This is a genomic window from Pseudomonas sp. GW821-FHT01E05 (genome assembly GCF_059422425.1).
Genome location: NZ_JBWKWW010000013.1, coordinates 1 through 180,620 on the forward strand (window position 1 = coordinate 1; position 180,620 = coordinate 180,620).

Sequence of the window (180,620 nt, forward strand, 5' to 3'; positions counted from 1 at the left end):
AAGCGGACGCGGAGCGTCCAGTGAGGCATTCCCACGCAGAGCGTGGGAACGATCTACTCCTTCGCCCGGGTCCTCGCCATCCTGCTGCGCGATGGCTGCGATCTGCTGGACGTGATCGGACGACGACTACGGGCGCAGATGGCACCATAAACAAAACGGGCAACCTCAGAGGCGCCCGTTTTTTGATTGCTGGGTGTGAGGTCTGCCAATGATCGTTCCCACGCAGAGTGCGCCCGGCCTGTCGTGGCTTAAACCACTTCCAGCCGAATCTTGTGCTGACTCAGCAATTGCGCCAGCGCAGGCACTGGTGCCTGATCGGTGACCAGGCAATCGATCAGGCTGATCGGTCCCAATCGAACCATGGCGTTGCGGCCAAATTTACTGGAGTCGGCCGCCAGTATCACTTGGCGGGCATTGGCGATGATCGCTTGGGAAACCCGTACTTCCTGATAGTCGAAATCCAGCAGGCTGCCATCTTCATCGATGCCGCTGATACCGACCAGGGCGAAGTCGACCTTGAACTGATTGATGAAGTCGACGCTGGCCTGACCGACGACACCGCCGTCACGGCGCACATTGCCGCCAGCGAGCAGGACTTCGAAATCATCCTTGGCGCTGAGGATCGAGGCGACGTGCAGGTTGTTGGTGATCACCTTGAGCTGGGTGTGATTGAGCAGCGCCCGGGCGATGGATTCGGTGGTGGTGCCGATGTTTATGAATAGCGAGGCGTGATCGGGAATCTGCGCGGCGATGGCTTCGGCGATGCGTTGTTTCTCATCGCGCATTTGATCGGCACGCATGGCGTAGGCAGTGTTTTCTACGCTTGAATCGTAAGCTGCGCCGCCGTGATAGCGACGCAATAAATTCACTTCCGCCAATTGATTGATATCGCGGCGGATGGTCTGCGGTGTAACGACAAATAGCTGAGCCATTTCCTCGATGCTGACGTAACCGCGTTCGCGGACCAGCTCGAGGATTTGCTGCTGACGGGGAGGCAGATTCATGGGCTTCCTTGGGGCTGCCGTGCAAAATTTGCCCATGATGCCGCACGAATCCACTCCCTACCAGTTACATGCCGATACGAGTCCGTGCTCTGGCTTATTTAGCCTCTTCGTGCGGCTCCCAGTCGCGGGTGCGGCTCACCGCTTTTTTCCAGCCGGCGTAAAGTTTTTCCTTCTCGGCTTCGGCCAGGTGAGGTTCGAACTCGCGTTCGATCACGGCCTTGCCGCGCAGCTCATCCAGGCTGCTCCAGAAGCCACAGGCCAGGCCCGCCAGATAGGCTGCACCCAGTGCGGTAGTCTCACGCATCTGCGGGCGTTCGACGTGAGTGCCGAGAATGTCCGCCTGAAATTGCATCAGGAAGTTGTTGGCAACTGCACCACCGTCGACGCGCAGGGCTTTGAGGCGTTCGCCCGAATCCTGTTGCATGGCGTCGAGCACGTCGCGGGTCTGGTAGGCAATCGATTCCAGGGCTGCGCGAATGATGTGATCCACGCGTACGCCACGGGTCAGGCCGAACAGCGCGCCACGGGCATAGGGGTCCCAATACGGGGCGCCCAGACCGGTGAAGGCCGGGACCAAGTACACGCCGTTGCTGTCTTTGACCTTGTTGGCAAAGTATTCGGTGTCGTGAGCGTCGTTGATGATTTTCAGCTCGTCACGCAGCCACTGCACGGTGGAGCCGCCATTGAACACTGCGCCTTCCAGCGCGTAGGCGACTTCGCCACGCGGGCCGCACGCGATGGTGGTGAGCATGCCGTGACTGGATTTCACGGCCTTGTCGCCAGTGTTCATCAGCAGGAAGCAGCCGGTGCCGTAGGTGTTTTTCGCCTGGCCGGGTTCGACGCACATCTGGCCGAACAGCGCGGCCTGTTGGTCGCCGGCAATCCCGCCGATAGCGATACCGCTTTTGGTATGGCCGTAGATTTGCGAAGACGACTTCACTTGCGGGAGCATCTCGCGCGGAATATCCAGCACCTCAAGCATCTTCGCATCCCACTCCAGGGTGTGGATGTTGAAGAGCATGGTGCGCGATGCATTGGTGTAGTCGGTAACGTGGGTCTTGCCGCCGGTAAACTTCCAGATCAGCCAGCTGTCGACGGTGCCGAACAGCAGTTCGCCGTTGCGAGCACGTTCGCGGCTGCCTTCGACGTTGTCGAGAATCCATTTCAGTTTGGTGCCGGAGAAGTACGGATCGGTAACCAGGCCGGTGGTTTCGCTGATGTACTGCTCATGGCCATCGCGTTTGAGCTGCTGGCAGATCTCGGTGCTGCGTCGGCACTGCCAGACGATCGCGTTGTAGATCGGGCGGCCGGTGGTTTTGTCCCAGACCACTGTGGTTTCGCGTTGGTTGGTGATGCCGATGGCTGCAACCTGATCGTGATGCAGGCCGGCTTGAGCCAGGGCTTCGACCATCACCGCACTTTGGGTGGCGAAGATTTCCATCGGGTCGTGTTCGACCCAGCCGGCTTGCGGGTAATGCTGGGCGAATTCGCGCTGAGCGGTACAGACCACGTTGGCGTCGCGGTCGAAAATGATCGCTCGGGAGCTGGTCGTACCCTGATCGAGGGCAATGATGTAGTTCTTGTTCTGAGTGTCGGTCATGTCGATTGCCTTGGACGAAATAAGGGAGTGGGGTGGGGCGCGAGATCAGGGTTGGGCAGGATTTCGCGCCGCCGGTTTCAAGAAATTCTTACATTGCGTCAATAGCGCGTTCTGCATCCTTTGTAGCAGGTATGGCGACGGGCAGATGACGAGCAATCAGCCCGCGATAGGCGGCAGCGCCAAGGCTGGCACCAATGATCGGGGCAAATACCGGAATCAGGAAGTAAGGAATATCGCGCCCGCCGGTGAAAGATATTTCACCCCAGCCCGCGAAGAAGGTCATCAGTTTAGGTCCGAAATCCCGAGCCGGATTCATCGCGAAACCCGTCAGCGGCCCCATCGAGCTACCAATTACGGCGATCAGCAGGCCAATCAGCAAAGGCGCCAGCGGACCGCGCGGCAGACCGTTGTTGTCATCGGTCAGAGACATGATCACACCCATCAAAATGGCGGTGATGATCACTTCAACCAGGAACGCCTGGCCAGTGGACAGGGCAGGGTTCGCATAGGTGGAAAACACCGATGCCAGTTCCAGGCTGGCCTGGGTGCCACGGATCATGTGATGGGTTTGTTCGTAATCGAAGAACAGGTTGCTGTAAAGCGTGTAAACCAACAACGCTGAGCAAAAGGCACCGGCGATCTGGGCGAAGATGTAAAACGGCAGCTTGCGCTTTTCGAAGTCGGCAAAAATGCACAGTGCAATACTGACTGCCGGATTGAGGTGCGCGCCGGAAATGCCCGCGGTCAGGTAGATCGCCATGCTCACGCCGACCCCCCAGATGACACTGATTTCCCATAAGCCGAAGCTGGCACCCGCGACCTTGAGCGCGGCGACGCAACCAGTACCAAAGAAAATCAGTAGAGCAGTACCCAGGAACTCGGCCATGCATTGGCTTGAGAGCGAAGGTTGTTGTAGAGCAGTCGTCATTGAAAACCTCGTTTATTGTTGTTGTCCGGCGCTTTTGGAAAGGCTCAGAGTGCGATTTTCACCAAGGCAAGAATCCCCATCTTTGCCTCGGCTTGCTGCTGGGTACGACTTTGGAACTGTTGGATCCATATTCAGATTCGAAAAAATATAGACAAGAAACACTGATGTCAAAGGTCGAAAGTGAACCATCGGTCATTTTTTAACTAACCGTCGTCAAAATGATCGCGTTACGGGTGTGCGAGGACGCTGCCAATGAGCAGGATGATGGCCGCTTGATTCAACGGTGAGCTGGCGTAACGGCGGTGCAATAGAGCCTTTTGCCAACCGATGACCTAGAATCTGTCATCAGCGATTTATTCCATTAGCCAAGCCTGGAGCTGCCATGACCCCCGCATTGGATTTGTTGAAAAAAGTTCGTGCCGAACATCGAGTGCACAGTTACGAACATGATCCGAAGGCGGCTTCTTATGGTCTGGAGGCGGCAGAAAAGCTGGGTCTCGATCCTGCTCAGGTGTTCAAGACGCTGTTGGCGGCCAGCGAAAAAGGGGAGTTGTTGGTGGCAGTGGTACCGGTCGTCGGAAGTCTGGATTTGAAGGCGCTGGCCCATGCGGCGGGGGTGAAGAAAGTCGAGATGGCAGACCCGGCCGCTGCGCAACGGGCGACGGGTTATTTGTTGGGGGGGATCAGCCCGTTGGGGCAAAAAAAGCGTTTGCGGACTTTCCTCGATAACAGCGCACAACCTTTCGCAAGTATTTTTGTCAGCGCCGGGCGCCGGGGCCTTGAGGTCGAGTTGTCAGCGGCTGTGCTGGCCGAGCATACCCAGGCGACGTTTGCCGATATCGGCCGGGCTTGACCCCTGAACGACGGTCTTTGAATCGGCGCTGTATGGTGGAAATTAACCTGCGCTGTACCTAGTTCCGGATTGCGCCCGGGCGCATGCTCGCTGTCGCATATTCAAGGAGAGGTAGGGTGATGCAGTTTGAATTTCATCAGGTCGACGCGTTCAGCGATCGCCCGTTCAGTGGCAACCCGGCAATGGTCTATCGGCTTGATGTGTGGCTCGCCGATGAGTTGATGCAGAAAATCGCCGCCGAGCACAATCTGGCCGAAACCGCTTTCCTGGTGCGCGAAGGTCAAGGCTGGCATATCCGTTGGTTCACGCCGACCACTGAGGTGCCGCTGTGTGGGCACGCCACGCTGGCCAGCGCCTACGTCCTGTTCGAGGTTTATAGGGAGCCGGTCGAGCGGCTCGACTTCATCAGCAAGTCCGGACCCCTGAGCGTCAGTCGTGAAGGTGAGCGGCTGTGGCTGGATTTCCCGGTGGTTGTGCCCCGCGAGGTTGGCGTGAAGCTGGAAGTGGAGCGAGCACTGGGCGTGGAGGTGGTGGAGGTTCTGGGTTCCAACGAATTGTTTGTGGTGTTGGAGTCCGAGCAGGCTGTCCTGGATTGCCAGCCCGACATGGTCGCTTTGGCCAAACTTGCGTGGCTGGGAGCGATCGTCACAGCGCCGGGCAACACGCATGATTTTGTCTCACGCTATTTTGCCCCGGCGATTGGAATCAACGAAGACCCCGTAACCGGTTCGACCCATTGCAGTCTGATTCCTTACTGGTCGCAGCGTTTAGGCAAGTCGAGCCTGACGGCGTATCAATGTTCGGCGCGGGGAGGGGAGTTGTTCTGTCGTCTGGAAGGGGATCGGGTGAAGATCGGCGGCAATGCCACGTTGGTGGCCAGCGGGAAGTTGATGCTGGGATAGGGAGGGGTCGTAGGAGCGAGGCTTGCCCGCGATGCAGGTGCCGCAGTGTTACCGATAACTGCGCTATCGTTCATCGCGGGCAAGAACCAGGCGTCCCCCCTGCTCCTGCAAAAAACATCAACTGGCGGTGCAATACCGCCGGACACCGGACTCCACAGCCGGGATCTGCGCCGCCGTGCTGCCCGAGGCCTGAAACAACACCAGATGTTCTGCCGCCACGCGAATGCCGACATCGGCCCCCACAGTATGATCGACATGGCTCGGGAAGATTGACTCCAGCTGGCTACCGGTCGGCAATTGCAGGCGATACAGCGTCGATGCGCCGAGGAAGGTTTTGCCGATGATTCGCGCTTTCAGCTCACTGTCCGGTGCATAGACGATATCGTCCGGACGCAGTAACACGTCGACAGCGCCGCCAATCGGCCATGTATAAGCGCGGTTGCCGCGCAGTACACCCAGTTCGGTTTGCACCGATTCCGGGCTGAGTAACTGGCCGCGAATGAAATAACCCTGGCCGATAAAGCTCGCGACAAAGGGTGTCAGCGGCTCGTGATAGAGGTTATATGGCGTGTCCCATTGCTCCAGTCGGCCTTCCTTGAATACACCGACATGATCGCTGACCGCGAACGCTTCTTCCTGATCGTGGGTCACCAATATGGCGCTGGTACCACGAGCCTTGAGAATATCCCGCACCTCATGGCTGAGCTTGCGGCGCAGTTCACCGTCGAGGTTGGAGAAGGGTTCGTCGAGCAACAGCAATTGCGGCTCCGGCGCCAGTGCGCGAGCCAGCGCGACACGCTGCTGCTGGCCGCCCGACAACTCATGGGGAAAACGCTTGCCGAGGTTTTTCAGGTTGACCAGTTCGAGCAGTTCTTCGCTCACACGGTTCTTTTGCGGATGCTCGCGGATCCCGAAAGCGATGTTCTCGGCCACGCTCAAGTGCGGAAACAGCGCGTAGTCCTGGAACACCATGCCGATCCGTCGTTTCTCGGTCGCCAGGGTGAAACCGGCACTGGAGATGACTTCACCGGCCAGTTTGATTTCACCTTCGTGCACCGGCTCGAAACCGGCAATCGCCCGCAGGGTAGTAGTCTTGCCGCAACCGGACGAGCCGAGCAGGCAACCGATATCCCCGGCATTGAGGTGCAGGTTGAGGTTCTGTACAACCCGTTGGTCTTGATAGCCGCAGGCCAGGTTGCGCAGGTTAAGCAGTAATGGCTGGCTCATGCGTGGTGGTATGCCGGTTCGACCAGAAATTCGAGCAGGGCCTTTTGTGCGTGAAGACGGTTTTCCGCTTGATCCCAGGCGACAGAGCGTTTGTCGTCGAGTAGGTCGAGGCTGATTTCTTCACCACGGTGAGCAGGCAGGCAGTGCATGAACAGCACGTCCGGTGCGGCGATATCGAGCAGGGCGCGAGTCACCTGGAAGGGTGCGAACAGCGCGAGGCGCTTGGCGGTTTCCTCTTCCTGGCCCATGGAGGTCCAGACGTCAGTGCTGATCAGGTGAGCACCGATCGCCGCATCCCGAGGATCGCGGACGATGGTCACGCGATCGCCGGCCTTGGCGACGAATTCAGGGTTTGGCTCGTAACCTTGCGGGCAGGCAATACGCAGTTGGAAGTCGAACTGAATGGCGGCTTCTATATAACTGTTGCACATGTTGTTGCCGTCGCCGATCCAGGCAACGGTTTTGCCCTGGATCGAACCGCGGTGTTCAAGGAAGGTTTGCATATCGGCCAGCAACTGGCACGGGTGCAGGTCATCGGACAAACCGTTGATCACTGGCACGCGGGAATTGGCGGCGAATTCGGTCAGGGTGCTGTGGGCAAAGGTACGGATCATCACCGCATCGAGCATGCGCGACATGACGATCGCGCCATCACCTATCGGCTCGCCACGGCCCAATTGGGTATCGCGTGGCGACAGGAAGATCGCTTGGCCGCCCAGCTGGATCATGCCGGCTTCGAAAGATATACGGGTACGGGTCGAGGACTTCTCGAAAATCATCCCGAGAACGCGGTTTTTCAGTGGCTCGAAGAGTACGCCGCGGTTGCGCAGGTCCTTCAGTTCGATGCCTCGACGAATCACGCTGACCAGCTCTTCGGACGTGCAATCCATCAGGGAGAGAAAGTGCCTTGCGCTCATCATTAACTACCTTTTTGCAACAGACCGCAGATACTCAAAGCCGGGTTTATTCGAAAAACGGGCGAGACCTGCGGCGGAAGCCGCACGGGGCGACGAAATAGGGGAAGGCGCGATCTTGACATTAAATGTCGCGTCTTACCAATAGGGCTACGGTTTTTAGGGGAGTTCAGAGGTGCTACGAGGAGGTCGCGGTAGCGCTTTTGAAGCCTGTTTCCTGACAGTAGCCCAGCATTTGTACACTGCCCTCGAGCAGCTTGGCAATCAAACGGGGCGGGCAAGGCAGCGTAACGGTCGGTTTCTGACTCTTCAGCCGGGGTTAATGTGGGCAGGATCTATAAGGCAGGCCCGGCTGAAACATTCCCTAATGTAAAAAACCGGGCTCGACGAGCACTGGCGGCTGATCGGTGAGCCGGGCTTTTGCGGGGGGGGGGGGCATCGGTTGGCCTGATATCCTTCGATTCACAAGACGAACGTCGCTGGCGCAGGAGTCGGTCAGGCACCATAGTTTTGCTCCCGCAGCCTGACGCTGGTTGCCTCGAATAAAATAGAGACTGGCCATGACCAAGACTCTCCATCACCGTGCCTGCCATCTGTGTGAAGCCATCTGCGGTTTGACCATCGAAACCACTGCAGTCGACGGCGCTGGCGTACAGATCACCTCGATCAAGGGTGACCCGCAGGACACTTTCAGTCGCGGTCATATCTGCCCCAAAGCGGTAGCGCTGCAAGATATCCAGAACGATCCGGACCGCCTGCGTCAGCCCATGCTCAGGGTTGGCAGCGAATGGCAGCCGATCGACTGGGATGAGGCATTTGCTCTGGTAGCCGAACGGCTTGGAGCGATTCAGGAGCGTCATGGCCTCAATGCCGTGGCGGTTTATCAGGGCAATCCCAGCGTGCATAACTATGGGCTGATGACCCACAGCAATTACTTTCTCGGTTTGCTGAAAACCCGCAACCGGTTTTCCGCAACCTCGGTCGATCAGTTGCCCCAGCACTTGAGCAGCCATTTGATGTACGGCCATGGCTTGTTGCTGCCGATTCCGGATATCGATCACACCGACTTCATGCTGATCCTGGGTGGCAATCCATTGGCCTCCAACGGCAGCATCATGACCGTGCCGGATGTGGAGAAGCGCCTGAAGGCGATTCAGGCGCGGGGCGGCAAGGTTGTGGTGGTCGATCCACGACGCAGTGAAACGGCGGCCATCGCCGACCAGCATGTGTTTGTCCGTCCGGGCGGCGATGCGGCGCTGTTGTTCGGGTTGCTCAACACGTTATTCGATGAAGGCCTGACTCGCGAGAGCCATTTACCTGTGGATGGTCTTGATGAGGTTCGCCAGGCCGTCAGCCGTTTCACTCCAGAGGTGATGAGCGCGCTCTGTGCAGTTCCGGCCGGGCAGATCCGCCAGTTGGCGCGGGACTTCGCTGCCGCGGACAAGGCTGTCTGCTATGGCCGTATGGGCGTTTCCACCCAGTCATTCGGCACCCTGTGCCACTGGCTGGTGCAACTGATCAATCTGGTGACCGGCAATCTTGACCGGGTGGGTGGTGCGCTGTGCACGGAACCTGCGGTGGACCTGGTGGCTTCGACCTCGGGTGGTCATTTCAATCTCTGGCAAAGCCGGGTCTCAGGGCGTCCTGAATATGGTGGTGAGTTGCCGGTGTCGGCGCTGGCCGAAGAAATGCTCACCGAAGGGGAAGGGCAGGTACGGGCGCTGATCACGGTAGCCGGAAACCCGGTGCTGTCGACGCCCAATGGCCGGCAACTCGAGCAGGCGCTGGATGGGCTGGAGTTCATGCTCAGCATCGACTTGTACATCAACGAAACCACCCGTTACGCCGACTTGATCCTGCCGTCGACGTCAGCGCTGGAGAATGATCACTACGACACCACGTTCAATATGTTTGCGGTGCGTAACGTCAGCCGTTTCAATCGGGCGATTCTGGCCAAACCCGAGGGGGCGTTACACGATTGGGAAATTTTTGTCGGCCTGGCTCAGGCCTTCGCAGCGAAGAGCGGCAAACAACTCAAACCAACCATTGCCCCGGCGCAAATGATCGACCGAGGGCTGCGTGCGGGTCTATATGGCGATGCTTCGACGTATAAATTGTCTGTCGCGACCTTGTTCGACTATCCCCACGGGATCGATCTTGGGCCGCTAAAAGCCAATCTTGGGCCACGCTTGAAGACTGCCAATCAACGCGTTCAGGCGGCGCCTGCGGCGATTCTGGCTGACCTGGAGCGTTTTGCCGCGCAGCAAGCGCCATCGGCCGATGAACTGCTGCTGATCGGCCGTCGGCATGTGCGCAGTAACAACTCCTGGATGCACAACTATCACCGCCTGGTGAAAGGCAAACCGCGTCATCAATTGCTGATGCACCCGGATGACCTGGCCAGTCGCGGCCTCAGTGATGGGCAGCGGGTGCGTGTCAGCTCACGGGTCGGAGCCATCGAAGTTGAAGTGTTGGCAAGTGTTGAGATGATGCCGGGTGTGGTCAGTCTGCCTCATGGTTGGGGACATGCGCGGCCAGGTGTGCAGATGGGGATTGCCAGCGGCCAGCCGGGTGCCAGCGCCAATGACCTTACTGATGAGCGACAGCTGGATGAGCTTTCGGGCAACGCAGCGTTGAACGGCGTGCCAGTCAAGGTGGCGGCGGCCTGAGTGCCGCTGGATGAAATCTGCGATGATGAGTGTCTGTCGGGGAGACCGAGCATGGCGCCCGGCTTTCCGTTACAATGCGCCACCGTGCCGACAACTGAGTCGGAAAGTTCAGCCGAGGTGCTTCATGGATATCATTGAAACTATTAAAGAGCAGATTGCCAACAACACCATTCTGCTTTACATGAAAGGCTCGCCGAATGCCCCGCAGTGTGGCTTCTCTGCGAAAGCCGCTCAGGCCGTCATGGGCTGTGGTGAGAAGTTCGCTTATGTGGACATCCTGCAGAACCCGGAAATCCGCGCCAACCTGCCAAAATACGCCAACTGGCCAACCTTCCCGCAATTGTGGGTCGGCGGTGAGTTGGTCGGCGGTAGCGACATCATGACTGAAATGGCCGCCGACGGTTCATTGCAGGCCACGATCAAAGCTGCTGTCGAAAAAGCCGCAGCGAACAAGACTGAAGCCTGACGCGATCCTGTAGGTGTAGGTGTAGGAGCCGAGCTTGCTCGCGATGGCCATCTCAAGGACGCCATCGCCGGCAAGCCGAGCTCCTGCAGAGGTAGTGAGTAATCACCGCAAAAGCCCCGCCTCTCGAAAGAAGGCGGGGCTTTTTGTTATGTCGAGATTTTGGCGCCAGGTTATTCGCCCATCTGCGATTGCAGGTAGTTCTCAAGACCGACTTTATCGATCAGGCCCAGTTGGGTTTCCAGCCAGTCGATATGTTCTTCTTCGGACTCGAGAATATCTTCCAGTAGTTCACGGCTACCAAAGTCACCAGTCACTTCACAGTGAGCGATGGCTGCCTTGAGGTCGGCGTGGCCGGTTCTCTCGATGCGCAGGTCGCACTCAAGCATTTCCTTGGTGTGTTCACCAATATGCAGCTTGCCGAGGTCTTGTACGTTTGGCAGGCCTTCGAGAAACAGGATGCGCTTGATCAGCTTGTCCGCATGTTTCATCTCGTCGATGGATTCGTGGTACTCGTGTTTGCCGAGTTTGTTCAGGCCCCAATCTTCATACATGCGCGCATGCAGGAAGTACTGATTGATCGCGACCAGCTCATTGGCAAGGATCTTGTTGAGATGCTGGATGACTGTAATGTCGCCTTTCATGATGGAAGTCCTGTCCTGTCTTCGCTGTATATAAAGCAGAGTTTGAGCCGCGCAATTACAAGTGTCAAACCTAAGTTATTGAATAATATATGAAAATTAATCGGAATAAGAATGTTTGTGTTCCGCGTCTTAGTGCTAAGCGATTGAATTCTAGGCATAAAAAAACCGGACATTAAGTCCGGTTCTTTCAAATACGTAATTTAAGCGGCGGAAAATTCTACTGGGTAGGGGATCGCGGCCTGGCTGCTTTGCAGTTCGGTCAGGGTTTCGCGTACCACTTGTTTGGCAAGGCATGCGCATTTGCCGCATTGGCTGGCAACACCGGTGGCTTGGCGCACCTCACGGTAGCTGCAGCAACCGTCAAAGATCGCATCGCGGATTTGCCCGTCAGTGACGCCTGTGCAGAGGCAGACATACATATGTGAGAACCGTCGCTGGTTATGGCTCAATTGCGATGGATCTTAATGTTAACGAGAATGATTGTCAAAGTGCTTTCTGAAAGCTTTGAGCTGGCATGGGGGTTGGCTGACGAACGGTATTGGAGCTTTGATGGTGATGTCTTCAAATGTCAGACCGGCTTTTTAACGTCGTAATAAAAACCGCTAAGGACAGGTCAAAAACGCGGTGTATGATGCTCGGTCCTTGCGAAGGGAGATCACGTCACAGAGTTGTCGCTGACCCGTGGCAGACTTGGCTGGATCTTGTCCTTCACTCCACCACACCAGGAGATATCCAATGAGCGTACTCGTAGGCAAACAAGCCCCTGACTTCACCGTCGCCGCCGTACTTGGCAATGGCGAGATCGTAGATAGCTTCACCCTGTCCTCGGCCATCAAAGGCAAATACGGCCTGGTGTTCTTCTACCCACTGGACTTTACCTTTGTCTGCCCGTCCGAGCTGATTGCTCTGGACCACCGCATTCCTGAATTCAAGGCGCGCAACGTTGAAGTAGTCGCTGTTTCCATCGACTCCCACTTCACCCACAACGCCTGGCGCAACACCCCGATCAATGCCGGCGGCATCGGTCAGGTTCAATACACCATGGCTGCAGACATGAAACACGAAATCTGCAAGGCCTACGACGTTGAGTCCGAAGGCGGCGTGGCCTTCCGTGGCGCATTCCTGATCGACGACAAAGGTGTTGTCCGTTCGCAAATCGTCAACGACCTGCCACTGGGCCGTAACATGGACGAACTGCTGCGTCTGGTCGATGCCCTGCAATTCCACGAAGAGCACGGCGAAGTCTGCCCGGCTAACTGGAAAAAAGGCGACAAAGGTATGACCGCTTCGCCAGAAGGCGTTGCTGCTTACCTGAGCGAGAACGCCGGCAAGCTGTAAGCTGCGCGTCACGCATAAAAAAACCGGCTGAGAGGCCGGTTTTTTTATGGGCGTGATTTCTTCAGGCGACGTGATCAGTCGTTAAAGTCTTCCCAGCCACCCATTTGTTTCCAGCGGTTGACGATGCCGCAGAACAGCTCGGCAGTCTTCTCGGTATCGTAGCGCGCCGAGTGGGCCTCGCGACCGTCGAAGTCGATATCGGCAGTCTGACAGGCCTTCGCCAGCACGGTTTGACCATACGCCAGACCGGCCAGCGTTGCAGTGTCGAAGCTGGAGAACGGGTGAAAAGGGTTGCGTTTCATGTCCAGACGCGCGACAGCGGCGTTGAGGAAGGCCAGATCGAAGCTGCTGTTATGCCCCACCAGAATCGCGCGTTTGCAGCCATTGGCCTTCAGGGCCTTGCGTACGCCGCGGAAGATGTCGGTCAGGGCCGTTTCTTCGCTGACCGCCATGCGCAGCGGATGATCGAGCTTGATCCCGGTAAACTCCAGAGCCGCTGCTTCGATGTTCGCGCCTTCGAAAGGCTCGACCCGGAAAAAATAGGTGTGTTCGGGGAACACGAAACCTTTTTCGTCCATGCCGATGGTGACTGCTGCGATTTCCAGCAATGCATCGGTGGCAGAGTTGAAACCACCGGTTTCAACATCGACGACTACCGGCAGGTAGCCACGAAACCTGGCCGCCATCGGATGGCGCGAACCGCCGCCACCGTTATGGCCGTCTTGGTCGTCGTCGAAATGGTCTTCACTCACGAGTGTTTCTCCAGCAGACGCCAGCGCAGTTTTTCACCGGCGCGCAGCGGGATTACAGACAGCTCGCCAAACGGCAGGCTGGTAGGGGCGGTCCACTCTTCGCGAACCAGGGTGATGCGGTCGGTGTTTGCGGGCAGGCCATAGAAGCGCGGGCCGTGCAAACTGGCGAAGCCTTCGAGCTTGTCCAGCGCATTGCGCTGTTCGAAGGCTTCGGCGTACATCTCGATCGCAGCATAAGCGGTGTAGCAACCGGCACAACCACACGCGGCTTCTTTGGCGTGTTGAGCGTGCGGTGCCGAATCGGTGCCGAGGAAGAACTTCTCGCTGCCACTGGTGGCGGCGTCGAGCAGTGCTTCCTGGTGGATATTGCGTTTGAGGATCGGCAAGCAATAGAAGTGCGGGCGAATCCCGCCAACCAGCATGTGGTTGCGGTTGTACAGCAGGTGATGGGCGGTGATGGTTGCGCCCACATTGGCGTCCGCCTCACTGACGAACTGGACGGCCTCGCGGGTGGTGATGTGTTCGAACACCACTTTGAGTGTCGGGAAGCGTTCCACGACCCGACGCAGGTGTTCGTCGATGAACAGCTTTTCACGGTCGAAGACATCGACGTCGCCGCGAGTGACTTCACCGTGAATCAGCAACGGCATCCCGACTTCGGCCATGGCCTCCAATGCGGGAAAGATCTTGTCGATGCTGGTGACACCAGAGTCCGAGTTGGTGGTCGCACCGGCCGGATAGAGCTTGGCGGCGTGGACGAAACCACTGGCCTTGGCCTCGCGAATCTCTTGAGGCTCGGTACGATCGGTCAGGTAGAGCACCATCAACGGTTCGAAACGGCTGCCGGCCGGGCGCGCAGCGAGAATGCGCTGGCGATAGGCATCGGCTTGCGCGGCGTTGCGCACCGGTGGTACCAGGTTGGGCATGATGATGGCGCGACCAAAGGTGCGCGCGACATCCGCAACAGTATTGGCTAGCACAGCACCATCGCGAAGATGTATATGCCAGTCGTCGGGACGCAGCAGGGTCAGGCGGTCGGACATTGGGGATTCCAGGCGGGTCAAACTGAAGGGAATGCTACCGGAAAAGACTCTCTCAGGCACTCGCTATCAAGTTTTGCAGCAAGCTTCCGATATCCCATAGGTGTGCTGTAAACAAGTGATATGCCGTAAACGTGTGTCGGTCTTTTGTGTAGAAGCCAGTGGAGCCTCCCGTGCGCCAGCGTTATTTAGCCTTGCTCAGTGTGTTTGTCAGCCTGCCCGCGATGGCTCTGACTTTCCAGACGCGTCTGGAGAGCATCGAGTGGAAGGTCGAAGGCGACAAGTTCGAGTGCCGTCTGACTCAACCTATTACCGATTTTGGCTCGGGTGAGTTTGTTCGGCGTGCAGGCGAGCAGGCGACGTTCCGCCTCAAGGCCTACAACTCGATGCTCGGTGGCGGCTCGGCGACCTTGTTGGCGGCGGCTGCGCCCTGGCAGCCGGGGCGCGGCGACATCAATCTGGGTTCGGTGAGAGCCGGCAGCGGCGATGTACTGTTTAACAGCTCGCAGGCGCAGGCCGGTCGATTGTTCAGTGGCCTGATGGATGGTCGTAGCCCGGTGGTTCGCCATTATTCCCGTGAGGGTCGTGTTTCCGAAGTTCGTTTGTTGCCGGTCAAATTCAACAAGGCCTACAGCGACTATCAAGCGTGCACAGCCAAGCTGTTGCCGATGAACTTCGAACAAGTGAAGCATGCCGAGGTCGGCTTTCCAGGCGGTGGCATCGACCTGGATGCGCAGGCCAAGGCCAGATTGCAGGTGGTGCTGGAGTTCCTCAAGGCTGATCCAACCGTCAATCACATCGAACTGGACGGTCACTCGGACAACAGCGGCAATCGTCTGACCAATCGCGATCTGTCGCGGCGCAGAGCCTTGGCGGTGATGGACTTTTTCAAGGCCAACGGCATCCAGGAGTCGCAGATCAGCATGCGATTTCACGGCGAGAGTTATCCTCTGGCGCCCAACACCAATCCCGCCAATCGGGCCAGGAATCGCCGGGTCAATGTTCAGCTTGAGCGTGTTGCACCTGCCGAAAAGCCGGCCCCCCAGATCAGCTCCACGGGCAATACCGCGGCGACGTCCTGAAACCGCTGTAATCGTCGCTCGCTCGACATAATCTGTCGCTTCATCGTCATAAGCTGTCGCGCCTCTGTAAAATATCCGGTTTGAGCGGTAGACTAGAAAGCTTTCCGTACAACCCGGTGGAGTAATGGCATGGCGGACGTAAACAAGGTCGTTCTGGCGTATTCCGGCGGCCTGGACACTTCGGTGATCCTCAAGTGGCTGCAGGATACTTATAACTGTGAAGTGGTGACCTTCACCGCTGACCTGGGTCAGGGCGAAGAGGTCGAACCTGCACGCGCCAAGGCACAAGCCATGGGCGTGAAAGAGATCTACATCGACGATCTGCGCGAAGAGTTCGTCCGCGATTTCGTTTTCCCTATGTTCCGCGCCAACACCGTTTACGAGGGCGAGTACCTGCTGGGTACCTCCATCGCTCGTCCGTTGATCGCCAAGCGCTTGATTGAAATTGCCAACGAAACCGGCGCCGACGCCATTTCCCATGGTGCAACCGGCAAAGGTAATGACCAGGTTCGTTTTGAACTGGGCGCCTATGCGTTGAAGCCTGGCGTCAAAGTCATTGCTCCATGGCGTGAATGGGATCTGCTCTCCCGTGAAAAGCTGATGGATTACGCTGAAAAGCACAACATCCCTATCGAACGCCACGGCAAGAAAAAATCCCCGTACTCGATGGATGCCAACCTGCTGCACATCTCCTATGAAGGTGGCGTGCTGGAAGACACCTGGACCGAGCACGAAGAAGATATGTGGCGCTGGACCAAGTCGCCAGAAGACGCTCCGAACGTTGCAACCTATCTTGAGTTGACCTATCGCAATGGCGATATCGTCGCTCTGGACGGCGTTGAAATGACTCCGGCCACCGTCCTGGCCACGCTGAACCGTATTGGCGGCGAAAACGGCATCGGCCGTCTGGATATCGTCGAGAACCGCTATGTCGGTATGAAGTCCCGCGGGTGCTACGAGACACCTGGTGGCACCATCATGCTGCGTGCTCACCGTGCAATCGAGTCGATCACCCTGGATCGCGAAGTCGCTCACCTTAAAGATGAGTTGATGCCTAAATACGCCAGCCTGATCTACACCGGTTACTGGTGGAGCCCTGAGCGTCTGATGCTGCAACAGATGATCGATGCCTCTCAGGCGCACGTGAATGGCGTGGTTCGTCTGAAACTGTACAAAGGCAACGTCATTGTCACCGGCCGTAAGTCCGATGAATCGTTGTTCGATGCTAATATTGCGACTTTTGAAGAGGATGGCGGCGCTTACAATCAAGCGGATGCTGCTGGCTTCATCAAGCTCAATGCATTGCGCATGCGTATTGCCGCAAACAAAGGTCGGAAGTTGTTCTGATTGCCTGAATGCGACTCAAGAAAATGGCCCTGCTGCACGCAGGGCCATTTTTTTTGCATGTTATGTTTAGTTCAAGCTGCCTTGTTCGGTGTGAATGCTTGAATGACGCTTGATGTGGCGTTGTTTTCATCCTGCCTCACGCAGAATTCGGGTTGTTCTACCCCGTCTTGATTCTGCTTTTGTTGCGTTGATCTGCCGGGTATCAACGGTGTGCCAGCGGTGCAGTGCCAAAGGCAAATGAAGAGTGTGATGTGCGAATAAATTGATATGCACAGGTGCGGCTTGTCCATGGCGTGATGAGTAGCGCTACTCCTGCTGTCGGAATATGTGGTTCTGTGGCGGGCATCCAGGCAACTATGCCGGTGGGCGGAAGTCTTTTTCCTTGTCGGCGGTGTGATTTTTCTGTTTAAGTAACTCAGGGCCTGGAGGGGTGGTTTTCACTCTTTCCGGACGAGCTGCATCGTCGATGATTTTGATGAAGTGCTTTCCTTTCTCGAAGTCGGAAGGCGCGTACAGTGATTTGTAGTTGAAATTCAGCGTGGCAAAGAAAAGCAGTATCAGGACGTAGGGGAAAGTAATCAGGAACCAGACATAGACTTGACGTTCCTCGTAGTCAAGAAATGGAAATGATACGGCTGCCGAAGCTTCTGTTAGTGCTGCGAAGATGGCAATGATGGTCATTGGGTTGGTTGTTTTCTTTCGGTGTCTATTCATTTTTATCTCACTTGATAGTGTTGTTTTTATATCCTTGGTTTCACGTTGGTGGAGATGCAAGCAGCTAGATGGCTTCATTAAATGCGGCTGCCATCCAGCTCGACGTTACTTTGGGGTTTGCGTATAAATAGGGGATTCCCTTCAAGCGTTGAAGTCGGTACGGTTTGCTCATTATCGATGCTCACGACAAGTATGGGCGTTGTGCAGGTTGGTGGTTTGGTTTTCTGTTGGGTTTTTATTGCTGCTTGTAATGATTTCAGGCCCGGTTTGACAATGGGCAGAGCGGACGTAATAGGTGCGAGTAGGCGTCTGGCAGGTCAGTTCAGTACAGGGAGTATCCTGTGGGTTGTGCAGTGCCCATGCGGCTAGTCCGTCTTGTATTGGAAAGTTGATGCTGTGTATTACCTTGAGTGGTGAGATGCTTGAAGCGGCGGATTGTTGCCTGGAGTGAATTGTTTCTTTCCATTGCTAAATACCCATGGTTGCACTGAAGTGCAGGTGGCTGAGTGTCATTCAATAATAATCTGCCACAAAATAACTAACGACAATTCAGCCTGAATGATTCGACGAGCTTCCATTGTGGACGTCATGTGATACAAAAAAGATCGTCAAACCAAGGTGGGTAGCAGGCTGATTAAATTTTAAGACACATCCTTTTCGGTGTTTTTTTGTAGGGTAAATCCGTGTTGTTTGTAGGTATGGTCTCTGGGTGCTGGTGACCGGGGGGGGGCACGATGCCAAGGGGGAAATGACTAGGCTATTGTGCAGACTCTAAAAAATCGAACAACGAAAATTGGACTTGCCCATGAATAAAGTGCTGATCGTGGATGATCATCCCGTCATTCGTCTGGCTGTACGCATGCTGATGGAGCGCCATGGCTATGAAGTCATCGCGGAGACGGATAATGGCGCGGACGCCTTGCAGCTGGCCCGTGAGCATGTGCCGGATATTGTTATTCTGGATATCGGAATTCCAAAACTTGATGGTTTGGAAGTTGTCGCGCGTCTGACTTCAACACCCCAGCCTTTAAAAGTGCTGGTATTGACCTCGCAGGCGCCAGGACATTTTTCCATGCGTTGTATGCAGGCCGGTGCCGCGGGGTATGTGTGCAAGCAACAAGATCTGACCGAACTGCTTAGCGCGATCAAGGCAGTGCTTTCCGGTTACAGCTATTTTCCCAATCAGGCGTTGCATACTGTGCGTTCGAGTTTGGGGAATGCCAGCGAAGCGGATATGGTCAACCGTCTTTCCGGTCGGGAAATGATGGTGCTACAACAACTTGCACGTGGAAAGACCAATAAGGAGATTGCCGATGGAATGTTTCTCAGCAATAAAACAGTCAGTACATACAAGACGCGCTTGCTGTTAAAACTCAATGCCCGCTCGTTGGTTGACCTGATTGAGCTTGCACAACGCAATGGTTTGGTTTGAATCGCGATACGCGAGAATGTAATGACCGGTGTGGCGATGGCGGGTGGCATTGCGCGTTACTCGGTGTTCATCGGTTTATCCAGGTCTACCCGAGTACTCGCACAGCATGCTTTTCTCTTGGCGCCCTTGCAGATGCCACCTGTTTTCCATGACCGGTACTGCTCTATCGCCGACGGGATGTCCATGGGAAAAACGGTGGTCAAGGTGCTGGGCAGCCAATAAAAAAAGCCTCCGCTTCGGGAGGCTTTCAGGTGCTAAAGATCAAAATCGTAATCGGCCAATTGCTTTTGCAGACGGCGCTCTTCCAGAAGATTATCAATGGTGCGGCGTTTGCTCAGATTGGTCTTTGCCACCTCCACCACAGGCTCGGCATCCTCTGCTTCAACGGCGGTGAAGTCGTCTTCTACGTCCAGTTGCTCTTTACCAGCGCTCATAAGGTTAACTCCAGGCTAAGACTGCCGTTGGCGCTCCTTATAACGATAATCCGGTGGCGGGTAAAAAAGATTTTTTCAATCGATCGATCGTCAAAATCTATGCTTGCTCAATCGTCAGAGGTCTTGTGCTTGTATTCGCACAGGTCTTCTATCCGGCAGCTGCCGCAGCGTGGCTTGCGAGCCTGGCATACGTAGCGTCCGTGGAGGATGAGCCAGTGGTGCGAGTCGAGCAGAAATTCCTTGGGCACGAACTTCATCAGTTGTTTTTCCACCTCAACGACATTTTTCCCCGGAGCCAGTCCCGTTCGGTTACTGACCCGAAAAATATGCGTGTCGACGGCCATGGTGAGCTGGCGAAAGGCTGTATTGAGCACCACGTTAGCGGTTTTGCGTCCCACTCCGGGGAGTGCTTCAAGCTCTTCGCGTGTTTGCGGAACCTCACTGTTATGACGCTCTACCAGTAACCGACAGGTCTCGATCACGTTCTTCGCTTTGCTGTTGTACAGGCCAATGGTTTTGATGTATTCCGACAACCCTTCGACACCGAGGGCATAGATCGCTGCAGGTGTGTTGGCAACCGGGAATAGTTTTGCTGTGGCCTTGTTGACCCCGACGTCAGTCGCTTGGGCGGACAAAATCACTGCAATCAACAGTTCAAACGGCGAGGAATAGGCCAGCTCGGTTTTCGGTTCCGGATTGTCCTCGTGAAGCCGGCGGAATATTTCCAGACGTTTTGCAGCGTTCATGGGTAGAGCGTTTCCTTGACGGCAGTCAGTGTGGTTTCGAAGAAGCGGCCCAGGCCTGTTTCGCGGCGATCAACAACCCTAGCAGGATAAAACCACCTGGCGCCAGAGTGAGCAGGCGTGGCCCCGTATCCTGAGCCCATAACCAAAGCTGCCAATGATTATCGGTGGATCCTGCCAACCACGACAGATGGGCACCCAGGGAACCCGTTCCCAGGACTTCTCGCAGCGTGCCAAGCGCAACCAGCAGCGCGCCGAACAGGCCTGACAGTCGTAGGCGGTCAGACATAGAGCACTGTTCGAAAAAACCGTTGAGCTCAAGCAGCACGCATTGAAGGGCAATCAGCCCAAGATAAATTCCCAGGCTTTGATGCAGTTCAAAAGCCCGGACTTGCAAGGCCAGTTCTGCACAACTTACGATCGTGGCAGCCAGCACGATATTGGCCATCAGGCGCAGGCTCGGGCTGAGCCAGGTCCGAATCGCTTTCATGGCCATGCCATAGATTGCGATGATCAGAATGGACATCAACCACAAACCGGTGGCCTTCACCAACGTGTCGCTGACGCCAATCAGTGGCGCGAGCGTCAGCGAATTGCGCAGTGTCGTGGTGTTAGTCATGAGCAGGCTTTCCCGTGAGTTGCGCCTGATGCTCGTCAAAATAACGCAGCGCCTCATGAATGGCACTTATCACCGAACGTGAGGTAATCGTTGCTCCGGCCATCTGATCAAACTGGCCACTGTCCTTTTTAAGTGCCCAGCCCGAATCGGGCGGATCATTGCGTGATTTGCCGGAAAAACTCTGCAGCCAAGGGTTTGGGGTCGTTGCAATTCGGCCTCCAAACCCTGGGGTTTCTGACTGTTTGAGGGCTTTTACACCGAGTAGCTTGCCGTTTGCCCCGATCCCGATCAACAGCTCTATAGGGCCTGCGTAGCCCACCGTTTGACTGTGCAGAATCACCGCGCTGGGTTGACCGGATTGAGTCGCCAGATAGCCGCCAAGCAATCGGCTACTGCCAAGCTCTACGTCCGTGAGCGAGAGCGGCTGATCCAGTGGCTGATTGTCGTAGCTTCCCTGGGGCAGCATTTCCAACAGGTTACGGTTTTGTATTGCGCGTTGTTCTGCCGCGATGCGTGGCGTGGCGACTTGTTGCACCAAGAAGGTCGCAGTTGCACCCAGACCGGCCAGTAACACCAGAATCAGTATGCCGACATTTGTGTTCATGGCGCAGAAGGCTCCGGCTGGGGAGCGAAAAGGCGCTCTAGCGCGGGTACGGTGAGGTTCATCAACAACACGGCAAACGCCACGCCGTCTGGATAACCGCCCCAAGTACGAATCAGGTAGGTCAGCAGGCCAACGCCGGCTCCGAACAGCAACCTGGCTTTGGGGCTCCTGGCGCCAGAGACCGGCTCGGTGACGATAAAGAACGCCCCCAGCATGCTCGCGCCCGTCAACAGGTGGAACAGAGGAGAACCATGGGAGTCGGAGCCCGAGCCGTTCCAGCACAGCAGACTGATGATAAACAGACTGGCAAGCATGCCGACCGGGGCGTGCCAGCTGAATACCCGACGTTGCAGTAGAAACGCGCCGCCGGCGAGGAACGCCAGATTGACCCACTCGGCTCCTTTACCCCCAAAGTGACCGAACGCGGCATTGCCGGCGAACAGTTCGTCCATGGTCAGGCTTTTGTTGATCCGCACACTGTCCAGGGCGGTGGCCTGGACCCAGGCGTCGGGTGCCGAGCCGCTGAAACTGAAGCCCAATACCTGTTGCAAGCCACCGAGCAGATCCATGCCGTGGGAGGCCGGCCAGTGCGTCATCTGCTGCGGAAACGACACCAGGACCAGTGCGTAACCAAGCATGGCGGGATTGAACGGGTTTTTACCCACACCGCCATACAGGTGTTTTCCAAACAACAGCGCGAACGCGGTTGCGCTCAGCGTCAGCCACCATGGGCAGTAGGGCGGTAATGCCAGGGCCAGCAATGTCGCGCTGACCAGCGCGCTTCCATCGCTCAGAGAGGGCTTGAGGGGACGCCTGCGTAAACCGAGGACGGCAGCCTCAACGGCCAGCGCTGTGGAACCGGCCAGCAGCAAGTTGATCAGTACCCCCCAGCCGTACAACCACAGCAACACGAAAATCCCCGGCAGTGTTGCCAGCAGCACCAGCTTCATTGCCTGCTGAAGGCGCTCATCAACCCTTTCAAGAGGCGACATAAGCATTGACCTGACGCTCAGCTTCGCTCAGCCGGTTTCGAGCCTTGGTCAGGAGGTCTGCTGGTGTCTCGGGGTGTCGCTCAAGCTTGCTGACATCCGCTCGAGCGTAGGCCAATTCGGTTTTCAGCTGCCGCAGGCGATTATCGATGGGCCGTTTCTCGACCCGCAGCAGATCGGGAGCGGGTTGCTCACTGGCATTCTCGGCGCGGTGCAAAGCCTGCTCAGCTTCAGCCAGGGCAGTAGCCAACTGCGCAATTTGCTCGATCGATGCTTCGCTGCTCCGAGCTTTTTGCAGTTCGGCGCGGCGCATGGCCAATTGAATTTTCGCGCGCTTGAGGTCGGCGTCCTTGGCCGGAGCCGGCTGTGGCGCGAGTGTTGCGCTGCTCTCCAGCTGCGCCAACGCAAGTTCTGCGACCTCGAACTGTTGTTGCAGAATGATCAGTTGCGACTGTTGTTCAAAGGTTGGCGGATGCCCGAAGGCCTTCAGCGACTTGTTCAGTTGTGCGCGGCTCATTGCCAGTTCGATCTTGGCCTTTTTCAAGGCCGCATCGGCAGCGGCGGCTTTCTGCGCCTGAACCCGATCGATGGCTGCTTGAACCGGGTCGACTGACACTTCGCTGTGCTGCTTGGCGCGTGCGTGGCGTTCGGCCAGCTTTTGCTCTTCTTCGCGGCGCAGACGAGCGTTACGCTGTTCGAAACGATGACGCGCGTGATTGCGCTTCTCGGTCCGGGCGCGTTGTTCTTGCGGGCTGAACGCCAGCCCTCCGACAATCGGCACCACCGTGGCCAGCGGCAATGGATGCATTTCAATGCAATCTACCGGGCAGGGCGCCACGCAGAGGTCGCAACCGGTGCATTCGTCGATGATCACTGTGTGCATCAGCTTGGCCGCGCCGACAATCGCATCCACTGGGCAGGCCTGGATGCATTTGGTGCAGCCGATGCATTCGGCTTCACGAATAAAGGCAACTTGCGCAGGGGCCGATCCACGTTCCGTGTCCAGCTCCAATACCGGTACTTTCAGAAGATCGGCCAGCGCCGAAATGGTCTCACTGCCACCCGGTGGGCACTTGTTGATCGCCTCACCGTTGGCAATGCCTTCAGCGTAAGGTTTGCATCCGGGGTGGCCGCATTTACCGCATTGGGTCTGCGGCAACAGGGCATCTATGCGTTGAATCAGACTCATGTTTTGATCAGTCCGGTGAAACCGAGAAATGCCACGGCCATCAGCCCGGCGCTGATCAATTCGATCGGCAAGCCGCGAAAGGGCAGAGGGACGTCATTATTGAGGGTGCGCTGACGCAAGTCGCTGAATAGACTCAACACCAGCCAGAAGCCCAAGCCTGCGCCGAGGCTCAGCGCGATCGTATAGCCCAGGCCTTTGTCGCCCTGCGTGCTGAGCAGGACCAGGCCGAGGACGCCAGCATTGCCCACCAACAGAGGCCAGAGGCTGCTCAATGGCAGCTGTGGGAAACAGCGCGAAAGCAGGCTCAGGATTGGCCTGATCAGCAAAATGCTGAGGGGCAAAAAGACAAACAAACGCAGCGACGTCAATGCCAGCGGAACCAGCAGGTAATGGTAGAGCGCATAACCGAGGACGCAGCTGATCAGCATCAGGCAGGTTGTTGCGATGCCCAAAGCATGCACTTGCTGGCGCTCGGCACCCGGTTCGCGGATTGTCTGGAGCAGCGGATCGACGCCCAGCGGCCATTGCAATACGAAATTATTGATCAGGGCAGCGCTGATAAGCGTGAGAAGAAGGTTGGTCATGATCGTGCCGGGTTGAGCGAACAGGTCTGTAGCCTAAAGATTAGGCCTTATCCGGCAAGGAGGAAGGGCCCACCGGATATGAAAATCCCCCCGCCACGAAACGACATGGCGGGGGGATCAATCCAGCGCTGAGTCTTACTTGATACGCTGGCCTGGCTTGGCGCCGCTGTCCGGGCTGAGCAGGTAGATTTCTTCACCGCCGGGACCGGCGGCCATCACCATGCCTTCGGAGATCCCGAAGCGCATTTTGCGCGGCTTGAGGTTGGCAATCATCATGGTCAAGCGGCCTTCCAGTTCGGCCGGGTTCGGGTAGGCGCTCTTGATGCCGGAGAATACGTTGCGCTGCTCGTCACCGATATCCAGGGTCAGGCGCAGCAGTTTGTCTGCACCTTCCACCGGTTCTGCCTTGAGGATCAACGCCACTCGCAAGTCCACGGCGGCAAACGCATCGAAATCAATCTCGGCCGACAGCGGATCCTTGAGCAATTCGCCATTACCTTGCGCAGCACCGGTGTCGGTCTGGCTGGCGGCCAGGTCCTCTTTCGAGGCGTCGGTCATGGCTTGTACTTTCACTGGGTCGATCCGTGTCATCAGCGGTTTGAACTCGTTCAGCTGATGGTTGCTGAGCAGGGTCGCGTGATCGTTCCAGGTCAGTGGTGCGACGTTGAGGAACGCCTCGGCGTCGGCGGCCAGCAACGGCAGCACGGGTTTGAGGAAAATCACCAGTTGGCGGAACAGGTTGACGCCCAGGGCGCAGATCGCCTGGACTTCGTCTTGCTTGCCTTCCTGTTTGTTCAGCGACCATGGCGCCTTGTCAGCGATCCAGGCGTTGGCACGGTCGGCCAGGCCCATGATCTCGCGCATGGCACGGGCGAAGTCGCGCGCTTCGTACGCTTCAGCGATGCTTGGCGCGGCGGCCAGGAACGCTTCGGTCAGCTCGGGCGCGGCGTTACCGGCCACCAGCACGCCGGCGTTGCCTTTGTGGATGAAGCCTGCACAGCGGCTGGCGATGTTGACCACTTTGCCGACCAGATCCGAATTGACCTTCTGCACGAAGTCTTCGAGGTTCAGGTCCAGATCGTCGACGCCACGGCTGAGTTTGGCCGCGTAGTAGTAACGCAGGTATTCCGGCGACAAGTGGTCCAGGTAGGTCCGGGCCTTGATGAAGGTGCCGCGGGATTTGGACATCTTCTGGCCGTTGACGGTCAGGTAGCCATGGACGTTGATCGCGCTCGGCTTGCGGTAGCCTGCACCTTCGAGCATTGCTGGCCAGAACAACGCGTGGAAGTTGACGATGTCCTTGCCGATGAAGTGGTACAGCTCGGCAGTAGAGTCCTTGGCCCAGAACGCGTCGAAGTCCAGCTCCGGACGACGGGCGCAGAGGTTCTTGAAGCTCGCCATGTAGCCGATTGGTGCGTCCAGCCACACATAGAAATACTTGCCAGGCTCGCCTGGAATCTCGAAGCCGAAGTACGGCGCATCGCGGGAGATGTCCCACTGTTGCAGACCGGCGTCCAGCCATTCGGCGATCTTGTTCGCCACGGCGTCTTGCAGGGTGCCGCTGCGGGTCCAGCTCTGCAGCATTTCCTGGAAGTCCGGCAGCTTGAAGAAGAAGTGTTGCGAATCCTTGAGCACCGGTGTGGCGCCGGAGATCGCCGACTTCGGATCTTTCAGATCGGTTGGCGCGTAGGTCGCGCCACATTTTTCGCAGTTGTCGCCGTACTGGTCTTCGGTGCCACATTTCGGGCAGGTGCCCTTGATGAAGCGGTCGGCCAGGAACATTTTCTTTTCCGGGTCGAAATACTGAGTGATCGAACGCGTGGCAATGTGCCCGGCGTCGCGCAGCTTCAGGTAGATCTGGCTCGACAGTTCGCGGTTTTCTTCGGCGTGGGTCGAGTGGAAATTATCGAAGTCCACCAGGAACTCGGCAAAGTCGGCGCTGTGTTCAGCCTGGACGTTGGCGATCAGTTGTTCCGGGGTGATGCCTTCCTTTTCCGCGCGCAACATGATCGCCGAGCCGTGAGCGTCGTCCGCGCAGACATAGATGCATTGATTGCCGCGATGCTTCTGGAAGCGCACCCACATATCGGTCTGGATGTACTCAAGCATATGGCCAAGGTGGATTGAACCATTGGCATAGGGCAGGGCGCTGGTGACGAGGATCTTGCGTGGCTCGGACATGGGGCTCGGCTACTTGATGAAACGGAGGTCGGCCACTATAAAGCGCCGGCGCACTTTTTTCACCCAGTGGAGTGTTATTCCGGTTCCTCGTAGCAGCTGGCGGAGCCTGCATCCGGGCGCGTAGCGGTCGTAAAACCTGAATCCCGGTTCCTTCAGGAAAACCGGGATCAACAAATTGCGACTGCTACGCAGCCGGACGCAGGCTTCGCCAGCTGCTACAAGTTATATGTTCGGCTATATGATCCTTGTCTCATCCTGAAAGCATGCCGTCATAGCCATAGAACAGGTAGGATAGCCCCCTGATTTTCACAGTCTTGCTATCGGAGTTGCCCATGAGCGCAGTCAATCGCGCAGCGGTGGAAGCCGTCCTTCGCCAATACACCGACCCTTATCTGAACCAGGATCCGGTCAGCGCCGGTTGTGTCCGCGCCATCGACGTCCAGGGTGATCGCGTCACCGTTGAGCTTGAACTGGGTTATGCCGCCGGACTGTTCAAGAGCGGTTGGGCGCAACTGTTGCAACTGGCCATCGAAGGTCTGGATGGCGTGGTGACGGCCAGGGTCGACGTCACCAGTGTAATTGCCGCGCACAAGGCTCAGGCGCAGATTCCGGGTCTGGCCAACGTGAAAAACGTGGTGGCGGTGGCTTCCGGCAAGGGTGGCGTGGGCAAGTCCACCACTGCGGCCAACCTGGCGCTGGCGCTGGCGCGCGAAGGTGCGAAGGTCGGGATTCTCGACGCGGACATCTACGGACCGAGCCAGGGCATCATGTTCGGTATTCCGGAAGGTACCCGACCGAAGGTCAAGGATCAGAAGTGGTTCGTGCCGATTGAGTCCCACGGCGTCGAGGTCATGTCCATGGCCTTCCTGACCGACGACAACACACCGATGGTCTGGCGTGGGCCGATGGTTTCAGGCGCGTTGTTGCAGCTTGTGACACAGACAGCCTGGGGTGATCTGGATTACCTGGTTATCGACATGCCGCCAGGCACCGGTGACATTCAATTGACCCTGGCGCAGAAAGTCCCGGTGGCCGGTGCGGTAATCGTCACGACGCCGCAGGATCTGGCACTGCTGGATGCGCGCAAGGGCGTGGAGATGTTCCGCAAGGTCAACATTCCGGTGTTGGGCGTCGTGGAAAACATGGCCGTGCATATCTGTTCGAATTGCGGTCACGCCGAGCACTTGTTCGGCGAAGGCGGTGGCGAGAAGCTGGCCGCGCAATACGGGGTCGAGCTGCTGGCTTCGCTGCCGTTGTCGATAGTGATCCGCGAACAGGCCGACGGTGGCAAACCGACGGTCATTGCCGAACCTGACAGTCAGATCGCCATGGTCTATCAACAACTGGCACGTCACGTCGGTGCGCGGATCGTTTTGCAGGAAGCCGATGCGCCGGCGATGCCGAGCATCACCGTCAGCGACGATTAAATCGCTTCTGTAGGAGCTCGGCTTGCCGGCGATGGCGTACTCAAGCCCGCTATCGCCGGCAAGCCGGGCTCCTACAAGATCGTGATTTGATTTCAGATGCGCAAACCGCCATCCAATTCCAGGATCCGGCCGGTGTAGTAGTCGTTCTCGAAGATGTAGGCCGCCGAGTGGGCGATCTCATCAGGCTTGCCCATGCGCTTGAGCGCAATACCCGACGTCATTTTCTCCAGCGCTTCGGGTTTCATGCTCAGGGTCATCTCTGTTTCGATAAAGCCTGGCGCGATACCCGCGACACGAATCCCGTAGCGCGCCAGTTCCCTGGCCCAGGTCACGGTGGCTGCGGCGACACCGGCCTTGGCGGCGGAGTAGTTGGTCTGGCCAACGTTACCAGCGCGGGAAATCGACGAGATATTGATGATCGCGCCTTGAGTCTTCAGCTCAACCATCTTCGCCGCCACTTCGCGGGTGCAAAGGAAAACACCGGTCAGGTTGACGTCGATCACCGCCTGCCATTGAGCCAGGCTCATCCTGGTCATTTCACCGTCCTTGACCTTGATCAGCAGGCCATCGCGCAGGATTCCGGCATTGTTGATCAAACCGTGAATCGCGCCAAAATCTTCGGCTACCCGAGCGACCATGTGGGTCACTTGTTCTTCATTGGCGACGTTGCAAAGATAAGCCCGGGCTTCGACGCCGGCGGCCTCGCAGGCAGCCACAGCCAGATCGAGCTTTTCCTGGTTCAAGTCGACCAGTGCCAGCTTCGCGCCCTTGGCGGCGAAATACTCGGCCATGGAACGACCTAAACCCTGGCAACCGCCAGTGATAATGATTACTTTGTCAGTGAGTTGCATTCGCGTGCCCCTGGTAGCAGGTCAGAGTGGTTTCCTTCTACAAGGCCTCTCCTGCGCGCGTGATGTGGTTCGGCTGCATATGAGAACTGCCCCCGTTGGCGTTGCTGGAACTTTGCTCCAGGCGCCTGTCCATTTTCGACGGATTCTATATAAGGAGTCATAAATTGAGCATTGAAGCCGCTAAGCATGCACGAGAACTGCTGCTCAAGGAATACCGCGGAGTGTTGTCGACGCACTCGAAGGCCATGCCCGGTTTTCCTTTCGGCTCGGTGGTTCCTTACTGCCTGGACGAGCAGGGGCGGCCGCTGATCCTGATCAGCCGGATTGCCCAGCACACCCACAACTTGCTCAAAGATGCCAAATGTTCACTGCTGGTAGGCGAGCGTAAAGCCGAAGATGTACAAGCCGTCGGCCGCCTGACCTATCTGGCCGAGGCCGAAAAACTCAGAGAACCCGAGGTGATCGAGGCCGCCGCCGAACGCTATTACCGCTATTTCCCGGAGTCGCGCAACTATCACAAGGCCCATGACTTCGACTTTTGGGTCCTCAAACCGGTCCGCCATCGCTACATCGGTGGCTTCGGCGCGATTCACTGGGTCGATCAGCTCACCCTGGCCAACCCTTTTGCCGGCAAGGCGGAAGCAAGTATGGTCGAACATATGAACCGCGACCACGCCAAGGCCATCGCCCATTACGTCGAGTTGGCCGGATTGCCGAAAACCGTACCGGCACAACTGGCCGGAATCGACACCGAAGGCATGCATTTGCGCATCGGTCAGGGGCTGTACTGGTTGCCCTTTCAAGAGCCTTGTAATACCCCGACACAAGTTCGCGAAGCCTTGGTTTCTCTGGCTCACGCCGAGCATTGGCCAAAGAATGAAGGTGCCGATGCTTGAATTCACGAAATGGCGACGTCATCTAATGTGAACTGGAAGGCACTCTTCCGTTGAGGAACCATTTGATGCGCCCTTTTTTGTTGCTCTTTCTGCTGTTTCCGGTGCTAGAGCTGTTTGTGTTTGTCAACGTCAGCTCCGCCATCGGCTTCTTTCCGGCGTTGCTGTTGATCATTCTCGGCTCGATGCTGGGTGTCGTGGTGCTACGTGTCGCTGGTTTGGCCACGGCCCTGCGGGCACGTGAAAGCCTGAATCGCGGCGAATTGCCGGCTCAGCAAATGCTCGAAGGCCTGATGATGGCCCTGGGCGGCGGTCTGTTGATCTTGCCGGGTTTCATCAGCGACGTAGTTGGCTTGATCATGCTGCTGCCGATCACTCGCCGGCTGCTGGCCAACAAGATGCGTCAACGTGCCGAGGAACAGGCGATTCGTCAGCGTGCCTTTGCCGAGGACATGCAGGCTCACGGCGGGCCGACTCCAAAGCCGCCCCTGGGACGCCAGCCGAACGTGATCGAAGGTGAGTTCGAGCATCGCGATTCGTAACGGGTTTTACGTGTCGGCATGGCACCTTCGGGTGCCATGTTTGTTTTCAGGCAGATGCCAGGCGTAAAAAAATTCGCTCATCAGCCCTTGTAATAAGCTTATGCGCCCTTATCTAACGTTCACCGCAAGGTTTCTGGTGGTCACGCCAGACAGACTTCCGCGGTTCGCTTGGCGAGCCGCAACCGGCACCGCCGGATTTGCAAACCTGCCGGAATAGACACCGGCCGATGAAAACCACAATTAGGAGAGATCGACAATGAAGCTTCGTCCTCTGCATGACCGCGTCGTCATCCGTCGCAGCGAAGAAGAAAAGAAAACCGCTGGCGGTATCGTTCTGCCAGGTTCGGCTGCCGAAAAAGCCAACAGCGGTGAAATCCTCGCTGTAGGTACCGGCCGCGTGCTGGACAACGGTGAAGTACGTGCGCTGGCCGTGAAAGTGGGTGACAAGGTTGTGTTCGGCCCTTACTCCGGCAGCAACACTGTGAAAGTAGACGGCGAAGACCTGTTGGTAATGAGCGAGAACGAAATCCTCGCTGTTATCGAAGGCTGATTCCCGCTCAATTTCCCGCTACTACAAAGTATTTAAGGAATAACGATCATGGCTGCTAAAGAAGTTAAATTCGGCGATTCCGCCCGTAAGAAAATGCTCGCCGGTGTCAACGTCCTGGCTGACGCAGTAAAAGCGACCCTGGGCCCTAAAGGCCGTAACGTGATCATCGAGAAGAGCTTCGGCGCTCCGACCATCACCAAGGACGGCGTTTCCGTAGCCAAAGAAATCGAGCTGAAAGATCGCTTCGAAAACATGGGCGCGCAGCTGGTCAAAGACGTTGCCTCCCGTGCCAACGATGACGCAGGCGACGGCACCACCACCGCTACCGTTCTGGCTCAATCGATCGTCAACGAAGGCCTGAAAGCCGTCGCTGCCGGCATGAACCCGATGGACCTGAAACGCGGTATCGACAAAGCGACCATCGCTATCGTCAAAGAACTCAAAGCCCTGTCCAAGCCTTGCGCTGACACCAAGGCCATCGCTCAGGTCGGCACCATCTCTGCCAACTCCGACAGCTCCATCGGCGACATCATTGCCGAAGCCATGGAAAAAGTCGGTAAAGAAGGCGTGATCACCGTTGAAGAAGGCTCTGGCCTGGAAAACGAACTGTCGGTTGTTGAAGGCATGCAGTTCGACCGCGGTTACCTGTCCCCGTACTTCATCAACAAACCAGACACCATGGTTGCCGAGCTGGACGGTCCGCTGATCCTGCTGGTCGACAAAAAGATCTCCAACATCCGCGAAATGCTGCCAGTACTGGAAGCCGTTGCCAAAGCCGGTCGTCCACTGCTGATCGTTGCCGAAGACGTTGAAGGCGAAGCCCTGGCGACTCTGGTTGTGAACAACATGCGCGGCATCGTTAAAGTTGCTGCCGTTAAAGCCCCAGGCTTTGGCGACCGTCGCAAGGCCATGCTGCAGGACATCGCTGTTCTGACTGGCGGTACCGTAATCTCCGAAGAGATCGGTCTGAGCCTGGAAAGCACTACCCTGGAACACCTGGGTAATGCCAAGCGCGTGATCCTGTCCAAAGAAAACACCACCATTATCGACGGTTCTGGCGTTGAGGCTGATATCCAGGCTCGCGTTCTGCAGATCCGCCAGCAAGTGGCTGATACTTCTTCGGACTACGACCGTGAAAAACTGCAAGAGCGTCTGGCCAAGCTGTCCGGCGGCGTTGCGGTAATCAAGGTTGGCGCTGGTTCCGAAGTTGAAATGAAAGAGAAGAAAGCCCGCGTTGAAGACGCCCTGCACGCTACCCGTGCAGCCGTTGAAGAAGGCGTGGTACCTGGCGGTGGCGTGGCACTGGTTCGTGCTCTGCAAGCGATCAGCGAACTGAAAGGCGAGAACGCTGATCAGAACGTTGGTATCGCTCTGCTGCGTCGTGCTGTCGAAGCTCCTCTGCGCCAGATCGTTGCCAACTCGGGCGACGAGCCAAGCGTAGTTGTCGACAAGGTCAAGCAAGGTGTCGGTAACTTCGGTTACAACGCTGCGACTGGCGAATACGGCGACATGATCGAAATGGGTATCCTCGACCCGGCTAAAGTGACCCGTTCGGCTCTGCAAGCGGCATCTTCGATTGCCAGCCTGATGATCACCACCGAAGCGATGATCGCCGAGATCCAGGAAGACAAACCAGCTGCTGGCGGCATGCCAGACATGGGCGGTATGGGTGGCATGGGCGGCATGATGTAAGCCAGCCTTACCCTGTACAAAAAAGCCCCGCCTGCGATAAGCAGGCGGGGCTTTTTTATATCCGCTGACTCGTCCTGAAATAGGTTTACATCTGTTTCAGGACTAGACAGTTTTGCAAGGTCCATGTCCAAAGACGTCAATGACAGCCCTAGCCGTGAGTCATACTTGGCCTTAAGCTGCGCGAGCCAAGATGGCCGTTACTGTGTACGGAGGAGTGCCCATGCGAATTCTATTGGTTGAAGACAACCGCGATATCCTGGCGAATCTGGCCGACTACCTGGGGCTTAAAGGCTATACCGTGGATTGCGCGCAAGACGGCTTGTCAGGCCTGCACCTGGCGGCGACCGAGCACTACGACTTGATCGTGCTCGACATTATGTTGCCTGGTATCGACGGCTACACCCTGTGCAAACGGCTGCGTGAAGATGCTCGTCGCGATACCCCGGTGATCATGCTCACCGCTCGTGATCAACTGGATGATCGACTGCTGGGCTTCAAGTCCGGCGCCGATGATTACCTGGTGAAACCCTTTGCGCTGTCTGAACTGGCAGCGCGGATCGAGGCGGTCATGCGTCGTGCTCAAGGGGGCGGGCGACGGACTTTGCAGGTGGGGGATCTGAACTACGACCTCGACACCCTCGAGGTGACCCGCGAGGGACGTTTGCTCAAGCTCAATCCTGTGGGCCTCAAGTTGCTGGCGGTGCTGATGCAAAAGAGTCCTCACGTGCTGCGTCGCGAGATTCTTGAAGAAGCCCTGTGGGGCGACGACTGCCCGGACAGCGACAGTCTGCGCAGCCATGTTCACCAGTTGCGTCAGGTGATCGACAAGCCATTCGCCAAGCCGCTGTTGCAGACGGTGCATGGTGTCGGTTATCGCTTGGCCGAGGGGCGTGATGGAGTTTAAGCAGAGCCTTGCGCAACGGATCATCATCGCCTTTGCGTTGATGAGTGCATTGGTTGCAGGGACATTCGCCCTGGGCATCGTGGCAACGGTGCATCTGGTTGAAGCAAAGTTGATTTCATCAGTCCTGGGCGGTGATCTGCAGCGTCTGCTGTTGATGGACAGCATCGAGGACTGGAGCCACCGGCCGGAACCGGATCAGCTATTTTATTTCAGTGGTGGGCGTGGCGATTTTGAATTGCCCAAGGATTTGCGCAGCCTGGATGCGGGGTTTCACGAAGTATTTCGTGAGCATTTGTCGTATCACGCCATAGTCGAGATCGTCGACGGCAGGCGGTATGTGTTGCTGCAGGACCAGAGTGGTTTTGAAGACCGTGAACGGGTGCTGTTCGCAGTGGTGCTGGTGGGCTTTGTGCTGAGTCTGGCGCTAGCGGTGTTTCTTGGCTGGATCCTGGCGCGCAAGGTAATGGCACCGGTGGTGCGGCTGGCTCGCCAGGTTCGTCATCGCGATCAGTTGCTTGGCCTCGCGCCGCCATTGGCACCTGATTATGCCGCCGATGAGGTGGGTGAACTGGCGGTGGCCTTCGACGCTACCTTGGGGCGTTTACGCCAGGCGCTGAGTCGTGAGCGTCTGTTCACCAGCGACGTCAGTCACGAATTGCGCACTCCGCTGATGGTGTTGGCCAGTTCCTGCGAATTGCTGCTGGAAAATCCCTGCATCGACCAGCGTGGTCGCGCCCAGGTCGAGCGGATTGCCCGCGCCTGTGAAGACATGCGCGAGCTGGTCCAGACCTTCCTGATGCTGGCGCGTGCCCAGCGCGAAGATGCCAGCATGTCGCCCCAGCTGACCTTGAGTCGGGCAGCCGAGGATCTGATTGGTTTGTGGCGTGAACCCATTGAGGCCAAGGGGATTGAGCTGATCTATGACCCCGACAAACCGCTGGATACCCGCTATAACGCAACGTTCCTGCATGCGGTGATGGGCAACTTGTTGCGCAATGCGCTGCATTACACTGACAGTGGTTTTATCCGCCTGACCCTGGAACCTACCGGCTTTGTGGTAGAGGACAGCGGTGTGGGGATTCCCGAAGAAAAGCGCGAGGCGATGTTCGAGCCGTTCGTGCGTGGCAACGAAAAGCGTGGCGAGGGCCTGGGCCTTGGTCTGTCACTGGTGCAGCGTATCTGTGAAAACCAGGGCTGGAGCGTCAGCCTCAGCACAATGGAACCCAATGGCTGCCGGTTCCACGTCGAGCTGAGCCAGGCCAAAGTCTGATTTTTTGTCATGCCCCGGGTTCTTCGGGGCACGCGTTTACCGCAGTTGTAATCGGGTAGCAGCCCAATGCTATCTCCTGTCGGCTTGCCCTGCTGCTGGCGTTTCAGCGGGTTACCCGCGACAGCGTCATTATCTCTCGTTGGGTCGATGGCAACTTCAAGGCCTGGAAACGTAAGCGCATGGTGCAAAAGCGCAAGCAGGAAGCCGGGCAGCAAGGTTACCAAAATCGTTTTGTGCTATCGGCAGCTACGTAGACGAAAAATTCAAGCGAGCCGGCTTTCGCGTTCAGGAACATTTGGGCTTTTTCCCGCTCTACGCCATGTGGCGAATTCATGTATTACGCAAGAAGTAACAGGATGGCAGTGGAAGATGCATCAGAAATGGACGTCGCTCCTGAGGCGCGTTTCGACTATTTCTGGAGCCAGCGCGGGTAGGGTGAGGCCGCCACAGTCGAGGTGGCTTTACTGGATCTGGAGAAGTGCCGGCAACGTTTGACCCGTAAACGTGCTGCCCTCCACGACATGAAACAGCTACGCCGCCATTCGTCGTGGGGCCCTACAGACTGGCAGAAACTCAGCTATTTTTATACGACGGCGTTTGGCAGCGCTATCAAAGGTTTAGAGTAATGAAACTGGAAATTGCGCGAGGTTTGTTTTTAGCAGGAGCCTTGGCAGTTATTTCTCTGGCGGTGGCTGTTTGGGAGCAGCCACGCACCAAAGTCCTCAGTGCAGCGCACAGCGACGCGCATTGTCCCCTGCCTCGGGTAGCAAAGGCATCAGTTGCAACCAGCCCCGACAGTGATTTTTTGCTGTTCATGTTCGGTCTTTCTCAAGGAAAGAGGCCACAAAGTTGAAGAGAATAAAACCCAAATAAAAGGCCTCGCATTGCGAGGCCTTTTATTTTCGGTTGTCGATTATTTGTCCGGCCTGGCCAGCAGGGTGTAAATACAAGGCAGCACGAACAAGGTGAACAGAGTGCCAATCGACATTCCAGTAGCGATCACCGTACCGATATCGAAACGACTGACGGCGCCTGCACCGGTGGCGATGATCAACGGCACCATGCCGAACACCATCGCCGCGGTGGTCATTAACACCGGTCGCAAGCGAATTGCCGCAGCTTCTTCTACAGCTTCTCGAGGTGACAGGCCCTTGTTCTTGCACAACTGGTTGGCAAACTCGACGATCAGGATGCCGTGCTTGCTGATCAGGCCGATCAAGGTCACCAGTCCGACCTGGGTATAGATGTTCATGCTCGACCAGCCAAGGAACAACGGGATCAGCGCGCCGCAGATCGACAGGGGGACTGTCATCAGAATCACCAGCGGATCACGGAAGCTCTCGAACTGTGCCGCCAGCACCAGGAAAATGATCGCCAGCGCCAGGGCAAAGGTCACCCACAGTGCACTGCCTTCCTGAACGAATTGCCGGGAAGAGCCACCATAATCGAAGGCATAGCCCGCAGGGGCTTCTTCCCGGGCGATCTGCCGTATGGTTTCGATGGCTTCGCCCATGCTGACGACGGGAACGCCCGAGATCGTCGCCGAATTGAGCTGCTGGAACTGATTCAACTGTCTTGGGCGGGCACGGTCGGTGATGGTGATCAAGGTCGACAGCGGCAGCAGTTCACCCTTGGCATTCTTTACGTAGTAGTTGCTCAGCCAGTCGGGATTGTCGCGGTAGGCTCGCTCGACCTGGGCGATGACCTTGTAGCTGCGGCCTTCGATAGTGAAACGGTTGATTTCCGCTTCACTCAGTAATATCGCCAGGGTGCCCCCCAGATCCAGCATCGAAACCCCCATTTGTGCTGCCTTGGCGCGGTCGATATCGACCACCACTTCAGGCTTGTCAAAGGCCAGATCGATGTCGAGAAAGGCGAACTTGCCGGATTCCAGTGCGCGCTTTTTCACTCTATTGGCCACTTGCAGCAGTGATTCGTAATCGTTCGGGGTGTTGACGATGAATGCGAACGGCAAGCCCTCACCGGTACCCGGCAAGGACGGCAGGTTGAAGCCGAACACCTGAAGCCCGGTGACGGCAGCGAGCTTGCGTTGAACCTCCGGGAGGATTTGCATCTGGGTCCGGTGGCGTTCGTTCCACGGTTTTAGCAGGAAACCCCCGATCCCTGATTGCACGCCGTTGAAGCCATTGATCTGGAACGATGAGTAGTACTCGGGAAATTTCTTGAAGATCGCAAGGAACTCATCGGTGTAGGCGTTGAGGTAGTCGAGGTTGGTCGGTTGCGGCGCGTTGGCTATCATGAAAATGACGCCCTGGTCCTCATTCGGTGCCAGTTCGGACTTGGTGAATTTCAGCAGAACCGGAATCAGGCACAGGACAATCACCGCGAACACCACCACCACCGGCCGCGTATTGAGCGTGCCATGCAGGATGCTTTGATAGTGGCGTTTGAGTCCTTCAAAGATCATATCCAGACGATGGGACAGGCCTGAGGGGTTCTCATCGTGGCGCAGGAGCAGAGCGCACATCATCGGCGAAAGGGTCAGGGCGACGACCCCGGAGATCACCACCGCACCGGCCAGGGTCAGGGCAAACTCCTTGAACAACGCTCCAGTCAGGCCTGTGAGAAAACCGATCGGCGCGTAGACCGCGGCCAGCGTAATCGTCATAGAAACCACCGGCATGGCGATTTCCCGGGCACCCTCAATGGCGGCGTCGAGCGGTGTCTTGCCTTCTTCGATGTGCCGGTGGATGTTTTCCACCACGACGATCGCATCGTCCACTACCAACCCGATGGCCAGCACCATTGCCAGCAGGGTCAGCAGGTTGATCGAGTAACCCATCAATTGCATGAAGAACATCACGCCGATCATCGACAGCGGGATGGTGACCACCGGAATCAATACCGAACGCAGGGAACCAAGGAACAGGAACACCACGACAATCACGATCAGCACTGCTTCAAACAGGGTTTTCACCACCTCATTGATCGATGCCTGAATAAACAGCGTGGCGTCGTAGGCGATCTCCGCTTTGAGGTTTGGTGGCAACTGGGACTCCAGCTGCGGCATGATCTTGCGCACTTCCTTGATCACGTCCAGCGGGTTGGCGGCGGGGGTGGCCTTAATGCCGATGTACACCGACGGAATGCCGCCGAAGGAGCTGATGGTGTCGTAGTTCTCTGCCCCCATTTCCACCCGTGCCACATCGCTGAGCAGTACCCGGCTGTCGCCGTCGATTTTCAGCGGGATGGCGGCGAAGGCTTCGGTGGATTTAAGCTCGGTATTGGCGTTGATACTGGTGACCACGTATTCGCCTTTCACCTCGCCAGCCGCCGAGAGAAAGTTGTAACGGCGTACCGCATCGGCCACGTCATTGGCGCTGAGGCCGTAGCCGGCAAGTTTGACCGGGTCCAGCCACAAGCGCATGGCGAACACCTGGTTGCCGAGAATCTTTGCTTCGGCCATGCCCGGCAGCGTCGCCAGTTTGGGCTGGATCACCCGCGACAGGTAGTCGGTGATCTGCGGGTTGTTCAGGTCCTTGCTGAAGAAACTGATGTACATCAGCGCCGAGGCGCCCGCAGCCTCCTTGCTCAGCACCGGGTCTTCGGCGTTCTGGGGCAGTTGGTTCTTGACCTCGTTGGCCTTGGCCAGCAGCTCGGTAAACAGCCGGTCGCTGTTGGAGCCGATTCGCGCGTAGATCGAAATCACCGAGAAATTCTGGCGACTGACCGAGGTTATGTAGTCGATGCCTTCGGCACTCGCCAGGCTCTGCTGCATCGGTTGGGTGATGTAACCCTGGATGGTCTCGGCGTTAGCCCCGGGGTAGGCGGTGGTCACCGTGATCAGGGCGTTTTCCATTTGCGGATACTGGCGCAGCGGCAGCTTGCTCCAGGCCTGGAAGCCCAGCAGCACAATCAACAGGCTGACCACTGTGGCGAGTACCGGGCGGCGGATGAACGGATCGGTAAAAGCCATGGGGGATTCCTTGATCAGTAGGCGCGAGGCTGACTGGTCTGCTCGGCTGGCAAGGTCTTGTCGGCGCTGATGGCGATATGGGCGTCGTTGTCCAGTTTGATCTGGCCGGCGCTGACCACTTGTTCGCCGTTCTGCAGGCCTTTGGTGATGAGCACCAGCCCGTCGCGGTGCTCGCCGGTTTCGACAAAGCGTCGCTCGGCGATCAGCACCGGTTGCCCTTGGGCATCTTTCTCGACGCTGCCGTCGGCGGCTTTTTTCTGTGCAACCACAAACAGCGAATTGCCATAGAGGGTGTAGGTGATCGCGCTTTCCGGCACCACGATCTTCGGTTGTGGATCCGGCAGCAGGACTTGCAGGCTGGCGAACATGCCCGGTAGCAACTTGCCGTCTGGATTGGCCAGGGTCGCGCGCACCAGTACATTGCGGGTGGTATTTTCGACTTTTGGGTTGATTGCGCTGATGGTGCCGGGGAAGTTCTGCGTCGGATAGGCCGCGACGTTGACCTGAACCGGCTGGCCAAGGGCTATTTTCGGTACCGACTGTTCCGGTACGTAAAAGTCGACGTAGAGGCTGCTCAGGTCCTGCAAGGTGGCGATTACTGTGCCGCTGGGCAGGTAGTCGCCGACATCCACCTGACGAATACCGATGGTGCCGCTAAAAGGCGCGACGATGTGTTTTTTCTCCAGCGAAGCCTTGAGTTGATTGACCGTGGCTTTGTTCTTTTGCAATTGCGCCGTGAGCCGGTCGAATTCACCCCTGGAAATTGCCTGGCTGCCCACCAGTTGGCTGCCCCGGCCATAGTCGAGCTGGGCCAGACCGAGGTCGGCCTGAGCGGTTTCCAGCAGGGCACTTTCCACAGCGCTGTCGAGTTGCACGATAGGTTGACCGGCATTGACCTTCTGCCCGGACTGGAACTGCACGTCCTTGACCCTCCCGGCGATCTCCAGACTCAGGTTGACCCCTTGCAACGCCTTGAGGGTGCCAACCGTCGGCAGACGGTTTTGCCATGGGCGCTCAGTCGCGGTGGTCACAGCCACACTCACCGGAGGTTTCGGTACGGAGAACACCCGGATCTGCTGATAGGTGGAGAAGGCTTTGTAACCTGCGAGCAGCAGAACGATAAGCAGGACAATGCCCAGCATGATCAGCATGCGGCGACGCAGCATGTTCCGCTTCCTCGGAAAAATAGCTGAGAACGATGAGGTCTCGGGCAGATTACTCCGACTAGGGTGGTGATTCCAGACTCGTAGCAGCTGGCGAAGCCTGCGTTCGACCGCTACGCAGCCGAACGCAGGCTTCGCCAGCTGCTACGAGGGTTAGATCAGATGCAGGTGGTTGTCCCAGAGCCCTGCAGGTAGCTCAAGGGGCTTTGCAACAAGCTGTGGCTGCCGACAGTCGTAGAAACGGCAACGTCCCTGACCCGACGTGACGACAAAACCATCGGCCACCGCACCGACCCCGGCGCAGTCTGGCAAAGGCGCATCGAGGCGCACTTGAGCAGTGTCCAGATCCCAGATAAAGAAGCGGTTGCCCCGCGGCGCAGTGAGGGCGACCAGACGCAACTCGCTATGCACGGCGACGCTGGCGGTGTAGTGCCCCATCGCCTGCAACTGGTGTTCGGCGACCGGGAAGGCGACGAAGGGCTGACCGGGGCGCTTGATCGCCAGCAGTTCGGAAGATTCGTGGGCGTCGCCCATGAACTGTTGGCCGGCGACGATGGTGCCGTCGCTGGCAACACCCAGGTGGCGCACGCTGTTCATCTGCTGGGCGAGGGTTTCCTTGCTCAGCAGCGTACCGTCGCGCTGCATCAGCACCAGGCTTGGCTGCATGGCATTGAGGTTCATCTCGACCCGGCTTTCGGCCTCGGTACGGATTCCGCCATTGGCCACTACCAGGGTTTCACCATCGGGCATCCACGACACTTGATGGGGCCCGATGCCGTGGGTAGAAATCTCTGCGCTGTGCATCAGTCGCTCACCTTCGAATTTGTACACGCCGAGCAGGCCGCGACCCGGATCGGTGGTGTCGTTTTCGGTGGCGTAGAGCCAGTCGCCGCTCTTGTGAATCACTGCGTGACCGTAGAAGTGCCGGTTCGGTTGTGAGGCGAGCGTTTGCAACAGCGTGCCATCCCGAAGATCGATCAAGTAGCTCTCGGTCCCGGGGCGACGGGCGACGAACAGTGCAATCGGCAGCACAGGATGATTGATGATGTCATGGCAACGCTGACCGACCCGGGTGGCGAACACCTGGGTGCCGTCCAGACGATAACCGACGGCATAGTGCTTGCCGTCGCCATCGTTGCGCGCCGAGAGCAGCAAAGGAGTTTTGTCCTTGTGCCGAAACAGCGTCCAGCCGCCCAGCGTCACTGCGCCAAGCAGCAAACTGCCTAAAGTAAGAGCCTGGCGTCGTAGCATGGAACTTACCCTCATCAGTCACCGTCGTTGGCGTTGAAGCCCAGCTGGATACCCAGCGCCTTGGCCAGATCGCTTTCGTGCAGGCGGTGGACGACATTGAGACTGTCGTAAAGATCATTGAGCTGTTGGTGACCGGCGTCGTCGGTCAGCATCTCGGTCAGTGAACGCTGGTTGCTGGCGAACAGTTTCAAGGAAGCGGCGTAGGCAGCATCGATCTTGTCGGCCAGCGGTTTCTGCTCGCTCGGCAACAGGCCGCGCAGGCCCTTGTTGTCGACACCGACCCAGACGGTTTGGGCGGCAGCGAGGCTGGCTTCCATGCTTTGCAGGGAGGAATGGCTGCGCCAGGCATCGGCCTGGAACGGCTGCGCGAAGCCCTTGCTCTGGCGACCCATTGGCGTGCCGAGTTTTTTCTTCAGGGTGTCCAGTGCGGTCACTTGAACCCGCAGCAGATCGGCGACCGCTTCGTGGGAGTCGGCGTAACGCTGATTCGGGAATTTGCTCAACTGCGCGAGCATGCCGTCGTTGCTGTTCCAGCGCGACAGGATCTCTTCGGCGAGGAGTTTCTGACGCTCGCCAATGGCCTTGAGCAGTGGGCAATAGCGGGCTTTCTGCGCGCTGTCGGCCATGTCGACCTTGCTGTCGAACAGAACGTATTCATAGGCCGAGAGGCCTTGCACGACAACGCTGGATTTGGCCAGAGCGGCGGCATCGATCTGCGGCTGCGCGGTCACCAGTTGCTCGACCTGACGGCCGACCAGATTCTTCTTGTCCGGCCAGAACTGCACCTGCCAGGAACGGTTACCCTCGGCCAGCGGGCCGATCAGCAGCGGCTGCAACTCGGCCCAGGCTTTTTGTGCGTGGAGGAAATCGGCGCGAGCGGTTTCCAGGCTTTCCTTGCCTTCACAGAAAGCCAGCGCACTGATTGCCAATTGGCGGTCGGCGTCGACCCAGCGGCTGTAGCTCGGCAGGATCACTTGCTTGGCGATGGCCGCCGAGGTGACTGCCTGTGGGTCCTGGGGCGAGCAGGCACCCAGGGCGAGCGCGGCAAGGCTGGTGAACAACAGTTTGGGACGGAACATTCGTGCTCCCTTCTTTTGGGGGAAAACTTATGGAAAACGCGTTATAGAGAATTCAGGAATGCCAGCAACGCGGCGCGTTGCTCGACATTGAAAGCTAAAACCTGTTGCTGAGCCGCCTGGGCTTCGCCGCCGTGCCAGAGAACGGCTTCGAGCAAATTACGGGCGCGGCCGTCATGCAGGAACTGGGTATGGCCGCTGACCGTCTGCGTCAGGCCGATGCCCCACAACGGCGGCGTACGCCAGTCGCGGCCAGTGGCCTGGAATTCGGTGCGATTGTCGGCCAGGCCGTCGCCCATGTCGTGCAGCAGCAAGTCGCTGTAGGGGCGAATTACCTGATTGGCCAGCTCAGGCTCTGCGGCATTCGCGGCAGTGGTGAATTTCGGTATGTGACAGGACTGGCAGCCCGCCTGATAGAACAGGCTTTTACCGGCCAGCACTTGCGGCGAGCTCACATCGCGGCGGGCCGGAACGGCGAGGTTGCGGCTGTAGAACAGCACCAGACGCAGGATGTTGTCGCTGACCTCCGGCTCGCCGTCCGGGCCATTTCCGTTGGGGGCTTGCAGGCAGGCGATTTGTGCAGGGGTGCAATCATCAACCGGTCTCAGGCTGGTGGTCAGGCCCATGTCACCAGAAAACGCGTGAGCGTTTTGTTGATTGAGATTGGGTTGGCCGGCTTTCCAGCCAAAACGTCCGAGAACGGTTTTTTGTTGCGCGTCATCCCAGACCCAGTTCGGTCGCCCGGCGATGCCGTTGCTGTCGTCGTCTCCCGGATCGGCATTGTGCAGAATCGCCGCATCGGGGATGGCTTCGAGCAGACCGAGGCCAATCATCGGCGGAGCTATGCGTGCAGAGAAACGCGTGTCCGGGTGCATCGCTCCGTAGCCGAGCCGGGTGATTGCAAGCCTGGGTTTACGCAACTCGACCTCGGTGCCGTCCTTGAAACGAACCGGCACGGGGTCGTAATCGACCCGCACTTTACCTTCCGGCGCGACGCCGGGTACCGCCATGTCTTGAAACTGTCCGCCGTAGACTGGCTCCGGCACGACACCGAGCTGCTCGATGACTTTGGCGTAGGCGGGGGCGTTGGGGATCGACAGACGTACCAGCATCGACACCGCGTTATCCGAGTCGGGTGTTGGCGGGTGACCGCGACCGTCCTTGATGTGGCAGTTTTGGCAGCCGTTGGTATTGAACAACGGACCCAGGCCATCGCGGGCGGTAGTGGTTGACGGGGCGATCACCCACGGGCTGCGAAAGAAGCTGTTGCCGACGCTGAAATCCAGACGTCGGGTGGGTGAAAGATTGGCCGAAGGCAGGGAGAAGGCGTTCTGATCGGTCTTGCTCACTGTCGCGCTGCCGCCCGAACGCGCTTCACCGGGCTCGGCCTTGGTGAAATGCGGAACGTCATCGCAGGCGCTCAGGCCCAGGGCCATGAACAGAGCGGACAAGCGAAGAGACAACGAGGGCATCAGACATCCTGCAAGACGAGCAAAACAAGGGCGCAAAGTCTATCAGGGTAGGGGAGTTTGAATAAGAGGGATTAGCGTTTGGTTTTATGTGGGGCAGGTTTTACCTGGAGACCGAATCACGGCCATCGCAATACCCTGTGGGAGCGAGCTTGCTCGCGATGGGGCCATCAGTGCCAACATTGATGTTGAACGTGCGACCGCTATCGCGAGCAAGCTCGCTCCCACAGTGGTCTGCGTCAGGCAGGGACAAAAAAGGCGACTCGAAAGTCGCCTTTTTTTCACTCAGCCAGCGGTGATCAGAACTCGTGATCAGCGTTGTCGGGGTTCAGGTCGCTGATGCCCAGTTTGCCGGCCGCCTGTTCGATCGAGCCGGTCTGCTTGACCAGGGATGCAATGGCGTCGCGAACGATCTGATTGCCGGCAGTGTTGCCTGCGGCGATCAGTTGGTCATAGTGCTCACCCTTGTTGGCGTGATCGACCATAACCTGGATTTTGGCTTCGGTCGCAGCCAGATCGGCCTTCAGTGCGGTGTCGGTTGCCGGGTCGATTGCCGCCACCAGCGAGGACAGGCTGGCGCCAGTCATCTTGGTGCCGTCTGCGCGGGTGTATTCACCCAGGTAGACGTTGCGAATGCCTTTGGCATCGTAGAAGTGCGAGTTGTGGGTGTTGTCGCTGAAGCAGTCTTGTTCGTCTTCCGGGGAGTTGGCTTCCAGGGAGACCTTCATGCGCTCGCCGGCGAGTTCGCCGAGGGACAGGCTACCCATGCCGAAGAGCATTTTGCGCAGGCCGCTTTCGCCTGGCTCGGCTTCCAGGGTGGCGCGGTAGTTGTCGGCCACGTTCGGCTTCCAGTTACCGACCATTTCTTCCAGGTCGCTGACCAGCAGCTGGGTCACGGCTTTGAGGTAAGCGCGGCGACGATCATTGTGACCTCCAGTGGCGCCAGCGCCTTCCAGATAGTCAGAGGCCGGACGGTTGCCGGCGCCAGGGCCGGTGCCGTTCAGGTCCTGGCCCCAGAGCAGGAATTCGATGGCGTGGTAGCCGGTGGCGACGTTGGCTTCGGAGCCGCCCAGTTCATTGAGGCTGGCGAGTGTTTGCGGGGTGATGTCTTTCACGTCGACCTTGTCTTCGCCGACCTGAACTACGGTGTTGGCGATGATGTTGGCAGTCGCGCCCGGGTTGCCCAGTGCGTGTTCGTAGCTCTTGTCGACGTAGTCGATCAAACCTTCGTCCAGCGGCCAGGAGTTAACCTGTCCTTCCCAGTCGTCGATGATGGTGTTGCCGAAGCGGAATACTTCACTTTGCAGATAAGGTACGCGCGCGGCGACCCAGGCAGCGCGAGCGGCTTTCAGGGTCTCGGCGTCAGGTTTGGCAAGGAACGCGTCGATCGCGGTTTGCAGGGTTTTCGCGGTGGATTCGGCATCGCTGAAGACGGCGAAGACCATGTCGGCGTAATGCGCAACAACGGCTTTGGTCGCGGCTTCGTCAACTTTACCAGTGGTTGCGGCAGCAGCAGGGGCTGCAGTGCTGGCGGCCGGAACAGGCGCTTGAGGAGCGGCAGCCTTGTCTTTACCTTCGCCACAACCGGCGAGGGAAATAGCGATGGCCAACAGACTGGCGGTAGCCAGAGGCATACGAATCATGGCGAACATCCTGCTTGGATAGGGGTGGACAGGCGCGGCGGGCGCGCAAAACTGCGACATAATGCGAAAGATTTGCATTATGTGTAAAGGGTCGGCGTTGGAAATATTTCTTATTCGCGCGCCTGCATATGACCTGTAGCAGCTGCCGAAGGCTGCGTTCGGCTGCGCAGCAGCCGTGAAATCAGGCATTGCGTTGTGTCAGGCTAACCGCGGCCTCAGGATTTACGACTGCTGCGCAGCCGAACGCAGGCTTCGCCAGCTGCTACAGGTCCGCGTCGGCGCGTGTTACAGGATGGTTGCGTTACTGCGTTGGGCTTGCTTCAAATAAGCGCTCAACTCCCGCGCGGGCAGGGGCTTGCTGTAGAAATAGCCCTGACCTTCGTGGCAGCCTTCGCAGATGATGTAGGCCTCCTGTTCAGCGGTTTCGACGCCCTCGGCGATCACCTGCATGCCCAGGCTCTTGCCCAATTGAATGATCGCCCGAACGATGGTGGCGTCGTCGTCGTCATCGAGCAGGTCCTGGACGAAGCTCTTGTCGATCTTGATCTTGTCCAGCGGCAGGCTTTTGAGATAACTCAGAGAAGAGTAGCCCGTCCCGAAGTCGTCGATGGCAATCAGCGCCCCGGAACGACGCAAACTGAGCAAGTGCTGGGCAGCAGTGCTGATGTCTTCCATCAAGCCCGTTTCGGTGACCTCCAATTCCAGGCTGCGTGGCGGCAGGCGATAGATTTGCAGCAGGTTGTTGACCACCCGTGGCAACTCGGCGTGGTGCAGTTGCACGGTGGAGAGATTGACCGCCATGCGCAAATCCATGAAGCCCTGGTCATGCCATTCGCGTAACTGGCGGCAGGCCTGATCCAGCACCCATTCGCCGATGGCGATGATCGTGCCGTTCTGTTCGGCCAGCGGGATGAACAGGTCCGGAGGCACCAGCCCGTGTTCGGGGTGCTGCCAGCGTATCAAGGCTTCGACACCGACTACGCGGTGATCGCGGTAGCTGATTTGCGGTTGGTAGACCAGATAGAACTGCTCGCGAGTGAGGGCTTCGCGCAGGTCTTTTTCCAACTCGCGTCGGCGACGCATTTCGCTGTCGACGCTGGCGATATAGAACTGGTAACGATTGCGCGAACGAGTCTTGGCCAGGGTCATGGTCTGCTCGGCTTTCTGTAGCAGCTTCTCGGTACTGTTGCCATCCTCCGGGAACAGCGTAATGCCGATGGTCGCGCGCAGGCGAATCTCCTGATGATCGAGGGCGAACGCTGCTTCGAGGTCATCGAGAATGCTTTGTGCCAGCTCGGCGGCTTCGTAAGGCTGTTCGATATTGGCCTGAACCAGTGCGAACTGGTCGCCGCCCAAGCGGGCAAGGGCCCCCAGGCGGCCGCTGTGAGCGCGCAGGCGATCGGCCAGGGCGAGTAGCAATTGATCGCCGGTCTGGTAGCTGAATTGTTCGTTGATGCCCTTGAAGTCATCGAGGCCGACACAGAGCACTGCAACCCGCCGTTGCAGGCGGCCTGCATCCACCAGAATCTTGTCCAGTTGTTGCTGCAATTGCTGACGGTTTGGCAGACCTGTAAGGAAGTCGTACTGGGCCATGCGCAGCAGACTGTTTTCCGCTTCATGGCGCAGGTGGGTGTTGCGTTCGATCGAGGCCAGCAATTGATTGGCGGTGTTGATCCAGATGCCCAGCTCGTTTTTCTCGTGGCCCTTGAGCTGCGGAATCTTGTGTTCGCTAGGGCGGTCCGGGTTTATCTCGGTCAGGTGTTCGATTATTCGCGACAGGGGCTTGGTCAGCAGCCAGTGGTAAACCAGGTACAGCACCAAGCCCATGGCCAGGGCGCGAAGAACTCCGGAAATAAAGATGATCACCGAACTGATGATAAAGCCCTGGCCGTACGTCGCAGTGTCGAGGGTTATGCTCAGGTCGCCGTAATACTCGCTGTACGGGCCGCGGCCTACCAATTGGGTGGTAAAGGTGCGTTCCTGGCCCAGGATCAGGTCGGTCAACCAGCGGCTGGGTGATTGCTGCAGTTCGCGGTTCTTTTCCGCAAGCATGGTTTCGTTGGGATGGCCGATGGACGCCATCCGCACGGCGTCATCCTGAAACAGGCCTTCGATTACTTGCATGCCCATTTCCCGATCCAGGCTGTACACCGCCTGGGTCGATGGGTCGCGGAACATGTCGAGGATGCGCTGGGCATCGTTAGCCACCGCCTGCCGTGTCTTGTAGGCATCGAAAACGATTTGCGCGCAGCTCAGAACCACGCCGACGATCAATGCCGACAGCAGCACCACCCGGAGCAACTTCACCGACAAGCTGTTTTTGAGTTCCAGCTTCAAATGGCTTTTCCTTGTTCCGTGCGGGTAGCATCAAGTTGCCATGAGTATTGGCAATCCTGTGATGGCAGTCAAAGGGACAATCAAGCACAGGAGATTTCGCCTGTGTGCCAGGCCAAAATGCAGTTTTTGGCTTGTTCAGGCGATTAGTACTGTGTCGGTAGCAACCCTGTGCAACTTGAGGGGCGTGCGAGAATTTTCCCCGAGCTTTGATGTTAGCGCGCCATGGCGCAGGGGCAAGGGCAAATTGGATCCTTGTAGGAGCGAGCTTGCTCGCGATGGTCGTTAACGATAACGCGTGTTTTCTGAATAAACGCGTCGCCCTTCAGTCCATCGCGAGCTCGCTCCTACAGGGCCGCAGCGCTCGCTTAACTGACTAGCATTAGGGCAAGCCCGCTCCCACAAGGTGGGTGCAGTACCGCGGAAAATGGGTAGGTTTCTCACCCAAAACCCATAAAAAACCCGGCAAATGCCGGGTTTTTTGACTGGCGCGAAGCTTAAGCGGTGAAGGTTTTGCCTTCGAACTGCTCAGCCACGAACTTCCAGTTGACCAGGTTCCAGAACGCTTCGACATACTTCGGACGCAGGTTGCGGTAGTCGATGTAGTAAGCGTGTTCCCAGACGTCGCAGGTCAGCAGCGGGGTGTCGCCGCTGGTCAGCGGGTTGCCGGCGCCGATGGTGCTGGCCAGGGCCAGGGAACCGTCAGCCTTTTTCACCAGCCAGCCCCAGCCGGAACCGAAGGTGCCGATGGAGGTTTTGCTGAATTCTTCTTTGAACTTGTCGAACGAACCGAAAGCCGCGTTGATGGCTTCAGCCAGTGCGCCGGTTGGTTGACCGCCGGCGTTTGGCGCCAGGCAGTTCCAGTAGAATGTGTGGTTCCAGACCTGAGCGGCGTTGTTGAAGATACCGCCCGAAGAAGTCTTGACGATTTCTTCCAGGGTCTTGCCTTCGAACTCGGTGCCTGGCACCAGGTTGTTCAGGTTCACGACATAGGTGTTGTGGTGCTTGTCGTGGTGGTATTGCAGAGTTTCCTCTGAAATATGCGGCTGCAGGGCATTGTGTGGATAAGGCAGCGGCGGCAGTTCGAAAGCCATGATGATTCTCCTAATCAGATCAGTTGCGGTGAGCGCAAGGCCGATCACGGGCGGCCAGACAAGCGCCGGGGAGTTTGTACTCTTTGCGGCGCAGGTTTTGGATCATAGCACCGGGGGTGCGGCATAACCACGCAACAACTGTGTGGAATAGAGGTTTGAAGGGGGGCCCTTAAGCCTTTTTGAATAATCAGCCTGCCGTGATTAATTGAATGGCCACAGTGAACATCATGATCGCCACCAGCAGGTCGAGGATTCGCCAGGTGCCGGGACGCGCCAGCCATGGTGCCAGCCAGGCGGCGCCAAGGGCCAGGGTGAAGAACCACAACAATGACGCGCTGGCCGCGCCGACCACGTAGGCACTTGGCACGGTTTGTTGTGCCCCGAGTGAGCCGATCAACAGCACGGTGTCCAGATACACATGGGGGTTGAGCAAGGTCACTGCCAGTGCGCTGAGCATCACCGCCCGAAGCGAACGCACCGTCTGGTTTTCGGCCTGTTTCAGACTTTGCCGGGAACACGCCCGACGCAGCGCCAGGCTGCCGTACCACAGCAGGAAGGCCGCGCCGCCCCAGCGGGCGATCGCCAACAGCAGCGGATTCTGCGCCAGGAGAGTCGCCAGCCCAAAGACTCCGGCGGCGACCAACAAGGCATCGCAGGTCACACACAACGCGGCCACTGGCAGGTGATGCTCGCGTCGCAGGCTTTGCGCCAGGACGAAAGCGTTTTGCGTGCCGATCGCCATGATCAGCCCCGCCGCGACCAACAGGCCGTTCACATAGCTTTGCCACATAGGGTTTACTCCGCGCCCGCCGCCAATTGCCGCAGCACCGTCATGGCGCGTTGGGCATCGGCCTGGCCGACAAACAAATGATCGTGGTAGTAACCGGCAATCACGTTGCAACTGATCCCGGCTTGCCCCAACGCACCGGCGAAAGCCGCGGTGAGGCCGACGGCTTCGAGTGCCGAGTGCACGTTCAAGGTGATCCACGCCGCTACATAATCGAAACTGAAGCCGGCCTTTTCGGCTTGCCCGCGCTCGAGGATGAGCGTCAAACCTTCCTGCTCACGGAAACTGCCGATGACGTCGCAGTCCTTGGGCAACTGGCCGTCGCCAAGGGTGCAGAACACGTACTCGCCAGCGTTCAAATGCGGGCTCATGCTGCGCAGCAGGGTTGCCAGAGTGGTTTCACCAGCCATGAAATGTGTCCTTGATCGAAGAGGCTTGCTGGTCATTCTCCGGTCGGAAGCTGTATAAGAAAAACCAATATTGCTGATCGCTCATTAGGAAAACTGATGTTCGACTATAAATTGCTCTCCGCGCTCGCCGCGGTGGTCGAGCAGGCCGGCTTCGAACGGGCTGCTCAGGTACTGGGCTTGTCGCAATCGGCCATCTCGCAGCGGATCAAACTACTGGAAGCGCGAGTCGGTCAGCCGGTGCTGGTGAGGGTCACGCCGCCCGCGCCAACCGAGATTGGCCGACGCCTGCTCAACCATGTGCAGCAAGTGCGTTTGCTCGAGCGTGACTTGCAAACGCTGGTGCCGGCGCTGGATGAAGAAGGCTTGCCGGAACGTCTGCGCATCGCCCTTAACGCCGACAGCCTGGCGACCTGGTGGGCAGAGGCCGTGGGTGATTTTTGCGCCGAGCAGCATCTATTGCTGGATCTGGTAGTGGAAGACCAGACCGTCGGCCTCAAGCGCATGCGTGCCGGTGAAGTGGCGGCCTGTGTGTGTGCCAGCGAGCGGCCGGTGGCCGGGGCGCGCAGCCTGTTGCTGGGGGCCATGCGTTATCGTGCCCTGGCCAGTCCGGCCTTCATCGCCCGGCATTTTGCGCAGGGTGTGCGGGCTGAGCAATTGGCGCGCACACCGGCTTTGGTGTTCGGCCCGGATGATTTTCTCCAGCATCGCTACCTGGCTTCATTGGGTGTCGAGGGCGGTTTCGAGCATCATTTGTGTCCGTCATCCGAAGGGTTTATTCGACTGACCGAGGCGGGACTCGGCTGGGGGCTGGTGCCGGAGTTGCAGGTCCGTGAGCAGCTGGAGCGCGGAGTGTTGGTGGAGCTTTTGCCAGATAAGCCGATTGATGTGCCGCTGTACTGGCATCATTGGCGCAACGGCGGGCAATTGCTCGGGCAGTTGACCGAGCATCTGGCACGATCATCAAAGCAATGGCTGGTGCCGTTGGAGTGATTGAAAGCGTCAGGACTTCAGGTAATACGCAGTGCGATACGCATGAAAAACGAAAGAAATCGGAGCAAGTCATGAAAATTCTGGTCACCGGCGCAAGCGGCTTCATTGGCGGGCGCTTTTCGCGTTTCGCCCTGGAGCAGGGCCTGGATGTGCGGGTCAACGGGCGTCGGGCCGAGGGTGTCGAGCATTTGGTGCGTCGTGGCGCCGAGTTTGTCCAGGGCGACTTGAGTGATCCAGAGCTGGTTCGCGATTTGTGCCGCGACGTTGACGCTGTGGTGCACTGCGCTGGCGCGGTTGGGCTGTGGGGGCGTTATCAGGATTTCCATCAGGGCAATGTACTGGTCACCGAGAATGTGGTCGAAGCCTGCCTGAAGCAGAACGTTCGGCGGCTGGTGCATCTGTCGTCACCATCGATCTATTTCGATGGCCGTGACCATCTGGGGCTGACGGAAGAACAGGTCCCGAAACGCTTCAAGCATCCCTATGCCGCCACCAAATACCTGGCTGAGCAAAAGGTCTTCGGAGCTCAGGAGTTTGGCCTCGAAGTGCTGGCACTGCGCCCACGGTTCGTCACCGGTGCCGGTGACATGAGCATCTTCCCGCGGCTGCTGAAAATGCAACGCAAGGGTCGCTTGGCCATTGTTGGTAATGGCCTGAACAAGGTCGATTTCACCAGCGTACAGAACCTCAACGAGGCGTTGCTCAGCAGTTTGCTGGCCACAGGCTCCGCACTGGGCAAGGCCTACAACATCAGCAACGGTACGCCGGTGCCGCTGTGGGATGTGGTGAACTACGTGATGCGCCAGATGGAAGTCCCGCAAGTGACTCGTTACCGCTCCTACGGTCTGGCCTACAGTATCGCGGCGTTGAACGAAGGGTTTTGCAAGCTATGGCCAGGTCGTCCGGAGCCGACGCTGTCGCGCCTGGGCATGCAGGTGATGAGTAAAAATTTCACGCTGGACATCAGCCGCGCCCGCCATTATCTGGACTATGAGCCCAAGGTCAGCCTGTGGACGGCCCTCGATGAATTCTGCGGGTGGTGGAAGGCCCAGGACATTCGCTGAAATAAACACTGAACCGAGTTTGGCGTTCAGGGTCGATCAATGCTGCGAGTAGCGGTTTATACTCGGGGCATTAAGCCATTACTGCGGTTCAGAAAGGTTGACTCATGTCCATGCGTAACGATGCAAACGACGACTTCGATGATGTTCCAAGCCTGCGTGCTGACACCGATGATGACTTCCCGACCACCGCTGCGGCCCGCGAGCGCACCAGCGTGCATTCGCGGCCTGCTTCGGTGGTCAAGGTCAAAGGTCCGGGCACCGGGCCATTGTGGGCATTGGTCGGGGCTTTGCTCTTGGCGTTCGCCGGCCTTGCCTGGTGGAGCTTTCAGCAGATCTCGTTGATGGAGCAACAATTGGTCGCAACCCAGGAAAGTTTTGCGCGCATCAGCGAGGAAGCGGCGGGGCGTTTGCAGGCTATTTCAGGCAAGGTGGTCGCCAGCGAATCCAGCGTCAACAGCGGCAGCGAAGCATTGAAGTTGCAGATCAAGCAGCTTGAAGGCAAATTGCTTGAGCAGAACAAGCAACAGCAGGGCGTCGCAGGTCAGGCGACTGAGCTGGACAAGCGCCTGGCGCAAATGACTGCGCAGACCACCGAACAGCAAGCCGCCAATACCCAGTTGCAGGCCCAGGTGAAATCCCTGAGCAGCGAACTGGCTGCCCTGAAAAGCAGCCAGACCGACACGAGTAAAGTCGACGCTGAAATCAAAGCTCTCAGCGCTGACATCGCCGCGATGAAAAAACAGGGTAACCCGAGCGCCGCCATCGAGCGCCTGGAGCAGGAAATGATCGTCCTCAAAAGCCAGCAGGACAACCGCCCGGCTGCACCTCAGGGTGGCGGTAGTACCGCGGAGTTCGACACCTTCCGTGGCCAGGTCACGCGTAACATCAACACCCTGCAAAGCCAGATCCAGAACCTGCAACAGCAGATCAACGCCCGACCTTAATGGAGAGTTTGATCGTTCCCACGCGGGAGCGCGGGAACGATTATCTCAAAGCTGACGATCTTCCCGCCCCCGCAACAACCTGTTCGGCATGGCGATCGCCGCCGCCAGCCCGAGCAGCGACACCGCCGCGCTGACCATCAGCAAATGCCGGAAGGTCAGCAGCAACTCCCCACGCAGCGCATTTCGAGCCGGACCTGGTGCGGCTTTCAAACCATCGAGCAGGACATTCCCCGAGCTGCCCTCGGTAATCGGCGCCGAGCCGGTCAGGTGGGCGAAGCTTGCGTCTTGCAGCAAGGCCAACAGCAATGCTGACATCAATGCCACGCCCACCGCACCACCCAGCGAGCGAAACAGGTTGGTGGTGCTGGTCGCCACGCCGATGTCCCGCTGCTCCACCGAATTCTGCGCGCCCACCAGTGAGGTCGGGAACTGCATGCCGGCGGCGATCCCGCAGAGCAGCATGAACAGGCTACTGAGGACTACCGCTTGTGGCGGGCTGAAGGCCATGCCGAGAATGGTGAAGGGGGTGAGCAGGGCGCCGGTGAGGATCATCGGTTTGTAGCGACCGGTCACCGACGTCCGGCGCCCGGCGAAATAGGCCCCCATCGGCAAGCCCATGGCCAGTGGCAACAGGTGCAGCGCGGCACTGTCGGCACCCGCGCCGGTGACGCTCTGAAAGCGTAACGGCATCAGCACGATCAGTGAGATGGCCTGGAAACTGGTGGAAAAAATCGTGCACCAACAGAGGACCGCGTTGCGGTTGGCAAACAAATGCATGGGTAGCAAGGGCTCGCGTGCCCGTCTCTCATGCAGGACGAACAGCGTCAGCACCACCACGGCTCCGGCCAGCAAGCCGAGCACTTCGTTGTCGCGCCAATAATGACCCTGACCGATCTCGGTGATGCCCAGCAGCAGTGAGCTCAGGCCGATGATCATCAGGATTGTGCCAAGGTAGTCGATGACCGGTTTGCGCTGTGGCACCGGCAAGCCGACCAGCGTGCGATGGGCCACCAGCCAGGCGCCGAGACCCAGCGGCAGGTTGATCAGAAACACCCAGCGCCAGGACAGGTACTCGGTCATGTAACCGCCGAGCACGGGACCTGCGACACTGGCCACCGCGTACATGCTGCTGAAATAGCCTTGATAGCGTCCACGTTCGCGGGGAGGAATGATGTCGCCAATGATCGCCTGACTCACCGAGATCATTCCGCCAGCACCGATGCCCTGGAGTATCCGCGCCAGCACCAACTGCTCCATGCTCTGGGCCATGCCGCACAACGCCGAGGCCAGGGTGAACAGGCCCATGCCGAACAGCATCAGCCGACGGCGCCCATAAAGGTCGCCGAGCTTGCCGTAAATCGGCACCGCCACGGTCATCGCCACCATGTAGCCGGAGATGACCCAGGCCAGCAGGCTGACATCCTTGAACTGCGCCGAGATGGCCGGCATCGACACGGCGACGATGGTTTGGTCCAGCGCACCGAGGAAGATCGCCAGCATCAGGGCGATCAACACGCTGCGAATGGCCGGTTTGGTAGGCTGGTTGAGATTGGTCACAGTGAAACCTGCGGGCAGTGGTTGACCCGCAGGTTGCTCGGCAAGCGGGAGTACGCGTTAGTGTACTCGATAGGCTCCTATTCGATAGCCTCGTAAGGAAGCCCGACATAATTTTCTGCAATGGTTTTTCGACCGGCTTCGGAGCCGACGAAATACTCCAGTTCGGTCTGCGTAATACGTTGGCTGAAGGCATCCGTGTCAGGGAAATTGTGCAGAATCGAGGTCATCCACCAGGAGAAACGCTCGGCTTTCCAGACTCGTCGCAGGCAGATCCCGGAGTACTTCTCCAGCAAGTCGACGCGGCCTTCACGATAGACCTTGAGCAAAATGTTGAACAACGTGCTGACATCGCTGGCGGCCAGGTTCAACCCCTTGGCGCCGGTGGGCGGGACAATATGCGCCGCGTCACCGAGCAGAAACATCCGCCCATGCTGCATTGGCTCGACCACGAAACTGCGTAACGGCGCGATGCTTTTCTCGATGGACGGGCCGGTCACTAGGTCGTTGGCTAACGCCTCCGGCAGGCGTGATTTGAGCTCATCCCAGAAGCGTTGATCCGGCCAGTCCTGGACCTTCTCTTCGGCAGGCACTTGCAGGTAATAGCGGGTTCGGGTCGCCGAACGCATGCTGCACAAGGCAAAACCGCGCTCGTGCCTGGCGTACACCAGCTCATCGTTGACCGGTGGCGTGTCGGCGAGGATACCCAACCAGCCGAAAGGGTAGACCCGCTCGAATACCTTCAGTGACTCGGCGGGAATCGACTGCCGAGCGATGCCATGAAAACCGTCGCATCCGGCGATGTAATCGCAGTCCAGGCGCCAGGTTTCTCCGTTCTTTTCGAATGTCAGATAAGGCTGGTCGGTTTTCATGTCGTGGGGCTGAACGTTGCTCGTCTCATACAGTGTCATCGCCCCTGCAGATTGCCGTGCGGCCATCAAATCGCGGGTGACCTCTGTCTGACCGTAGATCATTACGGTCTTGCCACCGGTGAGCGATTGCAGATCGATGTGCACCTGGCGTCCGTCGAAGGCCAGCTCGAAACCGCCATGAACCAGACCTTCTGCGTCCATTCGCTGGCCGACTCCAGCCTGACGCAGGAGCTCGACCATGCCTTGCTCCAGGACTCCGGCGCGGATCCGGCCCAATACGTAGTCCGGGCATTGGCGCTCGAGAATGACGGTGTCGATACCGGCGTTGTGCAGCAATTGGCCGAGCAACAGTCCGGCCGGACCGGCACCGATAATTGCAACTTGAGTCTTCAGCATTTTCATTGTTTTTATGGCTCGCAAGCTTCACGCGAACAAATCGGTGAATGGGTTCTGAGTACTTGCATTTTTCACTTCAGACCCCGTCAAATGAAGGTGAAAACTGAGCCGATAGCTGTACATTTCGCCAATCGGTGCGATTATCGCCCAACTCTCCGAGGCCTGGATTGCGGTTATGAACAAGCCTGCCCTTTCTTCGATTCCAGTGTTCAAACTCTATGGTGAAAGCCTGGACTGGCCGACACCGGATTTACTGCACTGTGAAACCATCTCCAAACGCAGCCGTGAGCATCAGTGGGAAATCAAACCGCACCGGCATGCCGATCTGTGTCAGTTGTTGTTTGTTAATAAAGGTCACGCAGAGCTTGAGATAGAGGGTAAGCGCACACTGCTGGCGAATTCGGCGGTCCAGATTCTGCCGCCGCTGTCAGTGCATGGTTTTCGTTTTTCGGAAGACGTCGAAGGCTATGTAGTAACCCTGGCCGCGCCGCTGGTGGCGTACCTTCAGGCGCAGCTGGGCAATTCACTGAATGCCCTGGCGGTGGCCGAAAGTTACCCGGCAGGAGCCGACAGCGACTACCTGAACAGTCTGTTTTCGGCATTGCAAAGCGAGTACGTGGGCAATCAGCCCGCACGAGAAATGCTCATGCACTCGCTGGTCAGCGTAATCCTGGTGTGGGTCAGTCGCCAGGTGATCCAGCGCCGTACCACGAGCCAGCGCCCACAGCGTGCGCGCGAATACCTCAATGGGTTTATCCAGCTGGTCGAAGAGCATTATCGCGAACACGTTAAGGTCGAAGACCTGGCGCATAAACTGGGGATTTCCGTCTCGCATCTCAACGGCACCTGCCGTGAGCTGGCCGGTCAGCCTGCCTTGCAGATCATGCATGAGCGCCAGTTGCTGGAGGCCAAGCGGCTACTGACCTACACCAGCATGACCATCTACGAAATGTCCGATTTCTTGGGATTCTCCGATCCAACCAACTTCACACGCTTGTTTCGGCGGCGAGTGGGGATCTCTCCCAAAGCGTTTCGCGACAGGTTGAAAGCCGATCAGAATAGCGAAGCGTAGGCTCTCGTTATTTGAGTGCGTTCAGGGTCGCGTTATGCGGTATGCAGCGCTCGAAGTTGCAGCTTGCCGATGCGGCCTGCGGTTGCTGACGGGCCTGTTCGACACGGTAGGCAGCGGTTCCGTACAGCACGAGCGAAGCGGTGCAGGCGATGAAGATAGCGAGGTATCTTCGGGTTTTGATGTTCATGGCGCTGACCTCTGAACGAGTACCCACCATTTAAGGGAGTACTACTATCAGCATAGGTCAGCCGCAGTGAGTTGCTATGGAGGTGGGCCACACCTTTGATGGGTGTTTAGCGCGAATCTTCAGTCTGGCATGCACTTGCGGCGAGCGGGCAAGCCCGCTCGCCGCAGGTTATGTGTTTCGATTTTATGAGCTTAAAGCCCCACATCCCACTGCGGTTGCTCCGGAAACCTCAACACCAGAAAATCCAGCATGCTGCGCAACGCCGCCGGCATGTGTTTGCGTGAGGCGTAGACCGCGTACATGTTCATTTGCCGTGGCTCGGCGCCGGGCAGCAGGCGGACCAGTTCGCCGCTGTGGATATGCACTCCGGCTTGATAGCTGGGCAGCATCGAAATCCCGGCTCCGGCGATGGTCGCTCGCAGCAGGGTGCTGGCCTCGTTGGCGCTGATGTTGCCCTGCACCGGTACCGAAACCTGTTCCCCGTCCTGCTCGAAGTGCCAAAGGCTTTTTCCGAAGTAGGAGTGGGTCAGGCAATTGTGCTGGCTGAGCTCTTCCACCCGCTGCGGCGCCGGGTGCTGGCGCAGATACTCGGGGGAGGCGCAGATTACCGAGCGGCACACGGTCAGTCTGCGGGCGATCAGGTTCGGGTCCAGGTCGTTGCTGGTGCGGATCGCCAGGTCTATACGCTCATCCACCAGGTTCACCGTGCGGTCGAGCATCTGCAGGTCGATGCTGACACCGGGGTAGCGTTTGACGTACTCGGCCACGGCGTCAGCCAGTTGCGCCTGACCGAATGAAGTGCTGACGCTGATGCGCAGCAAGCCTCGCGGGGCATTGTCCGGCTCGCTGACAGCAGCCTGCATGTCGGTCGACAAATCGAGCATCTGTCGGCATCGCGGCAGGGTTTCGCTACCGGCGGCGGTCAGGCTCAACTTGCGGGTGGTGCGGTGCATCAACCGTGCTCCGACCCAATCTTCCAGCTCCGCCAGATACCGTGAAACCACCGGCCGCGAGAGGTCCAGATGATCGGCGGCGGCGGACTGGCTGCCGAGGTCGACCACTGTGACAAAGACCCGCATTGCTTGAAGACGATCCATGATTTGCCCGCTTTCAGAAACAAACTATGTTCAAGCATCGCATTTTTTGGAGCGAGTGAGGCAACTAAGCTCTGTCCATCGTCACTCACGACGAACAGATCTCAGGAGCGACACATGATCGGATTTTCTTCAATCAAGCGCATTTTGCTGGCCACCGCGACCTTGGGTTTCGTCGCCCATGCAGCGGCGGCGGAGCCGGCGCTGACCCTGGACGTCTACAACCCGGGTACCGCGGCGATCTTCCCGGTCACTTCGGTGCTGGTCAGTGGCAAGAAAGAAGCGATTCTGGTGGACGCGCAGTTCGGCAAATCCCAGGCCGAGCAAGTGGTGGAAAAAATCCGCGCCAGCGGCAAGCAGCTGACTACCATCTACATCAGCCACGGTGACCCGGATTACTACTTTGGCCTGGACACCCTGACCGCTGCATTCCCGAACGCCAAGGTCCTCGCGTCCAGGCCGACCGTTGACCATATCAAGACCACCGTTGACGGCAAACTGGCGTTCTGGGGCCCGAAAATGGGTACCGACATCCCTCGCAAAACCATCGTGCCGCAAGTGCTCAAGGGCCACAGCCTGACCCTGGAAGGGCAGAAGCTCGAGATCATCGGCCTTGACGGCAAACAGCCGGATCGCACTTTCGTCTGGATCCCGTCCATCAAGGCAGTGGTCGGCGGTGTCGTGGTGGCAGAAAACATCCATGTGTGGATGGCCGATACCCAGAGCGCGCAGTCTCACAAAGATTGGCTCAGCACCCTGAAAATCATCGATGGCCTGAAACCCAAGACCATTATCCCGGGCCATTACCTGGGTGAGAGCGCCCGTTCAGTCGCCGCAGTGCATTTCACCGCCGACTACATCAATGCTTTTGATGAAGAATCCGCCAAGGCCAAGAACTCGGCCGAGCTGATTGAAACAATGAAAAAGCGTTACCCGGATCTCGGCGAAGAAAGCTCCCTGGAGCTGAGCGCCAAAGTCGCTAAAGGCGAAATGAAGTGGTGAGTCAACGTACCTGATCGTTCCCTCACTCTGCGTGGGAATGCAGCCCGTGACGCTCTGCGTCACATATCGGAACTGGAGAACTGTTCATGAGCAAGATCGCAATCATTGGTGCCACCGGCCGTGCCGGCAGCCAACTGTTGGAAGAGGCTTTGCGTCGCGGTCATAGCGTTACCGCCATCGCTCGCGATACCTCAAAACTCGGCCAGCGTGCCGGTGTCATCACCAAGAACGTTGACGTTGCCGACGGCGCAGCGTTGCAAGCGGCTGTTGCCGGTCATGATGTGGTGATCAGTGCGGCACACTTTTCGACGATCCCGGCCAACGCGATTATCGAGCCTGTGAAAAAGGTTGGCGTGAAGCGTCTGCTGGTGGTCGGCGGTGCCGGCTCCCTGCTGCTGCCCAGCGGTAGCAAAGTCATCGACGGTCCGGGCTTTCCCGATGAGTACCGGGCTGAAGCCAGTGCCGGTGGTGTCTACCTCGATACCTTGCGTGAGGAAAAGGACCTGGACTGGACCTTTCTTTCACCTTCGGCGCTGTTCGTCGAAGGCGAGCGTACCGGCACCTTCCGCGTGGGCAAGGATGACCTGCTGGTGAGCGCCGAAGGCAAGAGCTGGATCACCTTTGCCGACTACGCGATTGCGATGATCGATGAGATTGAAACCCCCGCGCATTCCCGCCAGCGGTTTACGGTTGGGTATTGATCGTTTAGGCGCCGCGTTACCTATGTAGCAGCTGGCGTAGCCTGCGTTCGGCCGCGCAGCGGTCGCATTCCGGCAAATGCGTTTTGTCTGAAGAAACGCGATGACCGGTTTTACGACTGCTGCGCAGCCAGACGCAGGCTGCGCCAGCTGCTACAAAATACGCGTCGACTCATACCTGACGCTCCTGAGCCTGCTCCACCAGCCAATCCATCAATTCGCGCAACTGCGCCGACGGCTCCGGCCGCTCCGGGTAGACCAGATAGTAGGCCTGCCCGGTGCGCACTTTCAGTTCAAATGGCATGACCAGCCGCCCGGCGCTCAGGTCTTCGCCGATCAATGACCAATCGCCGATCGCCACACCTGTTCCTTGAGAGGCGACGGACATCGCCAGGTCCAATGTATCGAAATGCTGTCCTTTGCCGATGTTGCTGACGCGGGTTCCCGCCGCCTTGAGCCAGGCTTCCCAATCCCGCTCATCGCGAGTGGGGTGCAGCAGCATGTGCTGTTCCAGATCGGCGTGAGCCTTGAGGGGCGTCGTCCCGTTGAGCAATTGCGCTGAGCAGACCGGTGTCAGTTGTTCATCGAACAGATGATGGAAGGCCGCGTTGCTCGGCGCTGCACCATAGACCACTGCCGCATCGAATTCTTCGCGACGAAAGTCCACGGCGTGCTGCACGGTGGTGGTCAGCTCCACCGGCACGTCCGGGCGTTCCTTTTGCCACTGCAACAGGCGCGGCAGCAGCCAGCGCATCATGCAGGTCGGCGCCTTCAGTTGCAGGGCTTCGCGCTTGGCGCCGACGTGTTCGACGGCTTCGTCGATCAGGTTGAAGACCTGTTGAATGCGCGGATACAACTCACGTCCTTGTGCGGTCAGGCTCAGGCCTCGGGCCTGGCGCTGGAACAACGCATAACCGAGATGGCTCTCCAGTCCGGCGATCTGTCGGCTCACTGCTCCCTGAGTAATGTGCAGCAGGTCCGCCGCCCGAGTGAAGTTGCAGCACTGGGCGGTAATCAGAAAGGTATGCAGAGCAGGCAAGGGGGGAAGACGTTTCATGGGTGCTCAGGCATGAGTGGAGGACATGCCTAGTATGACTATTTTTGGTTTGTCACCGCTATACGCCGACAGTTCCAATTGCGTCACCTTTGTGCCCCGGCGCGTGCCTGAAAACGCCATCGGGGTGCAGTTTCAGCTAATAAGAAGGGCAGCAAAAATGGCGACGTGCGGCGAAGTATTGGTCAAGTTACTCGAGGGTTATGGCGTCGAGCAGGTGTTCGGCATTCCGGGTGTACACACCGTTGAGCTGTATCGCGGGCTGGCTCGCTCGAGCATCAACCACGTCACTCCACGCCACGAACAAGGCGCCGGTTTCATGGCCGATGGCTATGCCCGCACCAGTGGTAAACCGGGTGTGTGCTTCATCATCACCGGCCCTGGCATGACCAACATCACCACCGCCATGGGCCAGGCCTACGCTGACTCGATTCCGATGCTGGTGATCTCCAGCGTGCAGTCGCGCAGCCAGTTGGGCGGCGGGCGCGGCAAGCTGCATGAGCTGCCGAACCAGAGCGCGCTGGTAGGTGGTGTGGCGGCGTTTTCCCATACGCTGATGTCCGCCGCCGAATTGCCGGGTGTACTGGCGCGGGCATTTGCCCTGTTCCAGGCCGGGCGTCCGCGTCCGGTACATATCGAAATTCCTCTCGACGTTTTGGTCGAAGACGCCGATGACTTGCTCACCAGTCAGCCCGTCAGCATCGCCCGCGCCGGTGCAGCGCCTTCAGCCGTCGCGCAGATGAGCCAATTACTGGCCACCGCCAAACGTCCGCTGATCCTCGCGGGCGGCGGTGCCATCGATGCGGCAGCCGAACTCACTCAGCTGGCCGAACTGTTGGACGCTCCGGTGGCGTTGACCATCAATGCCAAGGGCATGCTGCCCTCGCGCCATCCGCTGTTGATCGGTTCGACTCAATCGCTGGTCGCCACTCGCGCGCTGGTGGCGGATGCCGACGTAGTATTGGCGATCGGCACTGAATTGGCCGAGACCGATTACGACATCACCTTTGCCGGTGGCTTCGAGATTCCCGGCGCCTTGTTGCGCGTCGACATCGACTCGGACCAGACCGTACGCAACTACCCGCCGCAGGTCGCATTGGTGTCCGACTCGCAAACGGCGGCGCAAGCCTTGCTGACGGAACTTGGCGGACACACCCTGGCCGAGCGTCGCTCCGACTGGGGCCATGCCCGCGCAGCCACGTTGCGTGCCGAGCTTGAGACCATCTGGGACGCACCGACCCGCGCCCAGACCCTGTTCCTGGAGACTGTTCTGCACGAGCTGCCCGAAGCGGTGTTTGTCGGCGATTCGACCCAACCGGTGTACACCGGCAACCTGACATTCAACCCTGAGCAACCGCGCCGCTGGTTCAACTCGTCCACCGGTTACGGCACCCTTGGCTACGCCTTGCCGGCAGCCATTGGCGCCTGGCTCGGTGGCGGTTCCGAGCGCATTTCGCGCAGACCCGTGGTGTGCCTGATCGGCGACGGCGGGCTGCAATTCACGTTGTCGGAACTGGCCTGCGCGGTGGAAGCGCAAACACCGGTCATCGTGTTGTTGTGGAATAACCAGGGCTACGAAGAGATCAAGAAATACATGGTCAACCGCGCCATCGAACCGGTGGGCGTGGACATCTACACCCCGGACTTCATTGGCGTGGCCAAGGCTTTGGGGTGTGCAGCAGAAGCCATCGACGGTGTCGACGCACTGCGTGCCGCGTTGCGGGCAGCCATTGATCGTCAACGTCCGACCCTGATCGAAATCGACCAGAGCACCTGGATGCAGGCGGTGCAAGCATGAGCAGCCAGGAAATCTTGAATGGCTTGTATATCGACGGCCAATGGCGCGCGGGTAGCGAACGTTTGCCGGTGATCAACCCGGCCACGGAAGAACCGTTGGCCACCGTGAGCGGTGGCGATGGGCAAGCGGTCGAGCAAGCGGTAAATGCTGCCAGCGCTGCGTTTTTGCAGTGGGCTAAAACCCGCGGCTCTGAGCGTGGCGCAGTGCTGCGCAAGATCGCCAGCGGCGTGCAGGCACGCCGTGAGCACTTGATGCAGCTGCAGTCGAGCAACAACGGCAAACCGCTGTTCGAAGCGGGCATCGATGTCGATGACGTGATTGCCACCTTCGAGTATTACGCAGGACTTGCCGAGGCGATGGACGCTCAGCAGGACCGTGCCGTGGCTTTGCCGAGCGAGGACTTCGCTGCCCGTGTACGCCGTGAGCCTTGCGGCGTGGTGGGCTTGATCGTGCCGTGGAACTTTCCGATGGTCACCACCGCCTGGAAGCTCGCCCCGGCGTTGGCGGCCGGTTGTTGCGTCGTGCTCAAACCGTCGGAAGTTACACCGCTGCCGGAACTGGAATTGGCAGCGATCATTGCCGAGAGCGGCTTGCCCAACGGCGTGTTCAACCTGGTCTGCGGCACCGGCCTGGCGGTCGGTGCACCGCTGGCGGCTGATTCACGAGTGGCGAAAATCTCCTTCACCGGCAGCAATGCGGTGGGCGTTCAGGTCATGCAGCGAGCGGCGGAAACCGTCAAAGGTGTGAGCCTGGAGTTGGGCGGCAAGTCTTCGCTGTTGGTGCTCGCCGATGCCGATATCGAGTTGGCGGTGGAGTTGGCCAGTGGCGGCGGATTCTTCAACGCCGGGCAGATGTGCTCGGCCACCAGCCGTGTGCTGGTGGCCGAGGAGCTGGCGGACGAATTCCTGGTGCGGCTCAAGGCGCGTGCCGAGGGAATTCGCGTGGCAGACCCGTTTGACCCGGATGTCGAGATGGGCTCGCTGGTCAATCAGGCGCAATACCAGCGGGTGCTTGGGCACATCGATCGTGGGCTGAGCGCTGGCGCCAGGCTGATTTGCGGCGGTGAGCGGCCAGAAAATGTGCCGCGCGGATATTTTTTGCGGCCGACGATCTTCACCGAAGTGCCCCTCGACAGTGCGTTGTGGTGTGAAGAGATCTTTGGCCCGGTGATTTGTGTGCGCAGTTTTGCCAGCGAAGAAGAGGCGATCGACCTGGCCAATGACAGTGAGTTCGGTCTGGTGGCCAGCGTGGTCAGTCGCGATGGCGAGGCTGCCGAGCGGGTCGCCAACGCCTTGCAGGCCGGGTTGGTGTGGATCAACGCGCCGCAAGTGATATTCCCGCAGACGGCCTGGGGTGGCTACAAACAGAGCAGCATCGGCCGCGAGTTAGGGCCGTGGGGCATGCAGGCGTTTCAGGAAATAAAACACGTGATTCGCGCCATCTGACGGCCCGAAAACGGTCCACGCATGCCTCGAAACGAGGCATGCGTTTGGCACATGGCTTCAATGACAAATTTTCGATTGTTGCGCGTTCTGCGCAACCTCAGGATGAACCAGCCGACTTAGCTACACCCCGTGATCTACGGGAGTTAGAGCTAGATCGATCACCGGGCGCCTGGATGCGACCAACCTCATACCTACAACTCATACCTACAAGAAGAAAGGGAGTCCGTAATGGGCGAGCATGATCTGAACAGAAGACAGTTCATCAAAACGGTGGGAGTGGCTTCGGTTGCCGCGGCAGCCATGAGCATGCCGTTTATCCGGGCCAATGCCAGCGATACGCGCTTTCAGGGCAAGACCCTGCGCCTGCTGACCTGGTCGGATGACACCGGGCTGGCGGCACTGCGCAATATTGCCGCGACCTTCGAAGCCAAGACTGGCGCCAAGGTCATTGCTGACCGTACCGGCAGCACCTCGGAAATGGTCGCCAAACTCAAGGCCGGCGGTGATCGTCCGCAATACGACATCATCACCCTGGCGGGTGTTGGCGCTGAAGGCCTGGCCGCCGCCGGTCTGCTGGAAAAACCCGATCTCAACCGCATTCCCAACCTGGTCGACGTGCCGGAGAAATACCGCACCGGTGCCAACGGCCACGGCATCGGTTACCTGCTCTGGTGCAACAGCCTGATCTACAGCACCCGCACCGTGAAGCAAGCCCCGGACAGCTACGCCTCGTTGTGGGATGCGGACATGGCGCCGAACATTTTCCTGCCGCCGCCGAACTGGACCGAGGCCATGGACCTGATCATCATCGCCGCCAAACTGGCCGGTGGTGACGAGCACAACATCGAACCGGGCTTCAAGAAACTTGCAGAGCTCAAGAGCCGTGTGGTGACGCTGGGTGAAAACCCCAACCAGATCGCTGAATTGTTCCGCACCGGTTCGCTGGATATGGGCGGTCTTTACGCCCCGGCGTTTTTCCCAAAACAGATTCGTGATCCGGCCTACGGTCTGGGTGCCACCTTCGGCATGAAGGAAGGCTTCTACACCGACCTGATGCTCTCTGTGATGCCGAAAAATCGTCCCGGCGATACCGATCTGGCCTACGCCTTTATCAACCACTCTCTCGACCCGCTGGTGCAGGGCAAGATGGCTGAAGATATCTTCAACGGCCCGGTCAACGCCAAGGCCATCATCTCCGCCGAAGCGCGCAAGAGCCCGTACATCCTTACGCCGGAGCAGATTGCCGACAAGGCGATCATGCACGACAACGCCTTCCTGGCCACCGTGCATGACCAATGGATTCGTCGTTACACGGAAATCTTTTCTTCCTGAGCCAATAGGTCTGGATTTGTCCCGCTGACCGCGAAGCAATGAAGATCCCTTGTAGGAGCGAGCTTGCTCGCGATAGCGGACTTGCAGTCGACATCAATGTTGACTGGTAGGCAGTCATCGCGAGCAAGCTCGCTCCTACACTGCTCAGCATCAAGACAAGTCCAGTCCCCAGGTTTCCTGCTTTCCATTGACGAGATCATTGCTATGGAACACCAATCCCTGACCCTCCCGGTCGGCGCCGCGAACGTGCGCCCGGCTCGCGGTGTTTCGCCGACCACCCGCGCCTGGTTTTTCCTCACACCGTCGATGCTGTTTCTCGGCGTGTTGATTGCCGCCAGCCTGCTGGTGCTGCGCATGAGCGTGGGCACCAAGGGCGCGGAATGGACCGGCTTCAGCCTGGCCAGTTATGCCCAATTGCTGGAACCCTATTACCTGAAGTCATTGCTGCTGACCTTGCGCCTGGCCTTGTTCAGCGCAGTGATCGCGGTGTTGCTGGCGATCCCGGTGGCTTACACCATGTCGCGCCTGACATCGCCTTTGGTACGCCGGATATTTCTAGCTGCGGTGCTGTTGCCATTGCTGGTCAACCTGCTGCTGCAAAGCTACGGCTGGCTGGTGATCCTCGGGCCGGGCGGGATGCTCAATCAGGCGCTGATGGGCCTGGGCCTGATCAAGCGTCCAATCATGATGTTGTACAACCAGAACGGCGTGTTGATGGGGCTGGTGCAGACCGCGTTCCCGTTGGCGGTGTTGCCGATTGCCAGCGCCATGCGCGGTGTTGCCCGCACCTACGAAGAGGCCGCCGCGACCCTGGGCGCGAGCCGCTTGCAGGTGTTCCGCCAAGTGGTATTGCCCATGAGCCTGCCGGGGATTATTACCGGCGCGACGCTGGTGTTTGCCTACAACGCCAGCAGCTTTGTGGTGCCTTTGTTGCTCGGTGGTCGACGGGTGCCGATGCTGGCGGTAATGGTTCATGACCAGATTGCGCCGCTGATGAACTGGCCTGCCGCATCCGCCGCAGGGGTGGTGTTGATCGTCACTACGTTGGCAATCATGACCCTCTCCGAATACATCACGGGCCGTCGTCGGCGCATGCTGGAGGCTTCGCAATGAGCACGCTAATCAAGAAGCGCCAGTCGCTGCTTCCCGGAGACACCGGGCGGTTCGCCGGGGTCCTTTCAGGCTTCATTCTGCTGCTGGCGGTATTGCCGATCCTGACCATGATCGTCATGTCTTTCAGTGGCGCCTCGAACCTGGACTTCCCGCCCGGCAGCTACAGCCTGCAATGGTACAAGGCCGCGTGGAATACCTTTGTTTCGCCCGACACCAGCGATGTATTGAGCCTGGGCAAAGCCATGACCACCAGTCTGATGGTGGCATGCCTGACCATGGTTTTCGCGACCGTGATCGCGGTGCCGGCGGCTTATGCATTGACCCGTTGCGAGTTCCGCGGCAAGGCCGTGGCGCTGCAGCTTATGTCTTTGCCCTTGGTGTTCCCGATGGTGGTGTTGGGGCTGGCGTTACTGCTGGTGTTCGACAGCCTGCCGTTCCAGATGACCACCTCGCGGCTGGTGATTGCCCACGTCATCCTGGCGTTGCCATTCGTGGTGAAAAACTGCACGGCGGCGATGCTGTCCATCGGCAGCGAAGTCGAAGAGGCCGCGCAAATGCTCGGTGCTTCACCGCTGCGGGCGATTGTCGATGTGGTGGTGCCGTTGATGAAGTCGGGGATTCTCGCCGGGATGCTGCTGGCCTTCATCGTCTCGTTCAACGAGTTCACCGTGACCTATTTCCTCTACACCATCGATGTGATGACCGTGCCGATCTGGATGTACAGCCGCACCGTGTCGTCGCTCGACCCGACCGTGTTCTCGTTCGCCGTGCTGATCGTGCTTATCGACTTTGTCCTGATCTGGGCACTGGAGAAGCTGGTCGGTGAAGGTGGCGTTTCCTTTTGATTTGAGGTGCAACATGACTGGACTGATTCTGGAAAACGTCGAGAAACATTACGGCACGGCGTGCGCGGTAAAGGACGTCAATCTGCATTTGCCCGAGGGCAAACTGGTGTGTTTTCTCGGCCCTTCGGGCTGCGGAAAAACCACCTTGCTGCGAATGATCGCCGGGCTGGAAACCCTGACTGGCGGCGAGATTCGTCTGGACGGTGAAGACATTGGCCATACCCCGGCGCACCAGCGCAACTTTGGCATGGTCTTTCAGTCCCTGGCGCTGTTCCCGCACATGACCGTTGGCGAGAACATTGCCTACCCGCTGAAACTGCGTGGGGTCAGCAAGGCCGATCAGCAGGCGCGGGTCACCGAGTTGCTGCAACTGATTCAATTGCAAGAGATGGTCGACCGGCCAGTATCGAAACTCTCCGGTGGTCAGCGCCAGCGCGTGGCGATTGCCCGGGCGATTGCCTCGCGCCCGAAAATCCTTCTGCTCGACGAGCCGCTGTCGGCACTGGACGCCAAGTTGCGCGAATCGATGCAGGTGGAAATCCGCCAGCTGCAGCAACGCCTGAACATCACCACCATCATGGTCACCCATGACCAGCGCGAAGCCATGACCATGGCCGATATCGTGGTGGTGTTGGGCGAGCATCGGGTACAGCAGGTCGGTACGCCGATCGAAATCTATCGGCATCCGGCCAACGAGTTCGTCGCCGACTTTATCGGCACAGGGAACATTTTCCCGGCTACCGCGTTGGGGAATGGGCAGATAAGTTTGCCGGGCGGCGACTCGCTCAATGTGCCGATTTGCAGCAGCATCGTGGTCGGTGAGAAGGTCAAAATGCTGGTGCGCCCTGAGGATCTGCAACTGTCGCAACCTCAGGCAACAGCGGGCAACCGCCTGCTGGGCAAGGTGACGTTCGTTCGCGATATTGGCGCGACGATTGAAACCACGGTCGAGTGTTCCGGGGTTTCGCTGACGGCGCTGAGTACACCGTGTCAGGGGATTGGCTTGAGTATCGGCAACCCGGTGTCAGTGACGATTCCGGCCGAAGCATGTCGGGTGTTGGGGGCGTAGCCGATAATTGTATGTGGGGCTGCTGCGCAGCCCATCGCTGTAGGAGCGAGGCTTGCCCGCGATACAGGCGCCGCGGTTTGTCTGGCTGACCGCATCATCGTTCATCGCGGGCAAGCCTCGCTCCTACGACCGCAACCGCGCCAAATCCCGTAACGGCGGCGCGCCGAACAACCGGCTGTACTCACGGCTGAATTGTGACGGGCTTTCATAGCCCACCCGATAGCCCGCCGCCGACGCATCCAGCCCTTCAGCCAACATCAAGCGCCGCGCCTCTTGCAGGCGCAGTTGCTTCTGATATTGCAGCGGACTCATTGCGGTCATCGCTTTGAAGCGGTGGTGCAGGGTCGACACGCTGAGGTTCACTTCCCGCGCCAGATCATCAATGCGCAAAGGCTGCTCATAATTACCGTTGAGCCATTTGATCGCCTGGCTGATTCGATGGCTCTGGCTGTTGGCGATGGCGATTTCATACAGACGATAGCCCTGATGGCTGCGCAGTAACCGATAGAGAATTTCCCGGCGAATCAGCGGCGCGAGCATGGCGATGTCTTTCGGGTTGTCGAGCAGACGGGCCAAACGCAGCACCGCGTCGAGCATCGGTTGGTCGAGTCGCTCCACATAGAGGCCACGCCCGGTGGGGCGGGTTGGCACGCCCATGGGGCCCGCATCGGCAATCAACGCGGTAATCTCTGCCGGGTCGATATCCAGGCGCAAGGCCAGGATCGGATGCTCTGGCGAAACATCGACTATCCGACCGCTCAACGGCATCGAGACCGAGACCACCAGGTAGTTGAGCGGATCATAGTTGAAGTGTTCGTCAGCCAGGCGCACTTCCTTGCGGCCTTGGGCGAGGATGCACAGCGCCGGTTGGGCAAGCACCGGAGCGAAGTCGTGGGAGCAGCTATGCCGCGACACAAACAACGAGCCGATGGCCGTCGTGTAGGTGCCATCTTCACCGGTGTTGCGGCGGATGATAGTGGCCAGTTCCGCGCGCTGTTTTTCCATGTCGGCGTCCAGCGGGGCTTGGGTGTGATCGAGCGATGACATGGGTGACATCCTCTGCGAAGCTTTTCGGATGGGCACAGCTTAAGTTTGTGCAAGGCCGGGTGGTAGGCAATTGCTGCATAAAACTTGCCTGATCCTGCTTCGGGTTAAAAATCAGAGTAGATACAACGGGTTCGGCGTGGAGAAAGTTGCTTGAAACACGACTGTCACGTTTGTAGCGTGGATTTCCCACCGACCTGCGCAATCGGAGCGCTGGCGCAGGATTGTGCAATAAGCCGGCAGGAATCGACTAACGGCCCGTGCGCCGGGCGCTTAATCTTTGATCCTGTCGCAGCCCGTCTCAAGGCTGCAGATCGTCTACACCTTGGGAGGATCAACGATGTCCACGCATATTCCCGTCAGTCATATGGTTTTTGCTAGGGCCCGCGCCGGACGCTCGATGGAGTTAGGCGTGCGTTTGAGCAGCCTGATTGAAACGACCCGTCAGGCACCCGGTTGCCTGCATTTTGCCCTGCAGCATTCATTGTGCGACCCAGAGCTGTGGCTGGTGTCCGGTTTCTGGATCAACCATCAGGCCATGACTGCCTACTTCGGTACCCCTGCCATGGAGATTTTCGCCGAGCTGGTGCAGGAGTTGGTGGTCAACAGCCTGGACTTTCACACCTTCAGTGATGTCTCGACAGCTCAGGCCCAGGTTGAGTACGCGCAACTGAACTTACCTGCGATGCACAAGCTGGCCAGTTGAAGGTTTAGAATGGCCGACTTTCAATTGGCCAGGATCCGCGACATGGCACGTAAAGAGTTTGCGCAGTTCGAAGCAGTTTCCGCTGTTGTACCGGGTGAGGGTGGTTACAGCGCCGCTATCGCCGTCAAGGCCCTGGGTGGTTCAGGCGCCCCGCGTTTTCATAAAGTGCTCGAAGACCAGAAATTCAAGACCGCCCATGACGCCGATCAGGCTGCCGCGCAAAAGCTTGAACAGTTGATCGACGTGAGTGAAGACGGCGAATTGTCCTGGGAAACTATTTGACCGCCCCCGGGCGGAACATTTTGAACAAGGCCTCAGGCCCCAGCTGGAAATAATCCGCCGGCCCGCCGCCGCGCAGAATCGGCTCTGCCGCGGCGGTATCGTAGATCCCATCCTTGAGCAGCCACTTGGCGATATGCACGGCGACCACTTCGCCGAGAATCAGCCAGCTGGGCACCAGCTCCTTGTCTGAGCGTTGCAGTTGAATGATCTGCGTGACCTTGCATTCGAAGGACACGGGGCTTTCGGCTACCCGTGGCACAGCGATGACTTTCGAGGCGACCGGTGTGAGCCCGGCCAGTTCGAACTCGTTCACCTCTGCGGGCACTGTCGCGCAACTCTGGTTCATCCGCTCGGCCAGCGGGCGGGTCGCCAGGTTCCAGGCGAACTCGCCGGTCTGCTCGATATTGTTCAGGCTGTCTTTGCGCCCGACGCTGGAAAATCCAATGATCGGCGGAATGTAGTTGAACGCATTGAAGAAGCTGTAGGGCGCCAGGTTCAGGCGGCCTTGGGCATCCTGCGAGGAAATCCAGCCGATAGGACGGGGGCCGACGATGGCATTGAACGGGTCATGGGGCAGGCCATGGCCCTGGGCGGGTTCGTAGTAATGGATATCGTCAGACATCGCGCGGGGTTCCTGAGGTGGGACTGGAAGGGGAGTCGGTCATAGTGCATCGCGCCGCAGGTTATTTCCAGCGTAGGGGGCTTCGATTGGGGGACGGTGATCTTTGCAGAGGGTGTTCATCTTTTCTATCCCCAAAAACGATTAAGCCCGGCAGAAGCCGGGCTGTGATACCGCGATTGAGTGTTAGCTGACAGTGGCAGAGCCGGTGCGGTCGTAGCCATCGGCAGCGACGGTGGCGGAACCAGTGCGGTCGTAGCCGTCAGCGGCAACAGTGGCAGAGCCGGTGCGGTCGTAGCCATCGGCAGCGACGGTGGCAGAACCGGTGCGATCGTAGCCATCGGCAGCGACGGTGGCAGAGCCGGTGCGGTCGTAGCCATCAGCAGCGACGGTAGCAGAGCCGGTGCGATCGTAGCCGTCAGCGGCGAAGGTGTTGGCAGCCAGTACGGAGAGGATAGTGGCGATGACCAATTTGGTTTTCATGGCGGTTACTCCGGTTCGTTTGCGTGTTGTACGTTGAGCATGAAATTCATACTACGCTTGTGAACTTGATTGAAAAATGCAAATTCATGCTTAAAGCAATCGCTTTAATAGATATATGTAGTAACGCAATTGGCAGCTTTCCGATGTGGCCTGGTCAGCTAGCGTATGACGCTCTACGTCGACTCATATCAGTCGCAGCGTGTGGTCCGGGCATTAACTGATCATTAATTGCACAGAAATCCTTAGAATCTGTTGTTCTATGGATTTTTCATTCCGTACTTACCTATTTTTCACTGTTACCCATTCAGTCTCCGCCCGGGCCAAAACCATTGAAACTGGCTATCTGAAATCCGAGCTTTGGAGCACTGCATCGAATGAACAAACTTCCTCAGATCACCTTGGCGTTCTGGGTCATGAAAATCTGCGCGACGACCTTGGGGGAAACCGCCGGGGATTTGCTGTCGATGACCCTGAATGTCGGCTACGCCATTAGTTCGATGATCCTGATCAGTGTGTTTCTGCTGACGCTGGTGACACAGTTGTTTTCGAAGACCTACAACCCGGTGCTGTACTGGATCGTGATCCTCTCGACCAGTACCGCCGGCACCACCATGTCGGACTTCATGGACCGCACTTTGGGTCTGGGCTATGCCACGGGTTCGATGATTCTGATTGCGATTCTGGTGACGATCTTCGCCCTCTGGCGCCTGAGCGGCGACTCGCTGAACGTGAGCAAAATTCAGACTTTTCGTGGTGAGATGTTCTATTGGATGGCGATTCTGTTTTCCAACACCCTGGGCACTGCCCTCGGTGACTTCCTGGCCGACGACTCCGGCCTGGGTTTTGCCGGTGGAGCGCTGTTCATAGGCTCGACGATTGTGCTGGTGGTGTTGGCGCGATACTTCACCAAAATCTCGTCAGTGCTGTTGTTCTGGATTGCCTTCGTCTTGACGCGTCCGTTCGGCGCAACCCTGGGCGACTTCCTGACCAAACCCCATGAAAAGGGTGGCCTGGACTTCGGCACCGTCGGTTCGTCGCTGGTGTTGGCGGGGATTCTGGTGCTGATGATCGTGGGGGCTTCGTACGTTCAGAACAAGTACGTGCGTCAGGGCGCTGCCGAGCTGTCCTGATTGGCTTGATATTGCGTCGTGGCCATCGCGGGCAAGCCTCGCTCCTACGGGGGAGCATGTCTCTGTAGGAGCGAGGCTTGCCCGCGAAGAATTCACTACGGTCTCACAGACAAAAACGCGCAAAGGCATTGCACCTTTGCGCGTTTTTTTGCCTGTCAGTTCGTCTCGATTCGCGAGTGTTTGCGGGTTTCTTTCATGGTCACGTACACCAGCAGCGAAACGGCGATGCAGGCGGTGACGTACCAGTAGTAACCGGTTTCCATGCCGATACTCTTGAACCACAGCGCGATGTATTCAGCGGTGCCGCCGAAGATCGATACGGTCAGGGCATAAGGCAGGCCGACGCCCAGGGCGCGGATTTCGGTCGGGAACAATTCGGCTTTGACCACGGCGTTGATCGAGGTGTAGCCGCTGACGATGATCAGCGCGGCCATGATCAGGAAGAACGCGCCCCACCAGGTCTGGACCGTGTGCAGAGTGGTGAGGATCGGAACGGTGAACAAGGTGCCGAGAATGCCGAAGGCAATCAGGATCGGCCGCCGCCCGACTTTATCCGAAAGCCCGCCAACCACTGGTTGTAGACACATGAACAGGAACAATGTGGCCGCCGAGATGGTGGTGGAGTCAGAGATGCTCATGCCAACCGTGTTCACCAGGTACTTCTGCATGTAGGTGGTGTAGGTATAAAAGGCCAACGTACCACCCATGGTCAGGCCGACCACAGTCATCAGCTCTTTGGGATGGCGCAACAGGGTGCGCATCGCACTTTCTTTGGACTTCTCCTTCCTGGAGAACGACTCGGTTTCTTCCATGCCTCGACGCAGATACAGCGCGACAACCGCACACAGCGCGCCAATGGCGAACGGGATGCGCCAGCCCCAGTCGTACAGCTGTTCAGTGGTCAGGGTTTGTTGCAGCACGATCAGTACCGCCAGCGCGATGAGCTGACCGGAGATCAGCGTGACGTACTGGAAGCTGGAGAAGAAACCACGACGTTCCTTGGTTGCCATCTCGCTCAGGTAGGTCGCTGAGGTACCGTACTCGCCGCCCACGGACAGGCCCTGCAGCAAGCGGGCGAACACCAGCAGAATTGGCGCGCCGACGCCGATGGTTTCATAACCGGGGCTCAAGGCGATGATCAGTGAGCCGAAGCACATCAACAGCACCGAAGCCATCAACGCAGCTTTGCGGCCTTTGCGGTCGGCATACAGGCCCATCAGCCAGCCACCGATCGGGCGCATCAAAAAGCCCACGGCGAAGATCGCAGCGGTGTTCAGAAGCTGTGCAGTGGTGTCGCCTTTAGGGAAGAACGCTTTGGCGAAGTACAGCGAGAAGGCCGCGTAGACGTACCAGTCGTACCACTCGACCATGTTGCCGACAGAACCGCTGAAAATCGATTTGATACGGCTGGAAGTGGTTCTTTCTTTTGCCGGCGCAGCCGCCGACCCAAGAGGCAGGGTGTTTGAGTTATCCATAAAGGATCCTTCGTCTAATTGTTTTTGTGGAGCGCGCCGAAACGCAGCCTGGGAGGGCTATAGCAGGAGCTGTGCCAGGACGAAGATGCTTGGTTTAGAGGGGTTGTGGTGATTTAGTAAGCGGAAATCCGCTTATGAGGCGGGGTGCAATGAGCGGAAAATAGCCGATTGATCGTTCCCACGCTCTGCTTGGGAATGCCTCATTGGACGCTCTGCGTCCGCTCTTGAATGTGACGCGTAGCGTCACGGGTTGCATTCCCACGCGGGAGCGTGGGAACGATCTTTTGGAGACGGATCACTCCTCCTTCAAAAACATCTCGCGCGCCAACCCATGGCGCTGCATTTTTTCATTGAAGGTCCGGCGTGGCAGCTGCAATTCGGCAAGCAGCGCTTTGATATCACCTTTGTGCCGTGTCATGGCAGCCCTGAGGCAGTGTGCTTCGAAGGCTTCCTGCTGGGCAGCGAGGGACTGGCCCGGTTCGATGCCTTCAGGCTCCGGTTCACTGAGCCCAAGCACCTGACGTTCGGCGACGTTAGCCAGTTCACGGACGTTGCCCGGCCAGTCGTGGCTGAGCAGACGGCTCAGTTGCGGACCGCTCAGTGGCGGGAAACTGCGCCCCAAGCGTTGCGCTGCACTGTAGGCGAAATGCTCGAACAACAACGGGATGTCTTCGCGCCGTTCGCGCAAGGGCGGCAGGCGCAATTCAGCGACGTTCAGACGATAGGCCAGGTCTTCACGAAAACGCCCGGCGCGGGCTTCATCCAGCAAGTCGGGTTTGGTCGCAGCAATAATTCGCAGATCAACCCGGATGCTCTGGTTGGAGCCCAGCCGTTCCAGTTTCTGCTCCTGCAACACCCGCAGCAGTTTGACCTGCTGGGCCAGCGGCATGCTTTCGATCTCATCGAGAAACAGCGTACCGCCATCGGCGTATTCGAGCTTGCCGATGCGCTTGCCTTGAGCGCCGGTGAAGGCGCCGCTTTCGTGGCCGAACAGCTCGGCTTCGAACAACTGCTCGGGGATCGCCGCACAGTTCAGCGCCACAAAAGGCCTGTCAGCCCTGGGGCCAAAATCGTGCAGGCAACGGGCGACCAGCTCCTTGCCGCTGCCGGTTTCGCCACGAATCAGCACGTTGACCGGCAACGCCGCGAGGTCCAGCACTTGTCGACGCAAGGTCTGCAGACCACGGGAAACACCGAGCAGGCTGGCGTCGAGTTTGGCGCGGTTGTCGGCCTGCTCGTGCAAGGCGCGGTTTTCCAGTACCAACCGACGTTTATCCAGCGCCCGGCGCAGGCTGCCGAGCAAGGTCTCGGGGCTGAAGGGTTTTTCCAGAAAATCGTAGGCGCCGTCGCGCATGGCCTCCACCGCCATCGGCACGTCGCCATGGCCGGTGAGCAGGATCAGCGGCAGATCGGGGTCCAGCGCCTGGACCTTACCGAGCAACTCCAGGCCACCCATGCCGGGCATGCGCACGTCGCTGAGAATCACCCCGGGGAAATTCCTCGGCAGTTGCGCCAGGCACTCTTCGGCGCGACTGAACAGTTGCACCACAAAACCCGAGAGGCTTAGCCATTGCTCCACGGCGCTACGGATGCTGGCTTCATCGTCGACCACAATCACCGAGTTCAACATGGGTTTTGCGCCTCCAGAGCGATAGGCAGGGTCAGGGTGAAGATCGCGCCGCCTGGGTGATTGCCGGCAGCGAGGCGACCGCCGTGTTCGTGGACGATGGCGTAAGATACTGCCAGCCCGAGACCGAGGCCGTCACCCACCGGTTTGGTGGTGAAGAACGGGTCGAAGACATTCGCCAGATTCTCTTCAGTTATACCGCCGCCGCTGTCGGCAACCGTCAACCGCCACAGAGGTGGATCGGACTCGATGCGGATTTCCAGGCGCTTGAGCGGCTTGTCCCTCATGGCATCCAGCGCATTGCGCAGCAGGTTGATCAGCACCTGCTCCAGACGAATCGCATCGCCACGTACCCAAGCCGGGCGGGTCAGGTGTAACACGCTGCTGACGTTTTCGTCGCGCATACGAGCGTCGAGCAGGTGCAAGGATTGATCGACCACCGCCGCCAGGTCCAGCCGCTCGCGCAAACCGCTGGGGCTCTTGCGGGCGAAGGTCTTGAGATGGCCGGTAAGGGCGGCCATGCGCGTCAGCATGTCATCCAGCGGGGTGATGGCTTTATAGGCGTCGTCTATCCGGCCGTGATCCAGCAGCAGGCGCAACGTCGCCAGCTGCATGCGTTGAGCTGTCAGCGGCTGGTTGATTTCATGGGCCAGCGCGGCGGACATCTGCCCGAGGGCGGCGAGTTTGGCTGATTGCACCAGGCCGTCCTGAGCGGTGCGCAAATCGCGGGTGCGTTCTTCCACCAGTTTCTCGAGTTCTTCACGGCTGCGCTGACGCAGGCGGGCCAGGCGCCAGCGCTGGTTGAGGAACAGCAGCAAAAACACCAGTGTCAGCCACAGACCGGCCGCTGCCAGCCCGGCGTTACGGCTGTCTTCGATGGCGGCCTGCGGGCGACGCAGCAGATGCAGCGTCCAGCCTTCAGCGGTCAGCGGCAGCGATTCCCACAGGTAATCGGCCGTACCGTCCGGACCCTCGACACGGGCCAGATAACTGTTCTCGTCGAAGTGCCGCAGGGCGCGGTGTTCGAGTGGGGTCAGCGGTTGCTTGTCGTATTGGCGGGTGGCTTTGAGCTCGCTGCGGTCGTTGTCCGACAGCGGCTGCAACTGGCGATAACGCCAGCCGGGTTGGTTGGCGATGAAGACGATGCCGCGGGCGTCGCTGACCAGCAGGATGTCGCTGCCCTGACGCCATTCGCGCTCAAGTTCGGGGAACTCAAGTTTCACCACCATTGCGCCGAGAAACTCGCCGCTGTCGCCGGTCACTGCGCTGGACAGAAAATAACCGGGGATGCCGCTGGTCACGCCCACTGCATAAAAGCGACCGGCGCCCTGGCTGCGGGTTTGGCTGAAGTACGGACGGAAACCATAGTTATGGCCAACATAGCTGCTCGGTAGTCGCCAGTTACTGGCGGCCACGGCCCGACCAGTGCGGTCGAGCAGTTCCAGCGTGGAAGACTGTGCGGCGCCGTTGATGCGTTCCAGTTTGCGGTTCAGCGTGTCCTGCTGGCTTGGGTTGACCGAGCCGTTTAACGCTGAACTCAGTTCCGGATCCAGCGCCAGCACGGAGGGCAGGGTGCGATAACGTTCGATCAGGGTGTGCAGGGAGTTGGCATACAGCGCCAGTTGCTCGTTGGCGCGCACGGCGTCGTCCACCAGCGCCTGGCGTTCGGCGTGACGCATGGCCAAACCGGCGGCAAGGGCTGCACCGGCGATGATCAGCAGCGTGTACAGCGCCAGGCGCATGGAGCGGGAAGTCACGAACATACTGGATGAACAGGTGTGATAGGAGGGGGGCACCATAACATGAGCGCAGATGAAGGCCTCGTTTCGAAACCCGTAGCAGCTGACGAGCTCCGCGAGGCTGCGTTCGGACGAAGCGGTCGTAAACAAGTCGCTGCGGTGCGTCAGATAAACCGCGTCTGCCGGACTACGACTGCTGCGCAGCCGAACGCAGCCTCGCAAAACTCGTCAGCTGCTACGTAAGTCGCGTCGGCAATGAAAAACGGCCGGGCTGTCGATGACAACAGCCCGGCCGTTTTTTAGATCTGGAGGTTTAAGTACTTATTGCACTTCTACCGCCAGGCTTTCACTGATCTTCTTCTGCCAGATGGCAGGACCAGTGATGTGCACCGACTCGCCCTTGCTGTCGACCGCAACGGTCACCGGCATGTCTTTGACGTCGAACTCGTAGATCGCTTCCATGCCCAGTTCGGCGAAGGCCACCACGCGGGATTTCTTGATCGCCTGGGCCACCAGATACGCAGCGCCGCCAACGGCCATCAAGTACACGGCTTTGTGGTCCTTGATCGCTTCGATCGCAGTCGGGCCGCGCTCGGATTTGCCGATCATGCCCAGCAGGCCGGTCTGCTCGAGGATCTGCCGGGTGAATTTATCCATCCGCGTCGCGGTGGTCGGGCCCGCCGGGCCAACCACTTCTTCGCGCACCGGATCGACCGGGCCGACGTAGTAGATAAAACGACCTTTGAGGTCTACCGGCAAGGTTTCACCCTTGTTCAGCATCTCGACCATGCGCTTGTGCGCAGCGTCGCGACCGGTGAGCATTTTGCCGTTGAGCAGGACAGTTTCGCCCGGCTTCCAGCTCTGCACGTCTTCCGGGGTCAAGGTGTCGAGGTTGACTCGACGAGCCGACGGACCAGCTTCCCAGACGATTTCCGGGTAGGCGTCCAGCGGTGGCGCTTCCAGCGAAGCCGGGCCGGAACCGTCGAGTACGAAGTGTGCGTGACGGGTGGCGGCGCAGTTGGGGATCATGCACACCGGCAGGGACGCGGCGTGGGTCGGGTAATCCATGATCTTCACGTCGAGCACGGTGGTCAGGCCACCGAGGCCCTGGGCACCGATGCCCAGCTGGTTGACCTTCTCGAACAGCTCCAGACGCATCTCTTCGATACGGTTGGACGGGCCGCGCTTTTTCAGCTCGTGAATGTCGATGGATTCCATCAACACTTCCTTGGCCATCACCGCAGCTTTTTCGGCGGTACCGCCAATGCCGATGCCGAGCATGCCCGGTGGGCACCAGCCAGCACCCATGGTCGGGACGGTCTTCAGGACCCAGTCAACGATCGAGTCGGACGGGTTGAGCATGGCCATCTTCGATTTGTTCTCGGAGCCGCCGCCCTTGGCCGCCACGTCCACTTCCACGGTGTTACCGGGGACGATGGAGTAGTGGATGACCGCCGGGGTGTTGTCCTTGGTGTTTTTACGAGCGCCCGCCGGGTCGGCGAGGATCGAGGCACGCAGGACGTTTTCCGGCAGGTTGTAGGCGCGACGCACGCCTTCGTTAATCATGTCGTCCAGGCCCATGGTCGCGCCATCCCAGCGCACATCCATGCCAACGCGTACGAACACGGTAACGATGCCGGTGTCCTGGCAGATCGGGCGGTGGCCAGTGGCACACATGCGCGAGTTGATCAGGATTTGCGCCATGGAGTCGCGGGCTGCCGGCGACTCTTCACGCAGGTAGGCCTCGTGCATGGCCTGGATGAAATCCACGGGATGGTAGTAGGAAATGAACTGCAGGGCGTCAGCAACGCTCTGAATCAGGTCGTCTTGCTTGATCACGGTCATGAGTCGCGCTCCTCTATAAGACGGGAACATTTAATAAGGTGTCTTCAGTCTGGTTGGATCTGGTCACTGAAAACACCTTTTAAGGCACGCCGGGCATGCTGGCGCGACGCTAAAAAGGCGCGGCAGTATACCGCGCCAAACGCTTGGGCACACCCGCCGGTAGATAAACGAAAGTCGCATAAGAGAAGCTGTGGCAAGGAATGCCTATGCTAAGGATATCCCTGTAATAGAGGGATACCTGTGATGAAGGGATACCTGTGATGAAGAAATACCTGTGTTCGACCGGCCATCCAAAATTTGAATAGTCATTTTTCAACCACGACACTAAAGTGGCACGTGGCCTGTAGGGTAGGAAACCCGGTTCAGCCTCCTTTCGCACGGTGAGTCAAAGATTGACCCATAAAGCCATACAGAGTCTGTTGCTCAAGCGCTTTACCCTGGCGGCGGGTACCTATGGGCTGGCATTGCTGCTGCTTTGGCTGGCCATTCTCAGTGGTCACTACCGCGCCCCGGTGAGCGGCGCAGTGATTGCCACGGCGCTGTTGGTACTCAGTCAAGCTGCCTTGCTCGGGGTATTTCTCAGCGAACGAAACCTGTGCTTTGCCGACCCCAGCCTGACTGAGGTGCAAATAGTGCTGGGCCTGGTCTGGCAAACCTGGTTCATTACCCAGCTCGACATGGCTCGCGGCGCGTTCCTGGTGTTCTACGTGCTGATCCTGTTGTTCGGTCTGTTTCATTTGCCACGCCGGGTGTTCGTGCGCTGTGCGGCGCTGGTTTTTTTCAGTTTTGCCGGGATCAATCTCTGGGAAGGCTACCACTTCGAATTGGCCGATCCCCCGCTGGCGGCACTGCAAGTCTGCATATTGTTTATCGTTCTGGTGTGGCTCACGCTTTATGCCAGCTACGTCCAGGCATCCCGCCAGCGCATGCGCCAACGTCGCTTCGCGTTGCAGGCCCACCAGGACACCCTGCGCGGGATGATGCGTCAGCTCGAAGACCTGGTGGCCACCGACGAACTCACCGGCCTGTTCAACCGCCGGCATTTTCTGCGCCTGGCTACCCGCGAGTTGCATAACATGGAAGCCGACGTGATCCACGGCCTGGCATTGATCGACCTGGATCATTTCAAACGAATCAATGATGTTCACGGGCATGCAGCGGGTGATCAGGTGTTGCAGGCATTTGCCGCCGTCGCCACGGCCTGCCTGCGCGATGGAGATGTACTGGCCCGTTATGGTGGTGAGGAGTTTGTCGTGTTGTTGCCCGATTGTGATGCCGAACGCCTGACCTCTTGCTGTGAGCGTCTGCGCATCGCCTTCACCGATGTCGAGTTGGTTGGTCTGAGTGTGCACGGCCTGAGCCTGTCGGCGGGGATGACCCTGCTTGAACTGGGCGATGATCTGGATGATGCCCTGCAGAGTGCGGATCAGGCGCTTTATCGCGCCAAGCGCGACGGCCGCAATCGCTGCGCTGCTGCCTGGGAAAACATCGATGCCTGAGTTACGGGTAGGTGAGCGACAGTGGTCGGTGGAGGCGGGGAGCAACCTGCTTGACGCTCTGAACCAGGCCGGTGTCCGTGTCCCATACAGCTGTCGCGCCGGTAGCTGTCACGCGTGCCTGGTGCATTGCGTTCAAGGCCAGCCCAGCGACAACCGACCCGATGCATTGACCGATGACCAGCGTCAGCGTGGCTGGCGACTGGCCTGCCAGTGTCAGGTCGTCGAGGATTTGCAGATCGAAACCTTCGACCCGGCGCGTGATGGCTTGCCGGCTGAGGTGGTGGGTATCGATTGGTTGTCCATGACGGTACTGCGCCTGCGTTTGAAACCCGAGCGACCTTTGCGCTACCGGGCCGGGCAGCATATGGTGTTGTGGACTGCCGGCAATGTGGCGCGGCCGTATTCGCTGGCCAGCCTTCCGCAGGAAGATCGTTTCCTCGAGTTCCACCTGGATTGCCGGCACAGCGGTGAGTTCAGTGACGCGGCCCGCCAACTCAGGATCGGTGAGCCGTTGCGCCTCGGCGAGTTGCGCGGTGGTGCCTTGCAGTACGACCCGGACTGGCAAAGCCGGCCCCTTTGGCTGCTGGCGGCAGGCACCGGTCTTGGGCCGTTGTTCGGTGTGCTGCGTGAGGCCTTGCGTCAGGATCATCAGGGTGCCATCCGCCTTATTCACCTGGCCCATGACGCCAGCGAGCATTATTTGGCCAAGCCATTGGCCGCACTGGCTGCAAACCATCCCAACCTTACGATCGAGTTGCTGACAGCGGCTGAGCTGCCTGCGGCTCTGGCGCAACTGCGGCTGGTTTCCCGGCAAACCGTGGCCTTGGTCTGCGGGAGCCCTGACAGCGTCGACGCCTTTTCCCGGCGCCTGTACCTGGCGGGGCTACCGCGCAATCAACTACTGGCCGATGTGTTCGTGCCCCGTGGTTGAGCGCTGATTGTCATTTCGATCAGACACCCAAAACCAAAAAAGCCCCGGAGTCTGCACTGCGGGGCTTTTTGTTTTCAGCGGTCTGAGTCTCAGACCATCGGGTCGCCGACGTGCAGGATCTTCATGCCGTTGGTGCCACCGGTGGTGTGGTAGCTGTCGCCTTTGGTCAGGATCACCCAGTCGCCTTTCTCGACCACTCCGAGTTTGAGCAACTCGTCGATCGCGGCCTGGCTGACTTGCTCAGGCGGCAGCGATGCCGGGTCGAACGGTACGGTGTAGACGCCACGGAACATGGCCGCACGGGCCTGGGTTTCGCGGTGTGGGGAGAACGCGTAGATCGGGATGGACGAGCGGATCCGCGACATGATCAGCGGCGTGTAGCCACTCTCGGTCAAAGCGATGATCGCTTTCACGCCCGGGAAGTGGTTGGCCGTGTACATGGCTGCCAGGGCGATACTCTGATCGCAGCTTTCGAACACTTTGCCGATGCGGTGGCTGGAGGTTTTGCTGGTCGGGTGCTTTTCAGCGCCGATGCAAATCCGTGCCATGGCCTGGACCGCTTCGAGCGGGTAAGCGCCGGCGGCACTTTCGGCCGAGAGCATCACCGCGTCGGTGTAGTCGAGCACGGCGTTGGCTACGTCGGACACTTCTGCGCGGGTCGGCATCGGGTTCTGGATCATCGACTCCATCATCTGGGTCGCAACGATTACCGCTTTGTTGTGGCGGCGTGCGTGCAGGATGATCTTCTTCTGAATGCCCACCAGCTCTGCGTCACCGATTTCCACGCCGAGGTCGCCACGGGCAACCATCACCGCATCGCTGGCGCTGATCAGGCCGTCGAGGGTTTCGTCGTCGGCCACGGCTTCAGCACGCTCGATCTTCGCCACCAGCCAGGCAGTACCGCCGGCTTCGTCGCGCAGTTGGCGAGCGTATTTCATGTCGGCTGCGTCGCGTGGGAAGGATACCGCCAGGTAATCGACTTCCATTTCCGCGGCGAGCTTGATGTCGGCCTTGTCTTTCTCGGTCAGGGCTGGAGCCGTCAGGCCACCGCCACGACGGTTGATGCCTTTGTGGTCCGACAGTGGGCCGCCGATCAACACGGTGCAATGCAGCGCATCAACGGTCGCGGTGTCGACACGCATGACCACACGGCCATCGTCGAGCAGCAGTTCGTCGCCGACGCCGCAATCCTTGACCAGGTCCGGGTAGTCGATACCGACGACTTCCTGGGTGCCTTCGGTCAGCGGATGGCTGGTGGAGAAGGTGAACGTGTCACCGACTTTCAGCTCGATGCGCTTGTTGGCGAATTTGGCGATACGGATTTTCGGACCTTGCAGGTCACCCAGTAGCGCGACGAAACGGCCGTGCTTGGCGGCGATGGAGCGCACCAGCTTGGCGCGAGCTTTATGCTCGTCGGGGGTTCCGTGGGAGAAGTTCAGCCGGGCGACGTCCAGGCCAGCCAGAATCAGCTGTTCGAGAACTTCCGGCGAGTTGCTGGCAGGGCCAAGGGTAGCGACGATTTTAGTACGACGTACGGACATGCAGAGACTCCTGAGTTCAAGCGCAACGAGAGGCTACTATGCTCCGAAGTTGTAGTCATTGTTCGTTTGCACTACTTATTCGGTTGTTTGTTGAACGAACATTCCTGAAGATTTTCGGGTGTGGGTCGATACACTGCTCAAGACAGGAGAACCCCCATGCGATTCGTACTCATTGCCGCTCTGGCCCTCAGTGTTGTCGGCTGCACCCGTTGGTCGATGGACCACCACCTGGACAATGCCTATCGCGATTATGATCGCGGTAATTGCGAGAGCGTAATGCTCGAGCTGTCCAAGGTCGACCGCGAGAGCCGCTCACGGCGCTATGTGCAGCCCGAAGTGTCGATGTTGCGCGGGCAATGCCTTGAGCGTCAGAAACTGTTTGTCGATGCCGCGCAGACCTACCAGTTCATCATTACTCAGTACCCGTACAGTGAGTACGCATTCCGCGCCCGTGCACGGCTTGAAACCTTGCAGCAGCTGGGTCATTACCCAAGCCATAGCGCCGCGCAGGTGAGTCCGGCCACGTAGTCATGATGTTTGTCATCTGAACACCTGGCCGGCGGCGAGCGTTCAGCTACCCTATCGGATAGACAGGGTTAGCAATCCGAAGCAGTAGTGCGGTCATGCTTAATGACCTTTCTATAGCGATACTCAGCATGTTCACCGACCGCCGGATCGAGCGGCATCAACTGCCGTATTTTTTAAGGGTGTTCAATAGCGTCACTGACAAACTGATTGGTTATCTGGGCAACGTTTCCGAGGACGGGCTGATGCTCATCAGCCAGTTACCGATGATGATCGGCGCCGACTTCGAACTGCGTCTGAAGATCCCGGCCAGCGACGGCTGCCTGCAGGTGATCGATGTCACAGCCTGTTGCCTGTGGTGCCATGAAGACGCAACCCCGCATCACTACGATGCCGGGTTTGTCGTACTCCAGGCCCCGGCTGAATACAGACAACTGGTCAGCGCCTTGACGCAGTATTTCAGCTTCCATTCGTTGTCGGCTTCGGCGTAAGGGCTCGATAAAGGACGTAGCGCTGATCCCGTAGCAGCTGCCGAAGGCTGCGTTTGGCTGCGCAGCAGACGCAATTGCCGTAACGCAATCCTGAGCATGGATTGAATCGCCTGGATCACGGCCGCTACACAGCCGAACGCAGCCTGGCGGCAGCTGCTACGCGATCAAGCCCCTTCAATTCCGGCGCGCCTGCGATTGACGCGGGGGCGCTCGCTCTACTTGCCTACACCTTCACCGAATGCTCGCGATCCAGTGCTTTTTCGACCAACAACAACCCCAACTCCATCAGGCTATAAATCGCCAGGGCGAGGTTGCGGTGTTTGCCTTCCAGGTCATCGGACAAATCCAGGGTCAGGGTACTGGCCGAGCAGAAGGTTTCGTAGGTGTGGGCGATCAAGGCTTCGGGGTTGATGTCCGGGGCGACAGTGAAGAACTGGGGCGGACGCTCGTCGCTGGAACGCGGTTTGCCTGATAGCGGCGGGGTCAGATAGTGATCGAGGGCCCGGTGCGCGGCTTGGTGGAGATTTTTCGAATCGAGGGCTTCGTAGGGCGAAACGTTTGGGGTTTCGGGTGGATTGGGGGTTACTTTGAACATCGGTTGGTTCCTTGAGTGGGGCTGCCACCGCCTCGCTACTAAACGAAGGGGTGGCGGCTGTACGCAGGTTAGTAGACCGGGGAACCAAGCAAAGCCGGCGCGCCCGAGGGCGCCCTGCGCACAGCCACCATCAAGTGCAGGCGATAGGGAAGCCTGACTGAGTGAAGCTAATGCAACTTGCCTAATTAACCACGGGCTACTAAACCCGATCGCTGATGGGCAGCGACAGGAGAACCTTAGTGGCGTGGGGCAAGGCGCACAAGCGGGGCGATTCTGGCGGATGTGTAGGCAGTGGCGCAAGGTTGTGTAGTCGCGTTTGCGAGGGGCAAACGACATAACCCGGTATGACAGACAATGTAGCTGCTAACGATTGAATGCAGACATCGCTGGTCGGGCCAGCCTGTGAACGCCTAGACTTTGCCGGTCTTTAGATCAGGAATAGCCCGTGACCTCCATCTTCTGGTACGACTATGAAACCACCGGCATCAACCCGCGCTGCGACCGCCCGTTGCAAGTGGCAGGGATCCGTACCGATGCCGAGCTCAATGAGATAGGTGAACCGGTCAATCTCTACTGCCAGCCAAGCGACGATATCCTGCCGCATCCGGCGGCCAGCATGATTACCGGCATTACCCCGAGCCGACTGGCTGAGCAGGGCCTGAGCGAAGCCGACTTCATGACCCGGGTCCACGCGCAATTGGCGGCGCCCGGTACCTGTGGTGCTGGCTACAACACGCTGCGTTTCGACGATGAAGTGACTCGCTACAGCCTGTACCGGAATTTTTTCGACCCATATGCCCGCGAGTGGCAGGGCGGTAACAGTCGCTGGGATCTGATCGATGTGGTTCGCACCGCCTATGCGCTGCGCCCGCAAGGCATTGTCTGGCCTGAGGAGGAAGGCCGTGTCACGCTGAAACTTGAGCGTCTGACGGCTGCCAACGGCATCGACCATGGTCAGGCTCACGATGCATTGTCCGATGTACGGGCGACGATTGCCCTGGCGCGGTTGATTCGCGACAAGCAGCCGAAGTTGTATGACTGGTTGTTCCAGTTGCGCAGCAAGCAACGGGTCATGGACCAGATAAAGCTGTTGCAGCCGATGGTGCATATCTCGGGGCGGTTTTCCGCTGCCCGGCATTACATTGGCGTGGTTCTGCCGCTGGCCTGGCATCCGCGTAATCGTAATGCCTTGATCGTTTGCGATCTGCACCTCGATCCACAGGGGTTGATGGATCCGGACGTCGAAACCTTGCGTCAGCGGCTGTATACACGCCACGACGATCTGGCGGAAGGCGAGTTGCCCGTACCGCTCAAACTGATTCATATCAACCGTTGCCCGGTGGTGGCACCGTTATCGGTACTGCGGGCCGAAGATCGGCAGCGCCTGCAATTGGATGTGGCTGAGTATCAGGCCAGAGCGCTGCGGCTAACTGACGCACAAGAAGTTTGGCGAGATAAAGTCCAGGCTATTTATTCCAGCGAGGACTTTGTCCCTGGCCTGGACCCTGAGCAACAGTTATACGATGGCTTTATTGGTGACAGGGATCGCCGTTTATGTGAGCAAGTCAGGACTGCCGACCCTGCTCAATTAGCGCAAGAGCAATGGCCGTTCGATGATGAGCGCTTGCCGGAATTACTATTTCGCTACCGCGCCCGTAACTTTCCAGGCACCTTGAGTGGTCAGGAACAAGAGCGCTGGCGATTATTCTGTCAGCAACGTTTGTCAGCGTCTGAATGGGGTGCGCCCAATACGCTGAACGCTTTTAATGAGGCTACCGTCGAGTTATTGGCAAGTGCTACATCGGTTCAGCGCCAAGTGCTCAATGAGTGGCACGATTATGCTCAATCGTTACGCAAGCGGTTGAGTCTTTGAAATCAGTGAGTTCACTTGTCTGAACCTCGGGTATAAAAAAACGCCAGCTAGCTGGCGTTTTTTTCAGGTCGCAAAGTGGTCCGCGACGGGTGTTTCACTTAGCCCAGCAGGGTAGCCCAGCCTTCAACCACATCACCGCCCCACTTGGCTTTCCACTCTTTCAGAGTCTTGTGGTTGCCACCTTTGGTTTCAATGACTTCGCCATTGTGCGGGTTTTTGTATTGTTTAACCTTGCGAGCACGTTTGGTGCCGGTAGTTTTCACAGCACCACGTGGAGCTTTGCTGGTTTTGGATTCTGGATCCAGCAGCGCAATGATGTCGCGCAGGGATTTTGAATATTCGCCCATCAGGGTGCGCAGTTTGCCTTCGAATTCCAGCTCGGTTTGCAGTTTGTCGTCTTGGGACAGATTCTTCAAACGGGCTTGCAGCTCTTTGATAGCTTCTTCGGTGGCGCGGTATTCGTTGATCAAGGACATGAGGACTACCTATGTTGGGCACTGGATGACAAGGTTACAGTGTCTTAATGATAGGCAGGCAGTTTCGGCAAGTAAACATTTATGCGGGGTTTTACTTAATTTAATTAGAGTGGTTAGCGAAAAACTCTCGGAATCAGTTAAATGCGGTGATTGCGTTGTCACAGATGCTCACAATAGAAGCCTTGCGCAATTTTAGGAAAAGACCTCGCGGGTTTTGAACGCAGCAAAGGGGGGGCGTAACGGCAGTCCGGGTCTGACGAGCCGATCGATCAAAACGTCAGGAATACTGCAGTTTTACCGCGCAATGGCTAGAATGACCGCCTTTGCGAAGTTCTGGAGTTTCCCCCTCATGCGCACTTTTCGGCTGGTGATTGCTTGCCCGGACCGCGTCGGCATCGTTGCTAAAGTCAGTAACTTTCTGGCATCCCACAACGGCTGGATCACCGAAGCGAGCCATCACTCGGATAATCTCAGTGGTTGGTTCTTTATGCGTCACGAGATTCGTGCCGATTCGCTGCCCTTCGGGCTTGAGGCTTTTCGCGAGGCGTTTGCGCCGATTGCCGAAGAGTTCTCGATGGTCTGGCGCATCACGGATACTGAACAGAAGAAGCGTGTGGTGCTGATGGCCAGCCGTGAGTCCCATTGTCTGGCGGACCTTCTGCACCGTTGGCACAGCGACGAGCTGGACTGCGAAATTTCCTGCGTTATTTCCAACCACAACGACCTGCGCAGCATGGTCGAGTGGCACGGTATTCCTTATTACCACGTGCCGGTGAATCCGCAGGACAAAGAGCCGGCGTTTGCCGAGGTCTCGCGCCTGGTCAAACAGCACGACGCTGAAGTCGTGGTACTTGCCCGTTACATGCAGATCCTGCCACCCGAGTTGTGCCGTGAATATGCCCACAAGGTCATCAATATTCACCACAGTTTCCTGCCGTCCTTTGTCGGCGCCAAGCCGTATCACCAAGCTTCCATGCGCGGCGTGAAGCTGATTGGCGCAACCTGCCACTATGTGACCGAAGAGCTGGATGCCGGCCCGATCATCGAGCAGGACGTGGTACGTGTCAGCCATAGCGACAGCATCGAAGACATGGTGCGTTTCGGCCGTGACGTCGAGAAGATGGTGCTGGCCCGCGGCCTGCGCTATCACCTGGAAGATCGGGTACTGGTACACGGCAACAAAACCGTGGTGTTCTGATGATCGTTCCCACGCTCTGCGTGGGAATGCCGCCATGGACGCTCCGCGTCCGCTATCGAGAGTTGACGCAGAGCGTCACAGGATGAATTCCCACGCAGACGGTTGGACGTGGGAATGATCCGAATGCACCCGGTTGTGCCTGGAGGACATGAACATGGCTGATCCACTGGATAAAGCAACGTCCAAAGCTCCGGCGATGGTAGGTGAGGGTTGCTTGAGCCGCTATGACCCGGATGATCTGAGTCCGCAGGACGGCACTGACTTTCCCGGCGCCGCCGAGTTGTGGGAGCAATTACAGGATGAACCGGCGAGGGAACCCGCCTCTAAGCCTGTTTGAGTTTCATCAGCTTGTGCAACAACGGTCGCCCGACCATCAGCAGGAATACCGGCCCGCCTGCCAATAGATAGAAGTAGTAGGTCACGGCCCGCCAGATCAGAATCGCTGCTGCCGCAGTTGACTTGCCCACCATCGGCGCCAACAGCGCTGCCGAAGTGATCTCGGCCGCACCTGCACCGCCGGGAAGCAGGCTCAATTGCCCGGCGCTGAGTGAAAGCATCTGGACCAGAAAGCTCCAGGCCCACTGCACATCCACGCCCAGACCACGCAAGGCCAGATACAACACGCTGTAGCGTAAGGCCCAATGCAGGCAGGTCAGGGCAAACACACGGGCCAGTGTTTGCCACGGCAATTTGAGGGTGGCGGTGAAGGCCACCAGAAAGTGGAGCAGCTTGCGTGCCCATCGACGTCGGGTAAGGGCTTTGACGTTCATGCGTTTGAGCAGCCGACCGCTGAGGCGAATCAGCAAGCGGTGGTAGCGCGCCAGGATCACGCCGCTGCACAGCCCGCCAAACATCGAGATGGCGCTCAGGGTCAGCATCCATTCGAGGTTTTGACTCAAATGCTGGAACAGCGCGTAAATCAGAATGGCGCTCAATGCGCACAGAAAGAACAGCAAATCACTCAGTTGATCCATGGCAAACACGGCACTGCCATGGGCTGGGCGCACGCCGTTGCGCGCCAGTAGAGCCATCAACGTCAATGGGCCGCCACTGCCTCCGGGCGTCGCGCACATGGCGAACTCGGTGGACATCACCACCCCGAGACTTTTCAGGCGTCCGATCTGGCCGCGCTGCTCACCCAGCAACAAGCGCAGGCGCACCGAATTCAGTACCCAGCACAGCACAATCATGCCCGGCATCGTCAGTAACAGCGCGAGCGGGAAACGCTGCACTCGCAGCCACATATCGCTACCGCCCAGCAAGAAGGGGACCAGCATGGCCAGCAATAAGGCGACGGCCAGCCAGATTGCCCTCCTCATGCGGCATACCTGGCAGTCGTGGTTTGAGCTGCCAGCCAGTTGGCCTTGGTCATCGGCACGCGACCGTCAGCCAGCAAGCGCTTGAGGGTTTGTAGCCAATAGTTTCGCGAGTACCCGTGGCGCATGTCCACCGGGTGCAAGCCGAGGCGCATAACCGTTGCTTGCCGCCAACGCTGTTCGCGTTGATCGTTGAGTATCTTCGACAGACCACGGCGCCAGGCACTGCGCGAACTCCAGACCAGCCCCGGTGCATCGACTGAAGTGAAGTCCGGCAAACGATAAAGATGCTGTGGATCGCTGGTGTAGTGCAGCGGCAGTTGGCGTAGCGCCTGGCGCGTACCCTGGCTCATCAGCCAGGCCGGCGCGACAAAACCTTCCAGTGGCCAGTGATAGCGCTGGAACAGTTCGATCCCGGCGTGCAAGCGGTCGAGGGCAGCGTTTTGCGACAGTGCGTAGAATTCGCCCTCATGGGTATAAATCCGCCGCATGAACCAATCCCGTGGATTCACTGGAATGGGGCTGTCGTCGCAATGAAAATAGCCGTGCAGCGCCAGCTCATCGCCCAGGGCTATGCGGCGGGTCAGCAGGGAACGAAATCCCGGATGGGCGTCCAGCGCATTGTGCTTGTGGAAGTCGGGCACCACCAACCAGGTCATGGGCACATTACCCAGTGCATCCACCGCTTCGACAAACGGCTGATAGTCCGCCCAGGTTTGTGGCGCAACGTCATGCAGGACCAGTAACACACTGGGGGAGCTCATGGGCTCAACCATGGGCCCGCAGCGGCTGCTGGTTGCCGAGCACGGCGCGATAGTGCCCCAACAGGCTGCTCACCACTGCGTCCCAGGCATAATGCTGTTCGACATGGCGTCGGGCTTGCCGGCCGATTGTGGCGCTGCCGAAAGTGAACAGTTCACGCACGGCATTGGCCATCGCCAGCGGGTCGTCCGGTGTGCAGAGCAGACCGCAGACGGGTGTGACGATCTCTTTGAGCGCACCGGCAGCCACGGCGACAACCGGTATTCCACTGGCCATGGCTTCGAGGATCACCAGACCGAAGGTTTCCTGGTCGCCGGCGTGGAGCAGCGCATCAGAACTGGCCAACAGCCTGGCAAGCTGTTGTGCGGGGTAGAACTCACCGACTACCGTGACGTTATTCGGCACCGCGGCCGGCATGGAGGAGCCTACCAGCAGCAGGTGATAGTGGTTGCCAAGGTGTTTCATGCAACTGAGCAGAACCGGCAGATTCTTTTCCTTGGAGCCACGCCCGGCGAAGATCAGCAGGCGGGTGCTTTCGGCAATGCCCAGTTCGGCGCGTAAAGACGGGTCTCGAGCGCTCGGGTGGAAGGTTTGCAGGTCCACACCCAAATGCTGCACAAAAACGTTTTTCACCCCAAGACCGATCAGCTTGTCAGCCATGACCTGGCTGGGTGCCAATACCCGATCGAAATTGCCATACAGCTTACGGATATACGCTTCGACATTCGGTGTGCACCAGTTGCCCATGCGGTTGCTCGCCAGCAGTGGCAGGTCCGAGTGATAAAAGCCGATCACCGGCACGTCCAGTTGACGGCGAGCGTCCAGGGCGGCCCAGGCGGTGAGGTAAGGATCGCCGACTTCAATCAAGTCCGGTTGCAGGTCGCGCAGAGCATTGCGCCAGGGCGTCAGACGCCAAGGGAAACGGTAGCCTTTACCGAAGGGCACGGCGGGAGCCGGGACTGTGTAAATACCGTCCTGCTCACTCAGATACGCCCCGGGGATCAGCAAGCTGTGACGGATACCTGGCTGACGTCCCAGGCGACGGTGTTTGGCATCCAGATAAGTGCGCACGCCACCGCTGGCAGGGGCGTAGAACATGGTTATGTCAGCGATATGCACGATGAGCATCCCTCCTATCCGGTGTTCCCTTTAGGGTTGACCTTTATGAAGGATAGATGTTCGGTGCGGGATGTGCGCAATACACAGCCCACCTGTAGGAGCGAGGCTGCCCGCGAAACCAGCGACACGGAATTGCTGGTACACCGCGTTATCGTTCATCGCGGGCAAGCCTCGCTCCTACAGGTGAGAGCATACCTCTGTAGGAGCGAGGCTTGCCCGCGATGAGGCCCAGGAGACCGCTAGATCCGGAAGCTGCCCACCAACTGCTTCAAGCGCGCCGCTTGCTGCTCCAGGTCGGAGCACGCGCGCAAGGTCGATTGCAGGTTTTCCACGCCTTCCTGGTTGAGGGTATTGATCTCGGTGATATCGACGTTGATCGATTCGACCACGGCGGTCTGTTCCTCGGTGGCGGTGGCTACTGACTGGTTCATGCCGTCGATCTCGCCGATGCGCTGGGTCACGCTGTTCAGGCGCTCGCCGGCGAGGTTGGCGATTTCCACGCTGTCGTGGCTGTGGCGCTGGCTTTCGCCCATGGTGCTTACCGACTCACGGGCCCCGACCTGCAGTTCTTCGATCATGGTCTGTACCTGTTGCGCAGACTCCTGGGTGCGATGAGCCAGGTTGCGCACCTCATCGGCGACCACCGCGAAACCACGCCCGGCTTCACCGGCCCGAGCCGCTTCGATGGCTGCGTTGAGCGCCAGCAGATTGGTCTGTTGGGAAATGCTGGTGATCACCTCGAGAATCTGCCCGATGTTCACCGTCTTGCTATTGAGGGACTCGATGTTGGTGCTCGAAGCGCTCAGCATGTTGGACAACTGATTCATCGCCTTGATGCTTCTGTCGACCACTTGCTGACCGTCCTCGGCCAGGCTGCGTGCATCGCTGGAATGCTGCGAGGCGAGGGCGGCGTTCTGGGCGATTTCCTGGGCGGCAGCGCCGAGCTGGTTGATCGCCGCGGCAACGCTGCTGGTACGCGAAGCCTGCTGGTCGGAGTTGAACATCGACGAGTTGGAAGCGCTGACCACCCGCAAGGCCACTTCGTTGACCTGGCCGGTGGCGGAGGCGACTTCTCGAATCGAGGTGTGAATCCGCTCGACGAAGCGGTTGAATGCGGTGCCGAGGATGCCGAACTCGTCCTGCGTCTGGATGGTCAGGCGCTTGGTCAGGTCGCCTTCACCTTCGGCAATGTCCTGCATCGCGCGGGTCATTGTGTGCAGTGGCTGGATCAGGATGCGAATCAGCATGCCGAGCAGGGCGATGATGATGGCCACGGCAATAATAGTGGCAACGATTGCCGAGGTGCGGAAATTGCTGAGCTTCGCGAAGGCTTTGTCCTTGTCGACGGACAGACCGATGTACCAGTTGACCGAGGACAGTCCCTTGATCTGGGTAAAAGTGACGATGCGGGTTTTACCATTGACCTCAATTTCGCTCAGGTCTTTGCTCAGGCGCGGAGTGTCTTGCGGGTAGACGTCCTTGAGCGTCTTCATCACCAAGGCCTTATCCGGGTGCACGAGAATTTTGCCGTCGGCACTTACCAGAAATGCATACCCCATACCGCCGAAATCCAGTGCGTTGATGCTATCGGCAATCACCTGCAAGCTCAGATCGCCGCCAACCACGCCGACGTTCTGGCCGCCCTTGAGCACGCTGTTGACGATGGAAATCACTAACTGGCCGGAAGCCAGATCGATGTAAGGTTCGGTCAACGCCGAGCCACTGCTGCTCTCTGCGCTCTTGTACCAGGGACGGGCGCGCGGGTCGTAGCCGTCCGGCATTTTGCTGTCCGGGCGAATGAGGAAGGTGCCGTCCTTGTTCCCTAGATAGGCGCCCATGAAACTGGAGGTTACTGCCTTCTGTTCAAGCAGATTGGCGACGTTACCCATGTCCGGGTTGAGCGCAACGGACTGTGAAAGGTTTTCGATCAACAAACTGCGGCCGGCGAGCCAGGTCTGGATATTCTTCGCTGTGACGGTGCCCATTTCCTGCAGGTAATTTTCCAGGTCCTGGCGAATCGCACTACGCTGCAAATAGTCGTTGTACAGCGTGAAGGAGGCGAAGGCGGCAATAACGATCAGGGCGGCGGCAAGCAGTATTTTATGGCTGAAGCGCAGATTTTTGTTCATGACTTGTGGTGTCCGCTAAGGTCTTAATGTCCAGGGCGAGCGGCTATGAAAGCGCGCAAAATGGGCAATGTTGAAAGTAAGCTGATATTTCCATCCCTCCTTAGGGAATTATCGGACCTTATTTTCAGTCTTCTCTTGTCTCTCGCTTTTCTATATCGACCGTGCAGGGCTAAAGATTAACCACGGGTGACAAAATGCCTGGCTCACTGCAACTCGTTATCGGTGCCGATCTTGAGGGACAACCAATTGCTCAGGCCATGCGTCTGGCCAACCGTCACGGGCTGGTGGCCGGAGCTACCGGTACGGGAAAACCGTGACCCTGCAACGTCTGGCGCAAGCCTTCAGCGATGCCGGCGTTGCAGTGTTTGCCGCCGACATCAAAGGCGATTTGTGCGGTTTGGTTTGGGTGACTGCGATGGTCCAGCGTGTTCTGGTGGCTGCGCCGCAATCGCGAATCGGGCCTTTGAGTGACGCCGAGCGTGCCGCCCTGATCGCCGGCTCACCGTTGGTCGGACGTTATGACAAACCGATCGATCGTGAATCGGCGCTATCAAGTGCTGATGAGCCGCAAAGGGCTGGTGCCAGAGCCCGATGCCGCGTCGGGCAAGGCGGCTGAAGAACCGGGCTTCACTGACAAGGCCGGTGAGTTTCCGGGGACGGCGGGCGGACAAATGTTGAAGTCGGCCATGCGTCAGGCAGCCAATCAGTTGGACCGGCAATTGGTCCGTGGTTTGGCGTGGCTGGCCAGACGCTCCAGAGCGGCGCGCAGGTTGGGGTCGCTGATACCGTCGGCGGTGGCCTGAATGGTCTCGGCGGCGTTTGTCGACAAGTCCATGGTGTGGCCGGCTGCGCCTTGTTGCACAGTGGGGGGTTGAACCTTGAACAGAATGCGCGTCAGGCTGGAGAATTCGTCGAATACCTGTAACTGACGCTGCAGGCGTTTTTGCTGATAGCGCAGCCGGGTCGCCCAGTGACCGTCGGTGACGATCAGCAACAAACTGCCTTCACGCCAGGAAGCCACATGGCAGTGTTCACGAGCGGCGGGTTGCAGCTGGCTTTCAAGCAAACGCTGTAAATGCGCTAAACGTTGAGCGTGGCTGAATATCGCTTTTAAAGGCTTGGCTTCGCGAAGCAGGACGGCGGGTGCTCTGGCCGTAAGAGGGCGAAAAGCCATGATCAGACACCTGAAGTAACAGAACCGCCATGGTAGCAGAAAGTGCCGGACGCGCTTGTCCCCCATTGCTTTACAGCTGGTTTACCCATTAAATCAACGAGTAACTTCTACCGCGATTGGGTTGAAGTTCAGCAAAAAGCCCCTATTTAAAGTGAGCCCCGTCACAGCGCTGTGCCAGCATCGTGGAATAACGCCACTTTCCTCACAATCGTTTCCGGGTAGAATACTCGTTCGCATGCGGCCATAAGGGCTGCACGGGCGACTCACGGGGCCGCCCTCCATCCCTATGTGTGGAAGAACCTGTCGATATGTTTGCGCCTTTGTTAAAGAAACTTTTTGGAAGCAAGAACGAGCGCGAAGTCAAACGCATGCTCAAGACGGTACAGATCGTCAATGCCTTCGAAGAGCAAATGGTGGCCCTTTCGGACGAGCAATTGCGCGCCAAGACCGAAGAGTTCAAGGCCCGCATAGCCAAAGGCGAGACCCTCGACAAGCTCCTCCCTGAAGCCTTTGCGGTTGCCCGTGAAGCCGGTAAGCGTGTCATGGGCATGCGCCACTTCGATGTGCAGTTGATCGGCGGCATGACCTTGCATGAAGGCCAGATCGCAGAAATGCGTACCGGTGAAGGCAAGACCCTGGTGGCGACACTCGGCGTTTACCTGAACGCGCTGTCCGGCAAGGGCGTGCACGTTGTAACCGTGAACGACTACCTGGCTCGTCGTGACGCCAACTGGATGCGTCCGCTCTATGAATTCCTCGGCATGACGGTCGGTGTGGTGACGCCGTTCCAGCCGCCGGAAGAGAAGCGTGCTGCCTATGCTGCCGACATCACCTACGGCACTAACAACGAATTCGGTTTCGACTACCTGCGCGACAACATGGCTTTCAGCATGGAAGAAAAATTCCAGCGTGAGCTCAATTTTGCGGTAATCGACGAAGTCGACTCGATCCTGATCGACGAAGCCCGTACCCCGCTGATCATTTCCGGTCAGGCCGAAGACAGCTCCAGGCTCTATATCGAGATCAACAAGCTGATCCCGCTCCTGGAGCTGCATGTCGAAGAAGTGGAAGGCGAAGTCACCAAGGCTGGCCACTACACCATCGACGAGAAGACCCGCCAGGTCGAGCTGAACGAAGCCGGTCACCAGTTCATCGAAGAGATGCTGACCCGCATTGGTTTGCTGGCCGAGGGCGAGAGCCTGTATTCGGCACATAACCTGGGCCTGCTGACCCACGTTTATGCCGGTCTGCGTGCGCACAAGCTGTTCCACCGCAACATCGAATACATCGTTCAGGACGGTCAGGTTGTGCTGGTCGACGAACACACCGGTCGTACCATGCCGGGACGTCGTCTCTCGGAAGGTCTGCACCAGGCCATCGAAGCCAAAGAAGGCCTGAACATCCAGGCCGAAAGCCAGACCCTGGCTTCGACCACCTTCCAGAACTACTTCCGTCTGTACAACAAACTGTCCGGCATGACCGGTACGGCCGACACCGAAGCGTTCGAATTCCACCAGATCTACGGTCTGGCGGTAATGGTCATTCCACCGAACAAACCGCTGGCGCGTAAAGACTACAACGACCTGGTGTTCCTCACTGCGGACGAGAAATACGCCGCTATCATTGCCGACATCAAGGAATGCATGACCCAGGGCCGTCCCGTGCTGGTGGGTACTGCGACCATTGAAACTTCCGAGCACATGTCCAGTCTGCTCCAGAAGGAAGGCATCGAACACAAGGTTCTGAACGCCAAGTTCCACGAAAAAGAAGCAGAAATCATCGCCCAGGCCGGTCGTCCGGGCGCACTGACCATCGCCACCAACATGGCCGGTCGTGGTACCGACATCCTGTTGGGCGGTAACTGGGAAGTGGAAGTAGCATCCCTTGAGGATCCGACCCCTGAGCAGATCGCCCAGATCAAGGCTGACTGGCAGAAACGTCACCAGCAAGTGCTCGAATCGGGCGGCTTGCAGGTCATCGCTTCCGAGCGTCACGAATCGCGCCGTATCGACAACCAGTTGCGTGGTCGTGCCGGTCGTCAGGGTGACGCTGGCTCCAGCCGTTTCTACCTGTCGCTTGAAGACAGCCTGATGCGCATCTTCGCCTCTGATCGGGTGAAGAACTTCATGAAAGCCCTGGGCATGCAGCCCGGCGAAGCAATCGAGCACCGCATGGTGACCAACGCTATCGAAAAGGCTCAGCGCAAGGTAGAAGGTCGCAACTTCGACATTCGTAAACAACTGCTCGAGTTCGATGACGTCAACAACGAACAACGTAAAGTGATCTATCACATGCGTAACAGTTTGTTGGCCGCCGATAACATCGGTGAAACCATCGCCGACTTCCGTCAGGACGTGCTCAACGCTACCGTCAGCGCACACATTCCTCCGCAGTCGCTGCCTGAGCAGTGGGATGTAGCCGGCCTTGAAGCCGCTCTGTCGAGTGACTTCGGTGTGAAACTGCCAATCCAGCAGTGGCTCGACGAAGACGATCACCTCTACGAGGAGACTCTGCGCGAGAAGCTGATGGCCGAACTGCTGGCCGCTTACAACGAGAAAGAAGAGCAAGCGAGTGCAGAAGCACTGCGCACCTTCGAGAAACAAATCGTTCTGCGCGTGCTGGATGACCTGTGGAAAGACCACCTGTCGACCATGGATCACCTGCGCCACGGCATCCACTTGCGCGGCTATGCACAGAAGAACCCGAAGCAGGAGTACAAGCGCGAGTCCTTCACCTTGTTCTCCGAGCTGCTGGATTCGATCAAGCGCGACTCCATTCGTGTGTTGTCCCACGTACAGGTTCGCCGCGAAGATCCAATCGAAGAAGAAGCTCGTTTGCGTCAGGAAGCCGAATCCCTGGCTCAACGCATGCAGTTCGAACACGCCCAAGCCCCTGGGCTGGAGCATCCGGAAGCATTGGATGAGGGCGTTGATCTCGATGTCGCCCTTGCCGCTGCGCCGGTTCGCAATGAGCAGAAGCTGGGTCGCAACGAACTGTGCTACTGCGGTTCGGGCAAGAAGTTCAAACATTGTCACGGCCAGATCAACTAAGATTTCCGCCAGACACTGAAATACCCGCGCCGCGACCGGCATCAGCCGTCGCGGCGTTTTTCCATTTGAAACACTGTCCTTCGTGACGACAGTGCTGACATCACATTAGAGGAGCGCTTTCATGGCTGTTGGTCTTGGTCCTTTGCCAACGTTGCACCCGGTTGCCGGTTTTGAACTCGGTATTGCTTCGGCCGGCATCAAGCGCCCGGGGCGCAAGGATGTTGTGGTCATGCGCTGCGCTGAAGGCTCCACGGTTGCGGGCGTGTTCACCCTGAACGCCTTTTGCGCCGCTCCGGTGATCCTGGCCAAGCAGCGAGTGCAAGGTCCGGTGCGTTATTTGCTGACCAACACCGGTAATGCCAACGCCGGTACTGGCGAGCCAGGACTGGCCGCTGCCGCGCGTACCTGCGCCAAACTGGCTGAATTGACCGGTGTCGACGCCAATCTGGTATTGCCGTATTCCACAGGCGTGATTGGCGAGCCGCTGCCGGTCGAGAAGATCGAAGGCGCCCTGCAAGCCGCCCTCGACGATTTGTCCGTGGACAACTGGGCCGCCGCCGCCACCGGCATCATGACCACCGACACCCTGCCAAAGGGTGCGAGCCGCCAGTTTCAGCACGACGGTGTGACTGTCACTGTCACCGGCATCAGCAAAGGCGCAGGGATGATTCGCCCGAACATGGCGACCATGCTCGGCTACATCGCCACCGACGCTAAAGTCTCCCGCGATGTGTTGCAGAACCTGCTGCTGGACGGCGCCAACAAATCGTTCAACCGCATCACTATCGATGGCGATACTTCGACCAACGATTGCTGCATGCTGATTGCCACTGGCAAGGCTGATCTGCCGCAAATTACCGAGGCCAGCGGTCCGCTGTTCGCGGCACTCAAGCAGGCGGTGTTCGAAGTCTGCATGGAGGTGGCTCAGGCCATCGTCCGTGACGGCGAGGGCGCGACCAAGTTCGTCACGGTTGAGGTAAACGGCGGCGCTAATCATCAGGAATGCCTGGACGTCGGTTACACCGTGGCTCACTCGCCGCTGATCAAGACCGCGTTGTTCGCTTCCGATCCGAACTGGGGTCGTATTCTTGCCGCCGTCGGCCGTGCTGGTGTACCGGATCTGGACGTGAGCAAGATCGACGTGTTTCTGGGTTCAGTCTGCATCGCCAGCCACGGTGCGCGCGCAGCGACTTACACCGAAGCGCAAGGCGCGGCGGTAATGCAGCAGGAAGAGATCACCATTCGCATCGAACTGGGCCGCGGGGATTGCAGTGAAACGATCTGGACCACCGACCTGTCCCACGAATACGTGAAAATCAACGCCGAATACCGTACGTAATTACGATTTCGCCAGTACCCCGTTCCCCTTGTAGGAGCGAGCTTGCTCGCGATGGACGTTAACGATAACGCGTGTTTTCTGAGTAAACACGCCGCCCTTGAGTCCATCGCGAGCAAGCTCGCTCCTACAAGGGAGTCCCGCGATTCTCCTCATTGAAGGTGTCTGAACATGAGCTTCCACCTGATCATCGGCGACAAACTCTATTCTTCCTGGTCCTTGCGTGGTGCGTTGGCGCTTGAACTGACCGGCACTACTTACACCGAAGAACTGATCAAACTGAACCAGCCTGACACCCGTCAGTTGCTCCTCAAGCATTCGCCTACCGGCAAAGTCCCTCTACTGAAAACCGAGCACGGCACCATTGCCGATTCGCTGGCGATTGCCGAATACCTGGTCGAGCGCTTTCCAGAGGTCGATTTGTGGCCGCGTGACATCGCCGCCCGTGCCCAGGCGCGATCCGCTTGCGCGCAAATGCACAGTGGTTTCTTCGGGATGCGCGGCAATATGCCGTTCGACCTGAGCCACGATGCTCCACTGTCGCCGATGCCACCTGAAGCGCAGGCCGATATCGAACGCATGCTGGCGCTGTGGGCTGAATGCCGCGCGGCCGCTACCGAGCCCGGGCCTTTCCTGTTTGGTCGGGTCAGCCTGGCGGACGCATTCTTTGCGCCGATTGCCGTGCGTTTGCGCACCTATCGGGTGGCCTTGCCGGCGGTCGATGCGGCGTATGTCGAAACGATTTACCAATGGCCAGCCTTCAAGGCCTGGCAGAAGGCCGGTTTAGAGGAAGTAGTACGGTGAAACGAGTACATGTGGCTGCGGCCGTTATCCGTGATAGCAACGGCAAGATTCTCATCGCCCGACGTGCCGACACTCAGCATCAGGGTGGCCTTTGGGAGTTTCCCGGCGGCAAGGTCGAGGCGGACGAAGCGGTGGAGACGGCGCTTGCCCGCGAGCTGCAGGAAGAGTTGGGCATTGTGGTCAGCGCGGCTCGACCGTTGATCAAAGTGCAACATGACTACCCGGACAAGCAGGTATTGCTGGATGTCTGGGAAGTCTCAAGCTTTACCGGCGAACCTCATGGCGCCGAGGGGCAACCCTTGGCCTGGGTGGCTGCCCGGGAGTTGACGGGCTATGAGTTTCCGGCTGCCAACCAGCCGATTGTCGCGGCGGCCCGTTTGCCGGGGGAATACTTGATCACCCCTGACGGTCTGGAAACCCCGGCCTTGCTACGGGGCATACAGAAAGCCATCGCCGGTGGCATCAAACTGATTCAGCTGCGTGCGCCAAACGGCTATGACCCACAGTACCGCGACCTGGCGGTGGATGCGGCGGGTCTGTGTGCGGGCAAGGCGCAATTGATGCTCAAGGGTCCGTTCGAGTGGCTGGGAGACTTCCCGTCCGCAGGTTGGCACGTGACGTCGGCACAATTGCGCAAGTACGCCAGCGCCGGTCGACCATTGCCCGCGTCGCGCTGGCTGGCGGCTTCTTGCCACAATGCCGAGGAGCTGGCCTTGGCTGAACAGATGGGCGTGGACTTCGTCACGCTGTCGCCGGTTCAGCCTACTCAGACTCACCCGGATGGGCAGCCGTTGGGTTGGGATCTGGCGGCACAGTTGATCAGAGGCTTCAACAGGCCGGTGTTTTTGCTCGGTGGTGTCGGCCTGGCCGAACGTCAACGCGCCTGGGAAAGCGGTGCGCAGGGCGTAGCGGGGATTCGGGCGTTCTGGCCTGAGGCTTGATTCTGTGGTGTAGCCACTGGCCTCATCGCGAGCAAGCTCGCTCCTACATCTAGGGTACGCGATCACCTGTACTGTAGGAACAGCCGGGCGGCGTTCCGCTTGCTCGCGATTGCGGCGTCACAGGCGACACATGCCCCCCTGACTAAACCTCAGGCTTCGCCGCCGCCTCCCAAAGAATCTCGGCAACACCCTGACGTTTAGCGATCAAACGAGCGGCAACAAACAGCAAGTCCGACAGCCGATTGACATACGCCAGGCCAACCCCGGTCAGCGGTTCGACGGCGTTCAAATGCTGGCAACGTCGCTCGGTACTGCGGGCCAGGCTGCGGCACATATGCGCTTGTGCGATCAACGCCGAGCCGCCGGGCAGAATGAAATTCTTCAGCGGCCCCAGCTCTTCATTCCAGCGATCGATTGCCGCCTCCAGGCGCTCGACTTCACCTGAATTGAGTGCCTGATACACCGGCATCGCCAACTCGCCACCCAGGTCGAACAAGCGATGCTGGCAGGGCGCCAGGACTTCAATCACCTCGGTCAATCCTGGACACTCGCGGCTTTGCTCGGCCAGTCCGGCCAACAACAATCCCAGCTGGCTGTTCAAGGTATCGACTTCGCCAATAGCCTCGACTCGCGGATGGTCCTTGGGCACCCGACGTCCGTCGCCCAGACCGGTTTCACCTTTGTCGCCAGTGCGTGTGTAAATCTTCGACAAGCGAAAACCCATGCTCACCTCTCCAGTTGACTGAGTTCGTGGGAGGCGAGCTGGGTGCCCGCCAATGGCAGGCGCAAGGTGACACAGGTGCCTTGGCCCAGGGTCGACTGTACTTCCATCTGACCCTTGTGGTTGTTGGTGATGATGAAGTAGGAAACCGACAGCCCAAGCCCGGTGCCCTGGCCGATTTCCTTGGTGGTGAAAAACGGTTCGAAGGTGCGCTTGCGCACGTTTTCACTCATGCCTATGCCGTTGTCTTCAACCTGAATTTCCGCCCAGGGCGGATTCAAGCGGGTGCGCAAAGTGATCCGCCCTGGTTCTCTATCGTCTTCACGCTGGTGAATGGCCTGCGCAGCGTTTTTCAGCAGGTTGAGCAGCACTTGCTCCAGCTCGTTGGCGGTGCCCGGAACCGGGCCCATCTGCGGGTCGAACTGGCGAACGATGGCTTGGCCCTTGAAGTCGAAACCGATGGTCAGATCGAAGTCGTTGCTGGCAATTTCCACCGCTTGGTCGATCAACGCTGGCAGATCGCATGGAGCCAACTGGCGGTTGCTACGGCGGCTGAAACTGAGCATGTGCGTCACGATTTTCGCTGCGCGTGCTCCGGCTTGCTGAATGCCGTCGAGTAACTGTGGCACCTCACGGCTTTGCAGATAGCGGTTGACTGTCTCCAGCTGGATGCCGATCTGCTCGGCTTGTTCGAGGTTCTTCGGCAAGTCCGACGACAAACGGCGGCGAATGTTCTGAACATTGTGCAGGATCGCCCCCAGAGGGTTGTTGATCTCGTGGGCCATGCCGGCGGCGAGGCCTCCGACCGAGAGCATCTTCTCCGATTGCACCATCATTTCTTCCAGGGACAGACGCTGGGTGATGTCATCGATCCGGATGACCACCCCGCGTCCGGCACCGCCCATCAACGGGTAGAAGGTCAGGGCGTAGTGCCTGGCTTCATCGTCCTTGACCCAGGTGACGCGCTCGATTTTGGCCACGGTGTGCTGTTCCACTGTTTCCTTGAGTTGTGGCAGGAACGGTTTTAGCGGCTCGAACGCAAGGAAGATCGGTTGATTCAGGGCTTCGTCCAGACGGGTTCCGGAAAGGGCGCTGGCTTCTTGATTCCATTGGGTCACGTAGAGCTGTTCGTCCAGCGCGATCAGCGCCGAGGGCATCGAGTCGATGATGCTGTTGAGGTAGTTTTGGAAACCAGTGAGTTTCTTCTCGATCTTGCTCCGAACCTGGACTTCCAGTTCCAGCTTGCGATTGGTGTGACGGGTCTCTTCGGCAAGTCCCTGGGCCTGGTCAAAAGCTGCCTGGGAATCGTCCCGTGCACGTTTGAGCTGTTGCTCACGGGCTTCGATCCGCGAAAGCATGGTGTTGAAGGCTTCGGCGAGGCTGCCGATTTCATCGTGATTACCGCGAGCGGCGCGCAAGGCGTAGTTCTCCTCGCGGGTCACTTGTCGGGACAGCTCTTCGAGTTGGTGGATCGGCTGGGTGATCAGGCGCTTGATTTGCTGGGCGATCACCAGCCACAGCAGCACACTGAAGATCAGAATCCCAAGACTGGCAGTCAGGGTGCCTGTGTAGAACGCCATCGGCAGTTCGCTGCTGGCCACCAAGAGCAAATGCCCTGGCGGCTGGCCGGGGCGGGGCAGGGTGATCAGCTGATTGCTGCGAAACTCGGTCACTTGCCAGGCTTCAATATGCCGATAACGCTCTGGCAGTTTGAGCCGTTCGCCATGTTGCAACTGCGCCAGACGTGCGCCTTTGCTGTCGTAGAGCGCGGCAGCGCGTAATGGCGAATAGCTGTTGAGCTCATTGAGCAGATTTTCGGCGCTTTGTGGCGAGTCCAGCGCCTGCGCGGCCAGGCTCGGATTGGAGATCAATCGACCTATGGTCTGCAAGGCCTGCGGTGCCATGCTTTCCTGAGAGATCCAGTACGCGGCGCTGATAAACGTCAGGTTGGCGACCAGTAGCACGGTGATTAGCAGAACCAGCAGGGCCGCGAACAGTTTCTGGCCGACCGGAAGGTTTTCAAGGCGCTGGCGCAATGGCATTGAGGTTGTCACTGAAGAGGAACAAGTGGGCAGCGTAGCCGCTGCTCAGTCGCTGGGCAATCCGCGCGTGCGCAGGTGCTCGATCAGCCGCTGTTGTACCTGATTGAGGTGGGGCAGGGTCAGCTGATGTCGAGACGCAACATTGCAGGCATGACCCAGCAGGTAGCTGATCTCGGTCCTGCGACCGTTGGCGACGTCCTGATACATCGACGAGTAATTGGCCGCAGTCGCCTGAATGACTCGCTCGACTTCGTGTTGCAGATCTTGCGCTGCTGCCGGCTGGCCGCAACGCTCCAGTAGTTCAGTCAGCTCGGCGCAGAGGGTGGCGACCTCGCAGTGATGTTGCAGCAATCCACCGTTACGGCAGTCGTGCAACACGGTCAGCGGGTTGATGGCGCAATTGAGCGCCAGTTTTCGCCAGAGCCGAGTGAGGATATCCGCGCTCCACTCATGGGGGATGCCGCCCGCGCTCAGATCATCCAGCCAGATTGGCGGGGTAGGGTGGCCGGCATCACCGAGCCATGTATAACCGTGGCCGGCGAATACCACACGCCAATCGCCATCGCGAAACGCACCTTCGGTACTGGAAGCAAAAATGCAACGCGCCTGCGGGACCCGCGCCGCGACCGCGTCCTGACTGCCCAGACCGTTCTGTAACAGAATCAGTTCGGCATCGGGAGTCAGGCGGGGCGACAGTTGCGCGACGGCTTTTTCGGCGTCGTAAGCCTTGCAGGCTACGAGCAATCGGGTGATAGGCTCGCCACTGTCGACGGTTTCACCGGGGATCTCGTAGAACTGTGCTTCACCTTGCTCCACCAGCGTGAGCCCGCCTGTTGCCCGGTAGGCCTGCAAGCGTGCCTGATCGCGCAGAATCAGTCTGACTGGCAAGCCGGCCCGGGCCAGGCGTGTAGCCCACAAGGTGCCGAGGCTGCCTGCGCCGAGAACGTGCCAGGTGGTCGACATCAGCTTTTTGCTCTGTTTGGCACACGCATGCGAGGCTCGCAGTGAAGGAGAGGAAAGACCCGTTATAATGAGCCGGCACTTTAACCGCAAGCCTGGCGTACTCCATCTATATTGAGCGGCGCCCTTTTGACATTGGAGAAATTACATGCCGTCGTTCGACGTGGTATCCGAACTGGACAAACACGAAGTTACCAACGCGGTCGAGAACGCTGTCAAGGAGCTCGACCGTCGCTATGACTTGAAAGGCAAAGGCAGCTTTGAGTTCAAGGAAAAAGATCTGGTCGTCAACATGACCGCTGAAGCTGACTTTCAGTTGGAAGCAATGATCGAAATCCTCAAGTTGGCGCTGGTCAAGCGCAAGATCGATGTGCAGTGCCTCGAGCTCAAGGACGCTTACGCTTCCGGCAAATTGATGAAACAGGAAGCGACCCTCAAGGAAGGTATTGATAAGGAGATGGCGAAGAAAATCGTCGCTCATGTCAAGGACGCCAAGCTCAAGGTTCAGGCGGCCATTCAAGGTGAGCAGGTGCGTATCACCGGCAAGAAGCGTGACGACTTGCAGGAAGCGATTGCCGCACTGCGTGCCAAGGAGTTCGGTATGCCGCTGCAGTTCAACAATTTCCGCGACTGATCAGTGTTTCGGGAACCTCCTGGCGTTATCGGCGTCCGAGGCCCGTGGAAGGGCAGAAACGATTGAGCTCAAGAGATCTTGGTCGTTCTGCCGATTAGTATTGCGAGCCGGGGACCCGGTAATCAGGAGAGATAGATGGACTTGAATGCGGAAGTGGACCACCTGGTCAGGGCGTCCCAAGCCTGGGTTCCGATGATCATGGAATACGGTAGCCGGGTGCTGCTGGCGGCCATCACACTGGCGATCGGTTGGTGGTTGATTAACAAACTGACCCATAAAGTCAGCAAGCTGCTGGCCTTGCGCAATGCCGATCAGGCCTTGCAGGGTTTTATGAGCAGCCTGGCGAACATCATTCTCAAGGTACTGCTGATCGTCAGCGTGGCCTCGATGATTGGTATCGAAACCACCTCGTTCGTCGCGGCGATCGGCGCGGCGGGCCTGGCGATTGGTTTGGCATTGCAGGGCAGCCTGGCGAACTTCGCCGGCGGCGTGCTGATTCTGCTGTTCCGTCCCTTCCGTATTGGCGACTGGATCGAAGCGCAGGGCATCAGCGGCACAGTCGACAGCATTCAGATCTTCCATACCGTGTTGCGCACCGGTGACAACAAGACCGTCATCGTACCCAACGGCAACCTGTCCAATGGCATCATCACCAACTACAATCGTCAGCCGACCCGTAAGGTCGTGCTTGATGTAGGTGTTGATTACGAAGCCGACTTGCAGAAGGCTCGTGAGGTTTTGCTTGAACTGGCCAATGACGGGCGAGTGCTGACCGATCCGGCGCCAGTGGCTGTGGTATCGACGCTGGGCGACAGCTCGATCACCGTTTCTTTGCGTGTCTGGGTGAAAACCGCGGATTACTGGGATGTGCTGTTCCACTTCAATGAACAGTCCCGTGATCGCCTGAAGGCGGCAGGTATTAATGTTCCGTTCCCCCAGCGAATGATGCGTGTGGTTCAGGAAGTCGCTGCGCGGTAACGTCGCTTGTTATGACTTGGCTGTTCGGTCAAGCATCAGTGTTGAACTCAAGGGGCGATCAGCCCCTTGAGCGTTTTACCCCTCCGGTAATCATTCTTCCAGCGCAAAACACTTCCGGTAACACCGGGCATGAAGTGCGAGCAAATGGTTTGTTCGGCAGAGGAAGATACTTGGGTGGCTGTTTTATACTTAGCTAGCTTGCTATGTAGTTGCAGCGAAGAGAACCGCAATGTCTGTCTAGTCCTGAAATAGGTTTACACCTGTTTCAGGACGAGACAGTCGCAATAAAAAAGCCGCTCACCTGAATCAGGTGAGCGGCTTTTCAGTAGAGCCGGGCTCTAAATTGCTGTGTTGCAGGTGTTACAGGATGCTCAGCGGGTACTCAACAATCAGGCGGGTGTCGTAGAGGTTGTCGCTGTAACCACGGAAAGCCTCGTTGTTGTGGTAGTTAGCGAAGCGCACACGGAAGGACAGGTCTTTGGCCGGGCCTTCTTGCAATACATACTTGGACTCGACGTTCCACTCGTACTCTTTGCCTTCACCCAGACCGTTGGTGGTGATGTTGTCACCTTTGACGTAACGGGTCATGAAGCTCAGGCCAGGAACGCCGTAGGTCGCCATGTTCAGGTCGTAGCGAGCTTGCCAGGAGCGTTCGTCACGGCCCACGAAGTCGGAGATCTGAATGGAGTTGGCTACGAAGATTGTGCTGTTACCATCGACACCGTAGTAGTAACCATTGTCACCGCTGGAGCGTTGGTGAGCGATGGTGAACTTGTGAGCGCCGAGGGTATAGGCAGCTGCCAGGCTCCACAGTTTGTTGTCTACGCCTTTGGTGCCGTCGCCGATCATGTCAACCTGGTCGCCGCGCTTGTCGCCTTCGGTTTTATAACCGTTGAAGTCGAAGTTCAGGGACTGGCTTTCTGCGATTGGCAGGGTGTAGTTCAGGTTGATGTACTGCTTCTTGAAGTATTCATCAACCTTGGATGCAGCCAGCGCACCGGTGAAGTTATCGGTGAAGGCATAGCTTGCGCCGAAGATGTTGGCAGCAGTCAGGCCTCTGCCGCCATTGCCGTTAGCATCCGCAACACCGCCGATGCTGTCCTTGCCCATGCCGGTTTGCTTGCTCAGGGCGGTGAAACGACCTGCGCTCAACTCAAGGCCTTTGATCTCTTTGCTGGTGATCAAAGTACCTTCGGCAACTTCTGGCAGCAGACGGCTGTCATCGGTAGCGAATACTGGGCTGGCAACGAATTGACGGCCGTATTTCAAGGTGGTGTCGGAGATACGGAACTTGACTGCAGCGCCAGTCTTGGACTGGGTTTTTTGCTCGCTGCGGTCGCTACCTACCGCGAACAGGCCGTTGCCTGCGCGACCTGCGCCGCCGTCAAGTTTGGCGGAGCCCATAGCCATAGCGTCAACACCGACGCCGATGGTGCCTTGAGTGAAGCCGGACTCGTAGGTCAGCAGTTCGCTGACACCCGTGTCCTGACGATAGCCACTAGTTCCCGACGTTGGGTTGCTAGCGCCGTGCTTGTAATCGCGGTTCATGTACTCCATACGAGTCTTGGCTTTCAGGCTGCTGTCTTCAACAAAGCCCTTGGCGTCGTCCTGGGAGGACGCGATTGCGAACTGCGAGGTGCCTGCTGAAACAGCCAGTGCGATCATGCTCCACTTCATCACGCGCATCGTGATTTGCTCCTTTGGTTTTTAGAAGAGTACTGCCGTCCCGCCTGTTCTATTATCCGGGCGGCTCTTTCTTTTTGTGTCGGCGCAAACTTATATCACGCTGACAATGTTGGCGATACTTACGTATCTATCCTTTTGGCTTCTTCACGAGCGTGTCGCAAAATGCTCGGTCGATGTCGCATATCTGTAGTCCCACTGTATCCGGACTGACAACTTCAGTACTGCCTTCAAAGGCCGGAGCATAGGTAAAATGGTTCTATGTCCAGGCAGTGAAATCTTCATGGGCGACCTTGCCACTATTATTATTTGTCTGAAAGTACCACTTCCAGCAGGCACCTTTTCGACGATGTGGGTGTGAATGCAACAACCGTGCACAAACACGTTTTCTGCTACCGATTTTTTCTACTACCTCGGATGGAGCTACAGAAGCCTCATGAAACCGGGGTTTCAAGATTGCTTTGTTTGAGCTTGACGGCGCTATTTTCCTCGTGTTGTACCCAATGAAAATAGCGCGGCAACCAAAAATGTTACCGGTCCACACTCTGAGTGAGTAAACGGCGGATGTTCGACGCACTCAGCGTAGACGTATTGTACGGTTTTGGTGCAAAACTTCATCAGGGTGGGCGAGATTAATACAGGGGGGACGACAGATGCAAAGTGGCGCCCCCGGCTTCTGGTGGTCATTTTTTGACGTGCGGCTATTCATTGATCCTTGATTGGGCGATTGGGCGAGAAATGTTCCATGTTGGGGCGTCCTTGGGCTGGACGGGGAGATTGCTGTTTGCGCAATGGCGGTTGTTCGCCGTGAAGGGCGTGCCAATCGCAGGTATGCTGCTGTTCTGTCGCTTGGCGAGCAGCCGATTGAGTTGGGCGCTAAGCTGAAAACTGATGAACTGAGCGGGAGTGCGCGCGGTGTTCGCTTTAGATCCACGACTTCAACAAGACACGGTACCGATCGGGGACTTCCCCTTGTGTCGGTTGCTGTTGTCCAACGATTCGAATTACCCCTGGTTCATCCTGGTACCGCGTCGCGAGGATATCAGTGAGTTGTTTCAGTTGGATGCGGCGGATCAACAGCAGCTATGGCAAGAAACCACGGCATTGGCAGAAATGCTCAAGGACTCGTTCGATGCGGACAAGTTGAATGTTGCGACCTTGGGTAATGTGGTCAGTCAACTGCACATGCACGTTGTTGTGCGTAAGCGTGAAGATGCCGCATGGCCGGCACCGGTCTGGGGTAAACATCCGGCAAAACCTTACAGTGCAGAGCAGGTATTAGCTGTTCGCGAGCGGCTGCGATTGGTGTTGACTGATGATTTTCAGTTTCTGGAGGGCTGAGCAATGAGCTCTGAAGCGAGAATTACCGAGTTGGAAAGTCGGCAGGCTTTTCAGGATGACACAATTCAACAGTTGAGCGATGTGCTCGCCACACAGCAACGGGTGGTCGAGCGTTTGCAATTGCAGATGGCCGCGCTGCTCAAACGCCAGGAAGAAATGGCCGGGCAGTTCGAGTCTTTCGAGGAAGACGCTCCGCCGCCGCATTATTGATTGCTTTGGATGCCTCAACAGGCAGCCATAAAAAAACCGCGAGCAGCCTGGCTGCTCGCGGTTTTCTTTTTTTGCAGGGATAGGGGGCTGAAATCAGCGGCGTGGCAAAGCAGCGATCACGTCTTCAGCTTGCAGGCCTTTATCACGGTTCATGACGGAGAACTCCACGCGCTGGCCTTCGACCAGGACGCGATGCCCTTCACCCCGTATAGCACGGAAGTGCACGAAAATATCATCACCAGAGTCGCGGGAAATAAAACCGAAGCCTTTAGAGGTGTTGAACCACTTGACGGTACCGGTATCGCGATTGGTCATGTCGTAACTTTGTGGGGCAGCTGCTGGCGACGGAGTATAGAAACTGATGGCCAGGTGCAGGAGAACGGCGATCAGTGCAGTCAGAAGGCTGACCAGGATGGCCGGTTGGCCACCAATTACTGGCAGAGGAGCGAGCAGCGTAAGGGTTTGCAGGACGACAGCAAGCACCAGCAGAGCGCTGACCAGATTTTGCAGTTGATAACGGGGGCCTTTGTTCCAGTAAGGAATAACTGGAGCGAGGGTCAGGTTGAGCAAGCCGAAAAACGCCAGATAAAGCGCATCGGGTTGTTGCAGGTAAGGTACGGCTTCGGATCGCAGGCTAGGGATAAAGGACAGCAGCAGGGCTGCAGCGCCCGTTAGCAGATGGACGATTTTCAACATTTTGATTAACTCACGTTAAGACGGATCACAAGGAAGAGCTGATTGCGAACGTTCGCTTCTGAACAATATGAGGCGCTGGACACGTACGCGGCATCAGCCTATGCGCTGCAGTCAGAGAAATGGACTTCAGCGACACATCCCTATTTAACAGCAAAGCCGGGCCCTTCTCAAATCAGGCGCTGCCGCCAAATGTGCCCGTTGATCGCCGGCCTGGAAGTTGTTGCGCCCGTTTGTCTTGTAGAGGCTCGTTCTAGACGGGTGATCAGGATTTTCAGGCTGCCCGCAGTTTTTTCACCGGCAGCTGAAATCGGTCGTCGTCCTGGCGTTCGGAGGTCACGGCGCTTGCCGAGCGAATTCGGGCTCCTGGTTTTCCAACCCCGGGATCTTCCCGTTGCTTGATAAAGTCAGTGATGAGCCGACGGCGGATCTGCTGACCCAGCGTATGCAGGTCGATGAAAAGACCGCGTGGATGCTGCGCTCGTTGCTGGATCATGGCAGATGGCCACAAGCGCTCTGGCGCGGTGGCCGCATAGCTTGAGCAGCAGGCGTTGCCAGCAGCTCTATAGGGATGAACGCCAACCTGTGCAGTCATACGGCTGCACAGGCTCGATTTAATGGATATAATCGCGCCCTTTGCTGCGTAGCCCGGGCTATTCGTGCGGGCGCGGGCTGTAGAATTGATTGCCGAGACAACTCCATGCCGATGTACGACTATCAATGTGCTTCCTGCGGTCATCAACTGGAAGCCATTCAAAAGATCAGCGCGGCGCCGCTGGTCGACTGCCCTGCCTGCCAGGCGCCTGAACTGAAAAAAATGCTGTCCATGCCCGGGTTCCGCCTCAGCGGTACCGGCTGGTACGAGACTGACTTCAAGACAGGTTCGAAGAAGAATCTGGCCGGCGGCGACAAAGCTGACTAAGTTGAACGACACGCGCGAGCTCTTGCATCACAGGCACCTTATTGAAGTGCGGTGGTGCGGCAAGACCTCCAATCGAATTTCGAATTACGAGAAGTGAAACCACTACCATGATGCGCAGCCATTATTGCGGCCAACTGAACGAAAGCCTGGAAGGTCAGGAAGTTACCCTTTGCGGATGGGTCCACCGTCGTCGTGACCACGGCGGGGTGATTTTCCTCGATATTCGTGATCGTGAAGGTCTGGCCCAGGTGGTGTTCGATCCGGATCGCGCCGAAACCTTCGCCGCCGCCGACCGTGTGCGCAGTGAGTACGTAGTCAAAATCACCGGTAAGGTGCGTCTGCGTCCGGCTGGTGCCGGCAACGCCAACATGGCTTCCGGTGCTATCGAAATACTGGGCTACGAGCTGGAAGTGCTGAACGAAGCGGAAACCCCGCCGTTCCCGCTCAACGAATACTCTGACGTTGGCGAAGAAACCCGCCTGCGTTATCGCTTCATCGACCTGCGTCGTCCGGAAATGGCCGAGAAGCTGCGTCTGCGTTCGCGCATGACCACCAGTATCCGTCGCTACCTGGACGAGAATGGCTTCCTTGACGTCGAGACGCCGATCCTGACCCGTGCCACGCCAGAAGGCGCACGTGACTATCTGGTGCCGAGCCGTACTCACGCAGGTAGCTTCTTCGCCTTGCCGCAATCGCCGCAGCTGTTCAAGCAACTGCTGATGGTTGCCGGCTTCGATCGTTACTACCAGATCGCCAAGTGTTTCCGTGACGAAGACCTGCGTGCCGACCGTCAGCCGGAATTCACCCAGATCGACATCGAAACCAGCTTCCTCAACGAAGCCGACATCATCGGCCTGACCGAAGGCATGATCCGCAACCTGTTCAAGGAAGTGCTGGGTCTGGAATTCGGTGAGTTCCCGCACATGACCTGGGACGAGGCCATGCGTCGTTACGGTTCCGACAAGCCGGACCTGCGTAACCCGCTGGAACTGGTTGACGTTGCCGACCAGCTCAAGGAAGTCGATTTCAAGGTCTTCAGTGGCCCGGCCAACGATCCGAAAAGCCGTATCGCCGCTCTGCGCGTTCCGGGCGGGGCGAGCATGCCGCGCAGCAAGATCGACGACTACACCAAGTTCGTCGGCATCTACGGTGCCAAGGGCCTGGCGTACATCAAGGTCAACGAACGCGCCAAAGGCGTCGAAGGCTTGCAGTCGCCAATCGTCAAGAACATCCCTGAAGCCAACCTCAATGTGATCCTTGATCGCGTTGGCGCGGTCGATGGCGACATCGTGTTCTTCGGTGCCGACAAGGCCAAGATCGTCAGCGAAGCCCTGGGCGCGCTGCGGATCAAGGTCGGTCACGACCTGAACCTGCTGACCTGCGAGTGGGCACCGATGTGGGTCGTCGACTTCCCGATGTTCGAAGAGAACGACGACGGCAGCTTCACCGCATTGCACCACCCGTTCACCGCGCCGAAGTGTACGCCAGAGGAGCTTGAAGCCAACCCTGCGACCGCGCTGTCCCGTGCCTACGACATGGTGCTGAACGGCACCGAGCTGGGTGGCGGTTCGATCCGTATCCACCGCAAGGAAATGCAGCAATCGGTATTCCGTCTGTTGGGTATCAGCGAAGCGGAACAGGAAGAGAAATTCGGCTTCCTGCTCGACGCCCTGAAGTACGGCGCACCACCCCACGGTGGTCTGGCTTTTGGTCTGGACCGTCTGGTGATGCTGATGACTGGCGCCCAGTCGATCCGTGAAGTGATCGCCTTCCCGAAAACCCAGAGTGCTGCCTGTGTCATGACTCAGGCACCAGGTCTGGTGGATGCCAAGGCATTGCGCGAACTGCACATCCGTCTGCGCGAACAGCCTAAGGCTGAGTAAGATCGACCACAAAGGCGTATCGATCGATGCGCCTTTGTGTCAGATCCAGATTGTGTTGCCCGCTCGCCTTCATGGGCGTGCGGGCATTGTTTTAAAGAGAATTCGGAGCGAGTTATGGCAGGTCATTCCAAGTGGGCGAACATCAAGCACCGCAAAGAACGTCAGGATGCCAAGAAGGGCAAGATTTTCACCAAGTGGATTCGTGAACTGACTGTCGCGGCCCGTCAGGGTGGCGGTGACCCGGGTTCCAACCCGCGTCTGCGTCTGGCGCTGGACAAGGCCCTTGGCGCGAATATGAGCCGTGACATTATCGATCGCGCGGTTGCCCGTGGTGCTGGCGCTGCCGACACCGATGACATGGTCGAGCTGAGCTACGAAGGCTATGGCCCGGGCGGCGTAGCGGTGATGGTCGAGTGCATGACCGACAACCGCAATCGCACCGCAGCAGCTGTACGCCATGCGTTCAGCAAATGCGGCGGCAACCTAGGGACCGACGGTTCGGTGGCTTATCTGTTCGAACGCAAGGGGCAGATTTCCTTTGCGCCAGGCGTTGATGAAGATGCGCTCATGGAAGCAGCCATGGAAGCCGACGCTGATGACGTGGTCACCAACGAGGACGGCTCGATTGACGTGTTCACCTCGTTCGCCGGTTTCTACTCCGTGCGTAATGCCCTGGAAGCGGCCGGTTTCAAAGGTAATGACGCGGAAATCGTGATGTTGCCGACCACCAGCGCCGAACTGGACCTGGAAGGTGCCGAAAAAGTCCTCAAGCTGATCGATATGCTTGAAGACCTAGATGACGTGCAGAACGTGTACTCCAACGCAGATATCCCGGAATCGGTGGCCCAGCAGCTCGGCTGATCGACCCCGTCACTGCAGGAAGCCTGGCTTGCCAGCGATGAGGCACTTGAGCCTTGCGCCGGTCTTCAGATTGCCATCGCTGGCAAGCCAGGCTCCTGCAGCTCAGGTGTCGGTCTCCCGTTATGTCTCGCCGACGCTGCCTGTTCCATGCCGGCCTCATTCTCTAAACCCGCAGGCGTTATGACTTTAATTCTTGGTATCGACCCCGGTTCACGCATTACCGGTTATGGCGTGGTACGCGATACCGGCCGTGGCTGCGTGTACGTGGCCTCGGGCTGTATTCGTACTGGCAGCGGCGAGTTACATGAACGGTTGCAAATTGTTTATCGCGGTGTGCGCGAAGTCATTCAGACCTACGGTCCGGTCACCATGGGGATCGAAAAGGTCTTTATGGCCCGCAATGCTGACTCGGCCCTGAAGCTCGGCCAGGCTCGCGGCGCCGCCATCGTCGCCGGTGCCGAAGAAAGCCTGGAAATCGCCGAATACACCGCAACCCAGGTCAAGCAGGCGGTAACCGGGACCGGTTCGGCGAATAAAGAGCAGGTGCAGATGATGGTCATGCACATGCTGAAACTGACCAGCAAACCGCAAATCGATGCCTCGGACGCCCTGGCAATCGCCATTTGTCATGCCCACACCCGCTCCAGTCTGTTACCTCATGGTCTGGGCACGGCTCGCAGTCGCGGCGGTCGCCTTCGCCTCTGATCTGATAGCATCAGCCCACTCATTTTGTCCGTTGAGCGTTTTGCGCCTGTCCTGTCGGCGATCACGCTCACTTTGTTACCCGTAAGCCAGATCTGGCCAACGCTTAAGGATTTGAAACGTGATTGGACGTTTGCGCGGCACCTTGGCTGAGAAACAGCCGCCGCACCTGATTCTGGATGTAAACGGCCTGGGCTATGAGCTGGAAGTGCCGATGACCACGCTCTATCGACTGCCGTCGGTCGGAGAGACGATCGCCTTGCACACCCATTTGGTCGTGCGCGAAGACGCCCAATTGCTCTACGGTTTCATTGGCAAGCGTGATCGCGATTTTTTTCGTGAGCTGATCCGCCTCAATGGCGTGGGCCCCAAGCTGGCGTTGGCCTTGATGTCGAGCCTTGAAGTCGATGAATTGGTGCGCTGCGTGCAAGCGCAGGACACTTCAGCGCTGACCAAGGTGCCGGGCGTCGGCAAGAAGACTGCCGAGCGTTTGCTGGTGGAACTCAAGGATCGCTTCAAGGCCTGGGAAACCGTGCCAAGCATGTTCGCACTGGTACCGAACCAGCCGGATGCACCGATGCCGGTGGTCACCGCCGAAAACGATGCGGTGAGCGCGCTGATTTCCCTTGGCTACAAGCCGCAGGAGGCCAGCAAGGCGATTTCTGCCATCAAGGAGAAAGGTTTGAGCAGTGAAGACCTGATTCGTCGCGCCCTGAAGGGAATGATTTAAGTGATTGAAGCTGATCGTCTGATCGCCGCCACGGGTGGCCCCCGTGACCGCGAGGAAGTCCAGGACCGGGCGATTCGTCCCGTCAGCCTGGCCGAGTACATCGGCCAACCGACCGTTCGCGAGCAAATGGAGCTGTTTATCCAGGCCGCCCGTGGGCGCAACGAATCGCTCGATCACACGCTGATCTTCGGCCCGCCGGGTCTGGGTAAAACCACCCTGGCCAACATCATCGCCCAGGAAATGGGCGTGTCGATCAAAAGCACCTCGGGTCCGGTACTTGAGCGTCCGGGTGACCTGGCGGCGCTGTTGACCAATCTTGAACCCCATGACGTGCTGTTCATCGATGAGATCCATCGGCTGTCGCCCATCGTCGAGGAAGTGTTGTACCCGGCCATGGAAGACTTCCAGCTCGACATCATGATCGGCGAAGGGCCGGCGGCGCGTTCGATCAAACTCGACCTGCCGCCGTTCACCCTGGTCGGTGCCACCACTCGCGCCGGGATGCTGACCAACCCGTTGCGTGACCGCTTTGGTATCGTTCAGCGTCTGGAGTTCTATAGCACTGCGGATCTGGCCACTATTGTCGGTCGCTCGGCCGGGATTCTCGGCTTGCCGCTGGACCCGGAAGGCGCGTTCGAAATCGCTCGCCGGGCCCGCGGTACGCCGCGGATCGCCAACCGTTTGCTGCGCCGGGTGCGGGATTTCGCGGAAGTGCGGGCCAAGGGGCACATCACCAAGCCGATTGCCGACCTGGCGTTGAACCTGCTGGATGTCGATGAACGTGGTTTCGACCATCAGGACCGACGCCTGTTATTGACCATGATCGAGAAGTTCGATGGTGGCCCGGTGGGGGTGGACAGTCTCGCGGCGGCCATCAGCGAAGAGCGGCATACCATCGAGGATGTGCTTGAGCCATATCTGATCCAGCAGGGCTACATCATGCGCACCCCGCGTGGGCGAGTGGTGACCCGGCATGCGTACCTGCATTTCGGTTTGAACACTCCTGCGCGCATGGGTGAGATGCCCGTGGCAGACGAGTTTCTGGATGCCATAGACGATTAATGAACCCTTCGCGTTGATTTTTTCGCCGATTGCGTGGTCCCAAAGGCTGGCATCGCGATGATTTTGCAAGAAAACGCGTTCGAAAATGAAAAACAGTTGCCTGGCCGGATTGGCAACCTGAGGAGTAAGCACTAGAGTATGCGCGCGCAAAACGGGCTGGAGTCGTTCGCACATCGGTGTCGCGTTTATTACGAGGACACCGATGCCGGCGGCATCGTGTATTACGTTAATTACCTTAAGTTTATGGAACGGGCTCGAACCGAGCGGCTACGCGAACTGGGCTTTGCTCAATCGCAGCTTGCAGGGGAGGACCTGTTGTTCGTCGTGCATTCCAGCGAAGCGCGCTATCACGCGCCGGCGCGACTGGATGACGAGCTTCTGGTAAGTGCTGAAGTAATCGAATTGAACCGCGTCAGCCTGCGCTTTAAACAGCAAGTCAGGCGGGCTACGGATAATGCACTGCTCTGCGAAGGGCAGTTTTTGGTGGCCTGTGTGCGCACCCATAGTTTGAAACCCCGGGCCATTCCCGAAGCTCTACGTGCGGCCTTTGCCGACGTGAGCGGCGCGGGTACACACTCAGAGCAGGAGATAAAGCGTGGAAGCTAACGTCGTCGACCATACCTCCATGTGGAGCCTGGTCAGCAATGCCAGCGTCGTGGTGCAGTTGGTAATGCTGATCCTGGTAGCCGCATCGGTGACCTCGTGGATCATGATCTTTCAGCGCAGCAACCTGTTGCGCGCCGGCCGCCGTGCCCTGGAGGGCTTTGAAGAGCGCTTCTGGTCGGGTATCGACCTGTCGAAACTCTATCGTCAGGCCGGTAGCAACCCGGACCCGGACTCAGGCGTAGAGCAGATTTTCCGTGCCGGTTTCAAGGAGTTCTCCCGTCTGCGTCAGCAGCCAGGCGTTGATCCGGAAGCGGTCATGGAAGGCGTGGCGCGTGCCATGCGCGTGGCCATTTCCCGCGAAGAAGAAAAGCTCGAGCAGAGCCTGCCGTTCCTCGCCACCGTGGGTTCCGTCAGCCCGTACATCGGTCTGTTCGGTACGGTCTGGGGCATCATGAACTCCTTCCGTGGTCTGGCGGCTGCCCAGCAAGCGACCCTGGCCACTGTGGCTCCAGGTATCGCCGAAGCGCTGGTCGCGACCGCTATCGGTCTGTTCGCAGCCATTCCTGCGGTAATCGCTTACAACCGTTTCGCCGCTCGCAGCGAAACCTTGATCGGCCGTTACTACACCTTCGCCGATGAGTTCCAGGCGATCCTGCACCGTAAAGTGCACACCAGCGAAGAATAAGCAGGTAATTCCCAATGGCTTTAATCGCTCGAGCTCGCAAAAAGCGCAAGCCGGTTGCCGAGATGAACGTAGTGCCTTACATCGACGTGATGCTGGTGCTGCTGGTCATCTTCATGGTGACCGCACCGATGCTCAATCAGGGCGTGAAAGTTGATCTGCCCAAGGTTTCCAGCGAAGCCTTGCCGCAAGACAACAACACTCAGGTCCTGACCATTTCGATCAAGGCTGACAAGACCTATTACTGGAACCTTGGCAGCGAAGTCAACACCGACAAGCAGCAGGACAAGGCGATGACCTTGCCGCAGATGACCGACGCCGTGACCAAGATCATTCGCGCCGGTACAGAAGGTGGCAAGCGTACCCAGGTCTTCATCCGCGGCGATAAAACCGTCGATTATGGCTCCGTGATGGGGGCAATGGGTGGGCTGCAGAAAGCTGGGGTCGGTAATGTTGGCTTGATTACCGAGGCGCCCTGATGCACCAACAGCGAGAGCCGTCCGCCTCGGAAAGCTACTTCTGGCCTAGCGTTTGGGCATTAGCCCTGCACGTTCTGGTGTTTGGCATGCTGTTCGTCAGTTTCGCCATGACCCCGGACTTGCCGCCAGCCAAGCCGATTGTCCAGGCGACCCTGTATCAACTGAAATCGAAAAGTCAGGCAACTACCCAGACCAATCAGAAGATTGCGGGTGAGGCGAAGAAATCCGCCGCACGTCAGACCGAAGTCGAACAGATGGAACAGAAGAAGGTTGAGCAGGAAGCGGTAAAGGCTGCGGAACAAAAGAAAGAAGAGTCAGCTCAAAAGGCCGACGAGGCCAAGAAGGCGGATGAAGCCAAGAAGGCGGATGAGGCGAAGAAGGCTGAACAAGCCAAGAAAGCCGACGATGCCAAGAAGGCTGCAGAAGCAAAAAAGGTTGAAGAGAAACAATTGGCTGATATAGCCAAGAAGAAGGCTGAAGAGGAAGCCAAGAAAGAGGCTGAAGAAGAGGCCAAGAAAAAGGTCGCTGAGGAAGCCAAGAAAAAAATTGTCGAAGACGCGAAGAAGAAAGCCGCGGACGACGCCAAGAAGAAAGCTGAAGCGGACGAGGCGAAGAAGAAAATCGCCGAGGATGCGAAGAAGAAAGCTACTGCCGATGCTGCCAAGAAAAAGGCAACTGACGCGGCGCGTAAATCGACCGAAGAGAAAAAGGCTCAGGCCCTGGCTGATTTGCTTTCCGACAAACCACAGCGTCAACAAGCCCTGGCCGATGAGCGGGGCGATGAAGTCGCCGGCAGTTTCGACGATCTGATTCGTGCTCGGGCAGCGGAAGGTTGGGCACGACCTCCTTCGGCACGCAAGAACATGACGGTAGTACTGCAGATTGGCATGTTGCCGGACGGTACGGTGACTTCGGTGACTGTGGCCAGGTCCAGTGGTGATGGTCCGTTCGACAGTTCTGCTGTAGCGGCGGTCAAGAACATTGGTCGTTTGACAGAAATGCAGGGAATGAAACCGAGCGATTTCGCTCCCTATCGTTCATTCAAGATGACATTCACACCTGAGGATCTAGCCTTGTGAGAAACCTTCTTCGAGGATTGCTTGTCGTTATTTGCTGCATGGCAGGGATAGCGGCAGCGGATGAAAAAAACATTCTGGTCACCAGTGGCAGTGACCGGGCCACGCCGATTGCAGTAGTGCCATTCGGTTGGCAGGGCGGCAGCGTGCTGCCGGACGACATGGCGGAAATCATCGGTAATGACCTGCGCAACTCGGGTTATTACTCGCCAATTCCGAAGCAGAACATGATCGGTCTGCCGACTCAGGCCAGCGAAGTCATTTATCGTGACTGGAAGGCTCTTGGAGCCCAGTACATCATGGTCGGTAGCATTGTTCCTGCCGGCGGTCGCCTGCAGGTGCAGTACGCACTGTTCAACGTCGCCACCGAGCAGCAAGTGCTGACCGGCAGCGTATCAGGCAGCGTCGATCAACTGCGCGACATGTCTCACTACATTGCTGACCAGTCGTTCGAGAAGCTTACCGGCATCAAAGGTGCTTTCTCGACGCGCATGCTGTACGTGACTGCCGAGCGTTTTTCGGTGAGCAACACGCGTTACACCTTGCAGCGTTCCGACTATGACGGCGCGCGCGCAGTGACCTTGTTGCAATCGCGCGAGCCAATCCTGTCGCCGCGTTTCGCACCTGATGGCAAGCGTATTGCCTACGTGTCGTTCGAACAGAAGCGCCCGCGCATCTTCGTTCAGCACATCGATACCGGTCGCCGCGAGCAGATCACCAACTTTGAAGGTCTCAATGGCGCGCCAGCCTGGTCGCCGGATGGCACGAGACTGGCTTTTGTACTGTCCAAAGACGGTAATCCGGATGTTTATGTAATGAATCTGGGGTCGCGTCAGATCACTCGCGTCACCAGTGGTCCAGGCATTAATACCGAGCCGTTCTGGGGTAAGGATGGTTCAACCATCTACTTCACGTCGGACCGTGGCGGCAAGCCGCAGATCTACAAAACCAGCGCAGGTGGCGGCGGTGCGGAGCGTGTGACCTTTATCGGTAACTACAACGCCAACCCGAAATTGTCAGCAGACGAGAAGACGCTTGTCATGATTCACCGTCAGGATGGCTTCACCAATTTCAAGGTGGCGGCTCAGGATTTGCAACGCGGTAGCGTAAAAATCCTAACTGATAGCACTCTGGACGAGTCGCCTACTGTCGCGCCCAACGGCACCATGGTAATCTACGCCACCCGCCAGCAGGGCCGGGGAGTCTTGATGCTCGTGTCCATTAATGGACGCGTAAGGCTCCCGCTTCCTACCGCTCAAGGCGAAGTCAGAGAACCTTCCTGGTCCCCTTACCTGAACTGACGCGGCGCTACACGTTGTACTTAACACATTGGGGTTCATTAGGAGTTTCACGATGGAAATGCTGAAGTTTGGTAAGTTTGCTGCGCTGGCTCTGGCCATGGCTGTAGCTGTAGGTTGCTCGTCCAAAGGCGGCGACAACGCCGGTGCAGGCGCTGTTGATCCAAACGCTGGTTACGGCGCTAACACTGGTGCTGTGGATGGCTCCCTGAGCGAAGAAGCTGCTCTGCGCGCAATCACTACCTTCTACTTCGAATACGACAGCTCGGACCTGAAGCCAGAAGCCATGCGCGCTCTGGACGTTCACGCCAAAGACCTGAAAGCAAACGGCGCTCGCGTTGTTCTGGAAGGCAACACCGACGAACGTGGTACTCGTGAGTACAACATGGCACTGGGCGAGCGTCGTGCGAAAGCCGTTCAGCGCTACCTGGTACTGCAAGGTGTTTCCCCAGCTCAGCTGGAACTGGTTTCCTACGGCGAAGAGCGTCCAGTTGCTACCGGCAACGACGAGCAGTCCTGGGCTCAAAACCGTCGCGTCGAACTGCGTAAGTAATTCGTCATGCGAACGTGCCGTCGTGCTGTAACTGTTTTGGCTCTCAGCCTCATGCCGCTCGCGGTGTGGGCTGCGGTTCCTGTGGTCGATGACAACAACTCCGGTTATAACAATAGCGGGAGCAGTTATCCGCCTGCGGGTTACGGTACGAACGGCGCCTATGCCGGGGGAGGGGTTTCGGCTCCTGTCTCGGCACAGGGTGAGCTGTTCAACCAACTGCAACAAATGCAGGAGCAAATCGCCCGGCAACAAGGTGTGATTGAAGTTCTGCAAAATGATGTTGCGCGCATGAAGCAGGAAAACCTGGAGCGATACCAGGATCTTGATCGGCGTATTGGAACCGGCGGCGCACCTGCCGCGGCTCCTGATAATTCTTCTGCTGGTGGCGATGTCAATGCCGCCGGTGCAGCTGCAGCGCCTGCCACTCAGGCTCCTGCAGCAAGTAGCGAACCGGGTGATCCGGCGAAGGAAAAGCTGTATTACGACGCAGCCTTCGACCTGATCAAGGCCAAGGATTTCGACAAGGCCAGCCAAGCCTTCGCCGCATTCCTGCGCAAATACCCGAACAGCCAGTATGCGGGCAACGCTCAATACTGGTTGGGTGAAGTGAACCTGGCCAAGGGCGACCTGCAAGGTGCCGGTCAGGCTTTTGCCAAGGTTAGCCAGCTGTACCCCAAGCATGCCAAAGTGCCGGATTCGCTGTACAAGCTTGCTGATGTAGAGCGCCGACTGGGTCACACCGATAAGGTCAAAGGCATTCTGCAGCAGGTTGTGAGCCAGTATCCGGGCACTTCCGCCGCTCAGCTGGCCCAGCGTGACTTGCAACGCATGTAAGCGTGTAGCTTGTAGAAATAGTTACGCCGTTTTGAAGAAACCCGCGCCCATCGCGGGTTTTTTCGTTAGAATTCATACCCTTTTTATGAAACACGCTTCTTGGGATTCGCGCGGTTGCGGGGTTCCTTGAAGTGCCTGACGGAGGCGGACAGCCTGTTTAGCTGTTACGCCCGTGGCGACTATGCAAGACACATTGAGAATCACCGAAGTCTTTTACTCGTTGCAGGGTGAAACGCGGACTGCCGGGCTGCCCACAGTATTTGTGCGTCTGACCGGTTGCCCATTGCGTTGTCAGTACTGCGACAGCGCCTACGCTTTCAGCGGTGGCTCGATCATGTCCCTGGACAGCATCCTCGAACAGGTTGCCGGCTACCGCCCGCGCTATGTCTGTGTGACCGGCGGTGAGCCGTTGGCGCAACCCAATGCCATTCCTTTGCTCAAGCAGCTGTGTGATGCCGGATACCAGGTGTCGCTGGAAACCAGTGGCGCTCTGGATATTTCTGCGGTCGATCTGCGGGTCAGTCGGGTTGTCGACTTGAAAACACCTGGCTCCAAGGAGGCTCAGCGTAACCGCTATGAAAACATCGAGCTGCTGACGCCAAACGATCAGGTCAAATTTGTCATCTGTTCTCGTGAAGACTACGACTGGGCAGTGTCCAAACTGATTCAGTACGGTCTGGATCGGCGTGCCGGCGAAGTATTGTTCTCGCCCAGCCATCATGACTTGAATGCTCGCGACCTGGCTGACTGGGTTGTTGCGGACAACCTGCCAGTGCGCCTGCAACTGCAGCTGCATAAATATCTTTGGAATGACGAGCCGGGGCGCTGAAATGACTGAGCAAATGAATCAACAGCTATCTAATGAGAAGCGTGCGGTAATTCTGCTGTCTGGCGGCCTTGACTCGGCAACTGTCGTGGCCATGGCACGCGCCGACGGTTACAGCTGCTACACCATGAGCTTCGACTACGGTCAGCGTCATCGGGCCGAGCTGGATGCCGCTGCTCGGGTCGCCCGGGATCTTGGCGTCGTCGAGCATAAGGTGATCGGTCTGAATCTGAACGGCATTGGTGGCTCGGCTCTGACCGACAGCTCTATCGATGTGCCGCAAGCGCCAAGCGAAGGCATTCCGGTGACTTACGTGCCGGCGCGCAATACCGTGTTCCTCTCGCTCGCTCTTGGCTGGGCGGAAGTGCTCGGCGCGCGGGACATCTTTATAGGCGTCAATGCGGTGGACTATTCCGGTTACCCGGATTGTCGTCCAGAGTTCATCGAGGCATTCGAGCGTATGGCTAACCTGGCGACAAAGGCCGGGGTAGAAGGGCAGGGCTTCCGTATCCAGGCACCGCTGCAGAACTTGAGCAAGGCCGATATCGTCAAGGCAGGTGTACGACTTGGCGTCGACTACGGGCTGACGGTGTCCTGCTATCAGGCGGATGACAACGGTCGCGCATGTGGGAAATGTGACAGTTGCCGTCTGCGTGCTGAAGGCTTCTCTGCGGCGGGAATCAGCGACCCAACACGTTATTTTTGATTTATTTCATTTAGGGTGTTGAATTCCCGTTAAAAATCAGTATTATACGCGCCACCACACAGCGGGTCGTTAGCTCAGTTGGTAGAGCAGTTGGCTTTTAACCAATTGGTCGTAGGTTCGAATCCCACACGACCCACCATTTTAGATGTAGATGTTTGAAAATCTGGAAGGCCCACGAAAGTGAGGATTTCCAGATTTTTTTTTGCCCTGGATTTTATCGCTGTCCAATCAGGGCGCTTCACTGTTTTACGCAGGTCAGAATCATCTTTTGAATCCAGCGGATATTCTGTAGCCTTGCGCAGCTGCAATACTGTCCATGCCTGATGGACCCACTCTCCCGGCGGTACCCTGAACGGTCCAGAGCCGGTGGTATACTCGACTTTCGCGCACTAGCGCTTGCAGGTCTTGCGAACATGACGCAAATTTCCGAACGCCTTCTGGTTCAAGCCCACCTCGACGCCAAACAGCCCAAACCGCTAAGCGCCGAAGAGGAAGCCTATTACCGTGCTGCCATCGCTGCTGAGCTCAAGGCTCAGGACGCTGTACTGGTTGCCCACTTCTATTGCGATCCGGTCATTCAGGCTCTGGCCGAAGAAACCGGCGGCTGTGTGTCCGACTCGTTGGAGATGGCCCGCTTCGGCAACGCCCATCCGGCCAAGACTGTGGTGGTCGCCGGAGTGAAATTCATGGGCGAGACCGCGAAAATCCTCAATCCGGAAAAGCGTGTGCTGATGCCGACCCTGGAAGCGACCTGCTCGCTGGACCTGGGTTGCCCGGTGGACGAGTTCTCGGCGTTTTGTGATCAGCACCCTGAGCGCACGGTGGTGGTGTATGCCAACACTTCAGCGGCCGTCAAAGCCCGCGCTGACTGGGTCGTGACTTCCAGCTGTGCACTGGAAATCGTCGAGAGCCTGATGGATAACGGTGAGACGATCATTTGGGGCCCGGACAAGCATCTGGGCACTTATATCCAGCGCCAAACCGGTGCCGACATGTTGCTCTGGGACGGTGCCTGCATCGTTCACGAAGAGTTCAAGTCCAAGCAGCTCGAAGACATGAAAGCGCTGTATCCGGATGCGGCGATTCTGGTTCACCCCGAGTCGCCGACTTCGGTCATCGAACTGGCCGATGCAGTGGGTTCTACCAGTCAGCTCATTGCAGCTGCGCAAAAACTGCCAAACAAGACGTTTATCGTGGCCACCGACCGCGGCATTTTCTACAAAATGCAGCAGCTGTGCCCCGATAAGGTCTTCATCGAGGCGCCAACGGCCGGTAACGGTGCGACATGCCGCAGTTGCGCGCATTGCCCGTGGATGGCGATGAATACCCTTGAGCGCACGCTACAGGCCCTGCGAGAGGGGGCCAACGAGATCTTCGTTGACCCGGCGCTGATTCCCCAGGCCATTCGTCCGCTCAAGCGCATGCTCGATTTTACCCAGGCTGCACGCATGAAGCTGGCGGGCAATGCCTGATCCCTGTAGGAGCCGAGCTTGCTCGCGATGACGGCCTGACAGCCGGCCTGGCTCCTGCGGATGTACACAGATCAAATGTGGGAGCGGGCTTGCCCGTGAAGGCGGCCTGACAGCCGGCCTGTCTCCTGCGGATATACGCCGATCAAATGTGGGAGCCGAGCTTGCTCGCGATGGCGGCCTGACAGCCGACCAATCTCTTGCTGGTGTACATATCCGTTTCTGCGGTAACGGCCACTTTAGGTTTCGCCCTTACGGCGGGTCACTTGGAAAAGCCCCAAGTAACCAAGGGCTCTTGCCCCTTTCGTTCGGCCCTTCGCCTAGGCTCAGGGTGCCCTCGCTCCGGTCCTGCTCCGTGGGCCCGCCGCCATCGGCCATCCATGGCCGGGGGCGGCTAACCCGGCATCCATGCCGGGTTGCCCACTGCGCAGAACCTCCACTCGGCCTCTCGAGGGGGCGGTGCATCAAGATCAAAAGCGAGGCGGCCGACCGGCCGGCCTGAGCTTACGCGCACGCGATTCCCTGTAGGAGCTGCCGCAGGCTGCGATCTTTTGATCTTGCCGTTGCTGTTGCTTTGCTTTGGATCTGCCTGCCCCTTTCCCAGAGGCCGAACGCAGGCGTTGCGTGAAACGGATATGTACCCAATCCCAGGCAGCCGTTACCGCAGAAACGGATATGTACTCAAAATCAGAAGATCGCAGCCTGCGGCAGCTACAGGTTTTATGTACATCGACCTGAAGCTACTTCGTCTTCTTCGGAATCCGCACCAACTGGCTGTTTGAGTAGATGTCGTGCCAGCTGCGTTTCTGTTTGTCGAACAACGACCAGATGAAACCCAAACCTACACAAAGCAGCGAAGCAATCGACACGACAAAGCGCAGCAAGGCCTGCCACAGGCTGATAGCTGTACCGTCGGGGTTCTGTACGCGAATGCACCAGACTTGCATGCCAAGGGTCTGGCCAGACCAGGACCAGAATTTGGCGAAGAAGCCGAACAGGACGAAAAACAAAATCGTTGATAGCAGCGGATCACCGTCCAGTGCACCGGTATCTGTCAGGGCGCGCATTTTAGCTTCGCCAATGATCGCCATTTGCACCATCTTGTAAATGCCTCCGGTGACGATCAGTAGGGCGGTGCACAACAGGAAGTCATAGAACATCGCTGCCAGGCGGCGGCCCAGGCCTGCGGCGGGAAAGTCGCCTTGAGGGCTTAGCAGGTGTTTCGACATGACAGGACTCTCGGCTGAAAAAAGCCATTTTACGGAATTGCGCGCACAAAAAAGCCCCTGATGTCAGCATCAGGGGCTTTTTGTTGCAGTCGGGATTAACCTTCTGCTTGTACTTCGTCAGCCTGCATGCCTTTCTGGCCTTGCACAGCAACGAAAGTCACTTTCTGGCCTTCTTTCAGGCTCTTGAAGCCGCTGCCCTGAATCGCGCGGAAATGGACGAACAGATCCGGACCGCTTTCTGGAGTGATAAAACCAAAACCTTTTTCGTCGTTAAACCACTTGACGGTACCGCTCTGACGTTGGGACATTTCTTATTTCCTTTGACGCAAAAATTAATGACAGCCTCTTTCTAATGAAAGAGTACTGGGGCTGGTTGCAGGAAAGTAAGAGACGTCGAACGGGTTGTAGCAAACTTATGGCTACTGCCCAGGTCACGGTTCCAAGCGACCCATGCAAACACAGTGAAGAAACTCTACGCCAACTAAGGGAGAAAAAACAAGCCCTCAGAAGCCGCGGTTTTACTCAGCGTGGGGTCGTTTACAGACTGGTGATGTCGCTTATTCGATAGAGCTGTTCAATTGTTTTCGATCGTTATAAACCAAGTTCATTATCGAAATTTATAGCCAACCGCATGCACTGTTTGGTGGCGGTTGCGTTACAGATTAGTGCACTGTTAACGCAACCGCGTTACTTATAGAAACAGTCAATCAACCGCGATAGTAGCGTTGTGGAACAAATGGCATTTTGCTTACATTCATGGGCACCTTTTTCCCACGTACAATTGCCCAGACGGATGTATCAAGTGCCATGTAGTGGCTGTCGAGGTAACCCATGGCCAATGGGCCACCCAATGTTGGTCCAAAGCCGCCGCTGCACACGCTGCCGATCACTGTGCCTTCTTCGTTGACGATTTCTGCGCCTTCACGCACTGGCGTGCGCTCCTGAGGTAACAGGCCGACCCGTTTGCGGCTCACACCGGCTTGCTGCTGAGTGAACACGGTTTCTGCGCCAGGGAAGCCACCGGCACGGGAGCCATCGGCGCGACGAGCCTTGGAGATGGCCCAGAGCAGGCTGGCCTCGATAGGCGTGGTCTCGGTGTTCATATCGTGGCCATAGAGGCACAGGCCGGCTTCCAGGCGCAGCGAGTCGCGAGCGCCGAGGCCGATTGCTGCCACTTCCGGTTCGGCCAGCAGTGCGCGGGCCAAGGCTTCTGCGTTGGCGGCCGGTACGGAGATTTCGAAACCGTCTTCACCGGTGTAGCCGGAACGGCTGACGTAGCAGTCCACGCCCAGCAACTTCACGCTGGTGAATTGCATGAAGGTCATTTTCGACACGTCAGGTGCCAGGCGTGCCAGTACCGTTACCGCCGCCGGGCCTTGCAGCGCGAGCAGGGCGCGTTCTTCAAACAGTGGCTGAATCTCGCACTGGTCGCCGATGTATTTGCGCAGGTGCGCGAGGTCCTGATCCTTGCAGGCGGCGTTGACCACCAGGAACAGTTCATCGTTACCGAGGTTGGCGACCATCAGGTCATCGAGTATGCCGCCGGTTTCATTGGTGAACATCGCATAACGTTGCATCCCCACCGGCAGGTCGATGATGTCCACCGGCACCAGGGTCTCCAGTGCCTTCGCGGCGTTGGCGCCGGTCAGGCGAATCTGGCCCATGTGCGAGACATCGAACAACCCGGCCTGATCACGGGTGTGCTGGTGTTCTTTCATCACGCCCAGCGGGTATTGCACCGGCATGTCGTAACCGGCGAATGGGACCATGCGCGCGCCGAGCTCCAGATGCAGGGCGTGCAGCGGGGTTTTCAACAGTTGTTCGGTGGACATGTTCAGCTCCTGAAAAAATGCACTGATGCAGCCAGGCTCGCATCAGCACTCAATGATGTTGACCGCCAAACCGCCGCGGGCGGTTTCCTTGTATTTGCTTTTCATATCGGCGCCGGTCTGGCGCATGGTGCGAATGACCTTATCGAGGGAGACGTAGTGTTGACCGTCGCCGCGCAGGGCCATGCGCACCGCATTGATGGCTTTTACCGAGCCCATGGCGTTGCGCTCGATGCACGGCACCTGAACCAGGCCGCCAATGGGGTCGCAGGTCAGTCCGAGGTTGTGTTCCATGCCGATCTCGGCGGCGTTTTCCACTTGCTGCACGGTGCCGCCCAGCACTTCGCAGAGTGCCCCGGCGGCCATTGAGCAGGCGACACCGACCTCGCCCTGGCAGCCGACTTCGGCGCCGGAGATCGAGGCGTTTTCCTTGTATAGAATGCCAATGGCCGCCGCGGTGAGCAGAAAACGCACCACACCGTCTTCGTTGGCTCCCGGGATAAAGCGCATGTAGTAGTGCAAAACCGCAGGAATTATCCCTGCTGCGCCATTAGTCGGTGCAGTGACCACGCGACCGCCGTTGGCGTTTTCTTCGTTGACCGCCAAGGCGTACAAATTGACCCAGTCGAGTACCGACAGTGGATCGCGCAGGGAGGCTTCGGGGCTCTTGCACAATTGCCGATGCAGCGCTGCCGCACGGCGTTTGACCTTCAAGCCGCCGGGCAGAATTCCCTCGTTGCGGCAACCGGCGGCGACGCAGTCCTGCATCACTTGCCAGATATTCAGCAAGCCGGCACGGGTTTGCGCTTCCGGGCGCCAGGCGCTTTCATTGGTCAGCATCACCTGGCTGATGGACAGGCCGTAGGTGGTGCAATGACCGAGCAAGTCCTTGGCACTCTTGAACGGGAAGGTCAGCGGCGTGGTGTCTTCGACAATGCGGTCAGCGCCCGCAGCATCTTCATCGACGACGAAGCCACCACCGACCGAATAATACTCGCGGCTGCGAACCTGCAAACCGGCGGCATCGAAGGCACGAAAGATCATGCCGTTGGGGTGATAGGCCAAGGGTTTGCGGATCATCGCCAGGTGGAGTTTTTCGTTGAATTCTATGCTGTGTTCACCGAGCAGGTTCAAGCGTCCGTTGCTGCGAATCTCGTGCAGGCGGGCAGCAATGGTCTCGGTATCCACGGTATCCGGGTGTTCACCTTCCAGGCCCAGTAACACGGCCTTGTCGCTGCCGTGGCCCTTGCCGGTAGCGCCGAGCGAGCCGTACAGCTCGACTTTGACGCAGGTGGTTGCCGCCAGCAGGTTTTCACGACGCAGGCCTTCGACGAAGCGCGCAGCGGCACGCATCGGGCCGACGGTGTGGGAACTGGAGGGGCCGATGCCAATCTTGAACAGGTCGAACACGCTTAACGACATGGTTGTTCTCCGGTTTCTTGTAATGAGGATCGACGCAGATTCTGAGAATTGGCAAAGATCCTTGTGGGAGCGAGCTTGCTCGCGATAGCGGTGTGACAGGCAGCATTGATGTCGACTGACACGGCCCCATCGCGAGCAAGCTCGCTCCCACAGGGTATTGTGGTGACCATGAGGGGGCGAGCAAGTCGCCCCCTCATTGGTTTAAGCGTAGCTTTCGATCGACGGGCAAGCGCAGATCAGGTTGCGATCGCCGAACACGTTGTCGACCCGACCGACCGGTGGCCAGTACTTGCCCTCGATCAACGATGCAACCGGGTACACCGCCTGTTCACGGCTGTACGGATGCGTCCACTCACCAACGATTTCCGCCGCGGTGTGCGGGGCGTTTTTCAGCGGGTTGTCGTCCTGGTCCAGGGTGCCGTTTTCCACCGCGCGGATTTCTTCGCGGATGCGGATCATGGCGTCGCAGAAGCGGTCCAGTTCTTCCTTGGATTCGCTTTCGGTCGGCTCGATCATCAGCGTGCCGGCCACCGGGAAGGACATGGTCGGGGCGTGGAAGCCGAAGTCGATCAGGCGCTTGGCGACGTCATCGACGCTGATGCCGCTGCTGTCTTTCAACGGACGCAGGTCGAGGATGCATTCGTGGGCCACCAGGCCGTTGCTGCCGGTGTACAGCACCGGGTAGTGCTCTTCGAGGCGCCGGGAAATGTAGTTGGCATTGAGGATCGCCAGCTGCGAGGCACGCTTGAGACCCGCGCCACCCATCATCCGAATGTACATCCAGGTGATTGGCAGAATGCTCGCGCTGCCGAACGGTGCCGCGCAGACCGCGCCTTCCTTGCGTTCCATCGTGCCGTGACCCGGCAGGAACGGCGTCAGGTGGGATTTCACGCCAATCGGGCCGACGCCCGGGCCGCCACCGCCGTGGGGGATGCAGAAAGTCTTGTGCAGGTTCAGGTGGGACACGTCGCCGCCGAACTTGCCCGGTGCGCAGAGGCCAACCATGGCGTTCATGTTGGCGCCGTCGATGTACACCTGGCCGCCGTGGTCATGGATGATCCCGCAGATTTCGCGGATGCCTTCTTCGAACACGCCGTGGGTCGAGGGGTAGGTGATCATCAGCGCGGCGAGGTGTTCGCGGTGCTCGATGGCCTTGGCGCGCAGGTCTTCGATGTCGACGTTGCCGCGGGCGTCGCACGCGGTCACCACCACGCGCATACCGGCCATGTTGGCGGTGGCCGGGTTGGTGCCGTGGGCGGACGAGGGGATCAGGCAGATGTCGCGACGGTCTTCACCACGGCTCTGGTGGTAGGCACGGATCGCCAGCAGACCGGCGTATTCACCCTGGGAACCGGCGTTGGGTTGCAGGGAGATGGCGTCGTAACCGGTGGCGGCGCAGAGCATCGCTTCCAGTTCATCGGTCAGCTGCTGATAGCCGGCGCTTTGCTCGGCCGGGGCGAACGGGTGCAGGGCACCGAATTCGGCCCAGGTCACCGGGATCATTTCGCTGGCGGCGTTGAGTTTCATGGTGCACGAACCCAGCGGGATCATGCTGCGATCCAGGGCCAGGTCCTTGTCGGCGAGTTTGCGCAGGTAGCGCATCAGCTCGGTTTCCGAGTGATAACGGTTGAACACCGGGTGGCTGAGGATCGGCGATTGGCGCACCAGTGCAGCCGGGATGCGGCTTTCGACCGAGGCGGCGAGGGCGGCGAAGTCCGGCAGGGCCTTGCCGTCGGCCAGCACGCTCCACAGGGTTTCAACGTCAGCCTGGCTGGTGGTTTCGTCCAGCGACAGACCCAGACGTTCGCCATCCACCACCCGCAGGTTGATGCGCTGGGCGCGGGCCTGGTCGTGCAGGGCGGCGGTGTTGGCGCCGGTGGCCAGGGTCAGGGTGTCGAAGAAGTGTTCCTGCTCGACGCTCAGTCCCAGATCGCTCAAGCCTTGGGCAAGGATCGCGGTCAGCTGATGGATGCGCTGGGCGATCTGTGTCAGGCCTTTAGGGCCATGGTACACGGCGTACATGCTGGCGATGTTGGCCAGCAGCACCTGGGCGGTGCAGATGTTGCTGGTGGCTTTCTCGCGGCGGATGTGTTGCTCGCGAGTCTGCATGGCCAGGCGCAGGGCTGGCTTGCCGAAACGGTCTACGGACACGCCGACCAGACGGCCGGGCATGTCGCGTTTGAACGCATCGCGGGTAGAAAAGTACGCCGCGTGCGGGCCGCCGAAGCCCAGCGGCACGCCGAAGCGTTGGGCGCTGCCGATGGCCACGTCGGCGCCGAATTCGCCTGGCGGGGTCAGTACGGTCAGGGCCAGCAGGTCAGCGGCCACCGCGACCAGGGCGTTGGCCGCGTGGAAGCGTTCGGTCAGTTCGCGGTAGTCGAACAGGTCGCCGTTGCTGGCCGGGTATTGCAGCAGGGCGCCAAAGAACGCACTGACGTCGGTCAGCTCGCGTTCGTCGCCGACCACCACCTCGATGCCCAACGGCTCGGCGCGGGTGCGCAAGACGTCGAGGGTCTGCGGGTGGCAGTGGCGGGAGGCGAAGAAGGCGTGGCTGCCTTTGTTCTTGCTCAAGCGTTTGCAGAAGGTCATGGCTTCGGCAGCGGCGGTGGCTTCATCGAGCAGCGAGGCGTTGGCGATCGGCAGGCCGCTGAGGTCACTGATCAGCGTCTGGAAGTTCAGCAGCGCTTCCAGGCGACCCTGGGAAATCTCCGGTTGATACGGGGTGTAGGCGGTGTACCAGGCCGGGTTTTCCAGCAGATTGCGCAGGATCGGCGATGGCGTATGGCAGTTGTAGTAGCCCTGGCCGATGTAGGTCTTGAACAGCTGATTTTTGGCGGCGATGGCCTTGATCGAGGCCAGGGCGTCGGCTTCGCTAAGGCCGGCGCCCAGGTCGAGCACGCTGGTGCCCTTGATGCTGTCGGGGATGACGCTGGCGCTCAGGGCTTCCAGGGAGTCGAAGCCCAGGCTGTTGAGCATGGCTTGCTCATCGCCCGAACGCGGGCCGATGTGGCGCGCGATGAATTCGTTGGCGGTGCTCAGGTTGACTTGAGTCATGGCGCTATTCCTCAGGCTTCGGCGTTGGCTTTGATCAGACGGTCGTAGGCGTCTTGATCCAGCAGGTTGGCGACAGCCGAGGCGTCGGTCGGCTTGAAGCGGAAGAACCAGCCTTCGCCCAGCGGATCTTCGTTGACCAGTTCAGGGCTGTCGTTGAGGGCCGGGTTGGTTTCAACCACTTCACCGTCCAATGGCATGTAAACGCCGCTGGCAGCCTTTACCGATTCGACGGTGGCGGCTTCGGCGCCTTTGTCGTAGGACTGCAGTTCTGGCAGTTGCACATAGACCACGTCGCCCAAGGCGTTCTGTGCGAAGGCGGTGATGCCGACTGTAACGCTGCCGTCAGCTTCGGTGCGCAGCCATTCGTGATCTTCAGTAAAACGCAACTCGCTCATGGAAACTCCTCAGGGGCCAGACTCGTCTGGTAGACGCGATTGAATGCTCGTGCAGGGCAGAGCTGAATGAGCAATTACTTAGCAAAATTGCGGCCAATGTTTTTTATTCTTTATAAATCAATTGCTTGGGTGTTTTTGAGTGGGCAAATAAATCCATAGCTGTAGCGAAATCGCTACAGCGGAAGGCGAAGAAAAAAGCCTATGAGGATCAAAGCCTTGCATGGCGGAGATTACCGAGGGGTGTATCGATATCATTCCACTGTAGCGCTTTCAGTACAGGTGGAGGTCGTTTTTGATGCGTCGTCCTTCGTAGGAGCGAGGCTTGCTCGCGATGAACGATAACGCGGTACGTCTGGCGCACCTTATCGTCTGAATCGCGGGAAAGCCTCGCTCCTACAGGGCGCAGATGGCTTCAGACCTTGCCGGGAATGCCGTATTTGCGCAAACGATGGGCGATGGCGGTGTGGGAGGTTTGCAGGCGGCTGGCCAGTTGGCGGGTCGAGGGGTAATTGACGTAGAGTTTTTCCAGCAGGGTTTTCTCGAACTCTTCCATGGCCTGTTCCAGGCTGTCGACTTCGGTGTCGCTCTGGCGCGCCACGGAAGTGCCAGCGATGTCCAGATCACCGATGTCCACCAGCGTGCTTTCGCAGATCGCTGCGGCGCGGAAGATCACGTTCTGCAATTGCCGGACATTGCCCGGCCAACGGTTACCCAGCAGCGCCGGATAAGTGCCGGGAGCCAGGCGACAGACCGGACGCTGAATCTGCGCACAGGCCTGCTGCATGAAGTAGCGCGCCAACAGCAGAATGTCCTGACCGCGTTCGCGCAGCGGCGGGACTTCGACATTCAGCACGTTCAGGCGATAGAACAGGTCTTCACGAAAGCTGCCTTCGCTGACCATTTTTTCCAGATCGCGGTGGGTGGCGCTGAGGATCCGCACATTGACCCTGACCTCACGATCACCACCAACCCGGCGGAAGCTGCCGTCGTTGAGAAAACGCAGCAGCTTGGCTTGCAGATAGGGCGACATCTCGCCGATTTCGTCGAGAAACACCGTGCCCTGGTTGGCCAGTTCCATCAGTCCCGGCTTGCCGCCGCGCTGGGCGCCGGTAAAGGCGCCGGGGGCGTAGCCAAACAGCTCACTTTCGGCGAGGTTTTCCGGGAGTGCCGCACAGTTCAGCGCCAGAAACGGCGAACTGTGGCGTGCACTGATGGCGTGACAGGCGCGGGCCACCAGCTCTTTGCCAGTACCGGTTTCGCCCTGGATCAACAACGGTGCGTCGAGGGCTGCCACCCGCTGGGCGCGGGCCTTGAGGGTACGGATCGCCGGGGACTCGCCGAGCAGTGCGTCGAAGCCTTCGGCATGGTCGTGATGCAGCGCGGACAGGCGTTCACCGATGCGATTGGGCTGGTACAGCGTCAGCAGAGCCCCGGCGTCGGTGATCGGTGTGGCGTCGAGCAACAGGGTCTGGCCATTGACGGTGATTTCGCGCAACGGCAGACGGAAGCCATGTTCGAGCAACGCATCCAGCAGCGCCGGATCGGCAAACAGTTCGGTGATACTTTCCCCGGCCGGTTCGCGGCCGTACAAGGCAACGAGCGCCGGGTTGGCCAGCAGGACGTTGCCAGCGCTGTCCAGAGCCAGCACCGGGTCGGTCATCGCCGCGAGCAAAGCGTCAAGCTGCAGATGACGGCGCTGGCCGGGGAGGATGTCGACCACTGTCACCGCTTGCACGCCACGCACGCTGAACAGTGCATCACGTAGCTCTTCCAGCACCTGCGGGCTCAACGTCGGGGCGTCGATGTAGACGTTGGGTGGAACCATTTCCACCGCATCCAGATTGAGATTGCGCCCGCCGAGCAAGGCCAGGACTTCCTGGGTGATGCCGACGCGGTCGATGAAACTGACGTGGATACGCATGGGGCGGTTGACGGTTCTGCAATGCGAGGGGTGGCAAGTATGCCTTGGAGGAGGGTAGTTGGTGAAATGTCGAAATTATCGTCGGTTTCGAAAACCACTACACACCCCAGCCCTCTCCCCAAGGGTGAGGGGTGGATGTCCCTTGCGCCGATAATTTCGGAGCAGGTTTACTCCAGATGCTCCGGCTTGACCGGGTCACCGGATTTGACACCGAGTTGCTTGCGCACGTCCTCGAACATCTCGTCGTAGTATTTGTGCATCGAGATGATGTTGGCGGTCTTGGGCATTCCGTATTTCTGTGCGATATGGGTGGCGTGGCGAGCAAAATCGAAGGCCTGGTCCTTGGGCAGAAAAAACGACTCCTTGAGCTCCTTACCCTCGACAGTCCCGTGCAGGGTGAAGAGCATGCCTATGCCTTCCTTGGGATCCTGGACCACTTCATAGTCGATACACAGGTCATAGCTGACGTCGCCTTTTTGCAGCGCGTGGCGCTCGATGTGCAAATGCCCGGGTTCGAATATGGCCATGGGTGTCTCTCCTTCAAGGCTGAAAAAGGGCAGACCGCCGGTCTGCCCTCGAAATTCTTGCAGCAAGCTTCTCGGTAGTCGCTGATCCCGGGTTTCGCCGTGCTGATGTGAGTACCGGCCTGCCCTGGACGATCGCGTCGATGTCCGAGAGTGAACCGATCACCGCGACTTTGCCAGTGTTGTGGGCGAACTTGCAGGCAGCCTGGACTTTGGGGCCTGCCTGCTGCGGTCAAGGCTTCACCGCGACGCAGGATCGCCTTGATCGTGTGCATAGGGTATTGCGCTTGCTCCAGGGCGATATTGGCCGGATGACGGCAGCCACAGTGTTGCCTTCGCCGAAGATCGGGGAGAAATATCCAGGGGTACTGAACGGCAGGACGAAGTAACCCAATAACTGAGGTGGATCGGTGCATGGGTACATTTCATTGTTTATGAACGGTTTATGGTTATTTCAACGGTATGACAGTGGATGCTGTGGAAGCCTTTTCCAGAGGCTGTGGCTAATATGAAAGCTGAATGGATTCAACTGCCTGGAAATATGAACTTAGTCCGTTTTATCAAATGTGCGCTGTCTGATAGCGATTTCCGCTGGGTGATTGATTTATCAGCAACACACCACAGAACTGCAAAGCGATGGCTGGCGTATAGAATAATTAGTTCTAAGCAAGACAGGGTTTGTGGCGTTACCTGATAAACGTTATTACCCCGTGATTATTTAGTTGGATGAATACGTGCTGTAGTTTCGCTCGTTTGAAAACACTTGAACGCCGAGGTAAAAATGACCCAGCCGACGCAAAAGCTTCGACTCAGCGCGTTAATCGCTCTGGTAGTGGGTTCGTTGATCGGCAGCAGGATCTTTTCGTTGTGACTGAGCGCGATGTTTGCAGTGCAGAAGAAGTGACACTTTTTCTGCCTTACCGGCCGCCGTATGACTGGTCGGCGATGTTCGGTTTCCTCGCTGCACGGTCGATTGCCGGGTTGGAGACCGTGGCCGATGGCGCGTATTCACGCAGCATCAGCCTGAAAGGTGTTCATGGCACGCTCAGCGTGCAACCGGGGACGGGAGATGCACTTGAGGTGACGGTGCGTTTTGCGGACCGGGCCTCTATGCCGCAGATTCTGGGGCGATTGCAGCGCATGTTTGATTTGGCGGCTGAGCCGCAGATGATCAATCAGCAATTGGCGCGTGACCCGTTGATGGGCCGGTTGACGGCCGCTCGCCCGGGGCTGCGCGTACCTGGAGCATGGGACGCTCTGGAGTTGGCGATCCGGGCGGTGTTGGGCCAGCAGATCACCATCGGCGCGGCGATTAAACTGGCAGGTAAGCTGGTGGCGCAGTATGGCGAGCCGCTGCGCGCACTGAACCCGAAACTGCCGGGGTTGACCCATGTCTTCCCGGAGCCGTCGGTCATGGCCGCAGCTGATCTCGCTGCATTGGGGATGCCCAAAAGTCGTGGCAGGACGTTGTCTGGGGTCGCGCAGGCCTTGCTGGATGATCCGCAGATATTCGAACCCAAGGCCAGCCTGCAGGACAGTGTGGCGAGATTGCTGGAGTTACCCGGTATTGGTGACTGGACGGCGCAGTACATTGCCATCCGCCAGTTGCGCGAGCCCGATGCGTTTGCATCGGGCGATGTGGGGTTGATCAATGCCTTGGCGGCCCTCGAAGGCAAGCCGGTCACGGCCCGACATCTATTATTGCGAGCCGAAGCCTGGCGGCCGTGGCGGGCCTATGCAGCACAGCATCTTTGGACGTCGCTCAGCTGATCATCGATTGCCGTTCAACGGATCTCTGGCCTGGCAATCAAACCTTGCAATGCCTCGACACTGACCTTCGGATCCGGACTGCTGCTGTGCCTGTACAAGCGGGCTTGCTCGAGAAAGTCACTTTAAAATCACCACCATTTCGCCCGATGTGAACCTGGCTCACAGGCTGGAGATGCCCACTGCAATGGTGAGCCGGTAATCTTCAACGGCACTTGCAGGCGATGGGCTGGCCCCCAGGTTGTCTGCTCGACCAGCATGCCTTGATCCTCTGCATCTTCTGCCCGCAGAGGCTCTTGCGCGTTGCCAGGCCCATGCTCCACCAACAACTTCGCGGTGCGCGCCAATGACAATCGGGCCGAGCTGCCGTGGCCATGATTCAAGCGTTCTGTCAGCGCGCGAATCGCGCTGGCGGCCATCAGGTAACCGGTCCCATGGTCCAGTGCCTGGACCGGCAACGGCGTGGGTCTGTCGGTCTTTTTCCAGAGCATGCCAGCGTCGGCAATTCCGCTGCTCATCTGTACCAGGCTGTCGAAACCCCGGCGGTTTTGCCAGGGGCCACTCCAACCGTAGGCGTTGAGGCAGACATCAATCAGGCCAGGAGCGATGTTCTGGCGTTCAATCTGCCCGTAACCGAGACGTTCCAGTGCGTCGGCGCGGTAGCCGTGGAGGAGGATGTCGGCCTTCCCCAATAGACTTTCGAATACGGCGCGATCGACGCTGTCATGGAGATTCAGTCGGGCACAACGTTTGCCCAAGGTCACCTCTGGTACAACACCGGGCTCATCCCAATCCGGCGGATCGATGCGCAGCACATCGGCGCCAAGCCCGGCGAGGAAGCGGCTGGCAATCGGGCCTGCGAGCACGCGGGTCAAGTCCAATACCTTGATCCCGGCCAGTGGTTGCGCCACCGAACCTTGCCATTTTTCTGCGGCTTCACGGCTGCTCGGTGCGAAATGGATCAGCGGCTCGGCATTCACCGCCACACCTTGGGGATGCACTTGCCATTGCGCCCAGGAGCGCATTTCGGCGGCGCAGCCTCCGGCGTCGACGAGCGCTTGTTCCAGCTCGGTTTTTCCCCATTGTTCGACCTTGGCGGCCATCGCCGCCCGATCAGCGCACTGGCCCAGGACGCGTTCGGCGCTGGCGCGGTGATGCGGTGCATTGGTGTGCAGACGGATCCAGCCGTCGCGGGTGGCGTAGTCACCGGCTATCGGGTCCCACAGTGGCGGGACGCTCCAGCCGACTGGACGCAGTGAGGTGGCGAACCAGAACGACGCCAGACGCCGGTCGACTTCCAGCGCGGGCAAGCGGCCGGTCTGGCTGCGAAGCAGTTCGGCAACGGCAAGGCCTGCGGCAGCGATGCTGGCAGCAGCCAGATCGGTGACGGCAAACGCCGAGGGCAGGGCGCCGAGGGAGGTGAAACGGATGGTTTCAGGGGGTTGCGGCAAGCCAAGTGCAGCATGAATGGACGTCAGAAAATCAGTCATCAAAGGCCCTCCGGAAGAGGGGGAATCATAGATTAATGATCAAAAGATCAAAAGCTGCGCGGGTATCTGTAGGCGCGAGGCTTGCCCGCGAAATGGGCGTTGCGGTGTATCAGACCAATCCGCTCATCGTTGATCGTGGGCAAGCCTCGCTCCTACGGGGGTTACCCCCGAAAGTTGTGGCGAGGGGGCGGTGGATCAGGACGTCTGCGGCACAGTTTCCGGTCGTGACCAGATCCACAGATTACCCAGGCTCATGCCGGCAATGGCCAGGTAGATCGGCCAGCCGTGGTCGAGCATCACCAGCATTAGCCCGGCGCATAGCAGCATGCTGAGGGTGGCGCTGACCTTGGCTCTACGGGCGATGATTTTGCCGTTGCGCCAGTTGTTCAGGATCGGCCCGAACAGCCGATGGTTTTCCAGCCAGGCACTCAGGCGCGGCGAGCTTTTGGTCGCAGCCCAGGCGGCCAGCAGGATGAACTCGGTGGTCGGCAAACCTGGCACGACGATCGCGATCAGGCCCAAGGCCAGACTGGCGTAGGCCAGCAGGCCAAAGAGGAGGCGGGCGGATTTTGAGGTGGGGAGGGATTGGCGGGTCATAGGCTTGATTGTATCGGTTCTTTTGAAACATCTCCGAACCCTGTAGGAGCGAGCGGTGCGGCGATCCGACTTGCCCGCGATCAATGCGCTGCGGTGTATCAGACAGACTGCGTCATCGTTCATCGCGGGCAAGGGCTAGGCGCCCCCCCTGCTCCTACAAAAGCGTGTCCGGTTCAGGCTAGTTCGGGTGCCGTGGCGTACGCCTGTTCCAGCAATACGGTGAAGCGGTTGAATGCGTCGATCGCGCCTTTCTCTACATCGACTTCTTCTTCGGCGCTGAACTCAAGCCCGTCGAGGGTTTTGATGAAGCTCTTCCAGCCTTCGGCACGACCGCCAGCCGGTTCGCCCAGGTGGCGGGCACCGAAGGTGTCGCTCAAGCCCAGGCTGACGGCACGTTTGATCAAAAACGCTGCGCCGAGTTTCGAACCCTCGGAAACGAAGATCCAGCCCAGGGCTTGGGCTTTACTCGGGTTTTTAACCGCGCCAGCAACCGATGCCGGTACATCTGTCTCGAGATCGGCAAGGTCGGCCCTGGCCTGCTCGGCACGGCAGCGGGCTGGCAGGTCCGGGACGATGCTGATCAGTTCAGCGTCCTTGTACAGCGCCACCAGCTCCGACTGGAACAGGTACTGGGCGACGACGAAACGGGCGAAGCTGGCTTGGGTTTCAAACGGCGCGTGTGCTTTGACCAGCGCGTCGAGTCGGGCATGAGGTTCGTTTGTGATCTGGTTCAGACGCTGGGAGCGCAGGCTTGGGCGCTGGGTTGAATCCTGATTGGTCATGAAGATGTCCTTGAGAATGAGAGGCGCTTTGTAACTAGACGAACGGGGAGACGTGGTAGCGTAAAAAATCCTCACTGCGTCATGGATAAGAGCGACGCAGTGAGGACCCCGGATCAGATATCCCAAATCAGGTTGACCGCGAAGTTGCGACCCGGCTGGGTCAGGCGGTCGAGGTTGGCCGGGCTGATCACGGCGGCTTCGCCGACGCTGTCGAAGCCGCGCACGTCATCCCACAGCCAGTACTTCTTGTCGGTCAGATTGTAGAGGCCAGCGTTGACGGTGACCTCGTCGGTGACCTTGTAAAAAGCGCTGAGGTCGAGAATGCCGAAGCCAGGCGATTTGAACTGGGTGCTGACGCCGTCAGGCGACTTGAAGTTGCTGTTGTCGACGCGATCTTTCTTCTTGACCACCGTCCAGCTGAGCAAGGCGCCATAGTTGTCCTGATCGTAGCCCAGGCCAAACACGCCGGTCAGCGGGTTGATGCTGTTGATTGGCTCGCCGGTGTCGTTGTTGCGACCGTGGGCGTAGGCCACCGAGCCCTGGCTGTAGAGGCCTTGTGGTGCGCCAAAGGCATCCAGTTGCAGGCGACCCTTGACCTCGATGCCCTTGATGGTGGCGTGCTTGATGTTGCTGCTCTGGAAGGTCAGCTCGGTGTAGCCCGGGGTGACGGCGTCTTCATTGATGAAGTCGCGATACTGGTTGTAGAACACCGCCACATCGAACGAGCCGGATTCAAAGTTGCCGCGCAGGCCGGTCTCGTAGCTTTTGCTTGTTTCCGGTTGCAGATCAGGGTTAGGCGCCACGCGGTAGCCGGTGGTGGTGTTCTCGAAGCGTCCGTACAACGCCTTGGCGGTCGGGGTGCGGAAACCTTCGGCGTATTGACCGTACCAGGTGTACTGATCGGTCAGCGCGTAGGTCAGTCCAAACTTGGGCGACACACGGTGCCAGGTTTTGTTCTCATCACTCACGGCGCCTTTGCCATCGGCGGCGACGGTGTTGAGAAATTCCTGGGTGATGTGCGGCTTGAGCTGGGTGTAGTCGTAGCGCAGGCCCGGCAGGAAGGTCCACTGGTTCCAGTTGATTTGATCCTGGGCGAACAGGCTGTAGGTGTTGATGGTCGGGTCCGGGAAGTCGCTGGACTTCTTCAATACATCCGCCGGGCTGATTGCACCGATGGCCGTGCAGCCACGACCGACCACCAGGCAAGTAGCGCTACCGCTGCGCGAGCCGGTGACTTTCTGCTGCTTGAGGGTAGTGCCGTAGGTCAGCAGGTGATCGGTCTCACCGATGCTCAATGCCTTGTCCAATTGTGCGTCGAACACCCACTGCTGCTCTTCAAAGAGCGTGTCGCGCGAGCGCATCACATTGCGGCTGAACGGGAAGTAGTTTTCCAGGGTGCTTTGGTCGGTCTTGGCAATCTGGTAGTTCAGGCTCCACTTGAGGTGATCGGCCATTGTGGTCTCGAGAGCGAAGTTGTTCTCCAGGCCGAAACGCTCTCGGGTAACGGTGTCGTTACCGGTACGCGAACGATACATACCCAGTGGCTGGCCCGCGTTGAACGGACCACCGACGGCGCTTTTCTGATTGATGTCGCGATCGTCCTTGTACTTTTCGTAGGTCAGGCCCAGACGCGAATCTTCATTGTAGTTCCAGCCCAGTTTCGCCAGCACGTTGGTGGTGTGCACGTCTTCGGGGTTGGCAGCGGTGCGTTCCAGCCCGGTGCCGTTGTTGCTGGCGAAGGACTCGGTTTCATGACCGTCGCGCTGACTCAAGTGCAGCAGGCCATCGAACTGATCGACGCGGCCGGCGAAAGTGCCGGACTTCAGCCAGCTCTCGTCGGAAGAGTTGTAGCCGGTCTTCAGGCGTACGCCGAAGTCCTGGCCGGGTTTGATGATGTCGTCCGGGTCGAGGGTGAAATAGCTGACCGCGCCGCCGATGGCGTTACTGCCGTAGAGCACTGACGCCGGGCCGCGGAGTATCTCCACGCGCTTGACGATTTCCGGGTCGACGAAGTTGCGCTGGGTCTTGGCATAGGGGCCGTTGAAGAAGCTGTTGGGGACTTCGACGCCGTCGACCTGGGTCAGAATCCGGTTGCCATCGATGCCACGGATGTTGTAGCCGGTAATGCCGCCACGTTGACCGGCACCGCCCACCGAAACACCCGGCTCGTAGCGCACCAGTTCCTTGATGGTGTTGACGTTCTGGCGGTCCAGCTCCTGACGGTCGTGAACCGTGACGGTGCTCGGCACGGTGGTCACGTCCTGTGCCTGACGAGTGGCACTGATGGTCACTTGTTGCAGGGCCAGTGCGCCGCCGGTACGCCTTTCCAGAACGATGTTGTTGTTACCGAGCTTGCGATAGCTCAGGTTGGTGCCCGACAACAGTCGGTCCAGCGCTTTTTCCGGCGCCAGTGAACCGCGCACGCCAGGCGATGCGACGCCTTCAGCGAGCTCTGCGGGCAGCCCGACTTGCCAGCCGGTGACGGCGGTAAAGGCGTTCAGTGCCGACACCAGCGGCTGCTGGGCGATGGCGAAAGTGTAATCGCCCATGTTGTGGGTCGGTTGTTGGACTGCGGTGGCGGCCATGGCCGGGGTGGCTGGTGCGCCGGCCAGCAGGATGGCGGCGGTGAGCAAGGACAGTGTGCCGTTTTGCAGGCGTGCAGAAGATGAAGGGGACCGGCTGTTGAGGCGAGGGGACATCGATAGCGCTCCGTGTCGCACGAATCTTATAGGTGCAGATCAGCATTAAAAATGCGAATCAATTGCATTGGCTATAACGAGACGTTCTACCGATGGCTATCGAGTAAAAATAAGTTCGAATCAGTTGAGGATTACCAGTGCCGGGAATTCCTGGAGCCTGGCGGAAGTGATGTGGGCCAGGGAGCGAACCACCTCCAGCGGCTGGTCGAGACGGTAGTTGCCGGTTACCGCAACATCGGCAAGCTGTGCGTTGTTGTTGATGATCCAGCCCGGGTAGTAACGACGCAGTTCAGCCAGCACCTGGCTCAGCGGGCAGTTTTCGAACACCAGGCGTCCCTGGACCCAGGCCAGGTCCTTGTCGAGGTCCAGCCTGGCGGGCCGATCAAAACCGTTCGGGCCGATGCGGATGCTGTCCCCGGCGGAAAGGCGTATTCGCGCGTCGTCACGGGTCGTCTGGAGATCGACGTCACCGCGCTGAACCCTGACCTGGGCCACTCCGTCCAGATAACGCACGGCAAATGCGGTGTCGCGCACGCTGGCCCTGACCGGGCCGGCATCGATTTCCAGCGGCTGACCACGATTGGCCGTCACGTCGAAAAACGCCTCGCCCTGAAACAGGCGGGCAACGCGCTGCTGTTCGTTGATGGTGCTGGACAACGCCGAGTTGGTGTTGAGCAGGACCTGGGAGCCGTCCTCCAGTTGCAGGCGCTGGCGCTCGCCGACCACGGTCAGATGATCGGCCTGCAAACGCAGTGGCAGGTTGCTGAAACTGAATAAACCGAGCACCAACACGGCCGCTGTGGCGAGCGGCTTCCAGTGCGGGCGCAGGCGCGAGAGGATCGACTTTTTATGCTGTGCGCTCAGGCTTTGAGCGCACTGTGCTACCTGCGGACCGTCCCAGATGGCTTGGGCTTTGGCAAAGGCCTGGGCGTGCAACGGCGAGGCCGCCAACCAGTCGTGGAACTGCCGGGTTTGCTCTTCGCCCGGACGTTCCAGCACGATCAGCCAATCCAGCGCCTGGTCCATGGCACTGTCGCTGGAGGTGTCCGGCGCCATGGCTGGCGGGCGGAATCGTTCGGTGTCCGTCACGGGCGTTCCTTGGTGGTGTCTGCAGCACGACTGCTTTACTGGATGGATATCTGGAAAGAGGGCTAAGGGTAACAAACTGATTTGTCTGACACCCATACTGTATTAAAGAGTAATCCGGCAGACCGATCAGCTGTTTAAGCGTTCGGCGACGCCGATGCAGATGGCCATGATCAGTTTGAGTTCTTTTTGTACGGTGCTCAGGGACACGCCGAGCTTCTCGGCGATTTCCAGGTAGCTGTGTCCGTGCAGGCGACTGAGAATGAAAATCTGCTGCTGGCGCGGGCTGAGTTGGCTGAGGCTGATGTTCAAGCGTTCGAGCAACTGTTCGGCATGGGCGGCATCTTCGGCACTGCTCAGCGGCGCGGCGACGCTTTGCACCACATCCAGCGGGACGTCCTCAAGCAGGGTCCGGGCCTGGATGCGCAGCGAGCGCAGATGATCCAGAGCAAGGTTGCGGGCGGTCTGAAAAACGAAGGGTTCCAGATGGTCGATCGCCCGTTCGCTCAAGGCGCGGGTCACGCGCAGGTAGGTTTCCTGCAAGAGGTCTTCGGCGGTGCTGTGGTTGTTGACCATCCGCTCCAGCGTGCGCAGCAGAGAGACTCGCTGAGCGAGGAAGACGTGGTTGAAGCGCGATTGACTCACGGTAGGACCTGATCCATTTTGCAGTTAATGATAATGCTTATCATCTGCGCGAATGGTCAAGTACTACTTTGTGAGAGAGTTACTGACGGCCCAGCAGGTAAGCCTCGTAATCGGGAATCCGGTACGAGTGCGGTTGATCCATCAGCGGACTGCTGAGCAGGTAGTCGGCGCTGCATTCATTGCAGGCCACCGGGATGTTCCAGACCGCCGCAACCCGCAGCAACGCCTTGATGTCCGGGTCGTGTGGTTGTGGCTCGAAGGGGTCCCAGAAAAACACCAGCATATCCACCCGCTGCTCGGCGATCCGTGCACCGAGTTGCTGATCGCCGCCTAACGGGCCGCTGATCATACTTTCCACGGGCAGGCCCAGACGTTTACTCAGCAGCAGGCCGGTGGTGCCGGTAGCGACCAGTTCGTGTTGGGCGAGCTTGTCCTTTTGCCGTTCGGCCCAGTCCAACAGGAAAATCTTGCAGTGGTCATGGGCGACCAGGGCGATACGCTTGCGCGCCGCCATGGTTTTCTGGGTGAAGCTGATACCGATCATCGGTTGCTGTTCCATAGGCGATTCGCTTTATTGGGCGTTGCAGAGCGCCCGAAGGCTGCGATTTTTTCAGCGGTCATGCGGACGTCAAGATCAAAAGATCGCAGCCTGCGCCAGCACCTACTCCGCGTTGCAGAGGGCCAGGCAGTTATCGAGCATGCGGTTGGAGAAGCCCCATTCATTGTCGTACCAGGCCAGCACCTTGAGCAGCTTGCCGCTGACCTTGGTGTGGTTGGCGTCGAAGATTGACGACAGCGGATTGTGGTTGAAGTCGCTGGAGACCAGCGGCAGGGTGTTGTAACCGAGGATCTTCGAATGCTGGCTGGCGTCTTTGAGCAGCGCGTTGACCTCATCGGCTGTCGCTTCGCGTTTGAGCTGCACGGTCAGGTCCACCAGCGACACGTTGATCACCGGTACGCGCACCGACATGCCGGTCAGTTTGCCCGCCAGCTCCGGCAGCACCAGGCCCACCGCTTCGGCGGCGCCGGTCTTGCTCGGGATCATGTTCTGTGTGGCCGAACGGGCACGGTACGGGTCGACGTGGTAGACGTCGGTGAGGTGCTGGTCATTGGTGTAGGCGTGGATGGTGGTCATCAAACCGCTTTCGATGCCCAGCTCGCGGTGCAGCACCTGGGCCACGGGGGCCAGGCAGTTGGTGGTGCACGACGCGTTGGAAATGATCTGGTGCGATTGGCGCAGAATGTCGTGGTTGACCCCGTAGACAACGGTGGCGTCGGCGCCTTTGGCCGGTGCCGAGATAATCACTTTGCGTGCGCCGGCAGTAATATGGGCAGCAGCTTTGGCGCGGTCGGTGAACAGGCCGGTGCATTCGAAGACCACGTCGATCTTCTCGGCAGCCCATGGCAGTTCGGCCGGGTTGCGGATGGCGCTGACCGCGATACGGTCACCGTTGACGGTCAGGCTTTCCTGATCGTGCTGCACATCGGCATCAAAGGTGCCGTGGACGGTGTCGTACTTGAGCAGGTGCGCGTTCATCGCGCTGTCCCCCAGATCGTTGATGGCGACGATCTGCAGATCCTGACGATAGCCTTGGGTATAAAGTGCTCGCAGGACGTTACGGCCAATACGGCCAAAACCATTGATTGCAATTCGTAGAGTCATTTGAAAAGCGCCTGCTGTAATTTTGTTGTTGGAATTACAAGATTATTCGTAAAAAAATAGAAAACAAGCCTTTTTAGTGGCAATATTTTGTTTTATCTACAACGAGTGGCCTGAATCAACTGGTCCGAATGCTTGAAAAGCACGTCTGCAATGCCAAGCGCAGACACCTTCAATCAGCATAGACAATCAGGTCGCCACATCCGTTAGCCTGGAGTTCTACATATGCATCCCCGCGTTCTTGAGGTCACCGAACGGCTTATTTCCCGCAGTCGCGCTACTCGCGAGGCTTACCTGGCCTTGATTCGCGGTGCCGCCAGCGATGGCCCGCAACGCGCCAGACTGCAATGTGCCAACTTCGCCCACGGCGTGGCGGGTTGCGGCACTGAAGACAAAAACACTCTGCGGATGATGAACGCCGCCAACGTGGCAATAGTTTCGTCATATAACGACATGCTCTCGGCGCATCAGCCGTACGAGCACTACCCGGAACAGATCAAACACGCGTTGCGCGAGATCGGCTCGGTCGGCCAGTTCGCCGGTGGCGTACCGGCCATGTGTGATGGCGTGACCCAGGGTGAACCGGGCATGGAGCTGGGCATTGCCAGCCGCGAAGTGATCGCGATGTCGACTGCCGTGGCGCTGTCCCACAACATGTTCGACGCGGCGATAATGCTCGGTATCTGCGACAAGATCGTTCCCGGCCTGATGATGGGCGCGCTGCGCTTCGGTCACTTGCCGACGATTTTTGTCCCGGGCGGGCCGATGGTCTCGGGGATTTCCAACAAGGAAAAAGCCGACGTCCGCCAGCGCTACGCCGAAGGCAAGTGCAGCCGCGAAGAGCTGCTGGAATCGGAGATGAAGTCCTACCACAGCCCTGGCACCTGCACCTTCTACGGCACCGCCAACACCAACCAGTTGCTGATGGAAGTCATGGGTCTGCACTTGCCGGGCGCATCCTTCGTCAACCCGAACACCCCGCTGCGTGATGCCTTGACCCGCGAAGCCGCGCACCAGATCACCCGTCTGACCAAACAAAGCGGTAACTTCACGCCGCTGGGCGAGATCGTCGACGAACGTTCGCTGGTCAACTCCATCGTGGCACTGCACGCCACTGGCGGCTCGACCAACCACACGCTGCACATGCCGGCCATCGCCATGGCGGCGGGCATTCAATTGACCTGGCAGGACATGGCCGACCTCTCCGAGGTGGTGCCGACCCTGTCCCACGTCTACCCCAATGGCAAAGCCGACATCAACCACTTCCAGGCCGCGGGCGGAATGTCGTTCCTGATCCGCGAACTGCTGGAAGCCGGTTTGCTCCACGAAAACGTCAACACTGTGGCCGGCCATGGCCTGAGCCGCTACACCCAGGAGCCGTTCCTGGAGAACGGTGAACTGGTGTGGCGTGAAGGTCCGATCGAAAGCCTCGATGAAAACATCCTGCGGCCGGTGGCTCGCGCGTTCTCGCCAGAGGGCGGTTTGCGGGTGATGGAAGGCAACCTCGGCCGTGGCGTGATGAAGGTCTCGGCGGTTGCGCCAGAGCACCAGATCGTCGAAGCACCGGCGATGGTGTTCCAGGATCAGCAGGACCTGGCCGATGCCTTCAAGGCAGGTCTGCTGGAGAAAGATTTTGTCGCGGTGATGCGCTTCCAGGGGCCGCGTTCCAACGGTATGCCGGAACTGCACAAAATGACCCCGTTCCTCGGTGTTCTGCAGGACCGTGGCTTCAAGGTTGCGCTGGTCACCGACGGGCGTATGTCCGGTGCTTCCGGAAAGATCCCGGCGGCGATCCACGTCAGCCCCGAAGCCTTTGTCGGTGGCGCGCTGGCGCGAGTGCTCGACGGCGACATCATTCGTGTCGATGGCGTCAATGGTACCTTGCAGCTTATGGTAGACACCGATGAATTTGAGGCACGTGAGCCGGCCAAAGGTCTGCTGGATAACGGCATTGGTTGCGGTCGTGAATTGTTCGGTTTCATGCGCATGGCCTTCAGCTCGGCAGAGCAGGGCGCCAGCGCCTTTACCTCTGCACTGGAGACCCTGAAGTGAAGCTAGCGCTGGTCGGTGACATTGGCGGAACCAATGCACGTTTTGCGTTGTGGAAAGACCAGCAACTGGAGTCGATCCAGGTGCTGGCGACGGCGGACCACACCAGCCCCGAAGAGGCCATTGGCGTCTATTTGAGCGGGCTGGGCTTGCCCCTCGGTTCGATCGGATCGGTATGCCTGTCGGTGGCCGGCCCCGTGAGTGGTGACGAATTTCGCTTTACCAACAACCACTGGCGGTTGAGTCGTAAAGCCTTCTGCCAGACCTTGCAGGTCGATCAGCTGCTGTTGGTCAATGACTTCTCGGCCATGGCGCTGGGCATGACCCGCCTGCAACCGGGTGAATATCGGGTGGTTTGCGAAGGGACTCCCGAACCGTTGCGTCCGGCGGTGGTGATCGGGCCGGGCACAGGGCTCGGGGTCGGTACCTTGCTAGACCTTGGCGTAGGCCGCTGGGCTGCGTTGCCAGGCGAAGGCGGGCATGTCGACTTACCGTTGAGCAGCCTGCGGGAAACCCAGTTGTGGCAACACATCTACAGTGAGATCGGTCATGTCAGCGCCGAGACCGCGCTGAGCGGCAGCGGCTTGCCGCGGGTTTATCGGGCGATTTGCGCGGTGGACGGGCATGAGCCGGTCCTCGATACGCCGGAGGCGATCACAGCTGCGGGGCTTGCGGGGGATCCGATTGCGCTGGAAGTACTGGAGCAATTCTGCTGCTGGCTCGGTCGCGTCGCCGGCAACAACGTGTTGACCACTGGCGGGCGTGGCGGGGTGTATATCGTGGGTGGCGTGATACCGCGGTTTGCCGACTTCTTCCTGGAGAGTGGTTTTGCTCGTTGCTTCGCCGACAAGGGCTGCATGAGCGATTATTTCAAGGGCATTCCGGTGTGGCTGGTGACAGCGCCATATTCCGGCCTGACGGGTGCCGGCGTGGCACTGGAGCAGGCGGTTTCCTGATGATCGTTCCCACGCTCCGCGTGGGAATGCCGCCATGGACGCTCCGCGTCCGCTTCGAGATGTGACGCAGAGCGTCACGGGATGCATCCCCACGCAGAGCGTGGGAACGATCCAGATCTGTGATCCATAAGGCATAATCCGCTCCATCCATAACAACAAGGACGACCCACGTGAGCTCAGTCAGTAAGTCGATTTTGTTGGTCGATGACGATCAAGAGATACGCGAGTTGCTGGACGCCTACCTCAGCCGCGCCGGCTTTCAGGTGCGGACCACGCCGGACGGCGCCGGGTTTCGCCAGGCCTTGAACGACGCACCGAGTGACCTGGTGATCCTCGATGTGATGCTGCCGGACGAAGACGGCTTCAGCCTGTGTCGCTGGATTCGCCAGCACCCGCGTCAGTCCCAGGTGCCCATCATCATGCTTACCGCCAGTTCCGACGAAGCCGACCGGGTGATCGGGCTGGAGTTGGGCGCCGACGACTATCTGGGCAAACCCTTCAGCCCTCGTGAATTGCAGGCGCGGATCAAGGCCTTGTTGCGCCGGGCCCAGTTCGGTCAGGAGCGCTCCGGTGGTGAAGTCTTGTCCTTCGATGACTGGCGACTGGATATGGTCAGCCACCGCTTGTTTCATACCGACGGCGAGGAAGTGATTTTGTCCGGTGCCGATTTCGCTTTGCTGAAACTGTTCCTGGATCACCCGCAGGAAATCCTCGATCGCGACACCATCGGCAACGCCACCCGCGGCCGTGATCTGATGCCGCTGGACCGTATCGTCGACATGGCGGTCAGTCGCTTGCGCCAGCGTTTGCGCGATACCGACAAACCACCGCGCCTGATTCGCACGGTGCGCGGCAGCGGTTATCAATTGGCTGCCAATGTGGTTGCCAGCAATGGTCACTGAGTTCTTCGCCAGAATCGCTCGCCGCGTGCCGGTGCCACGTTCGTTGCTTGGGCGAATGTTGTTGCTGACATTACTGGCGGTGCTGTTCGCGCAGACGCTGTCGAGTGTGATCTGGGTTTCGCAATTGCGCGCTACCCAGCTTGAAGGACTGGTCACCAGCGCCCGCAGCCTGGCGCATTCGATGACTGCCAGCGTCAGTTACTTCCGGTCGTTGCCGGTGGCTTACCGACCGTTGGTGCTCGACCAGTTGCGCAGCATGGGCGGCACGCGATTCGTCGTGACCCTCAACGACAAACCCTTGGGTATGGAAGTGCTACCGCCGACGCCGCGCAAGCTAGCGGTGCTCAAGGCGGTGGATGAGGTGCTGCGCCAGTCTTTGGGCAATGATGCGGTTATCTCGGTGCAATTCGTCAGCGCCGAAGACCTGCGGATATTCAATGGCGGTTTGAAACTCGATGAGTTGCCGCGCTCCTGGGCCCATTACGCGCTGACCCTGGAACCGGTCAATCCGCCGGTGCTGGTCACGCAAATTCAGTTGGCCCCGGGCGAATGGCTATACATCGCCTCACTGTTGCCCGAACCCTACACCAGCCTCGAAGAGCAAGGGCTGCCTTCGCAGCAGGTGTGGTTCATTCTGCTGACCAGCGGCTTTCTGCTGCTGTTCATCGGCCTGTTGGTGCACTGGCAAAGTCGACCGCTCAAGCGTCTGGCGCGGGCCGCGCGGGACATGTCGTTGGGCGCCGAAGTCGAGCCGGTAGCCGAGGGTGGTGGCAGCGAAGTGGTCGAGGTCGGTCGCGCCTTCAATACCATGCGTGAGCGCATCAGTCGCTACCTGACCGAGCGCAGCCAGTTGTTCAGCGCCATTTCCCATGACTTGCGCACGCCGATTACCCGTCTGCGGCTGCGGGTCGAACTGCTGGAAGATGAACAGCTGCAAGCCAAGTTCGGTCGGGATCTCGATGAGTTGGAGTTGCTGGTCAAAGGCGCGCTGCAATGCGTCAAAGACACCGATATTCACGAAAACATCGAGCCAGTGGACCTCAACCATGTGCTCGATTGCCTGGTCGAACCCTATCTGAGTCCCAACGGCAATGGCCGGGTGACCCAACAGGGGCGGGCGCTGGCGACCTATCCTGGCAAACCGCTAGCGCTCAAGCGCTGTATCGGCAACCTGATCGACAACGCGTTGAAGTACGGACAGAAGGCCCATCTGCATATCGACGACGATGACGCCGCGTTCATCCTGCATGTCGATGATGAGGGGCCGGGGGTGCCTGAACAGCGTCTGGAACAGGTCTTCGAGCCGCACTTTCGTCTGTCGGGTCAGCAGCAGGGTTACGGCCTGGGGCTGGGCATTGCCCGCAACATCGCTCATAGCCATGGCGGCGAAGTGAGCTTGCAGAATCTGCGTGAGGGTGGGTTGCGGGTGACGTTGCATTTGCCCCGCAGTGTGGATTGACCGGTAATTTGTAGCAGCTGGCGAAGCCTGCGTCCGGCTGCGCAGCAGTCGTAATCCGGCCATCTCCGATCATCCTGACGTATTGTAGTTTGTCATTTTGCGACCGCTGCGCAGCCGGACGCAGGCTTCGCCAGTTGCTACGAAAAGCGGATCCTCTTGTGTCACTGAGCGGTGACATTCGGCCGGTCCTTCGTTACCTGCGCTGTACCACGCGTTGTTTAGACTCCAGTCAGTCATAACAACAAAAAAAGGTACCCAATGGACACCACTCCTCCAACGTTCAGCTGTTGGCTGAATTCGCCTGCCCACCACGCCTGGCTCGCCGCCGAAGGCCAGCGTCTGTTGTCATTCGCCAAAGCCGCGAAAGTTGTCGAAGGCTTTGGCAATCTCGACTATCAGGGCTGCCTCCCGGCTAATGCCCAAGCCGAAACCATGAACACCGCGCGCATGACCCACAGCTTTGCCATGGCGCACATTCAGGGCATACCCGGGTTTGCCGAACTGGTCGATCACGGTATCGCCGCCCTGAGCGGACCGCTTCGGGACGCCAGGCACGGCGGCTGGTTTGCCGCACCGTCCCACCGCGACGGCAACACGGGCAAAGCCGCCTACCTGCATGCCTTTGTCGCGCTGGCTGCCAGCTCTGCGGTTGTCGCCGGGCGGCCGGGTGCACAGGCCTTGCTGGGGGATGCGATCACGATTATCGACGAGCACTTCTGGAGCGAAGAGGAGGGCGCCATGCGCGAATCCTTCAATCGTGACTGGAGTGACGAAGAAACCTATCGCGGCGCCAACAGCAATATGCATGCAACCGAGGCTTTTCTGGCCCTGGCGGATGTCACCCAGGACAGTCGCTGGCTGGACCGCGCGTTGCGCATCGTCGAGCGGGTGATTCATACCCATGCTGCGGCCAACGAGTTCATGGTCATCGAGCATTTCGATCGACATTGGCAGCCGCTACGCGAATACAACCAGGACAAACCCGACGATGGTTTCCGGCCCTACGGCACTACCCCCGGCCACGGTTTCGAATGGGCGCGGCTGGTGCTGCACCTCGAAGCAGCTCGTCATCGGGCGGGGCTGCTGACACCGCAATGGTTGGCGACGGATGCCCAGGGCTTGTTCGACAGCGCCTGCCGTTATGGTTGGGCAGTCGATGGGGCGCCGGGCATCGTCTATACCCTGGACTGGGACAATCGCCCGGTGGTTCGCCATCGATTGCACTGGACACATGCCGAAGCCAGTGCCGCCGCCAGCGCTTTGCTCAAGCGCACGGGTGAGCCTCGTTACGAAACCTGGTATCGGCTGTTTTGGGAGTTCTGCGAAACCTGGCTGATCGATCGAGACAATGGTAGTTGGCATCACGAACTGGACCCGCAGAATCGACCCAGTGCCGATATCTGGGCCGGCAAACCCGATCTCTATCACGCCTGGCAAGCCGTTCTGCTGCCCCGTCTGCCTCTGGCGCCCAGCATGGCAACTGCCCTGGCGCAGTTATCCCTGAGCGTTGCTATGTAACCATGTCGTGACATTTACGCGTCCCTTCGTTACCTGCGAAGGCTAAAGCCCTGGTTAAAATCCTATGCAGCGCAAGCACCAGACTTGCATGCATAACAACAAGAAAGGTACTTCAGATGAATGCGATTTCTCGCCTCGCCACTGTCATTTCTCTCGCCTCATTGTTTCCCCTCAGCGCCCTTGCTGCCGAATCCAAAGGTTCCGTGGAAGTTGTGCACTGGTGGACTTCTGGCGGTGAAAAAGCAGCGGTCGATGTCCTCAAGGCTCAAGTCGAAAAAGACGGCTTCACCTGGAAGGACGGTGCAGTTGCCGGCGGCGGTGGCGCTACAGCCATGACCGTACTCAAAAGCCGCGCCGTGGCGGGTAACCCGCCGGGTGTCGCGCAAATCAAAGGCCCGGATATCCAGGAGTGGGGCAGCACTGGCCTGCTCAGCACCGACGCCCTGAAAGGCGTTTCCAAAGCGGAAAACTGGGACAGCCTGCTGTCGGTCAAGGTCGCCAATACCGTCAAGTACGAAGGCGATTACGTCGCTGTGCCGGTGAACATCCACCGGGTCAACTGGCTGTGGATCAACCCGGCCGTCTTCAAGAAAGCCGGTATCGAAAAAGCCCCGACCACCCTCGAAGAGTTCTATGCCGCTGGCGACAAACTGAAAGCCGCAGGCTTCATTGCCCTGGCCCACGGCGGTCAGCCTTGGCAGGACAGCACCGTGTTTGAAGACGTGGTGCTCTCGGTCATGGGCGCTGATGGTTACAAGAAAGCCCTGGTCGATCTGGACCAGAAAACCCTTTCCGGCCCTGAAATGGTCAAGTCCTTCACTGAGCTGAAAAAACTCACCGGTTACATGGACCCCAACCGCGCGGGTCGTGACTGGAACATCGCCGCCGCCGACGTTATCAATGGCAAGGCTGGCATGCAGATGATGGGTGACTGGGCCAAAAGCGAATGGACCGCCGCCCAAAAGGTAGCCGGCAAGGACTATCAGTGCGTGCCGTTCCCGGGCACTGAAAAAGCCTTCACCTACAACATCGACTCCCTCGCGGTGTTCAAGCTCAAGGCTGATCGCACCGGCGATATCGCTGCTCAGCAGGACCTGGCCAAGGTCGCGCTGGGTAAAGACTTCCAGAAGGTCTTCAGCATCAACAAAGGTTCGATCCCGGTTCGCACCGACATGCTCAATGACATGAGCACGTTGGGCTTCGACTCCTGCGCCCAGGCGTCGGCCAAGGATTTCCTGGCTGACGAGAAGACCGGCGGCCTGCAACCGAGCATGGCGCACAACATGGCCACGTCCCTGGCGGTACAGGGCGCGATCTTCGATGTGGTGACCAACTTCATGAACGACAAGAGCGCTGACCCGGCCAAGGCCAGCGCCCAATTGGCATCGGCCATCAAAGCCGCCCAGTAGTCCCTGACGCCGCGTGACCCTGTGGGAGCGAGCTTGCTCGCGATAGCTGACTGACATTCAACAGAGATGTTGACTGTTATTGCGTCATCGCAAGCAAGCTCGCTCCCACAAGGGGTCACTGTGCGCATTCACTTCTCTTCACCTGGATTATCCCGATGAGCTCTGTGGCGGTTTTCAGCAAAGCCTCACCGTTTGACGCACTGCAGCGCTGGCTCCCCAAACTGGTTTTGGCGCCGAGCATGCTGATCGTCCTGGTTGGCTTTTACGGTTACATCATATGGACATTCGTTCTGTCCTTTACCAATTCCAGCTTCATGCCGAGCTACAAGTGGGTAGGCCTGCAGCAGTACATCCGGTTGATGGAAAACGACCGCTGGTGGGTCGCGAGCAAGAACCTCGCGGTCTTCGGCGGTATGTTCATCGGCATCAGCCTGGTGCTCGGCGTGTTTCTGGCGGTGCTGCTGGATCAGCGCATTCGCAAGGAAGGCTTCATACGCACCATCTACCTGTACCCGATGGCGCTGTCGATGATCGTCACCGGTACCGCCTGGAAATGGCTGCTCAACCCAGGCCTGGGGCTGGACAAGATGCTGCGTGACTGGGGCTGGGAAGGCTTTCGCCTGGACTGGCTGGTGGATCAGGATCGCGTGGTCTACTGCCTGGTAATCGCCGCTGTGTGGCAAGCCTCGGGCTTTGTCATGGCGATGTTCCTGGCCGGCCTGCGCGGTGTCGATCAATCGATCATCCGTGCCGCTCAAGTCGATGGTGCGAGCTTGCCGACCATCTATTTGAAGATCGTCCTGCCGAGCCTGCGTCCGGTGTTTTTCAGCGCCTTCATGATCCTCGCGCACATCGCGATCAAGAGCTTCGACCTGGTGGCGGCGATGACGGCGGGCGGTCCGGGTTACTCCTCCGACCTGCCGGCAATGTTCATGTATTCCTTCACCTTCAGCCGTGGCCAGATGGGCATCGGTTCGGCGAGCGCGATGATGATGCTCGGCGCGATCCTGGCGATTCTGGTGCCGTACCTGTACTCCGAACTGCGAGGCAAACGTCATGAGTAATCAGCCTGGCAAACCTGCCATCAGCTTTAGCCGCATAGCGATCTACGCGACCTTATTGTTGGCCGCAGCGGTGTACCTGATTCCGCTGGTGGTGATGCTGCTGACCAGCTTCAAATCCCCGGAAGACATCCGCACCGGCAACCTGCTGAGCTGGCCGCAAGTTATCGACGGCATTGGCTGGATCAAGGCCTGGGACGTCGTGGGCGGCTACTTCTGGAACTCGGTGAAAATCACGGTCCCGGCGGTGCTGATCTCGACCTTCATCGGCGCGATGAATGGTTATGTGCTGTCGATGTGGCGCTTCCGTGGTTCACAGCTGTTCTTCGGCCTGCTGTTGTTCGGTTGCTTCCTGCCGTTCCAGACCGTGCTGCTACCGGCATCGTTCACCGTCGGCAAACTCGGCCTGGCCAATACCACCACGGGCCTGGTGCTGGTGCACATCGTCTACGGGCTGGCGTTCACCACGTTGTTCTTCCGTAACTACTACGTGAGCATTCCGGATGCGCTGGTGAAAGCGGCGCGGCTCGATGGTGCGGGGTTCTTCACCATCTTCGGGAAGATCCTGCTGCCAATGTCGATTCCGATCGTGATGGTCTGCCTGATCTGGCAATTCACCCAGATCTGGAATGACTTCCTGTTCGGTGTGGTCTTCGCCAGTGGCGATGCCCAGCCAATCACCGTGGCCCTGAACAACCTGGTCAACACCAGCACCGGGGTCAAGGAATACAACGTTGATATGGCGGCGGCGATGATCGCCGGGCTGCCGACACTGCTGGTTTACATATTCGCTGGCAAGTATTTCCTGCGTGGGCTGACGTCTGGCGCGGTCAAGGGGTAGAACATGGCAACTCTCGAATTACGCAATGTTAACAAGACTTACGGCAGCGGTTTGCCGGACACCCTGAAAAACATCGAACTGAAGATCGATGACGGTGAGTTCCTGATCCTCGTCGGCCCGTCCGGTTGCGGCAAGTCGACCTTGATGAACTGCATCGCGGGACTTGAAAACATCAGCGGCGGGGCGATTCTGGTGGACGACGCTGACATCAGCGGCATGAGCCCCAAGGATCGCGACATCGCCATGGTGTTCCAGTCCTACGCGCTGTACCCGACCATGAGCGTGCGCGACAACATCGCCTTCGGATTGAAGATCCGCAAAATGCCGGCGGCCGAGATCGAAGAGGAAGTGGCCCGCGTCGCCAAGCTGCTGCAAATCGAACACCTGCTCAGCCGCAAACCCGGCCAGCTCTCCGGTGGTCAGCAACAGCGTGTGGCCATGGGCCGCGCACTGGCTCGGCGGCCGAAGATTTATCTGTTCGACGAACCGCTGTCCAACCTCGACGCCAAGCTGCGGGTCGAGATGCGCACCGAAATGAAACTGATGCACCAGCGCCTGAAAACCACCACGGTCTATGTCACCCACGATCAGATCGAAGCCATGACCCTGGGCGACAAAGTGGCGGTGATGAAGGACGGGATCATTCAGCAATTCGGTACGCCGAAGCAGATCTACAACGATCCGGCCAACCTGTTCGTCGCCAGCTTCATTGGCTCGCCGCCGATGAACTTCATCCCGCTGCGTTTGCAGCGCAAGGAAGGCCGTCTGGTGGCGCTGCTCGACAGCGGCCAGGCGCGTTGCGAGCTGCCGCTGGGTATGCAGGATGCGGGTCTTGAAGAACGTGAAGTGATCCTCGGTATGCGTCCGGAACAGATCGTTCTGGCAGCGAACGAGCCGAACGGCTTGCCGATTATTCGTGCTGAAGTCCAGGTCACCGAACCCACCGGTCCGGACACCCTGGTGTTCGTCAATCTCAATGAAACCAAGGTTTGCTGCCGTTTGGCGCCGGACGTCGCGCCGCAAGCGGGAGAAACCCTGACGCTGCAATTTGATCCATCCAAAGTGCTGCTGTTCGACGCCAAAACCGGTGAACGTCTGGGGGTTGCCGGTCAGCCGCAAGTTGAGGCTCGTAGCACCAACGTGGCGCAGTTCAAGGGCCACTGAGTTCGTGGCGGGGTGGTCTGTCACGCGTCGCAATCGATGTAAACCGCGTTAGATAAAAACAGTTAATAACAATAAAGACGAGGATGTAGGGATGAAAAAAAGAAACGCCAATAGCCAGCTTATCTGCCAGTTGTCAGCCGTGGCGGCGATGAGTCTGGTCGGTAGCGTACAGGCTGCAGATGCGTTCAGCGAAAACTCGAAGTGGATGACCGGTGACTGGGGTGGGGAACGGACGGCGCTGATCGAGAAGGGCTACGACTTCACGCTGGACTACGTCGGTGAGGTCGGCGCTAACCTCAAAGGTGGTTTCAACAACGACAGGACAGCACGCTACAGCGACCAGTTCGGGCTTGGCGCGCATCTGGACCTGGAGAAGATTCTCGGCTGGAAAGACACCGAATTCAAAGTGGCGATCACCGAGCGTAGCGGTCGCAACATCTCTAACGACCGGATCAGTGATCCGCGTGCCGGCACCTTCAGTTCATCTCAGGAAGTCTGGGGGCGTGGGCAGACCTGGCGTCTGACCCAGCTGTGGCTCAAGCAGAAATACTTCGACGGCAAGCTGGACGTGAAGGCCGGCTATTTCGGTGAAGGCGAAGACTTCAACACTTTCCCCTGCGACTTCCAGAACCTGGCGTTCTGCGGTTCCCAGGTGGGTAACTGGGTCGGTAACATCTGGTTCAACTGGCCCGTCAGTCAGGCGGCGATCCGTGTGAAGTACAACATCACGCCTGAACTCTTTGCGCAGATTGGCGCCTACAACCAGAACCCGTCCCAGCTGGAAACCGGCAACAGTTTCAAACTCAGCGGCAGCGGCACCAAAGGCACCATCCTGCCGGTGGAGTTGGTCTGGTCGCCTAAGGTCAACGACCTGCCAGGCGAATACCGCGTCGGTTACTACTACAGCACCGCCAAGGCCGACGACGTCTTTGAAGGTGCCGATGGTCAGCCGCAACCGGTGTCCGGTGGCGCCTTCAAATCCCACAGCAGCAAGCATGGCTACTGGTTCGTCGCCCAGCAGCAACTTACCGATCACAACGGCGATGCCTCGCGCGGCCTGAATATCGCCGCCAATGCCACCTTCCACGACAAGGACACCAACGTCGTCGACAACTACCAGTCGATCATGCTGGTCTACAAAGGTCCGTTCGATGCCCGTCCGAAGGATGACGTCGGTATCGGCATCGCCCGCATCCACGTCAACGACGATGCGCAAAAACAACGTCGTCTGACCAACGACCTGAACGGCATCAGCGACTTTGACAACCCGAGCTTCCTGCCGATCCAGGAAACCGAGTACAACGCCGAGCTGAACTACGGCTTCCATGTGACCAACTGGCTGACCGTGCGCCCGAACCTGCAATACGTGATGCACCCAGGTGGTGTCGATCAAGTCGACAACGCAATCGTCGCCGGCCTGAAAATTCAGTCGGTGTTCTAACGCAGCTGCGATAAGCTCCCTCTCTATGTGCGCATTTTGCGGATGGCCTTGGCTATCCGCTTTTTTTTTTGGGGCACACATATGATCGTTCCCACGCGCGCGCGTGGGAACGCATCCCGTGACGCTCTGCGTCCAGAGCGGCATTCCCACGCAGACGGTTCGACGCCTCGACGTGGGAACGATCAACAGGTAGGCAAATGATTTTCAGGACCGCGGCACATGCATGAGCACCCGCTACAACGCTTTTTCAAATCACTCCGCGCACGCCCGACGTTTGCGTGGGAGCGCTATCAGTTGCGTGATGTGCTGGTGATCGATCATCCGCTGTGCCAGGCGGTGTTCAGTCGCCAGGGGGCGCAACTGCTGCACTTCCAGCCACGGGGGCAAAAGCCCTGGCTCTGGTGTGCGGCGAAGTGGCCGCAGGTCGGGGCGATTCGCGGTGGTGTGCCGGTGTGTTGGCCCTGGTATGGCCGACATCCAAGCGAAAACGCCTGGCCCTCCCATGGCTGGGCACGGTTGATCGACTGGAAGCTGCTCGACAGCAGCAGTGACGATGATGGCGTATGCCTGCACTGGCAATTGCAACTGTGCGACTGGCAAGTGGACCTCCATGCGCATTTGGGGGAAAGCATGGACTTGCGCCTGAGCACCGAGCATCAGGACAGTCTGCCGTGCCAGTTGAGTCATGCTTTGCACGCTTACTGGCGTATTGGTGACGTTGGTGAGGTAGCGCTGTCTGGGCTCGACGGCGCGCAGGGTTATGACCAGTTGAATCGCAAGGTTTGCCAACAGGAAGGCGAATTACGGGTCGACGGCGGCTGCCAGCGGGTGTTCCAGCATGAGGGTGAATTGCAGCTAAAGGACCATGCCTGGCAGCGCGAATTGTGTATCGATACCGGTGACAGCGCCGACACCGTGGTCTGGCATCCCGGGACGCGGCCATTGTTGGGCGTGAGCTGGAGTGAGGTCTCTGGGTTCGTCTGCGTTGAAGCGGCCAGCGGCGGGACCGACAGCCTCAGCCTGGCACCGGGGGAGAGGGCGCATTTGAGCTTGCAGGCGAGAGTCGGGGCTTAGTGATCGTTCCCATGCTCCGCGTGGGAATGTCTCTGGGAACGATCAGTGTGTCAGTTGAACTCATCCCCAATCGGATACCGGCTGGCGTTGAGGCTTTCCTTGATCTTGCGCAGGTGCGGCTGGAAGTCCACGCCACGGCGCAGGGTCATGCCGGTGGCAAGTACGTCGAGCACGGTGAGCTGGATGATCCGTGAAGTCATCGGCATATAGATGTCAGTGTCTTCGGGCAGCGGGATGTTCAGGCTCAGGGTACTGGCCTTGGCCAGGGGCGAGTCGGCGGCGGTCAGGCCGAGTACCGAAGCGCCGTTCTCCCGGGCGATGCGCGCCACTTCCACCAGTTCGCGAGTGCGGCCGGTGTAGGAAATGATCACGAACAACTCACCGGTGTGAGCGACCGAGGCAATCATCCGCTGCATCAGCACATCCGCATGGGCTGTGACGGCCAGGTTGAAGCGGAAGAATTTATGCTGGGCGTCCAGTGCCACCGGAGCCGAAGCACCGAGGCCGAAGAAGTGGATCTGCCGGGCCTGAATCAACAGATCTACCGCGCGGCTGATCAGGTTCGGGTCCAGCGCCTGGCAGGCGCTGTCCAGGGATGCGATGGCGCTGCCGAAGATTTTCTGGGTGTAGGCTTCAGGATTGTCGTCAGCCTCCACCGCACGGCTGACATAGGCCGCGCCGCTGGCCAGGCTCTGGGCCAGCTGCAGTTTAAGTTCCGGATAGCCGCTGACGCCGAACGAGCGGCAGAAACGATTGACCGTCGGCTCGCTGACCGAAGCGGCCTGGGCGAGCGCGGCGATACTGAAGCGGGTCGCCTGCTGCGGATTGAGCAGGATGATTTCGGCGACTTTGCGTTCAGCCTTGTTCAATTCTTCGAGGCGTTTCTGGATCTGTTCCAGAAGATTTCGCACGCGGTCCATATATGTTCCTTGGGTCGGCTATGCAAATTGGGCCTTTGAAGCGGCCCTCGGCGGTGGCCTATCCTACTGATGGCCTCGACCTACCACCACTCGGAATCTATATTTTGAGTAAATGTTGTGTTTATTACTACATTTTCTCTTGAGTGATGCCTTAAAAAAAGGTATTTGTAGCTTAACTTGATAAAAGAACAAACATCATGCCCTCGATTACGGTTGAACCGTGCACCTTTGCCTTGTTCGGCGCCCTCGGCGATCTGGCGCTTCGCAAGTTGTTTCCTGCTTTGTATCAGCTCGATGGTGCTGGCCTGCTGCACGACGACACGCGGATTATCGCGCTGGCGCGTGAGCCTGGCAGCGAGCAGCAGCATCTGGCATTCATCGAGGCCGAACTGCGCCGGTATGTGGATGCCAAGGAACTCGACGAAGCCGTGGTCGATCGCTTCCTGGCACGTCTGAGTTACCTGCATGTCGACTTCCTCAAGGCTGATGATTACGTCGCCCTGGCCGAACGGGCCGCAACCGCGCAGCGTGTGATTGCTTACTTCGCCACCCCGGCGGCGGTCTACGGTGCGATTTGCGAGAACCTGTCGAAGGTCGGGCTGACTCAGAACACCCGCGTGGTGTTGGAAAAACCCATCGGTTCGGACCTCGAGTCGTCGCGCAAGGTCAACGATGCGGTAGCGCAGTTCTTCCCGGAAAACCGTACCTATCGGATCGACCACTACCTGGGCAAAGAGACGGTGCAGAACCTCATCGCACTGCGCTTTGCCAACAGCTTGTTCGAAACCCAGTGGAACCAGAATTACATCTCCCACGTGGAAATCACCGTGGCCGAGAAGGTCGGTATCGAAGGCCGTTGGGGGTACTTCGACAAGGCCGGCCAATTGCGCGACATGATCCAGAATCACCTGCTGCAACTGCTCTGCCTGATCGCCATGGATCCTCCGGCCGACTTGTCTGCCGACAGTATTCGTGACGAGAAAGTAAAAGTACTCAAGGCACTGGCGCCGATCAGTCCGGAAGGCCTGACCACTCAAGTGGTGCGTGGCCAGTACATCGCCGGCCACAGCGAAGGCAAATCGGTACCGGGTTATCTGGAGGAGGAAAACTCCAACACCCAGAGCGACACTGAAACCTTCGTTGCCCTGCGCGCCGATATTCGCAACTGGCGTTGGGCCGGGGTACCGTTTTACCTGCGTACCGGCAAGCGCATGCCGCAGAAGCTGTCGCAGATCGTCATCCACTTCAAGGAACCGTCGCACTACATCTTCGCCCCCGAGCAGCGCCTGCAGATCAGCAACAAACTGATCATCCGCCTGCAACCGGACGAAGGTATTTCCTTGCGCGTGATGACCAAGGAACAAGGGCTGGACAAAGGCATGCAACTGCGCAGCGGTCCATTGCAGTTGAACTTTTCCGACACCTATCGCAGCGCGCGGATTCCCGATGCCTACGAGCGGTTGTTACTGGAAGTGATGCGCGGCAATCAGAACCTGTTTGTCCGTAAAGATGAAATCGAAGCTGCGTGGAAGTGGTGTGACCAGTTGATCGCCGGCTGGAAAAAATCCGGTGATGCGCCCAAGCCTTATGCGGCCGGGTCCTGGGGGCCGATGAGCTCAATTGCACTGATTACGCGGGATGGGAGGTCGTGGTATGGCGATATCTGAATTCAAACTGCCTCAGGGCGTCAGCGCCCATGAGTTCCTTACTCCGATGCTGCTGGCTGAAGGCCTGGCACTCAATGTAGCCGAGCAGCTGCGCGAGGCCATCAGCGCCCGTGGCGCAGCGACTCTGGTGGTGTCGGGCGGACGCAGTCCGGTGGCATTTTTCCAGTGCCTGGCCAAGCAGGATCTGGATTGGTCGAAGGTCGTGGTCTCCCTGGCCGATGAGCGCTGGGTACCGGTGGAGCACGTTGACAGCAATGCCGGCCTGCTCAAGCGTTATCTGTTGCAAGGCCCGGCTGCGAAAGCGCGGTTCCTGAGCCTGTACAGCGCTTCGGCAAACCTGGAAGAAGCTGCGCAGCTGGCAGACCGCTTGTTGGCCGAGTTGCCGACGATCGACGTGCTGGTGCTGGGCATGGGCGATGATGGGCATACCGCTTCGCTGTTCCCCAACAGCCCGAACCTTGGCCAGGCACTGAAGCTTGATGGTTCGCGCCGCTGCTGGCCGATGCTGGCGCCGACCGTGCCGCATCAGCGTCTGAGCATGAGCCGTGCGCTGCTGGCTTCGGCGAAGGTCACTGTTCTGTCTATTTCCGGTCAATCCAAATTGACCACCCTGAGTGCCGCGCTGGCTGGTGACGATATCGCCGTTATGCCGATTCGCGCATTTTTGCAACCTACGTTAGAGATTTACTGGTGCCCATGAGCCAAGGATCAGCCGCTATGACAAACACACTCCCGACCGTTTCCATGGCGGACAAAGTTGCCCTGATCGACAGCCTCTGTGCCAAGGCGCGGATTCTGCCAGTGATCACCATCGCTCGTGAACAAGACATTCTGCCGCTGGCCGATGCGCTGGCGGCCGGCGGTTTGACTGCCCTGGAAGTGACCTTGCGTTCGCAGTTCGGCCTCAAGGCGATTCAGCTGCTGCGCGAGCAGCGTCCAGAGTTGGTCACCGGTGCCGGCACTGTGCTGGATCGCAACATGCTTGCCGCTGCTGAAGCGGCCGGTTCGCAATTCATCGTCACCCCGGGCATCACCCGCGACTTGCTCCAAGCCAGCGTCGACAGCCCGATTCCGCTGTTGCCCGGCATCAGCAACGCTTCCGGGATCATGGAAGGCTATGCACTGGGCTATCGTCGCTTCAAGCTGTTCCCGGCGGAAGTCAGCGGCGGCGTCGCAGCGATCAAAGCCCTTGGCGGTCCGTTCGGCGAAGTGCGCTTCTGCCCGACTGGCGGCGTCAGCCCGGCCAATATCAAGAGCTACATGGCGCTGAAAAATGTGATGTGCGTCGGCGGTAGCTGGATGCTGGATCCCGAGTGGATCAAAAACGGTGACTGGGCCCGGATCCAGGAATGCACTGCAGAGGCTCTGGCCCTGCTGGACTGATTGGTTTTACTGAAATCGTTGTTGTTCTACGGCTTTACGGTGCACTTGGTCAGTGCGCCGTTTTTTTTTGCCTGAACAAAAGCCATCTTCGTCAGGTTTTGTATCGCCGCTCAGGGCGCCATCGCGGGCACGCCTCGCTCCTACAGGTATGCGTAATTTGTAGGAGCGAGGCTTGCCCGCGAAGGCAATGGTGCTGGCAACAAAGACCTAACTGCTCAACTCAATCAATGCCCGCGCCAGTAACCGCATATCTGCTGCCGAAGTGATAAACCCCGGCGTAATCCGAATGCATGGGCCAACCGCCGAGCCGCTGCGTGCCACGGTAAACAGGTTGTATTCGTTGAGCAGCCGCTCGACCATCACCTGCTGATTGGCGTGCCGGGTGAAGCGCATCGAGGTTATGCCGCAATACAGTCGCGGGTCGTCCGGAGTCATCACTTCGATTCCCGGTAACTCGCGAACCTCTCTCACCCACAGATCACGCAAATAATTGAGTCGCGCGCCTTTGGTGGCTGCACCGCCGATGATCCGATGTTCTTCAAGCACCAGCGGCAAGGTCAGCAACGCCGGGATGTTCGGCGTGCTGTAGGCCGTGCGTGAGCGAATGTCGGTGATCGGGAAATGACTTTCGCCCATGTCCGGATCAATGTCGGCCAGACGCTGCGGGGCGATATAGACAAAGCCCAGAGTCAGCGGTGCGCCGATCCATTTCTGCAGATTGAAACCGGCAAAGCAGATACCCAGCTCAACGAGGTTGAACTCAATCTGACCGAGGGCGTGGGCGCCGTCGAGAATCACATCGACGCCATGTTCCCGGGCTGCCGCGGCAATTGCCTGCACCGGCATGACCAGCCCGGTGCGATGGGTCACGTGAGTCAATGCCATCAGCTTCAAACGCGGGTAACGCATGAAGGCGTCGCGGTAGCTCGCCAGCAAGCTGTCGAAGCTGGCGGGGTGGCGATGCTCGATCTCGATCACCTCCACCCCGCGATTGCGCGCCAGCCAACGCATGGCACCTTTGACCGTGTCGTACTCCAGGTCGCTGAACAGCACCTGGTCGCCGGGCTGCAAGGTGTTGTAGTTGCGGATCAACGATTGCAGGGCGTCGGAGGCGCAGCGGGTGAGGGCGACCGCTTCGGGATCGACCCCCAGCAGGTCGGCCAGTTGGCGGCGGATCTGCACGCTTTCGACTTGTTCGAAATGCTGGCGCACATGCACCGAGTTGCTGCGGTTGATAAAGGCGATATTGCGCTGGTATTCATCAACCACGGTACGGCTCATGCGCCCGAAGTAACCGTTTTCCAGGTTGATGGGCCCCGGTTCGATGTCAAAGCGGTCGGCGAATGTCCGCCAAAAAGCTTCGTCGCGGGCGTGGCGGGTATTCTCGGGCATGGGGCGACTCGGTCAGTGGTTAGTGGCCTGTGTGGCTAGTTCTGTTAGTCAACTTCGGCGCCAGAAGCCCATATCCAGCGTTGCTGTTCCTCGCCATAGCGGGCTATGACTCGTCACAGCGCTTTGGCTATGAACTTCTGGCATCCGAACTTGAGCTAACGAACTAGCCGTACAGGCCACCAGGTTTGGGTTTGCCGTGCTTGGCGCGTAGTGGATCGAGCAGGTCGGACAAACCGTTGTGATCAATTTCCTGCATCAAGGCCAACAAGCCGCCCAGTTCTCCGTGAGGAAAACCTTCGCGGGCGAACCAGTTCAGGTATTGGCCGGGCAGGTCGGCAATGATGCGGCCCTTGTATTTACCAAAGGGCATTTCGCGGGTGACCAGCAGTTCAAGCTTTTCGGGATTCATGATGCGGCCGTCTTGATTCAAACATCCTGGAAAATACAGGCATTCTGTATGCGGGCCAATTGGCAGATCATACAGATGGACGGGCAACGGCTGGCGGAAGTGGAGCCGACCTTCAACTGAGGGCTCCTGGCGCAGCGGATTGCGCTAGGGATCGAGCGCGATAAGCTGCCTGAAGGCATCAACCTGAGCGCGGGGATGACCGCTAGCGTGCAGGTGGAGAAGGGCGCGGGTGGGTCGTATTGATCGTTCCCACGCTCGCGCGTCACCAGTGTCCGGGAGTGTGGGAACGATCGGGTCAGCCGATGCTGATCGCCGGCAATGTCGGCAGTGTCACGGTCTGTTGTTTACGCGGCGCCAGGATTTCAGCCTCGCCATCTACCACTAACTCATCGCGTTGGTTAAACACCCGGGTGGCGATGCGTACACGAAATTTCGGTAGTTTCTCGAGAATTTCCAGGCGCACGGTCAGGGTGTCGCCGATCTTCACCGGCTTCTGGAAGCTCATTTGCTGACCGATATAGATAGTGCCCGGCCCAGGCAGCTCGCACGCAACGGCAGCGCTGATCAGGGCGCCGCTGAACATACCGTGAGCGATGCGTTCCTTGAACATGGTCGCGGCGGCGAACTCGGCGTCCAGGTGTACCGGGTTGTGGTCGCCGGACATCGCGGCGAAGAGCTGAATATCACGCTCTTCAACGGTTTTGCTGTAGCTGGCGGTCTGGCCGACTTCGAGGGCTTCGTATGGGGTGTTGGTAACCTGGGTCATCTATCTCAAGTCCTGTGACGAAGTAATTAAATCAACTTATTGATATTAAACAAAAATTATTCAGTTCGTGGTGGCCGACGATTCTTCAATACCTGCTCCAGCCACGCGAGTACATCCCTCGTTACTTCGTCGCGGTTGCTTTCGTTGAACAGTTCGTGCCGAGCCTGTGGGTAGATAATCAGTTGCAGGTACTGGCTTCCGGCCCCGCGCAGCGCATCGACCAAGTCTTTGAGACGTGTGCCGTTGCTCACCGGATCACATTCGCCGCCGATCACCAGCAGCGGCAGGCCCGGATCAATCTGGGCGAGATTGGACGCTTTGCTGATTTGCTGCAACCCGCCCAGCATGTCGATCCATAGCTGGTTCGTACAGCGGAAGCCGCAGAGCGGGTCGTTGACGTATTTGTCGACTTCGTCGCAATCGCGGCTGAGCCAGTCAAAAGGTGTGCGATTGGGTTTGAAGGCTTTATTAAACGATCCAAATGACAGCCATTCGATCAGCGCACTGCGACCGGTGGCACCCTGGCGCATGCGTTCGAAACGAGCGATCAGGCGGGCGACGCGGTAGAGCGCAACGGGCTGAAAGTTTGAACCGCTCAGAATCGCCCCGTGCAGGCTGGCGCTATGATGCAGCAGGTAGGCTTGGGCGATGTAGCTGCCCATGCTGTGCCCGAGCAGCACAATAGGCGTTCCGGGATGCTTCTGGCCAATGTGCTGGTTAAGGCAGGCCAGGTCGCCGACCACTTTGCGCCAGCCGTCCTTGTCTGCGTAATGCCCCGGCACGCCGTGCTCGGCGGTTTTGCCGTGACCGCGTTGATCCAGGGCGTACAACCCATAACCTTGTTTGCTCAACGCTTCGGCCAGGCGGGCATAGCGGCCGCTATGTTCGGCCATTCCATGGGCCAACAAGATCACCGCTTTGAGCGCAGTCTCAGGCAGCCACTGGTTGACGTAAAGGCGGCAGTGGTCACTCGCGGTCAGCCAGAAAGTATCGTGGATCATGGCGATTCCTTTGCACGGGGTCGTTGCATTGTATAGCTCATCAGACAATTGCCGCCTGATCAGGGTGTGCCTCAGCAACAAGATTCACGCTATCAATGACACGCCGGCGTGTATTTGCCTGAATCGCTATAGCTGCTAACGTCCGAAGAGCCCCGCCTTTCAAAGAAGCAGAGATGCGGCCCGGACACGCTCAGGTAAAGAGGACAAGAACAATGCAACCTGAATTCTGGAATGACAAACGCCCGGCCGGCGTTCCCCTGGATATCGATCTGGGTGCCTACAAGTCGGTGATCGAGGTTTTCGAGCGTTCCTGCAAGAAGTTCGCTGATCGTCCAGCATTCAGCAATATGGGTGTGACCCTGACCTACGCTGAGCTGGAACGCTACAGCGCAGCATTCGCCGGTTATCTGCAAGCGCACACTGATCTGGTCGCTGGCGATCGGATTGCGATGCAGATGCCCAATGTCCTGCATTACCCGATTGCCGTGTTCGGAGCGTTGCGTGCCGGGTTGATCGTGGTCAATACCAATCCTCTGTATACCCCGCGTGAGATGCGTCATCAGTTCAAGGATTCCGGTGCCCGGGCACTGGTTTACCTGAATATGTTCGGCCAGAAAGTCCAGGAAGTGCTGGCCGATACCGAGATCCAATACCTGATCGAGGCGAAGATGGGTGATCTGATGCCCAGTGCCAAGGGGTGGTTGATCAACACCGTGGTCGACAAAGTGAAGAAGATGGTGCCGGCGTACAGCCTGCCCCAGGCCATTTCGTTCAAGAGCGCGCTGCGGCTGGGACGTGGTCATGGCATCAAGCCGTTAACCGTCAGCCTCAACGATGTCGCGGTGCTGCAATACACCGGCGGCACTACGGGCCTGGCCAAGGGCGCGATGCTCACTCATGGCAACCTGGTTGCCAACATGCAACAGGCGCGGGCTTGCCTGTCCCAGCTCGGTGCCGATGGCCAGCCGCTGCTCAGGGAAGGCCAGGAGGTGATGATCGCGCCATTGCCGCTGTACCACATCTATGCCTTCACCGCGAACTGCATGTGCATGATGGTGACCGGCAACCACAACGTTCTGATCACCAATCCGCGGGACATTGCCGGCTTTATCAAAGAGCTGAAAAACTGGCGCTTCTCGGCGCTGCTGGGACTCAACACCTTGTTCGTTGCGCTCATGGATCACCCGGATTTCAAGACCCTGGATTTCTCCAGCCTCAAGCTCACTAATTCCGGTGGTACCGCGTTGGTCAAGGCCACTGCCGAGCGTTGGCAGGCAATGACCGGTTGCCGCATTACCGAAGGTTACGGGCTGACCGAAACCTCGCCGGTTGCGTGTACCAACCCTTACGGCGACAAATCGCGGCTGGGCACGGTCGGTCTTCCGGTGCCGGGTACAACGCTGAAGGTCATTGACGATGACGGCGTCGAGCAGCCACTGGGCGAGCGCGGTGAGCTCTGCATCAAAGGCCCGCAAATCATGAAGGGCTACTGGCGGCAAGTGGAAGCCACGGCGCAAATTCTGGATACCGAAGGCTGGTTCAAGTCCGGTGACATTGCGGTGATCGATCCGGACGGTTTTGTGCGGATCGTCGATCGCAAGAAAGACATGATCATCGTGTCGGGTTTCAACGTGTACCCGAATGAAATCGAAGACGTGGTCATGGCCCATCCGAAAGTCGCCAACTGTGCGGTGATCGGTGTACCGGACGATCGTTCGGGCGAGGCGGTGAAGTTGTTTGTGGTCGCTCGCGAGTCGGGTGTCAGCCTTGAAGAGCTGAAGGCTTACTGCAAGGAAAATTTCACCGGCTACAAAGTGCCGAAGCACATCGTGCTGCGCGATTCGCTGCCGATGACACCGGTGGGCAAGATCCTGCGACGGGAGTTGCGCGATATCGCGTAATATTTTGTAAGTAGAGTGCGGGATCGATCGATCCTGAAATGATCGCAGCCTGCGGCAGTTCCTGCGAGATCAGTGCTCATCTCAATTTCATGGGTGAACACGGTCGGCGTAGGAGCTACCGATAGGCTGTGATCTTTTTTTTGGTTGATAAATACAGCTGAAACTACCGTTCTAGAGCGATTGACGAGCTTATAGAATTTTTGCTCTAAAAGTGACTATTGAGTTTTCTTAAGTCATATTTGTGACTGGTAAGGCCTTCTTTGGCTCTAGTCGGCCATTGGCAAAGCTGCTACTCTCGGCCCGCTTTGTGACTTCTCGGCCTAAGTAAAAAGCCAGATTCACCAATACATACACCAATAATAATCGCACTAAATGCGGTGATGAATTCGCGTTGCTGAGGAGTGGGCTTCCATGATCGAAAACTTTTGGAAGGATAAGTACCCAACTGGGATTGCTGTCGAGATCAACCCAGACGAGTATCCGAATATTCAGGCGGTGTTGAAGCAATCTTGCCAACGCTTCGCCAACAAGCCGGCCTTTAGCAACCTTGGCAAGACGCTCACCTACGGTGAACTGTACGAATTGTCGGGCGCTTTTGCCGCTTACCTGCAACAGCATACCGACTTGCAGCCAGGCGATCGAATCGCCGTACAGTTGCCAAACCTGCTGCAATACCCGATCGCCGTGTTTGGTGCCATTCGCGCCGGTTTGATCGTGGTCAACACCAACCCGCTGTACACCGCGCGGGAAATGGAACACCAATTCAACGACTCCGGTGCCAAGGCGCTGGTCTGCCTGGCCAACATGGCGCACCTGGCGCAAGCCGTGGTGCCCAAGACCTCAGTCAAGCATGTGATCGTTACCGAAGTGGCCGACCTGCTGCCACCACTCAAGCGCCTGCTGATCAATAGCGTCATCAAGTATGTGAAGAAGATGGTCCCGGCGTACCACTTGCCCAAGGCCATCAAATTCAACGACGTGTTGAGCAAAGGTCGCGGCCAGCCAGTCTCTGATGCCAACCCGGCCAGCGGCGATGTCGCAGTACTGCAATACACCGGCGGCACCACTGGCGTGGCCAAGGGCGCGATGCTAACCCATCGCAACCTGGTGGCGAACATGCTGCAGTGCAAGGCGCTGATGGGGTCCAACCTGAATGAAGGTTGCGAGATTCTGATCACACCGCTGCCGCTGTACCACATCTATGCCTTCACTTTTCATTGCATGGCGATGATGCTGATCGGCAACCACAACATCCTGATCAGCAACCCGCGCGACCTGTCGGCGATGGTCAAGGAGCTGTCGAAGTGGAAGTTCAGCGGCTTTGTCGGCTTGAACACGCTGTTTGTGGCGCTGTGCAACAACGAGGCATTCCGCCAGCTGGACTTCTCTGCGATGAAAGTCACTCTGTCTGGCGGCATGGCCCTGCAACTGGCCGCTGCCGAGCGCTGGAAAGCCGTGACCGGTTGCTCCATTTGCGAAGGTTATGGCATGACCGAAACCAGCCCGGTGGCCACGGTCAATCCGATCCAGAACATCCAGATCGGCACCATCGGCATTCCGGTACCGTCCACGGTCTGCAAAGTCATTGATGATGCGGGTGTCGAACAGCCGCTGGGCGAAGTGGGCGAACTGTGCGTCAAGGGTCCACAAGTCATGAAGGGTTACTGGCAGCGTCAGGAAGCCACTGATGAAATCCTCGACAGCGAAGGCTGGTTGAAGACCGGCGATATCGCGATCATCCAGCCAGACGGTTACATGCGCATCGTCGATCGCAAAAAGGACATGATTCTGGTCTCTGGTTTCAACGTCTATCCGAACGAACTCGAAGACGTGCTGGCGACTTTGCCGGGCGTGTTGCAGTGCGCAGCCATTGGCGTGCCGGACGAGAAATCGGGCGAAGCGATCAAGATTTTCATCGTCGCCAAACCGGGCGTGACCTTGACCAAGGAGCAGGTGATGCAACACATGCGCGCCAACGTCACCGGCTATAAAGTGCCGAAAGCCGTTGAGTTCCGCGATGCGCTGCCAACCACTAATGTGGGCAAGATCCTGCGCCGTGAACTGCGCAGCGAAGAACTGAAGAAGCTGGGCGCGAAGGCGTAAACAGGCTGTAAAACACAAAGCCCGCCGAGTGCGGGCTTTTTGCTGCTAGCGTTTGCCTGTTATGCAGCCTTTCTCATCGAACACGATTTGAGCGCTGCGACCTTTCTTTGCGTTGTAGCGATAGCTCGTGGTCGCATTTCGAATGCTGATTTTGTCTGGCTTGCCGAGTGCGCTTTCGACTTCCTGTTGGCTCATGCCAGGTACGATTCGTTGATTGATGATTGCCTGGCGGCGTTCTTTGGCGCTGAGCAGGCTTGCACAAACGTCATCGGGCTGCCCGACAATGACCGGCTCCTCTTTTGCTGATTTCGCTCTGAATATTTTCAGGGGGCTGCTCTTCGAGGAAGCAGCCTTGACCCCGCTCGGAGCAGGATTGGCCACATTCTGAATTCGAAGTGTCTCTTGTGGCGCGCAACCCTGGGAGGTGAAGGTGACATGGCCGTCAGCGTTTTCGCATCGCTGCACAGTCGTGGCGCTTGCTTGCGACGCTAGCCAAAGCAGGGCGAGGTACAAGAGCGAGGTCTTTCTCAGTGGCAAGCGACGTCCTCCGTGACGGTCCCGAAACAGGATAGACGGTACTTTTTTGGCCCCGGGTGTGTTTTCTTTTCTGAATGAGTCGTCGCAGCTCTACAGATTCGGACAGCGATCAGGATTGCGTTGCAAGCGCTTGTTCTTGCCGAGATTTTTTAGCGTTAAACGACATCAAGCGGTGTATCATTGCGCCCGTCAGCCCCGCCGGGGCTTGTGGAATACCTCCATGGACTTACCCAGTAGTTACTCAGTACCCCGTTTTTACAATCATGAATTGACTGATTGATCCTTCCGGCGTGCCCCGCTGCTGGGAGTGGAGTTCGCCTATGTCTGAAGTTGAAGTAAAGAAAACGCAAGAAAGTTTGCAAGACCGCCTCGCTCAAGTCGTTGAGCTGCTGCAGCGCCAGCGGGTAGTCGAAGACCTGACTCATCGCCAGGAAGGTCATCATCACGACCGGGTCGAGAACCTGGTTCACCGGCAAAACCTTGTCGAGTTGCAGCGCAAACTCGATGACCTGCACTCCGCCGACGTTGCCCACATCCTTGAAGCCTTGCCGCTTGCAGAGCGTCTGACTGTCTGGCAACTGGTCAAGGCCGAGCGCGACGGCGATATCCTCCTTGAAGTGTCCGATTCCGTTCGCGAAACGCTGATCGCCGACATGGATGATCACGAGCTCCTGGCGGCTGCCAAGGAGATGGATGCCGACGAACTCGCTGACCTGGCGCCAGAGCTGCCGCGAGACGTCGTCCACGAACTGATGGAAACCCTCGATGGCCAGCAGCGTGAGCGTGTCCGCTCCGCGTTGTCCTATGACGAGGAGCAGGTCGGTGCGCTCATGGACTTCGAGATGGTGACTATCCGTGAGGATGTCAGTCTCGAAGTGGTATTGCGTTACCTGCGTCGGCTCAAAGAACTGCCGGGTCATACCGACAAGCTGTTCGTGGTCGACTACGGCGGTGTGCTCAAGGGCGTGCTGCCGATCAAGCGGTTGTTGGTCAACGACCCGGACAAACAAGTATTGGATGTCATGGCCAGCGATCCGGTGAGTTTTCACCCGGACGAAGATGCGTACGACGCCGCTCAGGCTTTCGAACGTTATGACTTGATTTCGGCTCCTGTGGTCGACAAGAACGGCAAACTGATTGGCCGTCTGACCATCGACGAAATGGTCGACCTGATTCGTGAAGAGAGCGAAAACGAAGTTCTCAACATGGCGGGTCTGCGTGAAGAGGAAGATATTTTTGCCTCAGTCTGGAAGTCCCTGCGCAACCGCTGGGCCTGGCTGGCAATTAACCTGATTACCGCATTTGTCGCCTCTCGAGTGATCGGTCTGTTCGAAGGCTCCATCGAGAAGCTGGTGGCCCTGGCTGCTTTGATGCCGATTGTTGCCGGTATTGGCGGCAACTCGGGTAACCAGACAATTACCATGATCGTGCGCGCCATGGCGCTGGATCAGGTCAGCACCGGCAACACCTCACGCCTGATGCGCAAGGAACTGGCCGTCGGATTGATCAATGGCCTGGTCTGGGGTGGGGTGATCGGTGTGGTCTCCTACTTGCTGTATGGCAGTTGGTCGCTGGGCGTGGTGATGACCGCAGCGATGACCCTCAATCTGTTGCTGGCGGCGTTGATGGGCGTCCTGATTCCCATGACACTGGCGAGATTCGGGCGTGACCCTGCAATGGGGGCGAGCGTGATGATCACCGCCATGACCGACAGTGGCGGGTTCTTTATCTTCCTTGGGCTGGCGACGATTTTCCTGCTTTGAATCTTCCCTGCACAGTCTTACCGTTTGGCGGGCTGTGCGATTCTGCTTATATTCATTCTTGATGGGTCTTGAGCAGGGCGGTGCATGCGCCCTGCGACATGATCGGTTGTGCCGAATTTTGGGCAAAAAAAAGCCAGCGCTAGGCTGGCTTGAACTTTCAGGGTGGAATCAGGAGGCGTCTGCTGCCATTTCGGCGTCATGGGCGATCAAGGAGACCAGTGCGTTTTGCTGACGATGTGAGAGTTGGCGGAAACGTTGAAGCAGTTCGCGTTCATGGAGTGACAGTTCCGGACTGTCCAGGCGCATGCTCAATTCTTCGCCCAGCGCGCCTTCCTGAATCAGGCTTTGCTCCATGCGCGCGATGATTTCAGAATTCATGCTGCGATGATGATTGCGAGCCACCTCGGCGATGCGTTCACGCATTCCATCGGGCAGACGCACGACGAACTTGTCAGCCGTGCGGCTGGAATAAATTGCCTGTTTCAATGGGCGCATATATTTAACCGGTTAGTTCAGGGGAGCGGTTTTCGGAATTGGCCGCAAGATGTCTGTTAGGACAAGCTTCACAACCAAATGTTCAACCTGAATTGTTAAGAGGCCCGCATCATGCCTCATAAATGCCAGATCGTTGGCGTCAATTCTATGACAAATATTGAGCTGGATAAAGGCGTTATGCCAGCACTAATTATCAGAAATGCGCATCGGTTTGAAAAGATTACCCTATGCGGCACATCTGACCGCTTCCAATTGCCTGACAGGAGGTGTCTGAAGCCTCCGGAGCGAGCATTTTATGCGGATTCGATCATTTATCCTTTTTGTATAGGATAGTGGCAAATGGCCGATTTACTAGGCATGCAAGCGACTAGAGACGTTACCGAGATGCCGGGCAGACTGATTTATTTGATGGGCCCGTCGGGGGCGGGTAAAGACAGCCTTATCGATGCCTCCCGCGAACCATTGCGCAGAATTGGCTGCGATGTGGCGCGACGAGTCATTACGCGCTCGGCCGAGTCCGCAGGGGAGGATGCCATGGGTGTCTCTCAAGCGGAGTTCGAGCGACTCAAGCAACAAGGAGGTTTTGCCTTGTATTGGCACGCCAACGGTCTCGGTTACGGAATCCCGGTCCAGATTGATGAATGGCTGGCCCTCGGGCGCAATGTACTGGTCAACGGCTCCAGAGAGTACTTGGCTGAAGCGCGCAAGCGTTATCCGACATTGCTACCTGTTTTGTTATCGGTGAAGAGTGAGGTTTTACGTCATCGCCTTGTGCGACGCAGGCGTGAAAATGCCGAGGAAATTGAAGCGAGGCTGAAGCGCAATGACCTGTTTCTCGCCAGCGGATCCTCAGGCGACGGCGCTCCTGTCATACGGCTGGATAACTCCGGGGAATTGTCTGTCACTGTCGAGCATTTCCTCGGGCTGCTGGTGCGGGAGGGCGTCAGTGATGGCTTTTTGTATTGATGCAGTTTTCACGATCGCCGACGCGGCGGTCCTGCGCTGGCTCTGACCTACACTTAAAAAGCCCTATAGACGACATGACAAATGCCGGCTTGGCCGTTAACATGCACGCCGTCCTTCGCACCGCGCATGTCTTTGCGGTCGCCCTATGTCTCAGTAGCTCAATTGGATAGAGCATCCCCCTCCTAAGGGGAAGGTTGGCAGTTCGAACCTGCCCTGGGACACCAATAAAATCAGTTACTTAGCGTAATCCTTCGCTGATTATGCCGACCCGATCTCATATCCAGTCCCCCACTTCTCCAAGCGCTCAAGCTTTTGGCTATCAGCTTTCAGCGGATTGGACTGGCTCAGGCTGAGCAGAAACTTAACGTCGTGTCCGGGATTAGTTGAACACTACACCCCGCCGTCACTCCATTTTTGACGTCCTCCTCCGCCCGACCGCCAGTCGGCTTTTCCGTGCGCGGGTTGACGCTCGGCCAAAGCGAACTAGCTTTATTCATATGGGAATTTTTCCCACGCCAATGATCAAGGAGAAAAATGTAAGGGTGAGGGGCTGCTTCCAGGTATGCGGCTCTCGGATGGCATTGGCTCTGCTCGCGGTAAATCACCAGGAGAGACAAGATGATGGCTCATATGCGTTTCAAGAAGGCTTTATTGGCGTTGGCAATTGGTGGAGTCCTGTCTGCTTCCATCGTTCTGGTACCTGATGCTATTTCACATAGCTCAAGTGCATATGCCAAAGACAGTGGTGGAAGCGGTGGCGGTGGAGGTCACGGCGATGGCGGCGGTGGCGGTGGAGGTCACGGCGATGGCGGCGGTGGCGGAGGTGGCAATGGCGGCGGAGGTGGTCATAGTGGCAGTGGCGGCGGTGGTGGCAGCGGTGGTGGTAATGGCGGCGGAGGTGGTAATGGTAGTGGTGGAAATGGCGGTGGCCACGGTGAGGGTAATGGCGGTACTGGTCATTCCGGTGGATTGGGCGGGAATGGAGCGGGCAACGGGCTAAGCGGCGATCATGCTGAAAAGGCTGAAAAGGCTGAGAAGGCTGAGAAGGCTGAGAAGGCTGAGAAGGCTGAGAAGGCTGAAAAGGCTGAAAAGGCTGAGAAGGCTGAGAAGGCTGAAAAGGCTGAAGAAAAGGCTGAGAAGGCTGCAGAACAGGCAGCAGAAAAGGCTGAGAAGGCAGCAGAACAGGCTGCAGAAAAGGCTGAGAAGGCAGCAGAACAGGCAGCAGAAAAGGCTGAGAAGGCTAAAAAGGCTGAAGAGCAAGCTGCAGAACAGGCTGAAGAAAAGGCTGAGAAGGCTAAAAAGGCTGAAGAACAGGCTGTAGAACAGGCTGAAGAAAAGGCTGAGAAGGCAGCAGAACAGGCAGCAGAAAAGGCTGAGAAGGCTAAAAAGGCTGAAGAACAGGCTGCAGAACAGGCTGAAGAAAAGGCTGAGAAGGCTAAAAAGGCTGAAGAACAGGCTGCAGAGCAGGCTGAAGAAAAGGCTGAGAAGGCTAAAAAGGCTGAAGAACAGGCTATAGAGCAGGCTGAAGAAAAGGCTGAAAAAGCCGTTCAGGGATAGAGGCCTCAAAGGCAACCATTTCGGAAGTACACGCAATCACGTCGGCGGCGAACCCGACGCTGATAACAGCGGAGACTGACGGAATTTAATGGCATCAAACAAAGGTCCGGGGACTGGTTTTGTATGAGGCGTTTGCGCGCAGCAGGTCAGTCCCCGTCAACCAAGCGTCATAGATGAGTACAGTGGTTGGGCCTGAAAATTGGCAGGGGGTAACGCGGCACAAGCCGCTCATGGGATTTTTTCCCGCACCGCTATACTGCGTTTATCTGTCTAGGAATGCACTGAATGCAACCGCCTACCCTGCCTGCTTCGCTGCTAAAAGCCCTTCGGCAAGTCATGCGGCCTCTGGTACGCCTGATGCTCCGCAAAGGAGTCACCTATTCGGTGTTCGCCGACCTGCTCAAGGAGGTCTTCGTCGATGTGGCGGATCGTGAATTCCGCCTTGACGATAAAGCCCCGAGCGACAGCCGCATCAACCTGCTCACCGGGGTTCATCGCAAGGATGTGCGGCGCTTGCGCAAGACAAGCGACACGACTTTTACCGCTCTTCCCGAAAACATCACCCTCGGTGCGCAATTGGTCAACACCTGGACCAACAGCATGCCCTTCTGTAATCACTCCGGCCAGCCATTGCCCCTGCCGCGACTAGCCAGTGTCGGCGGCGACTGCTCCTTCGACGCTTTGGTAGCGAAAATCAGCACGGACATCCGTGCGCGGGTGGTGCTGGACGAATGGCTGCGCCTGGGCGTCGTCCGTCTTGACGAGCAAGATCGCGTCCACCTCGAAGTCCAGGCCTTCGTGCCGCAGAAGGGCTTCGATGAGAAAGCAGCGTACTTGGGTCACAACCTGCACGATCACGCCTGCGCTGCGGTGCACAACCTGAGCGGGGAAGGTCCGGCCTTTTTTGAGCGTAGCGTTCATTACGACGCGCTGGTCCCGGCCAGCGTCGACGAGTTGCGCGAGGCCGTCGCCAACGAGGGTATGCAGGCCCTGTTAGGTTTTAACCGGCTCGCCACTGAACTCGAAAGCCGTGACCTGCCCAGTCCCGAACCGCGCCAGCGCATTACCATCGGTCTTTACTTCTACACGGAGCCTACCGAACCCATTTCGCCGAAGGCCCCCCAACCATGACTGCCAACCTACGCCTCTTTCGTGCCATCACCATCGCCCTGGGCCTTGGACTTCCCGCTCTGGTGCAGGCCGCGCCGGCCTGCGTCAACCAGGATGGCGTGGGTATTGTCAGCGCGCCGATCACGCAGCTTCCGGGTGGCATTGGTGGCACTGGCGCGAAGCCTGGCGGCGTGGGTGGCACCGGTAACCAAACCGAAAATGGTGGGATCGGCGGCACTGGCGCGCCGATCATGCAACGTCCGGGAGGCATCGGCGGCACCGGTGCGTTGGCTGGCGGCGTGGGTGGCACCGGCATTCGCACCGAAAATGGTGGGATCGGCGGCACCGGCGCGCCGATCACGCAGCGTCCGGGAGGTACTGGCGGCACCGGTATCGTCGGCACGATCACCGGGTTCGCCTCGATCTGCATCAATGGCTTGGAAGTGCACTTTGCCAAAGACGTGCCGGTCAGCGAGAACGGCATCGCCGCCAACAGCGCCCAACTGGAGGTGGGCCAAGTGGTCGCAGTGTCGGCGGTCACCTCTCCGCGAGGCCTGGAGGCAGAGGGCATCTCGATCTTGCACATTTATGAAGGACCTTTGACGGCCCTCCCGAGCGCTTCGGCGCCACTGCAGGTCATGGGGCAACCGGTGCGCCTCGCCAGCGGCGCGCGGGTCGCTGAAGGTCTGCGTCCGGGCGAGCCGGTACGGGTCAGCGGGCTGCGCAATGCCCGTGGCGAGGTGGTGGCCAGCCGCATCGACCGGGCGCCCGGCCTCAGGGACGCCAGTGCCATCGGCTCGATTGATCGCACCGGCAGTCTCCAGGGGCTGAAGCTGAGCAATCACCCGGCGCCGGCAGAAGAAGTGCTGGTGCGCGGCCACTGGTCCGGTCGCGAGCTGAACGTCGCCCAGAGCCGCCCCGACCCGAGCCTCGCCTTCGTCGGCCAGGTACACCTGGCGGTGATCGAAGGCCTGGTGCAGGGGCGGCAGGACCGGCACTTGGTTGTTGGCGGCTTCAACGTGACGCTGGAGCGCGACACAGTGTTTGTCGGTGGGCAACCCTCCGAACTGGCACTGGATCGACGCGTGCGGGTGAGCGGTGTGTTCAGCGGTGCGCGCGAGGTACGGGCAACGCGTATCGAGTTCCCTCACGAGCGCTCCGATACGCCAGCCAGGAACCAATCCGGGCGAGTCAGAGCCACTGACGGCGACACCGATCATAGAGCGGACGACTCGGGCGACAACAAGAGCGGCCGCACTGAGAGCGATAACGGCTTGCGCAGCGAAACCTTCCACGGGGACGACGACCGCCGCGAGGGCACCGAGAAGCTGGAACAACCAGACAAAGTTGAGAAGGTCGAGAGAGTCGAACGACCAGAAAAGGTCGAGAAGGTCGAACGACCAGAAAAAGTCGAGAAAGTCGAACGACCAGAAAAAGTCGAGAAGGTCGAGAGGGTAGAGAAAGTCGAGAAAGTCGAGAAGGTCGAGAGGGTCGAGAAAGTCGAGAAGGTCGAGCGTCCTGAAAAGAAGAATTAAACAGTGCGTCATGATGCACTATCGTCATAGGTAACTAGGCTGGATAAGTCCCATCGCGCTTGCGCCATGCCACCGCAAAGATGACACGCGCTATCCGTACGTGCCTTTTGGTGGCCGCGCTTTGCAGAAACAAAAAATGCTTTGTGAGCTTCGATGACTGGATACACGAGGTGAACATGAAATCCAAGCGCACCCTGCTCGCCAGCCTGCTCGCCAGCTTAACCTTGCCGGCCTTGGCCAATACATTCAGCACTTCGATCGGCGTCGACTACTCACGAGGTGACTATGGCACCGGTACCACATCCGAAATCTGGTACGTCCCGCTCGTCGGCAAGTACGAAACCGGACCCATGACGTACAAACTCACCGTTCCCTGGCTACGCATTACTAACCCCTCGGTCGGCCCTGATGGCGAACCGTTGCCGGGCGGATGCGGCAAAATGGAAAGCGGTCTCGGAGACACCATCGCCAGCGCCGACTATGCCGTGCTCGACGGTAGTCAGGGCAGCGTGCTGTTGAATCTGGTTGGCAAGGTCAAGCTCCCCACTGCCGACGAGGACAAGTGCCTGGGCACCGGAAAAACCGACTACTCCGCCCAGGTCGACGTCGCCAAGGCCTTTGGCCCGGTGACCGGGTTCGCCACCCTGGGCTGGAAGAAGTTCGGCGATCCGTCCGGCACCAACTTCAACAACCCGATATTTGCCAGCCTTGGCTTCGCCATACCAGTGGCCGCGCTCACCACTGTGGGCGCCTCCTACGACTGGCGGCAGAAAGTCGTCTCGAGTGGCGACCAACTCAAGGAGCTCACCCTCTTCGTCACTCAGAAACTCAACCAGCACTGGAAGATCCAGTTGTATGCGGTAAAGGGCTTTTCCGACGCTAGCCCGGATGCGGAGGGTGGGCTGCTGCTCAACCACACGTTCTGATTGTAGTAACCCGGACTCCTTTGGCGTTGGTGGCATCCATCACGTTTTTCCCGGTCGGCAGTGCTTTTCAAAAGCTGGCTTTATATTCTTATCCAGAGGCTGAACATGGAGTGTTTGCGGTCCCGCGTTGGGTTGCCAGTGTGCGGCCGTTGCAAAGGGACGGCTGCAAGGGAGGGGTGTCCGCTATGGCGCCTAAGCACACATATATAGAGAGAAGGGTGTGCGACTTAGACCGAGATTTTTTGTGGTACAGCATTCATCGCCTGCTGACAAGAGATGATGGAGGCTGGCTAAGCATTTGAAGTCTAAAGAGAAAATTTAAAAAATATTGAAATAATTGCTTGACGGGGTAATTGGTATCTGTAGAATGCGCACCTCGGTTGAGACGAAAGATCTTAACCAGCCGCTCTTTAACAACTGAATCAAGCAATTCGTGTGGGTGCTTGTGGAGTCAGACTGATAGTCAACAAGATTATCAGC

At 58.5% G+C, this 180,620-nt stretch carries 161 protein-coding genes, 2 tRNA genes and 11 pseudogenes; 94 read left to right on the forward strand and 80 right to left on the reverse strand.

Annotated features, from left to right (window positions below):
* Positions 1–248: 248 nt before the first annotated feature.
* The 3 genes from AC07W5_RS24540 to AC07W5_RS24550 all read right to left on the reverse strand — a co-directional run bounded on the left by AC07W5_RS24540 (position 249) and on the right by AC07W5_RS24550 (position 3,532).
* A complete protein-coding gene (locus tag AC07W5_RS24540; RefSeq protein ID WP_494991999.1) occupies positions 249–1,004 on the reverse strand; it encodes a DeoR/GlpR family transcriptional regulator in 756 nt (251 codons plus the stop codon).
* Positions 1,005–1,098: 94 nt separating this feature from the next.
* Positions 1,099–2,604 (reverse strand): glycerol kinase GlpK, encoded by a 1,506-nt coding sequence (gene glpK, locus AC07W5_RS24545; RefSeq protein ID WP_494992000.1) that lies wholly within the window; start codon positions 2,602–2,604, stop codon positions 1,099–1,101.
* 88 nt (positions 2,605–2,692) lie between these two features.
* On the reverse strand, positions 2,693–3,532 hold the full coding sequence (locus tag AC07W5_RS24550; RefSeq protein ID WP_495024495.1) for an MIP/aquaporin family protein: 840 nt from the start codon (positions 3,530–3,532) through the stop codon (positions 2,693–2,695).
* A 382-nt stretch (positions 3,533–3,914) separates the two neighbouring features.
* On the opposite strand from AC07W5_RS24550, the gene ybaK reads away from it, so the two are divergent.
* Together ybaK and AC07W5_RS24560 are read left to right on the forward strand one after the other, a co-directional pair.
* Positions 3,915–4,385 carry a Cys-tRNA(Pro) deacylase gene (gene ybaK / locus AC07W5_RS24555; RefSeq protein ID WP_494992002.1) on the forward strand — a complete coding sequence of 157 codons (471 nt, stop codon included), beginning with the start codon at positions 3,915–3,917 and terminating at the stop codon, positions 4,383–4,385.
* Positions 4,386–4,504: 119 nt separating this feature from the next.
* Positions 4,505–5,287, forward strand: a complete 783-nt coding sequence (locus AC07W5_RS24560) for a PhzF family phenazine biosynthesis protein (RefSeq protein WP_495012906.1) — start codon at positions 4,505–4,507, stop codon at positions 5,285–5,287.
* Between the two features lie 117 nt (positions 5,288–5,404).
* On the opposite strand, the gene AC07W5_RS24565 is transcribed toward AC07W5_RS24560, so the two are convergent.
* A complete protein-coding gene (locus AC07W5_RS24565; RefSeq protein ID WP_495024496.1) occupies positions 5,405–6,514 on the reverse strand; it encodes an ABC transporter ATP-binding protein in 1,110 nt (369 codons plus the stop codon).
* Positions 6,511–7,431 (reverse strand): ornithine carbamoyltransferase, encoded by a 921-nt coding sequence (gene argF / locus AC07W5_RS24570; protein ID WP_494992005.1) that lies wholly within the window; start codon positions 7,429–7,431, stop codon positions 6,511–6,513. The genes AC07W5_RS24565 and argF overlap by 4 nt, the downstream gene beginning before the upstream one ends.
* 557 nt (positions 7,432–7,988) lie before the next feature.
* Here argF and AC07W5_RS24575 point away from each other — a divergent pair.
* Together AC07W5_RS24575 and grxD are read left to right on the forward strand one after the other, a co-directional pair.
* Positions 7,989–10,097: a molybdopterin oxidoreductase family protein gene (locus AC07W5_RS24575; protein WP_495024497.1), complete on the forward strand. Its 2,109-nt coding sequence runs from the start codon at positions 7,989–7,991 to the stop codon at positions 10,095–10,097.
* Positions 10,098–10,221: 124 nt separating this feature from the next.
* On the forward strand, positions 10,222–10,563 hold the full coding sequence (grxD, locus tag AC07W5_RS24580) for a Grx4 family monothiol glutaredoxin (protein WP_150643657.1): 342 nt from the start codon (positions 10,222–10,224) through the stop codon (positions 10,561–10,563).
* Between the two features lie 170 nt (positions 10,564–10,733).
* Here grxD and bfr read toward each other — a convergent pair whose 3' ends face one another.
* The gene (gene bfr / locus AC07W5_RS24585) at positions 10,734–11,204 is read right to left on the reverse strand and encodes a bacterioferritin (RefSeq protein WP_494992007.1); all 471 of its coding nucleotides are present in this window, start codon (positions 11,202–11,204) and stop codon (positions 10,734–10,736) included.
* A gap of 200 nt (positions 11,205–11,404) precedes the next feature.
* Positions 11,405–11,623, reverse strand: coding sequence for a bacterioferritin-associated ferredoxin (locus tag AC07W5_RS24590; protein WP_489071701.1), 219 nt, complete (start codon positions 11,621–11,623; stop codon positions 11,405–11,407).
* Positions 11,624–11,939: 316 nt separating this feature from the next.
* On the opposite strand from AC07W5_RS24590, the gene AC07W5_RS24595 reads away from it, so the two are divergent.
* The gene (locus AC07W5_RS24595; RefSeq protein WP_494992008.1) at positions 11,940–12,542 is read left to right on the forward strand and encodes a peroxiredoxin; all 603 of its coding nucleotides are present in this window, start codon (positions 11,940–11,942) and stop codon (positions 12,540–12,542) included.
* Between the two features lie 74 nt (positions 12,543–12,616).
* On the opposite strand, the gene rnt is transcribed toward AC07W5_RS24595, so the two are convergent.
* Both rnt and pyrC read right to left on the reverse strand, forming a co-directional pair.
* Positions 12,617–13,294: a ribonuclease T gene (rnt, locus tag AC07W5_RS24600; RefSeq protein ID WP_494992009.1), complete on the reverse strand. Its 678-nt coding sequence runs from the start codon at positions 13,292–13,294 to the stop codon at positions 12,617–12,619.
* A complete protein-coding gene (gene pyrC / locus AC07W5_RS24605; protein ID WP_495012909.1) occupies positions 13,291–14,337 on the reverse strand; it encodes a dihydroorotase in 1,047 nt (348 codons plus the stop codon). The genes rnt and pyrC overlap by 4 nt, the downstream gene beginning before the upstream one ends.
* Before the next feature lie 170 nt (positions 14,338–14,507).
* Between pyrC and AC07W5_RS24610 the strand changes: the two genes are divergently transcribed.
* Both AC07W5_RS24610 and AC07W5_RS24615 read left to right on the forward strand, forming a co-directional pair.
* Positions 14,508–15,416, forward strand: a complete 909-nt coding sequence (locus tag AC07W5_RS24610) for a flagellar protein MotY (RefSeq protein ID WP_494992011.1) — start codon at positions 14,508–14,510, stop codon at positions 15,414–15,416.
* A gap of 129 nt (positions 15,417–15,545) precedes the next feature.
* Positions 15,546–16,763 (forward strand): argininosuccinate synthase, encoded by a 1,218-nt coding sequence (locus AC07W5_RS24615; RefSeq protein ID WP_480413230.1) that lies wholly within the window; start codon positions 15,546–15,548, stop codon positions 16,761–16,763.
* A 441-nt stretch (positions 16,764–17,204) separates the two neighbouring features.
* Here AC07W5_RS24615 and AC07W5_RS24620 read toward each other — a convergent pair.
* Positions 17,205–17,477, reverse strand: a pseudogene (locus AC07W5_RS24620) (hypothetical protein); the annotation flags it as partial.
* Positions 17,478–18,282: 805 nt separating this feature from the next.
* On the opposite strand from AC07W5_RS24620, the gene AC07W5_RS24625 reads away from it, so the two are divergent.
* Together AC07W5_RS24625 and AC07W5_RS24630 are read left to right on the forward strand one after the other, a co-directional pair.
* Positions 18,283–18,909, forward strand: coding sequence for a response regulator (locus AC07W5_RS24625; protein ID WP_494992013.1), 627 nt, complete (start codon positions 18,283–18,285; stop codon positions 18,907–18,909).
* A 21-nt stretch (positions 18,910–18,930) separates the two neighbouring features.
* A complete protein-coding gene (locus AC07W5_RS24630) occupies positions 18,931–19,131 on the forward strand; it encodes a hypothetical protein (RefSeq protein WP_494992014.1) in 201 nt (66 codons plus the stop codon).
* 32 nt (positions 19,132–19,163) lie between these two features.
* Here AC07W5_RS24630 and AC07W5_RS24635 read toward each other — a convergent pair whose 3' ends face one another.
* The 8 genes from AC07W5_RS24635 to metG form a co-directional block, all read right to left on the reverse strand.
* A complete protein-coding gene (locus AC07W5_RS24635) occupies positions 19,164–19,343 on the reverse strand; it encodes a PA3496 family putative envelope integrity protein (RefSeq protein WP_494992015.1) in 180 nt (59 codons plus the stop codon).
* Positions 19,344–19,450: 107 nt separating this feature from the next.
* The gene (gene nth, locus AC07W5_RS24640; protein WP_489071710.1) at positions 19,451–20,089 is read right to left on the reverse strand and encodes an endonuclease III; all 639 of its coding nucleotides are present in this window, start codon (positions 20,087–20,089) and stop codon (positions 19,451–19,453) included.
* 25 nt (positions 20,090–20,114) lie between these two features.
* A complete protein-coding gene (locus AC07W5_RS24645) occupies positions 20,115–20,705 on the reverse strand; it encodes an Rnf-Nqr domain containing protein (protein WP_494992016.1) in 591 nt (196 codons plus the stop codon).
* Positions 20,698–21,309 (reverse strand): RnfABCDGE type electron transport complex subunit G, encoded by a 612-nt coding sequence (locus AC07W5_RS24650; RefSeq protein WP_495012911.1) that lies wholly within the window; start codon positions 21,307–21,309, stop codon positions 20,698–20,700. Before AC07W5_RS24650 ends, AC07W5_RS24645 begins: the two co-directional genes overlap by 8 nt.
* Entirely contained in the window at positions 21,306–22,301 is a 996-nt protein-coding gene (locus AC07W5_RS24655) for an RnfABCDGE type electron transport complex subunit D (protein WP_495012912.1), read from the reverse strand. Before AC07W5_RS24655 ends, AC07W5_RS24650 begins: the two co-directional genes overlap by 4 nt.
* Complete coding sequence (gene rsxB / locus AC07W5_RS24660; protein ID WP_495024498.1) at positions 22,288–23,487, reverse strand: electron transport complex subunit RsxB; 1,200 nt, start codon at positions 23,485–23,487, stop codon at positions 22,288–22,290. The genes AC07W5_RS24655 and rsxB overlap by 14 nt, the downstream gene beginning before the upstream one ends.
* Complete coding sequence (locus tag AC07W5_RS24665; protein ID WP_495024499.1) at positions 23,484–24,071, reverse strand: Rnf-Nqr domain containing protein; 588 nt, start codon at positions 24,069–24,071, stop codon at positions 23,484–23,486. Before AC07W5_RS24665 ends, rsxB begins: the two co-directional genes overlap by 4 nt.
* A 135-nt stretch (positions 24,072–24,206) precedes the next feature.
* A complete protein-coding gene (metG, locus tag AC07W5_RS24670; protein ID WP_495012915.1) occupies positions 24,207–26,252 on the reverse strand; it encodes a methionine--tRNA ligase in 2,046 nt (681 codons plus the stop codon).
* Positions 26,253–26,584: 332 nt separating this feature from the next.
* On the opposite strand from metG, the gene apbC reads away from it, so the two are divergent.
* On the forward strand, positions 26,585–27,679 hold the full coding sequence (gene apbC, locus AC07W5_RS24675; RefSeq protein ID WP_494992022.1) for an iron-sulfur cluster carrier protein ApbC: 1,095 nt from the start codon (positions 26,585–26,587) through the stop codon (positions 27,677–27,679).
* 92 nt (positions 27,680–27,771) lie between these two features.
* On the opposite strand, the gene AC07W5_RS24680 is transcribed toward apbC, so the two are convergent.
* Positions 27,772–28,530 carry an SDR family oxidoreductase gene (locus AC07W5_RS24680; protein WP_495012916.1) on the reverse strand — a complete coding sequence of 253 codons (759 nt, stop codon included), beginning with the start codon at positions 28,528–28,530 and terminating at the stop codon, positions 27,772–27,774.
* A gap of 164 nt (positions 28,531–28,694) precedes the next feature.
* Here AC07W5_RS24680 and AC07W5_RS24685 point away from each other — a divergent pair, with 164 nt between their 5' ends.
* From AC07W5_RS24685 to AC07W5_RS24725, 9 genes and pseudogenes are all read left to right on the forward strand, one after another.
* Positions 28,695–29,426, forward strand: a complete 732-nt coding sequence (locus tag AC07W5_RS24685; RefSeq protein WP_495024500.1) for a HugZ family pyridoxamine 5'-phosphate oxidase — start codon at positions 28,695–28,697, stop codon at positions 29,424–29,426.
* A 65-nt stretch (positions 29,427–29,491) separates the two neighbouring features.
* The gene (locus tag AC07W5_RS24690; RefSeq protein WP_494992025.1) at positions 29,492–29,965 is read left to right on the forward strand and encodes an FxsA family protein; all 474 of its coding nucleotides are present in this window, start codon (positions 29,492–29,494) and stop codon (positions 29,963–29,965) included.
* A gap of 256 nt (positions 29,966–30,221) precedes the next feature.
* Positions 30,222–30,515, forward strand: a complete 294-nt coding sequence (locus AC07W5_RS24695) for a co-chaperone GroES (protein ID WP_047532658.1) — start codon at positions 30,222–30,224, stop codon at positions 30,513–30,515.
* 48 nt (positions 30,516–30,563) lie between these two features.
* Positions 30,564–32,207, forward strand: coding sequence for a chaperonin GroEL (groL, locus tag AC07W5_RS24700; protein ID WP_495024501.1), 1,644 nt, complete (start codon positions 30,564–30,566; stop codon positions 32,205–32,207).
* A 220-nt stretch (positions 32,208–32,427) separates the two neighbouring features.
* On the forward strand, positions 32,428–33,111 hold the full coding sequence (gene colR / locus AC07W5_RS24705; RefSeq protein WP_489071723.1) for a two-component system response regulator ColR: 684 nt from the start codon (positions 32,428–32,430) through the stop codon (positions 33,109–33,111).
* On the forward strand, positions 33,101–34,381 hold the full coding sequence (locus AC07W5_RS24710) for a sensor histidine kinase (RefSeq protein WP_494992027.1): 1,281 nt from the start codon (positions 33,101–33,103) through the stop codon (positions 34,379–34,381). The genes colR and AC07W5_RS24710 overlap by 11 nt, the downstream gene beginning before the upstream one ends.
* A 74-nt stretch (positions 34,382–34,455) precedes the next feature.
* Positions 34,456–34,733, forward strand: a pseudogene (locus AC07W5_RS24715) (SAM-dependent methyltransferase); the annotation flags it as partial.
* An 82-nt stretch (positions 34,734–34,815) separates the two neighbouring features.
* A pseudogene (locus AC07W5_RS24720) lies at positions 34,816–35,007 on the forward strand (lipopolysaccharide kinase InaA family protein); the annotation flags it as partial.
* The gene (locus AC07W5_RS24725) at positions 35,007–35,234 is read left to right on the forward strand and encodes a hypothetical protein (RefSeq protein WP_494992028.1); all 228 of its coding nucleotides are present in this window, start codon (positions 35,007–35,009) and stop codon (positions 35,232–35,234) included. The pseudogene AC07W5_RS24720 and the gene AC07W5_RS24725, both read left to right, overlap by 1 nt.
* A 60-nt stretch (positions 35,235–35,294) precedes the next feature.
* On the opposite strand, the gene AC07W5_RS24730 is transcribed toward AC07W5_RS24725, so the two are convergent.
* From AC07W5_RS24730 to AC07W5_RS24775, 10 genes are all read right to left on the reverse strand, one after another.
* The gene (locus AC07W5_RS24730) at positions 35,295–38,318 is read right to left on the reverse strand and encodes a multidrug efflux RND transporter permease subunit (protein ID WP_495024502.1); all 3,024 of its coding nucleotides are present in this window, start codon (positions 38,316–38,318) and stop codon (positions 35,295–35,297) included.
* A 14-nt stretch (positions 38,319–38,332) separates the two neighbouring features.
* Entirely contained in the window at positions 38,333–39,484 is a 1,152-nt protein-coding gene (locus tag AC07W5_RS24735; protein WP_495024503.1) for an efflux RND transporter periplasmic adaptor subunit, read from the reverse strand.
* A 150-nt stretch (positions 39,485–39,634) separates the two neighbouring features.
* The gene (locus AC07W5_RS24740; protein WP_495024504.1) at positions 39,635–40,732 is read right to left on the reverse strand and encodes a DUF1513 domain-containing protein; all 1,098 of its coding nucleotides are present in this window, start codon (positions 40,730–40,732) and stop codon (positions 39,635–39,637) included.
* A 14-nt stretch (positions 40,733–40,746) separates the two neighbouring features.
* Positions 40,747–41,811: an imelysin family protein gene (locus AC07W5_RS24745; RefSeq protein WP_495012922.1), complete on the reverse strand. Its 1,065-nt coding sequence runs from the start codon at positions 41,809–41,811 to the stop codon at positions 40,747–40,749.
* 41 nt (positions 41,812–41,852) lie between these two features.
* Complete coding sequence (locus AC07W5_RS24750; RefSeq protein ID WP_495024505.1) at positions 41,853–43,280, reverse strand: di-heme oxidoreductase family protein; 1,428 nt, start codon at positions 43,278–43,280, stop codon at positions 41,853–41,855.
* 296 nt (positions 43,281–43,576) lie between these two features.
* Positions 43,577–44,920, reverse strand: a complete 1,344-nt coding sequence (locus AC07W5_RS24755) for an imelysin family protein (protein WP_494992034.1) — start codon at positions 44,918–44,920, stop codon at positions 43,577–43,579.
* Positions 44,921–45,205: 285 nt separating this feature from the next.
* The gene (locus AC07W5_RS24760) at positions 45,206–47,257 is read right to left on the reverse strand and encodes a putative bifunctional diguanylate cyclase/phosphodiesterase (RefSeq protein WP_494992035.1); all 2,052 of its coding nucleotides are present in this window, start codon (positions 47,255–47,257) and stop codon (positions 45,206–45,208) included.
* Positions 47,258–47,751: 494 nt separating this feature from the next.
* Complete coding sequence (locus AC07W5_RS24765) at positions 47,752–48,348, reverse strand: superoxide dismutase (RefSeq protein ID WP_494992036.1); 597 nt, start codon at positions 48,346–48,348, stop codon at positions 47,752–47,754.
* A gap of 187 nt (positions 48,349–48,535) precedes the next feature.
* Complete coding sequence (locus AC07W5_RS24770; RefSeq protein ID WP_495024506.1) at positions 48,536–49,138, reverse strand: LysE/ArgO family amino acid transporter; 603 nt, start codon at positions 49,136–49,138, stop codon at positions 48,536–48,538.
* A gap of 5 nt (positions 49,139–49,143) precedes the next feature.
* On the reverse strand, positions 49,144–49,545 hold the full coding sequence (locus AC07W5_RS24775) for an ACT domain-containing protein (protein ID WP_494992038.1): 402 nt from the start codon (positions 49,543–49,545) through the stop codon (positions 49,144–49,146).
* Between the two features lie 96 nt (positions 49,546–49,641).
* On the opposite strand from AC07W5_RS24775, the gene AC07W5_RS24780 reads away from it, so the two are divergent.
* From AC07W5_RS24780 to AC07W5_RS24790, 3 genes are all read left to right on the forward strand, one after another.
* Complete coding sequence (locus AC07W5_RS24780) at positions 49,642–50,535, forward strand: LysR family transcriptional regulator ArgP (RefSeq protein ID WP_494992039.1); 894 nt, start codon at positions 49,642–49,644, stop codon at positions 50,533–50,535.
* Between the two features lie 71 nt (positions 50,536–50,606).
* Positions 50,607–51,599, forward strand: coding sequence for an NAD-dependent epimerase/dehydratase family protein (locus AC07W5_RS24785; protein WP_494992040.1), 993 nt, complete (start codon positions 50,607–50,609; stop codon positions 51,597–51,599).
* A gap of 104 nt (positions 51,600–51,703) precedes the next feature.
* Positions 51,704–52,543, forward strand: coding sequence for an ATPase (locus AC07W5_RS24790; RefSeq protein ID WP_494992041.1), 840 nt, complete (start codon positions 51,704–51,706; stop codon positions 52,541–52,543).
* 45 nt (positions 52,544–52,588) lie between these two features.
* Here AC07W5_RS24790 and AC07W5_RS24795 read toward each other — a convergent pair whose 3' ends face one another.
* Together AC07W5_RS24795 and pobA are read right to left on the reverse strand one after the other, a co-directional pair.
* Positions 52,589–54,100: an MDR family MFS transporter gene (locus AC07W5_RS24795; protein WP_494992042.1), complete on the reverse strand. Its 1,512-nt coding sequence runs from the start codon at positions 54,098–54,100 to the stop codon at positions 52,589–52,591.
* A gap of 77 nt (positions 54,101–54,177) precedes the next feature.
* Entirely contained in the window at positions 54,178–55,362 is a 1,185-nt protein-coding gene (pobA, locus tag AC07W5_RS24800) for a 4-hydroxybenzoate 3-monooxygenase (protein ID WP_495024532.1), read from the reverse strand.
* 178 nt (positions 55,363–55,540) lie between these two features.
* Between pobA and AC07W5_RS24805 the strand changes: the two genes are divergently transcribed.
* Positions 55,541–56,437 carry a helix-turn-helix domain-containing protein gene (locus AC07W5_RS24805; protein ID WP_495024507.1) on the forward strand — a complete coding sequence of 299 codons (897 nt, stop codon included), beginning with the start codon at positions 55,541–55,543 and terminating at the stop codon, positions 56,435–56,437.
* Between the two features lie 7 nt (positions 56,438–56,444).
* Here the strand turns inward: AC07W5_RS24805 and AC07W5_RS24810 are convergent, their stop codons facing one another.
* Positions 56,445–56,624, reverse strand: coding sequence for a hypothetical protein (locus AC07W5_RS24810; RefSeq protein WP_494992044.1), 180 nt, complete (start codon positions 56,622–56,624; stop codon positions 56,445–56,447).
* Positions 56,625–56,815: 191 nt separating this feature from the next.
* The gene (locus AC07W5_RS24815; protein WP_495024508.1) at positions 56,816–57,721 is read right to left on the reverse strand and encodes a LysR family transcriptional regulator; all 906 of its coding nucleotides are present in this window, start codon (positions 57,719–57,721) and stop codon (positions 56,816–56,818) included.
* 114 nt (positions 57,722–57,835) lie between these two features.
* On the opposite strand from AC07W5_RS24815, the gene AC07W5_RS24820 reads away from it, so the two are divergent.
* The gene (locus tag AC07W5_RS24820; RefSeq protein ID WP_495024509.1) at positions 57,836–58,720 is read left to right on the forward strand and encodes an MBL fold metallo-hydrolase; all 885 of its coding nucleotides are present in this window, start codon (positions 57,836–57,838) and stop codon (positions 58,718–58,720) included.
* An 86-nt stretch (positions 58,721–58,806) separates the two neighbouring features.
* Positions 58,807–59,421: an NAD(P)-dependent oxidoreductase gene (locus AC07W5_RS24825; protein WP_495024510.1), complete on the forward strand. Its 615-nt coding sequence runs from the start codon at positions 58,807–58,809 to the stop codon at positions 59,419–59,421.
* 169 nt (positions 59,422–59,590) lie between these two features.
* On the opposite strand, the gene AC07W5_RS24830 is transcribed toward AC07W5_RS24825, so the two are convergent.
* Entirely contained in the window at positions 59,591–60,475 is an 885-nt protein-coding gene (locus AC07W5_RS24830; protein WP_494992047.1) for a LysR substrate-binding domain-containing protein, read from the reverse strand.
* 157 nt (positions 60,476–60,632) lie between these two features.
* Here AC07W5_RS24830 and AC07W5_RS24835 point away from each other — a divergent pair, with 157 nt between their 5' ends.
* From AC07W5_RS24835 to AC07W5_RS24860, 6 genes are all read left to right on the forward strand, one after another.
* A complete protein-coding gene (locus AC07W5_RS24835; protein ID WP_495024533.1) occupies positions 60,633–62,270 on the forward strand; it encodes a 5-guanidino-2-oxopentanoate decarboxylase in 1,638 nt (545 codons plus the stop codon).
* Complete coding sequence (locus AC07W5_RS24840; RefSeq protein WP_494992048.1) at positions 62,267–63,715, forward strand: aldehyde dehydrogenase family protein; 1,449 nt, start codon at positions 62,267–62,269, stop codon at positions 63,713–63,715. Before AC07W5_RS24835 ends, AC07W5_RS24840 begins: the two co-directional genes overlap by 4 nt.
* 228 nt (positions 63,716–63,943) lie before the next feature.
* Entirely contained in the window at positions 63,944–65,047 is a 1,104-nt protein-coding gene (locus AC07W5_RS24845; RefSeq protein WP_494992049.1) for an ABC transporter substrate-binding protein, read from the forward strand.
* 204 nt (positions 65,048–65,251) lie between these two features.
* On the forward strand, positions 65,252–66,160 hold the full coding sequence (locus AC07W5_RS24850) for an ABC transporter permease (protein ID WP_495024511.1): 909 nt from the start codon (positions 65,252–65,254) through the stop codon (positions 66,158–66,160).
* The gene (locus AC07W5_RS24855; RefSeq protein WP_494992051.1) at positions 66,157–67,005 is read left to right on the forward strand and encodes an ABC transporter permease; all 849 of its coding nucleotides are present in this window, start codon (positions 66,157–66,159) and stop codon (positions 67,003–67,005) included. Before AC07W5_RS24850 ends, AC07W5_RS24855 begins: the two co-directional genes overlap by 4 nt.
* Positions 67,006–67,018: 13 nt before the next feature.
* Complete coding sequence (locus AC07W5_RS24860) at positions 67,019–68,074, forward strand: ABC transporter ATP-binding protein (RefSeq protein ID WP_494992052.1); 1,056 nt, start codon at positions 67,019–67,021, stop codon at positions 68,072–68,074.
* 123 nt (positions 68,075–68,197) lie between these two features.
* On the opposite strand, the gene AC07W5_RS24865 is transcribed toward AC07W5_RS24860, so the two are convergent.
* Positions 68,198–69,121, reverse strand: a complete 924-nt coding sequence (locus AC07W5_RS24865) for an AraC family transcriptional regulator (RefSeq protein ID WP_494992053.1) — start codon at positions 69,119–69,121, stop codon at positions 68,198–68,200.
* Positions 69,122–69,458: 337 nt separating this feature from the next.
* Here AC07W5_RS24865 and AC07W5_RS24870 point away from each other — a divergent pair, with 337 nt between their 5' ends.
* Together AC07W5_RS24870 and AC07W5_RS24875 are read left to right on the forward strand one after the other, a co-directional pair.
* A complete protein-coding gene (locus AC07W5_RS24870; RefSeq protein ID WP_494992054.1) occupies positions 69,459–69,824 on the forward strand; it encodes a putative quinol monooxygenase in 366 nt (121 codons plus the stop codon).
* A gap of 9 nt (positions 69,825–69,833) precedes the next feature.
* Positions 69,834–70,106, forward strand: coding sequence for a hypothetical protein (locus tag AC07W5_RS24875; RefSeq protein ID WP_494992055.1), 273 nt, complete (start codon positions 69,834–69,836; stop codon positions 70,104–70,106).
* On the opposite strand, the gene AC07W5_RS24880 is transcribed toward AC07W5_RS24875, so the two are convergent.
* Both AC07W5_RS24880 and AC07W5_RS24885 read right to left on the reverse strand, forming a co-directional pair.
* Positions 70,099–70,728, reverse strand: coding sequence for a flavin reductase family protein (locus AC07W5_RS24880; RefSeq protein WP_494992056.1), 630 nt, complete (start codon positions 70,726–70,728; stop codon positions 70,099–70,101). The genes AC07W5_RS24875 and AC07W5_RS24880 overlap by 8 nt on opposite strands.
* Positions 70,729–70,911: 183 nt before the next feature.
* Entirely contained in the window at positions 70,912–71,208 is a 297-nt protein-coding gene (locus AC07W5_RS24885; RefSeq protein WP_494992057.1) for a hypothetical protein, read from the reverse strand.
* A 374-nt stretch (positions 71,209–71,582) separates the two neighbouring features.
* Here AC07W5_RS24885 and AC07W5_RS24890 point away from each other — a divergent pair, with 374 nt between their 5' ends.
* Positions 71,583–72,338 carry a COG4705 family protein gene (locus tag AC07W5_RS24890; protein ID WP_494992058.1) on the forward strand — a complete coding sequence of 252 codons (756 nt, stop codon included), beginning with the start codon at positions 71,583–71,585 and terminating at the stop codon, positions 72,336–72,338.
* 155 nt (positions 72,339–72,493) lie between these two features.
* Here the strand turns inward: AC07W5_RS24890 and AC07W5_RS24895 are convergent, their stop codons facing one another.
* The 4 genes from AC07W5_RS24895 to AC07W5_RS24910 form a co-directional block, all read right to left on the reverse strand.
* Positions 72,494–73,813: an MFS transporter gene (locus AC07W5_RS24895; RefSeq protein WP_495012932.1), complete on the reverse strand. Its 1,320-nt coding sequence runs from the start codon at positions 73,811–73,813 to the stop codon at positions 72,494–72,496.
* A 295-nt stretch (positions 73,814–74,108) separates the two neighbouring features.
* A complete protein-coding gene (locus tag AC07W5_RS24900) occupies positions 74,109–75,443 on the reverse strand; it encodes a sigma-54-dependent transcriptional regulator (RefSeq protein ID WP_495012933.1) in 1,335 nt (444 codons plus the stop codon).
* On the reverse strand, positions 75,437–77,203 hold the full coding sequence (locus AC07W5_RS24905; protein ID WP_494992061.1) for a sensor histidine kinase: 1,767 nt from the start codon (positions 77,201–77,203) through the stop codon (positions 75,437–75,439). Before AC07W5_RS24905 ends, AC07W5_RS24900 begins: the two co-directional genes overlap by 7 nt.
* A gap of 297 nt (positions 77,204–77,500) precedes the next feature.
* Positions 77,501–79,024, reverse strand: coding sequence for a fumarate hydratase (locus AC07W5_RS24910; RefSeq protein WP_057960547.1), 1,524 nt, complete (start codon positions 79,022–79,024; stop codon positions 77,501–77,503).
* 392 nt (positions 79,025–79,416) lie between these two features.
* On the opposite strand from AC07W5_RS24910, the gene AC07W5_RS24915 reads away from it, so the two are divergent.
* Complete coding sequence (locus tag AC07W5_RS24915; RefSeq protein WP_495012934.1) at positions 79,417–80,523, forward strand: GGDEF domain-containing protein; 1,107 nt, start codon at positions 79,417–79,419, stop codon at positions 80,521–80,523.
* On the forward strand, positions 80,516–81,454 hold the full coding sequence (locus AC07W5_RS24920; protein WP_495024512.1) for an iron-sulfur-binding ferredoxin reductase: 939 nt from the start codon (positions 80,516–80,518) through the stop codon (positions 81,452–81,454). The genes AC07W5_RS24915 and AC07W5_RS24920 overlap by 8 nt, the downstream gene beginning before the upstream one ends.
* A gap of 89 nt (positions 81,455–81,543) precedes the next feature.
* Here AC07W5_RS24920 and pyk read toward each other — a convergent pair whose 3' ends face one another.
* A complete protein-coding gene (gene pyk / locus AC07W5_RS24925; RefSeq protein WP_494992064.1) occupies positions 81,544–82,995 on the reverse strand; it encodes a pyruvate kinase in 1,452 nt (483 codons plus the stop codon).
* 156 nt (positions 82,996–83,151) lie between these two features.
* On the opposite strand from pyk, the gene AC07W5_RS24930 reads away from it, so the two are divergent.
* Both AC07W5_RS24930 and AC07W5_RS24935 read left to right on the forward strand, forming a co-directional pair.
* A complete protein-coding gene (locus tag AC07W5_RS24930; protein ID WP_495012936.1) occupies positions 83,152–83,523 on the forward strand; it encodes a tetratricopeptide repeat protein in 372 nt (123 codons plus the stop codon).
* A 128-nt stretch (positions 83,524–83,651) separates the two neighbouring features.
* Entirely contained in the window at positions 83,652–84,011 is a 360-nt protein-coding gene (locus tag AC07W5_RS24935) for a PilZ domain-containing protein (RefSeq protein ID WP_494992149.1), read from the forward strand.
* Positions 84,012–84,234: 223 nt separating this feature from the next.
* Here the strand turns inward: AC07W5_RS24935 and AC07W5_RS24940 are convergent, their stop codons facing one another.
* Positions 84,235–84,606, reverse strand: coding sequence for a DUF6124 family protein (locus tag AC07W5_RS24940; RefSeq protein ID WP_495024513.1), 372 nt, complete (start codon positions 84,604–84,606; stop codon positions 84,235–84,237).
* Positions 84,607–85,051: 445 nt separating this feature from the next.
* Between AC07W5_RS24940 and sbcB the strand changes: the two genes are divergently transcribed.
* Positions 85,052–86,479 (forward strand): exodeoxyribonuclease I, encoded by a 1,428-nt coding sequence (gene sbcB, locus AC07W5_RS24945; RefSeq protein WP_495024514.1) that lies wholly within the window; start codon positions 85,052–85,054, stop codon positions 86,477–86,479.
* Positions 86,480–86,577: 98 nt separating this feature from the next.
* Here sbcB and mvaT read toward each other — a convergent pair whose 3' ends face one another.
* The gene (mvaT, locus tag AC07W5_RS24950; RefSeq protein WP_494992068.1) at positions 86,578–86,955 is read right to left on the reverse strand and encodes a histone-like nucleoid-structuring protein MvaT; all 378 of its coding nucleotides are present in this window, start codon (positions 86,953–86,955) and stop codon (positions 86,578–86,580) included.
* A gap of 349 nt (positions 86,956–87,304) precedes the next feature.
* On the opposite strand from mvaT, the gene purU reads away from it, so the two are divergent.
* Both purU and AC07W5_RS24960 read left to right on the forward strand, forming a co-directional pair.
* Positions 87,305–88,153, forward strand: a complete 849-nt coding sequence (gene purU / locus AC07W5_RS24955) for a formyltetrahydrofolate deformylase (RefSeq protein WP_494992069.1) — start codon at positions 87,305–87,307, stop codon at positions 88,151–88,153.
* A gap of 154 nt (positions 88,154–88,307) precedes the next feature.
* Positions 88,308–88,490, forward strand: coding sequence for a hypothetical protein (locus AC07W5_RS24960; RefSeq protein ID WP_495012938.1), 183 nt, complete (start codon positions 88,308–88,310; stop codon positions 88,488–88,490).
* Here AC07W5_RS24960 and gpgF read toward each other — a convergent pair.
* The 5 genes and pseudogenes from gpgF to AC07W5_RS24985 all read right to left on the reverse strand — a co-directional run.
* The gene (gene gpgF, locus AC07W5_RS24965) at positions 88,477–89,472 is read right to left on the reverse strand and encodes a glucosaminyl phosphatidylglycerol flippase (protein ID WP_494992071.1); all 996 of its coding nucleotides are present in this window, start codon (positions 89,470–89,472) and stop codon (positions 88,477–88,479) included. The genes AC07W5_RS24960 and gpgF overlap by 14 nt on opposite strands.
* Positions 89,469–90,245: an N-acetylglucosaminyl phosphatidylglycerol deacetylase gene (gene gpgD, locus AC07W5_RS24970; protein WP_495024515.1), complete on the reverse strand. Its 777-nt coding sequence runs from the start codon at positions 90,243–90,245 to the stop codon at positions 89,469–89,471. Before gpgD ends, gpgF begins: the two co-directional genes overlap by 4 nt.
* Entirely contained in the window at positions 90,238–91,359 is a 1,122-nt protein-coding gene (gene gpgS / locus AC07W5_RS24975; RefSeq protein ID WP_494992073.1) for an N-acetylglucosaminyl phosphatidylglycerol synthase, read from the reverse strand. Before gpgS ends, gpgD begins: the two co-directional genes overlap by 8 nt.
* A 230-nt stretch (positions 91,360–91,589) precedes the next feature.
* Positions 91,590–92,354, reverse strand: coding sequence for a methyl-accepting chemotaxis protein (locus AC07W5_RS24980; RefSeq protein ID WP_495012951.1), 765 nt, complete (start codon positions 92,352–92,354; stop codon positions 91,590–91,592).
* A gap of 93 nt (positions 92,355–92,447) precedes the next feature.
* Positions 92,448–93,479 (reverse strand): annotated as a pseudogene (locus tag AC07W5_RS24985) (cache domain-containing protein); the annotation flags it as partial.
* A gap of 194 nt (positions 93,480–93,673) precedes the next feature.
* On the opposite strand from AC07W5_RS24985, the pseudogene AC07W5_RS24990 reads away from it, so the two are divergent.
* A pseudogene (locus AC07W5_RS24990) lies at positions 93,674–93,879 on the forward strand (helicase HerA-like domain-containing protein); the annotation flags it as partial.
* A 15-nt stretch (positions 93,880–93,894) separates the two neighbouring features.
* Positions 93,895–94,282, forward strand: a pseudogene (locus AC07W5_RS24995) (helicase HerA-like domain-containing protein); the annotation flags it as partial.
* Here AC07W5_RS24995 and AC07W5_RS25000 read toward each other — a convergent pair.
* Complete coding sequence (locus AC07W5_RS25000; RefSeq protein WP_494992074.1) at positions 94,183–94,653, reverse strand: DUF721 domain-containing protein; 471 nt, start codon at positions 94,651–94,653, stop codon at positions 94,183–94,185. The pseudogene AC07W5_RS24995 and the gene AC07W5_RS25000 overlap by 100 nt on opposite strands.
* A gap of 308 nt (positions 94,654–94,961) precedes the next feature.
* Here AC07W5_RS25000 and secA point away from each other — a divergent pair, with 308 nt between their 5' ends.
* From secA to AC07W5_RS25020, 4 genes are all read left to right on the forward strand, one after another.
* A complete protein-coding gene (gene secA, locus AC07W5_RS25005) occupies positions 94,962–97,703 on the forward strand; it encodes a preprotein translocase subunit SecA (RefSeq protein ID WP_494992075.1) in 2,742 nt (913 codons plus the stop codon).
* Positions 97,704–97,824: 121 nt separating this feature from the next.
* A complete protein-coding gene (argJ, locus tag AC07W5_RS25010; RefSeq protein ID WP_494992076.1) occupies positions 97,825–99,042 on the forward strand; it encodes a bifunctional glutamate N-acetyltransferase/amino-acid acetyltransferase ArgJ in 1,218 nt (405 codons plus the stop codon).
* A 168-nt stretch (positions 99,043–99,210) separates the two neighbouring features.
* Complete coding sequence (locus AC07W5_RS25015) at positions 99,211–99,843, forward strand: glutathione S-transferase family protein (RefSeq protein ID WP_495012941.1); 633 nt, start codon at positions 99,211–99,213, stop codon at positions 99,841–99,843.
* Entirely contained in the window at positions 99,840–100,784 is a 945-nt protein-coding gene (locus AC07W5_RS25020) for a Nudix family hydrolase (RefSeq protein WP_495024516.1), read from the forward strand. Before AC07W5_RS25015 ends, AC07W5_RS25020 begins: the two co-directional genes overlap by 4 nt.
* A 142-nt stretch (positions 100,785–100,926) precedes the next feature.
* On the opposite strand, the gene AC07W5_RS25025 is transcribed toward AC07W5_RS25020, so the two are convergent.
* From AC07W5_RS25025 to AC07W5_RS25035, 3 genes are read right to left on the reverse strand one after another with little or no spacing between them, the layout of a single operon-like run.
* Positions 100,927–101,508, reverse strand: coding sequence for a cob(I)yrinic acid a,c-diamide adenosyltransferase (locus AC07W5_RS25025; RefSeq protein WP_494992079.1), 582 nt, complete (start codon positions 101,506–101,508; stop codon positions 100,927–100,929).
* A 2-nt stretch (positions 101,509–101,510) separates the two neighbouring features.
* Entirely contained in the window at positions 101,511–103,547 is a 2,037-nt protein-coding gene (locus AC07W5_RS25030) for a sensor histidine kinase (RefSeq protein ID WP_495024517.1), read from the reverse strand.
* 45 nt (positions 103,548–103,592) lie between these two features.
* Complete coding sequence (locus AC07W5_RS25035) at positions 103,593–104,510, reverse strand: putative 2-dehydropantoate 2-reductase (protein ID WP_494992081.1); 918 nt, start codon at positions 104,508–104,510, stop codon at positions 103,593–103,595.
* 145 nt (positions 104,511–104,655) lie between these two features.
* On the opposite strand from AC07W5_RS25035, the gene AC07W5_RS25040 reads away from it, so the two are divergent.
* A complete protein-coding gene (locus tag AC07W5_RS25040; protein WP_489073061.1) occupies positions 104,656–105,141 on the forward strand; it encodes a YajQ family cyclic di-GMP-binding protein in 486 nt (161 codons plus the stop codon).
* A gap of 135 nt (positions 105,142–105,276) precedes the next feature.
* Positions 105,277–106,119, forward strand: a complete 843-nt coding sequence (locus AC07W5_RS25045; protein WP_494992082.1) for a mechanosensitive ion channel family protein — start codon at positions 105,277–105,279, stop codon at positions 106,117–106,119.
* 360 nt (positions 106,120–106,479) lie between these two features.
* On the opposite strand, the gene AC07W5_RS25050 is transcribed toward AC07W5_RS25045, so the two are convergent.
* Positions 106,480–107,805: an OprD family porin gene (locus AC07W5_RS25050; protein WP_494992083.1), complete on the reverse strand. Its 1,326-nt coding sequence runs from the start codon at positions 107,803–107,805 to the stop codon at positions 106,480–106,482.
* A gap of 912 nt (positions 107,806–108,717) precedes the next feature.
* On the opposite strand from AC07W5_RS25050, the gene AC07W5_RS25055 reads away from it, so the two are divergent.
* Positions 108,718–109,143 carry an HIT domain-containing protein gene (locus tag AC07W5_RS25055; RefSeq protein WP_494992084.1) on the forward strand — a complete coding sequence of 142 codons (426 nt, stop codon included), beginning with the start codon at positions 108,718–108,720 and terminating at the stop codon, positions 109,141–109,143.
* 3 nt (positions 109,144–109,146) lie between these two features.
* Positions 109,147–109,353, forward strand: coding sequence for a SlyX family protein (locus AC07W5_RS25060; RefSeq protein ID WP_489073069.1), 207 nt, complete (start codon positions 109,147–109,149; stop codon positions 109,351–109,353).
* Positions 109,354–109,446: 93 nt separating this feature from the next.
* Here AC07W5_RS25060 and AC07W5_RS25065 read toward each other — a convergent pair whose 3' ends face one another.
* Positions 109,447–110,049, reverse strand: coding sequence for a cold-shock protein (locus AC07W5_RS25065; RefSeq protein WP_494992085.1), 603 nt, complete (start codon positions 110,047–110,049; stop codon positions 109,447–109,449).
* Positions 110,050–110,431: 382 nt separating this feature from the next.
* Between AC07W5_RS25065 and AC07W5_RS25070 the strand changes: the two are divergent.
* From AC07W5_RS25070 to nadA, 18 genes and pseudogenes are all read left to right on the forward strand, one after another.
* Positions 110,432–110,587 (forward strand): annotated as a pseudogene (locus tag AC07W5_RS25070) (hypothetical protein); the annotation flags it as partial.
* A 159-nt stretch (positions 110,588–110,746) separates the two neighbouring features.
* Positions 110,747–110,968, forward strand: a complete 222-nt coding sequence (locus tag AC07W5_RS25075) for an FmdB family zinc ribbon protein (protein ID WP_010457489.1) — start codon at positions 110,747–110,749, stop codon at positions 110,966–110,968.
* Between the two features lie 107 nt (positions 110,969–111,075).
* Positions 111,076–112,851 carry an aspartate--tRNA ligase gene (aspS, locus tag AC07W5_RS25080; RefSeq protein ID WP_495012945.1) on the forward strand — a complete coding sequence of 592 codons (1,776 nt, stop codon included), beginning with the start codon at positions 111,076–111,078 and terminating at the stop codon, positions 112,849–112,851.
* A 114-nt stretch (positions 112,852–112,965) separates the two neighbouring features.
* Entirely contained in the window at positions 112,966–113,712 is a 747-nt protein-coding gene (locus AC07W5_RS25085; protein WP_160106257.1) for a YebC/PmpR family DNA-binding transcriptional regulator, read from the forward strand.
* A gap of 180 nt (positions 113,713–113,892) precedes the next feature.
* Positions 113,893–114,417, forward strand: a complete 525-nt coding sequence (ruvC, locus tag AC07W5_RS25090) for a crossover junction endodeoxyribonuclease RuvC (protein WP_258699405.1) — start codon at positions 113,893–113,895, stop codon at positions 114,415–114,417.
* Positions 114,418–114,535: 118 nt separating this feature from the next.
* Complete coding sequence (gene ruvA, locus AC07W5_RS25095) at positions 114,536–115,144, forward strand: Holliday junction branch migration protein RuvA (protein ID WP_123426655.1); 609 nt, start codon at positions 114,536–114,538, stop codon at positions 115,142–115,144.
* Positions 115,145–116,206, forward strand: coding sequence for a Holliday junction branch migration DNA helicase RuvB (gene ruvB / locus AC07W5_RS25100; RefSeq protein ID WP_494992087.1), 1,062 nt, complete (start codon positions 115,145–115,147; stop codon positions 116,204–116,206).
* 138 nt (positions 116,207–116,344) lie between these two features.
* Positions 116,345–116,812, forward strand: coding sequence for a tol-pal system-associated acyl-CoA thioesterase (gene ybgC / locus AC07W5_RS25105; RefSeq protein ID WP_494992088.1), 468 nt, complete (start codon positions 116,345–116,347; stop codon positions 116,810–116,812).
* Positions 116,802–117,497, forward strand: coding sequence for a protein TolQ (tolQ, locus tag AC07W5_RS25110; RefSeq protein WP_494992089.1), 696 nt, complete (start codon positions 116,802–116,804; stop codon positions 117,495–117,497). Before ybgC ends, tolQ begins: the two co-directional genes overlap by 11 nt.
* Before the next feature lie 23 nt (positions 117,498–117,520).
* Positions 117,521–117,973: a protein TolR gene (tolR, locus tag AC07W5_RS25115; protein ID WP_494992151.1), complete on the forward strand. Its 453-nt coding sequence runs from the start codon at positions 117,521–117,523 to the stop codon at positions 117,971–117,973.
* On the forward strand, positions 117,973–119,052 hold the full coding sequence (gene tolA / locus AC07W5_RS25120) for a cell envelope integrity protein TolA (RefSeq protein ID WP_495024518.1): 1,080 nt from the start codon (positions 117,973–117,975) through the stop codon (positions 119,050–119,052). The genes tolR and tolA overlap by 1 nt, the downstream gene beginning before the upstream one ends.
* A gap of 38 nt (positions 119,053–119,090) precedes the next feature.
* Complete coding sequence (gene tolB, locus AC07W5_RS25125) at positions 119,091–120,350, forward strand: Tol-Pal system beta propeller repeat protein TolB (RefSeq protein WP_494992152.1); 1,260 nt, start codon at positions 119,091–119,093, stop codon at positions 120,348–120,350.
* Positions 120,351–120,402: 52 nt separating this feature from the next.
* Positions 120,403–120,900 carry a peptidoglycan-associated lipoprotein Pal gene (pal, locus tag AC07W5_RS25130; protein ID WP_123426662.1) on the forward strand — a complete coding sequence of 166 codons (498 nt, stop codon included), beginning with the start codon at positions 120,403–120,405 and terminating at the stop codon, positions 120,898–120,900.
* Positions 120,901–120,906: 6 nt separating this feature from the next.
* The gene (gene ybgF, locus AC07W5_RS25135) at positions 120,907–121,734 is read left to right on the forward strand and encodes a tol-pal system protein YbgF (RefSeq protein WP_494992091.1); all 828 of its coding nucleotides are present in this window, start codon (positions 120,907–120,909) and stop codon (positions 121,732–121,734) included.
* Positions 121,735–121,915: 181 nt separating this feature from the next.
* Positions 121,916–122,563: a 7-carboxy-7-deazaguanine synthase QueE gene (gene queE, locus AC07W5_RS25140; RefSeq protein ID WP_494992092.1), complete on the forward strand. Its 648-nt coding sequence runs from the start codon at positions 121,916–121,918 to the stop codon at positions 122,561–122,563.
* Between the two features lie 13 nt (positions 122,564–122,576).
* Complete coding sequence (queC, locus tag AC07W5_RS25145; protein ID WP_494992093.1) at positions 122,577–123,266, forward strand: 7-cyano-7-deazaguanine synthase QueC; 690 nt, start codon at positions 122,577–122,579, stop codon at positions 123,264–123,266.
* A 63-nt stretch (positions 123,267–123,329) separates the two neighbouring features.
* Positions 123,330–123,405, forward strand: a tRNA-Lys gene (locus AC07W5_RS25150).
* Positions 123,406–123,679: 274 nt separating this feature from the next.
* The gene (gene nadA, locus AC07W5_RS25155; protein ID WP_494992094.1) at positions 123,680–124,738 is read left to right on the forward strand and encodes a quinolinate synthase NadA; all 1,059 of its coding nucleotides are present in this window, start codon (positions 123,680–123,682) and stop codon (positions 124,736–124,738) included.
* Positions 124,739–125,475: 737 nt separating this feature from the next.
* Here nadA and AC07W5_RS25160 read toward each other — a convergent pair.
* The 10 genes and pseudogenes from AC07W5_RS25160 to AC07W5_RS25205 form a co-directional block, all read right to left on the reverse strand.
* Entirely contained in the window at positions 125,476–125,964 is a 489-nt protein-coding gene (locus tag AC07W5_RS25160; protein ID WP_495024519.1) for an RDD family protein, read from the reverse strand.
* 95 nt (positions 125,965–126,059) lie between these two features.
* A complete protein-coding gene (locus tag AC07W5_RS25165; RefSeq protein WP_105346577.1) occupies positions 126,060–126,272 on the reverse strand; it encodes a cold-shock protein in 213 nt (70 codons plus the stop codon).
* A 399-nt stretch (positions 126,273–126,671) separates the two neighbouring features.
* The gene (gene gcvT, locus AC07W5_RS25170) at positions 126,672–127,796 is read right to left on the reverse strand and encodes a glycine cleavage system aminomethyltransferase GcvT (protein ID WP_495012948.1); all 1,125 of its coding nucleotides are present in this window, start codon (positions 127,794–127,796) and stop codon (positions 126,672–126,674) included.
* Positions 127,797–127,838: 42 nt separating this feature from the next.
* On the reverse strand, positions 127,839–129,215 hold the full coding sequence (locus tag AC07W5_RS25175; protein WP_494992097.1) for an L-serine ammonia-lyase: 1,377 nt from the start codon (positions 129,213–129,215) through the stop codon (positions 127,839–127,841).
* Positions 129,216–129,416: 201 nt separating this feature from the next.
* Positions 129,417–132,269 carry an aminomethyl-transferring glycine dehydrogenase gene (gcvP, locus tag AC07W5_RS25180; protein ID WP_495024520.1) on the reverse strand — a complete coding sequence of 951 codons (2,853 nt, stop codon included), beginning with the start codon at positions 132,267–132,269 and terminating at the stop codon, positions 129,417–129,419.
* Between the two features lie 11 nt (positions 132,270–132,280).
* On the reverse strand, positions 132,281–132,664 hold the full coding sequence (gene gcvH, locus AC07W5_RS25185) for a glycine cleavage system protein GcvH (RefSeq protein WP_494992099.1): 384 nt from the start codon (positions 132,662–132,664) through the stop codon (positions 132,281–132,283).
* Between the two features lie 412 nt (positions 132,665–133,076).
* The gene (gene gcsR, locus AC07W5_RS25190; protein ID WP_495024521.1) at positions 133,077–134,585 is read right to left on the reverse strand and encodes a transcriptional regulator GcsR; all 1,509 of its coding nucleotides are present in this window, start codon (positions 134,583–134,585) and stop codon (positions 133,077–133,079) included.
* A gap of 167 nt (positions 134,586–134,752) precedes the next feature.
* Positions 134,753–135,112 carry a DUF5064 family protein gene (locus AC07W5_RS25195; protein WP_494992101.1) on the reverse strand — a complete coding sequence of 120 codons (360 nt, stop codon included), beginning with the start codon at positions 135,110–135,112 and terminating at the stop codon, positions 134,753–134,755.
* An 80-nt stretch (positions 135,113–135,192) separates the two neighbouring features.
* Positions 135,193–135,329, reverse strand: a pseudogene (locus AC07W5_RS25200) (carbamate kinase); the annotation flags it as partial.
* 90 nt (positions 135,330–135,419) lie between these two features.
* A pseudogene (locus AC07W5_RS25205) lies at positions 135,420–135,503 on the reverse strand (hypothetical protein); the annotation flags it as partial.
* Positions 135,504–136,009: 506 nt separating this feature from the next.
* Between AC07W5_RS25205 and AC07W5_RS25210 the strand changes: the two are divergent.
* Positions 136,010–136,879, forward strand: coding sequence for a DNA-3-methyladenine glycosylase family protein (locus AC07W5_RS25210; RefSeq protein WP_495024534.1), 870 nt, complete (start codon positions 136,010–136,012; stop codon positions 136,877–136,879).
* Positions 136,880–137,007: 128 nt separating this feature from the next.
* On the opposite strand, the gene AC07W5_RS25215 is transcribed toward AC07W5_RS25210, so the two are convergent.
* The 8 genes from AC07W5_RS25215 to gap all read right to left on the reverse strand — a co-directional run bounded on the left by AC07W5_RS25215 (position 137,008) and on the right by gap (position 145,838).
* The gene (locus AC07W5_RS25215) at positions 137,008–138,366 is read right to left on the reverse strand and encodes a CoA transferase (RefSeq protein ID WP_495024522.1); all 1,359 of its coding nucleotides are present in this window, start codon (positions 138,364–138,366) and stop codon (positions 137,008–137,010) included.
* A gap of 195 nt (positions 138,367–138,561) precedes the next feature.
* Positions 138,562–138,963, reverse strand: a complete 402-nt coding sequence (locus AC07W5_RS25220) for a YbaN family protein (RefSeq protein ID WP_495024523.1) — start codon at positions 138,961–138,963, stop codon at positions 138,562–138,564.
* A gap of 173 nt (positions 138,964–139,136) precedes the next feature.
* Positions 139,137–139,745, reverse strand: a complete 609-nt coding sequence (locus AC07W5_RS25225) for a biliverdin-producing heme oxygenase (RefSeq protein WP_495024524.1) — start codon at positions 139,743–139,745, stop codon at positions 139,137–139,139.
* Between the two features lie 113 nt (positions 139,746–139,858).
* A complete protein-coding gene (locus AC07W5_RS25230; protein ID WP_495024525.1) occupies positions 139,859–142,444 on the reverse strand; it encodes a TonB-dependent receptor in 2,586 nt (861 codons plus the stop codon).
* Positions 142,445–142,564: 120 nt separating this feature from the next.
* Entirely contained in the window at positions 142,565–143,533 is a 969-nt protein-coding gene (locus AC07W5_RS25235) for a FecR family protein (RefSeq protein WP_495024526.1), read from the reverse strand.
* A 126-nt stretch (positions 143,534–143,659) separates the two neighbouring features.
* Positions 143,660–144,175 carry an RNA polymerase sigma factor gene (locus AC07W5_RS25240; RefSeq protein WP_494992107.1) on the reverse strand — a complete coding sequence of 172 codons (516 nt, stop codon included), beginning with the start codon at positions 144,173–144,175 and terminating at the stop codon, positions 143,660–143,662.
* Between the two features lie 79 nt (positions 144,176–144,254).
* Positions 144,255–144,719 carry a methylglyoxal synthase gene (locus AC07W5_RS25245; RefSeq protein WP_494992154.1) on the reverse strand — a complete coding sequence of 155 codons (465 nt, stop codon included), beginning with the start codon at positions 144,717–144,719 and terminating at the stop codon, positions 144,255–144,257.
* A gap of 117 nt (positions 144,720–144,836) precedes the next feature.
* Positions 144,837–145,838 (reverse strand): type I glyceraldehyde-3-phosphate dehydrogenase, encoded by a 1,002-nt coding sequence (gap, locus tag AC07W5_RS25250; protein ID WP_494992108.1) that lies wholly within the window; start codon positions 145,836–145,838, stop codon positions 144,837–144,839.
* A gap of 222 nt (positions 145,839–146,060) precedes the next feature.
* On the opposite strand from gap, the gene edd reads away from it, so the two are divergent.
* The 11 genes from edd to AC07W5_RS25305 all read left to right on the forward strand — a co-directional run bounded on the left by edd (position 146,061) and on the right by AC07W5_RS25305 (position 159,709).
* Positions 146,061–147,887: a phosphogluconate dehydratase gene (gene edd / locus AC07W5_RS25255; protein ID WP_495024527.1), complete on the forward strand. Its 1,827-nt coding sequence runs from the start codon at positions 146,061–146,063 to the stop codon at positions 147,885–147,887.
* Positions 147,884–148,840, forward strand: coding sequence for a glucokinase (locus tag AC07W5_RS25260; protein ID WP_494992110.1), 957 nt, complete (start codon positions 147,884–147,886; stop codon positions 148,838–148,840). Before edd ends, AC07W5_RS25260 begins: the two co-directional genes overlap by 4 nt.
* A gap of 170 nt (positions 148,841–149,010) precedes the next feature.
* Complete coding sequence (locus AC07W5_RS25265) at positions 149,011–149,742, forward strand: response regulator (protein WP_494992111.1); 732 nt, start codon at positions 149,011–149,013, stop codon at positions 149,740–149,742.
* On the forward strand, positions 149,732–151,201 hold the full coding sequence (locus tag AC07W5_RS25270; protein ID WP_494992112.1) for an ATP-binding protein: 1,470 nt from the start codon (positions 149,732–149,734) through the stop codon (positions 151,199–151,201). The genes AC07W5_RS25265 and AC07W5_RS25270 overlap by 11 nt, the downstream gene beginning before the upstream one ends.
* A 258-nt stretch (positions 151,202–151,459) precedes the next feature.
* Positions 151,460–152,719, forward strand: coding sequence for a D-mannose isomerase (locus AC07W5_RS25275; RefSeq protein ID WP_495024528.1), 1,260 nt, complete (start codon positions 151,460–151,462; stop codon positions 152,717–152,719).
* A 116-nt stretch (positions 152,720–152,835) separates the two neighbouring features.
* Positions 152,836–154,128 (forward strand): ABC transporter substrate-binding protein, encoded by a 1,293-nt coding sequence (locus AC07W5_RS25280; RefSeq protein ID WP_495013359.1) that lies wholly within the window; start codon positions 152,836–152,838, stop codon positions 154,126–154,128.
* 155 nt (positions 154,129–154,283) lie between these two features.
* A complete protein-coding gene (locus tag AC07W5_RS25285; RefSeq protein ID WP_123426692.1) occupies positions 154,284–155,192 on the forward strand; it encodes a carbohydrate ABC transporter permease in 909 nt (302 codons plus the stop codon).
* Positions 155,185–156,030, forward strand: coding sequence for a carbohydrate ABC transporter permease (locus AC07W5_RS25290; protein WP_494992115.1), 846 nt, complete (start codon positions 155,185–155,187; stop codon positions 156,028–156,030). The genes AC07W5_RS25285 and AC07W5_RS25290 overlap by 8 nt, the downstream gene beginning before the upstream one ends.
* Positions 156,031–156,033: 3 nt before the next feature.
* Entirely contained in the window at positions 156,034–157,194 is a 1,161-nt protein-coding gene (locus AC07W5_RS25295; protein WP_495024529.1) for an ABC transporter ATP-binding protein, read from the forward strand.
* 91 nt (positions 157,195–157,285) lie between these two features.
* A complete protein-coding gene (locus tag AC07W5_RS25300) occupies positions 157,286–158,635 on the forward strand; it encodes a carbohydrate porin (RefSeq protein WP_495024530.1) in 1,350 nt (449 codons plus the stop codon).
* Between the two features lie 219 nt (positions 158,636–158,854).
* Positions 158,855–159,709 carry a D-hexose-6-phosphate mutarotase gene (locus AC07W5_RS25305; RefSeq protein ID WP_494992118.1) on the forward strand — a complete coding sequence of 285 codons (855 nt, stop codon included), beginning with the start codon at positions 158,855–158,857 and terminating at the stop codon, positions 159,707–159,709.
* A gap of 50 nt (positions 159,710–159,759) precedes the next feature.
* Here the strand turns inward: AC07W5_RS25305 and AC07W5_RS25310 are convergent, their stop codons facing one another.
* A complete protein-coding gene (locus AC07W5_RS25310; RefSeq protein ID WP_494992155.1) occupies positions 159,760–160,620 on the reverse strand; it encodes a MurR/RpiR family transcriptional regulator in 861 nt (286 codons plus the stop codon).
* A gap of 206 nt (positions 160,621–160,826) precedes the next feature.
* Between AC07W5_RS25310 and zwf the strand changes: the two genes are divergently transcribed.
* Genes zwf through AC07W5_RS25325 form a run of 3 tightly spaced genes read left to right on the forward strand, consistent with a single transcriptional unit; the run spans position 160,827 to position 163,679 of the window.
* Positions 160,827–162,296: a glucose-6-phosphate dehydrogenase gene (zwf, locus tag AC07W5_RS25315; RefSeq protein WP_494992119.1), complete on the forward strand. Its 1,470-nt coding sequence runs from the start codon at positions 160,827–160,829 to the stop codon at positions 162,294–162,296.
* Positions 162,283–162,996 carry a 6-phosphogluconolactonase gene (gene pgl / locus AC07W5_RS25320; protein ID WP_494992120.1) on the forward strand — a complete coding sequence of 238 codons (714 nt, stop codon included), beginning with the start codon at positions 162,283–162,285 and terminating at the stop codon, positions 162,994–162,996. The genes zwf and pgl overlap by 14 nt, the downstream gene beginning before the upstream one ends.
* Positions 162,997–163,013: 17 nt before the next feature.
* Entirely contained in the window at positions 163,014–163,679 is a 666-nt protein-coding gene (locus AC07W5_RS25325; protein ID WP_494992121.1) for a bifunctional 4-hydroxy-2-oxoglutarate aldolase/2-dehydro-3-deoxy-phosphogluconate aldolase, read from the forward strand.
* 207 nt (positions 163,680–163,886) lie between these two features.
* On the opposite strand, the gene AC07W5_RS25330 is transcribed toward AC07W5_RS25325, so the two are convergent.
* Both AC07W5_RS25330 and AC07W5_RS25335 read right to left on the reverse strand, forming a co-directional pair.
* Positions 163,887–165,071, reverse strand: coding sequence for an aminotransferase class V-fold PLP-dependent enzyme (locus AC07W5_RS25330; RefSeq protein WP_495013361.1), 1,185 nt, complete (start codon positions 165,069–165,071; stop codon positions 163,887–163,889).
* Between the two features lie 163 nt (positions 165,072–165,234).
* Positions 165,235–165,480 (reverse strand): DUF3820 family protein, encoded by a 246-nt coding sequence (locus AC07W5_RS25335; protein ID WP_489075735.1) that lies wholly within the window; start codon positions 165,478–165,480, stop codon positions 165,235–165,237.
* Positions 165,481–165,558: 78 nt separating this feature from the next.
* Between AC07W5_RS25335 and AC07W5_RS25340 the strand changes: the two are divergent.
* Positions 165,559–165,723, forward strand: a pseudogene (locus AC07W5_RS25340) (HlyD family secretion protein); the annotation flags it as partial.
* 52 nt (positions 165,724–165,775) lie between these two features.
* Here the strand turns inward: AC07W5_RS25340 and AC07W5_RS25345 are convergent.
* A complete protein-coding gene (locus AC07W5_RS25345) occupies positions 165,776–166,246 on the reverse strand; it encodes a MaoC family dehydratase (protein WP_020295762.1) in 471 nt (156 codons plus the stop codon).
* A 56-nt stretch (positions 166,247–166,302) separates the two neighbouring features.
* Positions 166,303–167,247, reverse strand: coding sequence for an alpha/beta hydrolase (locus AC07W5_RS25350; RefSeq protein ID WP_494992123.1), 945 nt, complete (start codon positions 167,245–167,247; stop codon positions 166,303–166,305).
* 212 nt (positions 167,248–167,459) lie between these two features.
* Here AC07W5_RS25350 and fadD2 point away from each other — a divergent pair, with 212 nt between their 5' ends.
* Both fadD2 and fadD1 read left to right on the forward strand, forming a co-directional pair.
* Positions 167,460–169,148: a long-chain-fatty-acid--CoA ligase FadD2 gene (fadD2, locus tag AC07W5_RS25355; RefSeq protein ID WP_494992124.1), complete on the forward strand. Its 1,689-nt coding sequence runs from the start codon at positions 167,460–167,462 to the stop codon at positions 169,146–169,148.
* Between the two features lie 411 nt (positions 169,149–169,559).
* The gene (fadD1, locus tag AC07W5_RS25360) at positions 169,560–171,251 is read left to right on the forward strand and encodes a long-chain-fatty-acid--CoA ligase FadD1 (RefSeq protein WP_494992125.1); all 1,692 of its coding nucleotides are present in this window, start codon (positions 169,560–169,562) and stop codon (positions 171,249–171,251) included.
* A gap of 45 nt (positions 171,252–171,296) precedes the next feature.
* Here fadD1 and AC07W5_RS25365 read toward each other — a convergent pair whose 3' ends face one another.
* Complete coding sequence (locus AC07W5_RS25365; RefSeq protein WP_495013362.1) at positions 171,297–171,764, reverse strand: DUF4124 domain-containing protein; 468 nt, start codon at positions 171,762–171,764, stop codon at positions 171,297–171,299.
* Between the two features lie 344 nt (positions 171,765–172,108).
* Here AC07W5_RS25365 and mgtE point away from each other — a divergent pair, with 344 nt between their 5' ends.
* Complete coding sequence (gene mgtE / locus AC07W5_RS25370; RefSeq protein ID WP_494992127.1) at positions 172,109–173,551, forward strand: magnesium transporter; 1,443 nt, start codon at positions 172,109–172,111, stop codon at positions 173,549–173,551.
* A 168-nt stretch (positions 173,552–173,719) separates the two neighbouring features.
* On the opposite strand, the gene AC07W5_RS25375 is transcribed toward mgtE, so the two are convergent.
* Complete coding sequence (locus AC07W5_RS25375) at positions 173,720–174,046, reverse strand: Arc family DNA-binding protein (protein ID WP_133837973.1); 327 nt, start codon at positions 174,044–174,046, stop codon at positions 173,720–173,722.
* A gap of 384 nt (positions 174,047–174,430) precedes the next feature.
* On the opposite strand from AC07W5_RS25375, the gene phnN reads away from it, so the two are divergent.
* The 6 genes and pseudogenes from phnN to AC07W5_RS25405 all read left to right on the forward strand — a co-directional run bounded on the left by phnN (position 174,431) and on the right by AC07W5_RS25405 (position 180,140).
* Positions 174,431–175,012 carry a phosphonate metabolism protein/1,5-bisphosphokinase (PRPP-forming) PhnN gene (gene phnN, locus AC07W5_RS25380; RefSeq protein WP_494992156.1) on the forward strand — a complete coding sequence of 194 codons (582 nt, stop codon included), beginning with the start codon at positions 174,431–174,433 and terminating at the stop codon, positions 175,010–175,012.
* A 147-nt stretch (positions 175,013–175,159) separates the two neighbouring features.
* Positions 175,160–175,236, forward strand: a tRNA-Arg gene (locus tag AC07W5_RS25385).
* 406 nt (positions 175,237–175,642) lie between these two features.
* Positions 175,643–176,038 (forward strand): annotated as a pseudogene (locus AC07W5_RS25390) (hypothetical protein); the annotation flags it as partial.
* An 816-nt stretch (positions 176,039–176,854) separates the two neighbouring features.
* Positions 176,855–177,700: a DUF6502 family protein gene (locus AC07W5_RS25395; protein WP_494992130.1), complete on the forward strand. Its 846-nt coding sequence runs from the start codon at positions 176,855–176,857 to the stop codon at positions 177,698–177,700.
* Positions 177,697–179,214, forward strand: coding sequence for a DUF5666 domain-containing protein (locus AC07W5_RS25400; RefSeq protein ID WP_495024531.1), 1,518 nt, complete (start codon positions 177,697–177,699; stop codon positions 179,212–179,214). Before AC07W5_RS25395 ends, AC07W5_RS25400 begins: the two co-directional genes overlap by 4 nt.
* A 176-nt stretch (positions 179,215–179,390) precedes the next feature.
* Positions 179,391–180,140 (forward strand): hypothetical protein, encoded by a 750-nt coding sequence (locus AC07W5_RS25405; RefSeq protein WP_494992132.1) that lies wholly within the window; start codon positions 179,391–179,393, stop codon positions 180,138–180,140.
* Positions 180,141–180,620: the final 480 nt, after the last annotated feature.

Bases quoted from the DNA above. Each gene is read 5' to 3' on its own strand.
- AC07W5_RS25075 (WP_010457489.1), top strand. From the start codon at position 110,747: ATGCCGATGTACGACTATCAATGTGCTTCCTGCGGTCATCAACTGGAA.
- AC07W5_RS24810 (WP_494992044.1), bottom strand. From the start codon at position 56,624: ATGAACATCAAAACCCGAAGATACCTCGCTATCTTCATCGCCTGCACC.
- AC07W5_RS24880 (WP_494992056.1), bottom strand. From the start codon at position 70,728: ATGTCTGACGATATCCATTACTACGAACCCGCCCAGGGCCATGGCCTG.
- AC07W5_RS24775 (WP_494992038.1), bottom strand. From the start codon at position 49,545: ATGGCTGGTGAAACCACTCTGGCAACCCTGCTGCGCAGCATGAGCCCG.
- ybgC (WP_494992088.1), top strand. From the start codon at position 116,345: ATGCGCGCGCAAAACGGGCTGGAGTCGTTCGCACATCGGTGTCGCGTT.
- AC07W5_RS24645 (WP_494992016.1), bottom strand. From the start codon at position 20,705: ATGACTAACACCACGACACTGCGCAATTCGCTGACGCTCGCGCCACTG.
- AC07W5_RS25330 (WP_495013361.1), bottom strand. From the start codon at position 165,071: ATGCCCGAGAATACCCGCCACGCCCGCGACGAAGCTTTTTGGCGGACA.
- AC07W5_RS25060 (WP_489073069.1), top strand. From the start codon at position 109,147: ATGAGCTCTGAAGCGAGAATTACCGAGTTGGAAAGTCGGCAGGCTTTT.
- edd (WP_495024527.1), top strand. From the start codon at position 146,061: ATGCATCCCCGCGTTCTTGAGGTCACCGAACGGCTTATTTCCCGCAGT.
- AC07W5_RS25165 (WP_105346577.1), bottom strand. From the start codon at position 126,272: ATGTCCCAACGTCAGAGCGGTACCGTCAAGTGGTTTAACGACGAAAAA.
- gcvT (WP_495012948.1), bottom strand. From the start codon at position 127,796: ATGTCCACCGAACAACTGTTGAAAACCCCGCTGCACGCCCTGCATCTG.
- AC07W5_RS24900 (WP_495012933.1), bottom strand. From the start codon at position 75,443: ATGTTGAACTCGGTGATTGTGGTCGACGATGAAGCCAGCATCCGTAGC.
- AC07W5_RS24870 (WP_494992054.1), top strand. From the start codon at position 69,459: ATGTCCACGCATATTCCCGTCAGTCATATGGTTTTTGCTAGGGCCCGC.
- AC07W5_RS24845 (WP_494992049.1), top strand. From the start codon at position 63,944: ATGGGCGAGCATGATCTGAACAGAAGACAGTTCATCAAAACGGTGGGA.
- AC07W5_RS25225 (WP_495024524.1), bottom strand. From the start codon at position 139,745: ATGACCAATCAGGATTCAACCCAGCGCCCAAGCCTGCGCTCCCAGCGT.
- AC07W5_RS25295 (WP_495024529.1), top strand. From the start codon at position 156,034: ATGGCAACTCTCGAATTACGCAATGTTAACAAGACTTACGGCAGCGGT.
- phnN (WP_494992156.1), top strand. From the start codon at position 174,431: ATGCCGGGCAGACTGATTTATTTGATGGGCCCGTCGGGGGCGGGTAAA.
- AC07W5_RS24895 (WP_495012932.1), bottom strand. From the start codon at position 73,813: ATGGATAACTCAAACACCCTGCCTCTTGGGTCGGCGGCTGCGCCGGCA.
- AC07W5_RS25175 (WP_494992097.1), bottom strand. From the start codon at position 129,215: ATGTCGTTAAGCGTGTTCGACCTGTTCAAGATTGGCATCGGCCCCTCC.
- fadD2 (WP_494992124.1), top strand. From the start codon at position 167,460: ATGCAACCTGAATTCTGGAATGACAAACGCCCGGCCGGCGTTCCCCTG.
- secA (WP_494992075.1), top strand. From the start codon at position 94,962: ATGTTTGCGCCTTTGTTAAAGAAACTTTTTGGAAGCAAGAACGAGCGC.
- AC07W5_RS25285 (WP_123426692.1), top strand. From the start codon at position 154,284: ATGAGCTCTGTGGCGGTTTTCAGCAAAGCCTCACCGTTTGACGCACTG.
- rsxB (WP_495024498.1), bottom strand. From the start codon at position 23,487: ATGAGTCTGATTCAACGCATAGATGCCCTGTTGCCGCAGACCCAATGC.
- queE (WP_494992092.1), top strand. From the start codon at position 121,916: ATGCAAGACACATTGAGAATCACCGAAGTCTTTTACTCGTTGCAGGGT.
- AC07W5_RS25375 (WP_133837973.1), bottom strand. From the start codon at position 174,046: ATGCGCCCATTGAAACAGGCAATTTATTCCAGCCGCACGGCTGACAAG.
- AC07W5_RS25015 (WP_495012941.1), top strand. From the start codon at position 99,211: ATGAGCTTCCACCTGATCATCGGCGACAAACTCTATTCTTCCTGGTCC.
- AC07W5_RS24805 (WP_495024507.1), top strand. From the start codon at position 55,541: ATGAACAAGCCTGCCCTTTCTTCGATTCCAGTGTTCAAACTCTATGGT.
- AC07W5_RS25025 (WP_494992079.1), bottom strand. From the start codon at position 101,508: ATGGGTTTTCGCTTGTCGAAGATTTACACACGCACTGGCGACAAAGGT.
- AC07W5_RS25325 (WP_494992121.1), top strand. From the start codon at position 163,014: ATGACAAACACACTCCCGACCGTTTCCATGGCGGACAAAGTTGCCCTG.
- nadA (WP_494992094.1), top strand. From the start codon at position 123,680: ATGACGCAAATTTCCGAACGCCTTCTGGTTCAAGCCCACCTCGACGCC.
- gpgF (WP_494992071.1), bottom strand. From the start codon at position 89,472: ATGAGGAGGGCAATCTGGCTGGCCGTCGCCTTATTGCTGGCCATGCTG.
- AC07W5_RS25405 (WP_494992132.1), top strand. From the start codon at position 179,391: ATGAAATCCAAGCGCACCCTGCTCGCCAGCCTGCTCGCCAGCTTAACC.
- AC07W5_RS24940 (WP_495024513.1), bottom strand. From the start codon at position 84,606: ATGTTCAAAGTAACCCCCAATCCACCCGAAACCCCAAACGTTTCGCCC.
- AC07W5_RS24575 (WP_495024497.1), top strand. From the start codon at position 7,989: ATGACCAAGACTCTCCATCACCGTGCCTGCCATCTGTGTGAAGCCATC.
- queC (WP_494992093.1), top strand. From the start codon at position 122,577: ATGAATCAACAGCTATCTAATGAGAAGCGTGCGGTAATTCTGCTGTCT.
- AC07W5_RS24625 (WP_494992013.1), top strand. From the start codon at position 18,283: ATGAATAAAGTGCTGATCGTGGATGATCATCCCGTCATTCGTCTGGCT.
- AC07W5_RS24825 (WP_495024510.1), top strand. From the start codon at position 58,807: ATGAGCAAGATCGCAATCATTGGTGCCACCGGCCGTGCCGGCAGCCAA.
- AC07W5_RS24655 (WP_495012912.1), bottom strand. From the start codon at position 22,301: ATGTCGCCTCTTGAAAGGGTTGATGAGCGCCTTCAGCAGGCAATGAAG.
- AC07W5_RS24630 (WP_494992014.1), top strand. From the start codon at position 18,931: ATGACCGGTGTGGCGATGGCGGGTGGCATTGCGCGTTACTCGGTGTTC.
- AC07W5_RS24540 (WP_494991999.1), bottom strand. From the start codon at position 1,004: ATGAATCTGCCTCCCCGTCAGCAGCAAATCCTCGAGCTGGTCCGCGAA.
- AC07W5_RS25215 (WP_495024522.1), bottom strand. From the start codon at position 138,366: ATGACTGATTTTCTGACGTCCATTCATGCTGCACTTGGCTTGCCGCAA.
- AC07W5_RS25350 (WP_494992123.1), bottom strand. From the start codon at position 167,247: ATGATCCACGATACTTTCTGGCTGACCGCGAGTGACCACTGCCGCCTT.
- AC07W5_RS24710 (WP_494992027.1), top strand. From the start codon at position 33,101: ATGGAGTTTAAGCAGAGCCTTGCGCAACGGATCATCATCGCCTTTGCG.
- AC07W5_RS24755 (WP_494992034.1), bottom strand. From the start codon at position 44,920: ATGATTCGTATGCCTCTGGCTACCGCCAGTCTGTTGGCCATCGCTATT.
- AC07W5_RS24730 (WP_495024502.1), bottom strand. From the start codon at position 38,318: ATGGCTTTTACCGATCCGTTCATCCGCCGCCCGGTACTCGCCACAGTG.
- groL (WP_495024501.1), top strand. From the start codon at position 30,564: ATGGCTGCTAAAGAAGTTAAATTCGGCGATTCCGCCCGTAAGAAAATG.
- AC07W5_RS25040 (WP_489073061.1), top strand. From the start codon at position 104,656: ATGCCGTCGTTCGACGTGGTATCCGAACTGGACAAACACGAAGTTACC.
- metG (WP_495012915.1), bottom strand. From the start codon at position 26,252: ATGTCCGAGCCACGCAAGATCCTCGTCACCAGCGCCCTGCCCTATGCC.
- zwf (WP_494992119.1), top strand. From the start codon at position 160,827: ATGCCCTCGATTACGGTTGAACCGTGCACCTTTGCCTTGTTCGGCGCC.
- gap (WP_494992108.1), bottom strand. From the start codon at position 145,838: ATGACTCTACGAATTGCAATCAATGGTTTTGGCCGTATTGGCCGTAAC.
- AC07W5_RS24595 (WP_494992008.1), top strand. From the start codon at position 11,940: ATGAGCGTACTCGTAGGCAAACAAGCCCCTGACTTCACCGTCGCCGCC.
- AC07W5_RS24850 (WP_495024511.1), top strand. From the start codon at position 65,252: ATGGAACACCAATCCCTGACCCTCCCGGTCGGCGCCGCGAACGTGCGC.
- AC07W5_RS24910 (WP_057960547.1), bottom strand. From the start codon at position 79,024: ATGACCGTGATCAAGCAAGACGACCTGATTCAGAGCGTTGCTGACGCC.
- ybaK (WP_494992002.1), top strand. From the start codon at position 3,915: ATGACCCCCGCATTGGATTTGTTGAAAAAAGTTCGTGCCGAACATCGA.
- AC07W5_RS25395 (WP_494992130.1), top strand. From the start codon at position 176,855: ATGCAACCGCCTACCCTGCCTGCTTCGCTGCTAAAAGCCCTTCGGCAA.
- AC07W5_RS25085 (WP_160106257.1), top strand. From the start codon at position 112,966: ATGGCAGGTCATTCCAAGTGGGCGAACATCAAGCACCGCAAAGAACGT.
- AC07W5_RS24665 (WP_495024499.1), bottom strand. From the start codon at position 24,071: ATGACCAACCTTCTTCTCACGCTTATCAGCGCTGCCCTGATCAATAAT.
- AC07W5_RS24920 (WP_495024512.1), top strand. From the start codon at position 80,516: ATGCCTGAGTTACGGGTAGGTGAGCGACAGTGGTCGGTGGAGGCGGGG.
- AC07W5_RS25065 (WP_494992085.1), bottom strand. From the start codon at position 110,049: ATGTTGAAAATCGTCCATCTGCTAACGGGCGCTGCAGCCCTGCTGCTG.
- AC07W5_RS24635 (WP_494992015.1), bottom strand. From the start codon at position 19,343: ATGAGCGCTGGTAAAGAGCAACTGGACGTAGAAGACGACTTCACCGCC.
- pgl (WP_494992120.1), top strand. From the start codon at position 162,283: ATGGCGATATCTGAATTCAAACTGCCTCAGGGCGTCAGCGCCCATGAG.
- AC07W5_RS24765 (WP_494992036.1), bottom strand. From the start codon at position 48,348: ATGGCTTTCGAACTGCCGCCGCTGCCTTATCCACACAATGCCCTGCAG.
- AC07W5_RS24650 (WP_495012911.1), bottom strand. From the start codon at position 21,309: ATGAACACAAATGTCGGCATACTGATTCTGGTGTTACTGGCCGGTCTG.
- AC07W5_RS24695 (WP_047532658.1), top strand. From the start codon at position 30,222: ATGAAGCTTCGTCCTCTGCATGACCGCGTCGTCATCCGTCGCAGCGAA.
- AC07W5_RS24930 (WP_495012936.1), top strand. From the start codon at position 83,152: ATGCGATTCGTACTCATTGCCGCTCTGGCCCTCAGTGTTGTCGGCTGC.
- AC07W5_RS25160 (WP_495024519.1), bottom strand. From the start codon at position 125,964: ATGTCGAAACACCTGCTAAGCCCTCAAGGCGACTTTCCCGCCGCAGGC.
- AC07W5_RS24905 (WP_494992061.1), bottom strand. From the start codon at position 77,203: ATGTTCGTGACTTCCCGCTCCATGCGCCTGGCGCTGTACACGCTGCTG.
- mgtE (WP_494992127.1), top strand. From the start codon at position 172,109: ATGTCTGAAGTTGAAGTAAAGAAAACGCAAGAAAGTTTGCAAGACCGC.
- ruvC (WP_258699405.1), top strand. From the start codon at position 113,893: ATGACTTTAATTCTTGGTATCGACCCCGGTTCACGCATTACCGGTTAT.
- AC07W5_RS25220 (WP_495024523.1), bottom strand. From the start codon at position 138,963: ATGACCCGCCAATCCCTCCCCACCTCAAAATCCGCCCGCCTCCTCTTT.
- argF (WP_494992005.1), bottom strand. From the start codon at position 7,431: ATGAGCGCAAGGCACTTTCTCTCCCTGATGGATTGCACGTCCGAAGAG.
- tolB (WP_494992152.1), top strand. From the start codon at position 119,091: ATGGCAGGGATAGCGGCAGCGGATGAAAAAAACATTCTGGTCACCAGT.
- AC07W5_RS24740 (WP_495024504.1), bottom strand. From the start codon at position 40,732: ATGCTACGACGCCAGGCTCTTACTTTAGGCAGTTTGCTGCTTGGCGCA.
- gpgS (WP_494992073.1), bottom strand. From the start codon at position 91,359: ATGCTCATCGTGCATATCGCTGACATAACCATGTTCTACGCCCCTGCC.
- AC07W5_RS25335 (WP_489075735.1), bottom strand. From the start codon at position 165,480: ATGAATCCCGAAAAGCTTGAACTGCTGGTCACCCGCGAAATGCCCTTT.
- AC07W5_RS25275 (WP_495024528.1), top strand. From the start codon at position 151,460: ATGGACACCACTCCTCCAACGTTCAGCTGTTGGCTGAATTCGCCTGCC.
- AC07W5_RS24860 (WP_494992052.1), top strand. From the start codon at position 67,019: ATGACTGGACTGATTCTGGAAAACGTCGAGAAACATTACGGCACGGCG.
- AC07W5_RS24960 (WP_495012938.1), top strand. From the start codon at position 88,308: ATGGCTGATCCACTGGATAAAGCAACGTCCAAAGCTCCGGCGATGGTA.
- AC07W5_RS24770 (WP_495024506.1), bottom strand. From the start codon at position 49,138: ATGTGGCAAAGCTATGTGAACGGCCTGTTGGTCGCGGCGGGGCTGATC.
- AC07W5_RS24690 (WP_494992025.1), top strand. From the start codon at position 29,492: ATGCGCCCTTTTTTGTTGCTCTTTCTGCTGTTTCCGGTGCTAGAGCTG.
- AC07W5_RS24780 (WP_494992039.1), top strand. From the start codon at position 49,642: ATGTTCGACTATAAATTGCTCTCCGCGCTCGCCGCGGTGGTCGAGCAG.
- AC07W5_RS25045 (WP_494992082.1), top strand. From the start codon at position 105,277: ATGGACTTGAATGCGGAAGTGGACCACCTGGTCAGGGCGTCCCAAGCC.
- AC07W5_RS24885 (WP_494992057.1), bottom strand. From the start codon at position 71,208: ATGAAAACCAAATTGGTCATCGCCACTATCCTCTCCGTACTGGCTGCC.
- pyk (WP_494992064.1), bottom strand. From the start codon at position 82,995: ATGTCCGTACGTCGTACTAAAATCGTCGCTACCCTTGGCCCTGCCAGC.
- AC07W5_RS24725 (WP_494992028.1), top strand. From the start codon at position 35,007: ATGAAACTGGAAATTGCGCGAGGTTTGTTTTTAGCAGGAGCCTTGGCA.
- gpgD (WP_495024515.1), bottom strand. From the start codon at position 90,245: ATGGTTGAGCCCATGAGCTCCCCCAGTGTGTTACTGGTCCTGCATGAC.
- grxD (WP_150643657.1), top strand. From the start codon at position 10,222: ATGGATATCATTGAAACTATTAAAGAGCAGATTGCCAACAACACCATT.
- gcvP (WP_495024520.1), bottom strand. From the start codon at position 132,269: ATGACTCAAGTCAACCTGAGCACCGCCAACGAATTCATCGCGCGCCAC.
- AC07W5_RS25400 (WP_495024531.1), top strand. From the start codon at position 177,697: ATGACTGCCAACCTACGCCTCTTTCGTGCCATCACCATCGCCCTGGGC.
- bfr (WP_494992007.1), bottom strand. From the start codon at position 11,204: ATGAAAGGCGACATTACAGTCATCCAGCATCTCAACAAGATCCTTGCC.
- pyrC (WP_495012909.1), bottom strand. From the start codon at position 14,337: ATGTCCGACCGCCTGACCCTGCTGCGTCCCGACGACTGGCATATACAT.
- ybgF (WP_494992091.1), top strand. From the start codon at position 120,907: ATGCGAACGTGCCGTCGTGCTGTAACTGTTTTGGCTCTCAGCCTCATG.
- AC07W5_RS25000 (WP_494992074.1), bottom strand. From the start codon at position 94,653: ATGGCTTTTCGCCCTCTTACGGCCAGAGCACCCGCCGTCCTGCTTCGC.
- AC07W5_RS24815 (WP_495024508.1), bottom strand. From the start codon at position 57,721: ATGGATCGTCTTCAAGCAATGCGGGTCTTTGTCACAGTGGTCGACCTC.
- nth (WP_489071710.1), bottom strand. From the start codon at position 20,089: ATGAACGCTGCAAAACGTCTGGAAATATTCCGCCGGCTTCACGAGGAC.
- AC07W5_RS24980 (WP_495012951.1), bottom strand. From the start codon at position 92,354: ATGTTCAACTCCGACCAGCAGGCTTCGCGTACCAGCAGCGTTGCCGCG.
- AC07W5_RS25245 (WP_494992154.1), bottom strand. From the start codon at position 144,719: ATGATCGGTATCAGCTTCACCCAGAAAACCATGGCGGCGCGCAAGCGT.
- AC07W5_RS24550 (WP_495024495.1), bottom strand. From the start codon at position 3,532: ATGACGACTGCTCTACAACAACCTTCGCTCTCAAGCCAATGCATGGCC.
- AC07W5_RS24875 (WP_494992055.1), top strand. From the start codon at position 69,834: ATGGCCGACTTTCAATTGGCCAGGATCCGCGACATGGCACGTAAAGAG.
- AC07W5_RS25035 (WP_494992081.1), bottom strand. From the start codon at position 104,510: ATGTCGACCACCTGGCACGTTCTCGGCGCAGGCAGCCTCGGCACCTTG.
- AC07W5_RS25270 (WP_494992112.1), top strand. From the start codon at position 149,732: ATGGTCACTGAGTTCTTCGCCAGAATCGCTCGCCGCGTGCCGGTGCCA.
- apbC (WP_494992022.1), top strand. From the start codon at position 26,585: ATGAGCGCAGTCAATCGCGCAGCGGTGGAAGCCGTCCTTCGCCAATAC.
- AC07W5_RS24745 (WP_495012922.1), bottom strand. From the start codon at position 41,811: ATGTTCCGTCCCAAACTGTTGTTCACCAGCCTTGCCGCGCTCGCCCTG.
- pal (WP_123426662.1), top strand. From the start codon at position 120,403: ATGGAAATGCTGAAGTTTGGTAAGTTTGCTGCGCTGGCTCTGGCCATG.
- AC07W5_RS24750 (WP_495024505.1), bottom strand. From the start codon at position 43,280: ATGCCCTCGTTGTCTCTTCGCTTGTCCGCTCTGTTCATGGCCCTGGGC.
- argJ (WP_494992076.1), top strand. From the start codon at position 97,825: ATGGCTGTTGGTCTTGGTCCTTTGCCAACGTTGCACCCGGTTGCCGGT.
- AC07W5_RS24565 (WP_495024496.1), bottom strand. From the start codon at position 6,514: ATGAGCCAGCCATTACTGCTTAACCTGCGCAACCTGGCCTGCGGCTAT.
- gcsR (WP_495024521.1), bottom strand. From the start codon at position 134,585: ATGCGTATCCACGTCAGTTTCATCGACCGCGTCGGCATCACCCAGGAA.
- AC07W5_RS25290 (WP_494992115.1), top strand. From the start codon at position 155,185: ATGAGTAATCAGCCTGGCAAACCTGCCATCAGCTTTAGCCGCATAGCG.
- AC07W5_RS24855 (WP_494992051.1), top strand. From the start codon at position 66,157: ATGAGCACGCTAATCAAGAAGCGCCAGTCGCTGCTTCCCGGAGACACC.
- AC07W5_RS24615 (WP_480413230.1), top strand. From the start codon at position 15,546: ATGGCGGACGTAAACAAGGTCGTTCTGGCGTATTCCGGCGGCCTGGAC.
- AC07W5_RS24680 (WP_495012916.1), bottom strand. From the start codon at position 28,530: ATGCAACTCACTGACAAAGTAATCATTATCACTGGCGGTTGCCAGGGT.
- glpK (WP_494992000.1), bottom strand. From the start codon at position 2,604: ATGACCGACACTCAGAACAAGAACTACATCATTGCCCTCGATCAGGGT.
- AC07W5_RS24560 (WP_495012906.1), top strand. From the start codon at position 4,505: ATGCAGTTTGAATTTCATCAGGTCGACGCGTTCAGCGATCGCCCGTTC.
- AC07W5_RS24890 (WP_494992058.1), top strand. From the start codon at position 71,583: ATGAACAAACTTCCTCAGATCACCTTGGCGTTCTGGGTCATGAAAATC.
- colR (WP_489071723.1), top strand. From the start codon at position 32,428: ATGCGAATTCTATTGGTTGAAGACAACCGCGATATCCTGGCGAATCTG.
- AC07W5_RS24820 (WP_495024509.1), top strand. From the start codon at position 57,836: ATGATCGGATTTTCTTCAATCAAGCGCATTTTGCTGGCCACCGCGACC.
- AC07W5_RS25305 (WP_494992118.1), top strand. From the start codon at position 158,855: ATGCATGAGCACCCGCTACAACGCTTTTTCAAATCACTCCGCGCACGC.
- mvaT (WP_494992068.1), bottom strand. From the start codon at position 86,955: ATGTCCTTGATCAACGAATACCGCGCCACCGAAGAAGCTATCAAAGAG.
- AC07W5_RS24785 (WP_494992040.1), top strand. From the start codon at position 50,607: ATGAAAATTCTGGTCACCGGCGCAAGCGGCTTCATTGGCGGGCGCTTT.
- AC07W5_RS24835 (WP_495024533.1), top strand. From the start codon at position 60,633: ATGGCGACGTGCGGCGAAGTATTGGTCAAGTTACTCGAGGGTTATGGC.
- purU (WP_494992069.1), top strand. From the start codon at position 87,305: ATGCGCACTTTTCGGCTGGTGATTGCTTGCCCGGACCGCGTCGGCATC.
- AC07W5_RS25050 (WP_494992083.1), bottom strand. From the start codon at position 107,805: ATGCGCGTGATGAAGTGGAGCATGATCGCACTGGCTGTTTCAGCAGGC.
- AC07W5_RS25195 (WP_494992101.1), bottom strand. From the start codon at position 135,112: ATGGCCATATTCGAACCCGGGCATTTGCACATCGAGCGCCACGCGCTG.
- tolA (WP_495024518.1), top strand. From the start codon at position 117,973: ATGCACCAACAGCGAGAGCCGTCCGCCTCGGAAAGCTACTTCTGGCCT.
- aspS (WP_495012945.1), top strand. From the start codon at position 111,076: ATGATGCGCAGCCATTATTGCGGCCAACTGAACGAAAGCCTGGAAGGT.
- AC07W5_RS24865 (WP_494992053.1), bottom strand. From the start codon at position 69,121: ATGTCATCGCTCGATCACACCCAAGCCCCGCTGGACGCCGACATGGAA.
- AC07W5_RS24840 (WP_494992048.1), top strand. From the start codon at position 62,267: ATGAGCAGCCAGGAAATCTTGAATGGCTTGTATATCGACGGCCAATGG.
- AC07W5_RS24735 (WP_495024503.1), bottom strand. From the start codon at position 39,484: ATGCTGCGTCGCCGCATGCTGATCATGCTGGGCATTGTCCTGCTTATC.
- AC07W5_RS25280 (WP_495013359.1), top strand. From the start codon at position 152,836: ATGAATGCGATTTCTCGCCTCGCCACTGTCATTTCTCTCGCCTCATTG.
- AC07W5_RS25030 (WP_495024517.1), bottom strand. From the start codon at position 103,547: ATGCCATTGCGCCAGCGCCTTGAAAACCTTCCGGTCGGCCAGAAACTG.
- gcvH (WP_494992099.1), bottom strand. From the start codon at position 132,664: ATGAGCGAGTTGCGTTTTACTGAAGATCACGAATGGCTGCGCACCGAA.
- AC07W5_RS25300 (WP_495024530.1), top strand. From the start codon at position 157,286: ATGAAAAAAAGAAACGCCAATAGCCAGCTTATCTGCCAGTTGTCAGCC.
- AC07W5_RS25230 (WP_495024525.1), bottom strand. From the start codon at position 142,444: ATGTCCCCTCGCCTCAACAGCCGGTCCCCTTCATCTTCTGCACGCCTG.
- AC07W5_RS24590 (WP_489071701.1), bottom strand. From the start codon at position 11,623: ATGTATGTCTGCCTCTGCACAGGCGTCACTGACGGGCAAATCCGCGAT.
- AC07W5_RS24790 (WP_494992041.1), top strand. From the start codon at position 51,704: ATGTCCATGCGTAACGATGCAAACGACGACTTCGATGATGTTCCAAGC.
- AC07W5_RS24935 (WP_494992149.1), top strand. From the start codon at position 83,652: ATGTTCACCGACCGCCGGATCGAGCGGCATCAACTGCCGTATTTTTTA.
- fadD1 (WP_494992125.1), top strand. From the start codon at position 169,560: ATGATCGAAAACTTTTGGAAGGATAAGTACCCAACTGGGATTGCTGTC.
- AC07W5_RS25345 (WP_020295762.1), bottom strand. From the start codon at position 166,246: ATGACCCAGGTTACCAACACCCCATACGAAGCCCTCGAAGTCGGCCAG.
- AC07W5_RS24830 (WP_494992047.1), bottom strand. From the start codon at position 60,475: ATGAAACGTCTTCCCCCCTTGCCTGCTCTGCATACCTTTCTGATTACC.